Source organism: Centipeda artemidis DSM 19719 (genome assembly GCF_000426665.1).
GTDB classification, from domain to species: Bacteria; Bacillota; Negativicutes; order Selenomonadales; family Selenomonadaceae; genus Centipeda; species Centipeda artemidis.
In genome coordinates this window covers 1-230,686 of the sequence record NZ_AUFU01000001.1, presented here as the reverse complement: position 1 = coordinate 230,686, position 230,686 = coordinate 1, and the positions used below count along the sequence as shown (strand labels likewise).

224 protein-coding genes and 6 tRNA genes (1 of these 230 cut by a window edge) are annotated in these 230,686 nt (G+C 58.0%); 199 read left to right on the top strand and 31 right to left on the bottom strand.

Going from position 1 to position 230,686, the window contains the following annotated elements; genetic code table 11:
* The 6 genes from fdnG to cysK form a co-directional block, all read left to right on the top strand.
* Positions 1-430, top strand: the final stretch of a protein-coding gene (fdnG, locus tag K341_RS0101140) for a formate dehydrogenase-N subunit alpha (protein ID WP_026761573.1). The gene continues 2,588 nt to the left of window position 1, outside the view; 430 of the gene's 3,018 nt are visible here — the last part of the coding sequence; its start codon lies beyond the left edge, outside the window; its stop codon occupies positions 428-430.
* 67 nt (positions 431-497) lie between these two features.
* Complete coding sequence (locus tag K341_RS0101135; RefSeq protein ID WP_026761572.1) at positions 498-1,370, top strand: formate dehydrogenase accessory protein FdhE; 873 nt, start codon at positions 498-500, stop codon at positions 1,368-1,370.
* A gap of 40 nt (positions 1,371-1,410) precedes the next feature.
* Positions 1,411-2,235, top strand: a complete 825-nt coding sequence (locus K341_RS0101130; protein ID WP_009439259.1) for a 4Fe-4S dicluster domain-containing protein — start codon at positions 1,411-1,413, stop codon at positions 2,233-2,235.
* Positions 2,236-2,240: 5 nt separating this feature from the next.
* Positions 2,241-2,933 (top strand): formate dehydrogenase subunit gamma, encoded by a 693-nt coding sequence (locus K341_RS0101125; protein WP_026761571.1) that lies wholly within the window; start codon positions 2,241-2,243, stop codon positions 2,931-2,933.
* A gap of 122 nt (positions 2,934-3,055) precedes the next feature.
* Positions 3,056-5,053 carry a penicillin-binding protein gene (locus K341_RS0101120; protein ID WP_026761570.1) on the top strand — a complete coding sequence of 666 codons (1,998 nt, stop codon included), beginning with the start codon at positions 3,056-3,058 and terminating at the stop codon, positions 5,051-5,053.
* A gap of 211 nt (positions 5,054-5,264) precedes the next feature.
* Positions 5,265-6,200 carry a cysteine synthase A gene (cysK, locus tag K341_RS0101115; protein ID WP_026761569.1) on the top strand — a complete coding sequence of 312 codons (936 nt, stop codon included), beginning with the start codon at positions 5,265-5,267 and terminating at the stop codon, positions 6,198-6,200.
* Between the two features lie 121 nt (positions 6,201-6,321).
* Here the strand turns inward: cysK and K341_RS0101110 are convergent, their stop codons facing one another.
* Genes K341_RS0101110 through vapB form a run of 3 tightly spaced genes read right to left on the bottom strand, consistent with a single transcriptional unit; the run spans position 6,322 to position 7,356 of the window.
* Complete coding sequence (locus K341_RS0101110; protein ID WP_026761568.1) at positions 6,322-6,693, bottom strand: YbaN family protein; 372 nt, start codon at positions 6,691-6,693, stop codon at positions 6,322-6,324.
* Between the two features lie 22 nt (positions 6,694-6,715).
* Positions 6,716-7,120: a type II toxin-antitoxin system tRNA(fMet)-specific endonuclease VapC gene (gene vapC / locus K341_RS0101105; protein ID WP_248676853.1), complete on the bottom strand. Its 405-nt coding sequence runs from the start codon at positions 7,118-7,120 to the stop codon at positions 6,716-6,718.
* Positions 7,121-7,125: 5 nt separating this feature from the next.
* Entirely contained in the window at positions 7,126-7,356 is a 231-nt protein-coding gene (gene vapB, locus K341_RS0101100; RefSeq protein ID WP_009349838.1) for a type II toxin-antitoxin system antitoxin VapB, read from the bottom strand.
* 191 nt (positions 7,357-7,547) lie between these two features.
* Between vapB and K341_RS0101095 the strand changes: the two genes are divergently transcribed.
* The 4 genes from K341_RS0101095 to K341_RS13040 all read left to right on the top strand — a co-directional run bounded on the left by K341_RS0101095 (position 7,548) and on the right by K341_RS13040 (position 19,511).
* Positions 7,548-8,918 carry a flagellin N-terminal helical domain-containing protein gene (locus K341_RS0101095; protein ID WP_026761566.1) on the top strand — a complete coding sequence of 457 codons (1,371 nt, stop codon included), beginning with the start codon at positions 7,548-7,550 and terminating at the stop codon, positions 8,916-8,918.
* A gap of 337 nt (positions 8,919-9,255) precedes the next feature.
* Positions 9,256-18,459: a YDG domain-containing protein gene (locus tag K341_RS0101090; RefSeq protein ID WP_026761565.1), complete on the top strand. Its 9,204-nt coding sequence runs from the start codon at positions 9,256-9,258 to the stop codon at positions 18,457-18,459.
* A gap of 154 nt (positions 18,460-18,613) precedes the next feature.
* Positions 18,614-19,309 carry a Crp/Fnr family transcriptional regulator gene (locus tag K341_RS0101085; protein ID WP_009349841.1) on the top strand — a complete coding sequence of 232 codons (696 nt, stop codon included), beginning with the start codon at positions 18,614-18,616 and terminating at the stop codon, positions 19,307-19,309.
* A gap of 25 nt (positions 19,310-19,334) precedes the next feature.
* Positions 19,335-19,511 (top strand): hypothetical protein, encoded by a 177-nt coding sequence (locus K341_RS13040; RefSeq protein WP_390899625.1) that lies wholly within the window; start codon positions 19,335-19,337, stop codon positions 19,509-19,511.
* Positions 19,512-19,567: 56 nt separating this feature from the next.
* On the opposite strand, the gene fumC is transcribed toward K341_RS13040, so the two are convergent.
* From fumC to K341_RS0101065, 4 genes are all read right to left on the bottom strand, one after another.
* Complete coding sequence (gene fumC / locus K341_RS0101080; RefSeq protein ID WP_026761564.1) at positions 19,568-20,932, bottom strand: class II fumarate hydratase; 1,365 nt, start codon at positions 20,930-20,932, stop codon at positions 19,568-19,570.
* An 80-nt stretch (positions 20,933-21,012) separates the two neighbouring features.
* A complete protein-coding gene (locus tag K341_RS0101075) occupies positions 21,013-21,507 on the bottom strand; it encodes a Gx transporter family protein (RefSeq protein ID WP_026761563.1) in 495 nt (164 codons plus the stop codon).
* A gap of 1 nt (position 21,508) precedes the next feature.
* On the bottom strand, positions 21,509-21,847 hold the full coding sequence (locus K341_RS0101070) for a NusG domain II-containing protein (RefSeq protein ID WP_009657828.1): 339 nt from the start codon (positions 21,845-21,847) through the stop codon (positions 21,509-21,511).
* Positions 21,848-21,909: 62 nt separating this feature from the next.
* Positions 21,910-22,398: a hypothetical protein gene (locus K341_RS0101065; protein ID WP_026761562.1), complete on the bottom strand. Its 489-nt coding sequence runs from the start codon at positions 22,396-22,398 to the stop codon at positions 21,910-21,912.
* A 98-nt stretch (positions 22,399-22,496) separates the two neighbouring features.
* Here K341_RS0101065 and K341_RS0101060 point away from each other — a divergent pair, with 98 nt between their 5' ends.
* From K341_RS0101060 to K341_RS0101030, 7 genes are all read left to right on the top strand, one after another.
* Positions 22,497-23,339 (top strand): Cof-type HAD-IIB family hydrolase, encoded by an 843-nt coding sequence (locus tag K341_RS0101060; protein WP_026761561.1) that lies wholly within the window; start codon positions 22,497-22,499, stop codon positions 23,337-23,339.
* A 56-nt stretch (positions 23,340-23,395) separates the two neighbouring features.
* Positions 23,396-24,310, top strand: coding sequence for an RNase adapter RapZ (gene rapZ, locus K341_RS0101055; protein WP_009657822.1), 915 nt, complete (start codon positions 23,396-23,398; stop codon positions 24,308-24,310).
* 3 nt (positions 24,311-24,313) lie between these two features.
* The gene (locus K341_RS0101050; RefSeq protein ID WP_009439222.1) at positions 24,314-25,609 is read left to right on the top strand and encodes a gluconeogenesis factor YvcK family protein; all 1,296 of its coding nucleotides are present in this window, start codon (positions 24,314-24,316) and stop codon (positions 25,607-25,609) included.
* Between the two features lies 1 nt (position 25,610).
* Positions 25,611-26,534 carry a DNA-binding protein WhiA gene (whiA, locus tag K341_RS0101045; protein ID WP_026761560.1) on the top strand — a complete coding sequence of 308 codons (924 nt, stop codon included), beginning with the start codon at positions 25,611-25,613 and terminating at the stop codon, positions 26,532-26,534.
* 3 nt (positions 26,535-26,537) lie between these two features.
* Complete coding sequence (locus K341_RS0101040) at positions 26,538-27,386, top strand: polysaccharide deacetylase family protein (protein ID WP_026761559.1); 849 nt, start codon at positions 26,538-26,540, stop codon at positions 27,384-27,386.
* A gap of 34 nt (positions 27,387-27,420) precedes the next feature.
* On the top strand, positions 27,421-28,659 hold the full coding sequence (locus K341_RS0101035) for a hypothetical protein (protein WP_026761558.1): 1,239 nt from the start codon (positions 27,421-27,423) through the stop codon (positions 28,657-28,659).
* Between the two features lie 114 nt (positions 28,660-28,773).
* The gene (locus K341_RS0101030) at positions 28,774-29,298 is read left to right on the top strand and encodes a methyl-accepting chemotaxis protein (RefSeq protein WP_009349856.1); all 525 of its coding nucleotides are present in this window, start codon (positions 28,774-28,776) and stop codon (positions 29,296-29,298) included.
* 69 nt (positions 29,299-29,367) lie between these two features.
* Here K341_RS0101030 and K341_RS0101025 read toward each other — a convergent pair whose 3' ends face one another.
* Positions 29,368-29,820, bottom strand: coding sequence for a nitrous oxide-stimulated promoter family protein (locus K341_RS0101025; protein ID WP_009349857.1), 453 nt, complete (start codon positions 29,818-29,820; stop codon positions 29,368-29,370).
* A gap of 211 nt (positions 29,821-30,031) precedes the next feature.
* Between K341_RS0101025 and K341_RS0101020 the strand changes: the two genes are divergently transcribed.
* The 7 genes from K341_RS0101020 to groL all read left to right on the top strand — a co-directional run bounded on the left by K341_RS0101020 (position 30,032) and on the right by groL (position 38,922).
* The gene (locus tag K341_RS0101020) at positions 30,032-31,594 is read left to right on the top strand and encodes a hypothetical protein (RefSeq protein ID WP_009439191.1); all 1,563 of its coding nucleotides are present in this window, start codon (positions 30,032-30,034) and stop codon (positions 31,592-31,594) included.
* 345 nt (positions 31,595-31,939) lie between these two features.
* On the top strand, positions 31,940-33,625 hold the full coding sequence (gene ilvB / locus K341_RS0101015) for a biosynthetic-type acetolactate synthase large subunit (protein ID WP_211221196.1): 1,686 nt from the start codon (positions 31,940-31,942) through the stop codon (positions 33,623-33,625).
* Between the two features lies 1 nt (position 33,626).
* The gene (gene ilvN, locus K341_RS0101010; protein ID WP_009349862.1) at positions 33,627-34,127 is read left to right on the top strand and encodes an acetolactate synthase small subunit; all 501 of its coding nucleotides are present in this window, start codon (positions 33,627-33,629) and stop codon (positions 34,125-34,127) included.
* A 34-nt stretch (positions 34,128-34,161) separates the two neighbouring features.
* Positions 34,162-35,085 (top strand): sugar ABC transporter substrate-binding protein, encoded by a 924-nt coding sequence (locus K341_RS0101005; RefSeq protein ID WP_026761556.1) that lies wholly within the window; start codon positions 34,162-34,164, stop codon positions 35,083-35,085.
* A gap of 13 nt (positions 35,086-35,098) precedes the next feature.
* Positions 35,099-36,826 (top strand): methyl-accepting chemotaxis protein, encoded by a 1,728-nt coding sequence (locus tag K341_RS0101000; protein ID WP_026761555.1) that lies wholly within the window; start codon positions 35,099-35,101, stop codon positions 36,824-36,826.
* Between the two features lie 155 nt (positions 36,827-36,981).
* Positions 36,982-37,263 carry a co-chaperone GroES gene (gene groES, locus K341_RS0100995; protein ID WP_009349865.1) on the top strand — a complete coding sequence of 94 codons (282 nt, stop codon included), beginning with the start codon at positions 36,982-36,984 and terminating at the stop codon, positions 37,261-37,263.
* Between the two features lie 30 nt (positions 37,264-37,293).
* On the top strand, positions 37,294-38,922 hold the full coding sequence (groL, locus tag K341_RS0100990) for a chaperonin GroEL (protein ID WP_009349866.1): 1,629 nt from the start codon (positions 37,294-37,296) through the stop codon (positions 38,920-38,922).
* A gap of 248 nt (positions 38,923-39,170) precedes the next feature.
* Here the strand turns inward: groL and K341_RS0100980 are convergent, their stop codons facing one another.
* Complete coding sequence (locus tag K341_RS0100980) at positions 39,171-39,569, bottom strand: thioesterase family protein (RefSeq protein WP_026761554.1); 399 nt, start codon at positions 39,567-39,569, stop codon at positions 39,171-39,173.
* A 221-nt stretch (positions 39,570-39,790) separates the two neighbouring features.
* Here K341_RS0100980 and K341_RS0100975 point away from each other — a divergent pair, with 221 nt between their 5' ends.
* The 11 genes from K341_RS0100975 to K341_RS0100925 all read left to right on the top strand — a co-directional run bounded on the left by K341_RS0100975 (position 39,791) and on the right by K341_RS0100925 (position 48,951).
* Positions 39,791-40,105, top strand: a complete 315-nt coding sequence (locus tag K341_RS0100975; RefSeq protein ID WP_026761553.1) for a hypothetical protein — start codon at positions 39,791-39,793, stop codon at positions 40,103-40,105.
* A gap of 60 nt (positions 40,106-40,165) precedes the next feature.
* Positions 40,166-41,146, top strand: a complete 981-nt coding sequence (locus K341_RS0100970; protein WP_009349870.1) for a diaminopimelate dehydrogenase — start codon at positions 40,166-40,168, stop codon at positions 41,144-41,146.
* 112 nt (positions 41,147-41,258) lie between these two features.
* Positions 41,259-41,882, top strand: a complete 624-nt coding sequence (locus K341_RS0100965; protein ID WP_026761552.1) for a class I SAM-dependent methyltransferase — start codon at positions 41,259-41,261, stop codon at positions 41,880-41,882.
* Between the two features lie 36 nt (positions 41,883-41,918).
* Entirely contained in the window at positions 41,919-42,920 is a 1,002-nt protein-coding gene (locus K341_RS0100960; protein WP_026761551.1) for a hypothetical protein, read from the top strand.
* Positions 42,921-42,993: 73 nt separating this feature from the next.
* Positions 42,994-44,265: a serine--tRNA ligase gene (serS, locus tag K341_RS0100955; RefSeq protein WP_026761550.1), complete on the top strand. Its 1,272-nt coding sequence runs from the start codon at positions 42,994-42,996 to the stop codon at positions 44,263-44,265.
* On the top strand, positions 44,262-44,816 hold the full coding sequence (locus tag K341_RS0100950) for a UbiX family flavin prenyltransferase (RefSeq protein WP_009349875.1): 555 nt from the start codon (positions 44,262-44,264) through the stop codon (positions 44,814-44,816). The genes serS and K341_RS0100950 overlap by 4 nt, the downstream gene beginning before the upstream one ends.
* 5 nt (positions 44,817-44,821) lie before the next feature.
* Positions 44,822-45,448, top strand: coding sequence for an acyloxyacyl hydrolase (locus K341_RS0100945; RefSeq protein ID WP_009658991.1), 627 nt, complete (start codon positions 44,822-44,824; stop codon positions 45,446-45,448).
* Positions 45,449-45,460: 12 nt separating this feature from the next.
* Entirely contained in the window at positions 45,461-46,132 is a 672-nt protein-coding gene (gene rnhA, locus K341_RS0100940; RefSeq protein ID WP_026761549.1) for a ribonuclease HI, read from the top strand.
* 12 nt (positions 46,133-46,144) lie between these two features.
* Complete coding sequence (locus K341_RS0100935; protein WP_009349878.1) at positions 46,145-46,912, top strand: MlaE family ABC transporter permease; 768 nt, start codon at positions 46,145-46,147, stop codon at positions 46,910-46,912.
* A gap of 15 nt (positions 46,913-46,927) precedes the next feature.
* Entirely contained in the window at positions 46,928-47,674 is a 747-nt protein-coding gene (locus K341_RS0100930; protein WP_009439258.1) for an ABC transporter ATP-binding protein, read from the top strand.
* Positions 47,671-48,951, top strand: a complete 1,281-nt coding sequence (locus K341_RS0100925; RefSeq protein ID WP_026761548.1) for an MlaD family protein — start codon at positions 47,671-47,673, stop codon at positions 48,949-48,951. Before K341_RS0100930 ends, K341_RS0100925 begins: the two co-directional genes overlap by 4 nt.
* A 652-nt stretch (positions 48,952-49,603) precedes the next feature.
* Here the strand turns inward: K341_RS0100925 and K341_RS0100920 are convergent.
* Together K341_RS0100920 and K341_RS0100915 are read right to left on the bottom strand one after the other, a co-directional pair.
* Positions 49,604-49,804: a hypothetical protein gene (locus K341_RS0100920; RefSeq protein ID WP_026761547.1), complete on the bottom strand. Its 201-nt coding sequence runs from the start codon at positions 49,802-49,804 to the stop codon at positions 49,604-49,606.
* A gap of 62 nt (positions 49,805-49,866) precedes the next feature.
* Positions 49,867-50,715, bottom strand: a complete 849-nt coding sequence (locus K341_RS0100915; RefSeq protein ID WP_026761546.1) for a polysaccharide deacetylase family protein — start codon at positions 50,713-50,715, stop codon at positions 49,867-49,869.
* A 166-nt stretch (positions 50,716-50,881) separates the two neighbouring features.
* Between K341_RS0100915 and K341_RS0100910 the strand changes: the two genes are divergently transcribed.
* The 28 genes from K341_RS0100910 to K341_RS0100775 all read left to right on the top strand — a co-directional run bounded on the left by K341_RS0100910 (position 50,882) and on the right by K341_RS0100775 (position 70,606).
* On the top strand, positions 50,882-51,754 hold the full coding sequence (locus K341_RS0100910) for a methionyl aminopeptidase (protein ID WP_009439276.1): 873 nt from the start codon (positions 50,882-50,884) through the stop codon (positions 51,752-51,754).
* A complete protein-coding gene (locus tag K341_RS0100905) occupies positions 51,751-53,022 on the top strand; it encodes a DEAD/DEAH box helicase (protein WP_026761545.1) in 1,272 nt (423 codons plus the stop codon). Before K341_RS0100910 ends, K341_RS0100905 begins: the two co-directional genes overlap by 4 nt.
* Before the next feature lie 101 nt (positions 53,023-53,123).
* A complete protein-coding gene (pfp, locus tag K341_RS0100900; protein WP_026761544.1) occupies positions 53,124-54,386 on the top strand; it encodes a diphosphate--fructose-6-phosphate 1-phosphotransferase in 1,263 nt (420 codons plus the stop codon).
* Between the two features lie 145 nt (positions 54,387-54,531).
* Positions 54,532-54,607 (top strand) — tRNA-Met (locus tag K341_RS0100895).
* 18 nt (positions 54,608-54,625) lie between these two features.
* Positions 54,626-54,711, top strand: a tRNA-Tyr gene (locus K341_RS0100890).
* A gap of 9 nt (positions 54,712-54,720) precedes the next feature.
* A tRNA-Met gene (locus K341_RS0100885) sits at positions 54,721-54,796 on the top strand.
* A gap of 9 nt (positions 54,797-54,805) precedes the next feature.
* Positions 54,806-54,881 (top strand) — tRNA-Thr (locus tag K341_RS0100880).
* Between the two features lie 7 nt (positions 54,882-54,888).
* Positions 54,889-54,965 (top strand) — tRNA-Met (locus K341_RS0100875).
* 133 nt (positions 54,966-55,098) lie between these two features.
* On the top strand, positions 55,099-55,248 hold the full coding sequence (rpmG, locus tag K341_RS0100870) for a 50S ribosomal protein L33 (RefSeq protein WP_009349888.1): 150 nt from the start codon (positions 55,099-55,101) through the stop codon (positions 55,246-55,248).
* 14 nt (positions 55,249-55,262) lie between these two features.
* Positions 55,263-55,448 (top strand): preprotein translocase subunit SecE, encoded by a 186-nt coding sequence (gene secE / locus K341_RS0100865; protein ID WP_009349889.1) that lies wholly within the window; start codon positions 55,263-55,265, stop codon positions 55,446-55,448.
* Positions 55,449-55,462: 14 nt separating this feature from the next.
* The gene (gene nusG, locus K341_RS0100860; RefSeq protein WP_009349890.1) at positions 55,463-56,014 is read left to right on the top strand and encodes a transcription termination/antitermination protein NusG; all 552 of its coding nucleotides are present in this window, start codon (positions 55,463-55,465) and stop codon (positions 56,012-56,014) included.
* Between the two features lie 37 nt (positions 56,015-56,051).
* Complete coding sequence (gene rplK / locus K341_RS0100855; protein WP_006693626.1) at positions 56,052-56,477, top strand: 50S ribosomal protein L11; 426 nt, start codon at positions 56,052-56,054, stop codon at positions 56,475-56,477.
* Positions 56,478-56,533: 56 nt separating this feature from the next.
* The gene (rplA, locus tag K341_RS0100850) at positions 56,534-57,217 is read left to right on the top strand and encodes a 50S ribosomal protein L1 (protein ID WP_009349891.1); all 684 of its coding nucleotides are present in this window, start codon (positions 56,534-56,536) and stop codon (positions 57,215-57,217) included.
* A gap of 159 nt (positions 57,218-57,376) precedes the next feature.
* On the top strand, positions 57,377-57,913 hold the full coding sequence (gene rplJ, locus K341_RS0100845) for a 50S ribosomal protein L10 (protein WP_009349892.1): 537 nt from the start codon (positions 57,377-57,379) through the stop codon (positions 57,911-57,913).
* A 45-nt stretch (positions 57,914-57,958) separates the two neighbouring features.
* Entirely contained in the window at positions 57,959-58,333 is a 375-nt protein-coding gene (rplL, locus tag K341_RS0100840; RefSeq protein WP_026761543.1) for a 50S ribosomal protein L7/L12, read from the top strand.
* Positions 58,334-58,546: 213 nt separating this feature from the next.
* Positions 58,547-59,581 (top strand): heat-inducible transcriptional repressor HrcA, encoded by a 1,035-nt coding sequence (gene hrcA / locus K341_RS0100835; protein WP_026761542.1) that lies wholly within the window; start codon positions 58,547-58,549, stop codon positions 59,579-59,581.
* A 14-nt stretch (positions 59,582-59,595) separates the two neighbouring features.
* Positions 59,596-60,174, top strand: a complete 579-nt coding sequence (gene grpE / locus K341_RS0100830; RefSeq protein ID WP_374046447.1) for a nucleotide exchange factor GrpE — start codon at positions 59,596-59,598, stop codon at positions 60,172-60,174.
* Positions 60,175-60,219: 45 nt separating this feature from the next.
* Positions 60,220-62,082 (top strand): molecular chaperone DnaK, encoded by a 1,863-nt coding sequence (gene dnaK, locus K341_RS12505; protein ID WP_009349897.1) that lies wholly within the window; start codon positions 60,220-60,222, stop codon positions 62,080-62,082.
* Between the two features lie 9 nt (positions 62,083-62,091).
* A complete protein-coding gene (dnaJ, locus tag K341_RS12500; RefSeq protein ID WP_026761540.1) occupies positions 62,092-63,249 on the top strand; it encodes a molecular chaperone DnaJ in 1,158 nt (385 codons plus the stop codon).
* A 182-nt stretch (positions 63,250-63,431) separates the two neighbouring features.
* Entirely contained in the window at positions 63,432-64,682 is a 1,251-nt protein-coding gene (locus K341_RS0100815) for a sensor histidine kinase (protein ID WP_026761539.1), read from the top strand.
* Positions 64,679-66,127: an aminotransferase class I/II-fold pyridoxal phosphate-dependent enzyme gene (locus K341_RS0100810; RefSeq protein WP_026761538.1), complete on the top strand. Its 1,449-nt coding sequence runs from the start codon at positions 64,679-64,681 to the stop codon at positions 66,125-66,127. The genes K341_RS0100815 and K341_RS0100810 overlap by 4 nt, the downstream gene beginning before the upstream one ends.
* Before the next feature lie 2 nt (positions 66,128-66,129).
* Entirely contained in the window at positions 66,130-66,819 is a 690-nt protein-coding gene (locus tag K341_RS0100805; protein ID WP_026761537.1) for a dTMP kinase, read from the top strand.
* Positions 66,812-67,078 (top strand): DUF4160 domain-containing protein, encoded by a 267-nt coding sequence (locus tag K341_RS0100800; protein WP_009349904.1) that lies wholly within the window; start codon positions 66,812-66,814, stop codon positions 67,076-67,078. Before K341_RS0100805 ends, K341_RS0100800 begins: the two co-directional genes overlap by 8 nt.
* 5 nt (positions 67,079-67,083) lie before the next feature.
* Positions 67,084-67,377: a DUF2442 domain-containing protein gene (locus tag K341_RS0100795; RefSeq protein ID WP_009349905.1), complete on the top strand. Its 294-nt coding sequence runs from the start codon at positions 67,084-67,086 to the stop codon at positions 67,375-67,377.
* Positions 67,378-67,404: 27 nt separating this feature from the next.
* Complete coding sequence (gene rnmV, locus K341_RS0100790; protein WP_026761536.1) at positions 67,405-67,944, top strand: ribonuclease M5; 540 nt, start codon at positions 67,405-67,407, stop codon at positions 67,942-67,944.
* Positions 67,941-68,816, top strand: coding sequence for a 16S rRNA (adenine(1518)-N(6)/adenine(1519)-N(6))-dimethyltransferase RsmA (gene rsmA, locus K341_RS0100785; protein ID WP_009349907.1), 876 nt, complete (start codon positions 67,941-67,943; stop codon positions 68,814-68,816). Before rnmV ends, rsmA begins: the two co-directional genes overlap by 4 nt.
* A gap of 12 nt (positions 68,817-68,828) precedes the next feature.
* Positions 68,829-69,608, top strand: a complete 780-nt coding sequence (locus tag K341_RS0100780; RefSeq protein WP_026761535.1) for a PHP domain-containing protein — start codon at positions 68,829-68,831, stop codon at positions 69,606-69,608.
* A 23-nt stretch (positions 69,609-69,631) separates the two neighbouring features.
* Positions 69,632-70,606, top strand: a complete 975-nt coding sequence (locus K341_RS0100775; RefSeq protein WP_026761534.1) for an SDR family oxidoreductase — start codon at positions 69,632-69,634, stop codon at positions 70,604-70,606.
* 102 nt (positions 70,607-70,708) lie between these two features.
* On the opposite strand, the gene K341_RS0100770 is transcribed toward K341_RS0100775, so the two are convergent.
* Positions 70,709-71,878, bottom strand: a complete 1,170-nt coding sequence (locus K341_RS0100770; protein ID WP_026761533.1) for a MalY/PatB family protein — start codon at positions 71,876-71,878, stop codon at positions 70,709-70,711.
* 325 nt (positions 71,879-72,203) lie between these two features.
* Entirely contained in the window at positions 72,204-73,358 is a 1,155-nt protein-coding gene (locus tag K341_RS0100765) for a trans-sulfuration enzyme family protein (protein WP_026761532.1), read from the bottom strand.
* 210 nt (positions 73,359-73,568) lie between these two features.
* On the opposite strand from K341_RS0100765, the gene K341_RS0100760 reads away from it, so the two are divergent.
* The 28 genes from K341_RS0100760 (at position 73,569) to K341_RS11525 (ending at position 100,951) form a co-directional block, all read left to right on the top strand.
* Positions 73,569-74,573, top strand: coding sequence for a uroporphyrinogen decarboxylase family protein (locus tag K341_RS0100760; protein WP_026761531.1), 1,005 nt, complete (start codon positions 73,569-73,571; stop codon positions 74,571-74,573).
* A 17-nt stretch (positions 74,574-74,590) separates the two neighbouring features.
* Positions 74,591-75,457: a transporter substrate-binding domain-containing protein gene (locus K341_RS0100755; protein ID WP_026761530.1), complete on the top strand. Its 867-nt coding sequence runs from the start codon at positions 74,591-74,593 to the stop codon at positions 75,455-75,457.
* Positions 75,458-75,481: 24 nt separating this feature from the next.
* On the top strand, positions 75,482-76,243 hold the full coding sequence (locus K341_RS0100750; RefSeq protein ID WP_026761529.1) for an amino acid ABC transporter permease: 762 nt from the start codon (positions 75,482-75,484) through the stop codon (positions 76,241-76,243).
* A complete protein-coding gene (locus K341_RS0100745; protein ID WP_026761528.1) occupies positions 76,233-76,940 on the top strand; it encodes an amino acid ABC transporter permease in 708 nt (235 codons plus the stop codon). The genes K341_RS0100750 and K341_RS0100745 overlap by 11 nt, the downstream gene beginning before the upstream one ends.
* A gap of 12 nt (positions 76,941-76,952) precedes the next feature.
* The gene (locus K341_RS0100740; protein ID WP_037349212.1) at positions 76,953-77,717 is read left to right on the top strand and encodes an amino acid ABC transporter ATP-binding protein; all 765 of its coding nucleotides are present in this window, start codon (positions 76,953-76,955) and stop codon (positions 77,715-77,717) included.
* Between the two features lie 764 nt (positions 77,718-78,481).
* Positions 78,482-79,132 (top strand): ComF family protein, encoded by a 651-nt coding sequence (locus K341_RS0100735; RefSeq protein WP_026761526.1) that lies wholly within the window; start codon positions 78,482-78,484, stop codon positions 79,130-79,132.
* A gap of 237 nt (positions 79,133-79,369) precedes the next feature.
* Positions 79,370-79,756 (top strand): hypothetical protein, encoded by a 387-nt coding sequence (locus tag K341_RS0100730; protein WP_009658065.1) that lies wholly within the window; start codon positions 79,370-79,372, stop codon positions 79,754-79,756.
* Between the two features lie 224 nt (positions 79,757-79,980).
* A complete protein-coding gene (locus K341_RS0100725; RefSeq protein WP_026761525.1) occupies positions 79,981-80,430 on the top strand; it encodes a ribosome maturation factor RimP in 450 nt (149 codons plus the stop codon).
* Positions 80,431-80,444: 14 nt separating this feature from the next.
* Positions 80,445-81,584 (top strand): transcription termination factor NusA, encoded by a 1,140-nt coding sequence (gene nusA, locus K341_RS0100720; RefSeq protein ID WP_026761524.1) that lies wholly within the window; start codon positions 80,445-80,447, stop codon positions 81,582-81,584.
* Positions 81,585-81,860, top strand: coding sequence for an RNase P modulator RnpM (gene rnpM, locus K341_RS0100715; protein WP_009349922.1), 276 nt, complete (start codon positions 81,585-81,587; stop codon positions 81,858-81,860).
* Between the two features lie 3 nt (positions 81,861-81,863).
* Positions 81,864-82,196 carry a L7Ae/L30e/S12e/Gadd45 family ribosomal protein gene (locus K341_RS0100710; protein ID WP_026761523.1) on the top strand — a complete coding sequence of 111 codons (333 nt, stop codon included), beginning with the start codon at positions 81,864-81,866 and terminating at the stop codon, positions 82,194-82,196.
* Positions 82,196-84,784 (top strand): translation initiation factor IF-2, encoded by a 2,589-nt coding sequence (gene infB / locus K341_RS0100705; protein WP_026761522.1) that lies wholly within the window; start codon positions 82,196-82,198, stop codon positions 84,782-84,784. The genes K341_RS0100710 and infB overlap by 1 nt, the downstream gene beginning before the upstream one ends.
* A 17-nt stretch (positions 84,785-84,801) precedes the next feature.
* Positions 84,802-85,176, top strand: a complete 375-nt coding sequence (gene rbfA / locus K341_RS0100700) for a 30S ribosome-binding factor RbfA (RefSeq protein ID WP_009437999.1) — start codon at positions 84,802-84,804, stop codon at positions 85,174-85,176.
* On the top strand, positions 85,173-86,120 hold the full coding sequence (locus K341_RS0100695; RefSeq protein ID WP_026761521.1) for a DHH family phosphoesterase: 948 nt from the start codon (positions 85,173-85,175) through the stop codon (positions 86,118-86,120). Before rbfA ends, K341_RS0100695 begins: the two co-directional genes overlap by 4 nt.
* Before the next feature lies 1 nt (position 86,121).
* A complete protein-coding gene (gene truB / locus K341_RS0100690) occupies positions 86,122-87,000 on the top strand; it encodes a tRNA pseudouridine(55) synthase TruB (protein WP_009349927.1) in 879 nt (292 codons plus the stop codon).
* A gap of 181 nt (positions 87,001-87,181) precedes the next feature.
* Entirely contained in the window at positions 87,182-90,103 is a 2,922-nt protein-coding gene (locus tag K341_RS0100685) for an insulinase family protein (RefSeq protein WP_009349928.1), read from the top strand.
* A gap of 81 nt (positions 90,104-90,184) precedes the next feature.
* Positions 90,185-91,069 carry a 4-hydroxy-tetrahydrodipicolinate synthase gene (gene dapA / locus K341_RS0100680; protein ID WP_026761520.1) on the top strand — a complete coding sequence of 295 codons (885 nt, stop codon included), beginning with the start codon at positions 90,185-90,187 and terminating at the stop codon, positions 91,067-91,069.
* A gap of 158 nt (positions 91,070-91,227) precedes the next feature.
* Positions 91,228-92,010 carry a basic amino acid ABC transporter substrate-binding protein gene (locus K341_RS0100675; protein WP_026761519.1) on the top strand — a complete coding sequence of 261 codons (783 nt, stop codon included), beginning with the start codon at positions 91,228-91,230 and terminating at the stop codon, positions 92,008-92,010.
* A gap of 12 nt (positions 92,011-92,022) precedes the next feature.
* Positions 92,023-93,021: a homocysteine S-methyltransferase gene (gene mmuM / locus K341_RS0100670; protein WP_026761518.1), complete on the top strand. Its 999-nt coding sequence runs from the start codon at positions 92,023-92,025 to the stop codon at positions 93,019-93,021.
* A gap of 260 nt (positions 93,022-93,281) precedes the next feature.
* Positions 93,282-93,941 (top strand): amino acid ABC transporter permease, encoded by a 660-nt coding sequence (locus tag K341_RS0100665; protein WP_009438070.1) that lies wholly within the window; start codon positions 93,282-93,284, stop codon positions 93,939-93,941.
* The gene (locus tag K341_RS0100660) at positions 93,934-94,653 is read left to right on the top strand and encodes an amino acid ABC transporter ATP-binding protein (RefSeq protein WP_026761517.1); all 720 of its coding nucleotides are present in this window, start codon (positions 93,934-93,936) and stop codon (positions 94,651-94,653) included. Before K341_RS0100665 ends, K341_RS0100660 begins: the two co-directional genes overlap by 8 nt.
* Positions 94,654-94,674: 21 nt before the next feature.
* The gene (locus K341_RS0100655; protein WP_037349277.1) at positions 94,675-95,526 is read left to right on the top strand and encodes a DMT family transporter; all 852 of its coding nucleotides are present in this window, start codon (positions 94,675-94,677) and stop codon (positions 95,524-95,526) included.
* A gap of 37 nt (positions 95,527-95,563) precedes the next feature.
* The gene (locus K341_RS0100650; protein ID WP_026761515.1) at positions 95,564-96,367 is read left to right on the top strand and encodes an HD domain-containing protein; all 804 of its coding nucleotides are present in this window, start codon (positions 95,564-95,566) and stop codon (positions 96,365-96,367) included.
* A 12-nt stretch (positions 96,368-96,379) separates the two neighbouring features.
* Positions 96,380-98,050: a glutamine--tRNA ligase/YqeY domain fusion protein gene (locus K341_RS0100645; protein WP_026761514.1), complete on the top strand. Its 1,671-nt coding sequence runs from the start codon at positions 96,380-96,382 to the stop codon at positions 98,048-98,050.
* A gap of 54 nt (positions 98,051-98,104) precedes the next feature.
* Positions 98,105-98,401 carry a hypothetical protein gene (locus K341_RS0100640; protein ID WP_026761513.1) on the top strand — a complete coding sequence of 99 codons (297 nt, stop codon included), beginning with the start codon at positions 98,105-98,107 and terminating at the stop codon, positions 98,399-98,401.
* 32 nt (positions 98,402-98,433) lie between these two features.
* Positions 98,434-99,720 carry an ArsB/NhaD family transporter gene (locus tag K341_RS0100635; RefSeq protein ID WP_009438039.1) on the top strand — a complete coding sequence of 429 codons (1,287 nt, stop codon included), beginning with the start codon at positions 98,434-98,436 and terminating at the stop codon, positions 99,718-99,720.
* Positions 99,721-99,884: 164 nt separating this feature from the next.
* Positions 99,885-100,289: a DUF2628 domain-containing protein gene (locus K341_RS0100630; RefSeq protein ID WP_009438105.1), complete on the top strand. Its 405-nt coding sequence runs from the start codon at positions 99,885-99,887 to the stop codon at positions 100,287-100,289.
* Positions 100,290-100,447: 158 nt separating this feature from the next.
* Positions 100,448-100,951 (top strand): NAD(P)H-dependent oxidoreductase, encoded by a 504-nt coding sequence (locus tag K341_RS11525; protein WP_248676852.1) that lies wholly within the window; start codon positions 100,448-100,450, stop codon positions 100,949-100,951.
* A 156-nt stretch (positions 100,952-101,107) separates the two neighbouring features.
* On the opposite strand, the gene K341_RS0100620 is transcribed toward K341_RS11525, so the two are convergent.
* Positions 101,108-102,100, bottom strand: a complete 993-nt coding sequence (locus tag K341_RS0100620; protein ID WP_026761512.1) for an IS30 family transposase — start codon at positions 102,098-102,100, stop codon at positions 101,108-101,110.
* 326 nt (positions 102,101-102,426) lie between these two features.
* Here K341_RS0100620 and K341_RS0100615 point away from each other — a divergent pair, with 326 nt between their 5' ends.
* From K341_RS0100615 to K341_RS0100245, 76 genes are all read left to right on the top strand, one after another.
* Positions 102,427-104,424, top strand: coding sequence for a HAMP domain-containing methyl-accepting chemotaxis protein (locus K341_RS0100615; protein WP_026761511.1), 1,998 nt, complete (start codon positions 102,427-102,429; stop codon positions 104,422-104,424).
* A 108-nt stretch (positions 104,425-104,532) separates the two neighbouring features.
* On the top strand, positions 104,533-106,170 hold the full coding sequence (locus K341_RS11520; RefSeq protein WP_248676851.1) for a hypothetical protein: 1,638 nt from the start codon (positions 104,533-104,535) through the stop codon (positions 106,168-106,170).
* A gap of 64 nt (positions 106,171-106,234) precedes the next feature.
* Positions 106,235-106,513, top strand: a complete 279-nt coding sequence (locus tag K341_RS12880) for a hypothetical protein (protein WP_248676850.1) — start codon at positions 106,235-106,237, stop codon at positions 106,511-106,513.
* 41 nt (positions 106,514-106,554) lie between these two features.
* Positions 106,555-108,039, top strand: a complete 1,485-nt coding sequence (gene putP, locus K341_RS0100605) for a sodium/proline symporter PutP (RefSeq protein ID WP_026761510.1) — start codon at positions 106,555-106,557, stop codon at positions 108,037-108,039.
* 60 nt (positions 108,040-108,099) lie between these two features.
* Complete coding sequence (locus K341_RS0100600) at positions 108,100-108,465, top strand: VOC family protein (RefSeq protein ID WP_026761509.1); 366 nt, start codon at positions 108,100-108,102, stop codon at positions 108,463-108,465.
* A gap of 65 nt (positions 108,466-108,530) precedes the next feature.
* Positions 108,531-109,394 carry a response regulator gene (locus K341_RS0100595; RefSeq protein WP_009349947.1) on the top strand — a complete coding sequence of 288 codons (864 nt, stop codon included), beginning with the start codon at positions 108,531-108,533 and terminating at the stop codon, positions 109,392-109,394.
* 3 nt (positions 109,395-109,397) lie between these two features.
* Entirely contained in the window at positions 109,398-109,862 is a 465-nt protein-coding gene (locus tag K341_RS0100590) for a chemotaxis protein CheX (RefSeq protein WP_026761508.1), read from the top strand.
* Between the two features lie 36 nt (positions 109,863-109,898).
* Positions 109,899-110,327, top strand: coding sequence for a YwiB family protein (locus K341_RS0100585; protein WP_026761507.1), 429 nt, complete (start codon positions 109,899-109,901; stop codon positions 110,325-110,327).
* Positions 110,328-110,338: 11 nt separating this feature from the next.
* Entirely contained in the window at positions 110,339-112,000 is a 1,662-nt protein-coding gene (argS, locus tag K341_RS0100580) for an arginine--tRNA ligase (protein WP_026761506.1), read from the top strand.
* Between the two features lie 26 nt (positions 112,001-112,026).
* Positions 112,027-112,353 (top strand): DNA-directed RNA polymerase subunit delta, encoded by a 327-nt coding sequence (gene rpoE / locus K341_RS0100575; protein WP_026761505.1) that lies wholly within the window; start codon positions 112,027-112,029, stop codon positions 112,351-112,353.
* Between the two features lie 22 nt (positions 112,354-112,375).
* Positions 112,376-113,986, top strand: coding sequence for a CTP synthase (gene pyrG / locus K341_RS0100570; protein ID WP_026761504.1), 1,611 nt, complete (start codon positions 112,376-112,378; stop codon positions 113,984-113,986).
* Positions 113,983-117,267, top strand: a complete 3,285-nt coding sequence (mfd, locus tag K341_RS0100565; RefSeq protein WP_026761503.1) for a transcription-repair coupling factor — start codon at positions 113,983-113,985, stop codon at positions 117,265-117,267. The genes pyrG and mfd overlap by 4 nt, the downstream gene beginning before the upstream one ends.
* A 4-nt stretch (positions 117,268-117,271) precedes the next feature.
* Positions 117,272-117,964, top strand: a complete 693-nt coding sequence (locus tag K341_RS0100560; RefSeq protein ID WP_026761502.1) for an SAM-dependent methyltransferase — start codon at positions 117,272-117,274, stop codon at positions 117,962-117,964.
* 148 nt (positions 117,965-118,112) lie between these two features.
* Complete coding sequence (locus K341_RS0100555; protein ID WP_009349955.1) at positions 118,113-118,385, top strand: HU family DNA-binding protein; 273 nt, start codon at positions 118,113-118,115, stop codon at positions 118,383-118,385.
* 70 nt (positions 118,386-118,455) lie between these two features.
* Complete coding sequence (locus tag K341_RS0100550) at positions 118,456-119,232, top strand: SDR family NAD(P)-dependent oxidoreductase (RefSeq protein WP_026761501.1); 777 nt, start codon at positions 118,456-118,458, stop codon at positions 119,230-119,232.
* Positions 119,233-119,301: 69 nt separating this feature from the next.
* A complete protein-coding gene (locus K341_RS0100545; protein WP_026761500.1) occupies positions 119,302-120,456 on the top strand; it encodes an MGDG synthase family glycosyltransferase in 1,155 nt (384 codons plus the stop codon).
* Complete coding sequence (locus K341_RS0100540) at positions 120,434-120,733, top strand: FtsB family cell division protein (RefSeq protein WP_009349958.1); 300 nt, start codon at positions 120,434-120,436, stop codon at positions 120,731-120,733. The genes K341_RS0100545 and K341_RS0100540 overlap by 23 nt, the downstream gene beginning before the upstream one ends.
* A gap of 96 nt (positions 120,734-120,829) precedes the next feature.
* Positions 120,830-121,276, top strand: a complete 447-nt coding sequence (locus tag K341_RS0100535; protein ID WP_009658107.1) for a S1 domain-containing RNA-binding protein — start codon at positions 120,830-120,832, stop codon at positions 121,274-121,276.
* Positions 121,277-121,403: 127 nt separating this feature from the next.
* Positions 121,404-122,795 (top strand): tRNA lysidine(34) synthetase TilS, encoded by a 1,392-nt coding sequence (gene tilS / locus K341_RS0100530; RefSeq protein WP_487042753.1) that lies wholly within the window; start codon positions 121,404-121,406, stop codon positions 122,793-122,795.
* Positions 122,792-123,337: a hypoxanthine phosphoribosyltransferase gene (gene hpt, locus K341_RS0100525; protein WP_009438108.1), complete on the top strand. Its 546-nt coding sequence runs from the start codon at positions 122,792-122,794 to the stop codon at positions 123,335-123,337. The genes tilS and hpt overlap by 4 nt, the downstream gene beginning before the upstream one ends.
* A gap of 17 nt (positions 123,338-123,354) precedes the next feature.
* A complete protein-coding gene (gene ftsH, locus K341_RS0100520; protein WP_026761498.1) occupies positions 123,355-125,352 on the top strand; it encodes an ATP-dependent zinc metalloprotease FtsH in 1,998 nt (665 codons plus the stop codon).
* A 142-nt stretch (positions 125,353-125,494) separates the two neighbouring features.
* Complete coding sequence (locus K341_RS0100515) at positions 125,495-127,357, top strand: glycosyltransferase family 2 protein (RefSeq protein WP_026761497.1); 1,863 nt, start codon at positions 125,495-125,497, stop codon at positions 127,355-127,357.
* Positions 127,358-127,404: 47 nt separating this feature from the next.
* Positions 127,405-128,775 (top strand): bifunctional glycosyltransferase/class I SAM-dependent methyltransferase, encoded by a 1,371-nt coding sequence (locus K341_RS0100510; RefSeq protein WP_026761496.1) that lies wholly within the window; start codon positions 127,405-127,407, stop codon positions 128,773-128,775.
* Between the two features lie 79 nt (positions 128,776-128,854).
* Positions 128,855-129,826: a biotin--[acetyl-CoA-carboxylase] ligase gene (locus tag K341_RS0100505; protein ID WP_026761495.1), complete on the top strand. Its 972-nt coding sequence runs from the start codon at positions 128,855-128,857 to the stop codon at positions 129,824-129,826.
* A 29-nt stretch (positions 129,827-129,855) separates the two neighbouring features.
* On the top strand, positions 129,856-130,623 hold the full coding sequence (locus K341_RS0100500) for a type III pantothenate kinase (protein WP_009438123.1): 768 nt from the start codon (positions 129,856-129,858) through the stop codon (positions 130,621-130,623).
* Positions 130,620-131,591, top strand: a complete 972-nt coding sequence (dusB, locus tag K341_RS0100495; protein WP_026761494.1) for a tRNA dihydrouridine synthase DusB — start codon at positions 130,620-130,622, stop codon at positions 131,589-131,591. Before K341_RS0100500 ends, dusB begins: the two co-directional genes overlap by 4 nt.
* Positions 131,592-131,603: 12 nt before the next feature.
* Positions 131,604-132,989 carry an aminopeptidase gene (locus tag K341_RS0100490; RefSeq protein ID WP_026761493.1) on the top strand — a complete coding sequence of 462 codons (1,386 nt, stop codon included), beginning with the start codon at positions 131,604-131,606 and terminating at the stop codon, positions 132,987-132,989.
* Between the two features lie 491 nt (positions 132,990-133,480).
* Entirely contained in the window at positions 133,481-134,665 is a 1,185-nt protein-coding gene (locus K341_RS0100485) for a pyridoxal phosphate-dependent aminotransferase (RefSeq protein WP_026761492.1), read from the top strand.
* Positions 134,666-134,866: 201 nt separating this feature from the next.
* Complete coding sequence (locus tag K341_RS0100480; protein ID WP_037349274.1) at positions 134,867-135,454, top strand: MotA/TolQ/ExbB proton channel family protein; 588 nt, start codon at positions 134,867-134,869, stop codon at positions 135,452-135,454.
* A complete protein-coding gene (locus tag K341_RS0100475) occupies positions 135,444-135,854 on the top strand; it encodes an ExbD/TolR family protein (protein WP_026761490.1) in 411 nt (136 codons plus the stop codon). Before K341_RS0100480 ends, K341_RS0100475 begins: the two co-directional genes overlap by 11 nt.
* Positions 135,855-136,505 carry an energy transducer TonB gene (locus K341_RS0100470; RefSeq protein ID WP_026761489.1) on the top strand — a complete coding sequence of 217 codons (651 nt, stop codon included), beginning with the start codon at positions 135,855-135,857 and terminating at the stop codon, positions 136,503-136,505.
* 32 nt (positions 136,506-136,537) lie between these two features.
* Positions 136,538-136,993, top strand: a complete 456-nt coding sequence (locus K341_RS0100465) for an energy transducer TonB (RefSeq protein ID WP_026761488.1) — start codon at positions 136,538-136,540, stop codon at positions 136,991-136,993.
* Between the two features lie 15 nt (positions 136,994-137,008).
* On the top strand, positions 137,009-137,662 hold the full coding sequence (locus K341_RS0100460; RefSeq protein ID WP_026761487.1) for a TonB family protein: 654 nt from the start codon (positions 137,009-137,011) through the stop codon (positions 137,660-137,662).
* 27 nt (positions 137,663-137,689) lie between these two features.
* Complete coding sequence (locus K341_RS0100455; RefSeq protein WP_026761486.1) at positions 137,690-138,883, top strand: FTR1 family iron permease; 1,194 nt, start codon at positions 137,690-137,692, stop codon at positions 138,881-138,883.
* Positions 138,884-138,939: 56 nt separating this feature from the next.
* Entirely contained in the window at positions 138,940-139,509 is a 570-nt protein-coding gene (locus K341_RS0100450) for an iron transporter (protein ID WP_009349976.1), read from the top strand.
* Between the two features lie 125 nt (positions 139,510-139,634).
* Positions 139,635-140,900: a DUF2318 domain-containing protein gene (locus tag K341_RS0100445; protein WP_009438152.1), complete on the top strand. Its 1,266-nt coding sequence runs from the start codon at positions 139,635-139,637 to the stop codon at positions 140,898-140,900.
* A gap of 26 nt (positions 140,901-140,926) precedes the next feature.
* Positions 140,927-142,210, top strand: coding sequence for an ABC transporter permease (locus K341_RS0100440; RefSeq protein ID WP_009438063.1), 1,284 nt, complete (start codon positions 140,927-140,929; stop codon positions 142,208-142,210).
* A 6-nt stretch (positions 142,211-142,216) separates the two neighbouring features.
* A complete protein-coding gene (locus K341_RS0100435; protein WP_026761485.1) occupies positions 142,217-143,347 on the top strand; it encodes an ABC transporter permease in 1,131 nt (376 codons plus the stop codon).
* Positions 143,348-143,363: 16 nt separating this feature from the next.
* Positions 143,364-144,023: an ABC transporter ATP-binding protein gene (locus K341_RS0100430; protein ID WP_026761484.1), complete on the top strand. Its 660-nt coding sequence runs from the start codon at positions 143,364-143,366 to the stop codon at positions 144,021-144,023.
* A gap of 4 nt (positions 144,024-144,027) precedes the next feature.
* Positions 144,028-144,495: an FMN-binding protein gene (locus K341_RS0100425; RefSeq protein WP_026761483.1), complete on the top strand. Its 468-nt coding sequence runs from the start codon at positions 144,028-144,030 to the stop codon at positions 144,493-144,495.
* 92 nt (positions 144,496-144,587) lie between these two features.
* On the top strand, positions 144,588-146,033 hold the full coding sequence (gene pepD / locus K341_RS0100420) for a beta-Ala-His dipeptidase (RefSeq protein ID WP_026761482.1): 1,446 nt from the start codon (positions 144,588-144,590) through the stop codon (positions 146,031-146,033).
* Positions 146,034-146,169: 136 nt separating this feature from the next.
* On the top strand, positions 146,170-146,652 hold the full coding sequence (locus K341_RS0100415) for a Fur family transcriptional regulator (RefSeq protein ID WP_009349983.1): 483 nt from the start codon (positions 146,170-146,172) through the stop codon (positions 146,650-146,652).
* Positions 146,649-148,157 carry a coproporphyrinogen dehydrogenase HemZ gene (gene hemZ / locus K341_RS0100410; RefSeq protein ID WP_026761481.1) on the top strand — a complete coding sequence of 503 codons (1,509 nt, stop codon included), beginning with the start codon at positions 146,649-146,651 and terminating at the stop codon, positions 148,155-148,157. Before K341_RS0100415 ends, hemZ begins: the two co-directional genes overlap by 4 nt.
* Entirely contained in the window at positions 148,151-149,416 is a 1,266-nt protein-coding gene (gene hisS, locus K341_RS0100405) for a histidine--tRNA ligase (RefSeq protein WP_026761480.1), read from the top strand. Before hemZ ends, hisS begins: the two co-directional genes overlap by 7 nt.
* 1 nt (position 149,417) lies before the next feature.
* Positions 149,418-151,226, top strand: coding sequence for an aspartate--tRNA ligase (gene aspS, locus K341_RS0100400; protein ID WP_026761479.1), 1,809 nt, complete (start codon positions 149,418-149,420; stop codon positions 151,224-151,226).
* A 79-nt stretch (positions 151,227-151,305) separates the two neighbouring features.
* A complete protein-coding gene (locus tag K341_RS0100395) occupies positions 151,306-152,031 on the top strand; it encodes a WecB/TagA/CpsF family glycosyltransferase (protein WP_026761478.1) in 726 nt (241 codons plus the stop codon).
* Between the two features lie 69 nt (positions 152,032-152,100).
* Positions 152,101-152,733, top strand: a complete 633-nt coding sequence (locus K341_RS0100390; protein ID WP_009438026.1) for a phosphatidylserine decarboxylase — start codon at positions 152,101-152,103, stop codon at positions 152,731-152,733.
* The gene (pssA, locus tag K341_RS0100385; protein ID WP_009349989.1) at positions 152,730-153,443 is read left to right on the top strand and encodes a CDP-diacylglycerol--serine O-phosphatidyltransferase; all 714 of its coding nucleotides are present in this window, start codon (positions 152,730-152,732) and stop codon (positions 153,441-153,443) included. Before K341_RS0100390 ends, pssA begins: the two co-directional genes overlap by 4 nt.
* Positions 153,444-153,449: 6 nt before the next feature.
* Positions 153,450-154,730 (top strand): glycosyltransferase family 2 protein, encoded by a 1,281-nt coding sequence (locus K341_RS0100380; RefSeq protein ID WP_009349990.1) that lies wholly within the window; start codon positions 153,450-153,452, stop codon positions 154,728-154,730.
* 245 nt (positions 154,731-154,975) lie between these two features.
* Positions 154,976-155,356, top strand: a complete 381-nt coding sequence (gene queD, locus K341_RS0100375; protein WP_009349991.1) for a 6-carboxytetrahydropterin synthase QueD — start codon at positions 154,976-154,978, stop codon at positions 155,354-155,356.
* Position 155,357: 1 nt separating this feature from the next.
* Positions 155,358-156,089, top strand: coding sequence for a 7-carboxy-7-deazaguanine synthase QueE (locus K341_RS0100370; RefSeq protein WP_026761477.1), 732 nt, complete (start codon positions 155,358-155,360; stop codon positions 156,087-156,089).
* A 93-nt stretch (positions 156,090-156,182) separates the two neighbouring features.
* Positions 156,183-157,013: an amidohydrolase family protein gene (locus K341_RS0100365; RefSeq protein WP_026761476.1), complete on the top strand. Its 831-nt coding sequence runs from the start codon at positions 156,183-156,185 to the stop codon at positions 157,011-157,013.
* Positions 157,014-157,030: 17 nt separating this feature from the next.
* A complete protein-coding gene (gene def / locus K341_RS0100360; protein ID WP_026761475.1) occupies positions 157,031-157,501 on the top strand; it encodes a peptide deformylase in 471 nt (156 codons plus the stop codon).
* Between the two features lie 5 nt (positions 157,502-157,506).
* On the top strand, positions 157,507-158,448 hold the full coding sequence (fmt, locus tag K341_RS0100355) for a methionyl-tRNA formyltransferase (RefSeq protein ID WP_009349996.1): 942 nt from the start codon (positions 157,507-157,509) through the stop codon (positions 158,446-158,448).
* Positions 158,441-159,268: a DUF116 domain-containing protein gene (locus tag K341_RS0100350; protein WP_009349997.1), complete on the top strand. Its 828-nt coding sequence runs from the start codon at positions 158,441-158,443 to the stop codon at positions 159,266-159,268. The genes fmt and K341_RS0100350 overlap by 8 nt, the downstream gene beginning before the upstream one ends.
* Positions 159,269-159,281: 13 nt before the next feature.
* Positions 159,282-160,637: a 16S rRNA (cytosine(967)-C(5))-methyltransferase RsmB gene (gene rsmB / locus K341_RS0100345; protein WP_009349998.1), complete on the top strand. Its 1,356-nt coding sequence runs from the start codon at positions 159,282-159,284 to the stop codon at positions 160,635-160,637.
* Complete coding sequence (rlmN, locus tag K341_RS0100340; protein WP_009349999.1) at positions 160,634-161,674, top strand: dual-specificity RNA methyltransferase RlmN; 1,041 nt, start codon at positions 160,634-160,636, stop codon at positions 161,672-161,674. Before rsmB ends, rlmN begins: the two co-directional genes overlap by 4 nt.
* Positions 161,675-161,750: 76 nt before the next feature.
* Entirely contained in the window at positions 161,751-162,491 is a 741-nt protein-coding gene (locus K341_RS0100335; protein WP_009350000.1) for an FHA domain-containing protein, read from the top strand.
* Between the two features lie 2 nt (positions 162,492-162,493).
* A complete protein-coding gene (locus tag K341_RS0100330; protein ID WP_009350001.1) occupies positions 162,494-162,952 on the top strand; it encodes an FHA domain-containing protein in 459 nt (152 codons plus the stop codon).
* Between the two features lie 4 nt (positions 162,953-162,956).
* Positions 162,957-163,664: a Stp1/IreP family PP2C-type Ser/Thr phosphatase gene (locus tag K341_RS0100325; RefSeq protein WP_009350002.1), complete on the top strand. Its 708-nt coding sequence runs from the start codon at positions 162,957-162,959 to the stop codon at positions 163,662-163,664.
* On the top strand, positions 163,661-164,938 hold the full coding sequence (locus K341_RS0100320) for an FtsW/RodA/SpoVE family cell cycle protein (protein WP_009350003.1): 1,278 nt from the start codon (positions 163,661-163,663) through the stop codon (positions 164,936-164,938). Before K341_RS0100325 ends, K341_RS0100320 begins: the two co-directional genes overlap by 4 nt.
* Positions 164,931-166,331 carry a peptidoglycan D,D-transpeptidase FtsI family protein gene (locus K341_RS0100315; protein ID WP_026761474.1) on the top strand — a complete coding sequence of 467 codons (1,401 nt, stop codon included), beginning with the start codon at positions 164,931-164,933 and terminating at the stop codon, positions 166,329-166,331. The genes K341_RS0100320 and K341_RS0100315 overlap by 8 nt, the downstream gene beginning before the upstream one ends.
* Positions 166,332-166,377: 46 nt before the next feature.
* Positions 166,378-168,141: a Stk1 family PASTA domain-containing Ser/Thr kinase gene (gene pknB, locus K341_RS0100310; RefSeq protein WP_009350005.1), complete on the top strand. Its 1,764-nt coding sequence runs from the start codon at positions 166,378-166,380 to the stop codon at positions 168,139-168,141.
* A 12-nt stretch (positions 168,142-168,153) separates the two neighbouring features.
* Positions 168,154-169,026: a ribosome small subunit-dependent GTPase A gene (gene rsgA / locus K341_RS0100305; RefSeq protein WP_009350006.1), complete on the top strand. Its 873-nt coding sequence runs from the start codon at positions 168,154-168,156 to the stop codon at positions 169,024-169,026.
* Positions 169,027-169,035: 9 nt separating this feature from the next.
* On the top strand, positions 169,036-169,803 hold the full coding sequence (gene rpe, locus K341_RS0100300; RefSeq protein ID WP_009350007.1) for a ribulose-phosphate 3-epimerase: 768 nt from the start codon (positions 169,036-169,038) through the stop codon (positions 169,801-169,803).
* 26 nt (positions 169,804-169,829) lie between these two features.
* Positions 169,830-170,516, top strand: coding sequence for a 7-cyano-7-deazaguanine synthase QueC (gene queC / locus K341_RS0100295; protein WP_009350008.1), 687 nt, complete (start codon positions 169,830-169,832; stop codon positions 170,514-170,516).
* Complete coding sequence (folE2, locus tag K341_RS0100290) at positions 170,516-171,307, top strand: GTP cyclohydrolase FolE2 (protein WP_009350009.1); 792 nt, start codon at positions 170,516-170,518, stop codon at positions 171,305-171,307. The genes queC and folE2 overlap by 1 nt, the downstream gene beginning before the upstream one ends.
* 21 nt (positions 171,308-171,328) lie before the next feature.
* The gene (locus K341_RS0100285; protein ID WP_009350010.1) at positions 171,329-172,309 is read left to right on the top strand and encodes a lysylphosphatidylglycerol synthase transmembrane domain-containing protein; all 981 of its coding nucleotides are present in this window, start codon (positions 171,329-171,331) and stop codon (positions 172,307-172,309) included.
* Between the two features lie 178 nt (positions 172,310-172,487).
* Positions 172,488-172,940: a CtsR family transcriptional regulator gene (locus K341_RS0100280; RefSeq protein WP_009350011.1), complete on the top strand. Its 453-nt coding sequence runs from the start codon at positions 172,488-172,490 to the stop codon at positions 172,938-172,940.
* An 88-nt stretch (positions 172,941-173,028) separates the two neighbouring features.
* A complete protein-coding gene (locus K341_RS0100275; RefSeq protein WP_009350012.1) occupies positions 173,029-173,544 on the top strand; it encodes a UvrB/UvrC motif-containing protein in 516 nt (171 codons plus the stop codon).
* Between the two features lie 2 nt (positions 173,545-173,546).
* Positions 173,547-174,617 (top strand): ATP--guanido phosphotransferase, encoded by a 1,071-nt coding sequence (locus K341_RS0100270; protein ID WP_009438147.1) that lies wholly within the window; start codon positions 173,547-173,549, stop codon positions 174,615-174,617.
* 12 nt (positions 174,618-174,629) lie between these two features.
* On the top strand, positions 174,630-177,137 hold the full coding sequence (locus K341_RS0100265) for an ATP-dependent Clp protease ATP-binding subunit (RefSeq protein WP_026761473.1): 2,508 nt from the start codon (positions 174,630-174,632) through the stop codon (positions 177,135-177,137).
* A 179-nt stretch (positions 177,138-177,316) separates the two neighbouring features.
* Positions 177,317-178,696 (top strand): DNA repair protein RadA, encoded by a 1,380-nt coding sequence (radA, locus tag K341_RS0100260; RefSeq protein ID WP_026761472.1) that lies wholly within the window; start codon positions 177,317-177,319, stop codon positions 178,694-178,696.
* 48 nt (positions 178,697-178,744) lie between these two features.
* Entirely contained in the window at positions 178,745-180,502 is a 1,758-nt protein-coding gene (locus K341_RS0100255; RefSeq protein WP_026761471.1) for a flagellar hook-length control protein FliK, read from the top strand.
* 22 nt (positions 180,503-180,524) lie between these two features.
* On the top strand, positions 180,525-181,067 hold the full coding sequence (locus K341_RS0100250) for a flagellar hook assembly protein FlgD (RefSeq protein ID WP_009657203.1): 543 nt from the start codon (positions 180,525-180,527) through the stop codon (positions 181,065-181,067).
* Positions 181,068-181,207: 140 nt separating this feature from the next.
* A complete protein-coding gene (locus K341_RS0100245) occupies positions 181,208-181,618 on the top strand; it encodes a hypothetical protein (RefSeq protein ID WP_026761470.1) in 411 nt (136 codons plus the stop codon).
* 100 nt (positions 181,619-181,718) lie between these two features.
* On the opposite strand, the gene K341_RS0100240 is transcribed toward K341_RS0100245, so the two are convergent.
* A complete protein-coding gene (locus tag K341_RS0100240) occupies positions 181,719-182,615 on the bottom strand; it encodes a LysR family transcriptional regulator (protein ID WP_026761469.1) in 897 nt (298 codons plus the stop codon).
* Positions 182,616-182,792: 177 nt separating this feature from the next.
* Here K341_RS0100240 and K341_RS0100235 point away from each other — a divergent pair.
* The 13 genes from K341_RS0100235 (at position 182,793) to ahbB (ending at position 194,628) form a co-directional block, all read left to right on the top strand.
* Positions 182,793-182,883 (top strand) — tRNA-Ser (locus tag K341_RS0100235).
* A gap of 54 nt (positions 182,884-182,937) precedes the next feature.
* On the top strand, positions 182,938-184,272 hold the full coding sequence (locus K341_RS0100230) for an NCS2 family permease (RefSeq protein WP_026761468.1): 1,335 nt from the start codon (positions 182,938-182,940) through the stop codon (positions 184,270-184,272).
* Entirely contained in the window at positions 184,269-185,288 is a 1,020-nt protein-coding gene (locus K341_RS0100225; protein ID WP_009350022.1) for a ComEC/Rec2 family competence protein, read from the top strand. Before K341_RS0100230 ends, K341_RS0100225 begins: the two co-directional genes overlap by 4 nt.
* The gene (locus tag K341_RS0100220) at positions 185,285-185,488 is read left to right on the top strand and encodes a DUF3006 domain-containing protein (RefSeq protein WP_009350023.1); all 204 of its coding nucleotides are present in this window, start codon (positions 185,285-185,287) and stop codon (positions 185,486-185,488) included. The genes K341_RS0100225 and K341_RS0100220 overlap by 4 nt, the downstream gene beginning before the upstream one ends.
* Before the next feature lie 15 nt (positions 185,489-185,503).
* Positions 185,504-186,580 carry an N-acetylmuramoyl-L-alanine amidase family protein gene (locus K341_RS0100215; protein WP_037349197.1) on the top strand — a complete coding sequence of 359 codons (1,077 nt, stop codon included), beginning with the start codon at positions 185,504-185,506 and terminating at the stop codon, positions 186,578-186,580.
* Between the two features lie 22 nt (positions 186,581-186,602).
* Positions 186,603-187,184: a GerMN domain-containing protein gene (locus K341_RS0100210; RefSeq protein WP_026761467.1), complete on the top strand. Its 582-nt coding sequence runs from the start codon at positions 186,603-186,605 to the stop codon at positions 187,182-187,184.
* Between the two features lie 112 nt (positions 187,185-187,296).
* Positions 187,297-188,586, top strand: a complete 1,290-nt coding sequence (gene tig / locus K341_RS0100205; RefSeq protein ID WP_009350026.1) for a trigger factor — start codon at positions 187,297-187,299, stop codon at positions 188,584-188,586.
* A gap of 24 nt (positions 188,587-188,610) precedes the next feature.
* Positions 188,611-189,228 carry an ATP-dependent Clp endopeptidase proteolytic subunit ClpP gene (gene clpP, locus K341_RS0100200; RefSeq protein WP_026761466.1) on the top strand — a complete coding sequence of 206 codons (618 nt, stop codon included), beginning with the start codon at positions 188,611-188,613 and terminating at the stop codon, positions 189,226-189,228.
* A gap of 14 nt (positions 189,229-189,242) precedes the next feature.
* Positions 189,243-190,508 carry an ATP-dependent Clp protease ATP-binding subunit ClpX gene (clpX, locus tag K341_RS0100195; RefSeq protein WP_009350028.1) on the top strand — a complete coding sequence of 422 codons (1,266 nt, stop codon included), beginning with the start codon at positions 189,243-189,245 and terminating at the stop codon, positions 190,506-190,508.
* A gap of 85 nt (positions 190,509-190,593) precedes the next feature.
* Positions 190,594-192,909 (top strand): endopeptidase La, encoded by a 2,316-nt coding sequence (gene lon, locus K341_RS0100190; RefSeq protein ID WP_009350029.1) that lies wholly within the window; start codon positions 190,594-190,596, stop codon positions 192,907-192,909.
* 10 nt (positions 192,910-192,919) lie between these two features.
* The gene (gene yihA, locus K341_RS0100185) at positions 192,920-193,543 is read left to right on the top strand and encodes a ribosome biogenesis GTP-binding protein YihA/YsxC (protein ID WP_009350030.1); all 624 of its coding nucleotides are present in this window, start codon (positions 192,920-192,922) and stop codon (positions 193,541-193,543) included.
* Between the two features lie 119 nt (positions 193,544-193,662).
* Positions 193,663-194,124: a siroheme decarboxylase subunit alpha gene (ahbA, locus tag K341_RS0100180; protein WP_026761465.1), complete on the top strand. Its 462-nt coding sequence runs from the start codon at positions 193,663-193,665 to the stop codon at positions 194,122-194,124.
* Between the two features lie 12 nt (positions 194,125-194,136).
* Positions 194,137-194,628, top strand: a complete 492-nt coding sequence (gene ahbB / locus K341_RS0100175; protein ID WP_009350032.1) for a siroheme decarboxylase subunit beta — start codon at positions 194,137-194,139, stop codon at positions 194,626-194,628.
* A gap of 113 nt (positions 194,629-194,741) precedes the next feature.
* Here ahbB and K341_RS0100170 read toward each other — a convergent pair whose 3' ends face one another.
* From K341_RS0100170 to K341_RS0100160, 3 genes are read right to left on the bottom strand one after another with little or no spacing between them, the layout of a single operon-like run.
* On the bottom strand, positions 194,742-195,752 hold the full coding sequence (locus K341_RS0100170) for an ABC transporter substrate-binding protein (RefSeq protein WP_009350033.1): 1,011 nt from the start codon (positions 195,750-195,752) through the stop codon (positions 194,742-194,744).
* A 21-nt stretch (positions 195,753-195,773) separates the two neighbouring features.
* Positions 195,774-196,520 carry an ABC transporter ATP-binding protein gene (locus tag K341_RS0100165; RefSeq protein WP_009350034.1) on the bottom strand — a complete coding sequence of 249 codons (747 nt, stop codon included), beginning with the start codon at positions 196,518-196,520 and terminating at the stop codon, positions 195,774-195,776.
* On the bottom strand, positions 196,513-197,508 hold the full coding sequence (locus K341_RS0100160) for a FecCD family ABC transporter permease (RefSeq protein ID WP_026761464.1): 996 nt from the start codon (positions 197,506-197,508) through the stop codon (positions 196,513-196,515). Before K341_RS0100160 ends, K341_RS0100165 begins: the two co-directional genes overlap by 8 nt.
* Before the next feature lie 214 nt (positions 197,509-197,722).
* Between K341_RS0100160 and K341_RS0100155 the strand changes: the two genes are divergently transcribed.
* The 7 genes from K341_RS0100155 to K341_RS12570 all read left to right on the top strand — a co-directional run bounded on the left by K341_RS0100155 (position 197,723) and on the right by K341_RS12570 (position 204,124).
* Positions 197,723-198,670 carry an ABC transporter permease gene (locus K341_RS0100155; RefSeq protein WP_009350037.1) on the top strand — a complete coding sequence of 316 codons (948 nt, stop codon included), beginning with the start codon at positions 197,723-197,725 and terminating at the stop codon, positions 198,668-198,670.
* Positions 198,667-199,512, top strand: a complete 846-nt coding sequence (locus K341_RS0100150) for an ABC transporter permease (protein ID WP_009350038.1) — start codon at positions 198,667-198,669, stop codon at positions 199,510-199,512. Before K341_RS0100155 ends, K341_RS0100150 begins: the two co-directional genes overlap by 4 nt.
* 34 nt (positions 199,513-199,546) lie before the next feature.
* Complete coding sequence (locus tag K341_RS0100145) at positions 199,547-201,067, top strand: ABC transporter substrate-binding protein (protein WP_009350039.1); 1,521 nt, start codon at positions 199,547-199,549, stop codon at positions 201,065-201,067.
* Positions 201,054-201,842, top strand: coding sequence for an ATP-binding cassette domain-containing protein (locus tag K341_RS0100140; protein ID WP_026761463.1), 789 nt, complete (start codon positions 201,054-201,056; stop codon positions 201,840-201,842). The genes K341_RS0100145 and K341_RS0100140 overlap by 14 nt, the downstream gene beginning before the upstream one ends.
* On the top strand, positions 201,843-202,640 hold the full coding sequence (locus K341_RS0100135) for an ABC transporter ATP-binding protein (RefSeq protein WP_009350041.1): 798 nt from the start codon (positions 201,843-201,845) through the stop codon (positions 202,638-202,640).
* An 81-nt stretch (positions 202,641-202,721) separates the two neighbouring features.
* Positions 202,722-203,282 (top strand): helix-turn-helix domain-containing protein, encoded by a 561-nt coding sequence (locus K341_RS12875; RefSeq protein WP_009350042.1) that lies wholly within the window; start codon positions 202,722-202,724, stop codon positions 203,280-203,282.
* Positions 203,201-204,124 carry an IS3 family transposase gene (locus tag K341_RS12570; protein WP_248676863.1) on the top strand — a complete coding sequence of 308 codons (924 nt, stop codon included), beginning with the start codon at positions 203,201-203,203 and terminating at the stop codon, positions 204,122-204,124. Before K341_RS12875 ends, K341_RS12570 begins: the two co-directional genes overlap by 82 nt.
* Before the next feature lie 182 nt (positions 204,125-204,306).
* Here K341_RS12570 and K341_RS0100120 read toward each other — a convergent pair whose 3' ends face one another.
* The 4 genes from K341_RS0100120 to trkA form a co-directional block, all read right to left on the bottom strand.
* On the bottom strand, positions 204,307-204,795 hold the full coding sequence (locus K341_RS0100120; RefSeq protein WP_026761461.1) for a YfbM family protein: 489 nt from the start codon (positions 204,793-204,795) through the stop codon (positions 204,307-204,309).
* A 72-nt stretch (positions 204,796-204,867) separates the two neighbouring features.
* On the bottom strand, positions 204,868-206,316 hold the full coding sequence (locus tag K341_RS0100115; RefSeq protein WP_009350045.1) for a TrkH family potassium uptake protein: 1,449 nt from the start codon (positions 206,314-206,316) through the stop codon (positions 204,868-204,870).
* 6 nt (positions 206,317-206,322) lie between these two features.
* On the bottom strand, positions 206,323-207,762 hold the full coding sequence (locus K341_RS0100110) for a potassium transporter TrkG (RefSeq protein ID WP_009350046.1): 1,440 nt from the start codon (positions 207,760-207,762) through the stop codon (positions 206,323-206,325).
* Positions 207,762-209,111, bottom strand: coding sequence for a Trk system potassium transporter TrkA (gene trkA, locus K341_RS0100105; protein ID WP_026761460.1), 1,350 nt, complete (start codon positions 209,109-209,111; stop codon positions 207,762-207,764). Before trkA ends, K341_RS0100110 begins: the two co-directional genes overlap by 1 nt.
* A 245-nt stretch (positions 209,112-209,356) precedes the next feature.
* On the opposite strand from trkA, the gene rpsF reads away from it, so the two are divergent.
* The 8 genes from rpsF to K341_RS0100070 all read left to right on the top strand — a co-directional run bounded on the left by rpsF (position 209,357) and on the right by K341_RS0100070 (position 213,388).
* Complete coding sequence (gene rpsF, locus K341_RS0100100; RefSeq protein WP_009438065.1) at positions 209,357-209,665, top strand: 30S ribosomal protein S6; 309 nt, start codon at positions 209,357-209,359, stop codon at positions 209,663-209,665.
* Positions 209,666-209,701: 36 nt separating this feature from the next.
* Positions 209,702-210,148: a single-stranded DNA-binding protein gene (locus tag K341_RS0100095; RefSeq protein WP_009350050.1), complete on the top strand. Its 447-nt coding sequence runs from the start codon at positions 209,702-209,704 to the stop codon at positions 210,146-210,148.
* A gap of 44 nt (positions 210,149-210,192) precedes the next feature.
* Positions 210,193-210,426: a 30S ribosomal protein S18 gene (rpsR, locus tag K341_RS0100090; protein WP_009350051.1), complete on the top strand. Its 234-nt coding sequence runs from the start codon at positions 210,193-210,195 to the stop codon at positions 210,424-210,426.
* Positions 210,427-210,522: 96 nt separating this feature from the next.
* A complete protein-coding gene (locus K341_RS12870) occupies positions 210,523-210,981 on the top strand; it encodes an HlyD family secretion protein (RefSeq protein WP_009350052.1) in 459 nt (152 codons plus the stop codon).
* Positions 210,900-211,322: an HlyD family secretion protein gene (locus K341_RS12865; RefSeq protein WP_231291857.1), complete on the top strand. Its 423-nt coding sequence runs from the start codon at positions 210,900-210,902 to the stop codon at positions 211,320-211,322. The genes K341_RS12870 and K341_RS12865 overlap by 82 nt, the downstream gene beginning before the upstream one ends.
* Positions 211,303-212,472 (top strand): ABC transporter permease, encoded by a 1,170-nt coding sequence (locus K341_RS0100080; RefSeq protein WP_026761459.1) that lies wholly within the window; start codon positions 211,303-211,305, stop codon positions 212,470-212,472. The genes K341_RS12865 and K341_RS0100080 overlap by 20 nt, the downstream gene beginning before the upstream one ends.
* A gap of 141 nt (positions 212,473-212,613) precedes the next feature.
* The gene (locus tag K341_RS11505) at positions 212,614-212,967 is read left to right on the top strand and encodes a universal stress protein (RefSeq protein ID WP_231291852.1); all 354 of its coding nucleotides are present in this window, start codon (positions 212,614-212,616) and stop codon (positions 212,965-212,967) included.
* 97 nt (positions 212,968-213,064) lie between these two features.
* Positions 213,065-213,388 carry a hypothetical protein gene (locus K341_RS0100070; protein ID WP_009350056.1) on the top strand — a complete coding sequence of 108 codons (324 nt, stop codon included), beginning with the start codon at positions 213,065-213,067 and terminating at the stop codon, positions 213,386-213,388.
* Between the two features lie 30 nt (positions 213,389-213,418).
* Here K341_RS0100070 and K341_RS0100065 read toward each other — a convergent pair whose 3' ends face one another.
* The 9 genes from K341_RS0100065 to K341_RS0100025 all read right to left on the bottom strand — a co-directional run bounded on the left by K341_RS0100065 (position 213,419) and on the right by K341_RS0100025 (position 225,126).
* Positions 213,419-214,684: a metallophosphoesterase family protein gene (locus K341_RS0100065; protein WP_009350057.1), complete on the bottom strand. Its 1,266-nt coding sequence runs from the start codon at positions 214,682-214,684 to the stop codon at positions 213,419-213,421.
* Positions 214,681-215,403 carry a TVP38/TMEM64 family protein gene (locus K341_RS0100060; protein ID WP_026761458.1) on the bottom strand — a complete coding sequence of 241 codons (723 nt, stop codon included), beginning with the start codon at positions 215,401-215,403 and terminating at the stop codon, positions 214,681-214,683. The genes K341_RS0100065 and K341_RS0100060 overlap by 4 nt, the downstream gene beginning before the upstream one ends.
* 10 nt (positions 215,404-215,413) lie before the next feature.
* Entirely contained in the window at positions 215,414-215,761 is a 348-nt protein-coding gene (locus K341_RS0100055; RefSeq protein ID WP_009657235.1) for a hypothetical protein, read from the bottom strand.
* A gap of 34 nt (positions 215,762-215,795) precedes the next feature.
* The gene (locus K341_RS0100050) at positions 215,796-216,683 is read right to left on the bottom strand and encodes a peptidoglycan recognition protein family protein (protein ID WP_009350060.1); all 888 of its coding nucleotides are present in this window, start codon (positions 216,681-216,683) and stop codon (positions 215,796-215,798) included.
* Positions 216,673-218,385 carry an ABC transporter ATP-binding protein/permease gene (locus K341_RS0100045; RefSeq protein ID WP_009350061.1) on the bottom strand — a complete coding sequence of 571 codons (1,713 nt, stop codon included), beginning with the start codon at positions 218,383-218,385 and terminating at the stop codon, positions 216,673-216,675. The genes K341_RS0100050 and K341_RS0100045 overlap by 11 nt, the downstream gene beginning before the upstream one ends.
* A 123-nt stretch (positions 218,386-218,508) precedes the next feature.
* Complete coding sequence (gene clpB / locus K341_RS0100040; RefSeq protein WP_026761457.1) at positions 218,509-221,082, bottom strand: ATP-dependent chaperone ClpB; 2,574 nt, start codon at positions 221,080-221,082, stop codon at positions 218,509-218,511.
* 565 nt (positions 221,083-221,647) lie between these two features.
* On the bottom strand, positions 221,648-223,522 hold the full coding sequence (locus K341_RS0100035) for a type I glutamate--ammonia ligase (RefSeq protein WP_026761456.1): 1,875 nt from the start codon (positions 223,520-223,522) through the stop codon (positions 221,648-221,650).
* A gap of 114 nt (positions 223,523-223,636) precedes the next feature.
* Positions 223,637-224,380 (bottom strand): ABC transporter permease, encoded by a 744-nt coding sequence (locus K341_RS0100030; protein WP_026761455.1) that lies wholly within the window; start codon positions 224,378-224,380, stop codon positions 223,637-223,639.
* On the bottom strand, positions 224,377-225,126 hold the full coding sequence (locus tag K341_RS0100025) for an ABC transporter ATP-binding protein (RefSeq protein WP_248676848.1): 750 nt from the start codon (positions 225,124-225,126) through the stop codon (positions 224,377-224,379). Before K341_RS0100025 ends, K341_RS0100030 begins: the two co-directional genes overlap by 4 nt.
* Before the next feature lie 213 nt (positions 225,127-225,339).
* On the opposite strand from K341_RS0100025, the gene K341_RS0100020 reads away from it, so the two are divergent.
* From K341_RS0100020 to K341_RS11500, 4 genes are all read left to right on the top strand, one after another.
* Positions 225,340-226,035, top strand: a complete 696-nt coding sequence (locus tag K341_RS0100020) for a vitamin B12 dependent-methionine synthase activation domain-containing protein (protein WP_009350068.1) — start codon at positions 225,340-225,342, stop codon at positions 226,033-226,035.
* Positions 226,036-226,057: 22 nt separating this feature from the next.
* Entirely contained in the window at positions 226,058-228,478 is a 2,421-nt protein-coding gene (locus tag K341_RS0100015) for a homocysteine S-methyltransferase family protein (protein WP_026761453.1), read from the top strand.
* A gap of 6 nt (positions 228,479-228,484) precedes the next feature.
* Positions 228,485-230,263, top strand: coding sequence for a bifunctional homocysteine S-methyltransferase/methylenetetrahydrofolate reductase (locus K341_RS0100010; RefSeq protein ID WP_026761452.1), 1,779 nt, complete (start codon positions 228,485-228,487; stop codon positions 230,261-230,263).
* A 162-nt stretch (positions 230,264-230,425) separates the two neighbouring features.
* Positions 230,426-230,686: IS5/IS1182 family transposase (locus K341_RS11500; RefSeq protein WP_037349187.1), on the top strand; the 261-nt coding region annotated here is incomplete at its 3' end.

Genomic DNA, 230,686 nt, shown 5'->3' with positions numbered 1-230,686 from the left:
GCGCGTGCCCGAACTGCAAAAGATCGGAACGCCCGACGAGTATCCGTACGTGCTCTGCACATCGAGTCTCACCGAGCACTGGTGTTCCGGCACGATCACGCGCAATATCCCCTATCTCAACGAGCTGGTCAAAGAGCCGTTCGTCGAGATCTCAGATAAACTCGCCGCGAAGCTCGGCGTTCGCGGCGGTGACCGCGTCCGCGTCAGCACGACACGCGCGAGCATCGAGGTCAAGGCAATGGTCACCAAGCGCGCCCGACCGCTCATGGTCAACGGCAAAGAGACGCATATGATTTGGCTCCCCTACAACTGGGGGTTCAAGGGACTGTCGACAGGCCCCTCCGGCAACTATCTGACGATCGACGCGCTCGATCCGAACGTGCAGGAGCAGGAGTTTAAGGCCTGCCTCGCCAACGTCGAAAGGATATAGCTTTCCGACCGCGGCAACGGTCAAAGGATGGAGAACAAACGTCCGACAGGACGAGGAGACCCTTTGTATGAAAGCTAAGAAAACAGATCCGATGAAACGTTTCCTAAAAAAATATCCCTTCCTCAAGGAAACAGAACGTGTTTACCGCACGGTCGATGCCGCAGTCGGCGCGCCGGAGCCGATACAGCTCCCCGCGCGCGCGGTGGCTAAGACCCTCGCGGAGAAGCTGCCGATTCTCCAGCAGGAGACCTATCGCCGCCGTATGGTGCGCGCGGTCTATATGATCCAGGAGGAAGTATACGACCGCATCGCGCGGGCGGACGTGCCGCCCCTCATGCGGGAATCGGCGCGCGCATACCTCGCCGTGCTGAAACCGCTGCGAAAGACGGCAAAGGAAGAATTCATCACCGCAGTTCTATTGCAGGACGCCCCCGCATTCGCGGCACTGTGCGCACGGCACAACCTCAACGAGGGGTTCGTCCGCAGTACGACGTGGCGCATCATCGCCGCACTTGTACCGCCTGCGCTCAAAGAGCCGGAGGCATGGGATGCGGATCCGGACAGGCCGCAGTTCCGGCAGAACTACTGCCCCGTATGCGGCCGTCGGCCGGTACTCGCGGATCTGCATAAATTCCGTGACGGCAGGGCGCGCCACCTCATTTGCGGTGGCTGCGGAACCCAATGGCTCTACGCACGCGTCGGCTGCGTTTACTGCGGCAATGCGGATCTCGAGAAGATGCGCACGCTTGAGCCCGAGAACGACGACCGCATACGGCTCGACATCTGCGACGCGTGCGACAGCTACATCAAGACGCACCACGGTCCCGCCGAGGGCGGCGACGACGACTATATCTATCGGCAGGACTGGGCGAGCGTACATCTCGACCTCCTCGCCGAGGAAAAAGGCCTTCATAAAAAGGGGAACCCAATATTAGAATAGAGGATTCGATTCCATATAGAGAAGGAGAGGAGCGAACATCATGACACAGGAAATCGCAATGCTGCATGACATGTCGCGTTGTACCGCGTGTCGCGGCTGCATGGTCGCGTGTAAACAATGGCACGACCTGCCGCCGGATATGGACACCCCGTTCGAGGGGCAGTACCAATCGCATAAAGATCTCAGCTCGCGCGTCTACACGCTCATCCAGATGAAAGAGCGCGTGGACGACAAGGGGAAATTCCACTGGGATTTCTTCAAGAAAAATTGCTTCCATTGCGGCAATCCCGCCTGCGCCGCGGGCTGCCCCGCGAACGCCATCGACCGCAATCCGAACGGCACCGTCGTCATCAACGAGGACAAATGCATCGGGTGCCATTACTGCGAACACAACTGTCCGTGGCATATTCCAAAAATCGACGAGGTGCGGCATAAATCGACGAAATGCGATCTTTGTTACGACCGCATCGCGCACGGCTATGAGACGACAGGTGAGATTCTTAAGCCCTCGTGCGCGAAGACCTGCACGTCGCACGCGCTCGAATTCGGTACCATCGAGGAGATGAAACAGCTCGCGGTGGAACGCCTTGCGATGATTCAAGAGAAGCATCCCGACGCGAACATCTACAGCCCCGAGGGCGTCGGCGGAACGCATATGATCTATGTGCTGCCCGAGAAGCCTGCCGTATTCGGCCTGCCGGAGAACCCCGTCACGCCGCTTTCCATCGATCTTTGGAAAGCGGGACGCGCGTTCACGAAGCTCGCCATCGGCGGCGCCGCCGCCGGCATCGCGGGCGCCATCGTGCTCAGCAAGATCGTCAAGTCGCGTGCAAAAGCGCAGGCAAAAGAGCAGGAGAAGGGGTGAGCAGCATGTTGATCAACAAAGAATATGTGCCGCGCCATAAGATGGCATTCGCCGTCTGTCACTGGATGAACGCGTTTGCATTCTTCATGCTGTTCCTGACGGCATTGCCGCTCTACTCGGACAGCTTCCGCTTCATGTATCACATTTTCGGCGATAAGACACTCATGTACGCGCACCGTGTGTTCGGCGTCGTGTTCATCATGACCCCGATCATCGGGTTCTTCATGGCGCGCGAGGGCTACATGACCATGATCAAAGAAGTGTTCCGCTTTGGCAAGAAGGACATGGAGTTCATGCAGAAGTTCCCAATCGAGCTGATGGGAAAGGATCCCCACATGCCGCCGCAGGGCTTCTACAACGGCGGCGAGAAGATGAACATCGCCCTCCAGCTCGCGCTCTCCGTCGTCATCGCCGTGACGGGCGTCATTCTTTGGATGGGCGACAGCATCCTGCCGGCAACGATCACCGCGTATGCGATTCCCGTGCACAGCATCGCCGCGGCTGTCTGCTTTGCGGCAGCCCTCGGGCACATCTACCTCGCCGCAGGCGTCAACCCCGACTCCCTGCACGGCATGACGAGCGGCACCATCAAGGCGTCGTACGCCGCGCATCATCACGGCGCATGGGTCGAAGAACTCATTGCTGAGGGCGCTGTCACGCGCGAGGAGATCGCACAGGCGGAAAAGGAACATCACTGACTTCGGTGCTTTTATAGGAAAAACTGCCGCAGTGCACGCAGTGTGCTGCGGCAGTTTTCTTTTTCTCTCTTTTTATGCTATGATAGCGAAGGAATACTGTGTATGGGGGCGGCAAAGAGCGTATGAAAAATCTTCGGGGGCTTGTGCAGCGCCGCATTGGATGTGTGGCGATATTGATGTTTGTGATCCTCGTCGTCCTGACGGGGCGATACGCCTACCTGCAAATCGCGCAGGGGGATGAGCTCGCACAGCGGATGCGCGATCAGAGCGGCTATGAGTTCCGTATCCAGTCGCTGCGCGGCGCGATCCTCGACCGGAACGGAAAAGAACTCGCCGTCAGCAGCATGACAAAGTCTCTCTTCATCGACCCCAACCACGTCTACGACGAGCACAAACCGGAGGAAATTGCCGCCGATATCGCGCCGCTCATCGGACTTACGGAGCAGAACATCCTCGACGACATCGCCGTCGGCGGCGGATTCGTGTGGGTCAAGCGACGCCTTGAACACGACGAGTATGAAGCGGTGCGCGCCGTCATCCGCGCCAAAGGATACAGCGACTGTCTCGGCTTTCAGAATGAAGCAAAGCGATACTATCCGAACGACGCACTCGCCGCGAACGTGCTTGGCTTCGTCGGCATCGACGACAAGGGGCTTGACGGCGTTGAGCAGGCGCTTGATCCCCTGCTCAAGGGGGAGGTGCGCGAGGAACGTCTCACCGTCGACGGACAGCGGCGTCCCATCTTTGACTCCATCTTTTTCAGCCGCCGCACTTACCGCGGCGACTACTGCAAAACCGCGGTATTGACGCTCGACAGTACGATTCAGTTCATGGTCGAACAGGAACTCGACCGCGCCATGGCGGAGAACAATCCCGCATCCATCACCGCCGTCGTCATGAATCCAAAGACGGGCGAGGTGCTCGCGATGGCGTCGCGCCCCTCGTACAACCCCAATAAATTTTGGGACTATCCGCCTGAGAGCTGGAAGAACCGCGCCGTTTCTTTCATCTACGAGCCGGGCTCGACGTTTAAGGCGATCGTTGCGGGCGCCGCGCTCGAAGAGGGCATCGTGACGCCCTATCAGGTGTTCATGGATCCCGGCTACGTCATGGTTTCAGGGAAGCGTATCCAGAACTGGAACAACGAGAGCTACGGCGCGGTGACCTTCACCGACATCGTGAAGAATTCGCTCAATACGGGATTCGCGCAGGTCGGACTCTCGCTCGGCGCGCAGCGGCTCATGCATTACACGCGTCTCTTCGGATTTGGCGAGGCGACGGGCATCGACCTGCCGGGCGAGGAGGAAGGCATCCTCTTCAAGCCCGAATCGATGCTCGACTCTGACATCGCGACGACCGCCATCGGGCAGAGCATTGCCGTGACGCCGCTCCAGCTCGTGACCGCCATGTCCGCCATCGCGAACGGCGGCACACTCATGCGCCCGTACATCGTACGTGAGATCCGCAACCCGGACGGCTCTATTTACGAAGAACGCCAGCCGCAGGAGATTCGCACCACACTCCAGCACACGGTTGACCGCACTCTCATCGGTCTCCTTGAACAGGTTGTCGCCACGGGCGGCGGCGCCAAGGCGGCGGTGAAGGGCTACCGCATCGCGGGCAAGACCGGCACGGCGCAGAAGATCCGTCTCGACGCCGGCGGTTATATGGAAGGGCGCTACATCGCGTCCTTCTGCGGCTTTGCCCCCGTCGAGGATCCCATCTTTACGGTGCTCGTCATGATCGACGACCCGCGCGGCGGCAACTTCTACGGCGGGCAGATCGCGGCGCCTGTCGCCTCGCGCATCTTTACACAGCTCCTGCGCTACGCACACGTCGAGCCGTCGAGCAACCCCTTCACCGAGCCTGCGCAGGAGCAAAAAACCGCGCGCAACGCCGCGGAGGAACAGCGGCTCGAATCCGCCGCCGCGCCGCCCGAAGGAAAGGCGATTGTCCCCGACTTTACGGGGCTTTCGATCCGCGAGGCGGCACGGCTGGCGCAGCAGCGCGGACTCTCCTTTGAGAGCGAGGGCACAGGCGCCGCGGTCAGACAGTCGCTCAGCGTGAACGACATCGTCGACCAAGGGGAACGCGTCAAAGTGTATTTTGAACCTACCTAAATATTAGAGGATGTCCTGTTGTTTAATGGCGAGATTCAGCAGTAGGACTTCATTATGATTGCCGTACATGGTATGAGATGCCATGTGCGGCTTTTTGTACTGTAAAATTATTTCCGTGCTCTATTGACATCATGCTTGAATCGGTATATATTATAAACATACTTTTTAGATATGTTTACTTTATGAAATCAAAAATAAAGGAGAATGAATCATGGCAAAAATCTACGGGAGCGTTACGGAACTCATCGGGCGGACACCGCTGCTCGCAGCAAAGTCGTTTGCGGCGGCGCACGGACTGAAGGCAAACCTCCTCGTCAAACTGGAGTATTTCAACCCTGCCGGTTCCGTTAAGGATCGCATCGCCATCGCCATGATCGAGCAGGCGGAGAAGGACGGCAAGATTGCCCCGGGTGCAACCCTCATCGAGCCGACTAGCGGCAACACGGGCATCGGCATCGCCTCCGTTGCGGCGGCGCGCGGCTATCGTGCCATCCTCACCATGCCGGAGACGATGAGCGTTGAGCGCCGCAACCTCCTCAAGGCATATGGCGCAGAGATCGTTCTCACGGACGGATCGCAGGGCATGAAGGGTGCGATCGCAAAGGCGGAGGAACTACACGCCGCGACCCCGAACTCCTTTATCCCGTCACAGTTTGAGAACAGCGCGAACCCCGCCGTACACGAGCAGACGACAGGACCTGAGATCTGGGCAGATACCGATGGCGCTGTCGATGCGTTCGTCTCAGGTGTCGGTACGGGCGGTACGGTTTCCGGGGTCGGGCACTATCTGAAAAGTCAAAAGCCCTCCGTCCATATCGTTGCCGTCGAGCCTGTCGATTCTCCCGTCCTCACGGGCGGCAAGCCGGGACCGCACAAGATTCAGGGCATCGGCGCGGGCTTTATCCCAAAGACACTGGATACGAGCGTCTATAACGAAGTCCTCCGCGTAACGAATGACGATGCATTTGCCTACGGCAAAGAGTTCGCGCGGCGCGAGGGCGTCCTCATCGGCATTTCGTCAGGGGCGGCACTCGCGGCAGCCGTCGCGCTCGCAAAGCGTCCCGAGTTCGAGGGGAAGACCATCGTTGCTCTTCTTCCGGACGGTGGTGACCGCTACCTCTCCACAGATCTTTTCCAAGATAAATAAATCTGTACGGGATTCGTATAGAAACGAGACTGCCCCGGCTGCATGGTAAATGCAGCCGGGGCAGTCTCGTTTTGCAGCTGGTTATTATTATGCCGTTCTCTTATTAATGATGACGTCGGGGTTATCTCCTTGTCGGAATTCGGAACACAAACACAATCAAGTGCGCGATCCATACCAAACTAATTATCGCGCGCGCATGCGGATGATCCGTGAACATAAAAGAGATCCCCATGAGGATGGTCACGGGAATCATGATACGAAGCTTTTGCCGTACCGTCATCCCGCGGCGACTGTCCCGCGCGATAGCCATCGTCTCTTTGTAGATACGTGTTCCGCACAGCCATGCGTCGAGACGGCGTGAACTGCGCGTAAAACAGTATGCCGAGAGGAGAATGAACGGCACTGTCGGGAGCACCGGGAGGAATGCACCGATGACACCCAGCGCGAAACTGAGAATACCGAGCGCACCGAAGAAAAGTTTTTTTAGAGGCATTAAAGATCCTTTTCTGATTATCTCAAGACACGTGGTCTTGCGCCCAATTCTCAATTCGGAGACCGGGGACACGCTCAAACTCTCTGACGTTATTCGTAATCAAAATGAGCCCCGCCGCACGCGCGTGAGCGGCAATTAATGTATCCATTGTGCCAATAGGAGTTCCCCGCTTTTGAAGCCGGGCACATATATCGCCATATTCTACAGCGGCGGTATCATCGAATGGGAAAACATCAGGCATCGCTAGAAAATGCATGAGGGCGATTCTATTCTTTTCAGGATATGCACTTTTTGAGACACCTAGTTCCAGCTCAGCAAGCGTAATTGATGAAATACAGATTCCTCTTGAAAGATTTTGCTTTAGTCGTGCCAACACATGACGGGACTTATTTTTTATCGCGTAGATGCAAATATTGGTGTCTAACATATAAGTCATAGCGCATCTCTCTTAGAAGGAACATCTTGCCCCCGTCCGTCGGCAAAAAAATCATCTGTGAACTCTTCCAAACCGGATAAAAAAGTTTCCCAAGCATCTTCTTTTGGAACAAGGATCACAGCTTTTCCTAGCCTCTGTATGAATACTTCCTTCCCATGAAAACGAAAATTTTTCGGGAGTCGGACTGCTTGACTTCTTCCGGTTTCGAATAATGCTGCACATTCCATGACGGATACCCCCCTATCATCATATTTCCAACGTGCATATTATACCATATATCCAGGAAAAAATTCATACCGTGCGGTTAAGTCACCGCGCTTTTTTTTCGATATAACACACAGAAGACGTATAATATCTCTCGCTATTTGGTTGAGGGATAAGATAAAAAGGAAAAGGTTCGTTCAGGGAGGCAGTCTTTATGGCGATGGTGGTTAAAAACAATATGTCGGCGGTGAATACGCTGAACACGCTCAACAAGAATCAGAGCGGACTGTCCAAAAGCCTCGAAAAAGTCTCCTCCGGGATGAAGATCAACAGCGCAGGTGACGACGCGTCCGGGATGGCAATCTCTGAGCGAATGCGCGTGCAGGTGCGTGCGCTCGATCAGGACAACGCCAACACGAACAACGGCAACGCGCTGATGCGCACGGCGCAGGGCGCGGTGCAGTCCACGATCGAGATCCTAAAGACGCTCAAGGAAAAAGCGATCAACGCTGCGAACGATACGAATACGGACGAGGATCGTGCGCTGATCCAAAAAGAAGTCGACAAACTTATTGATCAAATCGATGATAACGCGCTCACGACATACAACGGGAAATATCTCATCGACGGGTCACACAATATGAGTGTGAACGGTGATGCAGGTCAGGGGACATACTCGAGCTTTACGAATATGAGTTTGGCAACAAATACAACAAGCATCACGCGTCTAACGAATTTGGTTCGGAGAGACGGAAATCCTGTCGGCATCCATCCGACGGACAGTCTTACAGCTTCATGGACACGAAACGGTGTGACCTATACGGGCACGTTGAACCCCGTTGGAACAAACGATCTTGCAGCGGCAATTAATATTATTACAAATACCGATGCCTCTTACTATAGCCGAACATCTAAAGTAGGCATAGATGAGTATGGCAAAGAAGTTCATACGCCGGATAATCAACCGGCAATTACCATTCGTGCATCTAATCCGGGCGTTAATGGGCAGATTTCGGGCGTTACCTTTGCCGTGAAGGATCGCAACGGGCATATGCGCAACGAAGTTAATGCGGTGCTTGATGCGTTCAAAGAAACAGTACGTGCGCAAAACCCGTCACCGGATAATGCTTTGACGCTCCAGACGGGAACACGGGCGAATCAGGCAACGAAAGTCGGTTTTACAGATATGCGTTCAGTCTCACTTGGGCTTCAGTCAGATAACGGTGCAGGCTGGCATGGCGGCACACTTCCTGCCGGTGTTGATGTCGTTGGCAGGGGACCAAAAATCCAAGTCACAACGAAGGAAGCCGCAAATGCTGCCATTAATGTGTTTGAGAATGCCTTGATTAAGGCGACAGATCAGGCAGTCGCTATCGGTGCGGTTCAGACGCGTCTCGGTTACACGAGCAGTAATCTGACCGTTGCCTCCGAGAACGTACAGGCATCCGAGTCCACGATCCGCGACTCCGATATGGCGAAAGAAATGACGGCATATACGAAGCATAACGTGTTGACACAAGCATCACAGGCGATGCTTGCACAGGCAAATCAAAACTCGAGTTCAGTGTTGAGCCTTCTCAAGTAAAATTATAGAAACTCGAAGGACGTGGCATGAGTCACGTCCTTTTTATGTGCATCGGCTATGACAATTAAGTAAGAAATCGTAACGATATACGCACGCCCTGCGATATGCAGCCGATAGCGTCGATATACGCGCGCCCTGTAGGGGCACGGCGTTGCCGTGCCCTTGATGCACTATGCGCGCCTAATGATAGCAATAATATGATTTTGGGAATATTGTCCTAGTTTTTCTTGCCTTTTTTAAGGTTCCTATGATATTATAATATCACCTATATCGTACGATAAAATATATATAAGCAAAGTAAGTATTGATCGAGTTGGGGAGTTAAGGGGAGCGGAACATGAGCGCGTATCGGATGATGAAGCTGCGGAGAAATATACGCCATGCGGTATTGGCGGGGATGACGGGAGCATTTTTGATTCCTCAGGTTTCTTTTGCCGCGCCGACGGGGGAGCAGCACCTTGCGGGGAACGCCGTCGTTTCTCGTTCAGGAGCGACGACCAGTATCGGGTCATCCGATACAAATAATGTCATCAGTTGGGCGGATTACTCCGTTGGGAGTGGAGAAATTGTCCAGTATGACGGCGGGGCGCAGACCAACAACTACTTGAATATTGTACGCGGCGGAAACAGCTCTGTAATCAATGGAAATATTACGGGGGGAAATAACGTCTATATCGTCAACCCGAACGGCGTCATTTTCGGTAAGACGGCGAGCGTGAACGTCGGGAATCTTCATGTCTCCACGCAGGATACCGCCGCGCTTAGCGCTATGACTTCATGGGACGGTTCTAACCCTCTTGGAGCATCGCCCGTTGGCAAAGCCGATGTTGTCAATATGGGCACAATCAACGCGACGAGTGTTGAAGTTGTGGGGAAAAGCATTCGCTTCCTGAACGCGGCAGATGTGCATAGTTCCTCCGTTGTGATGTATACGGATACCGCAAACGATGGTACGGCACATATCGGTTATAAGACGACGACGCCGACGTCGGGATATACGGTAAATGGCTCTGCGGCGACCGCGGCAAACAATTACTACCGGCTCGTCAGTAATGCAGCCGAAATGAGCAATATCAATACGACGAATTTGGCGGGCAACTATATGCTCGAGGATGATATTGATATGACGGGCATTACGGCACCGATCGGCGGAAATGCCTATGCGGCTTTTACGGGAAAATTTGACGGGAATTTCTATAAGATACGAAATCTAAATATCACAGGGGTTGATCATGCCGCGTTGTTTGGCAGAACCAGCGGCGCGCGTATTGAAAATCTCGGGGTCATTGCTCCGACGATTGCAGGAAATGATACCGGATTACAGGTAAATACGGCAGGCGGGATTGTTGGGGAGGCAACCGGCAATACCGTACTGAAAAACGTCTATGTGGAGAGCGGATCTATTACGGGGGAGAGCGGTCGATTTGGCGGAATTGTAGGATATACGAAAAACACGAAGATTGACGGATCCTATAATACCTCAGCGATTGGTACAAACGGCGGCGGTATTATTGGTTTTTCGGATACCGGAACAGAGGTAACGAACACATATAATAAACCGGAAAGTGCGGTAGCGGGAGATTCCTATTTCGTTCGCGTCATTGATCCGGATGATGGGACGCAAATCAGAAACTCTTATACGACATCAAATAAATTTTCTCTGACACACTCGTTCACGTTAGCAAAGGTATCGGGGAATTACATTATCGACACATCGACAGGAAAGGCGAAACCTGTTATCGCCGGTCTAACACCCTCATCTGACAAGTATGACGCACAGTCCTCGTCCACCTACAGCGGCTGGGACATCAACAACAACGGCGATCCGGGGGCGACGTGGCGCATTTATGAGGGACGCACAACGCCGCTTTTAACTGCGTTTATGGATGGCACCGCGACGGCGACCTACAATTATAGATATTTCAATCAGGACGGAACCGTCGTCGATGATACCGCAAATACGCCGAAGTCCAACAACGGCGCGGATGTTACGGGGCTGACCTACAACAGCAAATATCTGCGTATCGTGGATGCGGGGACGCCCAATACGCCGGGCGACAAATCAAAGATTCAATATGAGCCGTCCGTCGATACGAATAAGGTTGAGGAATATACCTATACAAACTCTGCGGCAGATAAAGCGAACGGTATCCGCAACGCGGGAACGAAGGCGATCGTTTGGTCGGGTCAGCACGGGCCGAATCTGCGCGGCGTGAATGTGACGATCGGCAAGCGTAAAGTCAGCCTTGATTCAAACGATATGGGCGTTCTTACGCGCGTTTACAACGGCAAGACAGACGTCAAGTCTACGTTTGAGGCTGCGCTCAAGGACGGCTCGAAGTCGGGGATTACGGCGGACGATATCGCGGATAATTCCGTTGGACTTGATACGACGGGGTTCACTGCACGGATGGCGGACAAGCATGTCGGCGCGGCTAAGGAAGTGACTTTTGGCGGGACTATTACCTTTGATGATACAAAAGCGGACTCGTCGAATTATGAATTTGACAATAGTTCGATCAGCAATATCAAGGGCAAGATTACAATTACAAAAGCACCGCTCTATCTTACAATCCACAAGAAAACGGCAGCAGATAAAATCTATGACGGTACTGATGAGGTCAAAGATGCCGATATGCTGCAAAGCAAACCGAATATTGAGCTGAATAAAACCATCGCTGCCGGAACTACGGGCGAGATTATGAAGGATGACGGCGGTACGCAGGATACCGTCGACCTTGCCGCAACGGATGATCCGACCTATACGGATGACGCGGGCAATCAACAAATCCATGCGGGTACGCATAAGCTCCGCTATAAGAACGTCGGACTTCGCACGGACGGCGCATATGCGAATGATGCCGGAAACTATGAACTTTTCTACCGGGATGCGCAGTCGACAGAGAAGAAAGTCACAGGCGGCAACCTCTATCTCGATGGAAAAATCGTTCCGCGCGAGGTGAAGACCGACGGCTTCAAGGTCTACAACAAGGGAACCAATATAGAGGCATCGGCGCAAAAGGTCTACGACGGCAACAATGAATATACGCTTGATACAACCAATCTCTATCTCTCTGCGAATGCCGGGGCAGTGACGGACACAACGGGCATCGTCGACCGCGATAAAGGACATATCACCTTTGCGCTTACGGGCGGGAAGGGGAAGTTTAAGAAAGCTGACGGAACGACAGATTCCAAGGACGTCCAAACGGCCAAGAAACTTGCTTATAATGTGACGGGCGTGTCGGACAATCCGACGGAATACCGGCTCGGCGACTACTATGTCGATATGAGCGGCGTGCATAAGGGGCTGGATGAGACCTTTGACGCTACGGGCGCGGGCAAGATCACGCCTAAGACGATCACGGCAACGAAGAAGGACAATCTCACAAAGGTCTACGACGCGATGGCGCAGTATACGGACGGCAATCGGAACCCGATCACGGGCGATGGCCTCGTCACGCTGAGCGGCATTGTCTCCGGCGATACGGTGACGAATACCTCGACGGCAACATATGCCTCAAAGGACGTCGTCTATTCAGGCGCCGTTCCCACGACGCAGAGCGTGACCTACAACGTCGCCTTTACGACGCCGAACGCCGAGGAAGCGGACAACTATACATTTGACGCGACGCCCAACACGGAGACCGTGACGCGGACGACGACGCTGACGGGACTCGGCACGATCACGCCGCGTTCCGTGACGCTCACGTTCGGTCCTGCAACGAAAATCTACGACGGGACGGATACCAACACGCAGAAAACACTGAGTGCCATGAGTGACGGCACGGCGGGCAACGCCGTGCTTGGCGCGGACGGCTACTCTACGGGGAATGTCAATCTCACGGGCGTGAGCAGTCGCTTTGGCGATGGCACGGGCGCGTCGTTTACCGCAAATGTAAATGCCGGCAGCCGTTCGGTGGAGTACACGGGCGTCGGCAATTCCCTTGGCGGGAACTATTCCGTCGCAAATACGCAATACGGGACGGGCACGATCACGCGTCGCCGCATCGATCCGTCGGGCTTTCAGGTGCTCAAGGGTGATGGGACAATTGCGGACGCGACGAAGGTCTATGACGGCACGGCGGACTACAATCTGCCGAACGGTGCGAAACTTGTCACGCCGCAGTCTACGTCAACCGACGAGGGGATCGTGTCGCGCGACTATAAAAAGATTACGTTCCGTCTGAAGAACGGAGCACCGGGACATTTTACCAAGAATGCGGCGGGCAACGATCCGACCACCCATGTCTCCGAGGCGCATTACGTTGCCTATGGCATCGTGGCGCAGACGTCGGATGCGAGGAACAATCCTCTCACGAACTATACATTTGGGCCATCAGGCACGCCGCGCGATCTGGAGACCGTGAATGATGCGAATCCCGCCCATGCGACGGCGGCGGGGTCTATTACTCCTGCCGCGCTCAAGGCGGTGACAAAGGAGATCTCGAAGGTCTACGACGGGCTTACGGCGCATACGGACGGCAACCGAAATGTGAAAAAGGGCGATACCATCGTCGACTTCAGCGGATGGGTATCGAGCAGCGACAAGAGGGAGAACACCTCGACCGCAGAATATGCGGGTAAGAACGTCTCGCGTGATGCGAGCGGCAATATCATCAAGAAGGGCGTCACCTATACGGCACAGCTCACGGGGCAGTATGCCGACGACTATCAAATCGTCAACGACGCCAATACTTCTATCAGTACGTCGACCGGAATGGACGCAAGCAAGACCGTCACAGCGAATCTCGGTTTGCAAGCCAATAAGGGGACGATTACCCCACGCAAGCTGAAGGTCAAGATGGGCGATGTGTCCAAAACGTATGACGGTACGGCAGGAAATACGAGCGGCACGATTGCGGGCTTTACCGACGATCCTGCGAGTTCTGTGCTTGCGACCATTCTTGGGGGCGATAATGTCACTGCAGCACGCCTCACAACGAGATATCAGGGGATGCTGAACGCCTCGCCCGCCACAGCATCAAGCACGTACGGACGACTTTCGGGCGGTACCTTTGCAGAGAACGTGAACGCGAGCAACGGCACGCCGCACGATGTGCAGTATACGAATATGCGGAATGCGTTTAAGAATGAGTTCGGGCCGACCACAGCGGGCAACTATACGGTCGATGATACGGCGTATGGCCAAGGCACGATTAGGCGCCGCGACATTTCTCCAACCAATTTCCAAGTGGTTGATCTCAATGGTCATGCGGCAAATGCGACCAAGGTCTACGATGGCACGAGCAACTACAACGTTCCGCAGGGGTGGCATCTGACACCGCCGGCGGGACCCGGAACGGGAATTATTGCCGCTGATCAGAACGACGTGTTCTTCCGTCTGAGCAACCAGGGGGCGCAGTTTGCGGACAACTCCGACAATCCGACGGCGAACGTCGCCAGCGCGGCAAAGGTACTCTATAATGTAGAGGCGGCCGGCGACGCCACCAAGATCAAGAACTATACGCTGAACGGCGTTGATCTTGAGAGCGGTGCTGGCAAGGTCTCGGGCGACGGCTCGATCACACGTCGCGTGCTCGAACTGGGGCTTGTGCGGGACTCTGGCATTGACAAGGTCTATGACGGCGCGACGACGCTTAAGAACACGGCGACAAAGAATTGGAATGTGCTGCGGGACAACAACAGCACGGGAAACGTGAAGTATGCGGACGGTTCGACTGACAAGAATAAGCTCGTCACCACGGACGGGACGAGTTTTGCGATCACCTCCAACTACCGCAACAACGCGAATACGGCGGCGGACAAGAATGTGCGCCGTGACGGCTCGAACAACCCCATCGACAAGGACATTCTCTATAACATCTCCATCAACGGCGACGCGACGAACTACTCCTTTAAGAAGGGAGGTTCTGTCACAAACGCAGAGACAGGACTTGAACTTTCGGCGAAGGGCAAGATCGAGCCGAAGGATCTTTCGGGTGCGTTCGAAAAAATCACAAAGGTCTATGACGGGACAAAGAATGTCAACCTGGCAGACGTTCACTTCAAGGCGGGTGCACTGCTTGCGGGAGACAATGTTGCGCTCGGTGTCGGCTCGGCACAGTACCAGAGCGAAAATGTGAATGGCGACGGCACAAAGTGGACACCCTCGGGCGGCACAGAGCAGAAGAACTGGGTCAACTACTCGGGGCTTACGCTTGGCGGCACGGATGCGGGCAACTACAACCTCGCCACGACAGCTAGGGGGCTCGGCGAGATCACGCCGTTCCGGCTTACGCCGGGCAGCGTGACTGTCACCGCAGGGACGGCGACGAAGGTCTACGACGGCAACACCTCCGTATGGAAAGGTACTTCGAAGAACCTTTCCGACGTCATGGGGTATATCAGCAGCGCAACCGTGATGGTCAACGGTAATCCGGTGAACGTACTCGGCGACCTCAACCTCACCTCTGCGGAATACGATTCGAAGGATGTCAACAGTGGCGCGTCCCATAACCGCGTGACTTATAACTTCACCTTCTCGAATGAGAGCGGCAACTTTGCGCTCGCGCCGAACGCGCAGACGCTCTCCCTCAAAGGCGACGGCGCCATTACGCCGAAGGATGTCGTCGCGACCATTAAAGGGCCGCTGACGAAGACTTACGACGCGACGACGGCAGTCAAGAACGCCGCGGGGAACGCGCTGTCCGGCAACGATCTCGTGACGCTCACGGGGCTTGTCGCAGGCGACGGCGCGACCAACATCACGACGGCAGAGTACGCGGACAAGAATGCAGGCACGAGCAAGATCGTGAACTACAATATCGGGATTGATGCGGACAATGCGGGGAACTATCGCCTTGTCGACGACTCCAACAATGCGATTACCGGAACCGTGATAACGAACAACAATACGATTACAAAGCGCAGGGTCGATCTCACCTTCGCCGATGTACGGAAAAACTACGATACCACAGCGACGAACAACGACGTTACGGCGTCTGTTTCCGCTGCCGATGCAGCGGTTCTAAATCACGACCGGCCGGGCTTTGCGGACGGCAATAACAAACTCACAGGGCTCACGGGGATCACGAGCGAGTACGGCATGGGGACGGGCGACGCATTCGTCGCCGACCCGAACGCGGGGCGCAAGACCGTCCGATACCAAGGAACTGCCGCCGCGATGAACAGTCTGCTCGCGGGCGATGCGGGGAACTATGAGTTCACCGATCCCGGCTTTGGTGCGGGCGATATTACACGCATCCGTGTCAAGCAGAGTGATTTCACGTTCAACATCGATCCCGCAACGAAGGAATACGACGGGACGAAGGATGTGGTTTGGACGGATCCCGTCACGAAGAAAACATACGGTGCGGAGAAATATTTCCGCTCGAGCACGTTTAAGCTGAACGGTGTGGATACGCCTGTCAATCCGGACGATATTACGCTGAACAAAGCCGCATACAACGATCTGAACGTCGCGAAGGCAGATCATGTGGACTATGAGTTCACGCTGAGCAAGCGGAATTTCGATATCGAGGGTGGCAGTGTCGTGCAGCGGCAGACGCAGGGGACGATCACGCCGCGCAATCTCACGGCGCATGTTCCGCAGCATATCTATAAGGAATATGACGGGACAAGGGATCTGAGCAGCGAGAATCAGGCGCTCATTGATAAGATGGTACTGGATGATGAGGATCTTATCGTTTCAAAGGATAAGGGCAAGGTACATCTCAAAGTGGAGGGCCGGTATGCAAGCAAGGATGCGACGGTAGACACGAAGGAACAAGCCGAAGCCCGAACGGAGAACAGCGCAGGCGTGGTTAATGTCGACTATACGCTGACACTGTCGGGTGATCCAATCGCAAGTCAAAATTATACCGTTGGCGCAGGAACTGCAACGGGGAAAGCTGATATTTACAGAAAGACGCTGACGGTGGATGTCGAGCGTAAGGTCAAGGATTATGACGGCACAGCCGCCGTCAAGGGGCTCGCGGCAGGCGATATAACGTTCCATGGCGTTGTGAACGGAGATACGTTGCGCCTTGATCAAGCGGCGACGGATAAAATCCAAGGCGCGTATGCCGATTCGAATGTGAGCCGTGATGCCAACGGTAATGTCGTCGATAAGGCGGTTTCCTACACGGGCTTTAACGATGCGCTGAACAATTATGCCGCGCGCAATACGGCGTCGGATGCGAAGAACTATCGACTTGAAAACGACGGCGTAAGCTATACCGCGGCACAGGGGAAAGGGCGTATCAATCCGCGCAGTATCAATAAGGGCGATATCACCTTTGACTTCAAGAATGCAACGAAGGAGTATGACGGAGATACGTCCGTCAAGTATAATGGTAAAGCGGATGCCGACTCGGTCAAGAACTATCTGAACGGCGCCACCTATCAAATCGGAACACAAACGATTGACCTGAAGAATGATCTGACTGTCAAGACGGAAGGTACCGGCTACGACAATGCAAATGTCAACGGCGGTGCGCCGCACGATGTTACCTATGCGCTGACCTATACGGGCGGGAATTTTGCGATTACCGGAGGAAATACCTTTACGGAGACGGCAGCGAACCGCGGATACATTACGCCGCGCAAGCTGATTGCCGACATGAAGTCGATCAATCCGACCAAGACTTATGACGGGAACAAAGAAATCGTCGGTATCGCGAAAGATGCGGACGGGAACGTCATTACCCGGGAATCCCTTGCGATCCGGCACTTCCGACACTATAACGAGAATGAAGAGACTCGTTACGACGATGAGGAGGGCATTGTCAAAGCCGATCGGCCGCACATCGCGCACAGTTCGGCGGCCGCCTATGCCGACAAGGATGTCGCATGGACGCCGAACGGGAACGCCGATCCGAACGCGATGTGGCAGGATCGCAATGATGTCGCGAACAAGGATGTAGACTATCGATTTAGTCTTTCGGGCAGTCCTTTGTCGAATTACGAGCTCGTTGACGAACATGGGAACAGCATCGGCACGCGGAATCCGGCGAGAACGACGCTGACCTATGATGTGACGACTGCGACAGGTAGGATCAATCCCGCAGAGATTCGGATGAAGGCCGATCCGAAGACCGTTTGGATCAACGAGGGACTGCTGCCGCGCGGCAGCTATACGGGAACGCCCGACGGCACATATCCTGCGCCGGGCTACGCAACGGGCGTGAACGGCGAACATCTCCGGGGGACGTTCAGTTACGATGCGCCGGATGCGCGCCTGCGCATGGGAGATTATGCCGTTAACGGCTCCTATGCCCCCGCGGTGGGAGAGGTCGTCTATCGGAACTATCGCTTTGTGCAGGATCCCGCGAACGCGGCGGCACTGCATGTAGGACCCTATATCCCTGATGCAAACTACTACAATATCATGACGCAGAATAAGATGCTTCCCGACGAGTATGTGTATGAGAACGCTTCGCTCGACCGCCGCGGCAATTTCGGGCGGCGTGCCGAGGCAGCGGTGGAGTATACCGATCCTGCGCTTAACTCAATGCAGGACGGCAAAAATGTCCGTACGCCGGACATCTATGCAACGGATGATGCCGTGTTTGCGCTGATGGATCAGGTTTTTGGATAAAATTAAATTTACATGGAACAGCGGAGCTTCTGCCCATATGTGTGCAGCAGCTCCGCTTTGCTTTACAAAGACCGATTTTCCAACTATAATGGAGATAATTATTCTCTTTTGTGTATAGATTTTCTTATCCCATAGATTTGGAAAGGAGCGGTCTATGCTGACGCGTGATATATTGGAGCCGTATACGGAAATTTTGATGAAGCACGATCTGTTTGAGGGGATTCCCGCAGAGGCACTTCCCAATTTGCTGAATGCGCTTGGTGCGGAGATCAAGCGATATGCCGCGGGGCAGAACATCATGCGGATGGGGCGTGCGCCGATTGTGACGGGCATCATCCTCGCGGGGGCGATTGAGGTGTCCTTCCTCAACGAAAATGCAGATCAGATCGATATGAATATATTTGAGGCGGGTAAAAGTTTCGGCGAGACTATGGAGGGCGCCGACCTCTCCGAGAGCCGCATGTTCGTCAAGGCGATCCGGGATGCAGTCATTCTGCGCCTGCAGTTCCGCCGCCTCTATGAAAAGCCTGCCTGCGAGGATCCGCATCTCTGGCGGTTCACACTTAATATGCTGCGGCGCATCTCGGCAAAGGGGATCTTCTATCAGCATAAAATTCGAATCATGGGGCAAAAGAGCATCCGCGCAAAACTCAGCGTCTATTTGCAGGAAGCGCCGCGCGATGCGGACGGCGCGGTGCAGCGCGATATGAATCAGACGCAGCTCGCGCGCTATCTCGGCGTGGAGCGGAGCGCACTCAGCCGTGAGATGAGCCATCTGCGCGAGGAGGGAGCCATTGATTACGATCGAAAGACGGTGTGGGTGCGGGATGAAGACTTTTTAGCGTTGTGAGAAGGAGACAAAATAGTTTAAGGGGATTGCAAAGATAAGTGCACGCAGTATTTTTGATGTTGGCAAATGTTTTATAGAAAAGATTCCTGATTATGCATCGACGATAGAATATGCCGGAGATTCACTTATCGTCTATGAAGTGAAATTTGACGAAGCACTAGTGACGTTGGACTTCGAGCATATTGAGACCATTCGGCTATAAAAAAATCCCGACGGAGATTCTGCCGTCGGGATTTTCTATCTGATTCTTAAATTATTTTACACCATCTCTTCGGGATGGAATACCTCGTCGAATTTTTCGGCGGTGAGGAACCCAAGGGCGACGCAGGCTTCTTTGAGGCTGATGTTCTCGTCGAATGCCTTGTGCGCGGTCTTGGCGGCGTTCTCATAGCCGATGTACGGGTTGAGGGCGGTGACGAGCATGAGCGAGCGATGGAGGTTCTCGTGCATCTTCTCACGGTTTGCCTTGATGCCGACGGCGCAGCGGTCGTTGAACGACTTCACAGAGTCCGTGAGGAGACGGGTCGACTGGAGGAAGTTGTAGATGATGACGGGCATGAACACGTTGAGCTCGAAATTGCCCTGCGATGCTGCAATGCCGATCGCGGCGTCGTTGCCCATGACCTGCACGGCGACCATCGTGACGGATTCGCACTGCGTGGGGTTGACTTTGCCCGGCATGATGGAGCTGCCCGGTTCGTTTGCGGGGATCGTGATCTCGCCGAGTCCGCAGCGCGGTCCTGCGGCGAGCCAGCGGATGTCGTTCGCGATCTTCATCATGTTGGCGGCAAGCCCTTTGAGTGCGCCGTGGGCAAAGACGACGGCATCCTTGCTCGTGAGGGCGTGGTATTTGTTCGGTGCGGTGACGAATTTCTTGCCCGTCAGCTCGCTTGCCGCCTGTGCGACGGCGGTGTCAAATCCCTTTGGCGCGTTGAGTCCCGTGCCGACGGCAGTGCCGCCGAGGGCGAGTTCGTGGAGGAAGGGGAGCGACGCTTTGAGCTGTTTTTTCGACTCTTCGAGCATGGCGAGCCAGCCGCTGATCTCCTGCGAGAAAGAGATGGGCACGGCGTCCTGCAAATGGGTGCGTCCCGTCTTGACGATGCCTTCGTTCTCCTTCATCAGGCGGCGGAAGGTTTCGGCGAGGAGGTCGATGCTCGGGAAGAGGTGATCTTCGATGGCAATGACCGCGGCGATGTGCATGGCGGTCGGGAATGTGTCGTTCGAGCTCTGCGACATGTTGGAGTGGTCGTTCGGGTGAAGGATTTTCTCGCCCGCGATTTCGTTGCCGCGGTTCGCGATGACCTCGTTGACGTTCATGTTCGACTGCGTGCCGCTGCCCGTCTGCCACACGGCGAGGGGGAAGTGCTCTGCGAGTTTGCCGGCGATGATTTCATCGCACGCCGCTTTGATGGCGCCCAGACGCTTGTTGTCGAGTTTGCCGAGCTTGTTGTTCGCGATGGCGGCGGATTTTTTCAGGATGCCGAACGCGTGGATGATTTCGGCAGGCATCTTTTCAATGCCGATGGGGAAATTTTCAAAACTTCGCTCAGTCTGCGCCGCCCAATATTTGTCGGCAGGGACCTTGACTTCTCCGAGGGAATCGTGTTCGATACGGTACTCCATTTGGATTGTCCTCCTTATCAGAACGTGAGAGAAAACTGTACTGTGAAAATTATAACACAATCGGCAGAAAATGAGAATATTTATCCTGTTGAAATTTTTTGGAGGATCTGTTTTGTGAGGAGACCGACGGCGAGTCCGGTGAGGATGCCTGCGATGCCGAGCACGGGGGCGTAGATCAAGAGAGCGTCCGTTTGCATTACGGCGGCGGCGACGGCGAGCTGTCCCATGTTGTGCAGGAAGCCGCCCACTGCGCTGATGCCGACGATGGAGAGCTGCGTGCGCGCCTTCAGTAGTGCCATTGCGGCAAAACTCAGGACTCCTCCCGCGAGACTGTAAAGCATCGGTGCGATACCGCCGCCGAAGAAGGAGGCGAGCAGGATGCGCAGGAGGAGGACGAGGAATGCGTCGCGCATGTGCGGCAGGGTATAGAGCGCGACGAGCGTGACGAGGGCGGCGAGACCGAGCTTTGCGCCCGGGACGGGCAGAGGCAGAGGGAGCAGCCCCTCGAGGAGAAAAAGGATGAGGGAGAGCGCCGTGAGGAGCGCGATGCGCACTGCGATGCGAAGATCCGTCATATCACTTCACTTCGATGAGGAGTTTGTGCGGGAGGCAGGCGATGACGTCGCCCTTTTTTTCAGCTTTGCCGGTCTTGACACAGACGAGGTCGGGGCAGTCCGCGTCCACGACGGCGATTGTTTCGTCCTCAATGCGGATCGTATTCGTGCCGTGTTCGTCCGCGACGACGATTTCCTCCGTGCCGCGGTGTCCTGTCAGCGGGATGTCGTAGAGCTGTTTTCCGTCCTGCGTGACGACAGCATGAAGCGGCGCACTGCTCTCACGCGGCGTAAGCAGAGCTGCGGCGCCGGCGCAGACGAGGAGAAGTGCGGCGATGAGGATGAAGTCTCTTTTCTGCATAAAATTGCCTTGCCTTGACGAATGTTTTCAATCACAGTACAATAGAGTGATATTCTATCAGGTTAAATGCCTTTGCTCAGCTCCCGCTGCCAATAGGCGAGATCGGGTTCGCTGAGCGGAAGATCAATCGTCTGCCCGTTGTCGTAGTAAAAGCGCAGCCGCACGCCCGCTGCTTTTCGCATGGCGGGGAGCGCAGCGCGCGGCAGCTCGGCAAAGAGTTTGTTCTCATTTTTATAGGGGCTGTCCGCGCCCGGGGTGGGGCGCGGCGTGTATTTCGTCGCGGCTTTCATCTCCCATGCGCTGCCGTCGGTGTAGAGCACGACGTCCGGCAGCAGCTGCGCTGTGTCGTAACGGTAATCCCATAGTGCGAGCGTCGCACCCTCAAGCCGTCCCTCGCCGGTGTAGGAGGCTTGAAAGTCAATGCGGGCATAGGCGGAGAGGCTGCGCGCCGTGCGGTGGTCGACGCGGTACGTGTAGGAAAGCCCAAAGATGCCGATGAGGATGGCGAGCAGTGCGACGAGAGTCACGAGACGAAAGAATACGGTCTGCACGACTTCCGAGCCTCCTTTTGAAAATGAGTTCGGAGTATTATAACATAGGGAGCGGCGCTTTGTCAGCAGAGTGCGGAGAAAGAAAGAGGGATACAGTGATGGCGGTCAAATTATTTGTATCGGATCTCGACGGGACGATGCTGCCGAGCAGGAGTGCGGTGTCGCCGGAGAATGTCGCGGCGGTGCGCCGCGCGGCGGAGGCGGGCGTCGTTGTGACGATCGCGACGGGGCGCATGTTCGAGGCGGCGCTGCCCGTTGCCGAGGCGCTTGGTCTCGATGTGCCCATCATCTCCTACAACGGCGCGCTGATTAAAAGCCCGAGCGGGCGCGTCTATGAGGAGCACACGCTCGACGCGCAGCTCGCGCGCGACATCATCTCGTTCTGCCATGCGCGCGACTGGTATATCCAAGAGTACAGCGGCGGCCGGCTCCGCTATGAAAAGGCGTGCGATGAGTCGCGTGCCTATGAGGCATCGCAGGGCGTGCCGGGAATTGCCGTGGGGCGCGCCGGGATGCTCGAGCACGCGGCGGGCAACTGCAAGCTGCTTCTTGCAACGCAGGGGCGCGAGATTACGATCGCACGCGCGGAGGAGATCGCGGAGGCGTTCGGCGCGCAGGTCGACGTGACGCGCTCGGCGGATACGCTCATCGAGATCGTGCCGAAGGGCATCTCCAAGGCGACGGCGCTCCGCACACTCGCGGCAAAGCTCGGTATCCCCGCCGAGGAGACCATGGCGATCGGCGACGCATACAACGATCTGCCGATGCTCGAGGCGGCGGGCAAGAGCATTGCGATGGGCAACGCGTTCCCCGAGGTGAAGGAAGCCACAGACTACGAGACACTGACCTGTGCGGAGAACGGGCTTGCCGCCGCGATCTACGCCTATGTGCTCGGTATGGGGGCGGATGCGCCCGTACCGCTGCCAAAGAGGGATATATAACGGCGTACGAACGATTTGAAGAACGCAGTTCAATTTGATATGTGAGGTGATACGAGATGCGTGAGAAGAAGGCAAAGTCCGCAGAGAAGTTCCGCCCCGTGATCATTACGGGCATGTCGGGCGGGGGGAAAACGCTCGCAGCGCGCTATATGGAGGATCTCGGCTATTTTTGCGTAGATAATCTGCCGCCGGTCTTTATTCCGAAATTCATCGATCTCTGCCGCGAAACGCACGGGCAGATCAGTCGTGCCGCTATCGTTGTGGATACGCGCAGCCGCGAGTTTTTTGATGCGTTCGTGCAGATCCTCGACGAACTCGACGCAGGGGATATTTCCTATGAGCTCCTCTTCATTGAGGCGTCGGACGACGTGATCATTCGCCGCTATAAGGAGACGCGCCGCCCGCATCCCTTGGCACCCGAGGCACGCATCTCCGAGGGGGTCACGCGTGAGCGGCAGCAGCTCGCCCCCGTGCGCGAACGTGCCACACAGATAGTCAATACGTCGAAGCTGCGCAAGACCGAACTGCGCGAGATCATCAGAGAGCATTACGATACGCCGGGCGGCGATACGGAGCTGACGGTGACGGTGCTCTCGTTCGGGTTCAAATACGGCGTGCCGCTCGATGCGGATCTCGTCTTTGACGTGCGCTTCCTGCCGAACCCGTTCTATGTGGACAATCTGCGGAGCAAGAGCGGCACCGTGCCGCAGGTCGCATCCTACATCGAGTCATGGGACGTGACGCAGAAATTCGAGCGGCACCTCGACGATATGATCGATTTCCTCCTTCCTCAGTATGAGAAGGAGGGGAAAAGTCAGCTCGTTATCGCTGTCGGCTGCACGGGCGGGATGCACCGCAGCGTGTTCATCGCAAAACATCTCTACGACCGCATCAAGAGCCGGTACGACGTGCGCCTGGAGCACCGCGATCTGATGAAAAACGAGGTGCAGGAACACGTGAGCGAGGGGTAAGTCATGCATCTCATGAAATGGCTGTACCCCGGCATCGGGTTCAAACGCTGGCTGTTCGCATTCGCGCTCGGCACGATCTGCGTCAGTCTCGGCGTCGCCCTCGTCTTTAACTATCAGTATCTCGACGCGATTGAAGAGGCGATTTTCCGATTCGTCTACACATGGCAGGGCAGCTACGACTATATGTTCACGGCGATTGCGGGTGCCGGGCTTTTTGTCGTCGGCAGCATCCTCATGCTCGTCGCGATGCGGCGCGTCATCCGCGCCATCATCACTGCGCTCATGCCCGAGGGGGCGTCTGCACGGCTCGTGGATCTCGTCTATGAAAAGACGCGCCTGAGCCGCGGCCCCACTGTTGCTGTTATCGGCGGCGGGCACGGACTCTCCGTTCTCCTGCGCGGCATCAAGGAGCTGACGAGCAATGTGACTGCCATTGTCACGGTCGCCGACGACGGCGGTTCCTCGGGGCGTCTGCGCGAGGAGCTCGGCATCATCCCGCCCGGCGATCTCAGGAACTGTCTCGTCGCGCTCGCGGACACCGAGCCGCTGATGGAAAAACTCTTTCAGCACCGCTTTGAGGGACGCAGCGACCTCGCGGGACATAGTTTCGGCAATCTCTTCCTCGCGGCGATGGCCGAGGTTACGGGCGACATGGAGACGGCGCTCAAGGAGTCGTCGAAGGTTCTCGCGGTCAAGGGGCGTGTGCTCCCCGCATCCAAGGAGTCCGTGCGTCTCGACGCGATCCTCGAGGACGGGACGGTCGTCGAGGGCGAATCGCACATCCCCGAGGTACCGGGGCGCATTCGCAGCGTGCGGCTTTTTCCGGCGGATGCCGCGCCTGTGGCATCCGCGCTCGAGGCGATCCGCACGGCGGACGCCATCGTGCTTGGTCCCGGCAGTCTCTACACGAGCATCATGCCGAATTTGCTCATCCATGGCGTGGCGGAGGAGCTGCGGAAAAGTCGCGCGCTCAAAATCTACATCTGCAACGTTATGACGCAGCCCGGCGAAACGGACGGATATACCGCGTCCATGCACGCGGAGGCGATATTAAAGCACGCGGGGCGCGGATCCATCGACTTTATGCTGGTCAACAATGCGCCCATCTCGCCCGCGCTCCGGGAAAAATACGCGGCGCAGGGCATCTATCCCGTCCGTGTGGACGAGGATGCGATCAATGCCCTTGGCATCGGTTTTGTCGGGGCGGACATTGTAAACCAGTCGGATGCCGTGCGGCACGATCCGGATAAGCTCAGCCGGAACATCATGCGCATGATCTACGACTTCCGGGTGCAGTGATATGCCGTCGTTCGCATCGGATGTCAAAAATGCACTCGCGCGCACGGATGAGGAGCGCACCTGCTGCCGGACGGCGGAACTTGCCGCGCTCCTGCGCATGGGCGCGACCGCCCGGACGGAGGAGGGACAGGGGCGCGGGCTGCGGTTCGAAGCGGCGAGTGCCGCCGTGGCGCGCCGCGTGATCCGTCTCCTGCACAATATAGATACTGAAATTGAGACCACGGTGGCACAGGAACGCACGCCGCAGCTCCGCCGCCGCACCTATATCGTCAACATCGCCGCAGGTGCATCCGTGACGCCGCTGCTCACGCAGCTCGGCTTCCTCGAGGAGGGAGAATTGCGTGCGGGGACGGACATGGCGCTCCTGCGGAAAAAATGTTGCCGCGCCGCCTATCTGCGCGGTGCGTTTCTCGGCGGCGGGAGCGTGAACCGCCCCGAGGCGAGCTGCAATCTCGAACTCAAGGCGCGGAGCGAGACAATGGGGCGTGCGCTTCATACGCTGCTGCGCCGCATGGGCTTTCCTGTTAGAATGACGGATCGGCGCGGACTTTACGTCGTCTATCTCAAAGAGGGTGACGCCGTGATGGACTTCCTCTCGCTCATCGGAGCGGAGGAGGCAGCGGAGGAGATCGAGGTCGCGCGCAACGTGAAAGAGGTGCGCGCGCAGGTCAATCGCCTCGTCAACGTCGAGATGGCGAATGTCCGACGTGCCGTGGACGCCGCTGCCGAACAGCGCGCGGCGATTGAGCGTCTTGCGGCGGCGGGGCGCATCGAAACACTGCCCGAGGAGCTGCGCGAGACCGCCGAGATGCGACGCGCGCATCCGGAGATCAGCATGGCGGAGCTGGCGGCGCTCTGCCACATCAGTAAACCGGGGATGAACCATCGCCTGCGCAAACTGCGCGCGATGGCAGAGGAGGTATAAAATTTGGGAAAGACAATTCGGCGGCTGCTGATGCTGCCTCTGTGGGCGCTGCTCGGACTCTTTGCGTGGCTCATCACAGCGCCGCCGCCCGCAGGATTTCCCATCCTCGAGTACCATATGGTGACCGAGGAGGTGCGCCCCGGCGCGGAGCCGTACGTCGTGCCGCCCGCGGAGTTCGCGGCGCAGCTCGACTATCTCCGCCGCGAGGGATATACGACAATCACCCCGCAGGACTATGCGCGCGCGCGCAAGGGCAAGCAGGTACTGCCTGAAAAGCCCGTCATCCTCTCCTTTGATGACGGCTACGAGGACAATCATCGCGTGATCCTGCCGATGCTCGACGAGCGCGGTATGAAGGGCGTGTTCTACATCGTGACGAACGACATCGGGCAGCCCGGCTATATGACGTGGGACAATCTGCGCGCACTCGAGTCGCACGGCATGGAGATCGGCAGCCACACGGCGAACCATATCCCGCTGACGACGCTGACGCGCGAGCAGCAACTCGATGAGATACGCCTCTCAAAGCTCCTGCTCGAGTGGAACGGCATGAAGACAATCTATAGCTTTTCCTATCCGAACGGCGCGTATGACGATGTGATCGTCGATATGCTCGCCGAGGAAAACTATCTGACGGCGGTGACGGGCGAGGCGGGACTCAATACGACGGAGACGAATCCGTACCGTCTGCGCCGCATCAATATTCCACCGCCGCACTTTGGATTGTGGGAGTTCCGCCTGCGGCTTTTTAAGGGGGAGCTGGCGGCACGATTGGAGACGCGCATGGCAGAGCTGCCGGAGGGCGTTCGGCAGCATGTGCAGGACGCGATCTATTTGCTGAGGAGATCATAAAACGGAATCATTGGAGGAAGGAAATCAAGAGAGTATGAATAAGGGAATCGTGTGGAAGGGAATCTTAGGGATCTCGGCGCTTTGTGCCGCGCTGCTCTTCCCGGCGGCGCGAAGCGCACAGGCGCATCCAACCGGAGGGACAACGGTTGTGCGGGAGCGCGGCGCGGCGGAGGGGGGCATTCGCAGCCGCGTCGCCGCAATCCTCGGCGATAACGGGATCCCTGCGCAGCGGATTTCGCAGCAGGCGTCGCGCATGATGCACCGGTGGGAAGTGGAGTCGCACGATACGGGCGGGACGCTGCTCTTTTCGGACAGTCCCGAGTATGTCAAGGAGACGGGGATTCTCTACCGTGATACGGTGACGGGAGCGGCGCGCGTTCTTTACTATCATCTGAACGATACTGCAACGCCGAAGAAAGTGGCGGTTGTGCTCGAGACGGAGGCGGATCTCGCTGTCGTTTCGGTGACACGCGGTGCAGCGAGTGCGCCGAGCATCGACTATCTGCGCGTGGGCAAGGCGACACAGATCGGCTATTTTGATACGCACGAGATGAGCGAGCGTATCCATGTGACGAAGGAACGCCCGCGTCTCCTCGTACCCGCGATGGATGAGACGATTTTGAACCCCGGAGAATTGGTTTACGGGGTATATGATTTTGATGCGAGTGCGCCCGTGCGCGTCTCTGTGATCATGTACGGCGCGGACATTGATCCCTTTGCCTTCCTGCGCACGGCGCGTGTGCTGCCGCGCGACGAGGTGGCGCTGCGCGGAACGTTCCAAGGAATGAACCGCATCGTCACCTCGCAGCGGATCTATCACCCCGGACGTGACGGTGCAGTGTATTTCCCCATCGGGGACAATCTGCACGATACGTACCTTACGGGGGTCGACGCGACGGACGGCGCGCCCGTCGTGAACTACGGCAACTATGGGATTCTCTATCAAATCAATATCCCAACGATGGGCAGGGAGCGCACACGCTATTTCCTCAGCCCGCTCGGCGGCGTTTACGCGGGCGCAATGCGCGCGCGGAGCGGCGGGCGGATGCGTCTGCTCGAGACGCCCGAGCACCGCGCATATTTCGGCGATCAAACCGTTCCCGAGCCGAAGAATGTGGCGCGCGCCCGCGAGGAGGGGCTGCTCTTTCTGACGCAGCACACGGAGCTTGCCGATCTCGGTTCGTACGAGAGCGACCGCCCCGTGCAGTTTGAATACTCGCCGCCCGGCGCGTCGAATCTGCCCGTCAACATTATCTTAATGCCGGAAAAATAGGCGGAGAAAATTTCGCGGGCAGGAAGGTTTTTTTCACTTTGCGTTGAATTAAAACCATAGCAAACAATGCCGTAGGGAATCATTCATACCGGGTGATCAGGGAGGAAGTAAAATATGGCAGAAGAGACGAAGATTGACCATGAGCGGCTGCTGACGGCGATCGAACAGATTGCGACGTCGACACAGACCGTCTATGAGGCGATCGAGCAGGTTGCAAAAAGCGCGACGGAGCTCGCGACGGCAGGGCAGGAGTCGGTGAAGCAGGCAAAGTTCCTGCAGGAGCGCAATGCCGATACGATCAAGGTCATTGATTTCATCACGAACATCGCCGGACAGACGAACCTCCTCGGTCTGAATGCCGCGATTGAGGCAGCGCGTGCGGGCGAGCAGGGACGCGGGTTCGCCGTCGTCGCCGAAGAGGTGCGCAAGCTCGCGGAGCAGTCACGCGAAGCGACTGAGCGTATCCAGGTTACGCTGAACGAGATGAACCGTGCCGTTGAGGACATTTCGAAATCCATCGAGACGACCGGCTCCATCAGCGAAGAGCAGGCGGCATCCACGCAGGAGATTACGGCAAATCTCTCACAAGTGACGAAAGCCGCGGACGAGCTCAAGGCATACATTAAGACGCTGGCGTAAAGTGCATATAAAAACCTCCCGATGCGGACGTACCGCACGGGAGGTTTTTTGCGCATATTATTTTTCGTCTTATTTTTTCTTGCGCTCTTTGACGCGTTCTTTTGCTGCCTTTTCGCGTGCCTTTACCTTGTCGTCAAGCTTTTTCTGCTGCTGATGCTTGGCATAGTCGACACCCATGCCCGCGAGCTTGTGCTTGATGGTCATAATGGGATGGCGCAGGAGCATTCCGCGCTGCGTGCCCTGCATGATGGTCAGGAACTCCTGCGTCGCCTTTGTGCCGAAACACGGGCGGTCGCAGCGGTCGCAGATCGGCTTTGTAATGCCGTAGGGGCAGCGGTCGATTTTCGTAAAGACGGTTGCGAGCAGCGCCGTGCAGCGCGGGCAGAGCTTGCTGCCGTTCTTCTCGTGATGCTTGCCGCAATAAATGCCGAAGGTTTTGCGGATGTTTTCCTTTTCCTTCGGGATGTTGTTCTTAATTTCGGGCGGTTTGCGCTTCGGGAGGAAGCGTGAGAATATGCTCATTCGGAATCACCTATGCTTTCGTTTATCTTCTGCGCATGCGCGCTTTTCTCTCCATTTTGTCATTTTACAGATTTTTTTAGAAAAAAGCAAGAGTGACGAATCTGTTTCTATTGTGTGCGTATGATTGACAAGTGTTCACACATTTGTTAGGATAAACCGTATTCTATTTGGATTTGTGTATTTGGGGAAACGCGTGACGCGGGAGGGCTGCATGGAAAATGTCTACGCTTTGGTCAAGCGTTTCTACGGCGAACATGGGCGTGTGAACATCTTTGTGCCGAGACCGCTGGTCGAGCGCTATTTGCGTGCGTCGGCGTGGAAAGGGAGGAGCAGCGAAGAGCTGTGCATTGACTGGTACTGCATCGAGGATTTCCTGATATGCATTGCACGGCGCAGCGACGAACTTGCGCGTCTGTTTATCCGCATTGACTATCTTGCGCTTTTTTTTCGCTATGCTGAAAAACATATTGACCGGCGTCCCTTAAAGTGCCATGTGGAGGATTATTTTGCGCGTATGCGTGCATTCCTCACTTACCTTGAGGAAAACGGGGACTATGAGATCGATATGGCGGAGCCGGATGCGGATCTTGAGGAGTTCTATATTACAGGGCGATTTCGCCTGCCGCCGCGTGTCGAATGGGAGGAGATCGAAGGGCTGACGCTCGATGATATCGAAGAGGATGAGCGTATGGAGATGGACGAGCTGAATCTCCAGCTCAATGACCTCCTGCACAAGATCGGCGAGTATTTTAGGCGCCCTCCGTATCAGCTTGATATCGGACGCGCCGCCATGATCTATACGGGCGATCTCTACGATATGAGCGCTTATGAACACGCTTCCGAGGAGGAAAAGGAAACTTTCTGGCTGCGGTTTTGGGATTTTTTCTTCTTCGACTACCATTTGATCGCTACCGATGAGACGCCTATTGAGCATTACAGCGAGCAGGAATGGGATAAGCTCGATTACGACGAGCGTGAGATTATACAGGATCTTCTTGCCGCGCGCTTTGCAGTACTTGCCGTAACGGAAGAGTACGATGAATACATTGTCTGCCGTGACATGCTTCGCAATGAGGAGATCATCCTGCCGCATCCGGGGATCCCGGGGGCGCTCAGTCGAACGATTTTGTTCGGGCATATTTGTGACGAGGGGGTGATGATGCTCAACTACATCACGTCGATTCCTGCGAGCAAGCGGCTTCAGCGGCGTATCAGCGAGACGATTCAACGCGAATTTGAGCTCTTTTGTATGCAGAAAAAGTCTGCCGATATAGATGAATTTCTCCTGCGAGAGGCTGCACTCGTGCGGCATACCATCCACGTACTCTCTTCAAGGGCACAGCTCGATGTGCTTCCGCAGCGTGCATTGCCACCACAGATCGACCGTCCTGCTGCTGAACGGGATCGTTGGAGCGAGGAGCTCACCGTGCTTCGGGCCGTGTCGGAAAAACTTGGGTTCAGTCGTTACGCACAGGAGCTGATGGGGAATCTGTTCCGTGACTATGCGCATATTGTCGGGAGGCATGCGGAAAAACCGGAAGTCTTGACGGCGGTTATTTTCCTTTTTGCCGACATCAACAGCATCGACCTGACGCATATAGAAGAACTGTACCGCGTATTTGGCTCAAATAAGAAGAGCGTCAATGCGGCAATCACTCGTATCCGGGAGACGATAGGGTGCGTCTCGTTTGATCCGCGTTATCTTGGTGAGGAGGGGTTCGTTACGATGCTCTACAGTGTAGTGGATCGGAAATCAAGGGATCATAGATCATGAGTTGAGTCGTGATCACCGATTGTGCTGTGAGAGAACGAAAGCAAAGCTATATTCGCCTTGTGGATCATGCCGGCAGTCTTGCTTTGTTCGGGGCTATAAAAGTGTGGATGCTTCCAAACTTACGCGTGCGTATTCACAAAATTGTATTGAAACGGATTCGATATGTATTGTATATCGGATCCGTTTGTTGTTATGGAGTCCATGCATCTGCTTTCACACATATCATTAAAGATGTCCGGAAAATTATTCAAGATGTCGGAGATGCTTGTAAAAAAAAGGAGAAACCCCTATAATAGAAGAGTATTATAATGGGGATGGCTATATTTTAGGAGGGAATCCGATTTGATGATGAACGGCGCACATGCGCTTTTAGAGAGTTTGAAACAGGAGGGCGTCGAGGTCGTCTTTGGCTATCCGGGCGGCGCGGTGCTTACGCTGTATGACGAAGTTTATAAAATGGGGTTCCGGCATGTGCTGACGCGTCATGAGCAGGGCGCGGCACATGCGGCGGACGGGTACGCCCGCGCGTCGGGGAAGGTCGGCGTCGTATTTGCAACATCGGGACCCGGCGCGACGAATCTCGTGACGGGGATTGCGACGGCACATATGGACTCTGTGCCGATGGTCTGCATCACGGGACAGGTGGCAAATCCTTACATTGGAAAAGATTCGTTCCAAGAGGCGGACATCGTGGGTATTACGACGCCGATTACGAAGCATAATTATCTCGTGAAGGACGCGGCGGATCTGCCGCGCATCGTCAAAGAGGCGTTTTATATCGCGCGGACGGGGCGCCCGGGCGTCGTTGTCATCGACGTGGCAAAGGATGTGTTCGATGCGCAGATCGACTATCGCTATCCGACCGCTGTAAAGCTGCACGGCTATACGGGCGAGGCCTCCTTTGATCCCGCAGCGGTGCGGGCGGCAGCGGAGGCTCTTGCCGCGGCGGAGCAGCCGTTGCTCTTCGTCGGCGGCGGTGTTGTGCTCTCGGATACTGCGGAGGAGATTCGTGAACTCCTCAGACTGACGGGGATGCCGTCGGTCGCGACGCTCATGGGCATCGGCGGCATCGCCGCAGAGACCGAGGGATTCACCGGGATGGCGGGGATGCACGGCTCCTACGCGTCGAACATGGCAATACAGGAGTGCGACCTCCTCCTCGCGGTCGGCACGCGCTTCAGCGACCGCGTAACGGGGAACACTGCAGCGTTTGCGCCCAAGGCGCGCGTCGTGCATTTTGACATTGATCCCGCGGAGCTGAACAAAAATGTGCGTGTCGATCTCCCCGTGCTCGGCGATCTGCGCGGAACGCTGCCCGCGTTCGTTGCGGCGGTGCGTGCTCTCGGCGGGGATCTGACGACGCGCTTCCGCCCGTGGCTCGGCGAAGTGCTGTCGATGGAGCGTGCGCATCCCTTGACATGGAAGGAGGCGGAGGAGATTCGCCCCGAGGCACTCGTCAGCCGGGTGCGCGCACTGATGGATGAGGATACGATCTGCGTCACGGATGTGGGACAGCATCAGATGTGGGCGGCGCAGTTCTTCCATGCACATGCGCCGCGGACATTCCTCACGTCGGGCGGGCTCGGCACGATGGGGTACGGTCTGCCGGCGGCACTCGGTGCGAAACTCGCCTGCCCGGAGAAAAAGGTCGTGCTCATCACGGGCGACGGCAGCATCATGATGAATTGTCAAGAGTTCGCGACGATTGCGGACAACGACATCGACATCAAGGTCGTCATCGTGCACAATTCCATCCTTGGCATGGTAGGACAGTGGCAGCGGCTCTTTTACAGCCGTCATTATTCCGCGTCGGAGCTCAAAGGAAAAACGGATTATGTAAAGCTCGCCGCAGCGATGGGCGTTGCGGGGGCGCGCATCGAGACGAAGGAGCAGCTCGCGGAGGAGCTGCCGCGTCTCCTCGCGGAGGATGGGGCGCGGCTCATCGACGTCATTGTCCCCGAGGAGGCGGACGTTGTGCCGATGGTGCCGGGCGGAAAGCGGCTGGATCAGATGGTGCTGGGAGGAAGGTAATATGGACAAATATTTACTCGCAGTGCTGGTCGACAACAAGCCGGGTGTTCTCACACACATCGCCAGTCTCATCAGTCGCCGCGCGTTCAACATCGAGAGTATCTCTGCCGGCTACACGGAGGAAAAGGCGGTCACGCGCATCAACATCGTTGTCTCGGTTGCCTCGGAGAATGAGCTGAACCAAGTAGTGACACAGCTTTCAAAGCTCATCGATGTTGTGAAAATTGTCAATCTTACGCAGTTTGACTCCATCACGCGTGAACTTGTGCTCATTAAGGTGCGTGCGACGAAGGAGTCGCGCGCGCAGATCATTGACGTCGTGAACATCTTCCGCGCACGCATTGTGGACGTCGGTGTGGAGAATGTCGTTGTGGAGCTGACGGGCGACACGAAGAAAATCGACGCGCTCTCGGAGCTTCTCTCGGACTATGGCATCATCGAGATCGCGCGGACGGGAGCAATCGCACTCTCGCGCGGTCCCGTACCCGTGAAACATATGTAAAAGGAAACACATGCAGAAAAATGGAGGGATCGGTATGAATCTGAGAAAATGGGCAATGTTTCTTCTTCCTGCCGCTTGCTTGGGACTTGCGGGCTGTGGAATGCCGGGGGCGAGTTCGAACCGCGTCGTCTATGCAAATTTTGACGATGCGGACGGGTTCTGTTCGCAGATCAGAGCGGCATTTGATCAAAAGGCAAAGGCGGACGGCATCGAGGTCACGTATTTGGACGCCAAGGGCAGCGGCAATATGCAGATCGACCAGATGAACGATGCCATCAGCAGCGGTGCAGGCGCGATCGTTCTGCTCGCGGCGGATGGGACGAGCATTGTCAAAAGCATCGAAAAGGCAAACGATGCGGGCATCCCTGTGATCATCGTCAACCGCAGCGTTGCGGGTGGAAAGGTGCTGCGCGCGTTTTCCGACGATAAGGAAGCCGGTCGTATGCAGGGCGAATACATGGCGAAGCATCTGCCGGAGGGCGCAAAGATCGTCTATTTGCAGGGCGACGGTACGCAGAGCAGTGCCGTGGGACGTTGGGAAGGGTTCAAAGAAGCCTGCCTTGACAAGCGCCCGGACATACAGCTGCTCTCTTTTGTCGATGCCGGATGGAGCAAAGCAGAGGCGCTCAAGACAATGACTCTTTGGATGAGCATGTTTCCGGAGATCAACGGTGTCGTTGCGGGCAACGATGAGATGGCGCTCGGCGCAGTGCAGGCACTCAAGGGGGCAAACCGCCTCGAGGGCTGCCTGATCTCAGGGGTTGATGCGACACCGGCAGGGCTTGCCGCCGTGACGGCCGGGGAGATGGTGCAGACCGTCAAGCAGGATGCAAAGGGACAGGGCGAAGCCGCGCTGACGCTCGCGGAGGGATTCATCAAGGGAAATCCGCCGTCAAGCGATACATCGATTCCTTTTACATCCATCACGCAGGAAAATATCGGACAGGTTGGCAACTGAGGAGGGCGGCGGCATGAATATTCCAATGATTGGTGCGGATGCACTCAAAGATTACAGCGTGCGGACGAAGATTTTTATCCTCTCCGTGACGCTGCTCGTCGTTCTTCTCATTGTTGCGTCAGTTGGAATCTACTCGAACTACCGTGCGAAAGATTCGCTCGACGATATGTATAACCACAACCTCATGACGACGCAGTACCTCAACGATGCGAACAATCGGCTGCGCAAAATCAGTGTGAACACGCCGTATCTGTTGCAGACGGATATGCCCGCGGACAGCCGCAAGGTGCTTGTGGACGATGTGCTCGGCAATCTTGACGGAATCCGGCACGATATGGAGGAACTCAAAAAGATTGACACGAGCGAGCGCGCGCAGGCGACCATTGCTGAGCTGGAAAAAAACCTCACTGTCGCCGCGAATAAGGTCGGCGCCATCAACAATATGGGGACTGCACCGGAAGATCGCATTGCGGTCTTTAATAATCTTGCGTCGCTCACGGTGATTTCGAGCAATATGGATGTGCTCACTCCGGATAACGTGTTTCAGGGAAAACAGGTCTTTGAGGCGAACAATGTCCGCTATGACGAGACGGTCTACACCTTTGCGGTGATCCTGCTGATCGCGCTCGGATTCGGGCTGTTCGTTTCGCGTCTCATCGCGGATAATATCTCGGGACCGCTTGCCGCATCGATCGGACACCTCAACGCCGTGGCGGCGGGCGATCTGAGCCGCGAGATCCCGGCGGAACTCTCGGCGCGCCGCGATGAGATCGGCGTCGTGGTGCAGGCACTCAGCAAAATGCAGGGCTTTATGAAGCAGGTGCATGAGGAAGCTGAGACGACGGACGCCATGGTCGGCGAGCTTGAGCAGATGCTGAATAGTCTCAGCGGCGATACGCAGGACATGTCAGCCGTAACGCAGGAGATGTCGGCGGGCATGGAGGAGACGGCGGCGTCCACCTCCAATGTTCAGCATCTCAGCAGCGACCTCAGCGACGGCATTAAGGGGGCGGCGGATGCCGCCGCGCGCAGCGAGGACTATGCGCGCGAGATTGTGGGACGCGTCGCACAGCTCAAGACGGCGATGGAGCAATCGCGGGCAAGCGCCGATCGCATCTACGGGGCGACGAAGGCCTCTGTCGAGGAAGCGATCGAATCCGCAAAGGTTGTCGACCAGATTGGACAGCTCACACGAGATATTGCTGAAATTGCGGAGCAGACCAACCTGCTCGCGCTCAATGCGAGCATTGAGGCGGCGCGCGCCGGTGAACAGGGGCGCGGCTTTGCCGTCGTTGCGGGTGAGGTCGGCAAACTCGCCGAGCAGTCGCGCGAGACCACCGAGAAAATCAGAGGTCTTACGGGGCAGGTCACGGCATCCGTACAAGCACTCTCAGACGGAGCATACAGTCTGCTGCAATTCATCGACGAGGACGTCCATGCCGACTATGGACGGATGGATGAAACCACGCTCTCCTACGAGAAGGATACCGCGTATTTCCGCAAGAGCGCAGAGGATACGACAGCAAATTCGCAGCAACTGCTCTCCTCTGTCAATGAAATGAACCAGGCGATGGATGAGATCCGCAATGCAACCCATGAGGGAGCCGTCGGAAATACGAAGATCGCCGAAAAAGTCGTCGGTATGGCGGAGCAGTATGAGGATATTTTGGCAAAGATTCAAACCTTCAAAGAAGGTACGGCGCGCCTCAAGAACCTTGTTGCAGCATTCAAAGAGGGCTGATTTTGCCGCCTCAAAAAGCAGTTTGACTTTTTTATAAAAAGACTATTGACTTTTTGACTTAAATGGATTACTATATGAATCGTGAGTTAGCACTCAGTACATGAGAGTGCTAACAGCGTAGAATATCATTGTTATGAAACTAGGAGGCAGATACCATGATTAAGCCATTGGGCGAACGTGTTGTCATTGAGGTTGCGGAGAGCGATGTCACGACGGCGAGCGGCATTGTGCTCCCCGACACGGCAAAGGAAAAGCCGCAGAAGGGCAAAGTCGTTGCCGTTGGCACGGGCAAGCTGCTGGATAACGGACAGCGCGCCACACCTGAGGTAAAGGTGGGCGACGGTGTCGTATTCTCGAAATACTCGGGCTCTGAGATCAAGGTCGACGACAAGGACTATCTCATCGTCCGCGAGAGCGACATTCTGGCGATTCTGTAAGATTACGCAGCTTTTAGGAGGCATATAGTAATGGCAAAACAGATTTTGTTTGACGAAGAGGCACGCCGCGCGCTCGGACGCGGTGTTGACGCACTGGCAAACGCAGTCAAGGTAACGCTCGGTCCCAAAGGCCGCAACGTCGTTCTCGATAAGAAGTACGGCGCACCGACCATCACGAACGACGGTGTAACGATTGCACGCGACATCGAGCTCGAAGATCCGTTTGAGAACATGGGCGCACAGCTCGTGAAGGAAGTCGCGACGAAGACGAACGACATCGCAGGCGACGGCACGACGACCGCGACGCTCCTCGCACAGGCGATGATTCAGGAAGGTATGCGCAACGTCGTTGCGGGCGCTAACCCGATGATCGTCAAGAAGGGCATTGAGTGCGCAGTCAAGACCCTCGTCGAGGAGATCAAGAGCAAGGCACAGAAGGTCGAGACCAAGGCAAAGATCGCGCAGGTTGCGGCGATCTCCTCCGGCGACAGCGAAGTCGGCGACCTCATCGCAGAGGCGATGGAGAAGGTCGGCAAGGACGGCGTTATCACGGTCGAGGAGTCCAAGTCCATGGACACGAACCTCTCCGTCGTCGAAGGAATGCAGTTTGACCGCGGCTACATCTCCCCGTACATGGTCACGGATACGGAGAAGATGGAAGCCATTATGGACGACCCGTATGTGCTCATCACGGATCGCAAGATCTCGTCCGTCGCGGACATCCTGCCCGTGCTTGAGCAGGTGGTCAAGCAGGGCAAGCAGATCGTCATCATCTCTGAGGATCTCGACGGCGAAGCGCTCGCGACCATCGTTGTCAACAAGCTCCGCGGCACGTTCAAGGCGCTCGCGGTCAAGGCTCCGGGCTTCGGCGACCGCCGCAAGGCAATGCTCGAGGATATCGCGATCCTCACGGGCGGAACGGTCATCAGTGAAGAGCTCGGGCGCAAACTCGACAGCGTTACGCTCGCAGACCTCGGTCGTGCGCGTCAGGTGCGTTCCACGAAAGAGGAGACGACCATCGTTGACGGCGCGGGCGATAAGAATCAGATCGCATCGCGCGTCGATCAGCTCAAGAAGCAGATCGCGGAGACGACCTCCGATTTCGATCGCGAGAAGCTCCAGGAGCGTCTCGCAAAACTCGCGGGCGGCGTTGCGGTTGTTGAGATCGGCGCAGCCACCGAAGTCGAGATGAAGGACAAGAAATACCGCGTCGAGGATGCGCTCAACGCAACGCGCGCAGCAGTTGAAGAGGGCATCGTTGCCGGCGGCGGCACGACCTTCATCGATATTCTGCCGGCACTTGATAAAATCAATGCCGAGGGCGACGTTAAGGTCGGCGTTGACATCGTGCGCCGTGCCATTGAGGCACCCGTGCGCCAGATCGCCGAGAACGCAGGTCTTGAGGGCTCCGTCGTTGTGGACAGCGTAAAGAAGGCGGGCGACGGTATCGGCTTCAACGCGCTCGAGAACACCTACGTCGACATGATCGGCGCGGGCATCGTCGACCCTGCAAAGGTCACGCGCTCGGCACTCCAGAACGCGGCATCCATCGCCGCAATGGTACTCACGACCGAGACCCTCGTCACCGACAAGCCGGAGCCCGAGGCTCCGATGCCGGGCGGTGCACCGGGCATGGGCGGAATGGGCGGCATGATGTAAGAATGCCCCGTAACCCTAGTAATGACGCGGGTTCTTGCACCTAAAATACCCTTCTTGTGAAAAAATGTGAAAAAATGTGAAAAAATGTGAAAAGAAATTTTCACAGCATAAAAAAAGGCGCTCTCTCGCATGGTCGAGAGGGCGTCTTTTGTATGTTGCAAGTTATATGCTGCCGGTGATATTAGGGAGATGCCCCAAAATGAAAAACTACCTGTTGTGCGGGTGGATATTATTTATATGGGAGAGGATTAGCGCTTGCTCTCGGCTTTGGCGAAGAATTTTTCCGATGCGACGGCAAAACGCTCATGCGTGCCGGAACCGATCTCCTCGCGGGCATCGTATGCCGTGACCTTGAGGTTGATCTTGCGCCCGTCGACTGCCGTGACCTCGGCGACGGCGCGGACGGACAGCCCGACGGGCGTTGCGGCACGGTGGCTGATAGAGAGCGCAGTGCCGACGGTCGTCCATCCGACGGGGCATTCGCGCTGGCATAGCTCGGCTGCGGCGCGTTCCATGAGCGCCGCCATGCAGGGGGTCGCGTAGACGTTGAGTGATCCGCTGCCGACGACGCGCGCGGTCTTCTCCTCCGTGACGCTGTCCTGTACCTCGTGTGTCATGCCGGGGGCGATGGTGCTTGTAAATTCCATAAAAAGTTCCAGCTCCTTTTCCATGATTTGGACTTGGTATAGGTAATTTCTTTTTTTTATATTTTACTGCATGCCAAATTCTTATGCAACGGGCGAGGGGAGAAAAAGCGAACTCTGTATACAGAATAATTCGCTGCGGACAGTTGCGCGCGGCGCGGAATCGTTCTATAATAATGAACGCCTGTAAAAGGGTATATATCCGTTCATAAGAGGTGATACGAGTGAGTGATACATACAGCGTCGCCATCAGTTATGGCGAGGTACTCGGCTGGATTGACTACGACAGTGCGTCACGGTCGGCAAGTGTAAATCTTGCGGATGAAAAAGGACGCACGGCGGTGGAGGATTTTCTCGCCGTTCCGCATGAGGTCGAGATGCCCCATGAGACGCTGATGGACTTTACGAAAGAGACGGTCACGCCGCTCGCCGATCGAGAGAGCTTTGAGCTTGCCCTGACCCGTCTCTGGAACGAGACGGGGGTTCAGGTGGATTGGTCGCGTCCGGTGGACTATGTGAAGGCACACCCGCATTACTGAGGAGCGTTGTTTCCTGAAAGGTTTTACGCCGTTTTAGGGGAAACGGTGGGAGGAGCATTTATGACACGAATTGGAATTTTGGGCTATGGGAATCTCGGACGCGGCGTCGAGTACGCTGTGGAGGCAAATGCGGATCTGGAGCTCGTCGTCGTCTTTACGCGGCGCGATCCCGCGTCGGTCAAGGTGCGCTCAGGCGTGCCCGTCGTCTCCGCAAGCGCGGCGGCAGAGTGGAAGGATAAGGTGGATGTGCTGATTCTCTGCGGCGGTTCGGCGACCGATCTTCCGGAGCAGACACCGGCCTTTGCAAAGCTGTTCAATGTGGTGGACAGTTTCGACACGCACGCGAAGATCCCCGCGCATTTTGCGGCGGTGGATGCGGCGGCAAAGGCGGCGGGACGCGTCGGCATCATCTCGGTCGGCTGGGATCCGGGCATGTTCTCGCTGAACCGCGTCTACAGCAACGCGATTCTGCCGGGCGGCGCAGATTACACGTTCTGGGGGCGCGGCGTCAGTCAGGGGCATTCCGATGCGATCCGCCGCATTCCGGGCGTGAAGGATGCAAAGCAGTATACTGTGCCCGTTCCGGCGGCTCTGGAGGCTGTGCGCAGCGGCTCGAATCCGACGCTCTCGACGCGCGAAAAGCACACCCGCGAGTGCTATGTCGTTCTCGAGGCGGGCGCTGATGCCGCGGCTGTTGAGAAGGCGATCGTGACGATGCCGAACTACTTCTCGGACTACGACACGACGGTGCATTTCATCAGCGAGGAGGAACTCCGGCGCGACCATGCGGGGCTTGCGCACGGAGGTTTCGTCATTCGTTCCGGGGCAACCGGAAAGGGCGGCGAGCACAAGCATGTCATCGAGTACAGCCTGAAGCTCGACTCGAACCCCGAGTTCACGGCGAACGTGCTCGCGGCGTATGCGCGCGCGGCGCATCGCCTTGCCAAAGAGGGCGCGACGGGATGCAGGACGGTACTGGACATTGCGCCCTCCTACATCTGCGCACAGAGCGGCGAGGAACTGCGCAAGGCGCTTCTCTAAAAATAAAATCATTGAGTGACATAAAAGTGTCTCGCAGATTTCTGCTGCGAGACACTTTTTATTTTTTGTGGTAATATAGGGACTATGATTGAACGGTAAGGAGGGAGCGGATATGGGACTGCTTAAAAAATTCTTCAGCAACGCGGCAAAGCCGAAGGGGCTTGTCGGAAAATTTGTGGTCGGTATCATGAACCGCGGGCACGCGCCGATCGCGGCGTGGGGATTCTCTCATCTCGTCCTGCGCGGCGATGAGGACGTGCTCGACTGCGGATGCGGGGGCGGGGCGAATATCGCGCGGTTCCTCCGAGCGCTCCCGCGGGGGCATGCGACGGGGCTCGACTATTCCAAGGTGTCCGTGGAAAAATCAAGAGAACTCAACGCTGCCGCGATTGCAGCGGGACGCTGTGAAGTCGTTCAATGCGCTCTTCCGGAAATGCCGTTTGGGGACGAACGCTTCGACGTCGTGACGGCGTTCGAGACCGTCTACTTTTGGCCGGATATAGAAGACTGTTTCCGTGCGGTTCTGCGCGTGCTGAAGCCGGGCGGTGTGTTCATGATTACGAACGAGGCGGGAAAGAAAACTGAGAAGAGTCTCAAATGGACGAAGATCGTCGACGGCATGACGATCTATACGGCGGAAGAGCTCGAGGACTTATTGACTCGCACGGGGTTTGCGCATGTGGAGACGGACGGCAGTGTGAAGGACGACAGACTAAATGTCAGAGCCTATAAATAATTAACGTAAAAATACCGATGGGAAGGAGGAACGCGTATGGCGATCACCCCACCGACGCCGCCGACGCCTCCCACGCCGCCGAAGATCACGCTCGGCGACGCAGCGCGGGACGCGCAGAATAACAGCGTGCATACGACGGGCGACGCGCAGGCGGAGCAGCAGGCGCGGGACTCCGTCGCGCAGGGAAACGGCGCGCTCTCCAAGACAACAACGGGGGCGCCGCAGGATCGCACGAAAACGGGACAGAGTGAGCGATCCAATGCAGGCGCGCGCAGCGATGCTGCAAACGGCGACCGCGTGAACACGGCGAGTGCACGCGTCGATCGCGGAACGCAGGTCGAGGGACAGACGGGTGCGGATGTGGCAAACGGACTCAGCGCCGCGGAGGAGAATGCGATCCTCAAGAAGCAGCTCGGCATCGGCACCGACGCGAATGCGCAGACTGCTGTGCCGGAGCCGCCGCAGTCCTATACCGCGCCGAGCGCTTTTGCATGGGCAGGACTGCTTGTCGTCGGCATCGTTGGAGGCGTCGTTCTTTTTCGCAGGTTCTTCCGCAGGAAAGAGAGCACGGAGCCGGCGGAAGAGGTGCCGCATCTCGCGGAGCGTATCTTGGCTCAGGAGCGCGAGAGGGATGCATTGCGCCCCGCAGATACGGACGGCACAGCGGAGGAACATGCGGCACTGCTTTCGGCGGCGGCGCGGACACGCCGCGCACGCGATACGCGCGGAGAGCTTTTGACGGAGTACACGGGGCTGACGGCGGGCGAGGCACTCGAACGCCTCGCCCGCGAAGAGCGGCGCGCCCCCTCGTCGGATGTAGGAGCGCAGATGCCGCCGCGCAGTGTGCGCCGTGAGGGGGCACGGACGTCCCCCCCGCCCGTAGAGCATGCGCCGTCTGCACCGACGCCGGCAGTACCGCCAGTATCGCGCACTCCGACAGAGCAGATACCGAAAACGGATGCTCCACCGTCCGCACACCGCCCCGCAGAGCGGGAGGAGGACGGCGCGGAGCGTCCGCGTTTTGAGGTGCGTGTCTAGGTGTTTCTTTACAAAATACGCCCTTTGTACTATGATAACAGATGAAATTCTACACTGCGATGGAGTGATATTGATGCTGGATATGAAGTTTGTCCGAGAGAACCTAGACGCCGTGCGCGAGATGCTGAAGAACCGCTGCAACGGTCTCGACCTCAGCCCTTTTACCGCGCTTGACGAGGAGCGCCGCCGCATTTTGCAGGACGTGGAGGAAAAGAAGGCGCGCCGCAACGCCGTGTCGAAGGAGATCGGCGTCCGCAAGAAAGCGGGCGAGGCGGCGGAGGACATCGTCGCGGAGATGCGGACGCTCGGCGATGAGATCGCGGCGCTCGATGAGGATCTGCGCGATGTCGAGCTGAAACTGCGCGACCTGCTCCTTCAAATTCCGAACATGCCCAAGGCGGATGTGCCCGTCGGCAAAGACGAGACGGAGAATCCCGAGGTGCGCCGCACGGGGACGCCGCGCGTTTTTGATTTTGAGCCAAAGGCGCATTGGGATATCGGCGAGCGGCTCGGCATTCTCGACGCGGAGCGCGCGGCAAAGGTCACGGGCGCGCGCTTTACGTTCTATAAGGGACTTGGCGCGCGACTTGAACGCGCCTGCATCAATTTCATGATGGATCTGCACGCGGAAAAGCACGGCTACACCGAGATGCTCGCACCTTACATCGTGAACGAGAGCAGCATGGTCGGCACGGGACAGCTCCCAAAGTTCGCCGAGGACATGTTCAAGCTTGAGGGGCTGGACTACTACCTCGTGCCGACAGCGGAGGTGCCGACGACGAACTACCACCGCGACGAGATTCTAGACGCGGCGCAGCTGCCGGAGTACTATACCTCCTACACCGCGTGCTTCCGTGCCGAGGCGGGCAGCGCGGGACGCGACACGCGCGGACTGATTCGTCAGCATCAGTTCAACAAAGTCGAGCTGATCAAATTCGTCACGCCCGAGACGAGCTGGGACGAACTTGAGAGTATGGTCGAGGCGGCGGAGGACGTCCTGCGGACGCTCGAACTGCCGTACCGCGTGATACAGCTCTGCACGGGCGACATGAGCTTTACCTCCGCCAAGACCTACGACCTCGAGGTGTGGATGCCCGCGCAGAATAAATACCGTGAAATCTCGTCGTGCTCGAACTGCACGGACTATCAGGCGCGCCGCGCGAATATCAAATACCGTCCCGCGCGCGGGGCGAAGCCCGCGTTCCTCCACACGCTGAACGGTTCGGGCGTCGCGGTCGGGCGCACGGTCGCCGCAATCCTCGAGAACAATCAGCAGGAGGACGGCTCGGTCGTCGTGCCGCAGGCGCTCGTGCCCTACATGGGCGGCGTGACCGTGATTCGATGAAAAAAATCATTGTCGGCATCACGGGCGCGAGCGGCAGCATCTATGCCGTGCGGCTCATGGAGGTACTGTGCCGCCGCGGCATCGAGATTCACGCCGTCGTCACTACGAGCGGGGAAAAGGTGCTCGATTATGAATGCGGCATCACGCGCGAGGAGCTTTCCCGCCGCGTGACGAAGCTCTACGCGAACGACGATGTGGGCGCGGCGATCGCGAGCGGCTCGTTCCGTATGGACGCGATGGTCATCCTGCCGTGCTCCATGCGCGCGGCGGGCGCACTCGCCCACGGCGTCACGGACGATCTCCTGACGCGCGCCGCTGACGTTACTCTTAAGGAGGGGCGCAGACTCCTGCTCGTGCCGCGGGAAACCCCGATGCACGAGATCCACCTCGAGAACCTGCTCCGCCTTGCGCGCGCGGGCGCGGTCGTCATGCCTGCCGCTCCCGGCTTTTACCACCGCCCGGAGACGGTGGATGATCTCGTGAATATGATGGTTGGAAAGATATGCGACCGCCTCGGTCTTGAGGAAGAACTTTTTTTGCGTTGGAGGTGATTGTGATGACTTTGTGTAAGTCAAAGACAGCTGTTTTGGCGGGGCTTGTGCTCTTTGCACTGCCGCAGATCGCGGCGGCAGATGCGCGCCCCGTGGACGATATGCGGGAGATGCATATGGGGGATGCGTCCGCGCGCACGGAGAAGCGCAGCGCGGAGATTCAGATGGATTACCTGCATGGGCACGGTGAACGCCGTTATATCGATCTCTACAATGTGCAGGTCTATCGGCAATATAAGGAGATGCACGCAATGTCTCTCCATTGGGGGGTGACCGTATCGCGTGCCGTCGGTTCGTGGGCAGAGAAAGACCGTCCGGACGTGCGGCTCGATTCGTCTGCCGTCGGCGTGGGCCCCTCGTATATGGTACGCTGGACGAAGCCCATGGGAAAAAAGTGGGAAGCGTCCCTTGACGTGACGGGCGCCCTGCTCGTTTATAACCGCGTCCACCCTGCACATACGCGCAACTATGACTTCCTATGGCGCATCGGTCCTCGTCTTACCTATAAGTTCAACGACCGCAGCGCATTGAGTGTCGCCTATCTTGGGCATCATGTCTCGAACGGACAGCGCACGAAAAATCCGGGGTACAACGGTGCCGGTCTCTCTATCGGTTATCGCTGGTCGTACTAGAGGACGGTATTTGTGGCAAAGAAATTCTACGCCGTGAAACGCGGGCACAAAACGGGGCTGTTCACCATATGGGCGGACTGTGCCGCGGCGGTGCAGGGCTTTCGGGGCGCGGTTTATAAAGGCTTTATGACCGAGTCCGAGGCGCGTGACTGGCTTGCGGGGACGGGAGTGAGCGGTGGTACTCAGCCCCCCGCACACACTGCATCGTCCGCTGAGGATGAAGCGCCTGCCGACGCGGACTACATCATTCACACGGACGGCTCGTGCCTGCGGAACCCGGGCGGTGCCGGCGGATGGGCGGCGGTCATCGAGACTGCCGCGACGGGGGCGGTCGAGGAGAAGAGCGGCGGCGATCCCGAAACCACGAACAACCGCATGGAGCTGACCGCCGCGCTGAAGGCGGTATCCGCTGTCCCTGCGGGATCGCGTATCGTGCTCTATACGGACAGTCAGTATCTGAAGAATGCGTTTACCAAATTTTGGCTGCCCGCATGGAAAAAGCACGGCTGGAAGAAAGCGGACGGCGCGCCCGTTCTCAATCAAGATCTGTGGATGCAGCTCGACGCGGCGTTTGCCGCGCGGCACGTCCGGTTCCGGTGGGTCAAGGGACATGCGGGCAATCCGCGGAACGAACGCTGTGACGAGCTCGCACGCACAGAGGCGATGCGGGCGGCAAAGGGGTAAGGAGGTGCGGCGGTGCAGAGAATCCTAGAGGCGGTCGGGGCATTTGTCCTCACGCATCTCGCCAATATCGGGCGCGTCACGCTCCTCTACGGAGAGACCATGCGGCAGGTCACGCGGCGGCTGCGCGTGCGGAGCATCGTCTATCAGATGTCGCATCTCGGTGCGGACTCCCTGCTCATCGTCGGACTGACACTTCTCTTTACAGGCGTTGTGCTGACGCTCCAGACGGCGCACGAATTCATCCGCTACGGCGCGCAGAGCACGATCGGCGCGGTCATTGCTATCAGCATCGGGCGTGAGCTCGGCCCCGTCCTCGTCGGCGTCGTCTGCGCGGGGCGCGTGGGCGCGGCGATTACCGCGGAGGTCTCCACGATGAAGGTCACGGAGCAGATCGACGCACTGCGCGTCATGGCGGTCAGTCCCGTCAACTACCTCATCGTGCCCCGGATGCTCGCGTGTATGTGCGTCGTTCCCATCTTGACCGTATTCGGCGACGTCATCGGCGTGTTCGGCGGCTATCTCACCGCCGTGCATTACTCCGGCATCTCCGCCTACACGTTCACACACTCGATTACACAGTTTGCAACCATCTATGACTTAACGGGCGGACTGATTAAGGCGATCTTCTTCGGCAACGTCATCGCTGTCCTCGGCTGTCATTATGGGCTTGCGGCGCCGAACGGTGCGGAGGGCGTCGGGAAAGCGACCATGCAGACCGTCGTCACCTCCATCATCGTGATTTTCATCCTGAACGCCGTCCTGACGTTCTTCCTCTTCTGACGGACGGGAGGGCATATGATAAAACTGCACGGCGTCTCCAAACGCTTTGCCGAAAAAGAAGCGCTGAAGGACATCAGCCTGACCATAGAAAAAGGCGAAACCGTCGCCATCATCGGCGGCTCCGGATCGGGGAAATCCACCCTCCTGCGCCTCATGATCGGGCTTGACCGCCCCACCGCGGGCGAAATCTGCGTCGGCACGGACAACATCGCCGCGATGGACGAGACCGCCCTCGACCGCGTACGTCTGAGGATGGGCATGGTGTTCCAGTACTCTGCGCTCTTTGACTCTATGAGCGTCGGCGAGAACGTCGCGTTCGGACTGCGCGAGCACACGGATAAAACTGAGGATGAGATTCGCCGCATCGTCGCCGAAAAACTCGAGCTCGTCGGACTGCCGGGCGTCGAGCACCTCATGCCTCAGGAACTCTCGGGCGGCATGAAAAAGCGCGTCGGGCTCGCACGCGCGATTGCGACCGATCCCGAGATCATCTTTTACGACGAACCGAGTTCGGGTCTTGACCCCATCATGACGGCAAAGATCGACGAACTCATCATCGATATGCAGAAAAAGCTCGACGTGACCTCCGTCGTCGTCACCCATGATATGGCGAGCGCCAGCCGCATTGCCGACCGCATCGCCATGATTTACGACGGCACACTTATTGCGGTGGACACGCCGGAGCGGTTTCAGGAAATTGATGATGCGCGTGTACAGGCGTTTTTCCGTACGCTGCATCACAGAAAGGAGAGCGGAGCATGAGCGCAGAGGCAAAAGTCGGCGCATTTACACTCGTCGGCGCAGCACTTCTCGTCGCCGTCGTCATATTCTTTGGCGGGCTGCGGCTTGGCGGGGGACATGAGTACACACTCTACGTCGGCTTTGGGCGCGCGGTCGGGCTGAACCCCGAGGCGCAGGTGCTCCTCTCCGGCGTGCCCGTTGGACATGTCGAGAAGGTGGGCAGCGACGGCACAGGTGTTACCGTCGCTATCAGCGTCTCGGACGACGTGAAGATCCCGCGCGGATCGTCTGTGACCATCGCACAGCCCGGCATCATGGGGGATAAGTTCGTCATCATCACACCGTCTGCAAATACGGATTACTATGCCGCGGGGGACTATCTCTACGGCGCGGATGAGATGGGCATGGACTCCATGTTCACCGAGCTGAATAAGATGATCATCCAGGTCGAGGACATGCTCACGGGCATCAACAACATCGTCGGTGCGCCCGGCTTCCAGACTTCCATAGTGCAGCTCGTCGTCAATATGGAGCACATGACGGCGCATCTTGACGGGCTCACTGCGACGCTCGAGCAGATGGCGGCGGAGAACCGCGGGAACCTCAGCGGCACAATCGCGAATATGAACGCCATGAGCGCCAACCTTGCGCAGAGCACGGCGAGCGTTGAACGCATCATGACCAATCTCGAGACCGTCGGAGCAGATCCCGCGACCGCAGAAAATCTGCGCCGCACCCTCGCCAATATCACTGAGGCATCAGGACGCATCGCGCGCATTGCCGAGGGGATCGAGTCTGTGACCGGAGATGTGAAGACGCAGGAGGACGCGCGCGCCCTCATCCACAACGCACGTACGATGACCGACAAGGCAAACGGGCTGATGGGACGACTCGGGAGCATAAAGGTCATGCCGAAGGTCGACGCCATGTACAGCGGAAAGGCGGACGACTGGCGGACGAACTTCAATCTCGACGTGGGCGAAGCGAAGGGCATGTACGCCTCGTTTGGGGTTGATGACATCGGCGGCGGTGATAAATTTAACGCACAGGTAGGCCTGCGCGGATCGGCACTCGGTGCACGCGCGGGCGTTGTCGCGGGTGCGGCAGGGATCGGCGTCGATGCCTTCGCAGGGGATAAATTCAAATTCTCTGCCGACGCCTATGACCCGAATGATTTCACTGTTCGTCTGCGCGCCCAGTACCAAGTCAAGGGCGGAACATATCTCTTCGGCGAGTGGAACGATGTGAACGACAGTAAACGACGAGCCTTCTATACGGGCATTCGCCAAGAATTCTAGACGTGACGCGCGATTTTGGCACATAGCTGTGTCACTGCGAAAAATCCTGCGCTCGACGTAGCTCTTAACTACGCCTTCGCTTGGATTTTTCTAGTTCCTTGCTCTGCCTCCAAACTTGCGCGTCACTCAGGTTACGGTGTGACGGGGCGTGACGCGCGATTTTGGCGCATAGCTCTGTGTCACTGCGAAAAATCCTGCGCTCGACGTAGCTCTTAACTACGCCTTCGCGTGGATTTTTCTAGTTCCTTGCTCTGCCTCCAAACTTGCGCGTCACTTAGTCTACGGTAATAGGGCACGGGATTTTCGGGTCTCGCTGTATCGTTGTGATACAGTGGTACAATAGGTTAGCATTTGCATCAAATAAATAAGGACATTGCACGAAGCCGGCTATGGCGGTGCAATGTCCTATTTATGTGTTCGGCTGTATTTTTCTTGATTTTGTCCGGATCACTGAGCTGTGGAGATGGTCTCTGAGGTTGCCGCTGCGAGATGGATAATGTCCTGCGTCATCGTGTTTGCGGCGTTGGGCAGCCAGTTCCTTGACCATTGCCTTTCAGAGCCGTTTTTGCTTGGACAGCCTTGGAATCAAAAAGGGACTGCCGTACGGTGCACAAGGGATTCGTGCGGCAGTCTCCGAAGTGATCATAGTGTTTCAATGGGTATGATGGCTGTCCTTGAGGATGCCGACGAGCGCTCTTTGTACAATATCGAGCACGTCTTGCAGGAGTGCGTTATACATCTCGCCGCCGTCGACGACGCCGCGCCCGTTCTCTGTGAGGAAGAATTTTTTGGGATGCTCCGACACTTCGTATGCTTCGTCGAATTTTGCCTTGACCAGTGCTTCAAAATCCATGAAAAGCCCTCCTTAAGATACAATAACAGATATCATTATTATACATGCTTTGCGGGGAAAATTCAAGGAATGGGCAGAAGCATGGCAAGCTCCGTAAATCCCTTTGCACGCAGCCATAGTCGGAAATCCTCGAACGGTGCGATGAGCGGAGCATATTTGAGCCGCATCTTGAAGCGCTCCATTGTGTGCATGTTGGCGCCGAAGATGGGGATCCGATCCATTTGATACGCGCCCTTGGCAGGTGTGCTCAGACCGTAATGGACGGTGAAGCCGCCGCGGTACCCCGCCGCCCGCGTGATGGACTCGATCTGCTCGTTGACCGCGCCGCCTGGGTAGGCGATGTAGCGGACGTCATAGCCGAGTTTTTCCGAGAGCAGCCTCTGCGAGTCGGCAATTTCATGCCGGAGATCTGCTTCGGCGGTGAGTTTGGAGAGATTCGCGTGGGTCATCGTATGGCTCTCGAAGCGCATGAGACCGGATGCTTTCATTTCCGCGATCTCATTCCATGTCAGGTAACCGGGATACGCATCCGTAAGGTCATAGATGAGGAAGATGGTCGCCTTGAATCCATATTTTTGCAGGATGGGATAGGCGTACTCGTAGTTGTCCTCATATCCGTCGTCGAACGTTATAACGACGGGTTTTTCCGGCAGGGCGGCACCGTTTTCGCAGGCGTCCATCAGCTCGTCAATCGTGACCGTCGTATATCCTTCTTCTTTGAGATACGCCATCTGTGCCTCGAATTGCTCCGGGTGGAGTGTGAGCGGGTTGCCGTCCTTCACCTCCACTTGATGATAGTTGAGGACGGGAACAGCACGGGGAGCCGACCACATAAGAATGAGTGCAGCGGCAAAGAGCAGCCCGCAGAGGATCAGGGCGGCGCATAGGATTTTTTTCGATGAAAATTGCAATTCGATTGCCTTCTTTATAAAAATTTCACAATAAGTTTAGCTTATACCTTACTTCATGTCAAGGCTTTGCGGGCGGAGTAACAGTGTGCAGTGAAAAAACTTTGATAAAAATGATGTTTCGGGCTATAATGAAAGTGAATCTATATGAAAAGTAAGGGGCGAAGCAATGAATCGAAACGATCCGTGCTGGTGCGGCAGCGGAAAAAAATACAAGAAATGTCATGCAGATTTTGACGAGCGGATTGCATCCATACATTATGATGTTGTCAAAGGACAGGTGCGTCCGCCGCGCAGGATTATCAACAACGAGGCGGATATTGAGGGGGTACGCCGCGCTGCGCTTGTGAATGACGGCGTACTCGATCTCATGGAGCAGCTGATTGAACCGGGGGTGGACACGGAGACGCTGGATCATGCGGCGTATGAATATATCACAGAGCGCGCCGGAATCCCTGCCTGCCTCGGATTCGAGGGCTTCCCGAAAAGTATCTGCACGTCGATCAATGACGTCGTCTGCCATGGGATCCCGTCAAAGAAGGACGTCCTCAAAGAGGGAGATATCGTTAATGTTGATACGACAACCATTGTTGGCGGCTATTACGCGGATGCATCACGCATGTATATGGTGGGAAAAGTTCCTCTCGCCGCGGAGCGGCTCGTACGCGTGACAAAGGAGATCATGGAGCGCGGCATTGCGGCGGCGCGTCCCTGGCATTTCCTCGGTGATGTCAACGCCGCGTGCGGTGACTGGGCACATGCGAATGGTTACTCTGTCGTGACGGCACTCGGCGGGCACGGCGTCGGCAAGGAGTTTCATATGGATCCGTTCGTTTCGCATGTGGGAGAACCGGGGACGGGGATGCTCATGGTGCCTGGCATGATCTTTACCATCGAGCCGATGATCAATGCGGGCGGTTATGACGTCACCGTCGACGCGGATGACGGCTGGACGGTGCGGACGAAGGATCATTCGCTTTCTGCACAGTGGGAGAATACGATCCTCATCACAGAGACCGGCGCAGAGGTGCTTTCATCATGATGCCGTTTGCAGAGATCGGAGTTTCGGAGGCGCTGTGCACCCTGCTCAAAAAACAGGGCATCAGCGTCCCGACGCCCGTACAGGAGCATGCCGTACCGCCTATGCGTGCAGGGCGTGACGTCATTGCGCAGGCACAGACAGGTACAGGAAAGACGCTCGCCTTTCTTCTGCCTGTATTGGAAAAAATCAAACCTCAGGGGGCGGTGGTGCAGGCGCTCGTCGTCGCTCCCACCCGCGAGCTGGCAATACAGATCGCGCGTGTCGCGGAGCCGCTTGCCGCCCTACTCGGCATCGGCACGGTGCTCGTCTACGGCGGCGCGGACATCGAGCGGCAGAAGGAGAAACTTCGCAGGCATCCGCAGCTCGTCATCGGAACGCCCGGACGACTGCTCGACCATGTGCGGCGCGGGACGCTCTCCCTTGGCAGCGTGAACAAGGTTGTTCTCGACGAAGCCGACGAGATGTTGAAGCTCGGCTTCATCGAGGATGTCGAGACCCTCCTCGGGCACACGGCGCAGGACTATCAACTTGCGCTGTTCTCGGCGACCATGCCCGAGCGTATCGTACAGCTCACAAAGCGGTTCATGCACAACCCCGCGCGCATCAAAATTGAGGGCGAGCACACGACACTCGAGAACATCGAGCAGATCGCCCTTTCCGTGAATGAAGGGGAAAAACTGGATCGCCTCTGCGCCTCCATCAACGAGGAAGCGCCCTACCTCGCCATGGTATTCTGCGCGACGAAGGAGCGCACACACGCGCTCATGATGGCGCTCGCGGGACGCGGCTATCTCGTGGACGCGCTCAGCGGCGACCTCACGCAGACGCAGCGTGCCTTTGTCCTGCGGCAGTTTCGCACGGCAAAGCTGCAGATCCTCTGCGCCACAGACATCGCAGCGCGCGGACTCGACATCGAAGGTGTGACGCACGTCTATAACTACGACCTGCCGCCGACGGTCACGGACTACATCCACCGCATCGGGCGGACGGGGCGCGCGGGCGCACGGGGGCGCGCCATCACGCTCGTCACCGCACGCCAGCACGAAAAGCTTCGCAAGATCGAATCGGCACTCAAAGAGCGGCTTGCGCGCGCGGCGGTAAAGAAAAAGCCGCGTCCCGCTCCGCAGAAAGCGCAGCCGGACAAAGAGGGGCGGCGCGGTGTGCAGAGCCGTCCGCCGCGCGGCGGGAAGCCCCCGCGCAAAAAGGCAAAGAAAGCACGCGGCAAGACGATTACGAATCTCGGGCACCGCAGCCGCAAGCGGCGCTGAAGAATACTTTTTGAAACTTTACGAAAATTACTTAGAAGGAAAACATTTCACGCTGTCGAATCTATTTAGGGTAAAGACAATTCCAAAGAGGAGGGAATCTCATGATTGGTATCAAGAATGTGATTGCGATTATCTGCGGCGGCGGTCCTGCGCCCGGCATCAACAGCGTGATTTCGGCGGTGGTTGTTGAGGCGACGCGCCACGGCTGGGATGTCCTCGGCATGTACGACGGATTTTCCCGGCTCGCGCGCGGGGAGAAGAACTACATCCGTCTCGACCCGCCGAGCATCAGCCGCATTCACCTCACGGGCGGATGTATCCTCAAGATGTCGCGGTTCAACCCGACGAAGAAGGAATCCGACCTGCGCACCGTTGTAGAGACCCTCACGGAACTGGGCGTGACCCATGTCGTCACCATCGGGGGCGATGATACCGCATTCAGCTCGATGGCAGTCTCGGAGTACGCGCGCAAGATGGGGCGCACCATCAACGTTGTGCATGTGCCCAAGACCATCGACAACGATCTCCCGCTCCCCGAGGGCGTGCCGACATTCGGGTTTGAGACCGCACGTGCATTCGGAACGATGGAGATCGAGAACCTCATGGAGGACGCGAGCACAACGAATAACCGCTGGTACTTCACCATCGCGATGGGGCGTACAGCAGGGCATCTTGCGCTTGGCATGGGGCGCAGCGCGGGCGCTGCAATCACCGTGATCCCTGAGGAGTTCGCACAGGATAAGATCCCGCTCCAACAGATCGTAGACATCATCACCGGTTCGATCGTGAAGCGCTATCTCACGGGGCGCAACTACGGCGTCGCCGTCATTGCCGAGGGGGTCATCGAAAAGATCGCCGAGGAGGACTTTGCCAAACTCGGCAGCGTTGTCACGGACGAGCACGGACACATCCGCTACAGTGAGCTGGACTTCGGCGAAATCCTCAAACAGGCGGTACTCGCCGAGACAAAGAAGCTCGGCATCACACTCTCTATTATTGATAAAGAAATTGGCTACGAGCTGCGCTGCACGGCACCGATCGCATATGACATCGACTACTGCCGCTCACTTGGCTACTCTGCCGTGCAGTTCCTCAGAGCAGGCGACTCCGGCGCGATCATCACCATTCAGGACAATCAGGCGGTGCCGATGCGCTTTGACGAGATTCGCGACCCTGAGACAGGAAAGACGAAGGTGCGCAAGGTCAACATCGACTCCGTTCATTACCAAATTGCGCGCGGCTTTATGATGCGTCTTGAAAAAGGCGATCTTGACGATCCGGGGCTCGCCAACGCTTACCGCCTCACCCCCGAGGAATTCAAGGAGCGATACGGGTACCTCTTTGAGGACGAGCGCGAAGTATAAAGACCAAATGGGCTGTATAGAAGGACTGCCGTATGATTTTTGCGGCAGTCCAATTTTTTTGTTTTTAGGTATTGACGAATCAATACTGTTGTCGTATAATATCGTCTTGTTAGCGCAGTGCGCGAATCTGCGCCATGCAGATCATCGCGGGGTAGAGCAGTTGGTAGCTTGTCGGGCTCATAACCCGAAGGTCGCAGGTTCGAGTCCTGTCCCCGCAACCAAAAATGCATAGCAGTCATGGGTAGGTGGCCGAGTGGTTAAAGGCAACAGACTGTAAATCTGTCATCTTCGGATTACGATGGTTCGAATCCATCCCTGCCCACCACTTTTTTATCGCGGGGTGGAGCAGTCGGTAGCTCGTCGGGCTCATAACCCGAAGGTCACAGGTTCAAGTCCTGTCCCCGCAACCAAGTTTGTTCGCTGGTGTAGCTCAGTCGGCAGAGCGTATCCTTGGTAAGGATAAGGTCACCAGTTCAATCCTGGTCATCAGCTCCATAATAACGGCGGCATAGCTCAGTTGGCTAGAGCATGCGGTTCATACCCGCAGTGTCCGGAGTTCAAATCTCTGTGCCGCCACCATTTTGAAACTCACCCCCGATACGGGGGTTCTTTTATGCATTTTTGTGAAAATGTTGCGGTTGACAGCATTTTCCAAGTATGATAAATTGATATGAGTTATTGCCCAAAGAACTAATGAGGAGAGTTGATATTCATGCGCAACAACATTACGCTTGAGTGCACCGAGTGCCATAGCCGCAACTATCGCACGAACAAGAACAAGAAGAATAATCCGGATCGTCTCGAGTTCAACAAGTACTGCAAGTTCTGCCGCAAGCACACGGCACACAAAGAGACGAAGTAAGCGCGCCTGATATCATGGGAAAAATAGTCAAATTCCTACGCGAAGTTGTCGCCGAGATGAAGAAGGTGTCGTGGTCCACAAAGCGCGAGCTTGCAACCTACACCGGCGTCGTCGGCATTGCGATTGTTATCGTCTGCGCACTGATTTGGATCTGTGACACGATTTTTGCCCGTGTATTTCAGGTCATTTTGCATTACTAGGCTGGGTGAGGGATATGGCGGATAAGGAAGAACTCTATCTGAGACAGGCAAACCCGCACCGGGCATGGTATGTCATTCACACCTATTCGGGCTATGAGAACAAGGTCAAGGCGAATCTCGAGCGGCTGATGCATTCGGCGAGCATGAGCGACATGCTCTTTAACGTCGTTGTCCCCGTAGAGGACGAGCTTGAGGTCAAGGACGGCAAGGAAAAAGTCGTCCCGCGCAAGGTATTTCCCGGATATGTGCTGGTCGATATGATCGTTGACGAGCATTCATGGTATGTCGTCCGCAATACGACAGGCGTCACGGGATTTGTCGGCTCCGAAAAGCACCCCATTCCGCTGACGGCGGAGGAGGCGGAGCGCATCCTGAGCGGTTCTGTGGGCGGTGCGCCAAAGCGCCGGGCAAAGGTCGCCGTCGGCGACAACGTACGCATCGTATCGGGGGCATTCGAGGACTACGCCGGCAAAGTGATATCGATCGATTCTGCCGGAGCACGTGTTCAGGTGGATATCGAAGGAACGCCGATTGACATTGAAATTGATCAGGTCGAGCTGATCTGAGACTAAAGAATACACACCGAAAGGAGGTGATGTGTCAATGGCAAAGAAGGTTGCGCGTGTCGTAAAGCTGCAGGTTCCTGCAGGCAAGGCGACGCCGGCTCCTCCGGTAGGACCTGCGCTCGGTCAGGCGGGCGTCAATATCATGGCGTTTGTCAAGGACTTTAACGAGCGTACGGCAAAGCAGGCAGGGCTGATCATTCCGGTTGAAATCACGGTCTTTGAGGATCGCTCCTTTACCTTTATCACGAAGACCCCGCCGGCAGCAGTTCTGCTGAAGAAGGCTGCGGGCATCGAAAAGGCATCGGGCGAGCCGAACAAGACGAAGGTCGCAAAGCTCCCGCGTGCAAAGGCGCGCGAGATCGCCGAGTCTAAGATGCCGGATCTGAACGCCGCGTCGATTGAGGCGGCAACATCCATGATCGAGGGCACCGCCCGCAGCATGGGAATCGAGATCGTCGACTAAGACGCTCTCTGTGGCAGGGCATTCTGCCCGCTGTGACCACGAAAGGAGAACACACAATGGCAAAATTTGGTAAGAAATACCAAGATGCCGCGAAGCTGATTGAGAGCGGCAAGCTCTACACTTCGCAGGAAGCGATGGAGCTCGTGAAGAAGACCGCCACGGCGAAATTCGACGAGACCATTGAACTGCATGTGCGCCTTGGCGTCGATCCGAAATACGCGGATCAGCAGGTGCGCGGCGCCCTTGTCCTGCCGAACGGCACGGGCAAGACACAGCGCGTTCTCGTCTTTGCCAAGGGCGAAAAGGTCGCCGAGGCGGAAGCCGCCGGTGCGGACTTCGTCGGATCGGACGAGATTGTGCAGAAAATTCAGGGCGGCTGGCTCGACTTTGACGTCGCCGTCGCAACGCCCGACATGATGGGCACGGTTGGTCGTCTCGGTAAGGTGCTTGGCCCTCGCGGCCTCATGCCGAACCCGAAGCTCGGCACCGTCACCATGGATCTCAAGAAAGCAGTTTCTGAGATCAAGGCAGGTCAGGTGGAGTACCGCACAGACAAAGCGGGTAACATCCATGTTCCCATCGGGAAGGCCTCTTTTGACGCGGAGAAGCTCCGCGAGAACTATCAGGCAGTCATCGAAACGCTCATCCGTGTGAAGCCCGCTGCGGCAAAGGGACAGTATATCCGCTCCATCACAGTTGTTGCGACGATGGGACCTGCCGTCCCCGTTGCGCTCAGCTAAACCTGAGCGGCGGAATTTCCCCGGGCTGTAGACAGCAGGTTTGCGAAAGCATCTAACGACGAAGTCGCCTGCCGAGGTCGGACGTGAATTAGAACATTCATCTCCGGCAGAGCAGCCGGAGATTTTTATATTCCGGAAACGAAAGGAGGGAAAAGTTTTATGGCAGATCATAAGAAAGAAGTTATCGTTGAAAAGCTGAAAGAGCAGCTAGGTTCCGCCAAGGGCGCCGTATTCACGACGTACAGCGGACTGACGGTCGCACAGGATACGGAGCTGCGCCGCGAGCTGCGCTCTGCGGGCGTGACCTATCACGTCGTGAAGAATACGATGCTGCGCCGTGCCGCCGATGCGCTTGGGCTCGAGGGGCTTGACCCGCATCTTGAGGGAACCACGGCGTTTGCATTCTCCGCGGAGGATGCCGTTGCTCCTGCAAAGGTTATTTGCGATTACATCAAGAAGAACAAGCTCGACGACAAAGGCGTTCTGTCCGTCAAGGTCGGTACCGTCGAGGGTAAGGTCATCGAGGCAAACGAGGTGCAGGCACTTGCCTCGCTCCCGTCGCGCGAAGAGCTCATCGCAAAGCTTATGGGCAGCATGAACGCGCCGATCTCGAACACGGTAAACGTCCTTCAGGGCGTCATTCGCAACGCCGTCTATGTGCTTGATGCAGTGCGTGCGCAGAAAGCGTCCGCATAAGGAAGAATATAACAGATTTCATACAAAATTTTGGAGGTATATCTCATGAATAAGGATCAGATTCTTGAAGCTATTGAGAACATGACTGTTCTCGAACTTTCCGAGCTCGTTAAGGCAATGGAAGAGAAGTTCGGTGTCAGCGCCGCCGCTCCGGTTGCCGTCGCAGCTGCCGGTGCTGCGCCCGCAGGCAGTGCCGCTGCTGAGGAGAAGACGGAGTTCACTGTCGTTCTCGCGTCCGCAGGCGATAAGAAGATCAACGTCATCAAGGCCGTCCGTGAGGCAACGGGTCTTGGACTGAAGGAAGCAAAAGAGCTTGTTGACGGCGCACCGAAGCCGGTCAAGGAGAACATCGCCAAGGCCGAGGCCGAGGAGCTCAAGGGCAAGCTCGAAGAGGCAGGCGCAACGGTCGAGCTAAAGTAATTTACTTCAAAACAAACTATATTAGAGCTGCTGCATGGAGACATCGTGCGGCAGCTCTTTTTTCGTGCGTCTAATAAATCCGCTAAAAAATATTTGACTTTTTGTCGTTTTACGCTTGACTTTTTGCTTTTTACGCTGTATATTCTTTATAGATTCGGTTAGCACTCAACAATATGGAGTGCTAACAACAACTAAAAGAGAGGAGAGGGGTTGATGGTGGACGAACTTGACGCACGCAAGAGCAAGATATTGTGGGCGATCGTAGACGACTATATTGCTTCAGCGGAACCGGTCGGATCTCGGACACTCGCACGTAAGTATGACCTTGGCATCAGCCCCGCGACCATCCGAAATGAGATGGCGGATCTGGAGATGCTTGGATTCTTGGAGCATCCGCATACATCCGCCGGACGCATCCCATCGTCAAAAGGCTATCGGTTCTATGTCGACGGCCTTCTGCCGGTCGCTCCCGTGACGGAGCCGGAGCGTGCGCGCATCCATGAATGGTACCGTGCCCGCGTGCGGCGCCTCGACGAGATGTTCCAAGAGACGGCGCGCCTCATCGCGGATGTGACGCACAATGTTTCACTCGTGCTTGCCCCACAGGCAGCACAGTCGGCATTCCGTCTGCTGCAGTTCCTGCCGATGGGCGGGAGCCATGTGATTGCCGTCCTCATGACGGATGCAGGATTTGTTGAGAATCGCGTCATTGAGATTCCGGAGGGGGCTTCTTTTGGAGACTTCCGCCGAATGGCGGACGCGGTTAACCGCATACTCGCGGGCAAGGCACTGCGGGATGTGACGCGTGAAGATCTGAGGTGCATTCGTGACGACATCGGTGATGAGGCAATATTTGCCGAGGCGATGCACGTCATGCATCGAGCCCTTGAAGGGCGTGACGGGGAGCGGCTGTATCTTGGCGGTACGTCGCAGCTTCTAGCACATCCGGAGTATCGGGATCTTGAGCGCGTGCGCGAGCTTTTGCTCGCCCTGGAGCGTGAGGATCTTGTAAAGGAGATCCTGCACACGCATACGGGGGAGGGGCTGACGGTGACGATTGGACGTGAGAATACGAGCAGTGCGTTTTGGGATACGAGCGTGATTACCGCTTCGTATCATGTGGACGGCAGACTGCTCGGCACAATTGCAGTGCTCGGCCCGACACGCATGGAATACGCAAAGGCAATGCGCATTCTAGACTATGTGAATACGAATTTAACAGAGATGATCCATCGTCTGAAGTGGTAGAAGAGGTGAACAGGTTGCAGGAAAAGGAAGCGCCGGTACAGGAGACGGCGGCGGAAGAGGTAGCGTCCACGGAGGAAGTAACCGAAGCGGACGACACGGTCGAGGCTGCGGAACCGGAGGTCCAGGCAGAAGACATTCCCCCTGAGGAGGGGTTCGCCGATGCGCTCGAAGCGCAGCTTAAAGAGAAAAATGACCGCATTCTGCGGCTTCAGGCAGATTTTGAAAATTTCCGCCGACGCACGGCAAAGGAGAAGGAAGAGCTGGCAGCGGTCATTACGCAGAACATGCTCGGGGATCTCCTGCCGCTTCTCGATAATTTCGAGCGAGCGATGGCGGTGGAGCAGACGGACGGCGAGGCGTTCCGCAAGGGTGTGGAGATGATCTTCACCCAGCTCAAAGAGGTGCTTAACAAGAACGGTCTGGAACATATCGAGGCGGAGGGGCAGCCCTTTGACCCGAATGTGCACCAGGCGGTTATGCGCGTCGAGAACCCGGACGTCTCGGACGGGACGGTTACGCAGGTGCTGCAAAAGGGCTACCGCGCAAAGGGACGCGTCATACGTCCCGCAATGGTGCAGGTCGCCGGCAGCTAATAAAAAAGAAATCACATCATCATATTTGATTTGGAGGAATATAAAATGGCTAAAGTAATTGGTATTGACCTTGGTACGACGAACTCTGTTGTCTCGGTGATGGAGGGCGGCGAACCGACCGTTATCACGAACCCGGAGGGCAGCCGCATCACCCCGTCGGTGGTCGGCTTTACGAAGGACGGTCAGCGTCTTGTCGGACGTCTGGCAAAGAATCAGGCGGTTTCGAACCCCGACCGCACGATATCGTCCATTAAGCGCCATATGGGCGATCCGAACTATCATGTTACGATCGACGGAAAGAGCTACACGCCGCCCGAGATCTCGGCGATGATTCTGCAAAAGCTTAAGAGTGATGCCGAAGCATATCTCGGTGAGACGGTGACGCAGGCGGTTATTACGGTGCCCGCGTATTTCAACGACAGTCAGCGTCAGGCGACGAAGGACGCGGGCAAGATCGCAGGTCTCGAAGTCCTGCGCATCATCAACGAACCCACCGCGGCGGCGCTCGCCTACGGTCTGGATAAGGATAAGGACGAGACTATTCTCGTCTTCGACCTTGGCGGCGGCACATTCGATGTCTCCATCCTCGAACTCAGCGAAGGCGTGTTCGAGGTCAAGGCAACAAACGGCGATACCCACCTCGGCGGCGACGATTTCGATAAGAAGATTATGGATTGGATGGTCGAGGAGTTCAAGAAAGTCAACGGCATTGATCTTTCGCAGGACAAGATGAGCGCACAGCGTCTCATCGAGGCGGCAGAGAAGGCAAAGATCGAACTCTCGAGTATGTCCCAGACGAATATCAACCTGCCGTTTATCACGGCGGATGCCACGGGACCAAAGCATCTCGACCTCACGCTCTCGCGTGCAAAATTTGAAGAACTCACGGCAGACCTCGTCGAGCGTACGATGGTGCCGACGCGCAAAGCGATGGAGGATGCAGGGCTCTCGGGCAGCGACATCGACAAGATTATTCTCGTCGGCGGGTCGTCCCGTATCCCCGCGGTACAGGAAGCAATCCGCAAGATCCTCGGCAAAGAGCCGTCGAAGGGCGTCAACCCGGACGAATGCGTCTCCATCGGCGCAGCGATTCAGGGCGGCGTGCTCGTCGGCGAGGTCAAGGACGTGCTCCTGCTCGACGTGACCCCGCTCTCGCTCGGCATTGAGACGCTCGGCGGCGTCTGCACGAAAATCATCGACCGCAACACAACCATCCCGACCTCGAAGAGTCAGGTGTTCTCGACGGCGGCGGACAATCAGCCGGGCGTTGAGATCCACGTGCTTCAGGGTGAGCGTGAGATGGCGGCGGGCAACAAGACGCTCGGACGCTTCCAGCTTACGGATATCCCGCCTGCACCGCGCGGCGTACCGCAGATCGAGGTCAAGTTCGACATTGACGCCAACGGAATTGTCAACGTTTCGGCAAAGGATCTCGGCACGGGTAAAGAGCAGAAGATTACCATCCAGTCCGACAGCGGCATGAGCAAAGAGGACATCGAGCGTATGGTCAAAGAGGCAGAAGCTCATGCTGCCGAGGACAAGGCACAGAAGGAAGCCGTTGATGTGCGCAACGCGGGCGACGCTCTCGTCTATCAGGCGGAGAAGGCGGTCAAGGATCTCGGCGAAAAAGCGGATCAGGCGCTCGTTGCAAAGGTCAATGCGGGCGTTGAAAAGCTGAAGGAAGCCCTCAAGGGCAGCGACCTCGACGCCATCAAGAAGGCGACCGAGGAAGTTCAGCAGCCGCTCTATGAGCTCTCCGCAGCCGCGTACCAGCAGGCACAGCAGGCGGCAGGCGCGCAGAGTGCGGCGCCGGGCAGCGATGCGGGCGCAGGTGCGCAGCAGAGCGCACCGCAGGATGATAACGTCGTCGATGCGGAGTTCACCGAGGTCAAAGACGACAAGAAGTAAGGTGGTATTGTGAGCGATAAACGCGATTACTACGAAATCCTAGGCGTTGCAAAGGGCGCCTCGGACGACGAGATCAAAAAAGCATACAAAAAACTCGCGCGTAAGTATCACCCCGACCTGAACCGTGACGACCCGAAGACCGCCGAGGAGAAATTCAAAGAGGTTAACGAGGCGTATGATGTCCTTAAAGATCCTCAGAAAAAAGCGGCATACGACCAATTTGGGCACGATGCCTTTGACCCACGCCGTGGGGGCAGCGCCGGAGGAGGGAACCCTTTCGGCGGCGGATTCGGCGGCTTTGGCGGATTCGACGTGAACGACATCTTCGATATGTTCGGCATGGGCGGCGGTCGCCGCACGCGTCAGCAGGGCCCCGAACGCGGTGCGGATCTTAGATTTGACCTTGAAATCACATTTGAAGAGGCTGCGTTTGGCAAGGAAATCCAGCTCGATGTTCCGCGGGATGAAAACTGTGAGACCTGCGGCGGCAGCGGTGCGGCCAAGGGCTCAACGCCCGAGACCTGTCCCGCTTGTCACGGCACGGGACAGGAAGAGGTCGTCCAACGGACGATCCTCGGCAGTATGCGTACAGCGCGGACGTGCAGTAAATGCGGCGGCACGGGCAAGATCATCAAAACGCCGTGCGGAGACTGCCATGGCACCGGACGCAGACATGTCACGCGCAAGATTGACGTCAAGATTCCCAAAGGGGTCGACGAAGGACAGCGCGTGCGCGTCACCGGAGCAGGCGAAGGCGGCGTGCGCGGCGGCGGCAACGGCGATCTCTACGTTTACATCTACATCAAACCGCACAAGCTCTTTCAGCGGCGTGGGAACGATGTCATCATCGAGATACCGATCACCTTCGTACAGGCATCGCTCGGCGATACGGTACAGGTACCGACGCTCGACGGTGCGGTCGATCTGAAAATCCCCGCGGGGATCCAGACCGGAACGGTGCTCCGCATCAAGGGGAAGGGTATCCCACACCTGCGCGGTACGGGGCGCGGCGATCAGCATGTCCGCATCAAGGTCACAACCCCGCAGAAACTCTCCGCGCGGCAAAAAGAACTCCTCAAGGAGTTCGGTGAACTCAGCGCAGACTCCGTCAACCCGGAGCAAAAGAGTTTCTACGAAAAATTCAAAGATTTATTTACCAAAGGCTGACGGATCATAGGGCTGTTGCACAAATATACTTTTGTATATGTGCAATAAGCCCTATTTTTTTGAACATGTTATATGGTTCGTGCATATGTAATGTTCTGCGCGGATCATTATATATCCCTCGTACACTGCGTGACTTTTGCGGGGAAATAGAGTACAATGGTCACAAAGAGCAGGAGGGGATTATGAGCAAACGTGAGAGAAATATGCGCCGGAGCTCCGCAGCGTTGGAGCAGGAGAGTGCAGAGGGGATCGAAGAGAGCCGGCTGCGCCGCTTGTTGACAAATACCATCGATACCATTGAGGACAACAAGACACAGATCTTCGACATCTATCAAAATACGCGCAGCGAGCTGGAGCAGGCGCGACAGCGGCTCATCGAGCTGAAGAAGAATGTAACCACGACGATTGAGCGTGTGGACGAACTTGCGGCCGAGGAACAGCAGGCGAAGCAGCGGCTCGCTGAGGTCAGCAGCAGGTTCTCCGAGTTTTCGGAGGACGAGATTCGCAAAACCTACGAGAATGTCTCCATCATTCAGATCAATCTCGCCATCGAACGGGAGAAAGAGCAGCAGATGCGCGTGGAACGGGATAAGCTGGAGATTCGTCTGCGTTACCTCTTCACAATGGTCGAGCGTGCGGAACACATGGCACTCGCGATCGGTTCGGTGCTCAGCTACCTCAGCACACAGGTCAGCGGCGTGATTTGGAAAATCGAGGCGGTGCAGAAAGATAAATTTGTCGGCGCACGCATCATCAAGGCGACAGAGGAAGAGCGTTACCGCATCTCGCGCGAGATTCACGACGGCCCCGCGCAGGATCTGGCGAATGCTCTTTTTACGACGAGCATCACGGAGCGGCTCATGGATCAGGATATGGCAGCTGCGAAGGAAACGCTAGGGGAGCTGCGCGGTGAGATCCGTAAATGTCTTACGGGCGTCCGTCAGATTATCTTTGACATGCGGCCGATGGCGCTCGACGATCTCGGGCTGCCGCAGGCGGTGGAACAGCTTGTGAATCTTTTCGGTGAACGTGGAAAGCTGCGCGGATCCTTTAGTCTCGAGGGTCATCATTATCAACTGCCGAAACATGTGGAGATCGCTGTGTTCCGGATCGTGCAGGAGGCGCTTAACAATGTGGTGAACCATGCCAAGACGGATAAGGTGAAGGTGCGGATGCATTATACCGATGCGGCGCTCACGGTACTTATCGCGGATGAGGGGGTGGGATTCGATACAAAGTATGCGCATGATGAGCCGACCGAAGAGTTCGATGATTCCTTTGATATGGAAGCACAGCGGCGCAAACGCCATTTCGGCGTGATCGGCATGGAAGAGCGTGCTAAACTCATCGGCGCGGCAATTCAGATACTCTCCGAGCCAAAGAAGGGAACGAAGGTACATCTGCGCGTGGAAAACCGTATGGTGGATGAGTGAAGGCGCCGATTGCCGGATCGCTCCTAGATTATGCAAATCTTGGTGTCGCGCCATTCCATACACCGGGACATAAGGGCGGGCGCGGGGCGCATCCTCTGCTCCACAATTTTTTGACGGAGACGGGGCTGCGCGCCGATGTCTCGCTCTCGGCGGAGCTCGACGACCTCCATGCACCGACGGGATGCATCCGCGCGGCGGAGGAGATGGCGGCACGGGCGTATGGGGCGGATGCCGCATATTTCATGATCAACGGCACGACGGGCGCGATCCATACGATGCTCATGTCGGCGCTTGTGCCCGGGGATACGGTGTTCGTGCCGCGCAACGTGCACCGCTCGATCGTCGGCGGGCTGATCCTCGTCGGTGCGCGCCCGGTCTACATGCAGCCGGAGATCGACGCGCGGCTCGGCATCGCGATGGGCGTTTCCCTTGCCGAGGTGCGGCGCGCAGCGACGGCGCATCCGGGGGCACGCGCCGCGCTTTTCGTCTACCCGACGTACTACGGCGTTGCAAACGAGCTGCCCGAGATCGCGGACTTTCTGCACACGCGGGGGATGCTCGTGCTCGTCGACGGGGCGCACGGGGCGCATTTTGCATTCTCCGATGCGCTGCCGCCGTCCGCGATGCAGGCGGGCGCGGATCTCTCCGCGGAGAGCACGCACAAGATGCTCGGCTCGCTGACGCAGACATCCATGCTGCTCGCGCGCGCGGGGCGCGTCCCTGCCGAACGCATCCGCGCGGCATCAGGACTGCTCCAGTCGACCAGTCCGAACGAGATCCTGCTCGCCTCGCTCGATGCGGCGCGTCTGCAAATGGAAGAGGAGGGACGCGTGCGACTCGATACAGCGATATGCTGCGCAGAGGAGCTGCGCGCGCGCATCAATGCGCTGCCGGGACTGTGGGCATTTGGCGGCGCGTACATGGGCGCGCCGGGGCGCGTCGCACTCGACCCGCTGAAGGTCACGGTGAACGTCGCGGGACTCGGGCTCTCGGGCTTTGCAGCGGAAGAGGAACTGCGCCGCACGGGGATTGCGTGTGAGCTGTCGGATGCATACAATGTGCTCTTTTTGCTCTCCTATGCGGACGGCGTGCGGGAGATAGAACGAATTGCGGCGGCACTCGAGGAGATAGCGGCGTGGTGTGGCGGGGCGAGAGATATGCCGGAGACGGCGGTGCCGGAGATGCCGCCCCTGCCGGAGACGCTGTGTACGCCGCGCGCGGCATATTTTGCGCCGAAGGAGCGCGTACCTCTCGCGCAGGCGGCGGGGCACACGGCGGCGGAGACGATTCTCTTTTACCCGCCGGGGATTCCCGTGCTCGCTCCCGGGGATGCCATACAGGCGGCGTCGCTCGATTATCTGCGCGCGATGCGGGACGCGGGCGCGCGTGTTGTGGGCGCGTCGGACGCATCCCTTGAGACAATACTGGTGACAGCGGAAGGATAGCTATGGCAAAGGGCAAACTCTTTATCATCGAAGCGGGTGACGGCTCAGGGAAGGAGACGCAGACGCGGCTCCTCGCAGAGCGGCTTGAGCGGGACGGACACAGCGTCCTGCCGATTACGTTTCCCGACTATGCGGCGGATTCCTCCATGCTCGTGCGGATGTATCTGCGCGGGGATTTCGGCACGCACGCGGATGATGTGAACGCCTATGCGGCATCCACGTTCTTTGCCGTCGACCGCTACGCGTCCTACAGGACGAAGTGGGGGCGGGACTACGAGACGGGCGCAGTGATCCTCGCCGACCGCTATACGACGTCGAACATGGTGCATCAGGCGGTCAAGATTCGGGACGACGCAGAGCGAGACGCATTTCTCGATTGGCTCTATGATCTGGAGTTCCGCAAGATGGGGCTGCCCGTGCCGGACGCCGTGTTCTTCCTCGATATGGAACCTGCGGCGGCGCAGCGGCTCATCGCCGCGCGTGCGGAGAAAAACGGCGCCGCGCCCGACATCCACGAGCGCGACGCGGACTATCTCGCGCGCACGCACGACGCCTACGTCCTGCTTGCGGCGCGCTATGGCTGGGTGCGCATCCCATCGAGTACGGACGGCGCGCCGCTGCCGATCGCGGAGATCCACGAGCGGCTATATCGTGAGGTGCAAACATATTTGGGAGGTGAACCATGTGCCTGAAATCAGCATTTTTTTCGGAATACGTATCATGATCTATCATAACGACCACAATCCGCCGCATATTCATGCGGAATACGCAGGCAATAAGGCGCAGATCGATATTCAAACCGCTTCGGTGACGCGAGGCTTCCTCCCAAACAGACAATTAAAACTTGTGCTTGCATGGTGCGCTATGTATCAAGATGAACTGATGCAGGATTGGGAACTCGTCAAGAGCGGGAAAGAACCGAATCCGGTACCGCCGCTCAGAAAGGGCTGATAACGATGGATGAGAGATTTTTTCCCGAGGTCTTACAGGTCGTGCCCGGCGAGCAGTACGAGTTGTACGCATACTTCAACGACGGAACGGTGCGCCGGTATGATGCCGCGCCCCTCGTGGCGCGCGGCGGCGTCTTTCGCCCGCTCACGGATAAGGCGGTGTTCGATGCGGCGCTCACCGTGATGAACGGGACGGCGGCGTGGGATATTGAGGGGAAAAGAGATCCCCGAAAATGCATTGACATCGATCCGTTTGACGTATACGACGCACCCGTTGTACGGGATCCGTTGGAAGTATGATCCGGAAGGCGCAAAGAGAGTGACGTTTTGATTCAAGAAGTGATCATTGTCGAGGGGAAGATGGATGTCGCGGCGGTGCGGCGCGCGGTGGAGGCGGACTGCATCATCACGGACGGGTTTCGTCTGCGCAGCCGCGCAATCAAGGATATCCGCGCCGCGTATGAAGCGCGCGGCATCATCGTCCTCACCGATCCCGACACGGTCGGCGAACGCATTCGTGCGCGTCTGACGAAGATGTTCCCGCGTGCAAAACACGCCTTTATCCCCGCCGAGGAGGCGACGAATGCCGCTGACGGCGACGTCGGCGTCGAGCAGGCGAGCCCCGATGCCGTGCGGGCGGCGCTCGCCCTCGTGCATACGCCGATGGAGCGTCCCGCAGAGCTCTTTTCGATGCGCGACATGATGTCGTACGGTCTGACGGGGACGCCTGATGCCGCCGCGCGCCGCGCCCTGATGGGGCGGCGGCTCGGACTCGGATGCGCCAATGCAAAGACGTTTCTCACGCGGCTCAACACCTACGGCATCAGCCGCGTCGACTTTCAATCCGCCGGAGAGGAGCTGCCATGAGAGCGAATATTCCCGTGATTGCCGATCCGGAGGTCACGCGCCATATATTGAACGCCTTTCACCTGCGTGCGAGCAAGCGGCTCGGGCAGAACTTCCTCGTGGACGCGGGCGTTGTGCGCGGTATCGTGGAGGCGGCACAGCTCACGCCCGCAGATACGGTGCTCGAGATCGGCCCCGGCATCGGCACGCTGACGCAGGGGCTCGCGGAGACGGGCGCGCGCGTCGTCGCGGTCGAGCTGGATAAAAAGCTCCCCGCCGTGCTCGCCGAAACCCTGCGCGGCTACGATAACGTCACCGTCGTGCCGGGCGATATTCTAAAGATCAACATCCCGGAGACGCTTGGATTAAAAGAGGGGCAGCGCTTCAAGGTCGTGGCGAACCTGCCGTACTACATCACGACGCCGATCATCATGACGCTCCTCGAACAGCGGCTGCCGATCGAGCGGCTCGTCACGATGGTGCAGAAGGAAGTGGCGATGCGCATGACGGCGCAGCCGGGGTCAAAGGACTACGGCGCGCTCTCCCTCGCCGTGCAGTATTTCACCGCGCCACGCATGGTGATGGACGTGCCGCCCAGGGCGTTTCGTCCCGCGCCCGAGGTGACGAGCGCGGTCGTTGCCTGCATTGTGCGCGAGTCTCCGAGCGTTGCGCCGCGCAGTGAAAAACTCTTTTTCCGTCTCATCCGCGCGGCATTCGGACAGCGGCGCAAGACCCTGCCGAATGCGCTGGTGGGGGCGGGACTGACGAAGGATGCCGCGCAAGCCGCCCTGCGCGCGGCGGGCATCGCCGGCAGCACACGCGGCGAGCAGCTGTCGCTCGAAGACTTTGCACGGATTTCCGATGCTGTCGGCGATCTGCCGGGACAAGGGTGAGGAGGAATGAAGATGCTCTTTGACAGCCATTCGCACACCGTATTTTCCGCCGATTCGGAGATGCCCGCGGAGGAAGCCCTGCGCGCCGCGAGGGCAAAGGGACTCGGGATCGTCTTTACCGAACACTGCGACTATGACTATCCCGCGGCGGGCGAGGAGACGTTTCTCTTTGACCCCGAAGCGTATTGGGCGGCATATGAGCCGCTGCGCGATGCGGGGCTGTCCCTCGGTGTCGAAATGGGCATGATGGAGAGCTCACGCGAGAAGAATGCGGCATTTATTGCGCGTGTGCCGTTCGACTTTGTGCTCGCGTCCATTCATTTCCTGCGCGTGAAGGATCTCTACCTCCCCGAGGGATTTGAGGGGCGCGAGAAGGACGAGATGTACTGCGAATACTTCTCTGTCATGCGCGCGGAGATCTACGCGCAGACCTATATCAACGCGCTCGCGCACATCGACTACATCGCGCGCAACGCGCCGTTCGAGAATCCCGAGATTTCCTATGGCACATTCGCGGAGGAAATCGACGGTGTGCTCCGCGCGCTCGTCGAGACCGAGACGGTCATCGAGATCAATACGCGCAGGCTAGGTACGCCGCGCGGCATCAAGGAGCTCGCGCCCGTCTACCGTCGCTATCGCGAACTCGGCGGGCGCTACGTTACGATCGGCTCCGACGCGCATGTACCGACGGCAGTCGGCGCGTATTTTGACCGCGCAATCGCACTTGCACACGCGTTTGATCTGACTGTCGTCACGTTCCGGGAGCGCAAAATGCAGATTTGTGAACAGTAATACATCATGGAATGGGGGATATGATGAATTATCGTACAATTAATTTTCCCGAAAACAGCCTTTTTCTCGTGACCGGCGGTGCCGGATTCATCGGCTCGAATCTATGTGAAGCGCTGCTCTCGATGGGGCATCGCGTGCGCGTGCTCGACAATCTGTCTACGGGCTATGAGAAAAATATCTCGGGACTGCGCACGCATGAGAAATTTGAGTCCATTGAGGGGGACATCAAGGATTTTGCGGCGTGTGCGCGCGTCTGTGCGGGTGTCGATTATGTGCTCCATCAGGCGGCGGCGGTGAGCGTGCCGGAGAGCATCGAGCAGCCGATCGCCTACACCGAGACGAATATCATGGGTACGGTCAACATGATGCAGGCTGCCGCCGCGGCGCATGTGAAAAAATTCGTCTACGCCTCGAGTTCCGCAGTCTACGGCGACGATCAAACGATGCCGAAACGCGAGGAGATCGTCGGGAGGCGGCTTTCCACCTATGCCGTGACGAAGTACGTCGCCGAGGAGTACGCCGTCCAGTATACGATGCATTACGGGCTGGACTGCTACGGGATGCGCTATTTCAACGTCTACGGACGCCGCCAAGACCCGAACGGCGCGTACGCCGCAGTCATTCCGAAATTCGTCGAAGCGCTCCTGCACGACACGCCGCCGACCGTCAACGGCGACGGCGAGCAGTCGCGCGATTTCGTCTATGTCGAGGACGTCGTGCAGGCAAATCTCCTCGCGTGCGCCGCGCCGCATGAAGCGGCGGGCGAGGCATACAACATCGCGAGCGGCACGCGGTCAAGCCTCAACGAGATGTATGCCGTCCTGAAAGAACTGCTCGGCAAAGACCTCACGCCCGTCTACGGTTCTGAGCGCGCGGGCGACATCCGCCACAGCGGCGCGGACATCCGGAAGGCGCGTGAAAAACTCGGCTATGCACCCGAATACGATTTTAAGCGCGGCGTCACCGAGGCAATCGCGTGGTACAGAGAGAATCTGTGATATCGAATTTGATATAGAAATAAAAAAGGGCTATTGCACGATTTTTCCTTCGTGTAATAGCCCTGTTCCTTATGGGAAAAGGGGATAATAAGGAGATCCCTTTTAACGAAATGCTTGTACGAGCTGTTCAAGGCCTCGTTCGAGCGTCGCTCGGGGGCAGGCGATGTTGATGCGCTGGAAACCGCTGCCGCCTGTGCCGAAGATGGGACCGTCGTCGAGCCAGAGGTTTGCCTCGTGAACGATTTTGTCGTTGAGCGCTTTGTCCGAGAGACCGTACGCACGGAAGTCGAGCCAGAGGAGATATGTCCCCTCGGGTTCGACGATTTTTATTTGCGGCAGATGCCGGGCGAGGTACGCTTTTGTATACACGTAGTTCGTCTCGATGTAGGCGAGGAGCTCCGTGAGCCACGGCGCACCGTGCTCATATGCGGCGTGCGCGGCGGTGAGTCCGAGCGTGTTCGGTTCGTCGTATCCGGTTTTGCCGCGCTCCGTACGGAAACGGCTGCGCAGGTCGTCGTTCTTGATGAAAATATTGGATATTTGGAGTCCCGCGAGGTTGAACGTCTTGCTCGGTGAGGTGCAGGTGACGGTGATGTCTGACGCCTCGGGGGAAAGGGCGGCGAACGGCGTATGCGTAAAACCGGGGCGGACGAACTCTTCGTGTATTTCGTCGGCGACGACGAGGACGCTGTGCCGCAGACAGATCCCGGCGATGCGTTCGAGCTCCGCGCGCCGCCACACGCGGCCGACAGGGTTGTGCGGGCTGCACAGGATGAAGAGATTGACATTGTTCTCGATGATTTTTTGTTCAAAATCGTCAAAGTCGATTTCGTAGCGTCCGTTTTCGAGCCGGAGCGTGTTGTCGACGAGTGTGCGCCCGTTGTCGCGGATGACGTTCGCAAACGGATAGTAGACGGGCTGCTGGATGAGTACGGCATCGCCCGGTTCGGTGAATGCGCGGATGGCGGTTGCGATGGCAAAGACGACGCCCGGCGTGATCACGAGCTCGCGGCGTGCGACGTCCCAATGATGATGTGTTTTGAACCAGTTTTGCAGGACGGCGAAGTAGTCGTCCTTTATCTGCGTATAGCCGAAGATGCCGTGCGCCGTGCGGCGGGCGAGGGCATCGAGGACAGGCACAGGGGCGCGAAAGTCCATGTCGGCGACCCAAAAGGGGAGGACACCGCTCGGATAGCCACGCTCGGCGGCGAAGTCGTATTTGATGCTCGCGGTGCCGCGGCGGTCGATGATTTCGTCAAAATTTGTAGGCATGATGATTCTCCTGTTAGAAACTGTTATTGCATAGCTTGGGAGGCGTTTCCCGCCGCTGCGCAAACGACGCGGCAGTGACATTCGGCGCTCAGAATGTTACGCCGCACAGCCCTGTGTCGCTCTGCTCCTTAGACTGCATAGCGGCGTTCTCACACTGCATATGAACGGAAGGAAAAAGTGCCGCGCCGCCCTTGCGGGTTACAGCTTCGCGGCTGTGATAACGCCCCCTGCGCCATGACTAAAAGGGTATCACCCTTCCCGTGCCGGAGGGCGCGCATCGGTTGCAGCTTTTTTCACGAAGGTTATTTTATAGTAGTGCTCCCTATTATCTTTCTCGTGCCGCGGCGCGCAGCGCCTGGGCAAGATCCTCCTCGATGTCGCCCAAGTCCTCGATGCCGACGGAGAGCCGCAGAAGACGGCTGTCAAGCCCCGTGCGGCGGATGAGTTCGGCGGGCATCTCCGCGTGTGTCTGCACGAGCGGATAGGTGAGGAGCGTTTCGACGCCGCCGAGGCTTTCGGCGAAGGCGATGAGTTTTAGATGCGCGAGGCATTTCTGTGCGATTTCGGGCGTCTGTACCTTGAACGAGATCATACCGCCGAACCCTGTGCTTTGACTTTTTTGAAGTTCGTGTCCGGGATGATCCGGGAGGCCGGGGTAGAACACCTCCGTGACCTCCGGGAGTGTGCCGAGCCACTCAGATATCGTGAGTGCGCTCTGTGCCTGCCGTTCGATGCGGACACCGAGGGTCTTGATGCTGCGCAGCATGAGCCAAGCGTCCATCGTGCTTAGATTCGGACCCTCGGATTTTACGAGGAACTCGATGCGCTCCGCGAGATCGGAGCCATCCTCCTTAACGGCGATGAATCCGCAGATGATGTCATTGTGTCCGCAGAGGTACTTCGTGCCGCTCTCGAGGACGATGTCGGCGCCGAGCACGAGCGGTTTTTGAAAATGCGGCGAGAGGAAGGTGTTGTCGGCAACAAGGAGCGCGCCGCCCTCGTGTGTGATGTCCGCAAGCGCACGGATGTCCGTGACGAACATCATCGGGTTCGACGGGGTTTCGATGAAAACCATCTTCGTCGCAGGGCGCATTTTCGCGCGTACGAGCGCCGCGTCGCGCGTGTCGATATATTCGAAGTCAATGCCGTATTTCGCGTAGATTTCGTTCGTCAGGCGCACCGTGCCGCCGTAGATGTCCTCGGAGAGGAGCACATGGTCGCCCGCCGTGCAGAGGGAAAAGATGAGGTTGATCGCCGCCATGCCTGAGGACAGCGCCCACGCGCGTTCGCCGCCCTCGAGGAGCGCGACGGTCTGTTCGAGGACGCTGCGCGTCGGATTCGCCATGCGCCCGTAGTCGAAACCCGTGCTCTGGCGAAATGCGGGATGGCGGAACGTCGCGGAGAGATAGATCGGCTCCGTGATCGCCCCCGTTGTATCGTATTTGTGACAGCCATGCACCTCGGCTGAAAAATCTTTCATGTTTATTTCCTCCCTCGTGATTTTGTGGTTCTGTATCTTAGGATATATTCATTATAAACGCGGGGAAAGGCATCTGTCAATCAAAAATCCATAAAAACATACTTGACAACTATGAAAAAGCGTTGTATGATTGCTCCACGATAAAGTTAAAACATATCTGCAAATAATGAATTATAGTATCCGGCAGACTTGCCGGGAAGGGAGCATATCATGGCGGTATCGAAGAAAGAACTTGTGCTGAGCGCGATGGATCGCAAGGAAGTCGAACGCGTTCCGGCGGGATTTTGGTTCCACTTCCTCGACGACGAGATTCACGCGAACGCGTACGATGACCCGTCGCTCGAGAAAAAGGTCTTGGACGGGGAGCTGCGCTACATCGAGGAGTCGCAGCCGGACTTTGTAAAGATCATGACGGACGGGTTCTTCTCCTATCCGAATCCCGTCGTGCAGCAGGCGCGTACGGCGGCGGAGCTCGCGAAGGTGCAGCCGCTGCCCGACGACCACCCGTTCTTCACGCGGCAGATTGCGTATGCGAAGGAGATCACACGCCGCTACGGCAATGAGATCGCGACGTTCTACAATATCTTCTCCGCGGCGACGACGGTGAAATTTATGCAGCCGGGCACGATCGACGAGAGTGAGACGTTCCTCACGAATCTCGTGCGTGAGGACAAGGAAGCGGTAAAGGCGGCGTTCGCCGTCATCTCCGCCGACATCGCGAAGCTCGCGCGCCGCATCATCGAGGAGGCGGGCGTGACGGGCATCTACCTCAGCCTGCAAAACCACACGGGATTCGGAGACGACCGCAGCGTCTATCGCGAGGTGTTCGCCCCTGGGGAGCAGGAGATTCTGCGCGCGGCGAACGCGGCAAACGACTACAACATCCTGCACATCTGCGGCTATGCGGGACACCGCAACGAGCTCGAATGGTACCGCGGCTACGAGGTCAAGACCATCAACTGGGCGGCGGTGGTCGAGGGCGTGCCGCTCGAGGAGGGGCGCAAGGTGTTCCCGGAGCACGCGCTGCTCGGCGGATTCGGCAACCTCGATACGGACGTGCTCTATCGCGGCAGCCGCGCGGAGGTGGAGGCGGAGACGCGCCGCATTTTGTTGGCGGCGGGGCGCACGGGGGTTCTGCTCGGTGCGGACTGCACCGTGCCGCGCGACATTGACCGGAACTGTTTTGTATGGGTGCGCGAAGCGGCGCGCGTTTGAGATAGGAGGATGGCAAAATGAATTTCAATAGAATCACGAAAACGGCGCTGACGGCGCTCCTCGGTGCGGCGCTTGCCGTGGGTCTTGCGGGCTGCGGCAAGGACGCGGTGGACGGCGGCGCGGCGAAATCCGCGGACGGCAAGAAGGTCGTCACGGTCGCGCACACGAACTACTATGTGCCGTACGACTATGTGAACGAGCAGGGCGAATCCGACGGGTTCGAGGTCGCGGTGATGAAGGAAGTCGCGAAGAAACTGCCGCAGTATGAGTTCAAATTCGTGCCGACCTCGGACGACGACCTGCTCATCGGCGTCGAATCGGGCAAGTATACGGTTGGGACGAAGGGCATTTGGATCACGGATGCGCGCAAGAAGAAATATGTTTTCCCGAAGAATAACATCGGCGCGAGCGTCATCGGTCTGACGATCCGCAAGGACACGGCGAATGAGATCAAGGATATGGCGTCGTTCGCGAAGTTCAGCGGCAAGATCGTGCCAATCGCTCCGCAGGACGCGCGCTACATGGTTGTCGACACCTACAACAAGGAGAACCCGGACAATCAGATCAAGCTGACGTCCTCCGAGTCGTTCCAGAACGCGGACGCGTACAGCTGGGTGATGGAGGGGCGCTATGACGGCTATCTCGATGTCGAGCTGAGCTACAAGAACAACATCGCCAAGGAGGATGCGCCCTACCATGCGTTCAGCGACAAGCTGACCTATGTGCGCTACAAAGGCATCCCGACGTACCCGATCTTTAACAAGAACGAGCAGGCATTCGCCGACGAATATGACAAGGCGATCGAGGAGCTGCGCGCCGAGGGCAAGATCGCGGAACTTGAGCAGAAATATTTCGGCGAGAGCCTTTCGGAATATCTGAAGTAAGCGGAGAGAAATGTGAGGTGAAGGGTGGAAACAAGAGCCTTTGACGCCGGTATGATTTTAGAGGTGCTGCCCGACCTCCTCGCATATCTTGACGTGACCCTGCTCGTTGCGGGCATCAGTATCGCGGCGGGATCGCTCCTCGGCGGGCTACTCGCATGGGCAAATCTTGACGGCGGGCGTCCGCTGCGCGCACTCGCGGCAGTCTATGTGTATGTCATGCGCTGTACGCCGTCCATCGTCCTGCTGTTCATTGTGTTCTACGGGCTGCCAAAACTCCTGCAGGGCGCATTCGGCATCAATATGAACGGCATGAACCGCGCGGTGTTCGCGGTCATTACCTTTACACTGCTCTTCGGCGCGTACATCTCCGAGGTGTTCCGCGCCGCGTACAAGGCGGTGCTGCGCGGGCAGTACGAGGCGGCGGTCTGCGCGGGGCTCTCGCCCGTGCAGGCATTCGCCCACGTCATGCTCCCGCAGGCGGCGATCGTCGCCCTGCCAAATTTTGGCAACGCGTCGATCAATTTGCTGAAGGAAGGCTCGCTCGCCTATACCATCGGTCTCATCGACCTCATCGGCAAGGGCAACCTCATCATCGCGCAGAACTTCGGCGCGTACGGGATCGAGATCTATCTCGCCTGTATGCTCGTCTACTGGGCGATCGTGCTCCTCTTGGAGCAGGCGTTCATGGGGGTGGAACGCCGCCTTGATAAAGGCGCGAGTCTGCGCGTCGAGGCGCCCGCCCGTGCGGGTGCAGTAACGGGAGGAGGCGCCGCGGATGGAGCTTGATTTCGAATTTATGCGCGAGACGTTCCTGCTCGTTTGGCAGGGCGCGGGCGTCACGCTCTCGCTGACCGTGCTCTCTCTCGTCCTCGCCGCGCCGATTGCGTTTTACTTTGCGGTGCTGCGCGTGCGCGGACGCCGCGTCGGCGGGACGATCGTGCGGTGCTACGTCTCCTTTGTGCGCGGCACGCCGCTCATTTTGCAGATACTGCTCCTTTATAGTCTCCTGCCAAGCCTGCTCAACGTCGTCGTCAAGCAGGCGGGACTGGACGTCAACGTATTCGATGCCGTCGATCCCTTTTGGTACGCGGTCTTTATCTTCACGATCAACTCGATCGCGTTGCTCACAGAGGCGTTCCGTTCCGCCCTGCTCGCCATCCCAAAGGGACAGCTCGAAGCGGGGCTCGCGAGCGGACTTTCCGCGCCCGCGACCTATCTGCACGTCATTCTGCCGCAGGCACTCGTCGTCGCGCTGCCGAGCATCTGCAACATCACGGTCAACCTCATCAAGGGGACATCGCTCGCGTTCCTCATGACGGTCAAGGACATCATGGCGGTGGGGAAAATCGCAGCGTCCTACGGCTACAACTACATCGAGGCATACCTCGACGTGTTCGTCGTCTATCTCGTGCTCTGCACGATCGTTCAGCTGCTGTTCGCAGCGGCGGAGCGCCGCGTCGGCGCGTTCCGCGGTCAAATTTAGGGAGGGGAGAACATGCTGCTGCATGTCCAAAATGTCCGCAAACAGTTCGAAAACACCGAGGTGCTGAAGGACGTCAGTCTCAGCGTCGACAAGGGCGACGTCGTCGTCATCCTAGGACCGAGCGGTTCGGGCAAGACGACCCTCCTGCGCTGCCTGAACTTCCTTGAGCGCGCCGACGGCGGCGCGATGGATTTCCACGGCGCGCATCTCTCGCTCGCGGATGCATCTCACAAAGAGGTGGCGGACGTGCGAAAAAAGACGGGCTTCGTCTTTCAGAACTACAACCTCTTCGCGAATAAAACCGCGCTCGAGAACGTCACGCTCGGTCTGACGGTCGGGCGCGGCATCGCGCAGGAAGAGGCGCATGAGATCGCCATGGAGGCGCTGCGCAAGGTTGGCATGGAGAGCCGCGCGGACTACTACCCCGCGCAGCTCTCCGGCGGGCAGCAGCAGCGCGTCGGCATCGCGCGCGCCGTTGCGGCAAAGCCCGACGTCATCCTCTTTGACGAGCCGACCTCCGCGCTCGATCCGGAACTCGTCGGCGAGGTGCTGGAGGTCATGAAGCAGCTCGCTGCCGAGGGGACGACGATGATCGTCGTCACGCACGAGATGAAGTTCGCGCAGGACGTCGCGACGCACGTCGTCTTTATGTCAGACGGCGTGATCGTCGAGGAAGGCAGCGCGAAGGAGATCTTCACCGCACCGCGTGAGGAGCGCACGCGCCGGTTTCTGCAGAGGATTCTGCCCGAAGAGTATGAGCCTGCAGCTCTCATTTAGAGGTGATGCGGGATTTTCGCGCCTAGCTTTGTCATTTCGTCAAACGCTTCGGTCGACGTAGGTTTCATCTACGCCTTCTCTTGGATTTTTCTTATTCCTTGCGCTGCATCCAAACTTGCGTGTCACTCACGTTGCACTATGATACTAGGTGTGATGAGGGAGGGGGGCGCCTAGTTTTGTCATTGTGGGGAAGCGTTGCGTCGGCATAACGCGTTTTATGAACTAAAAAAATCGACAGCCGCTCTATTTCGAGCAAGCTGTCGATCTATGTCGATATTACCATAAAACTGTGAACCATCCTTATTCAGTTGTGTGGTCGCCTTTCCGCCGCGCGTACGCCTCGTGTATCTGCGCCTTGGAAAGCCTTATATTGTACGTTCAGCTGAAACCGTTTTGGAGATCCCATAGATTCATCCAATTTGCGCGCTTGGTTTTCGAAATCGAATCGTACAGAAGGAATTTGTCAACTGCCCGAACCACCGGGGAGTGACTGCGCTGCAACCGGCTTTTTTGACACTATGCCATGTGCGTATCGGCAGAATCCGCCGCCGCAATACTTCTTCAAAGATGCATTCCCGTCAATAGGCATGGTCACCGCGCTGAAGAATTTGTGTCAATAGACATTCTCCTTTCCGCTAGTTTCGAACCTAGGAGATATATCTCTTTTCTGCGTTTATTATATCATAATCCCGAGGGAATCGCAAGCATTTTTTAGCAAATTGCGTTATAATATAGAAACTTCTATATACGCCGGAGGGATACATTTGCTTTCGATGTTTGTTGACTTTCTCTTCCCGCCCCGCTGTCCGAACTGCCAATCGTATGTGGAGCGGCGGGGCGGTTTTTGCGGTGCTTGTACGAGACGACTCACAGGACTGCGTACTGTCGCCCGTTCTGTGGATGCCGTATCGTATCTTGCGGGGATTTGGGCGCTCGGATATTACCGTGAAGGTGTGCGGGATCTCCTGCGTACGCTCAAGTATCGTCGAGAGAAAAGTGTTTTGCCCTATCTCCATGGCATGCTCGCTGCCGGGGAAGCGGTACTCATACGGCTCCCGGAGCAGATCGTCGCCGTACCTGTCCCGCTCGCTCCCGCGCGCGCACATGAGCGTGGATTCAACCAGACGGAGCTGATTTTTGCGCCGTGGCTAAAGGCGCATGGGATCGCATTCGAATCGCTGCTCGTACGCAGCCGTGAAACTGCACCGCTTTATGAGTTCTCGCGCGAAGAACGCCGCCGTGAGCTGCGCGGGGCATTTGTATGCGCGGATGGCGCGCAGATCGCGGGACGGCATATCCTGCTTCTCGACGATATTATGACGACGGGGACAACTCTTCTGGAGTGTGCGCGCACGCTCAAACGCGCGGGTGCGGAAAATATATATGCCCTTGTCCTTGCGAGTGAGCATAGCTGACCCTTTATATCGAAAGAGAAGTTCTAAGTACTGCAGCGGTTTTACTTGCAGACAGCCGGACAATTTAGTAGAATGTAGACGCAAAGTAAGTGAAATTGGAACAAATTGTATTGGAAAAATAGTCAAGTACAGCTCGCAATCTGAGCCTACTTTTTATTGTGTCCCGGGCAGTGCAGAATAAAAGATGTTCTGCGCTGAAATTATTCTATGGAAAATATCAAGGGAGGAGAACCTTTTATGGAAGATCAGGATTCGCGCGTACGTCCAATGAGTGAGGCGGAGAATGCTGCGTATCGTGGCGTTACGGTTGATGAGGATGGTACGGCGGCCGATGCGGAGTCGCCGCAGGCAGAAGCATACCGGTCTTCGGGCGGGGCATATGAGCGCGCGCAGCGAAGTTCCGTGCGTTATGTCCGTATCGGCGGAGCGCCGCCGCAGCCGTCGCTCCTTTCCTCCATTATTTGGGGGCTTGTCCTTGCCGCGCTGCTTGCTTTCATCATTTTTGTCGCACTGCCCGCGATTGCTATGGTGATTGTCGGTGTCTGTATTCTCGGGGCAATCGTCAGTCTCGTTGGGAGAGGGCGTGTGCTTGCGTGGCTGACGCGGCATTTATACGGAAGGTAGAAAATTCAGCCTGGCGATCCGGACGAAAATATTTGGTGAAGCCACAGGCGAGTTTGCGTGATATAGGGCTTTACAAAGCCTATATCATATGATATACTCTAGGAAATTCATTTAAGACGTGGAAAGAGTGGGTGAAAGCCCACTCTTTCATTCATGTAAAAAGGAAGCAGGGCGCTTTGCGTCGTGCTTCCCTCTGTGATGCGGTTAGGATAGAGAGGGAAACGATGAGCGCGAAGATCGAGGAGCGCGTCGAGGAGATCGTACAGGATCTCCTGCCGGTACAGCCGGAATTGGAACTCGTAGACGTCGAATATGTACGTGAACGCGATTGGTATCTCCGCGTCTACATCGACAAAGAGGGCGGTATCGACATCGAGGACTGCCGGACGCTCAGCGAGCGACTGGAGGAGATCCTTGACCGTGAGGACTTCATTGCCGATGCTTATATCCTCGAAGTTTCCTCACCCGGGCTTGATCGTGTGCTGCGCAAGGCGCGCGACTTTGAACGAGAACACGGCAAGCGTGTCGATGTGGCGCTTTATGCGCCCCTTGACGGTAAAAAGAACTTGACGGGTGCGCTCACCGGCTATGACGGAAATGTATTGATACTGGACGACGATGTGCGCATCCCGATGGAGCAGGTATCTCAGGTGCGTCTGCATATCGACTTTTAGGGAGGATTTGGGCTTTGGCAAGAAAGATCACAAAGGAGACGAATGCCGGAAAGGAGTTCCTTCAAACACTAAAGGAACTTGCGTACGAGAAGGGGATTGACGAGGAACTCCTTTTTGAGACCATCGAGGCGGCGCTGATTTCAGCCTATCGGCGCAACTTTGGATCGGCGCAGAACGTACGCATCGCGCTTTCACGCGAGACGGGCGCATTCCACGTCTTTGCCATCAAGACGGTGGTCGAGGAAGCCGAGAGCGGCGTCACAGACATCTCTCTTGCACAGGCGCATGCCATCAATCCGGACTATCAGGTCGGCGATGTGGTCGAGATCGAGATGACTCCTGCAAACTTTGGGCGCATTGCAGCGCAGACCGCGAAACAGGTGGTCATGCAGCGTCTGCGCGAGGCGGAGCGCGGCATTGTCTACGAAGCGTATATGAACCGCTCCGCCGATATCGTGACGGGAATTGTTCAGCGCATTGAGGGGCGCAGCGTGTACGTCGATATCGGAAAAGCAGAGGCAGTGCTGATGCCGACAGAACAGATACCCGGCGAGACATACAATTATGGCGATGCCATTCGTGCGTACATCATTGAGGTCAAACGCTCGCCCCGCGGCCCGCAGATCATGCTCTCGCGTACGCACCCGGGACTCCTCAAAAAGCTGTTTGAGCTCCAGGTGCCCGAGATGCAGGAGGGCATCGTCGAGATCAAGGCGATTGCGCGTGAGGCAGGCAGCCGCTCCAAGGTTGCTGTCCACTCTACAGAGGAGCGTGTCGATCCCATCGGCGCGTGCGTCGGTCCGCATTTCATGCGTGTACAGGCGGTGGTAGACGAGTTGGCGGGCGAAAAGATCGACATTGTGAAATGGAGTGAAGATCCCGCGACCTACATCGCGAACTCGCTGAACCCCGCAAAAGTGATCTCGGTCGCCGTGAGCGAGACAGAGAAAATCTCCCGCGTTGTCGTGCCGGATTATCAGCTCTCGCTTGCCATTGGCAAGGAAGGGCAGAATGCCCGATTGGCGGCTAAGCTCACAGGATGGAAAATCGATATCAAGAGCGAGTCCCAGGCAGCACAGGAAGCAGAGCCCCCTGCGGCAGAGCTCGTCGTCGAAGTGGACGCTGCAGAGGAACCTGCAGCGGGGGAGGCCTAATTGGAGCCGGCGAAACAGCCCGAGCGGCTGTGCGTCGGCTGTCGGGAGAAGCATCCCAAGGGCGAACTCATCCGCATTGTGCGTGCTCCGTCGGGGGATGTTTCCATCGACGCGACGGGAAAGAGCCCCGGGCGCGGCGCGTATCTCTGTCCGCGTGAAGAGTGTCTGCTGGCAGCGCGGAAACACAACGGCCTCGCGTGGTCGTTCAAGGGGCGGGTTGCGGCCGCTGTCTACGATGCACTCTCGGAAGCCCTGCGGGCGCGTACGGAGGGCTAGATGATGAATGCACAGACTGAGAACCGTGTCGAGAATTTACTGAGTATGGCGGCGCGCGCGCGCCGCATCGTCTCGGGTGCGTTCGTGGCGGAGGAGACACTTGAAAAAGGGCGAGGGACATACCTCTTGCTCGCGGCGGATGCCTCGGAAGAAACAAAGCGCAAATTTACGAATATGGCGGAACGACGGAATGTTCCATATGTGGAGTTATTAAGAGCAGAGCGGCTGGGACGGTGCCTCGGAAAAGAGTACCGCGCGGTCGCCGTATTGATAGATAGAGGATTTGCGGAGCGGCTGGACGCCTATCTGCATGAAATACCGACGGGGGTGGATTGATGTCAGAATCGAAATACAGAATCACCGATTTGGCGAAAGAATTCAAGACGGACAAAAATACCATTATTGATATTCTGAAGAGCAAGAACTACAAAGTGAAGAACATGTTCAGTGCTGTCGGTGAGGAAGAACGCGCCGCCGTCAAGGCGGAGCTTGGGCGGACGGCAAAGCCCGTACGCAGGGAGTCCATGCAGAGCAAAGCCCCCGCTCCGCAGCAAGAGCGCCTCGCAAAGAAGGACGTACGACCTGCAGCACCGGCACAGAAGGATGGTGAGTCGGCAGCCTCGGCAGGAAGGGCAGAGATACCCGCGCCAGAGAAGCAGGTACTGCGTGCCCGAACAAAGGCACCCGGCATTGTAATCGTACGTCAGGCGCCTGCTAAGACGCGCAGTGAGAGTTCCGGAGCGTCGAATGCAGGAAGCGCTCGCCCTGCACGCTCCTCGTCCGCCGGCGGAAATGCGGGCGGACACAGCAGCAGCGGACGTCCTGCAGGGCGCGCCGGTGCGGGGCGTCCAAGCGCACCTGCTGCGATGGCGGCACCGCCTCCCGCAGAAGGACGCGAGACCGGTCGTCGCCGCAGCGGACGCGGCGGCGAGAACACGGGCGGCGGAGACCGCAGCCGCGGCAGCCGCGGCGGACAGCGGCGTGACCGCGAGGAGCGGACGGATCTGCCGCGTGCAGGGCGCAGCGGCGCGCGCAAACAGCGTAAGGGGCGCACTGCGCCTACACCTGCGCCAAAGGTCGAGATCGCCCGTCCGAAGCACATCAAGTTGCCCGAGACGATCGCCGTCAAGGATCTCGCATCCAAGATGAGCTACACCGCGTCCGACATCATCAAGAAACTGCTCCTCATGGGCGTCATGGCGAGCATCAATCAGGAGATCGATTTCGACACGGCAACCCTTGTTGCCGCCGAGTTCGGCGTCACGACCGAGGAGCTGCCGCCGGATGTCGATCCGACGCTGATCCCCGAGATCGTCGACGATCCGAAGACGCTCAAAGAGCGTCCGCCCGTCGTCACCGTCATGGGACACGTCGACCACGGCAAGACCTCGCTGCTCGACGCGATCCGCAACACCTCCGTCAGCACGCACGAGGCGGGCGGCATCACACAGCACATCGGTGCCTATCAGGTGATCTGTCAGGGCAAGAAGATCGTATTCCTCGATACCCCCGGACATGAGGCGTTCACGGCGATGCGTGCGCGCGGCGCACAGATCACGGACGTGGCGATTCTCGTCGTCGCGGCAGACGACGGCGTTATGCCGCAGACTGTCGAGGCGATTGATCATGCAAAATCGGCGAACGTCCCCATCATCATCGCCATCAACAAAATTGATAAGCCCGGCGCGAACCCCGAGCGCGTCAAGCAGGAACTCATGGAGTACGGACTGGTCGCCGAGGAATATGGCGGCGAGACCATCATGGTGCCGGTATCTGCAAAACAGCGCATGGGCATTGACGAACTCCTCGAGAACATCCTGCTCGTCGCCGAGGTGGAGGAGTTGAAGGCAAATCCGAACCGCGAAGCGCGCGGCGTCATCATCGAGGCAAAACTCGACAAGGGACGCGGCTCCGTTGCGACCGTCCTCGTGCAGAGCGGCACCCTGCGCATCGGCGACTCCATCGTCGTCGGCACAGCATACGGACATGTGCGCGCGATGATCAACGACCGCGGGGATAACGTCAAGAAGGCAGGACCCTCCATGCCGGTTGAGATTTTGGGACTGAACGACGTCCCGTCGGCGGGCGACATCCTCGCCGCCGTCGATGAAAAACAGGCGCGCTCCATCGCCGAGGCACGTCTCGGCAACCAGCGCCGTGATCTCATCAAGTCCAAGAGCGTCTCGCTCGACGCTCTCTTCCAGCAGATCCAGCAGGGCGACATCAAGGATCTCAACATCGTTGTCAAGGCGGATGTGCAGGGCTCTGTCGAAGCACTGAACAACGCACTGCTCGGACTCAATAAGAACGACGAAGTACGCGTCAACATCGTCCATTCGGGCGTCGGTGCGGTCAGCGAGTCCGACATCATGCTCGCAGCGGCGTCGGGCGCGATCGTCATCGCGTTCAACGTCAGGCCGGATGCGAATGCGCGCCGTCTCGCGGACACCGAGAACGTCGACATCCGTACCTACCGCGTCATTTACGACGCACTGAACGACGTCAAGGATGCGATGAGCGGCATGCTCAAGCCGAAATACAAAGAGGTTATTCAGGGACGCGTTGAGATTCGTCAGGTTATGCGATTCTCCAAGGCGCTCGTCGCGGGCTCGTACGTCCTCGAGGGCAAGATTCACAACAATTCGAAGATCCGCATCCTGCGTGACAACGTGGAGCTGTTCGACGGAGAGATCGACTCCCTGCGTCGGTTCAAGGACGAGGTGAAGGAAGTCGCCGCGGGCTACGAATGCGGCATTTCCATCGTCGATTACAAGGATTTCGCCGAGGGCGACATCATCGAAGCCTATACGATGGAGGAGATCGAAACCTCCATCGCCGAGGCGAATAAAGCAGCCGAGGAAAAGCGCGAGGCACAGGCGGCAGCTGCAGCCGCGGCACAAGCGGAGGCTGCGCCCGAGGAGTAAGAAAGGAGCGTGACGGCTTGTCTAAGGTTCGCGTTGAAAAAGTCCAAGAGTTAATGAAACAGGAGATCAGCGACATCATTCTCCATGATCTGAAGGATCCGCGCATCGGCTTTGTGACCGTCACATCCGTCGCCTGTACCGAGGATCTCCGCGAGGCGAAGATCTATGTCAGCGTCATGGGGGATGAAAAGGGCGTGCAGGAGAGTCTTGCAGGGCTGAATCGCGCGCTCGGATATGTCCGACGCGAGATCGGCAGACGCATCCGACTGCGCTTTACCCCTGAGATCAGCTTTGCGCTCGACACCTCGCTGAACTACAGCGATCATATCCAGCGCATACTGAACACCCTTCATGAGGAAAAACCTGCAGGGGCGCGGGAGGAGACCCTATGAAAATCAATCTGACCGATACGGCGCGTCTCCTGCACGATGCACAGACCGTCATTTTGACTTCACACATCCGTCCTGACGGCGACTCCATCGGATCGACGCTCGGACTGATGCATTTCCTCCGCAGCCTCGGCAAGGAGGCGCGCGTTCTCATCGACGACGAGCTCCCACGCACGTTCCGCGTACTGCCGGGGCTCGATACGATCGAGCGCCCCGAAGAAGGACAACGCTATACAGCCGACCTTCTCGTTGTCTGCGATGTCGAACTGCGGCGCACAGGGGCGGTTGTCCCGTCCGTCGATGCACTACGCGTGCTCAACATCGACCATCATGTCACGAACGACGAGGAAGCCGAGTACCTTTACCTCGATCCGAGCCGCGCCGCGACCTGCGAGATCATGTGCGAGATCATCCGCGAGATGGGCGGCACATGCTCACTCGATATGGCGACCTGTCTCTACACGGGGATCGCAACGGACACGGGATTTTTCCGGTTCTCCAACACAACGCCGCACACGATGCGCACGGCGGCGGATCTCATCGAGATCGGCGTGAAGCCGAACATCATCTCCGTTGCCATGGAGGTGAAATCCTACGATGAGGTCATGGCGCAGGTGCGCGCGATCCGAAACCTCGAGATGTTCTATGACGGCAAAGTCGCCGCCGTATTCATCGATGAGGAGCGTGCGAAAGAGGTCAAAACGACCGAGGGACTGCTCGATAAGCTCCGCGTCATTGAGGGTACGCAGATCGTATTCTTCATGAAGTGGCTCGAACACGATACCTACCGCGTCAGTATGCGCTCCAAGGGCGTCAACGTCTCGCGCATCGCGCAGGAATTTGACGGCGGCGGGCATATCCGTGCAGCGGGCTGTACCCTGCACGCACCGTTTGACGAGGCGCGCAGCATGATCCTCGCCGCCATCGGGAGGGCACTAAGCGAATAATATGGACGGATTCATCAACGTATTGAAACCGCCGGGAATGTCGTCGCACGATGTCATTGATGTCGTGCGGCGTATTTTTAAGCAAAAACGCGTGGGACACGCCGGCACACTGGATCCAGCGGCGGCGGGAGTGCTCCCCGTCGCGCTTGGACGCGCGGCGCGTCTCATCGAGTATATGGAGATCGCGGACAAATCCTATCGCGCCGAGCTGTCTTTCGGATGCGCGACCGATACGGGCGACGTCTACGGCACGGTGACCGAATCACTGCCGGCATTTTCCTTTCCGCCGGAGGACGTCGTCATCAAAACGCTCGTAGACTTCATCGGCAAAATAGCTCAGCGTCCGCCCGTGCATTCCGCGATTAAGATCGGCGGAATGCGCGCTTATGACCTCGCGCGCCGGGGGACGGAGATCGAGGTTCCCGTGCGGCGTGTAGAGATTTACGGCGTTGCGCTTCTTGCGTACAATCCCGCACGGCATAGTATTCTCTTTGATGTTGACTGCTCCAAGGGGACATATATCCGCTCCCTTTGCATGGACATCGGCGCAAAGCTCGGACTGCCCGCACTCCTGCGGTTTCTCCTGCGCACGCGTGTCGGAGAATTCTATTTAAGCGACGCCTATACGCTCGAAGAACTTGCGGAGGTGTGTGGGGAGGCACTGCGCGCGCCCGACGAAGTCCTTTGGCATATCCCGCGCTATGAGCTCGCCCCTACGCGCGTCAAGGCGTTCTACAGCGGGCTCTCCACGACCGATCGGAACGTCCCTCTCAATGAGGGGCTCTACCGCGTCTACAGCGGCAGTGTGTTCCTTGGCATCGGGCGCTATGACGCGGCGGCGCAGGAGATGTACCCTGAGAAAGCGTTTCCGCCACTGTAGGGCAGGGCAATGGTCTCCATAAATAGGGCTCACGTATAAAGGAGCTGTGCGGTTAGGTTGAAAGAACCCCTTGACCTAACTGTGCAGCTCCTTTTTTGAGAAAATATGTCTCCTCTTCAACACATTTTGAGAATCAGCCTCCCTGTGATATAATGGCAGAGATTACGAAGGAGGAAGATATATGAAGATAGATGACATCGTACATGGATTTCGCCTGATCGGCGTGTCGCAGATAAAGGAAACAAACGGGACGGGATATACGTTTGTCCATGAAAAGACGGGGGCGCGTCTCTTTTTCTTAGAGACGCCGGACGACAACAAGGTCTTTTCGATCAGCTTCCGCACGCCGCCGACGGACGATACGGGCGTCGCGCATATCATTGAGCACTCGGTGCTCTGTGGGTCGCGCAAGTATCCGCTCAAAGAGCCGTTTGTGGAGCTGGTGAAGGGCTCGCTCAATACGTTCCTGAACGCGATGACGTTCCCGGACAAGACGATGTACCCTGTGGCGAGCCGCAATGCGCGCGATTTCCAAAATCTGATGGACGTCTATCTCGACGCGGTATTTTACCCCGCGATGCGTGAGAATCCGCAGGTGCTCATGCAGGAGGGCTGGCATTACGAACTGGACGATGCGGGTGCGCCGCTCCGTTACAGCGGCGTTGTCTACAACGAGATGAAGGGCGCGCTCTCGGCGCCGGATGATCTGCTCGGCAGCCGCATCATGGCGGCGCTCTACCCGGATACGACGTACGGATGCGAGTCGGGCGGCGATCCGGACGCGATTCCCTCGCTCACGCGCGAGATGTTCCTCGACTTCCACGCGCGCTATTACCACCCGTCGAACAGCTACATCTATCTCTATGGCGATGTGGACATTGAGGAGAAACTTACGTATCTCGACAGGGAGTATCTCTCGTATTTCGATCGGATTCCCGTGCTCTCGCGCATCGAGCGGCAGGCGCCGTTCCCGGCGTGCGTGACAAAGGAGCATTTCTACCCCGTCGGCGCGGAGGATTCACTCGAGGAGAACGCGTTTCTCTCGCTGAGCTGGGTCATCGGCGATACGGCGGATATGAAGCGCGTGATGGCGATCCAGATCCTCGACCATGCGCTGCTGCGGATGCAGGGCGCGCCGCTGCGTCAGGCGCTCATCGACGCGGGGCTCGGGCGGGATGTCGATTCCAACTACGAGAGCGACGTCCTCCAACCGTTCTTTAGCATCGTGGTGAGCAAATCGGAGACGGCGCGTGCGGATGCATTCGTGCACGTGATCAAGGAGACGCTAACGAAGCTCGCGGACGGCGGGCTCGACCGGACGCTGATCCGCGCCGCGCTCAATACGATCGAGTTCCGTCTGCGCGAGTCGGATTTCGGTACCTCGCCGAAGGGGCTCATCTACGGCATCCGCATGATGAAAATGTGGCTCTATGACGGCGCGCCGGAGACCTATCTGCACTATGAGGACGCGCTCAGAGACCTCAAGGACGGGCTGGAAAAAGGCTATTTCGAGCAATTGATCCGCGAAGCCTTCCTCGAAAATACGCACGAGGCGCTTGTGACGCTCGCGCCAAGCCGAACGGTCGGCAGAGAGCGTGAGGCGGCGCAGGAGAAGATCCTCGCAGAAAAAAAAGCGGCGATGTCCGCCGCGGACATCGCCCGCGTCATAGAGGACTGCGCCGCGCTTAAGGCGGCGCAGGAAGCGCCCGACACTGCGGAAGCACTTGCGACGATCCCCATCCTCTCGCGTTCGGACATTCGCCCCGACGCGGAGCCGCTGCCGCTCGAGGTGCGTGATATTGCGGGGACAAAGATACTCTATGCCGATATTGAGACGAGCGGCATCGTCTATCTGAATTTCTACTTTTCACTGGCGGCTGTTGCGCAGAGCGATCTGCCGTACGCATACCTCCTCGCGGAGATGTTCGGCGCGGTCGATACGGCACGGCGCAGCTATGCCGACCTTGCGGTGCAAAGGAACCTTTACACGGGCGGTATCGGCGGGGACATCGTTGCCTATACGCGCGCGGGGGAACCGGACTCACTTGCGCCGCGCTACAAGCTGCGTGCAAAAGTCCTGCGTGAAAACCTGCCGCGTCTCCTCGATCTCCTCACAGAGATGATGACGGAGAGCGATTACTCCGGTGCAAAGCGTGTGCGCGAGCTGATCGACGAGGACAAGACGGGCATGGAGCTCTCGCTCCAGCGCGCGGCGAATCAGGTCGTCGCATCGCGGATCGCGGCGTACCTCATGCCGTCGGGGCGCTATGCGGAGACGGGCGGACTGCCGTTCCACGACTTCCTTTCCGCCTTTCAGGAGAATTTCGACGCGCGCCACGCCGAGATGCAGGCGGCATTTGCGCATATCCTGCCGCAGATCTTTAACCGCAACGACCTCATGATCGGCATCACCGCGCCCGCGGCGGTATACGATGAGATCGCGGCGCAGCTCGCGGCATTCCAAGAGAAACTATCGCAGGAGAAGTTCCCCGCGGCGTCCTATACATGGGAGATCGCGGCGCGCAACGAGGGGCTGACGACGCAGAGCCGCGTCCAGTACGTCGCAAAGGGCGCGAACTTCATCAAGCTCGGGCATCGCTATACGGGCGCGCTCCGCGTGCTCGAGACGCTGCTCCGCTACGATTATTTCTGGACGCGCATCCGTGTGCAGGGCGGCGCGTACGGCGCGATGACGCAGTTCAACCGCAACGGGTTCATGGTGCTCGCGTCCTATCGCGATCCGAACCTTGCTGAGACCTTCCGCATCTTTGACGAGACGGCGGACTATATCCGCGCATTCGACGCATCCGACCGCGAGATGGATAAATTCATCATCGGCACGATGAGCGGCGTCGACGCGCCGCTCACGCCGCAGATGAAAGGAGATATGGCAGCGACATTCTACCTGCGCGGCATCACGCAGGAGGATCGCCAGCGCGCCCGCGACGAGATCCTCACGGCAACGCAGGCGGATATCCGCGCCCTCGCGCCGCTCATCGAGGACGCCATGCGCGCCGATGTGCGCTGCGTGCTCGGCGGCGAAGAGAAGCTCAAGGAGAACGCGGCGCTCTTTGGCGAGGTGCGTCCAGCACTGCATATCTAATGAATACATCCGTGAAAACTTTTGACTTTTGACGCCCGGCGTGGGATAATGGCGGCAGATGATTTTGAGGAGGAGTTTTCCATGAAGAAGCCTATTTTCCGCGGTGCGGGTGTTGCGATCATCACGCCGTTTACAGAGACGGGCATCAACTATCCGGAACTCGGGCGTATCATTGACGATCAGATTGCGGGCGGCACGGACGCCATCATCATCACAGGAACGACGGGAGAGTCCTCAACGACTTCGGATGAGGAACATAAAGAGGCGATTCGGTTCGCTGTGGAGCACACGCGCGGACGCATCCCCGTCATCGCGGGCACGGGATCGAATGACACAACGTACGCCGTGCAGCTCTCGCAGTATGCGGAACGTGTGGGCGCGGATGCGCTGCTCCTCGTGACGCCGTATTACAATAAATGCACGCAGAACGGGCTGATTGCACATTATACGAAGATCGCGGACAGCGTGAACATCCCCGCGATCCTCTACAATGTGCCGTCGCGCACGGGCGTGTGCATCAAGACGGAGACCTATGCCGCGCTTGCGAAACACCCGCGCATCGTCGGGGTGAAGGAGGCAAGCGGCGATCTTTCGGCGATTCTGCGCCTGCGTGCGGCGGCGGGGGACGACCTCGTGCTATACTCGGGCAACGACGATCAGATCGTGCCGATTCTCTCGCTCGGGGGACAGGGCGTCATCTCCGTCCTATCGAACGTCGCACCGCGCATTGCGCACGATATCTGCCAAAATTACTTTGACGGCAATGTCACCGAAGCCACACGGCTCCAGATCGCATACGCCGATCTCATCGACGCGCTTTTCTGCGAGGTCAACCCGATCCCCGTCAAAACCGCGATGCGGATGCTGGGCTACAATACGGGCACGCTCCGTATGCCTCTCTCGGAACCGGAGCCTGCACATACGGCGCAGATCGAGGCGGCGCTGCGCGCACACAATCTCATTTAACAGCATAGGAAACGATAGAGAGCATCAACGTGCCGGACACGAGGATGCTCTTTTTGTTATATTGATTCACAAAAAAATTCTTTCTGTTGACACGGTGCATAATTTCATGTAATATATGTAAAACATATTTAGTATATATGAAATGGAGATGATTTATCGTGATATTATCAAAATACATTGTGCCGCTCCTCTTCGGCACTGCGGTCATTTTTGCTGCGGCTGGATGCGGCGGTACAAATGAGGCATCGGAGCAGGGCGGAAAATGGCGCGTCGGTACGGATGCGAGCTATGCACCGTTTGGATTTCAGGATGAGAAGACGCATGCCTATGTAGGCTATGACATCGACATCATCCGTGCGATTGCCGCAGCGCAGGGGCATGAGGTCGAGATCAAGAATCTCAATTTTGACGGTCTGATCCCAGCGCTCCAGACAGGTGATCTCGACATCGCTATATCGGATATGACCATCAACGAGGAGCGCGCGAAGAGCGTGGATTTCACCGATTCGTATTATAAGGCGGGACTGAGCATTGTCGTTCGTGCAGATGAGACGCGTTATAACGCGTTTGAGGATCTGCGCGGTCAAAAGGTCGGCGTGACGATTGGTTCGACGGGAGCAGAGGTCGGTGCGACCATTCCTGAGGTGCAGCTGCGCGAGTACAGCACGATTTCCGACGCATTCCTGGATCTGCAGAACGGCGGCGTTGACGCGGTGGTGAACGATACGCCTGTCGACGAATACTATGTGCAGGGACGCGGCAAGGACATCGCAAAAGTAGTGCCCGCGCAGATCAATCAAGAGGATCTCGGCATTGCTGTCAAGAAGGGGAATACCGAGCTTCTTGGTCAGCTCAATGCAGGACTGCGGACGATCAAGGAAAACGGGACGTACGCGGAAATCTACCGCAAGTGGTTTGGCAAAGAACCGCTGGTGCAGTGAGGGAGGTCTGTGTTGAATATCATAGAAGAACGTCTTGCTGTGTCAAATATCCTTGTACTTGACGGGGCGTTTGCAACGGAGCTGGAGGCGCGCGGCTTCTCGGTGAACGACGCGCTGTGGTCGGCGAAGGCGATCTTTGAGCGTCCCGATCTCGTGCGGGACGTCCATCTCGACTATCTGCGCGCGGGTGCGGACATCGTGACGAGCGCGAGCTATCAGGCGACGGTCGAGGGCTTTGTGAAAAAAGGCTTTACGGAGGAACAAGCAGCCGCGCTCATCGTACGATCCGTGGAGCTCGCACGCGAGGCGCGCGATATATATTGCTTGGAATCTCTCGCAGACGAATATCATGTGCAAGAGGAATCCACACGGGAGGAGCAGACTTCCTGTTCGTCGGATCGGCGTGAAAAAAGCGGCGGGGCGCCGCTCGTCGCTGCGTCCGTCGGACCCTATGGCGCGTATCTTGCCGATGGATCGGAGTACCGCGGCGACTACGGCGTGGATGAGGATGCGCTCACGGCGTTCCATGCCGATCGGCTCGTCCTTCTCGCGGAGGGGCAGCCCGACCTCCTCGCGTGCGAGACGCTGCCCTGTCTCCCGGAAGCGCGGGCGATCGTACGTGCGCTGCGCGAAAAGAAGATTCACATCCCCGCGTGGTTCTCGTTTTCCTGCCGTGACGGCGCGCATATCTCCGACGGCACGCCGATTGCGGACTGTGCGCGTTTCCTAGCCGGGGTGTCGGAGGCTGCTGCCGTCGGAGTGAACTGCACGGCACCGCAGTATATCCAGGATTTGATTCGTGCGATACGGCGCGAGACAGATAAGCCTGTCGTCGTCTATCCAAACTCGGGTGAGGATTATAGTGTCTCGGATAAATCGTGGCACGGCACGGCGGAGGACTTTGCCGCCGGAGCGCGGCGCTGGCGTACGGCGGGGGCGCGCATCATCGGCGGATGCTGCCGCACCTCTCCGCGAGATATCGCGGGTATCACCGCGTGGGCAAAAGCATAAAGGGAAGACTGCCGTATTAGATATTGGTATACGGCGGTCTTTTTATGTTTTTTATCTTTATGAAAACATGCATGATATGCTAGTTTTTATTCGATTTAGATTTATTATCATATCGTCCGAATTGATTTTTATAATTTTAGATGGAATATAGGATTATCCGAATTTTTCATTAACGCTTGTTGCTATTCATTTTCTGAGAGGGTATAATAGAAACTGAGTTTTTATACAACGCAAAAATATGATTGAATCGGGATGTGCTTATGAATTTAGACATGAATTTGATCGTGAACTCGTTCCCGCTGCTGCTGGTCGGCGCGGGGGTGACGATACAGATCACGGTACTTTCCACGACGATCGGCTTCATCGTCGGTCTCATCGTCGCTGTGGCGCGCATATCGAAGCTCAAGCCGCTGCGGATGCTCGCGGAGGTCTATGTGGAGTTCTTCCGCGGGACGCCGCTGCTCGTGCAGATCTTCCTCTTTTACTTTGCACTCCCCGTCATCACGGGACAGCGCATCGATCCCTTCATCGCGGCGATCTCCGCCTGCGGCATCAACTCCGGCGCATATGTGGCGGAGATCTTTCGTGCGGGCATTCAGTCCGTGGACGCAGGGCAGATGGAGGCGGGGCGCTCGCTCGGCATGACGTGGATACAGACGATGCGCTACATCATTGTGCCGCAGGCGTTCAAACGCGTGATCCCGCCGCTCGGCAACGAGTTCATCGCGATGCTGAAGGACTCGTCCCTCGTCTCGGTCATTGGGTTCGAGGAGCTGACGCGCCGCGGACAGCTCATCATCGCCAAAACATACGGCTCGATGGAGATTTGGCTGAGTGTCGCCGTCATCTATCTTGCGATGACGCTCACAATCTCGCGCCTTGTCGCGTATTTGGAACGGAGGTACCGGGTCAATGATTGAGATCAAAGGACTGCGCAAGTCGTTCGGCAAGGACGAGGTTCTGAAAGGGATTGACCTCTCGATCGACGAGAAGGAAGTTGTCGTCATCATCGGCCCCTCCGGTTCCGGCAAGAGCACGCTCCTCCGCTGCATGAACCATCTCGAAGAGCCGACGGCGGGCGAGGTTATCGTTGACGGCATCACGCTCTCGAGCGAGGCAAATATCAACAAGGTGCGCGAAGAGGTCGGCATGGTGTTCCAGCGCTTTAACCTCTTTCCCCATATGACGGTGCTTGAAAATATCATGCTCGCGCCGCTGAAAGTGCGGCACACGGCGCGCGGCGAGGCGGAGCAGACGGCGCGCGCTCTCCTCACGCGCGTGGGACTCGCGGAGAAGGCGGACGCCTACCCCGACAACCTCTCGGGCGGGCAGCAGCAGCGCGTGGCGATTGCACGCGCGCTTGCGATGCATCCGAAGGTCATGCTCTTTGACGAGCCGACCTCGGCACTCGACCCCGAGATGGTCGGCGAGGTGCTTGACGTCATGCGCTCGCTCGCCGAGGAGGGCATGACGATGGTCATTGTGACGCACGAGATGGGCTTTGCCCGCGAAGTCGGCGACCGGCTGCTCTTTGTGGACGACGGGCGCATCATCGAGTCCGGCGTGCCGCGCGAGGTGTTTGAGCATCCGCAGGAAGAGCGCACACGCAGCTTCCTCTCCAAGGTGCTGTAATTGGGGAATCTGCGCGGTGTAATGATGCTCCTCACGGCGTCGCTGTTTTGGGGAACGACGTTTGTGGCGCAGGTTGTGGGCATGGAGGGGCTTGGTCCCTATACCTATGCGGCGCTGCGGTTTACACTCGGCGCCGCGTGCTTGACCTTGCTGTGGCTCCTCTATCGCGGAAAACGCACGCAGATGCGGCGGGCGGGAACGTATCGCTCCGGCTTTCGCGCGGGGCTTCCGGTCGGGCTTGCCATGTTCGTGGGCGTCACAATGCAGCAGGTCGCCCTGCTCTATACCACGGCGGGAAAGACCGCGTTCATCACGACGCTCTACATCGTCCTCGTGCCGATCGGCGCGGTGCTCCTCGGGCAGCGCATCCGCGCGGTCAACTGGATCGGCGCGCTGCTTGCATTCCTCGGCGTGTATTTCCTCTCGGCATACGGCGCGTCGGATCTCAATATGGGAGATATGATTGTATTTGTGAGCGCATTCTTTTGGATGGCGCAGATTCTGCTCATTGACCGCTTTGCCCGCGCGGTGGACGGTATCGAGCTGTGTCTCGTACAGATCCTCGTCTGTGTCGTGGGGAGCACGGTGCTCGCGGTTCTCTACGAGACATGCACCCTGGCGGCGATCGCGGGGGCGGCGGTGCCGATCCTCTACGGCGGTATCTTCTCCTGCGGCGTCGCCTATACCTGTCAGATTCTCGGACAGGCGTATGTGCGCCCGGCGCAGGCGGCGGTGATTCTCTCGCTCGAAGCGGCGATTGCCGCCGTTACCGGCTGGCTGATCCTCGGTGAGGTCATGAGCGGCGTGCAGGTCGGCGGCTGTCTGCTCCTGCTTGCGGGTGCGCTCATTACACAGATTCCTGCAAAATCCTGAGCGTCTCTGCAACGATTATGTGAAAGGAGGAACGAATATGGACGAAATCCTGCATGAGATGCACGCGTGGATGCACGCCTATATGCGTTCCTATCACACGGACGATGACGATGTGATGCTCGGGATTCGGCTCAAGGAGATTCACACCGGCTATGTGACCGCGAATGCGCGCGCCCTTGCGCAGCACCTCGGATGCACGCCGCACGATACGGCGCTTGCGGAGATCATCGGTCTCTTTCACGATGTGGGACGGTTCCGCCAATATGCCGTTTATCAAACATTTAACGATGCGCAGTCGGAGGATCACGCGGAACTCGGATTGAAGGTGATCGCGGAGCACGACCTCTTGAGCGAACTATGCGCGGCGGATACCGAACTCGTACGATTCGCGATCAAATATCACAATAAGAAGGAAATACCCGCGTGCGACGATCGGCGAAAAATATTTTTCGCAAAGCTCATCCGCGACGCGGACAAACTCGACATCTACCGCGTCCTCCTGCCGTTCCTCTCACCCGACGGGGCGGACAAAGCGCCGAAATTCGTGCCGTCGGATGCGGCGCAGGAGGTCAGTCCGGACTTTATCGCGGACTTTGCGGCGGGACGTCAGGCGGACTACTATCGGCTCAGGACGCACGGCGACCGCAAGATCGTGCGGCTCATGTGGATTTACGACATCAATTTTGTATGGACGCTGCGGCGCATCAAGAGCCGCGGTTATATCGACGCATTCATCGAGAGTCTCCCCCCGCAGGCGGGCATTGCCGAGGGGGTCGCGCGGATGCGTGCCTATGTGGCACGCCGCTGCGGCGAAGAGGACAAGATGGAATTATATGGATAGAGGGACAAAGCAATGGCGGAAGCAGCGAAAACATCGAATTTTATCCGGAACATCATCGACGATGATCTGCGCAGCGGGAAGCATACGGCGGGCATTCATACGCGCTTTCCGCCCGAGCCGAACGGCTATCTGCACATCGGACATGCTAAATCCATCTGCCTGAACTTCGGCATCGCCGAGGACTACCGGGGACTGTGCAATCTGCGCTTTGACGATACGAACCCGACGAAAGAGGACGTCGAGTATGTGGACTCCATTCAAGAGGACATCCGCTGGCTCGGATTCTCGTGGGACGACCGCCGTTTCTATGCCTCGGATTACTTTGAGCAGCTTTACGATTATGCCGTTCGGCTCATCGAAAAGGGACTTGCCTATGTGGACGATCTCACGGCGGATGAGATTCGCGCGTACCGCGGCACGCTGACCGAGCCGGGGAAGGAAAGCCCGTACCGCAATCGGAGTGTCGAGGAAAACTTAGACCTCTTCCGGCGGATGCGCGCGGGGGAGTTCCCGGACGGTTCGCGTGTCCTGCGTGCAAAGATCGATATGGCATCGCCCAATCTCGTCATGCGCGATACGGTCATCTACCGCATCGCCCATGCGCATCATCACCGGACGGGGGACGCGTGGTGCATCTACCCCATGTATGACTTTGCGCATCCGCTCTCGGATGCGATCGAGGGCATCACGCACTCGATTTGCACGCTCGAGTTCGAGGAGCACCGCCCGTTCTATGATTGGCTGCTCGAAGCGTTGGGGTTTGATGTCAACACGCGCCCGCGTCAGATCGAGTTCGCGCGGCTGAACCTCTCGGGTGCGATCACGAGCAAGCGCAAGCTGCGTCGTCTCGTCGAGGAGGGGCATGTGCGCGGCTGGGACGATCCGCGAATGCCGACCATCTCCGGAATGCGCCGCCGCGGGTATCCGCCCGCCGCGATCCGTGCGTTCTGCGAGGAGATCGGCGTTGCCAAGAGCAACAGCACAGTGGACAGCGCCATGCTCGAGCACGCCGTTCGCGACGAGCTGAACAGGCACGCGCCGCGCATCATGGCGGTGCTGCGCCCCGTGAAGCTCGTGCTCACGAACTACCCTGCGGGCGAGACGGAGTACCTTTTGGCGGAGAACAGTCCGACGCACGGCGGGCATCGCTATGTACCGTTTGGGCGCGAGCTCTACATCGACCGCGAGGACTTCATGGAGGATGCACCGAAAAAATTCTTCCGCCTGAAACCGGGCGGCGAGGTGCGGCTCAAGCATGCCTACATCATCAAATGCGAGGAAGTCGTCAAGGATGCAGCGGGCAATCTCGTCGAACTGCGCTGCACCTACGATCCCGAGACGCGCAGCGGCGGCGCCGCGGCCAATCGGAAGGTCAAGGGGACGATCCAGTGGGTCTCGGCGCAGCACGCGCTCACGGCGGAGGTTCGTCTCTATGACAGTCTGCTGCGTGCGGAGGAGAGCGAGGAAGAGGAGAACGATGATTTCATCGCAGCGCTCAATCCGCACTCCCTTGAGATTTTGACGGACGCGAAGATCGAGCCGAGTGCTGCGCTTACGGCGGCAGGGACGAGCTATCAGTTCCTGCGCGTCGGTTACTTTGTCGTTGACCCGGACACAACGCCGGATCATATAGTGTTCAACCGTATTGTCGGGCTGAAGGACTCGTGGAGCAAGGTGAAGTGAGTCCCGCGCACGGGCAATAGTTCATGCCGCCGCGGCGGCATAAGGAGGTTTGCCGTGGCAAAGATTCCCAAAGGTCTGTCCGATACAGCCATGATGCAGGGGCACGAGGGTGAGGAGACGCTCGAAGAGACCCTGCTGCGCAGGGAGCAAGAGGCAGAGGAGCGCGCCCGCCGAGCGGCGGCAAAAGAACCTCCCGCCGACCTTGCGCGTGCGGGGCTCAGCGCCGCGCAGACGGAAGAACTTGGCCGCGCGCTCATGGAGCTGAAGCTGACGCTTGCACAGGAGCAAGTGACGAACTACAAGCTCAAAATCAAGCGCAGCGGACGCCAAGTGATCATCACGGCGACGTGATGCGTTTCTCTTGATGAGAAGAAGGATGTGTAATGATGGAAACAGCAACAACTGTGGCGATCGTGATCTTCGTCGCCGCGTATGCACTCATCATCTCCGAAAAGGTGCACCGCACCATTGTCGGACTTTTCGGCGCCATGCTCATGATCCTCTTTGGCATATTGGATCAGGAGACGGCCGTACATCACGTCGACTTCAATACGATCGGACTGCTCATGGGCATGATGATCATCGTCAATATCACAAGCGAGACAGGGCTTTTTAACTTCCTCGCGATATGGGCGGCACAGAAAGTAAAGGCACAGCCGATTGCGCTGCTCGTCGTGCTCTCGTCGATCACGATGGTCTGCTCCGCGCTGCTCGACAACGTGACGACGGTGCTCCTCACCGTCCCTATCACGTTCAGCATCACCTCACAGCTCAAGGTGGACGTCATGCCGTATCTCATATCGCAGATTCTAGCCTCCAACATCGGCGGCACGGCGACGCTCATCGGCGACCCGCCGAACATCATGATCGGCAGCGCGGTGGGGCTTGACTTCATGGATTTTGTTGCGAACCTGACGCTCATCTCCGTCCTCATCTTCGTGCTCGTGCAGATCATCCTGATTTTCCTCTATAAAAAAGGGATGCACACACAGCCGGAGCTCCAGGAAAAGATCATGCGTCTCCCCGCGGGCGCGCAGATCACGGATCACACACTCCTCAGAAAATGCCTTGCCGTCATCGCTCTCACGATCACGCTCTTCGTCCTGCACGGCAGTCTTGGTCTTGAGTCCGCAACCGTCGCGCTCTTCGGCGCGGGGCTCCTGCTCCTCATCACGGCGACGCGAGACGAGAATATGATCACCAAGGTGCTCTCAAAGATCGAATGGCCGGCGATCTTCTTCTTCGGCGGACTCTTCATCCTCGTCGGTGCGCTTGTCGAGACGGGCGTCATCCGGATGCTCGCAGCGGAGGCGATCAAGGTCACGAACGGCAACGAGGATGCGACGGCGATGCTCATCCTGTGGATGAGCGCGATTGCCTCCGCGTTCATCGACAACATCCCGTTCGTCGCAACGCTCATCCCGCTCATTCAGGATATGGGACAAATGGGGCTCAGCGACCTCACCCCGATGTGGTGGTCGCTCGCGCTTGGCGCCTGCCTCGGCGGCAACGGCACGCTCATCGGCGCGAGTGCGAACGTCGTCGTCGCGTCCATGGCGGCACAGCGCGGACGCCCGATCTCCTTCCTCAGCTTTATGAAGGTCGCATTCCCCGTTATGATCTTCACGATCATCGTCTCGAGTGTGTACGTCTATCTCCGCTATCTCTAAGCATGATACAGATATACCGGATGGGATATTGTGACCCCCTTTCGCAGTGCTGAATACCAACAAAGCCGTTTGAATGGTTCATATCGTACCGTATGCGTTTGCCGGAATGCGGTACGATATGAATTTATTATTTTATACATTCTTGTTTTAAGGAGGTTATAGTAATGGACGTGCAGGATCGAGAATACTTTGGCAAAGTATATAGTGAAAAATGGGCAAAACGATTTGCTTTCTATGAGAACTACGGAAAACCCTACAGTAAAGAGGGGGCTTTGGCACTCAAATCCATGGGATTGTTTGAACGCTCGAACATCACAATCAATCTCTGGGTGATGCTCGTCGGATTCATATTCTTTCTTACCAAGGGCATGTGGCGATCCGCACTTGTTCAAGTTCTGACCCTCGTTGCGGTTGGCCTCGTGCTGGATGCGCTCGGGTTTTCCCACAGAGCAATCAAAGCGTGCAGCTACGGAGTCAATTTCCTCTTCGCGATACTTGCCAATTATGCATATTACATGAAGGAAAAAACAGGGAAGGAGTCCTGGAATATCTTCCAATTCATCCGATAGACTGTGTTGGCGCGTCTGCTGCGGCAGCCTGCGCTTTTGCATCAAGGGGAGCGCTGCACGCGTATTTTTTCAGGAAAAATCGGAGTGTACTCTAGTATAGACGCATTACCGCTTCCGTGCTACAATGAGCACAGTGGAATGAATGGGAGGAATATCCGATGAAAAATGTGCTTGTGGTCTCCGGTCATACGGATCTGAACGATTCTGTCGCAAACAAAACCATCATGGAAGAGTTGGCGAAGCTCATCCCTTCGGTTGAGTTTGACTATCTTGACAAATTGTATCCGGACTATAAAATCGACATCGCCGCCGAACAGGCAAAGCTTGAGAAAGCGGACGTTGTCGTGCTCCAGTTTCCCGTGTTTTGGTACTCTCTGCCGTCGCTCCTCGAGCGCTGGATGGAAGAGACGTTCAAGCATGGCTGGTCACATGGACGAACAGGTGATAAATTGAAGGGCAAGAAGCTTGTCGTATCACTCACGACCGGCACGCCTGCCGAGATGTACAGCAAGGAGGGAGCTGCCGGGCACGAGATCGATGAATACCTCCTGCCGGTCGTCTCCACCTGTGCACTCTGCGGCATGGAGTATGCCGGACGCGTCTACACCCCGGGAATGTCTCCTATGCGACACGCTCGGATGCGGCGGCGGTTGCCGATATGAAAAAGCGCAGTGCACAGCATGCGGATAAACTCGCACAGCTCATCAAAACACTTTGAGACTCAAATAAAATAGTACATACGGCATCGCTGCGCTTTGCATTGATGTCGTTTTGTTTTGCGATTATACTCTTGGAGAATGATTTTAGAGGGTGAATTGTCAAGTCAAGTGCAACACTTTATTGAAAAAGACTTCATAAGGAGTTCTCCATCCTAAGCATTTACGCGGACGCATGTTAAGCTCATGCACGACTCTTTGCACATCCTCCTCACGTACCTCGTCAAGTGATCGGTCTTTTGGGAAGTATTCGCGCAGGAGCCCGTTTGTATTTTCATTGGTTCCGCGCTGCCATGGCTGATGTGGTGGTGGAAAGTAGTAGGGCACATGCAGTGCCTCAGTCACTTGTCTATGTTTGGCAAACTCCTTGCCCCTGTCCGGCGTAATCGTATGTACGGGATAGACCTTCAAGGCATCAATCGTTGCGTCCCTTACTGCCTCACTCGTCTTTTTAGGCAGCTTTCGTCCAATTAAGAACCGGCTCTTTCGATCTGCTTTCGTTAGCAGACACGCGCCACCTGTCCTTCCTGCAACCGTATCACCTTCCCAGTCGCCAATGCGACCACGGTTGTTTGCGATTGCCGGGCGATCCGTTAAGTCGTTACTGATGATGATTTTGCCGCGCCGTTCTACCTCTGCTTTGTTATGACGAGGTTTTCCACGATGCCTCAGTTTCCGTTTCGCTTTGTTTACGCCGGGATATCGGCGCCTTGTCGCGGCGTCAAATACACCTGCGTAAATCGCACGATAGATCGTCGCTGTGCTAATGACAGGAACGCCACGCTCCCTGCGTAGGCGCATAGAGATTTGCTCCGGAGACCATTGATGGTCTAGGAATTTGTTCTCCACGAGCTGTGATAGGTATTTATCGTCTAGCTTTCTATGCGGTTTACATGCCTTGCGACGTTTTGCATATTTCCCCTGTGCAAGACATGGCGTGTACTGTTCTTTGACACTGTTGCGCTTGCGTTCACGGCTGATGGTTGACTTGTTACGTTTGAGAGTTGCCGCAATCTTTGTGAGGCTAAGCCCTTGAGCAAGATATATTGCTAGCTTTTCTCGCTCAAGAATGGTAAGATGATGGTAGTGGCTCATAGCGGTGCTCCTCCGTTTGTGGTTTTTCTTGCTAACACCATTATACAGGAGTTTTTTCGTTATGAGTCCTTTTCTTTGTTAAATTGTGTTGCACTTAGATTGTACATCCAAGAGGAATAAAATATTGTTCTGTATTGAATTTAGACGACTTAATCAGATAAGTAATATCAATGGAAACATAAGGAGGAAATACATATATTAGAAAAGTAGAATAATTCTGCAATATAAAATTTTAGATATACAATAAAAAACGTGACATCAGAGTAAAAAATAGTTATAATGAGAGCGTAATATATTGGGGGATTGTCAGAAAGGAGTCTGAGGGGATGTTTCAAAATGCAAGTGTCAAAACAAAGATGGTCGTCATTCTTATTCTCATCAGCGCAGTGCCGCTGCTCATCAGCATCGGCGTCAATTTTTACAGCACGGTGAGCCGGGGAATTGAGCAGCTGCAAGCAGTGAGTCAGCAACGTGTCAAGGTGATCGATTCCAATATCACGGGGCTGTTTGAGGAGAACCGCAACGGGATCAAGGCACTCGCCGGGAGCGGAGAGACGATTCGCTATCTTGAGAACCCTGTGGAAAATGCGGCGGATATGGAGGGCTCTCTGAAGCGTACGAATGATATCTTTAAGGATGCAAATCAGACACTTATCACCGATACGAACGGGCAGCAGCTCCTGCGCAGCGATGGGAAAGAGCCTGTAAATACGGCGACGCGTGCCTATTTCAAGGATGCCATGGCGGGCAAGGAGAGTATTTCGGATATCGTTGTCAGCAAGGCGACAGGGCGGTTTATCTCCGTTATTGCCGTGCCTGTATTTGACGCACAGAAAAAGGTCGTCGGCATGGTGCAGCGGGATTATGACCTCGGCGTGATTGCGGACTTTGTGAAGGCGGCATCGGACGAACATACGCGCGTCTTTATCATTGACAGTCATGGGAAAGACCTTGCGGATTCCGAGGTCAAGATTGAAAAAGAAGAAGACCGCACGGACTCCAGTGGGTACGACTTTGTGAAGGACGCGCTCGCGGGCAATGCGGGGACGACGGAAGTCACCTTCAAAGACGGGAATACCTACTATGTGAGTTATGACCGGAACGATACGACGGGGTGGGTCATTGCGACAGCAACGCCGAAGTCCTACGTGCTGTCGGTGGGGATTCAGGCGGCGATTCCAATCATTATTTTGGGGATCATCCTCGTTGCGGCAGCGGGCGGGCTTGCCTATTTCATGGCCGGAAAGGCGACGGCACCGCTTATTCGCATGGGCAGTGCAGCGGAGGAAATCGCAGGCGGCAACCTTGCGATTGAAAAGCTCACCGTGGATTCGGGCGATGAGTTCGGGCGCATGGCGGCGGCATTCAACCATATGACGGAACGCCTGTCCGGCGTGCTCCGAAGCGCAAAGAACAGCGCCGAGTCCGTTGCAACGGCATCCGAGCACCTCACAGAGAACTCTGAACAGACTTCGCAGGCATCGAACCTCGTTGCAGACTCCATCATGCAGGTCGCAGAAGGGACGGTCAAACAGAAAGAAGCCGTCACGGAGGCAATCGAGGTTGTTGAGGACATGGATCGCCAGCTCACGATTCTTTCGGACAATTCCCGGAGCATCACCGAAGCGTCGCAGTCGGCGCATAACGCGGCCACCGACGGTGCGGACAAGGTGGAGCAGGCGGTTGGGAATATGGGCAAGCTCGAAACGACGGTCAAGGAAACCGAGGGCATCATCCGTGCACTCGGTGAGCAGTCGAAGCAAATCGGCGAAATCGTCGATACCATTTCCGGGATCGCCGAACAGACGAATCTCCTCGCTCTCAATGCCGCTATCGAAGCGGCGCGCGCCGGCGAACACGGGCGCGGATTTGCCGTCGTCGCCGAGGAGGTGCGCAAGCTCGCCGAACAGTCGGGCAGTGCCACAGAGAATATCACGAGCATCATCACCGAGATTCAAAAACGTACGCAGGAAGCTGTTGTTTCCATGCAGACCGGCACGGAGATGACCATCGGCAGTGTGCAGTCGGTGCATGAGGCGGGCGAAGCATTCCGGGAGATTGTCGCACAGATCACGCAGCTCATGGAGCGCATCGCGTATTCTGCCGAGGCGATCAAGGCGACAAATGAGGGGAGCAAGCGGATCACGGCGTCTATCCGCAGCATCGAAGAAGTCGCTGCGTCCCTTGCGGACGAGACGCAGACCGTCTCTGCAGCGACCGAGGAGCAGACGGCATCCGTCCACGAAGTGGCCTCGGCAAGCAAGCATCTCTCGGAGATGGCGACTGAGCTTCAGTCGGCGGTCGAGACGTTTAAGCTGAGCTGACAAGAAAAATTAATATAACACACAGAAAGAGCCGATGCGTGCATATATTTGCGCGGCGGCTCTTTCTATATATTTTTTATAAATACGTTATAAAAAGATCGCGCAGAAATGCGCGCGGAGCTCGACGAATACATCGCCCCCGCGCTTGCACGCCTCAAAGACGACATGGGAAAAGGCGGTCAAATTCTCACGGTGAAGGATGATGTCGGCAACGATACATACATCCGTTACAGCGAAAATGATCTATGGTATCGGGATTTCTTCAAGGAACATAAGCGCAAGCCGACTGTTGCAGAACTCGAGGATATGGCGGTTGCCATGGTAACGGGCGATGCGTCTGCGCCGAAGGTCGAGGGATGGATCCCCGATAGTGCCGAAACGGCGGAGGCAATGGCAGAAGCCGCTCCTGCGATTGAGAAGCTGCGCGATAACCTTTCCGTGATGGAGCGCATCAAGCCGCACATGAAGGAAATGACGAGCGCGGAAATGAAGCTCACGGAGGGACTATCCCCCGAGGCTTTCCATGTGTACCAGGATCTGTCGAAGAAGCTCACGGCGATCGGCGGGCAGACGGCACCCGTCGCGCGTCTCAATGCGATCCTCTTTGCCCGTCATGCGGATATCTTTGCAAATGCCGTATCGAAAAAGACGGGCGAGAAGCTGACAGCGAAAGACTATTACGAGCGGTTCTTCGGGCTGGACAGCGAGGGGAAGTACCAGGCTGATCTGCATCAGGCGGTTGCACAAGGTGTAAACCTTAATGAGAACGTTCCTGTGCTTGACTTTGACAGCATGGCGAACGTACTCAAGAAAGCGGATAAGAAAGCCGTGCTCGCCTACATTCGCTCTCTTAGCACAATAGCGCCAATTCCGACGGCAGACTTCTGCGCGCTTGTTGGGATTCCTGCTAATACAGATACCTACGGTCAAAAACATATCGTGTTTGGTAAATCGCAGGGTGATCCTAGAAATGTTAAAGCGCGCAATAAGACGCTCAGTAATCTTGCGACTGTCCTTCAAAATGCACGTGTCATTGATATTTCTTCGAACACAAAAGCTAAGCCCTCAAAGGGACTCACGGGGCGCGCACGCACAGTGCAAGAGCGGAAAAATTATCGCATCATGGTCCCCATAAAAGCGGGGGGACAGCTTAAAACGCTTATTATTACAGCAGAGGATATGAACGGGGCAGTCTCCATTAGCCCGCAGAATGTATCACTTTATGAGATTGAAATTACACACAAAAAAGGAACCCCGTACCACGGCACCACCAAGGGTGTAAATGTGGCCAACGGAGTCCCTTCGCATATAACTATAAGGGATATGCTGCGCGGTGTCAAGGATACAGACAAGAATTTTTATATCGACCCTGTGACGGGGAAAGCGAATTTCGATCCGATTCATTCTCTGCCGCAGCAGGTATTCAATCAAATCGCATGGCACGGCTCGCCGTATGAATTCACCTCGTTTGACCTCGGCATGATTGGCATGGGTGAGGGACATCAGGCACACGGGTGGGGACTGTATTTTGCGAAGGATCGACATATTTCCGAAGCCTATAAGACATGGCTGGAACACATGCCTAAAGTGCATACAAAGACAGACACCTATACACTTGATGAAGAAGGACGCTGGATTTTAGAGAAAAGCGGCACTCGGTTTGAAGACGGCTCTCCTGTGGATCAATCGCTCATGGCTTTTGAAGGGGCAGAGGGCGATCTTGCTGCGGCAAAAGAGGATGTTTAAGAAGCAGCTTGCATTTTTTCAAGATCACAAAATGGAGAAGAGCGCCGCTATCATGCGGGAGGCTTTGGATATCCTTGAAAAAGAGGGCGGAGAGTGGCAGATTGAACACGATAAACCGACGCTCTATCAAGTGGAGATTCCGGATGAAGAGTATATGTTCTATGAAAACATGACCGTTGCGGCGCAGAACGACTATGTGAAAACGCGTATTGAAAAAGTTGCTGCAAGTCTCACAGAGGAGCAGCGAAGCCGATTTGCCGACGGCGCTATGAATTGTTGCCCAACATACGTAAATGAGGAAATCCGGAAAACATTTTGCTTTTCTATGAAAAATCTCGTATAATGAGCAACATATTGCTGAATTGATTGTAAGGAGCGCTGTTCTTGGCGGATCGAATAGAGATAAGTATTGTTTTCTTCGTCTATATGTTCCTGATGATGGGCATCGGGGTGTATTATTATCGGCGGACGCGCAACATGAGCGACTATTTCCTCGGTAACCGCAAGCTTGGCGCATGGGTGACCTCCATGAGCGCCGAGGCGTCCGATATGTCGGGCTGGATGCTGATGGGGGTGCCGGGATTTGCGTATGTGGCCGGACTGAATGCGGGCTGGATTGCGCTCGGCATCATCCTCGGAACATGGGCGAACTGGCATTTTGTTGCTGCTCGGCTGCGCGTCTACACGGAGGCGGCGAATAATTCGCTGACACTGCCGGACTTCTTTGAAAATCGCTTTATGAGTGATTCGGGCATGCTGCGCGTCGTACCGGCAATTTTTATTCTGATCTTTTTCATCCTCTATACGTCCTCAGGATTTGTAGCGGCGGGACGCCTCTTTGAGACGATTTTCAGCCTGCCGTATGTGCCGTCGCTCCTGCTCGGAGCGGGTGTCGTCGTGTTCTATACGCTTGTCGGCGGCTTCCTTGCGGTGTCGCGTACGGACTTCATCCAGGGTGTGATGATGTTCTTTGCGATTCTCGTTGTTCCCGTCAGCGCGGCGCTGATGCTCGGCGGGTTTACAGCGACGGCACAGATGCTCTATGCGACGCATGCCTCTTTCTTTGCGCCGCTGACCAAACCCGATGGGTCGACGCTCGGCTTCATCGAGTTCATCTCGCTGATGGCATGGGGCATCGGGTACTTTGGGCAGCCGCATATCCTCGTGCGGTTCATGGCAATCCGGGACGCACGCGAGCTGCCGCAGGCGACGCGCATTGCGATGGCATGGGTCGTGATCTCGCTCGGGGCAGCGCTGCTCGTCGGCATGGTGGGCGCGGTCTATCTGCGGACGCCGCTTGAGGGAACGGCGGCGGAGACAGTGTTCCTCGTGATGGCGGGGGAGCTCTTCCCCCCGATTGCGGCAGGGCTGATCCTCGCGGCAGTACTTGCAGCGATCATGAGTACGGCGTCAGCACAGCTCCTTGTCGCGGCGTCGGCGTTCGCGCAGGACATCTACCGCCGCAGTTTCCGTCCCGCAGCACCCCAAGAGGAACTGGTCTGGGTCAGCAGGATCTCCGTTCTCGCGATCGCGGCGGGCGCAATCTATCTGGGACTGAGCCCCGACAATTTCATCCTCGATATGGTTGCCTATGCGTGGGCGGGCTTTGGCGCGGCGTTCGGTCCCGCGCTCCTCTCGTGTCTCTTTTGGCGGCGGACAACGGAACGCGGCGTGCTCGCGGGTATTGTGACGGGCGGGCTGACGGTGCTCATATGGAAGCAGTTCGCGCCCTTTGGGCTCTATGAAATCGTACCGGGCTTCCTCTTCTCCCTGCTCGCGATCTACGTTGTGAGCAGGCTTGACGCGCCGCCGCCGCAGGCAGTTACGGAGGCCTTCGACCGCGTGGATACGGGGGACGGACGACCGTAATATCGTAACGAAAGATACGGTTTTCCTGCCGATGTTTTGGTATCCTGATAGGAGGGCATGATGGCATTTTCGTTTACACATGTCAATTTCAATGTACTTGATTTGTCTCGGAGTATGGAATTCTATGCGCGTGCTTTTGATTTCAGGGAGAAGCGGCGCTTGGAAGCGTCCGGTTTTACGCTCGTTTATCTGACGGACGGCGCATCGGATTTTGAGCTCGAGCTGACCTATCTCCACGAGCGCAAAGAGCCGTATAATCTCGGGGAGAAGGAGTTCCACCTCGCGCTCTATACGGACGACTACGCTGCGGCACGCGCAAAACATGCGGACATGGACATCATCTGCTACGAGAACGCGGAGATGGGCATTTACTTCGTCGAGGATCCCGACGGATACTGGATCGAAGTTTTGCCAAAAAATATGTGACGGAATACCCAATTTCGTGTATAATGGAGACGCAGTTCAGACTGTGTCAAAGAGGGTGAAAGAATATGGGGAATTTACGGGTACTGGTCGTCGATGATTCCAAGATCAGCCGCGTGATGATTGCCGAGAATCTAAGGGATACGGATTTTGAGGTGTGCGGGATGGCGGCGGACGCCGCGGAGGCGGTGCGCCTCTATGAGGAACTGCGCCCCGATGCCGTGACGATGGATATGAATCTGCCCGATGCAAACGGGCTCGAGTGCAGCCGCCGCATCATTATAATGGATCCGGACGCGAATATCGTGATGGCGAGCGCGATGAAGGATCTGAACCTCATTACGCAGGGCAAGGCGATCGGCATACGGGCGTTCCTGCAAAAACCGATTGCGAAGCAGGATCTCGTTGATGCACTGCATCTGCTTTGTGAGGCGGGAGAGAACCGACTGACGACGTTCCGCGAACTCTATGCAAAGCCGTTTGCACGCGCACTTCAAGAAGGGACGGCGGGACTGCTCCGCATGGAAGGGACGGCGGAGATTGAGGAATACGAACCGCGACACCTCGATGTGAGCGGCGCCGCTGTGATCATCGGCATTACGGGCTTTACGACGGGGCGCGCAATTTTCTATTTGGAAGAGCCGGTGATCAAGCTCTTTGCGATGCATATGCTTGGACGTGCGACCATCGAAGAGATCGAGCCGAGCGAGGCGGACGATGCCGTTGAGGAAGCCGCAAATATCATTGCGGGGCGCGGTATTTCAAAGATTAATAATGTGCTTGAGGGGAAGGAACTGCGCCTGACGCCTCCGGGGACGATCCGCGGGTCGAAGGTGCATATCGTAAGCCCGCGCATGACGACGTTCTGTATCAGTGTGCAGCTGCCGATCGGAACGATCCGGATGAACGTGGGCTTTGCAGAGGGAGAGTAGTCGATGGATGCAAAACTGATCAATCCTTTTGTGGATGCCTTTACGACGGTGATGCCGATGCTGGGCTTTCCTGAGCCGACGCGGACGAAACTCTACGCTGCTTCGAGCCGCACCAAAAGTCTCGGCGTTTCGGTGCTTGTCGGGTTTACGAAACAGATTCGCGGCAATGTCGTTTACAATATGAGTGAGGATACGGCAAAGTTCATTGCTTCCACGATGATGATGGGAATGCCGGTGGAGGCATTCGACGAGATGGCGCAGAGCGCGATCTCCGAGCTCAGCAATATGCTGACGGCGAACACGGCGACGAATATCACGGGACTTGGGCTCGATGTCGACATATCGACGCCGTCGCTTACAGTGGGCAGCGATTTCGAGGTGAAGATCAGCGACGGGCAGTATCTCGTCGTGGAGATGGATCTCAGTGGTAAGCTGGTGGAGCTGGACATTGCCGTTGATCAGAATTAGGGAATGCAGAACACTTTTTATCGGAGGGACGATTCGGTGAAGGGTGGAGAGGTACATGTTTCGCTTGTGGGGCGTCAGGTGGATGCCGCGGGTGAAGAAAGCCGCATTGCGCTGTCCGTCACGGGACGGCGTTTTTTGCGTGGCGACAGCCGCTATGTAAGTTATGACGATACGGAGCTGATCGAGGGAGAGACGGTACCGACGGTGCTGCGCTTCGGTGCGGATCAGATTCTCCTGCAGCGGCGGGGAATTGTGCGGTTTGCACAGCATTTTATACCGGGCAAGGAGCGCCGAAGCAGCTACCACACGCCGTATGGGACGCTCTCTATCACGACGCTGACACGGCGTCTGCGGATGCGCAGGGCGGAGGACGGTGCGGAGGAGGCGTACATTTTCTACACGCTCTATGTGGACGGTGTACGCCAAAGCGATAACACACTGGAAATAAAAATTGAGCCGAGGTAAAGGAGTTTATTGTGCAGATAAAACAGGAGATCGAGCAGGCGATTATGACGGCAGCGGAGCGTGCCGCCGCGGAGGGGCTGCTGCCGCAGGGCGCGGCACTCCCCCCGATTGTCCTTGAGGAGCCGCCTGAGAAGGATATGGGCGATGTTGCGACCAATTTTGCGATGCAGTCGGCGCGTGTGTTCCGTAAGTCTCCGAAAGCGATTGCTGAGATTATTGTATCCTATCTGACAGGGGACTGGCTGGAGCGCACGGAGATTGCGGGGCCCGGCTTCATTAATCTCTATCTAAAGCCTTCGGTATATGCCGATATGCTGCGCGGCGTACTTGTGGCAGGAGAGGCATATGGGCAACTTCCCGCGCGCGCGGATGCACCGCGCGTGCAGGTGGAATATGTCAGCGCAAACCCGACGGGTCCTCTGCATGTGGGGCATGGGCGCGGCGCGGCGGTCGGCTCGGCACTCGTAAAGCTGCTGTGTGCGGCGGGCTATGCGGTCGACAGCGAGTACTATGTCAACGATGCGGGCAATCAGATGAATTTGCTCGCGGTCTCGGTGAATGCGCGCTACCTCGAGCTGCTGGGGCAGGCGGTGACGTTCCCCGAAAACGGTTACCACGGCGCCGACATTACGGAGACGGCGCGGCGCATCATCGATAAGGACGGGGACAAATACCTCGCGCTCCCCGAGGAGGAGCGTCTTAGAATTTTTCAGGATGTCGCCTATCGTGAAAAGCTCGCCGCGCTCAAGGAGGATCTTGCGGATTTCGGCGTGACGTTCGACCGCTGGTTCAGCGAGCGCACGCTCCATCCCGACGCGGTGCGGCGCGCGGTGGACGAACTGCTGGCGCGCGGCACCGCGTACCGGAAGGACGGCGCGGTGTGGCTGCGCTCGACGGACTACGGCGACGATAAGGATCGCGTGATCTTCCGAGATAACGGCGTGCCGACCTATCTCGCGGCGGATATTGCCTACCACGACGATAAATATCGGCGCGGCTATGGGCGTCTTATCAACATCTGGGGAGCGGATCATCACGGTTATGTCGCGCGCGTCAAGGCTGCGATGGCGGCGCTCGGGCACGATCCCGCACAGCTCACAGTCCTATTCCTGCAAATGGTGAGTCTCTACCGCGACGGTGACCTCGTAAAGCTCTCGAAGCGCACGGGTGAGACCGTGACGCTGCGCGAGCTGATGGAAGAAGTTGGCGTCGATGCGGCGCGGTATTTCTTCATCATGCGTTCGCTTGACAGTCAGCTCGATTTCGATCTCGATCTTGCAAAGAAGCGGTCGAACGAGAACCCGGTCTACTACGTCCAGTATGCACATGCGCGCATCTCGAGCATCTTCCGGCAGGCGGGGGAACTTGGTCTCACGCCGGCGGATGGCGCGGAGCTCGCACTGCTGAAGGAGGACACGGAGATCGCCCTCATTAAGAAGCTCGCGGCGTATCCGGAGGAGATCGCACGGGCTGCGGCGGAGTACGCGCCGCAGCGTATCGCGCGGTACAGCTACGAGCTGGCGGGCGCATTTCATTCGTTTTACAATCAATGCCGTATCGTCGGCCGGGAAAAGCCGCTTGCATCGGCGCGGCTCGCGCTCGTCACGGCGACGCGGCATGTTATTCGTCATAGTCTCGGTATCCTCGGCGTTTCGGCGCCCGAGCAGATGTAATCGGTATCTCAGGAAGGAGCGTATTTATGGATTTTGAGCATATGTCGGAGATGGATGTCGCCTATCATATCCTGACGGAGAAGAAGGAGTCTGTGCAGTACAAAGAGCTGATCCTTGCGGTCATCGAGGCGAAACATAAGCCGGTACAGTCGCTCTCGGCGGCGATCTCCGAGATCTACACGATGATGAACATGGACAGCCGCTTTCACTACGAGGGCGAGGGCAAATGGGGGCTCACGGAGTGGGTGCCGCCCGAGGTCAAGCGCTCATCGTCACGCTCTGTTGGCACAGCTAAATCAGGCGTTACAAAGGAGACCATGCGGAAGAAGAAACTCGAAAGCATTCAGAACTGATTGAGACAGGCGGAGGAACGGCATGGCAAAGTATATTTTCGTCACGGGCGGCGTTGTTTCATCTCTGGGCAAGGGCATTACGGCGGCATCCCTCGGTCGCTTGCTTAAGAATCGCGGGCTGAAAGTAACAATTCAAAAATTTGATCCCTACATCAACATCGATCCCGGCACAATGAGCCCGTATCAGCACGGCGAGGTGTTCGTCACCGACGACGGAGCGGAGACGGATCTCGATCTGGGGCATTATGAGCGGTTCATCGACATCAATCTGACGAAGCGCTCCAACATCACGACGGGCAAGGTTTATTCCAATGTGCTCAACAAGGAGCGCCGCGGCGACTACCTCGGTTCGACGGTGCAGGTGATCCCGCACATCACGAACGAGATCAAGCAGCGCGTCTACGATGTGGCAAAGGCGGACGGCGCCGATGTGGTGATCACGGAGATCGGCGGCACCGTCGGCGATATCGAGAGTCTGCCCTTTCTTGAGGCAATTCGCCAGGTCAAAAAAGAGGTCGGCAAGAACGACGCGCTCTATATCCATGTGACGCTCCTCCCCTATATTAGTGCGGCGGGGGAACTCAAGACGAAACCGACGCAGCACAGTGTCAAAGAGCTGCGTGCCATTGGCATTCAGCCGGACATTCTCGTCTGCCGGACGGAGCAGCCCATTCCGCGCGAAATGAAGGAAAAGATTGCACTCTTTTGCGATGTGGACGCGGACGCGGTGATCGAGAACCGTACGGCATCAACAATTTACGAAGTCCCGCTTATGATGCAGCAGGAAGGGCTTGACCGCATCGTCCTGTCGAAGATGGCGATGAATTTTGACCCCTCCAATATGGACGCGTGGGAGCAGATGGTCTTTAAGATCAACCACCCGTCGAAAAAGGTCAAGATTGCCGTCGTCGGGAAATACGTCGCCCTGCCGGATGCCTATATGTCCGTGACGGAAGCGCTGCATCACGGCGGCATCGAAAACGACACACAGGTGAAGATCGCATGGATCAATGCCGAGGAACTTGAAAGCACAGAGGCTGATCTCGACGAACTCTTTGTTGGTTGTAAGGGCATTCTCGTGCCGGGCGGGTTCGGCGACCGCGGCGTCGAGGGCAAGATTCGCGCAATCGAATATGCGCGCACGCACGCGATCCCGTTCCTCGGGCTCTGCCTTGGGATGCAGTGCGCCGTCATCGAGTTCGCACGCAACGTATGTAAACTCAATGAGGCACACAGCACCGAGTTCGCGCCCGAGACGCCGCATCCCGTCATCGCTCTGATGGAGGATCAGCACGGTGTGGAGGAAAAGGGAGGGACGATGCGTCTCGGTGCCTATCCCTGCGTGCTCGCGGAGGGATCGCGCTCGCAGGTGGAGTACGGTGAGGAGGAGATCAGTGAGCGGCACCGGCATCGTTTTGAGTTCAACAACGCGTACCGTGCGCAGCTCTCAGCGGCGGGGCTGGTCATCGCGGGAACGAGTCCCGACGACCGTCTCGTCGAGGTGGTGGAGATCGCGGATCACCCGTGGTTCGTCGCATCGCAGTTCCATCCCGAGCTGAAATCACGTCCGAACCATCCGCATCCCCTCTTTGCAGGCTTTGTCCGTGCGGCGCTTGCGATCGGCAGCAAATGAGCGCATTCTTTGCCGCGCTGCGGCTCGATCCTGCCGTTCGTAAGCTCTCTGAGGAGCTTGCGGCACAGCCCCAGCAGATCCTTGCGCATGGCTGCGCGGGCTCACTTAAGCATGCGGCGGTTGCCGCCGCCTATGACGGCACGCCGCGTCCTTTGGCAATCGTTACGGCGGGGCGAGAGTCCCTGCGTGCGTGGCAGGAGGATCTGACGGCGCTGCTTCCCGAGGCAGACGTCTACGAGCTGCCGGAATTAGACTATGCGCTTGCCGCTGTGCAGGGTGCGGCAAAGGGCATGGAGCGTTCGGCGCAGCGCATGAACATCCTCGGGCGTTTCCTGCGCAGAGAGCCGATCATCGTACTCGCGGACATTGGCGCGGCGGCGCAAAAGGGGCTGAGCGCGGCGGAGTTTTCGCGCGCCTCGCTCTCCCTGCGGCTCGGGGACACACTCGTACGCGAGGAGCTGCTCGCGCGCATGGTCGGCATGGGCTACGAACACGCGGCGGAGGTCGAGCATGTCGGTCAGTTCAGTGTGCGCGGCGGCATCGTCGACATCTTTCCTATCAATGCACTTTCGCCGATCCGCATCGAGTTCTTCGACGCGGAGATTGACTCGATGCGCGAATACGATGCGGTGACGCGGCGTTCCATCAAAAATATCAGCACGGCTTCCATCATGCCGCTGCGTGCGGCGGATGATGAGGGGGAGGCGTGCTTTTTGAGTTATCTCGGCGCGGCGGGCATCACCGTGTTCGACGAGCCGACGCGCCTCATCACCGCCCTGCATGACGCCGTGCAGGAGGACGCGGCGCGCGCCGCACGCATCTTCTCATGGGAGGAACTCGTCGCGGAGGGGGCTGCGGGACATGAGCTGTTCGTCTCCCTCATGAGCCGCAAATTGCCCGCCTGTGCGCCGCGTGCGCTCATCCCGTTTCAAATGGTGCCGATGACGGCGTTCCGGCGGCAGTTCACGCTCCTTGAGAGCGAGCTGCGCCGCTACCTTGCGCAGCAGGCGCGCGTCCTCGTGCTGGCGGGTGGGAGCGAACGGGCAAACGTCATCCGCGATATGCTCGCAGGATGGAGGCTGCCTGCGGCGCTCCTCCGGCGGGAGGCGACACCTGCGCCGGGAGAGATCTCGGCTGCGGGCGGAGCGCTGCGCGCAGGCTTTGAGCTGCCGGCGGCGAATGTCGTCATCCTCACCGAGCAGGACATCTTTGGGCGGCACAAGGCGAAGCTGCGCCGCAGTGCGGGCGCGGGCGAACGCATCCGGCATTTCCGTGAGATTGCGCCCGGCGACTACGTTGTGCATGTCTCGCACGGCATCGGCAAGTACCTCGGCGTGGAGACGCTCGAGGTGGCGGGCGTACACCGCGACTACCTGCACATCCAGTACGGGGGTGACGACAAGCTCTTCGTCCCGACGGATCAGGTCGGTCTCCTGCAAAAATACATCGGCGCGGAGGGGGCGGCGCCGCGTCTGCACCGCATGGGGACGGCGGATTGGGCGCGCGCACGCGCGAAGGCGCAGAAATCCGTCGAGGACATCGCGGATCATTTGCTCGAGATCTATGCCAAGAGAAAACTCGCCGCAGGTCACGCCTTTACCCCGGACGACGCGATGCAGCGCGAGTTCGAAGAGGCGTTTCCGTACGAGGAGACGGAGGATCAGCTGCGTGCCATCGAGGAGATCAAGCGCGATATGGAGAGCGAGCGCCCGATGGATCGCCTGCTCTGCGGCGATGTTGGATTCGGCAAGACCGAGGTCGCCGTCCGCGCTGCGTTTAAGGCGGCGATGGACGGATTTCAGGTCGCAGTGCTCGTGCCGACAACGGTGCTCGCGCAGCAGCATTATCAGACCTTTGCCGCGCGCTTTGTCGACTTTGCGCCAAAGGTCGATGTGGTCTGCCGCTTTCGTACACCGCGTGAGCAGGCGGAGACGCTGCGTGAGGTGGAAGAAGGACGCGTGGACATTCTCATCGGGACACACGCAATCCTCAACCGTACGCGTGTGCATTTTCGAAAGCTTGGACTGCTCATTGTCGACGAGGAGCAGCGGTTTGGCGTGACGCAAAAGGAGCGCATTAAGGAGTTTGCCGCAGGTGTAGACGTGCTCACGCTCTCAGCGACGCCAATCCCGCGCACGCTCCACATGTCGCTTGCGGGCGCGCGCGATATGAGCATCATCGAGACGCCGCCTGCCGACCGACTGCCCGTGCAGTCCTACGTCGTGGAGAGCAGCGACGCGATGATGCGCGGTGCGATCGAGCGCGAGCTTTCGCGCAAAGGACAGGTGTATTTCATCTACAACCGCGTGGAGAGTATCGATCGGATGCGCGAGCACCTGCTGCGCCTCGTGCCGGAGGCGCGTATCGCCACGGCGCACGGGCAGATGAATGAGGACATCCTCGAGCAGGTCATGATGGATTTTTACGAGGGACATTACGACATCCTCCTTGCGACGAGTATCATTGAGAACGGTATCGATGTGGCGAACGCGAATACGGTCATCATCTACGACGCGGATCGGTTCGGGCTGTCCCAACTCTATCAGATGCGCGGACGCGTGGGGCGATCGGCGAAGATGGCGTTTGCCTATTTCACCTATCGGCGCGACAAAGTGCTGAGTGAGACGGCAGAGAAGCGGCTGCAGGCAATGAAGGAGTTTGCGCAGCTCGGCTCGGGCTTTAAGATCGCGATGCGAGACCTTGAAATCCGCGGGGCAGGGAGCCTGCTCGGGGCACAGCAGCACGGGCATATCGCGGGCGTCGGCTTTGAGATGTATGTGAAACTGCTCGAGGAGGCGGTGGCAAAACGGCGCGGCGTGGCGAAGGAATCGCCGGAGGTCGAACCGGTTATCGATCTGCCCGTCGAGGCGTATATTGATGGCGGCTACATCGAAGATGCGATGCATAAAATCGAAATTTATCAAAAGATTGCGGCGGTGCGTACCGGTGAGGATCTGGATGCGCTGCTCGACGAACTGATCGACCGGTTCGGGGAACCGACTCCGCCCGTGCTCGCACTGCTTGATATCGCGCGCATCAAGAATCTTGCACGCAGCTTTGGGGCACGCAGTATTACTGCCCACGGCGAGGCATTTGATATCAGCCTGCCCGAGGGGACAAAGCTGCCTCTGCAGGCGCTCGTGCGTCTCAACGAACGCTGGGGACGGCAGATCGGCCCCGTTCCCGAGGGCGCGGGCTACCGCATCCGGCTGAATGCGAAGGAATGCAAATATATTTTGGATACCGCACTGGAAATTGTGCAGATGATCTGCGGAGAGTGATACAATGGGAAAATATCGGCTGACGGTCGCAGGGCTCGGACCCGGGGCACCCGGACTGGTGACGCGCGAGACATGGGATCGTATCGCCACGGCACGGCACATTATCCTGCGGACGCGTATCCATCCGACGGTGGAGGCACTCGATGCAGCGGGCATATCGTATGAAAGTTACGATGATTTTTATGAGACTGCAGCGAATTTTGAGGAATTGTATGCGCGCATCGCAGGAGATCTGCTCCAACGTGCGGCACAGGAGGAGATTTTATACCTTGTGCCGGGCAGCCCGTTTGTCGCCGAGCGCACGGTGCACCTCCTGCGGGCGTGGACACACGCGGAGGGGGAGGACGTCAAGATCCTGCCCGCGATGAGTTTCTTGGAGCCGCTCTTTGCGGTGCTCGGTCTCGATCCCGTGCATGGACTTTCCATCGTGGACGCCGCCGATGAGGATCGCATTGCCGAGGGGCTGCGCGGCGATACGATTGTGACGCAGGTCTATGCGCGTGAAATAGCGTCCAATCTGAAGCTGTTGCTCATGGAGCATATGGAGGATACACGGGAGGTATACTATCTGCATCACCTCTGTCTGCCGGATGAACGGATTGCACGGATCGCTCTTTTTGAACTCGATCGGCAGGAGGATACGGATCATTTGACGAGCCTTTTCATCCCCGATACGCCCCTTTTTTGGGAAAAATGATGAAAAAATATACTTTTTTTCGTGGAAATGTGGCTTTTTTCACTCTCCCCCCCTTGATTTTTCGAAGTAATTCTGTTAAATTCTCTCATGACGGTGCGGTCATTAGGGTCGCAGGGAAAAAGAAAATATCTTAAAGGAGGATGCTACTTTGAACAAACAGGAATTAGTCGCAAACGTAGCAGAGCAGGCAAATCTCACGAAGAAGGACGCGGAAAAGGCTGTCAACGCCATTTTTGAGACAATCAAGGGTGCTCTTTCCGAAGGTGACAGAGTTCAGCTGATTGGTTTCGGCACGTTCGAGGTGAAGGCGCGTCAGGCGCGCAAGGGGCGCAATCCCCGTACGGGTAAGGAGATCAATATCCCGGCTTCGAAGACGCCTGTGTTCAAGGCTGGCAAGGCTCTGAAAGATTCTGTAAACTGAGTCGAAACGGCGTGAGACCGGGTTCCCCGATGGGGGAATCCGGTCTTTTTTGTCTATACGGTGAGGTCGTATGAAAGAACTCGTTTTCTCGCCTACTGCTTTTGCAGGGCGGACGGTACTGATCTCAGGAGGGACGTCGGGGATCGGATATGCTGCGTCGGAGATCTTTCTTGCGTGCGGCGCGTCGGTCGTTCTGATGGGGCGCGATCAGGTACGCGGAGAAACGGCGCTTGCGCGTCTTGCGGGCGGTGCGCGTGCAGTCTACTGCGCGGGTGACGTACGCCTGACTGCGGACTGCCGTGCGGTGGTGGATGAGGCGGTACACGCCTTCGGCGGGCTTGATATTCTTGTCAATGCGGCGGGAATTTATGCGGAGGGGGCGCTTGAGGAGCTTTCCGATACGACGCTCGAGGAACTCCTTGACGTCAATCTAAAGGGGACAATGCAGATGACGCGCGCGGCTCTGCCGTATCTGCGTGCTGCGCGGGGCAATATTGTGAACGTCGCGTCTGATGCGGGGCTGCATGGCAACTACTACTGCGCGGCGTATGCGGCGACAAAGGGGGCGGTCGTTGCCTTCACACGTTCACTCGCTCTTGAGACGGCACGGGACGGCCTGCGTGTCAACGCCGTTGCGCCTGCGGATATTTTAACACCGCTCACGGAGCGGCAGCTCAGACCGGATCTGCCGCGTGAGGAGCAGCTGCGCACGATGGCGGAACTCTACCCGACGGGACGCATCGGCACGCCGGAGGAAGCGGCGTCGGTGATCGCATTCCTCGCATCGTCCGGTGCGACATGGGTGACGGGCAGTGTCTATACGGTGGACGGTGGGCTCACAGCATAGCTGCAAAAAAACTTTTGTCCGCGGCATGGAATTGTGATACAATAAACGTATTCAGCGGAGGAGGCGATCATGGGGCGTGTTCATATTCTCATTTTGACCGCTTCCATCGGCGCCGGACATACGCGGGCGGCGGAGGCGATTCATGCGGCAATTGCTGCGCGTGCGGGCGAGAACGTGCGTATTTCCGTTGTGGATTTTATGGCGCGCGACGTCTCTGTGATTCACTACCTCATGAAGCGTGTTTATCTCATGATGCTGCGTTTTGTCCCGAATCTGTACGATGTGTTCTTCCGCTTTGCGGGGAGTGCGGCGGGGGGCGGCGTGGTGCGCTCTGCATTTGCGTGGGTGATGGTGCGGACGATGGGGCGGCTTATACGCTCTTATCGTCCGGATCTCGTTGTTGCGACGCACCCTTTTCCGGAGGGGGCTGCGGCGTTGTGGCGGGCGCGATACGGCGGGGACTTTTTGCTCGCGGCGCTTCTGACGGATTATGCACTCCACCGGATCTGGCTCTCACGCGGTGTAGATACCTACTTCGTCGCGACCGAAGCGATGGCGGCGCAGATGGCGGAGCTGGGGATTGACCGCAGCTTAGTGCATGTGACGGGCATCCCCATTGCGCGTGCAGAGCGTCATGTGAACCGCGCAGCGGCGAAGGAGCGCGCAGGAGTTCCCTTCGAACTGCCGGCGCTTCTACTCATGGGTGGTGGGCTCGGGCTCGGCGATATAGAGCGGACGCTGTGTGCACTCGAGACAAGTCAGGAACGGCTTGCCGTTCTTGTTGTGGCGGGGCACAATGCGGCACTTGCCGCGGATGCGCGGCGTGCAGCCCGGACATCGCGCCATCTGATCCGTGTATGGGATTATACCGATGAGGTACCGCTGCTCATGCGGGCGGCGGATCTGCTTATTACAAAACCGGGGGCACTCACGATCAGCGAGGCGTTTGCAGCGGGGCTGCCGCTCCTGCTGCATGATCCGATCCCGGGACCTGAGACGGAGAATGCGGTCTACGCGACACGGCGGGGCGCCGCAGTATGGCTGCATCCGGGCGAGCAGATCGTACCCGCCGTCGCGGAGATTCTCGCAAATCGATTGCCTGCAATGCGCAAAGCAGCGCACGCATCGGCACGAGAAGAGGCGGCGGACTGCGCGGCGCAGATATTGATGGAGATGTGCAGGAGCAAGAGAGGAGATAGAGATGGCGCGAAAGAGACCGTCTAGACGACCGCGCTGGTTCGTCATTGTACTCATCCTCATTCTGGGCTATTTTGGCTCGATTCTTGTGTCGCAAGGGCTTTATCTCTCCCATGTCCACGAAGATCAGCGAGGTGCGGCGGAACGCCTTGCGGCAGCGCAGGCGGAGAACGAGCGCCTCTTGGCAGAAAAGCAGCACCTTGGCGAACTCCCATATATCGAAAAATTGGCACGGGAAGAGCTGGGAATGACGCGCGTCGGAGAACTGCCCTATGCCCCCGGAAAACGCAGCGGCGGCAACTGATTTTCTTGACACACGGCGTATGTGTTGGGTATAATAAACGGGTCATCAATCATCGGGGGTGACCCCGCCGGTTTTGTATTGAAGGGAAGAAGTGTTTTGGCCATTGAAGTTGGCAGTGTAGTAGAAGGCGTCGTTACAGGGATCACGAATTTTGGCGCTTTCGTCGAACTCCCGGAAGGAAAGACAGGGCTCATTCACATCTCGGAGGTTGCCGATGTCTATGTGAACGACGTGCATGATTTCCTCAAGGAGCGCGATACGGTTCGCGTGAAAGTTCTCACCGTGGATGACCGCGGTAAGATCGGTCTTTCCATCAAGGCGCTTCAAGATAAGGCGCAGGCACCGGCGCAGCCGTCCGCCGCCCCCGCGCGCCCACCGCGTCCCCCCCGCGATATGCGGCGCACGGCGGCATCACGGCAGCCGGGATCTCCCTCGTTCGAGGATAAGCTCTCCCGGTTCCTGAAGGACAGCGACGAACGTCTGACGGATCTGCGCCGTAAGACGGACTCCAAGCGGGGCGGCAGAGGATCGCGCCGCGGATGATGTAAAGTAAGCGGCAGCGCATGGGTGCGGCAAAACATCCGGTTGGAACGCCCCTCATGCGGGGCATTACTGTAAAATGGGTGAAGGGCACTCTGTAAGGAGTGTCCTTTCTTTGTTGGAGGCGTCTGTGCAAACAAAGGTTGAACATGTTCTGCGCGCGCACGATTTTTTTTCACCGCTGCGCCATATCCTCGTCGCGTGTTCCGGCGGTGTGGATTCGCTCGCACTGCTTGATGTGCTCGACCGCTTCCGTCGTGCAGGGGGCGCGCATATTACATGTGCACATGTGGAGCACGGTATCCGCGGGGTGGCATCACGCGCGGATGCGCGGTTCGTCAAAGACTATTGTGCGGTGCAGGGCATTCCTTTCACCTGTGCAGCGGTGGATGCGCCCGCCTACGCGCGGGCACATCGAATGTCCCTTGAGACGTCAGCACGGATCCTGCGCTATGAATTTTTATATCGCGCGCGCGAAGAATGTGGCTGTGACTGTATTGCGACGGCACATCATGCGGACGATCTCGCCGAGACGGTTCTCATGCGCATCCTGCGGGGGACGGGAACGGCGGGGCTGGCTGCCATGCGGGAATGGGACGGTGTGCTGCTGCGCCCGCTCCTCACGGCGACACGGGCAGAGATTGTCTCTTATGCACGTGCCCGCGCGCTTGCGCCGCGTTCTGATGAAACGAACGAGATGTGCGACGCGATGCGCAACCGGATACGGAACAAACTCCTGCCGATCCTGCGTGCCGACTATAATCCCGCAGTAGGGGTGGCACTCGTGCGCTTGAGCACGCTCGCGCGGGAGGAAGATGAATTCATCGCGGAGCTTTCCGCCGATGCACTCAGACGGGCGGAGGACGCGGGGGGGCTCTCCACAGCCGTCCTGTGCGGGCTCCATCCCGCACTGCAGCGGCGCGTCCTGCGGCTCTATTGGCAGAAGGCAACGGCGGGGGGCAAGGATTTTTCCTATCTCCACGAGGAGCAGATGCGCAGCCTGATTTTCGTGAGGGGCGTTGCGCAGATCGATATGCCGCACGGTTATACGGCGGTCTGCCAATACGGGCGGCTGATACTGAAAAAGAAAGAAATACAAAACGATCAACCAAAAGATCCTGAAATTATACTTCCCATAGAACGTGAATATGCTATAATAGACTTTCAAGACTTTCAAATCCGTACCAGACGGATCCGGGGTGTCCGCCCTGCGGACTGCCTGCGCCGTGCGGGCGCGTATACGATCTACGCGGATGCGGCGCATCTGCCGCCCCTTATCCTGCGCACACGACGCGCCGGAGATTATCTGCGGCTTCCGGTCGGTCAAAAAAAACTCAAGAAGATTCTCATCGACGACCGTGTACCGCAGGAACAAAGGAACCGAATGCCGCTGATCGCCGTTGCGGGCGGCAGCGAGATCCTATGGATCGTCGGCGGCAGGCGGAGCATCCTCGCTCCGCTCACGGAGGAGACCGGAGAAATTGTAGAGATCAAATGTGTGAAGGAGACGATAGCCACATGATGAGCGACGATATTGAACGCATATCCTTTTCCGAAGAGGAAATTGCGGCGCGCGTACGCGAGCTCGGCGCGCAGATTGCCGCCGACTACCGCGATGCAAAGGAGACGGTCTACTGTGTCGGCATCCTCAAGGGAGCCGCCGTGTTCTTTACCGATCTGGTTCGCGCTATCGAACATCCGGTGTCCTTTGACTTTATGATCGTGTCGAGTTACGGCGATGCGACCGTGTCGAGCGGACAGGTTAAAATTTTGAAAGACCTCGATTTTTCGATTGAAAATAAACACGTCATTATCGTTGAGGACATCATTGACTCGGGGACGACAATGCGATATCTGCGGCAAATGCTGGAGGGGCGGCATCCGAAGAGCATCAAGCTTTGTGCGTTCCTCTCAAAGCCGTCGCGCCGTGTTGCGCCCGTCGAGATCAACTACCTTGGCTATGAGGTGCCGGATGAGTTTCTCGTGGGCTATGGGCTCGACTATGCGGAAAAATACCGGAACCTTCCCTATATCGGTGTATTGAAACATTCCGTTTATGAGTAATTCGGAGGAGGGATGAGTTGAATCAATCACTTTTACGCAATCTCGCATTTTATGCGCTGATGTTCTTTGTCGTATGGACGGCTGCCGACTATATGTCGGGGGAGCACCGCAATGCACAGCAAAGTACGGCGCTTGGATACAGTGAATTCACGGCGAAGGTGAACGCGGGTGAGGTCGATAAAGTCGTCATCATTCAAAACAATATCCGCGGAACGCTCAAGGATGGTACGGCGTTTACGACCATTACCCCCGAGGCGCCGAACAGTGACCGGGATCTCTATCAGCGTCTTTCGGAAAAAGGCGTCAATATCTCTGCGGAGAATCCACCCGAACCGCCGTGGTGGCAGACGCTGCTCTCCTCGCTCATTCCAATCGCGCTGCTCATTGGATTCTGGTTCTTCATGATGCAGCAGTCGCAGATGGGCGGCGGACGGCTGATGAATTTCGGCAGGTCACGCGTGCGGCTCATGATCAGCGACAAGAAAAAGGTGACGTTCGCCGATGTTGCGGGTGCGGACGAGGCGAAACAGGAACTCGAGGAAGTCGTTGAGTTCCTAAAAACCCCTGATAAATTCAACGAGCTCGGTGCGCGTATACCAAAAGGGGTTCTGCTCTTCGGTCCTCCGGGCACAGGAAAAACCCTGCTCGCAAAGGCTGTTGCAGGCGAGGCGGGCGTGCAGTTCTTTACCATCAGTGGTTCCGACTTTGTCGAGATGTTCGTCGGTGTTGGCGCTTCGCGCGTGCGCGATCTCTTTGATCAGGCAAAGAAAGCCGCGCCCTGCATTGTCTTCATCGATGAGATTGATGCAGTCGGTCGTCAACGCGGTACAGGACTCGGAGGCGGGCACGACGAGCGGGAGCAGACCCTCAATCAGCTCCTCGTGGAGATGGACGGCTTTGCGTCCAACGAGGGGATTATCATTATCGCGGCGACGAACCGTCCCGATGTACTCGACCCTGCGCTGCTGCGTCCCGGACGCTTTGATCGGCAGATTGTCGTCGATAAGCCTGATGTGCGCGGGCGCGAGGCGATCCTCAAGGTGCATACGAAGGGGAAACCCGTTGCGGACGATGTGAATCTCGACGTTCTTGCACGGCGTACGCCCGGTTTTACGGGGGCAGATCTCAGCAATCTCGTCAACGAGGCGGCGCTGCTTGCCGCACGGCGCAACAAGAAGCAGATCCACATGGCGGAAACGGAGGAAGCGATCGAGCGTGTCATGGCGGGTCCCGAACGCAAATCTCATGTCATGAACGAGGAGGAGAAGCGACTTACCGCCTATCACGAGGGCGGGCATACGCTCGTCGGCATGATGCTCGAGCACGCTGATCCCGTGCATAAGGTTACGATCATTCCGCGCGGGCGTGCGGGTGGATATATGCTCTCTCTGCCGAAGGAGGATCGTTCCTACCGCACGCGCTCGGAGCTGCTCGACCGCATCAAGGTTGCACTTGGCGGACGTGTCGCCGAGGAAGTTGTGCTCGGCGAGATCAGCACAGGCGCATCGAGCGACATACAGACCGCAACGCAGATCATCCGCAGCATGATCATGCAGTATGGCATGAGTGATACGATCGGACCCATCGCCTACGGAGAGGAGAACCATCAGGTATTCCTCGGCCGCGACTTCAATCGCGACCGCAATTACTCCGAGGACATCGCGGGGCAGATCGACCGCGAGGTGCGCCGCTATATCGACGAAGCCTACGAAGCGTGCCGCACGATCATCGTCGAGAACCGCGACAAGCTCGACCTCATTGCAAACGCGCTGCTCGAACGAGAGACGCTGAATGCGGCGGAGCTTGAGGAACTGATGAACCGGGGGCATATTGCCGAAAAGTCGGACGAGTCTGAGGACGATGATGATGACGATACCGCGTTCCTCATCCCCGTGGATGTTGTGATCGACGACTCCTCGAAGACGAGCGAAGAGGCGGAGCGTACCGTAGAGGAGCGTACGGTTCCCATTCCAACGGCGGAGCCCAAATTCAACCTGACTCAGTGGAATAAGTAACGCAGCTAAGGTGCTGCCGCATGGAATCGGCGTGCGGCGGCATCTTTTCTTTTAGAACTACAGGTATTTCGCCGATAATAAAATAGAGTATCAATACCTGCACTTTGAATGGCGAGGCGCAGGGAGAAATGAGAGGGCACATATGCATTGGTTTGAGGAGATACTAGGCGCAGCGGACGATGGCGTTCGCTATGTGGATCAGACGCTGCGTGAAGAAGGAGTGCTCACGGAGGAATCAAGAGACGTCCTTGAGAATCTGGCGGCGGTGATGGAGCACGTTGCGGAGCGTCTCGCGCAGGAAGAGGGCGTTCTCATCGAAAAATGCCGCCGCTATGCGCTGAATACGGCACACTCTGCCCGGAAGACGCTTGCCGCGCAGACGCTGCAGGCGTCGTACAATCTATTGGCGTTCGAGGTGCAGCCGCTCTTTTCGGATCTCTGCTATCAGCTCGATCTCGAGTACAATGTCCTGCGCGACGAGTCGGCGCGTGCGGAGCGTCTCACACAGGTGCTTGCGGCATTTGAGGCGGCGCGGCGGCGTCCGCGGCGCACGGACTTTAAGTACCGCGTCACCATCATTGTTCCCGCGTACAACAAGGTGGAGTTTTCGCGCTGTGCAGTCGAGAGCCTGTTCCGTCATACGGATTTTTCCCATGGGGACATCGAGCTGATTACGATCAACGACGGCTCGACGGATGGGACGGAGGAATATTTTAACAGTCTGCCCCATGAGAAGAAGATCAACCTCAAATACAATGTCTACAATCATCTCGGATGGGGCATCGCACGCCATATCGCGGAGGGGGCGCACGTTGTCTATTTCTCGAACGACGCTGTGGCGACGCCGCATTGGCTGGAGAATTTGCTCCGGGTGCATGAGGAGATGCCCGAGGTCTTTTGGACTGTTCCGACCTGCAACGAGAATTGTATCTCGAACGCGCAGGGGATTCCTGTCGACTACGAGAATACCTTTGAGGACATGGGGAAAATGGAGGCGTTCGCAGCGCGCAATAATTGCTCGAACCCACTGCTATGGGAGGAGCGGGCCGCGCTCATGCCCTTTGTCAGCGTCGTGCCAAACCTTTTTGACGTGCCGGAGATCTGTGCGGACTACACCTATACCATGTGTGATTTCGAGGATGACGATTTCTCGACAATACTCCGGCGGTCGGGATTCAAACAGATCCTCGCAAAGGACACGTTTGTGCACCATTTCGGCGGGGTGACGCTGAACGAGGTGCGCAGAAAATCCGTCAACTTTGCAAGCCTTGTCAATATGCGCCCCGTTTTCCGTGAGAAATGGAAGGTTGACCCGTGGCAGTCCCGTGCGCATATGCCGTATCTCGAAGAGGCGCTTTCGGCACAGACCTATGCGAATGAACCGGTGCGCGCGCTTGTGATTGAGCCGATGTTCGGCGAGGGGCTTTTCACGATACGGAATTTCTTTCGGCGTACACAGAGGCGCGTGACGATTGATGCCGTCGTTGCGGATGAGCGGTATCTGCCGGACAGCAAGTATACGGCGGATCATGTGTATGCGCTGCCGCATCTCGACAATATAGAGGAACATATCCGGGAAAAATACGACATCATCGTTATGGGAGCGGCGCTCAATGATCTTTCCGTACGGCGCGTCGTCCCGTTCTTCCGGATGTGTCGGCGTATGCTGCGTGCCGGGGGATTCATCCGGTGCCGCATTGTCAATTACAGCAGCGCTGAGAACATTCTGCAAAGGCTGCCAAACAGCATTCCGCCTCTTGTCTACGATATTGTCCCCGATGCGGACGGGTACCGTGCGTTTTCCATTGATGAGACGGTCGGCGTCCTGCAGCGGGAGCTCGGCGCGCGGGAAATCAGTCTGCACTACATTGCGGGGGGACATTTTTTCCCCGGTACGGAGGAGATCGAGGCGCTCGCGGCGCGCCTGACGGATTGTACGGATGCGCAGCGCGGCGCACTCCGAAACCTTCTGTACGGCGATCTTTTGATTCTGCATATTACGTAGTGTATCGTGCATATCGTCTTCCAGCGCATCAATAGGGAGGAGGCAGCGTGCCAAAATTAAGTATTATTATCCCCGTGTATCGGATGAAGTCGCAATTGCAGCAGTGTTTGGCATCGATTCGCCGCACCGTTCGGATTCCCTATGAGATCATCGTCGTTGACGACGGCTCGCCGCAGGGCGAAGAACCGGCGTACGAACTTTCCAACGAAGATGGGATTCGGATGCTGCGGTCAAAGGAGCATCGCTCCATGGGACATGCGCTGTGTATGGGACTGCAGGAAGCGGACGGCGATGTCATCCTGTTCCTCCACGCGGACATTATGCTGAGTCCCTATACGGTGGAGGATATGCTCGATGCCCTCATCGCGCGCCCGGAGATCGGTGCGGTGAGTGCGGTCACGATGCGGATGAACGAGCACCGGCAGTTCAGTTCGCAGCCGAGCTATCGGGGGTGGGAGAATTTTGCAGCGGCGGCAGAGCAGCGCAGGAGCGGCGGTCTTACGATGCATCCAACGCTCTATTTGGAGCTGTTTTGCTTGATGGCACGAAGGGATGCCGTATGCGCGGCGGGGCTTCCCGACGAGGCGTATCGGACGCCGTGTATGACGGCGATCGACTATACATTGCGTATGGTGAGGGCGGGGTATCGCTTAGGGCTTTTGCCGTCCGTCTATGTACATCATCAAGAGAACGCGCATGCGCAGAACATAGATGCTTACGATAAGGAAATATTGGCGGAAGCCGATCTGTTTCATGAAAAATGGGGCGTGAGTCTCACTTATTCGTTCGGCGTTCGAGACGACCTCTTCTCACTGATGGATCTGTCCTCGGAGGGGCTCCGCATCCTAGAAATCGGATGTGCGTGCGGGGCAACGCTCATGGAGATCGGCGCGCGCAGCCCTTCGGCAAAACTCTACGGCGTGGAGCTGAATGAAAAAGCGGCTGAGATTGCGCGGACGTATGCCAACGTGCTCGCGATGGATGTGGAGCGTGTGGATGAAAACGACATCCGGGAGCGGTTTGACTACATCCTCATGCCCGATGTGCTTGAGCACTTGATTGATCCATGGAAAGCGCTCCGCAATATGCGAAAGCTCCTCGTGCCGGGCGGCTGCATCGTTGCGAGCATCCCCAACGTCGCGCATATCTCGAACCTCTATTACCTCCTGCAAGGAAGGTGGGAATATCAAGACGCGGGGCTTTTAGACCTCACGCATTTCCGCTTCTTCACGCAGCATGAAATTGTCCTGATGTTCCGGGAGGCAGGGCTGACCGTCGAGGATATGAAGCCGCATCAATTTGATCTGCCTGCGGCGATGACGGAACTGCGCAGGGAGCTGCTTGCCCTGCGTTCGATCAACGTGCGCGCAGATGATCTGGACGCATATCAATGGTGCGTCCGCGCGCGGAGAGAATAAAATCTATTTTTTTGTAGCGTAGAGTCGTTATCTGCTGTATAATGGGGCGGATAACGGCTTTTTGATTGGGAGGCATAATATGCGTAGTGATGTGCTGGAACTCCTGCGTGAAGCGGGCGGTTATATATCGGGTGAACGGATGGCGGAGCGTCTCGGTGTGACGCGTGCCGCGATATGGAAGAAGATCGCGGCGCTGCGTGAGCAGGGCTATGACATCGCGAGCGCGCCCCGGAGCGGCTATGCACTGCGCGGTGCGCCGGACAGCCTGATCGAAGCGGAGATCCGCAAAGACCTAGATACGTCGCTCATCGGACGCCGCGTTGCTTGCTACGGCGCGGTGGATTCGACAAATCTCATCGCGAAGGAGCTCGCGCGTGAGGGCGCGGCGGACGGCACGGTCGTCGTCGCCGAGAGTCAGGGGACGGGGCGAGGACGTCTCGAGCGCCGCTTCTTTTCGCCGCCGGGCAAGGGCATCTGGGTGAGCGTCCTGCTGCGTCCCTCGTTCCTGCCACAGGAGGCGCCGAAGTGCACGTTGATGGCGGCGGTCGCCGTAGCGCGCGCGATGGAGAAATTCGGACTGCGCGCCGAAATCAAATGGCCGAACGACATTCTCCACGACGGGAAAAAACTCGTCGGCATCCTCACGGAGATGAGCGCCGAGATGGATCGCGTGAATTACATCGTCGTCGGTATCGGCATCAATGTGAACATCGCTCCCGAGGATTTTCCCGCCGACCTGCGGGAGATTGCAACCTCGCTGATGCAGATGAAAGGGGAGCCGCTTCCGCGCGTGGCGTTTCTGCAGGAACTCTTGCGTGCGCTGGACGGGCTTTATGCCGATGTGCAGCGCGAAGGATTTGCCCCCGTGCTCGCGGCGTGGCGCACCTATGCGGTGACGCTCGGCAGATCCGTCCGCGTGATCGCCGCGGCGGGCGAAACCTTTGACGGGGTCGCGGCGGATATTGACGAAGAGGGCGCGCTGCTCATCGACACGGCATCCGGACAGCGGCGCGTGCTGGCGGGGGATGTCTCCATCCGCCCGCAGCAATAGATTAAGGCATCATACGGAGGGAAAGAGCTTTGCTACTGGTACTGGACATCGGCAACAGCAACATTGTCATGGGCGCATATGAGGGGAGGAAACTCCTGCGCCACTGGCGCATTTCGACCGATCGGCAAAAGACGGTCGACGAGTACGGCATCCTCATCAACGAACTCTTTCGGTATCAAAATATCAGCATGGAGGACATCAAGGCGATCATCATCTCGTCCGTTGTGCCGCCGCTCATCGTGCCCCTGCGCAAGATGTGCGAGCGTTACTTCCACATACGCCCGCTGATTGTCGGCCCCGGGATTCGCACGGGCATCCGCCTGAACTATGAAAATCCGCGCTCCATCGGCGCCGACCGCATCGTGAACGTCGTCGGCGCGCACGAACAGTACGGCGGTCCGCTCATCGTCATCGACATCGGGACGGCGACAACATTCGACGTCGTTGCGGAAAACGGGGACTTTCTCGGCGGCGTGATCGCGCCGGGGCTCGGGCTGAGCGCCGAGGCGCTGTTTCAGCGCGCCGCCCAGCTCCCGCGCATCGAGCTTGTCCCGCCGAAGACGGTCGTCTGCCGCAGCACGATACAGGGAATGCAGGCGGGCATCATCTACGGCTATGTCGGGCAGATCGACGAGATCGTCCGCCGCATCAAGGAGGAGACGGGGCAGGAGATGAAGGTTGTCGCAACGGGCGGCTTTGCCCGGATGGTGGCAAAGGAGTCCAAGACGATCGACAAGGTGGATCACTTCCTCACGCTCACGGGGCTGCGCGTCCTGTATGAGAGAAATCAGTCGTGAATCCGTTGAAACTCGGCACCTTTACGTTTCCCGATCCCGTATTCCTCGCACCGATGGCAGGCGTGACCGATACTGCGTACCGCATCATCGCGCGCGAGATGGGCTGTCCGCTTGCCTTCGCCGAGATGGTGAGCAGTCAGGGCATACATTACCGCAACGAGCACACACTTCTCATGCTGCGCTCGGAACCCGCCGAGCGTCCGCTCGCGATGCAGATCTTTGCAAAGTCCGCGGCGATGGCAGCGGAGGCGGCGGCGTATATCGAGGCACTCGGCACGGCGGACATCCTCGACTTTAACATGGGCTGCCCCGCGCCGAAGGTCGTCAAAAACGGCGAAGGCTCGGCGCTCATGCGCGATCCAAAGAAGGCGGAGGAGATTTTGAAAGCAATCCGCCGCGCAACGAAGCTGCCCTTCACCGTCAAGATGCGGCTCGGCTGGGACGACGCCTCGCGCAATGCCGTAGAGATCGCGCGCATCGCCGAGGCGGCGGGTGTCGACGCCGTCGCCGTCCACGGGCGCACGCGCGCGCAGTTCTACAGCGGCAGCGCGGACTATGCTGCGATTGCCGAGGTCAAACGTGCCGTCGGGATTCCCGTCATCGTCAGCGGCGACATCCGCCGCCCCGCCGATCTAAAGCGCGCACTTGCCATCACGGGTGCGGACGGCGTGATGATCGGACGCGGCGCCCAGGGCAATCCGTGGGTATTCCCGCAGCTCATTCACTGGCTGCGGACGGGCGAAGAACTCCCGCCCCCGACACCCGCCGAGCGCGCGGAGGTCGTGCTCCGGCATATCGACCTCCTCATCTCCTATAAGGGGGACTATATCGGCATTCGCGAGATGCGCAAACACGCCGCATGGTACACGCGTGGACTTCCGGGCAGCGCACAGCTGCGCGAGCGGTTCAACCGCGCGGACACGCGGGACGCATTTGTTGAGATCCTGCACGGCGCGGGATATATGTAGAAAGGTTCTATCATGAGCGATACCAAAGAACAGTCCGTCTGGCTGAAATACTCGGACGAAGAGCGCACAGCGGTGGACGGCCTCGCCCGAGACTACATTGATTTCCTCTCGGCCTGCAAAACCGAGCGCGAAAGCGTTGTCGAGGCAGTGCGCCGCGCAGAGGCGTGCGGATATCGCGACCTCGGGGGGCTCGTCGCGCGCGGAGAGAAGCTGAAGGCGGGCGACAAAGTCTACGCCGTCAATATGAAAAAGGCGATCGTCCTCTTCCACATCGGCACGGCGCCGCTCGAAGAGGGCATGAACATCCTCGGCGCGCACATCGACACCTGCCGCCTCGACGTCAAGCAGAACCCGCTCTACGAGGACGGCGGGCTCGCGTATTTTGACACGCATTATTACGGCGGCATCAAGAAGTACCAGTGGGTGACGATCCCCTTAGCGCTGCACGGTGTCGTGGTGAAAAAGGACGGTGCCGTCGTCGAGATCGTCCTCGGCGAGAAGGAGAGCGATCCCGTGTTCTGCGTGACCGACCTCCTCATCCACCTCTCGCAGGAACAGCTTGAAAAGACGGCGGCAAAGGTTATCGAGGGCGAAAAACTCGACATCCTCATCGGCAGTGTGCCGCTCAAAAAGGACGACAAGGAATCCGTCAAAGACGGTATCCTCGCCCTGCTGGAGGAACATTACGGCATTGCGGCGGAGGATTTCCAATCAGCGGAACTGACACTCGTTCCCGCAGGACGCGCGCGCGAGCTCGGTTTTGACCGAAGCCTCGTCCTCGGCTACGGTCAGGACGACCGCGTCTGCTCCTACACCGCGCTTCGCTCCATGCTTGAGACCGATGCGCCGCGCCGCACCGCATGTACGCTCCTCGTCGACAAGGAGGAAATCGGCAGCGTCGGCGCGACGGGAATGCAGTCGCGTTTCTTTGAGAACATGGTCGCCGAAGTCCTCTCCGCGTGCGGACAGTACAGCGACATCGCCCTGCGCCGCACGCTCATGCATTCGAAGATGCTCTCCTCGGATGTTTCCAGTGCATACGACGGGCTCTATGCCGACGCCTTTGAAAAGAAAAACGTCGCCTACCTCGGGCGCGGCATGGTATTCAACAAGTTCACAGGCGCGCGTGGCAAATCAGGTTCGAGCGATGCGAGCGCCGAGTACCTCGGCGAACTGCGCCGCATTATGGACGGCGCGGGCGTCAGCTATCAGCTCGCAGAGCTCGGGCGCGTCGACCTCGGCGGCGGCGGAACAATCGCCTATATCATGGCGAACTACGGCATGAACGTCATCGACAACGGCGTCGCCGTTATGAGTATGCACGCCCCGTGGGAAGTGACGAGTAAGGCGGATATTTATGAAATGAAGAAGGGGTACGACGCATTCCTGTTGACGTGAGACGTGATCTTTGCGCACAGCGTTGTCATAACTTCGAATGCTTCGCTAGGAGTAGCTTTTTTACTACGCCGTCGCTCGCATTCTCGTTATTCCTAGCTGTGCATCAAAGCTGGCGCCTCACTTAGTGTACGGTGTGCAGCGGGATTTTGGCGCATAGCTGTGTCATATCGAAAAAACACTGCGCTTGTAGTAGCTTTTCTACGCCGGCGCTTGTGTTTTTCTCATTCCTTGCTCTGCATCCAAACTTCCGCGTCACTCAGGTTGCGGCGATTGGATGCGGGATTTTGGAGCCCAGCGTCGTTATACTCCCCTTTACTGCGCCGGACGTGTCATACGCCGCCATATACCAGGGGCGAGCGGCGTGATGTCACATTTCCGTGGAAGGCTTGCCTGCCGAGAGGGGCGTATCAACAACAAACATAGAAAATAACCGTGCATTGTGCTAAAATAATGCGCGGTTTTATATTGCACTTGACGGAAGGAGTATCGTTATGGTTTCGGAGGAAATGTATCGGCTTGGGACAAAGAAGTCTACGATTCGGTCGATTTTTGAATATGGACGGCAGCGTGCGGCTGAGGTCGGTGCGGAGAATGTGTTTGATTTCAGTCTCGGCAACCCGAATGTGCCGGCGCCGGATTTTATTCGTGACGCGGCGGTCGATATTCTGATGCATAACGATCCGATCGAGGTGCACGGTTACACGATTGCACCCGGCAAGCCCGAGGTGCGTGAAACGATTGCAGCGGATCTGTCCAAGCGGTTGGACATGCGTGTTGCAGGGAAAAATCTCTTCATGACCGCGGGCGCAGCGGCGTCCGTGACGATTGTATTCAAGGCGCTTTGCGAGGCCGGGGATGAGTTCGTCACCTTTGCGCCGTTTTTCCCGGAGTACCGCGTGTTCGTCGAGGCGGTGGGCGGGCGATTTGTCGTCGTTCCCGCAAAGACCGATGATTTTCAGATCAATTTCGATGCTTTTGAGCGCGCCCTCACGCCAAAGACGAAGGCGGTTATTGTCAACTCACCGAATAATCCGAGCGGCGCCGTCTACAGCGCGGAAACGATCACTCAATTAGCGGAGCTTCTGCGGAGAAAAGAGGAGGAGTATGGACACCCGATCTTCATCATTGCGGATGAGCCCTACCGTGAGATTGTCTATGCGGGGGCGGCAGTGCCCTGCATTCCCAATTTTTACGACGATACGATTGTCTGTTATTCCTACAGCAAGTCCTTTTCACTGCCCGGAGAGCGCATTGGTTACATTCTCGTGCCGGATGCGGCTGCAGATTTCGACCGCGTCTATGGAGCAATCGCAGGGGCGGCACGCGTCCTCACGCATGTCAATGCACCGTCTCTATGGCAGCTCGTAGCGGCGCGATGCGCAGGTCGAGATGCCGATCTTTCAATGTATCGCATGAATGCGTCACTGCTTTTCGAAGGACTTACGGAGGCGGGATTTTCCTGTATGCGTCCGCAGGGGGCGTTCTATCTCTTTCCACAAGCACTTGAGCCGGATGACGAAGCATTTTGCGAACGCGCAAAATCCTATGATCTTCTGCTTGTACCGGGGGCAGATTTCGGCTGTCCCGGATATTTCCGCGCGGCGTATTGTGTGAGCACGGATATGATTCGGCGTTCCTTGCCGCAATTTCAAAAACTGGTAGAATCCTATCGGTAAAATACATGAATGAACTTCATCTATAAGTTCTTCATTAAAACCTGTATTGACAATCAGTCTCTACGGGGCTATACTTAAATCTGATTCTGATGCGGCAGTCTATTTTATTTATTGCCAAACCTATAGGGGACATGGGGATATTGTGTAAGGAAGGTGTTCTTTTTGACCAGTGCGGAACTCTTTGAAAAAGGCGGACCGATGATGTATCTGCTGCTCCTGTGCTCGCTCACGGTGGCGGCAATTGCAATTGACCGATTTATGCTCTATCGGCGTGCTTCCCAGGGGGCGCGTGCACTTGAGGCGGAGGTTTCAAAATCCCTGCGCGGCAGGAAGATCAACGAACTTGCCCCTGCCGTCGAGGGACAGGATAATATGGTCGCATATTTTGTGAAGACTGCGCTCGACGCGCGTGCGGCGGGCGAGGATGTGCCGATGGCACTCGATGCGGCGTACGGCGAGGCGGCGATGCTCCTGCGCGCGCGCCTCAACTATCTCTCGATGATCGTGACGATGGCGCCGCTGATGGGACTGCTCGGCACGATCTCCGGCATGATTGAATCGTTCAGCATTTTCAATCTACAGGCCGGGCAGCCCATGGCGATTACGGGCGGCATCGGCGAGGCGCTGATCGCCACGGCGACGGGCCTCCTGGTGGCGATCTTCTCCCTCGTTGTGCACACCTACTTCGGGCAGCGCATGGACGTGATGCTGACGCTCCTCGAAAAGACGATGAATACGCTGCAAGCCGGATTTGCGGTCATAGACGGAGGCAATCGCCATGCGTCGTAATTTTCATGAGGTGCGCGAGCCGCTCGTCATGATTATCCCGATGATCGACATCATGCTCTTTCTGCTCGTGTTCTTCATGCTGAGCACGATGTATATGGTGAATACGAGCACGGTGCAGGTCAACCTTCCGCAGGCGGCGACCGCGCAGCAGGATACGCGTCCGCACATCATCTCGATCACGGTCACGGAGGACGGCAAAATTCTCTTCGATCGTGACGATGAGCCGACGCGTGAGCTTTCGGCACGGGTGAAGACGCAGCTCGAGACGGACCCCGATACGGTTTTTGTCGTGCGTGGAGACAAGAAAACGGACTATCAATACGTTGTCTCCGTGTTCGATGTTCTCAAGGAAGCGGGGACACGCCATGTGTCCATCGCAACGGAGACGGGAGGGGTCTGAGTGCACTACCGGACACATTGGCGGCTCGCCTTTGTTCTCGCATTCTTCTTCCATCTCGTCGTATGGCTCGTGCTCATGCTCCTCATCCCGATAGTGTTCAAGATGATAGAACCGCCGCCGCAGGAGGATCCTATGGAATGGGTCGATATTGCGGATGATTTCGGCGATACACAGGAAGAGCAGCAGGAAGAAGAACCGGAACCGCCGCCGCCTCCTCCACCGCCGGAACCGGAGCAGGCAGAGGAGGAACCTGCCGTTGTTGAAGCGGAGATTCCGGAGGAAGCGACGACGGAACTCCTCAAAGAAGCGGAGGAGATGAAGGACGAGCCGAAGGATAATGTCATCCGCTCGACATCAACACAGCAGAAGGGGCTTCCGGGGAAGATCCTTCATGCCGAGCAGCCGGCATACGGCGTTATTCCGTTTAAGGGACGCATTGCAGTAACGGCGCGCATCGGCAAGGATGGAAAGGTCATTAGGACGGCCATTCAGGTAACGTCGGGCAATGCGCTCTATGACCGCTTGGCACGGCGTATCGTTGAAACCAAATGGAAATTCGAACCGGCAAAAGATATTAAGGGCGAGCCCATGGAGTCGGATATGCAGTGCCCTGTCTATTTCAACAGGCCGCCCGCGAGAAAGATCAAGTAATATGTAAAATGGGGCGATTGGGAGGTATACCGATGAAGCGATTCGTGTTCATCATGACACTCATCGTTCTGCTCGGAGTCGGCGTTGTTACAGCTTGCGCGGAGCAGCCGGAATCGCCGCAGACTTCCGAGGAAATGCGTCAGGAAGACCGAGATATAGATACCGACAGGCATCCGAGCAATGAGCAAGCACACGAAGGTACTTGGAGTCAGTCCGAACCGGGCAGAATCATTCATGCCGTACAGCCGCCGCCCGGCGGGTCCTTCAAAGGGCTTGTCAGCGTTAGGGCACGCATCGGCACGGACGGCAGCGTGCTCGAAACCACGATTATGCGATCTTCCGGGAAGCTGTTATACGACAGGACGGCATGCCGCCTCGTTGAAACGGAATGGGTATTCCGGCCGGCGATGGTGAACGGAGAATACATCGTGTCTAATATTATGTGTCCCGTGTATTTCAATATGAAACCGAAACATAGGGAACGATGACGAGAGGGCTCTTTTATGAAACGCTGTATTTTAACGATGGTACTGACTGCACTCCTCGGTATGGGGGCCTTGGTGCCGCAGGCAGATGCTGCACAGGCAGAGAATAGACCCAAGCAGCCGCCCCAAGTCATTCAGCGGGCGCCGCTCTATAGCCTGGGCATAGAAGGACGCGTTGCTGTGGATATGTATGTCGACGCAGAGGGAAAGGTTCCATCCGCACGGATTTGGCGTTCGTCCGGCTATCCGCTCCTCGATGCGTATATGCTGGTGTATTTTCATGCCGGGAGCGTCACGTTCTCTCCTGCACTTGATGCTGCGGGACAGCCCGTTCCCTGTTATGTCCGTCAGACATTTTTCTTCTCCAAGGGAGAAGAAACGCAGACAAAACTTGCCGAGGCGGTAAAACAGGTACAGCCGAAGATCAAGAAATACCCGGATGTGAAAACCCAGACGGTTGTTTCCGCGGCGCTTGACGATATGGGGAAAGTACAGGAGACAAAAATCCTCGTCTCCTCGGGCAATCAGGAATACGATACGGCGGCTGCGGAGCTTGTGCAAAAGAAATGGAAGTTTTCCCCCACGCACGATGCGGAAGGCAAGGCTGTAGCAAGCGGGACCGCCTGCGTCATATACTTCGGGTATCTGCCCGATCCGCCGAGTGAATCGTAAGCAGGAAAGAAGGTTGATCACGCAATCATGAAAAAAATCTTGATCTTATTAGCGGCGCTCTTCATGCTTTTGCCGACGGCGCCCGCAGATGCGGCGCAGACATGGCAGCAGATTCACGACCATATCCGCACCGAACTGGATAATGTTTACACGATCTATCAGTCCGGTGATGCCGAGGGGGCGAAGAACGCCGTCAACGACATCTATTACGGCATCTATGAGAAGGACGGCCTTGAGAGCGCCGTGCGCAGCGGCATCTCGTCCAAGAGTGCCAACCTCACGGAGTATCAGTTCTACACGCTGAAAAAGGTGATCCGTGCGGGGGCGACGCTGGATGAGGTGAAGGCCGAGGGGGATAAGCTCCTCGACATGATCCAAGTGGAGGTCACAACGCTCGAGAACTCCGGCGTCCAGTCGGGCGGCTGGGCGATGTTCCTCCAGGCATTCGTCATTCTGCTGCGCGAGGGCATTGAGGCGATGCTCGTCCTGCTCGGCATCATCGCCTATCTTGGACGTGCGGGGCATGAGAAGGAACTCTCCGCCGTCTACAACTGGGCGATTGCGGGTATTGTGATGAGCTTCATCAGCGCCTATCTCTTCAACTCCGTGCTCGATGCGAATGCGACGGGCGCGAGCCGCGAAGCGATCGAAGGATTTACCGCGCTCTTTGCCGTCTGTGTCCTTCTCGGGACGTCGGCATGGATGGGCGGCAAGTCCAATGCGAATGCGTGGAAGAAATACATCGAGAGCAAGGTGAAGCTCAGTCTCTCGACGGGAAAGGCGCGCGCACTCGGCTTTGCCGCGTTCCTCGCCGTGTACCGCGAGGGCGCGGAGGTCATTCTCTTCTATCAGGCGCTCTTTAACAACGCGGCGGGCGATATCGATATGATCTGGGCAGGCTTTGTCGCAGCATGCGCCGTGCTTGCCATTATGTTCTTCCTCATGCAGCGGGGCGCGCTGCGCATTCCCATCGGGCCGTTCTTCAAGGTCACGAGCATCTTCATGTTCGTCCTTGCCGTTACGTTCCTCGGCGGCGGCGTCAAGGCGCTGCAGGAGGCGGATGTCGTCTCGACATCGGTCATCGAGGCGGTCCCCATTCCAAGCATCGATGTGCTTGGCCTTTACCCCACCTATGAAACCATCATTCCGCAGATTTTGCTTGTCATTATCGCTGTGGCGGTGGTATCATATAAAAAACGCTCTGCAACAGCAGCGGCGTAAGTCGTTTTTCCTCGATAGAGAGGAAAGAAGTTATTTTCTTTAAGGAGGATTTACCCATGAAGAAATCCGGTCTCAGTATGCTCAAGAAGGCTCTTGCCGTCGGCGCGATTGCGTTCTCGACCTTTGCGATCAATGCGAGCGTCAGTGAAGCTGCGTTTGAGGAATTCCCGATCGGCGACGAGCTTGAGGACACGACGAACCACTTCAAGGTTGCGCTCGTTTACTTCCAGCCGGTCACGATGGAGCCCGCAGGAATGAGCCTTCCCGCAGATCAGGCGGATATCCACATCGAGACGGATATCCATGCGACCGAAGGCAATGAGTGCGGCTTCGGCGTCGGCGAGTGGATTCCGTATCTGACGGTGCACTACAAGTTCACGAAACGCGAGACGGGTGAGAGCCTTGAGGGCGTATTCATGCCGATGAGCGCGGACGACGGCCCGCACTACGGTGCGAACGTCAAGATGCTCGGCGCGGGAACCTATGACTGCGAGTTTTCGATCGACAGCCCCGCACGTCAAAACTACATGCTCCACACGGATCCTGAGACGGGCGTTCCGGGTCACTTCTGGACCGAGCCGGTCAAGATGAGCTGGGTGTTCAACTACGTTCCGCGTAAGTGGTAATTTCCAGCGCACACATGATGGCAGCGGCGGCACGATGATATCGTGTCCGCCGTGTTCCTGCCGGTATTAGAACGGCTGCCGCCCGACCGGGACGGCGGCTTTTCTAATAGGAAAGGGAAATTCTAATGTTACAGGCATTTTTACAACAATTGGTACCGGCACTGGAAGAGAGTGTGAAACTCGCCGTGCCGCTCGGCATTTTGCTTGCAATCATTTTGCCTCTGCCCGATCAAAGTATTCGCCGCACATTTACACGCGTTCTCAAATGGGGCTTTTTCCTCTCGGTATTCATGACGGCGGTGCGCGTCGGCACGCGCTCGGCGGTGAACCGCGAGATCTTTGAGAGTATGGCGATCACTGTTGATCTCGTCGGTGCGATCGTGCTCTGCACGATTCTCCTGCGCAGCATCCACAGGACATGGACGGGCGGAGAGGAGCGCATTTTTCGCATCGGCACGGGGGCGCTGACACTTGGACTCTTCCTCTATCACGGACTCGAACTATGGCTGATCCCCGTCGCCATCGTGCAGGTTGCGATGGGCGACTATGTGACATTGAACTTTTTCATCAAGATGCTCGGTTTTGTCGGGGGCATTTTTCTCGGCTTCCTCTCGGGCTATCTTGCCTATAAAGCGGCAGCGGCGCTCAATCATGGACGATTGGTGTTCGTATTCACCGTACAGATCATAGCGACCGCGATTCAACAGATCATCTTTGTCATGACGGTCATGATGGCGCGTCAAGTGTTTGGCGCCGAGAGTCTCATCTCTTTTATGGCGCCGTTCATCGACAATCAGAATAAAGTGATCTATGCGATCTACTTCGTGTCGATCCTCGTTCCCATCACGCTCTTTTTACAGCCGCGTCCGGAGCGTCCGGACTGGGCGAATCCGGCGCAGTACCGTCAGATTCTTTCGCGTTCCATTCGTCGGAAACGCTGGGGTTCGGGGCTCCTCGCCATGCTGTTTGTGACGGTGTTGGTCTCAAGCGTCGGCGGCTGGTACGCGAATAAGAAGGAAGCGCTCGTCCCCGCGGTCGCCGTGAAGGCAGAGGACGGTGTGGTGCACATTCCCCTCGAGGAGGTCTCGGACGGACATCTCCACCGCTTTGCGTTCCGTGCCTCGGACGGGACGGAGGTGCGCGTTATCATCGTGCAAAAGGGCGGCTCTGCCTTTGGCGTCGGACTTGACGCGTGCGAGATCTGCGGCCCGACGGGTTATTTGGAACGTGACGGTCAGATCGTCTGCCGGCTCTGCGATGTCGTTATGAACAAGGCGACGATTGGACTGCCCGGCGGATGCAACCCGATTCCCGTGGATTATCGTGTGGCAAGCGGCGAAGTGCAGATTCAGGCGGATGCACTTGAGGCTGCGCGTGTTCACTTCCGCTGATGGGGCGGCATGAGAGGAGGTAAGCCATGTTTTGGCAAATGGTAAAAGGAGCGCTGATCCGCCAGCGCGGGAGGTTTATCCTCATCGCACTGACGGTTGCGCTCGGTGTCTCGCTCGCAACCGCCATGCTGAACGTCATGTTTGACATCGGCGAGAAGGTGAACCAAGAATTGAAGGCGTTCGGCGCGAACATCATGGTGACGCCGCGCAACTCGATGGTGCTCAAGGATCTCTACGGTGTGGAGACGACGACAAGCACGCATCGCGAATACCTTGAGGAAGAAGATCTCGGCAATATCAAGACCATCTTTTGGACAAACAACATCGTTGCCTTTGCGCCGTCCCTGACGACGAGCATCACGCTTGCGGACGGGGAGAGGGAACAGCTCTTCGGCACATGGTTCGAGCACACGCTCACCCTGCCGACGGACGAGACCTACACGACGGGCGTGAAATTCATGAAGTCGTGGTGGCATATAGACGGCGACTGGGCGGACGACGCACAGCAGGACGAAGTGCTCGTCGGCGCAAAGCTCGCGCAGAAACTCGGCGTATCGGCGGGCAGTACGCTGTCCTATACGAAAGAGGACGGCACGGAGGGAACGCTACGCGTCATGGGCGTCGTCTCGGGCGGCGGCAACGAGGAGAATCAAATTGTCGGTGCGCTCAGTCTCGCACAGAGCCTTGCCCATGCGGAGGGCAAGATCGACCAGGTCGAGGTCAGCGCGATGACGACGCCGGAGAATGATCTTGCGCGCAAGGCGGCGGAAAATCCGAAGTCGCTCTCGCAGGCGGAATACGATATCTGGTACTGCACCTCCTATGTCGGCTCGATTGCCTATCAGATCGAGGAGGTCATGCAGAATGCGGCGGCGCATCCCGTGCGCCAGATCGCGGAGTCCGAGGGCAAGATCCTCGACAAGACGCAGCTCCTTATGCTCCTCATCACCGTACTCTCACTGCTCTCATCGAGTCTCGGTGTCAGCAACCTCATCAGCGCGAACATCATGGAGCGCAGCCGTGAGCTGGGACTCCTCAAGGCGCTCGGGGCAACGAATATTGCCGTCGTACTTTCCGTGCTCGCAGAGATCTTCATCGCGGGTATCATCGGGGGTGTATTCGGCTACTTCGTGGGGCTGGGCTTTGCACAGCTCATCGGCGAGACGGTGTTCGGCTCCGGCATTGCCGTGAATCCGTATGTTGTGCCGCTCATCGCCGTCCTGATGTCGCTCGTGCTCATCATCGGCAGCGTGCCGGCGATCCGTATGCTGCTCTCACTTCATCCCGCAGAGGTTCTACATGGCAGGTGATATACAATGAATCGCTATAAGATGTTTTTTATCATGATCGCCAACTCCCTCCTGCGGCGCAAGGCACGCATGGCAATTGCCCTGCTCGCCGTCGCGATCGGAGCGACGATCATCTCGGGCATGATTACGGTATACAAAGAAGTACCGGAGCAGATGGGACGTGCGTTCCGCGCGTACGGCGCGAATATGCTCATCCTGCCGGGCGGAGATCAGCCGGTGATCCATGAAGATACGATTGCAAATGTCCGAAAGACCCTCTCGGACTATGAGATCGTCGGTATTACACCGTTCCTCTATGATACGCTTCTCGTCAATCATCAGACGGTGATGGCCGGCGGCACGGATTTCGCCGTATTGCAGGAAGTCAGCCCCTATTGGCAGATCCGCGGTGACTGGCCGACACCGGGGGAAAAGGATATTTTGCTCGGCGCGGAGTTCGCACAGAAACTGCGTGTCTCGCCCGGCGATACCGTGACGGTATCGGGCGGCGAGGGGACGATCGTGAGCGATTACCGCGTCTCTGGCATCGTCCGCACGGGCGGCAACGAGGAGAACTTCGTTTTTGTCCCGCTGGGAGAACTGCAGAGCATTAAGAATCGTCCCGATGAGATCAGCCTCGCGCAGGTCTCCGTCGTCGCGGGGCAGGAGGATCTCGCACGCGCCGAGGCAAAGATTCGCGCCGACGTGCCGGGCGCGGAACCGCAGCTTGTCAAGCAGATCGCGCAGTCGCAGGACACAGTGCTCGGAAAGCTCCAAGCGCTCGTACTCATCGTGACGATCGTTGTGCTCGTGCTGACGCTCATCTGCGTGTCGACCACGATGATGGCAATTGTCACGGAGCGGCGCAAAGAGATCGGCCTTAAAAAGGCGCTCGGCGCAGACAACCGTCATATCGTGGCGGAGTTCTTCGGCGAGGGATGTCTCCTCGGCGCGCTCGGCGGCGTGCTCGGCTCGGGATTTGGGTACCTCTTCGCCGAGAGCGTCAGTGTAAATGTATTCGGGCGCGGCATCGAGTTTTCGGCAACGATTGTTGTCGTGGCATTGATCATGTCCATCTTCGTCACGGGCGTGGCGTCGCTCCTGCCCGTACGTATTGCGACGAATGTGGATCCCGCGATCATCCTGCGGGGCGAATGAGTTGGAGGAGGAAATAATGAGTCTGCTTGAACTAAGGCATGTATCAAAGGCCTACAATGAAAAATTCCTCGCGCTCGAGGATGTCAATCTGAAAGTTGAAAAGGGCGAATGGCTCGCTGTCATGGGACCCTCCGGCTCCGGCAAGTCCACACTGATGAATATCATCGGCTGCATGGACAGCGCGACGAGCGGCGAGGTGATCCTCGACGGCGAGAACCTGACGGACGCGAGCCCCGAGGAACTCACGCGCTATCGCCGCGATAAGATCGGGATCGTTTTTCAGCAATTTCACATGATTCCCTACCTTACGGCGGTTGAAAATATCATGGTTGCGCAGTATTATCATAGTATGCCCGATCGCGACGAGGCAATGGCAGCGCTGGAGCGCGTGGGACTTGCCGACCGCGCAAGTCATCTGCCGAGTCAGCTCTCGGGCGGCGAGCAGCAGCGCGTCTGCATCGCGCGGGCGCTTATCAACTATCCGGTTCTTATCCTTGCGGACGAACCGACGGGCAACCTCGACGAACAGAATCAGAAACTCGTTATGAAGATTTTCCATGAACTGCACGACGAGGGACATACGATTCTGACCGTTACGCACTCCGCCGAAGTTGGCGAGGAGGCGCAGCGCTGCGTTATTATCGAGCATGGTCATATGCGTGAAAGGACGGCGTGAGATGATGAAAAAGAAGTTGACATTGGGTATAGCATTTCTCTTGAGTGCGGGGCTCGTCGCAGCCGGCTGCGGCGATGATAAATCAGCACAGAAGGATGCCGGAAAAGAAGCACCCCAGGAAGCCGCACTCGATATGACGGGCGTTAAGGACGGCACGTTCTCGGCGGACAGTTCCGAAGCGAAGGTCGGTCACTCCCACGTCGAGCTGACCATTAAAGACGGCGCAATCACGAAGGTTGTTCATACCGGCATCGATAAGAACGGCAATGTGAAGGATGAGCACTACGGCGAGGGCAAGGAACCGGGCGCGCAGAAGAAGGCACAAAACGCCTACAAGGCAATCGGTTCCTACGCAAGTCAGCTCGAATCGAAAAAAGATCTTTCGAAGGTGGATGCCGTCGCGGGTGCGACCATCAGTTACGATCAGTTCAAGGAAGCGGTCGAAAAAGCCGTCGATGAGGCAAAAAAATAGTTTTTTAGCATGAATGGAGGCGGGCATACAAATATGTATGCCGCCTTTTTGCATTATGTTATTAAATCGCCCAAAGGGCGGGGAGGAGAGCTATGATGGATGATCAGAAACTAATGGAAGCCGTGATCGCAGAATTTGAGGCACTGACGCATATTCCGCGCCCTTCGGGACATGAGCGCGCCGTCAGTGATTATTTGAAGAAACGGTTCGGCGATCTCGGATGTGCGGTCACGCAGGATGCGCACAATAATATCGTCGCCGATCTGCCGGCGACGCCGGGGAAGGAACATGCGCCGCTGACGATCCTGCAGGGGCACATGGATATGGTCTGTGTCGCCGCACCCGGCGTTTTGTATGATCCCGTCCACGATCCCATCAAAATGGTGCGGACGGAGGAGTTTATCCGTGCGGAGGGAACGAGTCTCGGCGGTGATGACGGTATCGGCGTCGCGGAGATTATCGCTGCCTTTCAATATGCAGAGGAGCACGGACCGCTCCGCGCGATCGTCACCGTTGACGAGGAAGTCGGCATGACGGGGGCGCAGAAACTGGACGCGGCGCATCTTGCTGATGCGAAGTACCTCATCAACTGCGACTCCGAGGACTATCACATCATGACCGTCGGCAGTGCGGGCAGCGTCAACCTCGACTATGCGCGCAGCCTCACACGGCATGAGGAGGCCGGGACGGCGTACCGCATCGAGGTGCAGGGACTGCTTGGCGGGCATTCGGGCGAGCGCATCGGTGCGGGACGGGGCAACGCGATACGCACGCTCGCGCTTGCCCTGTGCCGCATCCATGAACAAGGGCGCATCACTCTTGCGGATTTCCATGGCGGTGTCGCGCGCAATGCGATCCCCTCGACATCATATGCAGTTATCTATACGGCGATGAATGAACGGGAACTGGTCGATATTCTCGTGGAGGAAGAAAAGCGGTTCCACAGCATCTATGGCGCTGCCGATCCCAGCATGAAATTTGCCTTGACGCCTGTGCAGAACGCAGGAAAAGCGATTGGTGGACAGGAGATGCACGACCTGCTCGCACTGCTTACCGTCCTGCGCACAGGGGTCTATGAGATGTCGCGCCTGCACCCCGGGCTGGTTGAGACCTCGGCGAACCTCGGACTCGTCGAGATGGACGAATACGAGGTGCGCGTCGCGTATTTCCCACGCTCCTCGGTCAACGAGCAGCTGTCCGAAATTATTATGACAGCGCGCGCTGTGTCGGAGCTCACGGGCTTTAACCTCGTCATTGGCACACAGTCTCCTGCGTGGCGTGAGAACGCAGAGAGCGAGCTCGCAAAAATTATGGGCGCGGTCTATGCCGATCAGAACGGCGGCAAGGCAATGACGATCGAGAGCATCCATGCGGGGCTCGAGACGAGTTGGCACGCGGCGAAGAATCCTGCGCTCGACATGGTATCCATCGGTGTCACGGCGCACGATATTCACACGCCAAACGAGCGCATCGAGGTCGCGGCGATCGTTCCTGAGGCCAAGCTCATCATGGAAACCTTGCGGCGTATCGCAAAGTGAACATTTCTGTAAAATATTCTTCATGAATGAATGAACACTATAGCAAAAGTGTCGCGTCTGTGCTATACTATTCTCAATGATTGTGATTATATGTTAGGAGCGCCATAGTGTCACCGGGACATGGAGGGGAAAGAATATGGCAGATACTTATACCATGGAGGATCTCAAAAAACGACTGCAGGCAACGCAGCGTAAGATGACGCCGCAGCGCCAGATCGTGCTGCAGGTCATCCTCGATCATCCGGGCGAGCATTTGAGCGCGGAGAAGATTTATGACCTTCTGCGCGGCACGGAATCCGAGATCGGGCTTGCGACGGTATACCGCAGCCTTGAGATCCTGGTATCACTCGGGATTCTTCAAAAAATTGAATTTGGTAAGGAATTTGACAAACGCAACAAGGGATCGTATTCATACGAGCTGAATCCTGTCGATCCGAACCAGCATTTCCATCATCATCTCATCTGTACGGAGTGCAAGGAAATCACGGAGTTCGAAGAGGATATGCTCGAGCATCTCGAGGAGGATATTTTCAAAAAGACGGGCTTCAAGGTGGAGAACCATCAGGCGAAGTTCTTCGGCATCTGCGGCAAGTGTCGGGAGAAGAAGAGCAAGGCGTGAGAGTAAGGACACTGACCGTAAACAGCCGCGCCGAGGTCGTCCGTAAAATCATCCGCGAGGTGCTGACGCTCTTTCACATCGAGATTGTGGGCACGGCGGGGGCGGCGGACTACGCGCAGCTGTCGGTGGTGAACCGCGAGCAGCGGGCGGAGCTGCCCGTCGTGACGACCGAGGTGCTGCTCTTTCATATAGACGGCACGAGCGAAACACATTCGTATACGTCGGCGGGCTGTGCGGACGAGCAGGTACGTGCAGCCGTGCACCGCGCAATCAAACGGAACTTCTATCAATTTGTCAGAGAACACTTTCAAATGCCCCATGCTCCATGGGGTATTTTGCATGGGGTACGTCCGACCAAGATCGTACATCGGTGGATGCGCGGCGGGATGACTGCCGCAGCGGTCGTTCAAAGGCTGCAAGACGATTATTTTTGCAGCTTGGAGAAAGCGCAGCTCATCACGGAGGTCGCCGTGCGTCAGCAGCCGCTGCTCGCGCAGACGGACGCGCGGACGGTGAGCGTCTATGTCGGCATTCCGTTCTGCATCACGCGCTGTCTCTACTGCTCGTTCCCAGCGAACATCCTGCCGGGCGAGGAGAAGCTGCGCGGCTTTATGCGTGTGCTCGCGCGCGACATCGCCGCCGCCGCCGCGGACGTCGCCGCACTCGGGCTCACCGTGCAGAACATCTACGTCGGCGGGGGGACGCCGACGAGCCTGCCGAACGATTTTTTTGCCGAAATGCTCGAAATGGTATATAATGCCTTTTATGGATCTTCGATCGTGGAGTTCACGGTCGAGGCGGGGCGTCCCGACAGTATGAGCGCGGAGAAGATTTCCTGCATGAAGAAACATTGCGTGACGCGCGTCAGCGTGAACCCACAGTCCATGCAGGAGCGCACGCTGCGCCGCATCGGGCGGCGGCATACGCCCGAGGAGGTCGTTCGTATGCTGCATGATCTGCGCGCGGCATACGAGGTGCATATCAACATGGACGTCATCCTGGGACTGCCGGGAGAGACGGCGGAGGACGTCGCCTCCACGATGGCGCAGGTGACGGCGCTCGCCCCCGACGACATCACGCTCCACGCGCTTGCAATTAAGCGCGGCTCGCAGCTGCGCCGCATGATGGAGGAGACGCATGTCGCACTCCCCTCCGGCGAGGAGACGATGCGCATGAGCGCTGCCGCGACGGATGCCGTGCGCCGTGCGGGATACCGCCCGTACTATCTCTATCGGCAGGGATATATGAGCGGCGACCTTGAGAACGTCGGCTACGCGCGCCCCGGTGCGGAGAGCATGTATAATGTTCAGATCATGGAGGAACAACAGACCATCATCGGCATCGGCGGTGCGGCGACGACGAAGGTCATCGGCGTGCGCGGCGACAGGATGCGCTCGGTATTCAATGCCAAGGATTTGACGACATATCTGCGGGACATCGACGTTTATATTGAAAAGCGGCGCGCGCTTCTGCGCGGCGAGTATGAGGAGGAACCTAGATGCTGACGAAGGCACCGCGGGGGACAAAGGATATACTGCCCGGGGAAGTCGGCGCGTGGACGCATGTGGAACGCGTGATTCGCGGGCTCTGCGATCGGTACGGATACAAGGAGATCCGCACGCCGCACTTTGAGCATACGGAGCTTTTTCAGCGCGGCATCGGCGACGGGACGGACGTCGTCGACAAGGAGATGTATACCTTTACCGACCGAGGCGACCGCAGCCTCACGCTGCGCCCCGAGAACACCGCCGCGGCGATCCGCGCCTATATCGAGCACAAACTCTATGCGGACGGGGGACTTCAAAAACTCTTCTACATCGGATCGATGTTCCGCTACGACCGCCCGCAGGCGGGGCGGATGCGCGAATTTCACCAGTTCGGCGTGGAGGCGGTCGGCGAGGAAAGCCCGGCGGTGGATGCCGAGATCATCCTGCTCGCGCTGGACTTCCTTGAGGAACTCGGGCTTACGGGGCTGAAGCTGAAACTGAACGCGGTCGGCTGCCCGCAGTGCCGCCCCGCGTACCGCGAGCGGCTGCAGGCGTATTTCAAAGAGTATCTGGGAGAGCTCTGCGAGGACTGCCGTGACCGATACACGCGCAGTCCCCTGCGCATCCTTGACTGCAAGGCGGACGCGGCGCAGCCGTTCATGGCGGGCGCGCCCGCGATTACGGACTGTCTCTGTGCCGAATGCGCGTCGCATTTTGACGCGGTGCAGTCGCATCTGACGGCGGCAGGCGTCTCCTACACGCTCGACACGCGTCTAGTGCGCGGGCTCGACTACTACACGCGGACGGCGTTCGAGATTGCCTATCCGCCGCTCGGCGCGCAGAGTGCTGTGGCGGGGGGCGGACGCTATGACGGACTGGTCGAGGAGCTTGGCGGGAGTCCGACGCCCGCCGTCGGATTTGCGGCGGGGATCGAGCGTGTCCTGCTCGCCCTCACGCAGCAGAATCTCCTCCCGGAGGAGCCGCCCGCGGCGGACGTATTCATCATCGCGCTCGGCGCTGCGGCGGGGGCGACGGCATTCCCGCTGCTGCACGACCTGCGGCGCGGCGGCGTGCGCGCACTCATGGACTATGCGGGGCGCAGCATGAAGGCGCAGATGAAGCAGGCGAACAAGGCGGGCGCGCGCTATGCCGTCATCCTCGGCGAGGATGAGCTGCGGAGCGGCACGGCGGCGCTGCGCGATATGACGGAGAGCACGCAGGAGACGATTCCTCTTGCAGATATGGTACAACGACTGATTTCTGAGGTGAAGGGCTGACATGGAAACAATGCAGGGATTAAAGAGAACACACGGCTGCGGCACGCTGCGCAAGGAGCACGTCGGCGGCAAAGTATCGCTGTGCGGCTGGGTATCGCGCCGCCGCGACCACGGCGGGCTGATCTTCGTCGACATGCGCGACCGCTCGGGGCTCGTCCAGATCGTCTTTGACGAGGCGGTCATGGCGGGCGGCACATTTCATGATGCCGAGACGCTGCGCTCGGAGTTCGTCATCGCCGTGCGCGGCAGCGTGCGTGCGCGCAGTGCGGACACGGTGAACCCGAACATGGAGACGGGCGAAGTCGAGATCGTCGTGAGCGAGCTGTGCATTCTCAACAAGGCAAAGACGCCGCCGTTCTACATTCAGGACGGCATCGACGTCGACGAGATGATACGCCTGCGCTACCGCTACCTCGACCTGCGCCGTCCCGAGATGCAGGCAAACATCATGCTGCGTCACCGCGTCGCAAAGATCATGCGCGACTTCTTCGACCGCAGCGGCTTCCTCGAGATCGAGACGCCGATGCTCTGCAAGAGCACGCCCGAGGGCGCGCGGGACTTCCTCGTGCCGAGCCGTCTCAACGCGGGCGAGTTCTACGCATTGCCGCAGTCTCCGCAGATCTTTAAGCAGCTCCTCATGGTCTCCGGATTTGAGAAATACTTCCAGATCGTGCGCTGTTTCCGCGACGAGGATCTGCGCGCGGATCGTCAGCCCGAATTTACCCAGCTCGATATCGAGATGTCGTTCATGGATCAGGAATCCATTCTCTCCCTGATGGAAGAGCTCGTCAAAGAAGTATTCGAAAAGACGCTTGGCGCGCACATCGAGACGCCGCTGCCGCGCATGTCGTGGGACGAAGCAATGGAGCGGTTCGGCTCGGACAAGCCCGATCTCCGCTTTGGCATGGAGCTTCGGGACATCACGGAGTACGTCGGCGGCTCGGAGTTCAAGGTGTTCAACGCCGTCATGGAAGCGGGCGGGCGCGTCAAGGTCATCAACGTCGAGGGCTACGCCAACATCCCGCGCCGCGAGCTCGACGGGCTCGTGACCTATGTGCAGAACTACGGGGCAAAGGGGCTCGCGTGGATTCAGTACACGGAGGAGGGCGTCAAGTCTCCGTTTAAGAAGTTCTACGCGGACGAGACGTTCGAGACCATCAAGAACGCCGTCGACGCAAAGACGGGCGACCTCCTGCTCGTCGTCGCGGATCAGCCCGCCGTCGTCGCGCAGGCGCTCGGCGAACTCCGTCTCGAAATGGGACGCCGCCGCGGGCTTATCGACCCGGACGCGCTGTCCTTCCTGTGGGTCGTCGATTTCCCCATGTTCGAATACAGCGCGGAGGAAAAACGATACAAGGCGATGCATCATCCCTTCACCGCGCCGCGCGACGAGGACATCCCCATGCTCGCAACCGATCCCGGCAAGGTTAAGGCAAACGCGTACGACATGGTGCTCAACGGCGTCGAGATTGGCGGCGGAAGTCTGCGCATCTATCGGAGCGACTTGCAGGAGCAGGTCTTTGAGACGCTCGGGCTCAGCCCCGAGGAGGCGCGCGAGAAGTTCGGCTTCATGATGAACGCGTTCGAATACGGCACGCCGCCGCACGGCGGGCTCGCGTTCGGGCTCGACCGCCTCGTGATGCTCATGGCAAAGCGCCGTTCGATCCGCGACGTCATTCCGTTCCCCAAGACGCAGAGCGCGTCGGACGTCATGTGTCAGGCACCCTCGTCGGTGGACGAAAAGCAGCTCCGCGAGCTCTACATCCGCACCGCCGTTCCGAAGAAGAAGCAGGACGGCGCGGCGCAGTAACGGGAAATAGGGGAGAGCGTCTATGAAGGCGCTCTCTTTTCACGACATCGGGTCGTGATACGGGAGGAGGAAATGCCCATTGGCGGAGCGTGTGAATATTTTGGGCGTTGCGGTGGACGCCGTGACGATGCCGGAGGCGGTCGCCGCCGTCGAGTACTATATGGATGCGCGCGCGGGGGTGACGGTCGCGACGGCGAACGCGGAGATGATCATGCGCGCGACGAAGGATGCCGCTCTGCGGGACGTTCTCGCCGCGGCGGCGCTCGTCGTACCGGACGGCGCGGGGACAGTCTGGGCGGCACGCCACCTCGGGCACGCGATGCCCGAGCGCGTCGCTGGCTACGACCTCGTGCAGGAGCTCCTGCGCCGCGCGCCTGCCGCACACCGCCGCGTCTATTTCTTCGGCGCTGCGCCGGGCGTTGCGGAGAAGGCAAAGGCAAAGGCGGAGCAGCTATATCCCGGCATCGAGATCGTCGGCGTTCGCGACGGTTTCTTTTCGGCGGACATGAATGATGCGATTATTTCGGATATTCGCACCGCGCGCCCCGACCTCCTGCTCGTCGCCCTCGGCGTGCCAAAACAGGAGAAGTGGATTCACGAACATCTCGCGGCGCTCGGCGTTCCCGTCGCCATCGGCGTCGGCGGCACACTCGACGTTATGGCGGGCGTCATGAAGCGCGCGCCGCGCTGGATGCAAAAGGCAAAGCTCGAATGGCTCTTCCGCGGAATGCTCCAGCCGAAGCGCGCGGGCAGACTGCTCGCCCTGCCGAAATTCGTCCTGAAGGTACACGCCGCACGAAAATGAGGGCGGCACTTGTGGACAAAGAATAGGCTTTCCATTATAATATGAGAGAATAAAAGGAGGCGGAGGCGCATGGTCATTGTCAGCGAGGGCTATAAGTTCATCGGCGCGGCGCTCGTGCTCGCGGCGATCCTCGGCGGATTTGCGCATCCCTACGCAGCCGTTCCGTTCGTGATACTCGCCTGCTACTTTGCATATTTTTTCCGCAGTCCCGCGCGCGAGATCGTGCAGCACAGGGATCATATCCTCTCGCCTGCGGACGGCACGGTCACGGAGATTTGCCCCGTCCCAGCGGATGAATTTGTCGGCGAGCCGTGTAACAAGATCGTCATCTTCATGTCCGTGTTCAACGTGCATGTGAACCGCAGTCCGATCGACGGCGAGATTAAACTGCAGCGGTATTACTGCGGGCGATTCCGCCCCGCGTATAAGGACGAGGTCGGCTTTGAGAACGAGCATCATCTCATCGGCATCGACCGCGGCGATCTGCGCGTCACGGTGAAGCAGATCGCGGGCATCCTCGCGCGGCGCATCGTCTCGTGGGTGACGCTCGACGACAAGATGCAGCAGGGTGAAATCTACGGCATGATCCGGTTCGGCTCATGTCTCGAGGTTGTCATGCCCGTGCGGGCAAAGGTGCTCGTGGAGAAAGGCGAAAAAGTACAGGGCGGGATCACCGTTCTGGGGAGGCTTGACGGCGAATGAATTACAGACGGTTCCTGCCGAATCTCTGTACGGCGATGAATTTGGTCTTTGGCATGTGTTCGATTCTCTCGACCGTGCAGGGACATCTCGATTGGGGCGCAATCTTTATCTTTTTGGCGCTCATCGCGGATGGACTGGACGGGCGGACAGCGCGCTTTTTCGGCGTCTCAAGCGAGTTCGGCAAGGAGATGGACTCGCTCTGCGACCTCGGCTCGTTCGGCATCGCGCCCGCGCTGCTCGCGTGGACGTTTGTGCTGCACAGCTATGGATCGCTTGGCGTCGCCGCAACGATCTTCTTTGCCATCTGCGGCATGTGGCGGCTCACGCGGTTCAACGTCAATGCCGCGGTCGTGCACGGCTATTTCATGGGGCTCGCGATTCCCGCGGGGGGCAACCTCGTCGGCATGACCGTGTGGCTGCTCCTCTCGCTCGGCATCGACCCGCGCGCGTTCGGCGCCGCCGCGCCGATCTTCGTCGCGGTCGTCGGTTATCTCATGGTCAGTCATATTCACTATCCCGATTTTAAGGGCGGCGGAGAAAAAATCTACCTCGGCGCGAAGCTCGCGGCGCTCGTCATTTTCGCGGGCATCATTTATCTTGGAAGCGCGGCGGCGCTGCCCGCCGTCTTTGCCGCGCTCTTTGCAACCTATGCGGTCTTTGGCATCGTCAACCACACGATTGCCGCCGTCATGCCGAAAAAGGAAGGCTGAAGCTGCATGACTGAGATTATTCACTCTCTCTCGCCGCTCCTGCCGGCACATCCCTTCGATATCGTCATGATACCGGTGCAGATTTTTATTCTGCTCTTTACCCTGTACTTCTTCTTCATCGGCTTTTGCTGCCTGTGGCGGCGCAAAGAGAAGAAGATCCTCACACCGGAAAAAAACTTTGCCGTCGTCGTCGCCGCGCACAACGAGGAAGCGGTCATCGGACAGCTCATCGAGAATCTAAAGCGGCTCGACTACCCCGACGAACTCTACGATATCTACGTCATCGCGGACAACTGCAGCGACGCGACTGCGCAGATTTCGGCGGATGCCGGCGCGATCGTCTGTGAGCGTACGCACCCGACGAAGAAGAGCAAAGGCTTTGCCCTTGAGTGGATGTTCGACCGCCTTTTCACCATGGATAAGGAATACGACGCCGTCGCCATATTTGACGCGGACAACCTCGTCCACCCGAACTTCCTCAAAGAGATGAACAACCGCCTCCTCAAGGGCGACAAGGTGATTCAGGGCTATCTCGACGCGAAGAATCCGTATGACACATGGGTCGCGGGGACGTTTGCCATCGCGTTCTGGGTCATCGACCACATCTCCCACCTTGCCAAGACGAACATCGGACTCTCCGCGTGTCTCGGCGGCACGGGCATGTGCATCACGACCGACGTGCTGAAACGCCACGGCTGGCGCGCGACCTGTCTCACCGAGGACATGGAGTTCACCATGAAGCTCCTCGCCGAGGGCATCAAGACCACATGGGCGCACGACGCCATCGTCTACGACGAGAAGCCGCTGACGTTCCGCCAAGCGTGGAACCAGCGCCGCCGCTGGGCGCAGGGGCAGTTCGACGTCGCGCATCGATTCATTCCGACCATGCTGCGCGAGGGATGGCGGCGCAGGGACATCCGCATTTGGGACGGGTGTCTCTACCTCCTGCAGCCGCACTTCCTCATGATCTCAACCTTGTTCATCATCATCAGCTATGTGCAGCTTGCATTCCCGCCCTTTTATACGAGCATTTATAAATTCCTCCCGTCCCAGCTCATGACCGTCATCATGATCGGGCAGTACGTCCTGCCGATGATCATCCTGATCAAAGTCCGCGCCAAACTCAAAGCGTGGTTCTACCTCCTGCTCTATCCCGTGTTCATCTACTCGTGGATCCCGATCATCTTCCTCGGGTTTATTCACAGGAACGAGCATGAGTGGAGTCATACCAAACACACCCGTGCGATGAGCATGGACGAGGTCGTGAAGCGCGATTTTGGCGCATAGAGGCGTGACACGGGATTTTCGCGCATCGCTGTGTCATGTCGTCGAACGCATCAGTCGACGTAGGTCTTAACTACGCCTCCTTCGCGTTCTCCTCATTCCTTGCGCTGCATCGAAACTTCCGCGTCGCTTAGGCTATCGTGGCGGTGGCACCTAGCGGTGCAGCTTAGAAAAATTCTGGACAATCATAGGGAGATAAAACATGGCTGCTGCTTCTATGCGGCAGTCTTTTCAGTAAAGGAGACTTTATGTACACACTGCGCGTTGAGGGCGCTTTTGAGGCGGCGCACCGGGTGGTCGATTACCCGGGGAAATGCGACCGTCTGCATGGTCATAATTGGGTGGTCGAGGCGGCATTTCGCGGGACGCAGCTCGACGATCTCGGAATGCTGATCGACTTTAAGGTCGCAAAGAAGGCGCTTGCCGCCGTTTTGGACGACTACGACCATTATTATCTGAACGATATTCCGCCGTTCAGCGAAGGGGTCAACCCGACGGCGGAGAACCTCGCGCGCATCATCTATGAGCGGCTTGCCGCGCGCGAGGAGCTCGCGGGGACGGGCGCGGAGCTTGCGGCGCTGACCGTGTGGGAGTCGCCGAAGTCCTCCGTCACCTATACGAAGGACTGATATGCGCGAGAATATCATCGAAATTTTTTCTTCTATTCAGGGCGAGGGGAAGTATGTCGGTTGCCGGCAGGTATTCGTGCGCCTTGAGGGCTGCAATCTCGACTGCACTTACTGCGATACGGAGAACGAGATCGGGCGGCACCCGACCTGTATGGTGGAGATGCCTGCGGGCTCGCATGAGCTGCACTCCTATGCCAATCCGCTCTCTATCGAGACCGTCGCCGCGCTCGTCGCACAGGTCGCGGGGGACGTGCCGCATCATTCGCTGAGCGTGACGGGCGGTGAACCGCTCCTGCATGTGCCGTTCATTCGTGCGCTCAAAGAGCGCGTGCCGCTGCCAATCTTTCTTGAGACGAACGGCACACTGCATGATGCGCTCGCGCGCTGTATTGACTGCGTGTCGTACATCAGTATGGACATTAAACTTCCGGGCGTGCTCTCGCATCCCGTGTGGGACGCGCACGCGCGGTTTTTAGAAATCGCGCGCACGAAGGATGTCTATGTGAAGGTGGTCGTCGCGGCCGAGACGCGAGAGGACGAGGTGCGCACGGCGGCGCGAATGGTCGCGGAGACTGCGCCCGATGTGCTGCTCATCCTTCAGCCCGTGACGCCGTACGGCGGCTGTACGGCGCCGACGCCTGCGCGGCTGCTTGCATTACAGCAAATCGCGCTTGTACACGTCCCCGATGTGCGCGTGATCCCGCAGACACACCGCATGATGGATTTGCTCTGACCTCGAATGTCTCTTTCGTTACGGAAAACTATTGACGCCTGTGGTAAACTAAACGGACAGCATAAATAGATACTGCATAGAAAAGAGATCGATATGAAGATCATTGATGCACATTTGCATTTTTCCATGTGGGAGCATTTTGACGAGATTGCGCGTGCCGCAGGGCACGAGAATACGGCGGAGGGGCTGCGGCGCGACTTTGCCGCCGAGGGGATTGTGCACGGCGTCGTCATGGGAAATCTGCCCGTGGAGGAGCTGCACCCGGGCTACCCGGGCTATCTGCACTACTGCGTGGGGATTGCGGGCGATGGGGTGACCGAGATGACGCACGCGCGCATCGAAAAGCTCCTACCCGCACTGGAGCGGCACCTCCAAAGCGACCGCTGCGTCGGAGTGAAGCTCTATCCGGGCTACAATTATTTCTATATTTACGAGGACTACCTGACACCCGTGTACGAACTCGCAGCGCAGTACGGGAAGCCCGTTGCCGTGCATACGGGACTGACGGCGACGGAGAAAGCGCTGCTCAAATACGCGCATCCGAACGTCATTGACGAGGCGGCGACGAAGTTCCGCGATGTGAATTTTGTCATGTGCCATTTCGGCGAGCCGTATTTCACGGATGCCGTCGCGGTGATGGAGAAGAACCTCAATGTGTCGGCGGATCTCTCGGGTATGCTCGAGGGGAAGATCCCGGACTTTGCGGAGTTCTGCCGCCGCCGTCGCTTCTACATCGACCAACTGAAGGGCTGGCTCTCGTATCTGAGCGCGTACGACCGTCTCATGTTCGGGACGGACTGGCCGCTTGCGAACCTCGGCGATTACATCGCGTTTACAAAGGAACTCATTCCGCAGGAGCATTGGAACGCCGTGTTCTACGACAACGCCGTGCGGATCTACAGTCTGCATTTGGACGAATCATAAAGATAAAGGGAAGATATATGGCTGTTTTAGAGATAAAAAAAGCGGGCGATCCCGTGTTAAAGCAGGTGGCGGAGCCGATCGACCGTCTGACGAAGCGGCACCGGCAGCTCCTCGACGATATGGCGGAGACGATGTACGCGGCAAACGGGGTAGGTCTCGCCGCGCCGCAGATCGGCAAATCCATCCGCATGGTGGTGATCGATGTAGAGGATGAGCACGGTCTGCTTGAGCTGATCAACCCCGTCATCACGATGCGCGAGGGCACGGTCGTCGGCTCGGAGGGGTGTCTCTCCGTGCCGAAGATGTTCGGCGATGTGGAGCGCGCGGCGCGCGTGACGGTGGAGTACACCGATCGGCGCAGCCGCCAGCGGTCGCTGACCGCCGAGGGACTGCTCGCGCGCTGTATTCAGCACGAGTGCGATCATCTCGACGGCAGGCTCTTCATCGACATCGCCGTGAATCTGCACAAAGAGGAAGAGAAGGGGTGAGTGCGATGCGCGTCGTCTTTATGGGAACGCCGGATTTTGCCGTGCCGATCGCGGCGGCGCTCGCCGCACGTCCCGATCTCACAGAGGTTGTTGCCGTCGTGACGCAGCCCGACCGTCCGCGCGGGCGCGGGAAAAAGGTGCTTGCGTCCCCCGTCAAGGCGTGGGCGCTCGAGAACCGGATTCCCGTACTTCAACCTGTACGCGCCCGCGACGCGGCGTTCATCGAGGAGATGCGCGCCCTGCATCCCGACGTCGCCGTTGTCGCGGCATTCGGTCAGATTCTATCGCAGGAACTCTTAGACGTTCCGACGCACGGCTGCATCAACGTCCACGCGTCGCTCCTGCCGCGCTGGCGCGGAGCGGCGCCGATTCAGCACGCGGTGATGGCGGGCGATGCGGTCTCGGGCATCACGACGATGCAGATGGACGCGGGGCTCGATACGGGCGATATGCTCCTGTGCCGCGCGGTTCCCATTACGCCGGATACGACGTACGGGACGCTCCATGACGCACTGATGGAAATGGGCGCCGCGCTCATCGTCGAGACGATGGAGCAGCTTGCCGCTGGCAGGCTCGTTCGCACGCCGCAGACAGGTGAGAGCTGCTACGCGCCGCGCATCACGCGTGAGACGGCGCAGATCGACTGGTCGCGTCCCGCGCGTGAGCTGGATGCGCTCGTGCGCGGGCTGAATCCCGTGCCCTATGCCGTGACCTCACACGCGGGCGCGGTCTATAAGATCGGGCGTCTCCACGGGACGGGACGCCCCGCGTCCGCCGTTCCGGGCACGATTGTGTCCGCCGATCCAAAGGGCGGACTGATCGTTGCGGCGGGGGACGAGGACGTTGCGGTGACGGAGATGCAAGCGCCCGGAAAGAAGATGATGGAAGCGGCGGCGTATCTGCGCGGGCATCGCTTTGAGATAAATACAAGGTTTGAATATGAGTGAACAGGTATTAACGGTCAACGGCGCGGCGCGCGGGGTGAAAAAGACGATCGTGCTGCCGTCCCGTCCGAAAAAAAGGCTTTTCATCGGGATGCTCTCGCTCGTGACACTGCTCACGGCGGCGCTCCTCTTTGCCATATGGTACATCGGTGTGCCGGGGCTCGCGCGGATTCAGCCGATGCTGCCGTGGGGGCTCGGGGCGCTCCTTTCGATTGCGGTTTTGGTGTCCTTCTTTGGGATCTTCAACATGGTGCTCGCGATCGCGGGGCTGCCCTATGTGCCGTGGATGAAGCGGCAGACGTACGAGCTGATCAACCTCCTTTTCCCCGCCGCCGTGCGGCTCGGCGCCGTCTTTGGCATCAAGCGGCGGCGCCTGGAGGGCTCGTTCATCGCGGTGAGCAATCTGCTGTTTCACCGGATGCACATCCGCGTCCCCGCGAATCGGCTGCTCGTCGTGACGCCGCACTGCTTGCAGCTCGCGAGCTGTCCTCACAAGGTGACGCGCGATCCGAACAACTGCAAGCGATGCGGCGGCTGCAATGTCGGCGATCTCGTCGCGCTCGCGGAGGAGATGGGATTCCATTTCTTCATCGCGACGGGCGGCACGCTCGCGCGGCAGATGGTCTACAATACGCGCCCGAAGGCGGTGCTCGCCATCGCGTGCGAACGCGACCTCATGAGCGGGATTCAGGACGTCTACCCGCTGCCCGCCGTCGGCGTGCTCAACATCCGCCCGAACGGACCGTGCTACAATACGAGCGTCGACATGGCGGAGGTGCGCGCGCAGCTTGAGCAGATCATCGAGCCGGTCAAGGAGAAATAAAGGGGAAGGCTGAATGACAGAAAACCGCTATGCCGCAGACAAGATCGATCCCGTGCGGGAGCTTGCGATGCAGGTACTCATGGAGGTGCATAGGGACGGCGCGTATGCGAACGTCGCGCTCGTCCGTGCGATGCGAGCGGCGCAGCTCACCGACCGCGACCGCCGCTTTTTGACGGAACTCGTTTACGGCACGGTCAAGGCGGGCGACACGCTCGACGATATGATCGCCAAGTATCTGCGCGACGGAAAAGCGCGCATAAAGCCGCAGATCCGTGAAATTCTGCGCCTCGGCATCTATCAGATCTTCTTCATGGATAAAGTACCCGCATCCGCCGCCTGCAACACTGCCGTAGAACTCGCGAAAAAACACGGCAAGAGGGGGGCGGATTCGTTTGTCAATGCGGTGCTGCGCGCGGCGGTCAGAGAGCCGGAACGCGCCGCGATCCCGGCGGGGCGCAATGCGCGACTGCTCGCGCTGCGGGAGCAGCATCCGTTTTGGATGGCGAACCGGTGGGTGCGTCTCTACGGCTATGAGCGTGCGGAGGAGCTTTGCCGCTGCAACAACGGGAGCGCGCCGCTCGCTCTGCGCGTGAACACGCTGCGCATCGACCGTGAAGGCTTGCTGAAAAAACTTGCGGCGGCGGGGGCGCAGGCACGCCCGTCGGCGACCGTGCCCGACGGCATCGTGGTGACGTCGCACGGGATGCTCGACGCGCTTGCGCCGCTGCGCGAGGGGCTTTGTCAGGTACAGGACGAGAGCTCGATGCTCGTCGCGCATGTGCTCGGCGCCGCGCCCGGCATGACCGTGATCGACGCCTGCGCCGCGCCCGGCGGCAAGACGACGCACATCGCGCAGCGCATGGAGAATCGCGGGAAAATCTATGCTTTCGACGTCTATGAGGGCAAGATCGCGCGCATCGAGAACAATGCGCGGCGGCTCGGCATCGACATCATCGAGCCCCGCCTTCTCGATGCGCGGGAGATCGGCGCGCACTATGCGGGGACGGCGGATCGCGTGCTCATCGACGCGCCGTGCAGCGGATTCGGCGTACTGCGGCGCAAGCCGGACGCGCGCTGGCGGAGAAAGCCCGAGGAGCTCGGCGCCCTGCCGAAACTCCAGCAGGAGATTCTAGCCGGCGCCGCGGCGGCGGTAAGGCCGGGCGGAGCGCTCGTCTACAGCACCTGCACGATGGAGACGGCGGAGAACGAGGGCGTCGTGCAGCGTTTTTTGGAACTGCATCCGGAATTTGTTCTTGAAAGGGCGGGCGCGTTCCTCCCAGTGCAGCAGACCGAGGACGCCATGGTGCAAATTTTCCCGACGGAGGACGGAGGGGACGGGTTCTTCATCGCCCGTATGAAACGGCTATGAACATCTTTGGAATGACGGTGGAGGAGCTGCGCGCCGCGCTCGCGCCGTTCGGCATACCCCGCTTCCGTGCCGCGCAGATCGCAGAGGGGATCTATCGGCGCGGGGCGGTTTCTTTTGATGCGATAACGAGCTTGCCGAAATCGCTGCGCGCGCAACTTGCGGAAAACTTTACCATCGAGCGCCCGACGGTCGTGAACCGCCTGCACTCTGCGGACGGCGCGACGATCAAGCTCCTCTATGCGTTCGCCGACGGGCAGACGGCGGAGACGGTGCTCATGCGGCATCCGTACGGGAACTCGGTCTGCATCTCCACGCAGGCGGGCTGCGCGATGGGCTGCGCGTTCTGCGCCTCGACACTGCACGGGCTCGTGCGCAATCTGACGCGCGGGGAGATCGCGGCGCAGGCGATCGGCATCGCTGATTTTCTCCGGCAAGAGGGGGCGCGCGTCGATACCATCGTCGTCATGGGCTCGGGCGAGCCGCTCGAAAACTACGACAACGTTGTCGGCGCACTGCGTCTGCTGCATGAGGACTATGTTCTGGGGCTCGGCTATCGGGGCATGACGCTCTCGACCTCGGGCATCGTGCCGGGCATCGAACGGCTCGCGGACGAAGGCATCCCAATTTCGCTCTCGATCTCCCTGCACGCGCCGACGGACGAGCTGCGCTCGCGCATTATGCCCGTCAACCGCAGATATCCGCTCGCGGACGTCATGCGCGCCGCCCGGCATTATGCGGTGCGGACGAAGCGGCGCATTACCTACGAATACATCCTGATCCGCGATGTGAACGACGGCGTGCGCGCGGCGGAGCAGCTCGCGGCGCTCCTGCGCGGCAGGCTCGCGAGCGTCAATCTCATCCCGATCAACCCCGTCGCCGAGCGCAATCTCCACCGCCCGAGCAGCAACGTGATCCGCAGGTTTCAGCGCACCTTGGAGGAGCGGCATATCACGGCGACGCTGCGGCGCGAAATGGGGACGGATATTCAGGCGGCGTGCGGACAGCTGCGCAACCGTCTTTTGGAAGCGGGACTGTAAATTTTCCGCGTTTTGTGTTATGATAACGAAGATAAAGACTTATTAGGCATTTCGTTTTACAGGAGAACACTGCGCAATGATCGAACGCGTAGAATCTTTTTTGGGGGATCACATCGAGGGATTCTTCAATCGTAAATTCAGCAGCCGTCTCGAGCCGGTCGAGCTGCTTAAAGGGCTCGAGAAAGAGGTGCGCCGCCAGGGCGCGCCGCTGCCCAATTCGTATGTGTTCACGCTCGGGACGGAGGATTACCGGCGGCTGTGCTCGCACCGCATCGCCGACGAGCTCGGCATCGCGCTCAAGAAGCACATCATTCGTGCCGATCTCTCGATGGACGGGAAACTGAGCATCTGTTTCGGATTGGACGAAGAGCTGCGCGCGGGCACCTATCGGCTCGACGCGCGCGTACAGCAGGAGTGCGTTCCTGAGGCGGACGGCGCAGCGTCCTATGACGAGGAGGCGCAGACCATCGTCCTCGAGCGTCCGTCGCTCTCGGAGGTGCGCTGCCTGAACCTCCCGCCCGAACACGACCTCGCCGCGCTATCCGTGACGGGGGGCCCCGATGCGGGGACGTCCGCGATGCTGAGCGAGCGCAAAATCTACATGGGGCGCATGGAGCGCAACGAATTTATCCTGACAGATACGAATGTGTCCCGGATGCACGCGTGGATCGCGTACGAACATCACCGGCATACGATCTGCGACGCCAAGAGCCGCAACGGCACGTTCGTCAACGGCGTGCGCATCACGGCGCACCGCCTGTGCGACGGCGACGAGGTGCGGATCGGCGCGACGACGCTGCGGTACGAGGCGCTGTGACGATGGAGACGGCGGTATTGCTCAAGGGACTGCGCGCCGCACTCGAATACGGGATGCTCTTTTGGCTCGTCTATTTTTCCGTGCAGCTCGCGCACAGGATGTTTGCCGTCACGCGCGCCGATCTGCGTACGGCGCAAAAAGAGCGTGCCGGGGGAGCAGCCGCCGCTCATGCGGAAGCTGTACTGCATGTGCTCTCAGGCGAGGGGCTTGCGGGGCGGAGTTTTCCCATCGGGCGGGAGCTCTCGATCGGGAGGAGCGCGGACAACGACATCGTGATTCCCAATCAATTTGTCTCCCATCATCATGTGCTGATCTATCGCCGGGAAAATCAATATGCGGCGGAGGATCTCGGCAGCCGCAATCACACATATCTAAACGACGGCATACTGACAGGACGAACGTACCTGCACGCGGGCGATGTGCTCCGCATCGGGGCGGTCTCTCTGCGGTTTGAGAGGTAACGGTATGATAGAGGTTTCCGGCGCATCGGACATCGGATGCGTACGAACATCGAACGAGGACAGCTTCGGCGTCTTTGACGGCGTATACGTTGTGGCGGACGGCCTCGGCGGACACGCGGCGGGTGAAGTGGCGAGCCGCATGGTGGTTGCGGCGGTCGAGGAACTATCGCGCCGCGGTGCGGGAGATGCGGCGGCGCTCGTCGCCGCCGTGCAGGAGGCAAACGCACGCGTGCACCGTGCCGCGGAGGAAAATCCCGCCTATGAGGGGATGGGATCGACCGCGACCGTGCTCCGCATCGACGAGGGGACGGGAATGGCGTACTATGCCCACGTCGGCGACAGCCGTCTCTACCTCCTGCGCAGCGGGATATTGCGGCAGGTGTCGCGCGATCATTCCTATGTGGAAGAACTCGTCGCGCAGGGCAAAATCAGCGAGGATGAGGCGCAGCATCACCCGCGGAAAAATCTGCTCATGCGCGCCGTCGGCGTGGACGCTCAGATCGCGGTGGACGGCGACGGCTTCCCCTTGGCGGCGGGCGACCGCTTCCTCCTCGCGACGGACGGCTTGACGAATATGGTGGAGGACGAGGAGCTGCGGGAGATTCTCGGCGGTGACATTGTGGACGCTGCGGAGCGCATGGTGCGGCGTGCCGTCGCCGCAGGAGGGCGCGATAATATCACGGCGATTGCGCTCTCCTACGAGCCGTCATGAACGCGGCGATGCGGTTTGCCCCGCTCGGCATCCTGCTGTCTGCGCTCGGCATCCTGCTCCTAAAGGCAGGGGCGGGCGTGCCCGATTGGTCGTTTGACACTGCGCGGGATCTCCCCTATCTGCCGTGGCTCGCGCTCCTCTTCGCACTCGGCGCGGCGTCGTACGCACTCGCCGCACGGCTGCATCTCGATCCGGTACCGCTCAGCATCGCGTATGTCCTGCTCGCCGTAGGGCTATCGGAGATCGCGCGCCTGCGCCCGGAGCTGTTCGCGGCACAGCTCCGCTGGGCATCGGTCGGCATCGTCCTCTGGGGCGCGGCTGTTTTTGCGTGGAAGCATTGGCGCCGCCTCCTCGACTATCCGTATGTGCTCGGGCTTTTGACGACGGGCGTGCTGATTTTGCCGCTGCTCTTCGGCGTCAGCATCGGCGGAAATCGGAACTGGCTGACGTTCGGCGCGTTTTCCGTGCAGCCGTCGGAGTTTGGGAAGATCCTCCTGATTTTCTTCCTCGCGGCGTATCTCGCGGATCATCTCGCGGTGCTGACGCTGCCCGCGCGCCGCGTGTTCTTCCTGCATTTGCCGCCCGTGCGCTTTATCGCGCCCCTCATCGCGCTTTGGGGGCTGTCCGTGCTGATGTTCGTCATCGCGCGCGATCTCGGCTCCGCGCTGCTCTTCTTTGGAATGGCGGTCATCATGACCTACATGGGGACGGGGCGCAAATCCTATGTATTCCTCGCGGGACTTTTCATCCTGCTCGCGGCGGCGCTCAGCTATGTGTGCTTCGGACATGTGCGCGTGCGCTTTGACATCTGGCTGCATCCGTGGGCAGACCCGAACGGCATGTCGTATCAGGTCGTGCAGTCGCTCTTCGCCGTCGGCACGGGCGGCGTATGGGGAACGGGATTTGCCGAGGGGCATCCGAACCTCATTCCGGAGGTGCATACGGACTTCGTATTTGCGGCGATTGCCGAGGAACTAGGGCTTGTCGGCGCGGCGTTCGTGCTCGTCAACTTCGCGCTCCTCTTTTGGCGCGGGAGCCGCATTGCGATGGGACTGAGCCGTCCGCAGGAGTCGCTGCTCGCGGCGGGCTGCGCCGTGAGTCTCCTCCTGCAGGCGTTCATCATCACGGCGGGCGTGACGAAGCTCCTGCCGCTCACGGGCATTACGCTGCCGTTCATTAGCTATGGCGGCAGCTCGATGTCGGCGAGCTTCATCCTCATCGGCATCTTGACCGCGCTCTCGGGTGAAAATCAGGAGGCGAGGACGGATGGCTGAGCCGCGGATTCGAAAGCACATCGCCGTCGTCGCGCTCTTCCTGCTCGGACTCGTCGGCGTACAGCTCCTCTATCTCGTCAAACTGAGCGTGTGGGATGCCGCGTCGCTTGCCGCGCATCCGCTCAACGCGCGGGCGGCGCTCGCCGAAAACGACGTGCGGCGCGGGCGCATCCTCGACCGTACGGGCAGCGTCCTTGCCGAGAGTGATGCCGCGGGGCATCGGAGCTATCCCTACGGTGCGGCGCTCGCGCCCGTGACGGGCTACCGTACGGAGCGTTACGGCGCGGCAGGGATGGAGCGCGTGGAGGGCAGAGCGCTCTCGGGCGTGACCGGCGATATGGATCGCATGGGACCTCTGCGCACGCTCCTGCGTGCGGACGCGGGCTATGACGTGCGCCTGACGGTGGACGCTGCGCTCTCGGAGACGGCATGGCGCGCGCTCGGCGCGCATCGCGGCGCGGTCGTCGTCATGGATGCCGCGACCGGCGCTGTGCTCACGATGGTGAGCACACCTGCCGTCGATCCCGGTACCGTTGAACGGGACTGGGATGCGCTCACCGCACGCGCGGACAGCCCGCTGCTGAACCGCGTGACACAGGGGCTGTACCCGCCCGGTTCGACGTTCAAGCCGCTCATCGCGGATACCGCGCTAACCGCGGGCGTGACCTCGGAGGACGAGATCTTCACCTGTACGGGCGAGCTTGCGATCGGAACGGATTATGTCCTGCATGAGAGTCACGGAGAGGTGCATGGAAAATTAAATCTTGCGGACGCGCTGCGCGAATCCTGCAACGTGACGTTTGCGACACTTGCGCTTCGCCTTGGGGCGGGCGGACTTTCCAAGGGATTTTCCCGGTTCGGCGTCGGGGAGGAACTCACGACACCCGAACTGACGTCGGCGGCGCATGTACCGGAGTTATCGCAGCTCAGCGACGGCGAGATCGCGCAGATCGGCATCGGTCAGGGGCAGATTCTCGTGACGCCACTCCAGATGGCGCTGATTGCGGACGCCTTTGCAAATAACGGCGAGATCATGCAGCCCTATCTCGTGGACGCCGTGGTCGCGGCGGACGGGACGGCGTTCTATCGCGGTGCACCGTCTGTGTGGAGGACGGCGACGACGCCCGCGCGTGCCGCGCTCATCGACGGCTATATGGCGCAGGTCATCGCGGCGGGCACGGGGACGGCGGCGGACGTTGCCGGCGTGCGCGTCACGGGTAAGACTGGGACGGCGGAGAACGCGACCGGAACGGATCACGCGTGGTTCATCGGCTCGGCGGAGCGAGGCGGGAAAAAGATCGTCATGGCTATTCTTGTGGAGGAAGGCGGCTTTGGCGGCAGGGCTGCGGCGGGCATTGCGCGGCAAATCATTAGAGCATATTTCGAAGGGTAAAGCCTTTTTATCAATAAACATGCGGGCAGATTGAGGAGGAACGATTATGGGTGAGCGCGTCCTGGACGGTCGCTATGCGCTGGAAATGCCGATCGGCAGCGGCGGCATGGCGGATGTCTATCGGGCAAAGGATCAGCTATTGGAGCGCACCGTCGCCGTTAAGATTCTTCACCGGCAATATGAAAACGATACGGAGTTCATCGCGCGGTTTCAGCGCGAGGCAAAGGCGGCGGCACGCATCACGCACCCGAACATCGTCAACGTCTACGATGTCGGCGTCGCCGAGGGGCGGCATTACATCGTGATGGAGTACGTTCCCGGGCGCACGCTCAAAGAACGGATCAAGGAGGAAGTGGCGCTGCCCGTATCGGAGGCGCTGCGTATCGCGGGGCAGATTGCAAGCGCGCTCGCACAGGCACATGCAGCCGGGCTTGTACACTGCGACATCAAGCCGCACAACATCCTCGTCATGCCGGACGGTACGGTGAAGGTCGCCGATTTCGGCATCGCGCGCGCGGTGACGGAATCCACCATGACCTATAACGACAGCGTGATGGGATCGGTACATTATTTCTCGCCCGAGCAGGCGAGCGGCACGACCATCACACCGAAATCCGACGTCTATTCCCTCGGCATCGTGCTCTACGAGATGCTGACCGGGCATGTGCCGTTTGACGGCAATACGGCGGTGAGCATCGCGCGCCGACATCTCGACGAGGAGCCTCAGCCGCTGCACAGCATCCTCCCGGGGATTCCGCCCGTGGTCGATGCGCTCGTCATGCGCATGATGGCAAAAGACCCCGCGCAGCGACCCGACAGCGCACAGCTCGTCCGCGATATCCGCCGTGCGGAGCAGCTTTCCGCCTCAATCGGTGAAACGGCGAGTGTCCCCGCGTTTGATCCCGATGCCACCCGCGTGCTCACGCCGGGCGAGGCACAGGAGATCTCCGCATTTGCCGAAGAAGGGGAGGAGTCTCCGGATGCGGTGGAAAAACGCTCATTCTTCCGCACGAGGAAATTCATTTTCGGGCTGGTACTCGTGCTCATTTTGGGCTTTTTTACAGGGATTTTCCTCAGCTTTGGAAAGTTCTGGAGCACGGTCGAGGTCACCGTTCCCGACGTGACGGGCAAACAGATGACGCTCGCGCGTCAGATACTGGAGGATCAGCATCTGCGCGTGACCGTCGCCGAGACCTTCGACGCGGATGTGCCAGTCGGCGTCGTCGTCTCGCAGTCGCCCGAGGCGGGCATGACGGTTAAGGAAGAGCGCGCGATCACCATCTACGTCAGCAAGGGCGGCGAGGCACTTGAGATGCCGAACCTGCGCGGGTTGAAGCAGACAGACGCCATTGATCGCCTGCAAAAGATGGGGCTGCGGCTCGGCTCGTCCTACGAGACGTTCTCCGACGAGGAGGTCGGCACGGTCATCTCACAGGATCCGCGCAGCGGCGCACGCATCAGCAAAGGGCAGACGGTTGACATTACGGTCAGCAAGGGGCAGAAGGTGAAAAAGACCAATGTCCCGAATGTCAAGGGGGTTCCCATTGACCGCGCGCGCAGTATGATCGAAGAGAGCAATCTGAAGGTCGGCACCGTCGCGCAGGAGGAGAACAGCCAAGCGGCGGGAACCGTCACCGCGCAGTCTCCCGCGGCGGGGACGGAGGTCGACGAGGGAACTGCCGTCCGTCTGACCGTCTCCGAGGGCAGCAAGTCTGCGCCCGCGAAGGGCAAGGACACGAAGAATAATAATAGCAAGAGCAGCGAGAAGCCGCCGTCGGCACGCCGCATCCAAGCGGAAAAAACCGAGTAGAAACGGGGGACTATGTTGGAGCAGGGGCGTGTTCTGAAGGTATACAACAGCGTGCTCTACGCAGCAGCTGAGGACGGCGTCGTCGCGTGCAAGCTGCGCGGCAAGATGAAGAAAGGGCGCAGCGACACAGGGATCGTCCCCGGGGACATCGTGACCTTCGTCCGCATGAATGAGGAGGAGGGCATCGTCGAGCGCATCGACGCGCGGCAGAATCTGCTCGCGCGTCCGCGCGTGGCGAATCTGACACAGATCGTTGTCACGATTGCCGCCGTCGCACCCGATCCGCATCCGCTCGTCGTGAGCCGTTTCCTCGTCCTTGCGGAACGCTCCGGCGTTCGGAAAATCGTCCTCTGCATCAACAAGACGGATCTCTATCGCGGAGATGTCCGCACGCTTGCGGCGGATTACACGGCGGCGGGCTACCCCGTCCTCTGCACCTCGGCACAGACGGGGGAGGGGATTGCGGCGCTGCGGGACTGCCTCGCAGGGGAGATCACCGTCTTTGCAGGCCCCTCCGGCACGGGGAAGTCCTCGCTCCTCAATGCCGTCGATTCCTCGCTTTCCCTTGCGACGGGAACGGTCAGCGAGAAGATCGGGCGCGGTCGTCATACGACACGGCGCGCGGAGCTGATCCCGTACGCGGACGGCTACGTCGTCGATACCCCGGGCTTTACGCAGCAGGATCTTTCGGATCTCACGCCCGCGGAGCTGACCGCGTGTTTCCCGGAGTTTGCGGGGCATACGTGCTGCCGGTTCGCTCCGTGCAGCCACAGCCACGAGCCGGACTGTGCCGTCAAGGCGGCGGTGGAGGCGGGCGCCGTCTCGCGCGCACGCTATGAGGCGTATGCTGCGCTCCTCAATGAAATTCGTACCAAGAGAAAATAGGAGAATCAAATGTCAAACGAACACGAACATCATCACGACCACGAATGCGGCTGCGGGCATGACCATGCCCATGAGCATGACGAGGCATGCTCATGCGGCTGTGAGGAAGAAGAGCATGTCCATGTCGAGCGCCCGATCATCATCGCGCCCTCCATCCTGTCGGCGGATTTCGCCAATCTCGGCGCGGATGTGCGCCGCGTGGAGGAAGCGGGTGCGGATTACCTCCATATCGACGTGATGGACGGGACGTTCGTGCCGAACCTCACGATCGGTTCCTGCGTCGTCGAGAGTCTGCGCAAGGTTTCAAACCTCGTATTCGACGTCCATCTCATGGTCGAGCATCCCGAGACCTACATCGACTCATTTGCGCGCGCAGGCGCGGACAACATTACGTTCCACGTCGAGGCGACCCGGCATCCGCACCGTCTCATTCAGCAGATCAAGGCGGCAGGGTGCAGGGCGGGCGTCGCGCTCAATCCCGGCACTTCCATCTACACGCTCGAAGAGCTTATCGACGATCTCGACATGGTGCTCCTCATGACGGTCAACCCCGGCTTTGGCGGGCAGAAATTCATCGAGAACATGGTCGGCAAGATCCATGCGCTCTATCATACGGTCATGGAGAACGAGCTGAACGTGGACATCGCGGTCGACGGCGGCATCAACGCAGAGACGAGCGAGTCCGTGCGCTCGGCGGGCGCAAATGTGCTCGTTGCCGGCTCCGCCGTCTACGGTGCGCCCGATCTTGCGGCGGTGATTCGCGCGCTGCGCGGATAATTTTTTGAAGTGGAAGAGGGGATACCATGCGGGAAAAGGCGGTGATTCTGCTCTCCGGCGGGCTTGACAGCTGTACCTGTATGGCGGTCGCGCAGGAGGCGGGATGCGAACTCTATCCCGTCAGCTTCGTCTACGGGCAGCGGTACGACCGCGAAGTGGACTGTGCCAAGCGCATCGCCGCGCATTTTCACGCGGCGGAGCACCTGATCATCGAGACAAATATGGACGCGATCGGCGGCTCCGCCGTGACAGACCGCTCCATCGACGTGCCCGAGGGCGATCCCGACCGCACGGATATCCCCCTCACCTATGTGCCCGCGCGCAACCTCATCTTTCTCAGCTACGGGCTGGGCTTTGCCGAGCGCGTAGGGGCGGCGCATCTCTACATCGGCGTCAACTCCGTCGACTATTCCGGCTATCCGGACTGCCGCCCGGAATTTATCCGGCAATTTCAAGCGGTGGCGGACATGGCGACCGCCGCGGCGACCGAGCGCGGAAAGCGTATCGTAGTCGAGACGCCGCTCCAATACCTCTCAAAGGGCGAGATTATCGCATTGGGAACGCGGCTCGGCGCGCCGTATGAGATGACGACGAGCTGCTACAACGGCGGTACGGAAGCGTGCGGCGTCTGCGACAGCTGCCGCCTGCGCCTGCGCGGATTTGCGGAGGCGGGGCGGCGCGATCCCATTCCCTATGCGGCGGGGGTGCGCTGATGCTCGACGTACAGAGCCGCGAGGACGCGCGCGGCATCGCCATTCAGCGCGTCGGGGTGAAGGAGGTCAAGCTCCCCTTCCTCATCAAGAAACAGGCGGGCGGCTATCAGCAGGTACTCGCGCGCATCACCTTCACCGTCGCCCTGCCGATGGAGTTCAAGGGGACGCATATGAGCCGTTTCCTCGAGATTCTCCTCCCGTGGCGGGAGCAGCCGCTTGCGGAGGAGGAGATGGAGGCGATGCTCACGGAGGCGCTCGAGCGTCTCCACGCCGAGGAGGCGGAGGTATCGCTCGCCTTTACCTATTTTCTCGAAAAGATTGCGCCCGTCAGCGGGAAAGTCTCGCTGCTCGACGTTGAGGCATCCTTTACGGGGCGGAAACGGCGCGGGATGCCGATGCGTTTTGAGCTCGGGCTCGCGATGCCGTTCACCTCACTCTGCCCGTGCAGCAAGGAGATTTCCGCGTACGGCGCGCACAATCAGCGCTCCGTGGCACGCGTGCGGCTGCGCTATGCCGAGGGCGTACCGTGCATCTACATTGAGGAGCTCGCGGCGCTGCTCGAGCGGCAGGGCTCCGCGCCCATCTATCCGCTGCTCAAGCGCGCGGATGAGAAATATGTCACGGAAGCCGCGTACGAGAATCCGAAATTTGTCGAGGACATCCTGCGCGACACCGTCCTCGCCCTGCGCGCCCTTCCGGGGCTGGCGTATTTTTCACTGGAATGCGAGAACGAGGAGTCCATTCACAGCCACAATGCATTTGCGGCGCACGAAGAGTTTTTGAGAGACTGAGACCGAAGGAGAGAGTGAGCCATGAATAAATTCACGCGCCGCTTTCTCCTTCTTTTTGTGCTCGTCGTCGGCATCTCGGGTGCGGTCATCTACACGACCGTCGACATCAATACGCTGCAAAACCTGACGCGGTTTCAGCCGTGGTCGCTCCTGCTCGCGCTCTGCGCCGTTGGGCTCGGCATGTTCTTTGACGGCAGCCGGCTCATGCACCTCGTCAAGATCTCCAATGAGCGCATCACGCTCTATCAGGCGGTGCAGGTCATCTTCGGCAACTATTTTCTTGCGCTGCTCACACCGGGAGCGACGGGCGGCGCAGTCGCGCAGGTTATGTTCCTGCGCCATGCGGGCGTACCGACGGGAAAGGCGGCGGTGCTCGCCATCGTGCGGACGCTGCTCTCGATCTTCTTTCTTGCGCTCTGTATGCCGTTCATATTCCTGCATGACGAGGGGATCATTCCGGGATTCTCGAACGACGTCCTCATGGGCGTTACGCTTGCGGCGCTTCTCGGCATCGTCGCCCTCGTGGTCGGCGCGCGGCGCGGCTATCTCGATTCTCTCGTCATTTTGATTGCGCGGCGGCTCTGCGCGAAACGGCGGCGACAGCTCTTTGCGCTCTATCGCGATACAAAGAGCGCCGTCGCGCTCCTTACGGGCGCGCCGCGCGCAATGCTCGTCGTCTTCGCGGAGTCGGGGCTCAACCTCCTCTGCATCTATGCCATCGTACCGTGCCTCCTCCTCGGGCTCGGCGTTACGGACGTCGATTGGTACACCGTCATGGGGCGCATGATATTCCTGAACATGCTGCTGTATTTCAGTCCCACACCGGGCGGATCGGGCATCGCCGAGGGCGGCTTTGTCCTCCTCTTTGCCGCCACCGTGCCCGCCGGCACTGTCGGCATCGTTGCCGTCTGCTGGCGCCTTATCGCCGAATACCTCCCGTTCCTCATCGGTTTTTACTATACGCTTGCCGTCTTTGGCAGAGAATTTCTGCGGCGGTACTAAACATTTTGTAAACGCTGCCGCCTCCGGGCGGTTTTTCTTTTGAAGGACGCTTATTGGCGATATACTAAATTATTTTCAGATAGAGAAAATATGATGTGCATATATTCTGCTTGCCAAAAGTCAAAAAATCAAATATAATAGACGAAGGATTTTAGAGGATTACAGAGAAGGTGATACAATGAGCAATATTGCCGATATGATAGAATCCTATATCCTTCGGCAGCTTGCCGCACGCCAGGACGGGCAGGTGGAGCTGAGGCGAACGGATATTGCGGATGAAATTTCATGCGCGCCGTCGCAGATCAGCTATGTGCTCTCGACGCGTTTTACGCAGGATAAAGGTTTTGTTGTGGAGTCGCGGCGCGGGCTTGGCGGGTTTATCCGCATCGTGCAGGTGCCGCTCAAAGATCTCGTCTACGAGGATATGATCTCGAAGATTGATGTGCATACGGATATGAGCACGATGCAGTCGATGGTACGCTATCTCGCGCAGCACGGCATGGTAGAGACGCGCGAGGCGGCACTCATGATGCAGACGGTGACAGGACTGTATCGGTCCAAGACACTGGATGCGCGCGAACGTGTGCAGATGCTGAGGACGATGCTCCTCACACTCGAGAAATTTACGTAGATACCCATGAACTTTTTTGACGCCGCATACGATGATTGTAAATAGAAGCGGCGGTTTACACAGGAGCTAGGGGAAAGGGATTACCGTCATGCTTTGTGAAGAATGCGGACGCAATGAGGCGATCGTGCACATCGTGCAGATCGGCCCCGGCGGACGAAGTGAAAAAAATATTTGTATGAGCTGCGCCGCACGCTACGGAGAGACGATTCTTCGCGCACAGCAGCAGAATGTGTCGGTGAATGATTTCCTGCGCGGCATCTTTGGCAGCGGTGATGAGGAGAGTGAGACGGCGGACGATGCGGTGCATACGACCTGCCCGAACTGTGGGATGCGGTTCCAGGACTTCTCACAGGCGGGCATCGGGTGCTCGGTCTGCTATGAGACGTTCCACCATGAACTCCAGCCCCTCCTGCGCCGCATCCATGGGTCGAGCGTGCACCGCGGCAAGATTCCGCATCGTTCAGGCAGCGCTATCGTTCTGCGGCAGGAGGCGGAGCAGCTTCGCATACGACTCAAGGAAGCTGTTGCACGCGAGGAGTATGAAAAGGCTGCGGAGTACCGCGACCGTATCCGTCATCTTGAACAGCAGATGGAGGAGGGATGAGGATGGCGCTGGATGATCTGCTTCGCAGCGGGCGCCTCCCATGGTTCGGTGTTGGCGGGCGGGACGGCGACGTCGTCCTCTCGAGCCGTGTGCGTCTCGCGCGCAACCTGGTGCAGCTTCCTTTTCCAAATCGTGCGGATCATGCGCAGCTCGCCAAGATTCACGGGACGGTGGATACGGCGCTCGCCTCTGTGACTGCCGATACGGGCTTTGTCTTTGCGCGTGCGGAGATCGACCGGTTGACTGCACTGCAGCGTGCGGTGCTCATCGAGAAGCGTCTCATCAGTGAAAAATTTGCCGAGGCGCAGCCCTACCGTACAGCCTATATCAGTGACGATATGATGGTGAGCATTCTCGTCAATGAGGACGATCACCTGCGGATTCAGACGATGGCGCCGGGGCTCGGGCTCACGCAGGCATTCGAGGCAGCATCAAAGGTAGACGACTGCATCGAAGCGCAGATTGATCTTGCCTTTGATGAGACGATGGGCTACCTGACGGCGTATCCAACGAATCTTGGCACGGGGCTGCGCGCCTCGGTGCTCCTGCATCTGCCGGGACTTGTCTATACGCGCAACATTGATAATATCGTGAATACATCGCTCCGGCTCGGGCTTGCCATGCAGCCGCTCGAAGGAGGCGGTGAGGCGGCGCATCTCTATAAAATATCAAACCAGCTCACGCTCGGCTACTCCGAGTCTGAGATCATCGAAAATGTCCGCAGCGCCGTCAGTGAGATTACGGGGCATGAGCGGCGCGCGCGCAAGGCACTTTCCTACTTTGGGAAGGACGGCGTAGAGGACGTTGTGTGGCGTGCCTATGGAATCCTTGCCTACGCACGTTCCTTAACGGAGCAGGAGGTGTTCGATCTTGCCTCGCGTGTGCGGTTCGGCATTGATCGCGGCATCATTACGGGGGTCAGCCCCGACTGCTACGCGGAGATTCTCGTCGCCACGCGCGACGCGTATCTCAAGAATTTGACAGAGAATGAAAATTTGGCACAAAACGAATTAAACAGCGTGCGCGCCGCGCGTGTACGCGAGATACTTGATACATACCGCATCCGGGGATAGGAGGGGGACGACTTGAATTACAGACAGTTCTTTACGCAGACGGCAATTAAGGCGGTCGAGTTTTCACAGTACATCGCGCAGCGGCGTGGGAAGGGGTACATCGGTACAGGACAGCTGCTGCTCGGCATTCTGCACATGCGCGATACGATTGCGGCGGAGGCGCTGACCGCGCACGGGGTGGACTATGACAGGGTGGAGCAGGTGCTGCGCACGGGGGACGTATTTCAGGACGTCCGCGTTGCAAATGAAGAGGTACCTTACTATACCCGCCGTGCGCAGCGCGTGATGCAGGGGGCAATCGATACGGCGCGCGAGGAACGTTCCTTTGTTACGACAGAGCACATCCTGCTCAGTCTCCTGACGGAGGCTGAAGGGACGGCGGTGCGTGTTCTCGAAGAGCTGGACGTCGATATTGAGGAGCTGCAGAGTCAGGTCTTTGAGCGTATGAACAGCGTTGAGGAAACGCCCAAGGGAAAATCCGCACGCAAAAAACCGGGAAAGGGGGAGAAGTCCGTTCTGCCGGCATCCCTCAAAAAATACGCACGTGATCTCGTAGGAATTGCCCGCAGCGGAGGCATTGATCCCGTGATTGGGCGCGATACGGAGATCGACCGGCTCATTCAGATTCTCGCGCGGCGAACGAAGAACAATCCGCTGCTTCTTGGCGAGGCGGGGGTCGGTAAGACTGCCGTTGCCGAGGGGCTCGCACAGCGTATTGCGGACGGCGAGGTGCCGTTCCTGCTTGAGAATAAGCGCATTGTCTCGCTGTCTATGACCGCGCTCGTTGCGGGGACGAAATATCGCGGCGAGTTCGAGGAGCGGCTGAAGAATGTCGTGGATGATGTCATCAAGTCCAAGAATTTGATCCTCTTCATCGATGAGATCCATACGCTCATCCGTACGGGCGGTGCGGAGGGCTCGCTTGACGCAGCGAACATTCTAAAGCCTGCGCTTGCCCGCAGCGAGATGCAGATCATCGGCGCGACGACGCAGAGCGAGTATAAAAAACATTTTGCAAAGGACAGCGCGCTCGCTCGGCGGTTCCAAGTGGTCACGGTGGGAGAACCGAGCGAGGAGGATGCGGAGCGGATCCTGTTCGGGCTCCGTGACAAATATGAGGAATTTCATCACGCGCAGATTGAGGATACCGCTGTCTGTGCAGCGGTGCGTCTTGCGAAGCGATATATCACGGACCGCTATCTGCCGGACAAGGCGATTGACCTGATGGATGAGGCGGCATCACGTGTGCGTATGCAGCACATCGGCATGAGTGATGCGCTCTCCGGTCTGCGCGCTGAGCTCGCGGGTCTGGTCAAAGAGAAAGAACGTGCCATCAGCGCACAGAACTATGAAGAAGCGGCTCGGCTGCGCGACCGTGAACAAGAGCTGCGCACACAGCTTGAAGCGGCGCGGCACGGCGATGAGCAGCGGACGCTCATCCATGTGACGGAGGACGACATTGCGAGCGTTGTGGCACAATGGACGGGCATTCCGGTGCAGCGCATTGCAGCAAAGGAGTCGGATCGTCTGCTCATCCTCGAAAAGACGATTGGACGGCGTGTCATCGGTCAGGACGAGGCGATTCATGCGGTCTCTAAGGCGGTGCGCCGTGCGCGTGCGGGGGTGAAGGATCCGCGCCGTCCGATCGGATCATTCCTCTTTCTCGGATCGACGGGAGTCGGCAAGACAGAGTTGGCGCGCGCACTCGCGGAGAGCGTGTTCGGCACGGAGGATGCGATCATTCGTTTCGACATGTCCGAATATATGGAAAAGCATACGACGGCACGTCTTGTCGGCGCGCCTCCGGGCTATGTCGGCTATGAGGAGGGCGGTCAACTTACGGATGCCGTGCGGAAAAAGCCGTTCTCGATCGTTCTCTTTGACGAGGTGGAGAAGGCGCATCCCGATGTGTTCCACATGCTGCTTCAAGTTCTTGAGGACGGACGTCTTACGGACGGACAGGGGACGGTCACCGATTTTCGCAATACCATCATCATCATGACATCGAATGCGGGGGCGAATCATCTGCGCTCGACGACCGGAACGATCGGGTTTGCCATGGGACAGACGGCAGGATCGGATGAAGAGCGTGCAAAACAGCGCGTCATGGAGGAAGTGAAGAAGCTCTTCCGTCCGGAATTTCTCAACCGCATCGACGATATGATCGTCTTTAACGCGCTTGGGGAACCGCAGCTCTCCAAGATTGTGGATATACTCCTGCGCGATGTGAAAAATCGTCTCGCAGAGCAGGAAATTCAACTTGAGGTCAGCCCCTCGGCGAAACGAGTGCTCATTGCGAAGGGGACGGATGTGAAGTTCGGTGCACGTCCGCTGCGCCGCGCCATTCAAAAAAACATCGAGGATGCGCTTGCGGAGCGGCTGCTCTCGCGTGAATTCGGTGCAGGCGATACAGTCTCCGTTCGCAAATCCGGAGATGGGCTGGACTTTGTGAAGAAGCTGCATGTGAAGAAGGAAAGCCGTGCCAAAAAATCCGGCAAGGCTGTGCTCAATGAAGTCTGAGATACACGGAAATGTGCTTGCGCCCCGCACACGCAGCGGTGATGCGGCGAATTTCCTGCTTAACTTAGGATGGTCGCTCTGCTGGCTTACACGGTCAGCGTGTCGTTTCATCAGAAAGAGAATATAACGTCGTATAGGGAAGCTCCCACGGGGCTTCCCTATCTGTATTGGGAGAGCTTATGGCAAAGAAGAAGAAAACGGCATATGTCTGCCAATCCTGCGGATACGATACGAGCAAGTGGATGGGCAAATGTCCGGGCTGCGGCGCATGGAACTCTATGGTAGAGGAGATCGTTGTGCCGGAGTCGGAGGCGCGGCGCAGCGGACTCGGCGGTACGGATGCCGCACCGCCGCAGCCCATCGGGGAGATTACAGCGGAGGATCTGCCGCGCTTTTCAACCGGATCGGGTGAACTTGACCGCGTGCTCGGCGGCGGAGTGATTCCAGGATCGATGGTGCTCGTGGTTGGCGATCCGGGCGTCGGCAAGTCGAGTCTCACACTGCGCGTGTCGGCGGACATTGCACGTGCGGGGCGGCGTGTTCTCTATGTGACGGGAGAGGAAAGCGCGCGTCAGATTCGGATGCGCGCGGATCGTCTGCGGGCGATCGCAGACGACCTGCTCGTTGTGAGCGAGACGAATCTCGATGCAATCTGCGCCCATGTCGTACGGGAAAAGCCTGCGCTTTTCATCATCGACTCGATTCAGACAATGTACCGCCCCGACATCGAGAGTGCGCCCGGCAGCGTCTCGCAGGTGCGAGAGTGCGCGATGGAGCTGATGCGCATCGCAAAGACGGAGGGAATCGCCGTCTTTGTCATCGGACATGTGACGAAAGAGGGCAGTCTCGCAGGACCCCGCGTCCTCGAGCACATCGTGGATACGGTGCTCTATTTTGAAGGAGAGAGAAACGCCGAATACCGCGTCCTGCGTGCCGTTAAGAACCGGTTCGGCAGCACGAATGAACTCGGTCTCTTTGAAATGCGTGATGTGGGACTCGTCGACGTGCCGGACGCTTCAAAGCTCTTTCTCTCCGAACGTGCCCAAGAAAGTGGATCCGTCATCGTGCCGTCGGTGGAGGGGACGCGGCCCCTGCTCGTCGAGGTACAGGCTCTTGTTGCGCCGACGCCGTATCAGCCGCCGCGCAGGACGGCTGACTCTGTGGATGTGAAGCGTATCCAGCTTCTCCTTGCCGTCCTCGAAAAGCGTGTAAAGCTCCCTATCGGCGGAGCGGACGTCTACGTCAAGGTTGCGGGCGGTATACGCCTCGACGAGCCCGCCGCGGATCTTGCGCTGTGTGTTGCGATGGCGTCGAGCTTTGCCAATCGTCTGCCGCGCCCGCATATGGTCGTCTGTGGAGAGGTTGGTTTGTCGGGCGAAGTGCGCGCCGTTTCGCAGGCGGAACTTCGTGTCGCGGAGGCACGGCGGCTCGGACTGCGCGCGGCGGTTCTGCCGATGAAGAACTATCGGCAGCTTGCCGGAAAGTTCAAAGATATGGACCTCTTTGGTGCAGAGACCATCGGCGATGCACTCAAATGCGCTATGCCAAAAAACATTTAAGAAAAGATCCTCCTGTGCCGATAAACAGTTAGAAGAGGTGATGTGTAGATGAATGCAAGCGGACTGATGGCTGTGTCCACAGCAGAAGGCGGTTCCGCAGGAGCAGGCGCACAGGGCGTGCGTCCGGTATCCGCGGCGAGCCGCACGCAGACAACCTCAGGGAAGAATTTGTTCAGCGATACGTTTGACGCACTGCAAAAGAAAGAACAGCAGAGCAAAACAAGCGCGCGCGGCACAGCCGCGGAAAAGACGCAGAATACCGAAGCGTCCGCCGCTGCGGATCAGCCGTCGGCGCAGGACACACAGGATGTGACGAAACAGGCGTCGACAAAGGCGAAACCGGGGCAAAAAGCTGCGCCAGTACAAAAGGATGCGCAGAGTACGGCGCGCGATGCTGCAAGTGAGCCGGAATCGGCAATCGCAGCGCTCGCTGCCGTCGCCCCCACTGACGCGGCGGAAGTCAGCGAAGAGGTAAACGCAGGACTTGACAAGGCGCTCACGGACATTTTGGAGCGCTTTGAGATTATCGGCGCACAGAAAACCGAAGAAGTGCTGCCCAAAGAGGTACAGAGCCTGCTCCAACGGATTCCGGAAGAGGGGCTGAAGAACTTCAACCTACTTCGTACCCTCTCGGGAGAGCCGCTCGCGCAGATGAACGGCGAGGGAAATGCGCCGCAGACGGAACCCATAACGCAGATAGGGCTCTCGGCACAGCTCCGCAGTGCGGTGCTCGAAGATATTCTGCGCACGTCGGAGAACCTGCCCGCAGTGGCGGAGGAAAATCAAGAACTCCTTGCACAGGTCACCATGGACGGCTTGATCGAGAATACGGAGCGGCAGCTTGATAGCGCCGCCCTGCAAAGCCCTGCAGGGACGCTCCTGCAAAGTACCGCCCGGGAGAACATGCTGAACCGCGCCGTACAAAATGTTGTGCAGGGCGTTCTGCAGGTTGAAGAAACCGCAGCGCCCATCGTGCAGACAGCGGTGCAGCAGCCTGTACAGAATACGCTGCGTGCTGCACAGCTCGTGGGTGATGTGCTTACCGTGGAGGAGGGCGGCGAGACGCCTTCGCCGCTCGATATACTTGCGCAGCGGACGATGCGCCGCGAGACTATGGGACAGGGCGCGCAGCAGCAAGAGGCTCGTCAGGGCGATCAGAGTGCGGAGCAGCAGATTCCGGTTGTGCGCACGGAGATCACTGCCGAGCCAGCAACACCGCGTGCGGCAGAACCCCTGCCGCAGCAGAGCCCTCAGCCCATCGGCGTCCACACGGGGACACCCGCACCGCAGGTCGAGGTTCCCACGGCGCCCGCACAGGAAGCTGTGCCGCAGCGACCGCAGCCGGACTATGAGATTCCGCGTCAGATCGTGGAGCAGGCGCGTCTCCTGCGTACGCTTAACGATACACAGATGGTCATTCGCCTGAAACCGGCGCATCTCGGTGAACTCACGCTCCGCGTTGCCGTCAGCTCGGACGGCGCCGTGCAGGCTTCCTTCCACAGCGACAACGCACAGGTGCGCAATGTGATCGAGAACAGTCTCGTTCAGCTCCGCCAGGAGCTGAATAATCAAGGGCTGAAAGTCGATCGCGTCGGCGTTTACACCGGTCTTGCGGACGGACAGATGCCGCAGGGACAGGGACAGGAAGCCTGGCAGCAGAGTGAAGGAAGCCGCAGTAATACGCGTGTTTATGCGCGCGGCGATGCGGAAGATTATGAGGACGGCATAGAGGGCATACTGCCGACGCACAGCGCGGCGGAGCCGGGCGGCGTGATGACGGCGGACGGCGTGGATTACCGCGTATGATGCGGTCTGAGGAGGAATTATCGTGGCAAATCCATTGAATACAATCACGGCGAACGGCGTCACACAGGCGCTGTCCGACTATGAGGCGGCGAAGAATCAGGAAAAGGCTGCCAATAAGAAGAATGACGCGCTCGGCAAAGATGCCTTTTTGCAGCTCCTCGTTACACAGATGAAATACCAGGATCCGCTTGACCCGCAGGACAACAGCCAGTATCTCTCTCAGCTGGCGCAGTTCTCCGCGCTTGAACAGATGACGAACGTTGCGAAAGGGCTTTCGGATGTGCAGAAGGTTGTTGACAATATCAACTCCTCGGTGCTCATCGGTCAGCTCAGCGGAATGATCGGTCAAAAGGCGCAGTGGGTCACACAGGTCAAGGGCGAAGATGGAAAGATGACGAAGCAGAGCTTCGAAGGCAAGATCATCGGTGTCAGCATCACGGACGGTGAGCCGAGCGTGATCGCCGACGTCAACGGTAAGACGCATCAGGTCAAGATCTCGGAACTCGTCCGCATCGGCGATCTTTCTGCACAAAAACCGTCGCCGACCCCGCAGCCGACGCCCTGAGCCATCATACAGCAAGAATTTATGTCGTTGAAATAGTATTTCAGCGACATTTTCTCTTGCGAAACTGATATTTTTCTATTATAATATAGTAGAATCGTCCCAATGGAAAATGGGGCAGGGAAATGAACGGAGGGATCCATATGGTATCGGCATTAAATGGAGGCGGATTCGGTTCCAGCCTCTTCCAGCAGGTAAACCAGAGATTGTATTCGCTTGGCAGTCAGGCGACGCGGGCAAAGATGGAGGAAGTCAAGGAGGTCACGGGCAGCTCGAACTTCGGAGCCGGCACAACCCTCGGCACGGGTAAATTCCATCAGACCCAGTCGAGTGTCGTACAGAACGGCACGCAGAGCGCATCGCGCGCCGCGCAGCAGTCGGCGGAGAATATGAATCCGGAGAGCCTTGGCTCGAGCAGGTTTCAGCAGTCGAACCGCGAGGCGCAGTCTGTCGGAGGTCAGGTGACGCATGAACTGATGCAGCAGGTGAAGGATGCCTATGCGACGAGTCATCCCGTAGAAAATCTCGGAAGAAATGTAGATATCGCAGCGTAATAAAACAACTGCCATACGAGAGCGTACTGAACGCTGCATATGGCAGTTGTTTATTTCTGCAATAAAATATTAAAGACGATTAACCTTAACCCTCTGCAGGTTAACCTTCATGCGGCGTTTTCGCATTAAAACGCTGCATGATAAACTGTTGGAAGCAGAGTGCCGCAGGGGAAAGGCGCAGGTTTGTGTTCCATGCAATGCCGACTGCGCGCTTGCAGACGGGGAAGGAGACGGGAATGTAGCAGAGTCCCGGATAGCCGACCCCTGCGAACTTGGGTAGGAGACTCACGCCTAGTCCTGCCGAGACGAGACCGGAGATCGTCGAAACGTCGTCGCCTTCGAACGTGATCGTCGGATGTATGCCCGCGAGCTCGAAGAATTGATCCACGAGAATACGCAGGCTGTAGCTTTTCTTCGGTGCGATCAACGGCTCGTCCTCGAGCTCACGCAGGTCTACATGCGTGCGGTCTGCAAGCGGATGTCCCTGCGGCACGGTGGCAAAGAGCTCTTCCGACCAGAGATAGACCCATGCGCTGTGCTCTGTCGTTGGGATGGTCGAGCAGAGACAGAGATCCGTTTCGCCGGTCGCGACCTGTTGCGCGAGCGTTGCCGAGTCCTGCTGATGGAGACGAATGTGGATCTCCGGATGAATCTCACGAAAATCGCGCAGGATGCGCGGGAGCAGATAGCTGCCGAGCGAGTGGATGAAGGAGAGCTTGAACATCGGCGGTTCTCCCGTTCGATGTAGACGCGCCTCCTCCTTTGCCGTGTCGACTTCGCGCAGGATGCGGTCGGCATGACGCAGCAGGCGTTCCCCCTCGGGGGTCAGCTCGATCTCTCCGTCGCTGCGCTTGAAGAGATGAACGCCGAGTTCCTGTTCGAGTTTTGACATGGAGCGGCTGAGCGCGGGCTGCGAAACGTCCACCATGCGCGCGGCGCGCGTGAAATGGCGGATGTTTGCCATGACCTGAAAATATTTTAACTGAGCAATCTCCATATGATTCCTCCGGGTTCTATGCGTCTGATCCAAATACGATGCAATTTACCATACAGTATGATATAAAATGATTAAATTTTCATGTGCGTACGGAAATGTGCGATTTTTTCGCCTTGACAAGCATGCGGTGTTCTGATAATATATTCCATGTCGCAAATGCGGCGGAAAAGTACATATGGAGTGGTACTCAAGAGGCTGAAGAGGACGGTTTGCTAAATCGTTAGAGTGGGTAACCGCTGCGAGAGTTCGAATCTCTCCCACTCCGCCATTTCTATCCATTAGCCTTTATCAGGCTTTTTTTGTTTGTTAAGGAGATGTTGCTATGGGAATGCAGGGCGCGCCGCCGTCATTTATTGAACGATATTTCAAAGTGCGCGAAAAAGGATCATCCCTCCGGACAGAGCTGCTCGCGGGCATGACGACTTTTATTGCAATGGCGTATATCCTGTTCGTCAATCCGAATATTCTCGCCGATGCGGGGATTCCAAAGGAAGCGGCAATTGCCTCGACCATTTGGATTGCGGCGCTTGCCTCCATGTCCATGGGGATTTTTGCGAATTATCCGGTCGCGCTCGCGCCCGGTATGGGGCTCAATGCGTTCTTCGCATATTATGTCTGCGGGGTTCTCGGTCTGCATTGGACGGTTGCGCTCGGTGCGGTATTCTTCTCGGGGGCTCTCTTCCTGATTCTGACCGTCGGCGGAATTCGTCAGGCAATCATCAACGCTGTGCCGCGTGATCTGAAGCTGGCAATCAGCGTTGGCATCGGTCTCTTTATCGCATTTATCGGCCTTAAGGGGACAGGACTCATTGTGGAGAACTCCGCGACCTATGTCGCGCTCGGACATGTGACGTTGCCGACGACGCTGCTCTCTCTCTTTGGTCTGCTCTTTACAGCGGCGCTGATGGCGCGCAATATTCACGGCGCAATTCTCATCGGCATCTTTGCAACGACAATCCTTGGGATGGCGCTCGGTATGACACCTGCGCCACACGGCATCGGGGATATTATCAGCACTTCGTTTCCGCATATGGGAGAAACGTTTGGACAGTTGGACCTTGCGGGTGCATGGCATTACGGTCTCGTATCGATCATCTTTACGTTCACGGTCGTTGAGCTCTTCGACAATATGGGAACGCTGATCGGCGTGACGACGAAGGCGAAGATGGTAAAGCCCGACGGGCACATTGAAAACATTGACAAGGCGCTGACGACAGATGCCGTCGGCACGATGGTTTCGGCCGTGTTCGGAACGTCCACGGTCACCTCCTATGTCGAGAGCGCAGCGGGCATTGCTGCCGGCGGACGGACGGGACTCACTGCCGTCGCCGCTGGCGTGCTCTTCCTCGCGGCGCTCCTCTTTGCTCCGCTCATCGGCCTCGTGCCCGCCTTTGCGACGGCGCCCGCGCTGATTCTCGTCGGTGCGCTGCTCATGTCTGAGGTGGGCAAGATCGACTTCTCGGATTTTACAAATGCGCTTCCGGCATTCCTGACGATCATCATGATGCCGCTCACGTCGAGCATTGCGAACGGCTTCGCATTCGGCTTCATCAGCTATACCGTCATGAAACTTTTTGCCGGGCAGTACAAGAAGGTCAGCTGGATCATGTATCTGGTCTCGATCGCATTCCTGATCAATTTGGCGCTGCGCTCATGAAAAAACCTTTCGGGAAACATCTCTGGCTTGGACTTGCGGCAGTCATCATATTTGTGCTCGCACAGTTCCTTGTGCAGCGATTCAGCGCGGCACCTTCTGCGCACAGTACGGGAGAGGTACGCCCTGCAGAGGGAACGCTTGTCGTTCGGATGCTTGAGATCGGGCAGGGCGACGCGATCCTCGTGCAGACGGGGACGGAGAATATCCTCATCGACACGGCGGACGTGGATGAACGCGATCAACTTCGTACACAACTGGCAAAGGCAGGCATTGAAAAGGGCGGAAGAATTGATAAAATCATCCTCACACATCCCCATGCCGATCACATCGGCGGTATGGACGTCCTGCTGAGAGAATATGCCGTGGGGGAGGTCTATGACAACGGGCAGCCCTCGAATTCGCCCATTTACCGCGGCTATATGAAGCTGCTTGCGGAAAAGCGTGTCCCAAGCCGGGCGCTCACAGCAGGCGATACGATCGACCTCGGAAGCGGCGCTCGCTTTGAAGTCGTCGCGCCGACGGCGGCGATGATCGACGAGGTGCACGCGAAGAAGAAAAAGAAATCCGACCCGAACAATGAATGCGTGGTTGGGCGTCTCGTTTTCGGCGATTTTTCCATGATGTTTACGGGAGACGCCGAGGATGTCGAGGAAGAGTCTATTTTAGCGCATACGTCGGCGGATCGTCTCCGCAGTACGGTGCTGAAAGTCGGGCATCACGGCAGCAAGACATCCTCTACGTCTGCCTTTTTAGAGGCGGTACATCCGAGCGTGGGTCTCATCTCCTGCGGGTTCCCGAATAAGTATTGGCATCCGCACAAGAGTACGCGTACCGCGCTGAGTAAGCGCGGCATCGACGTCTACAGCACGCCTGTCAACGGTATGATTACCGTTGTGAGTGATGGAAAAACCTGTCGCGTAGAGACGGAGAAAGGCGATAAGAACGATTTCGGCATCTATGAGAAGCGCGAAAAAGACGAACCAAAGGAATCCAAGGGAACAGGGAGGAAGCAATGATTTCCGGCTATATTGACCGATTTGAAGAAGAATATGCAGTCATCCTGCTCGGCGACGACTTTGTATCGGTGGATTTCCCACGGAACTTTCTGCCGGAGGATATCGACGAGGGAGACTATATTAAGATACATATCGAGCGTGACGCCGCAGCGACGGAGGCTGCAGAAGCGGAAGCACGCGCATTGCTCAGCAGCCGATAGGAGGTGTTACCGGTATTGTTTTACGGTATTTGGAAACAAGTTTTGCGGATGAGTCCGCTGCTCATAACAGCGGTGGTACTTGCCTGTATTTGCGCATTATGGACGGGAACCGGTGAGGCAAAGGGGAAAACAGTGCGTCTCACACATGTCGCGAGCGCGGTCACGGAGATCGAAGGGCGCACGGCAATGCGTATTGAGATTGAGACGAATCGCCCGGAGGGGCTTTCCTATACGCTTTCCGAGCGTTATCATGCGGAGAACCAACTTCTTGTCGAACTGGAGAACGTCGAGGTTCATGAGCAGTTCCCACAGCAGCTTGCACTCGATGGGACGATTGGGAAAAAACTCGTCCTCGTACAGCGTGAGAAAAATCGAGCAGCGCTGCGTATCTATGCGGCGCAGTCGCTCGCTCGCGAAGATGCTTTCCGCATCTATACGGTACCGGGAGACGCGAAGGGCAAAACGCATGAGAAGCTCGTCATTGAACTCTTTGCCGACGGCGGCAAGGTGTTCGGCGGAGCGGTGCGCGGACACACGATCGTTATCGATCCGGGACATGGCGGCAGCGACTCGGGCGCGATCGGATACTCGGGTGTGAAGGAAAAGGATGTCGCGCTTGCCGTCGCCCTTCAAGCAGAGCAGCTTCTGCGTGCGGCGGGGGCGGACGTCGTGATGACGCGCACGCGCGATACGGACGTCTCGCCAAGCGATCACTCCCCGTCGGGGGAACTGCAGGCGCGCGTGGACGTCGCGGCGGCGTATCCAAAGGCGGAGTTGTTCCTCTCCATTCACTGCAACTCCTTTACGAACCCGAACGCGCACGGCATGGAGACTTATTATTATCCGAAGACGGATAAGGACGAGCACTTTGCGATTCTGCTCAACGAAGAGCTTGAAAAGGCGGGCGGGCGATTCAACCGCGGCGTAAAATACGCGAAATTCTACCTGCTCCGACACACGGAGATTCCGGCATCTCTTGTTGAGATGGGCTTTCTCTCAAACCCCGAAGAGGAGGAGCTGCTCGCAAGTGCCGATTATCAAAAGAAGATGGCGGAAGCGATCTTCCGTGCGATTGTACGATATTTTGAATGAAATGAAAGGAAGAGATGCGGAGATGTTGATGCAATCGAACTACAAAAAGAGCGTCTGCGCGCTCACGTGTGCCGCGTTCCTAACACTTGCGGCAGGGTGTTCGGATGAGCAGCGCCAACCGACTGCGGCGAGTTCTGTCGAATCGCAGAGCGACAAAGATGTCCCGGAATGCTGCCGTCCTAAAGAGCCGAAGGCGCTCAAGGTAAATGTCTACTATCCGAAGGACGACGGCATGGGGCTCGTTGCGGTGACACGCACGGTCAACACGGAGAAGGACGATAAATACACGGCGGCGATGAAGTCGCTCCTCACCGGGACGAAAGAGAAGGGACAGATAACGGTCATTCCGAAGAAAGCGAAGCTCCACAGCGTCAAAGTGCAGGACGGCACGGCAACCGTGGATTTTTCGAAGGAGCTGCAGCAAAACTTCAGCGGCGGATCGACGGGCGAGGAGATGCTTGTCGGATCAATCGTTGATACACTGACGGAGTTCCCGGAGGTCAAGAACGTGCAGATTCTGATCGACGGAGCAAAGGTAGAGACTCTTTCGGGGCATATGGATCTGTCTGAACCCATCGCACGGATGTCCGAATTGGTGAAATAAGCCGGCTTGTCATTTTGACCGTTTTATGATAGGATACAAATGACAATGGCGGACGGCGCGTTCTTTGTGTGTCCGCATATTTTAGGAAAGAAACAGGAGGTCGTTTCATACAATGAAGGTTACGGCAGAGCATGGTGAAAACCGCGAGGTCACTCTGACGATTGAAGTTGAGCAGGATAAGCTTGAAAAAGCGTCGGAGGGCGCCGCAAAGCGCATTTCCGCGCGCGTAAATATTCCGGGCTTCCGCAAGGGCAAAGCGCCCCGCAGGATTGTTGAAAATTTTGTCGGCAAAGATGCGATTTTGCAGGAGGCGTTCGAAGGACTCGCGCAGAAGGCGTTTGAAGATGCTCTGACGGAGCAGAATATGGAGCCTGTGACACGTCCCGAGATCGACATTGTGACGCTTGAGGACGGCAAAGACGTCGTTTTTACGGCAAAGTTTACGCAGCGCCCCGACGTCCGGCTTGGTGCGTACAAGGGACTCGCCGTCCCGAAGGAAGAAGTCACGGTTGCGGACGAGGATATCGACCGCCAGATCGAGGGGATGCGTCAACATCAGGGGACGCTCGTCGATGCTCCGGCGGACGCCGCCGTTAAGAACGACGACTTTGTGACGCTCGATTTTGAGGGCTTTGTTGACGGAGCGGCATTCGAGGGCGGCAAGGGCGAGGACTACCCGCTGCAGATCGGCTCGGGCAGCTTCATCCCCGGCTTTGAGGATCAGCTCATCGGCGCAAAGGTCGGCGAGGAGCGCGACGTGAACGTCACGTTCCCCGAGGAGTACCATGCGGAAAACCTCAAGGGCAAAGATGCCGTCTTTAAGTGTAAAATTCGCAGCATCAAGTCGCGCGAACTGCCGGAACTCGACGATGCATTCGCAAAGAAGGCAAGCAAGTTCGAGACACTTGCAGAGCTGCGCGAGGATGTCCGCAAAAACCTCCTTGCCGCCGCAGAGCGCAAGGCTGAGACGGAGCGCCGTTCAAAGGCGATTGATATGGCGACGGATCACTGCACGATGGAGATTCCGCCCGTCATGGTGGAGAACCGCATCACTGCGATGATTCAAGAAATGGCGATGCGCCTTGAGCAGCAGGGCATGAGCCTCGAGCAGTACCTCCAGTACGCGGGGCTTGACATCGGCAAGATCCGCGAAGATTACCGGGAGACCGCAGAGAAGAACGTCCGCACGGATCTCATGCTCGAAGAAGTCGCAAAGGCAGAAGGCATCAAGGTTGAGGGCGGCGACCTCGACAGGGAAGTCTATGCGATGGCGGTTTCCTACGGTGCAACACCGAAACAGGTTCAGAAGATCATCAAGGAGCAGGGACGCGTCAGCGATCTTGCGGCGACTGTGCTGCGCAAGAAGACGGCACAGTTCATCGTCGACAATATCACGGCGTAAGGCGTCCCCCTTGGGGAGGAATATATGAGTTACTATGTACCGATGGTGGTGGAGAACTCCAGCCGCGGGGAGCGTGCCTACGACATCTACTCCCGTCTGCTCAAGGAGCGCATCATCTTTCTCGGCGGTCCGATTGACGACAATGTTGCGAACGTCGTGGTCGCTCAGATGCTCTTTTTGGAATCCGAGGATCCCGATAAGGACATCCATCTCTATATCAACAGCCCGGGCGGCGTCGTGACGGCAGGACTTGCCATTTACGATACCATGCAGTACATCAAGCCCGATGTCTCGACCATCTGTATCGGACAGGCGGCGAGCATGGGGTCGATCCTGTTGACTGCAGGGGCAAAGGGCAAGCGCTATGCACTGCCGCATGCGCGCATCATGATTCATCAGCCGCTTGGCGGCGCGCAGGGGCAGTCCACGGATATTCAGATCCAGGCGAAGGAGATCCTGCGCCTGCGTGAGGTCGGCAATGAGATTCTTGCCCGCCACACGGGGCAGGACACCGATAAAATCAATGTCGATACCGAACGCGACAACTTTATGTCCGCCGAGGAGGCAAAAGCCTACGGGCTGATCGACGAAGTGGTCGTACGTCCCCCGGCAGCATCCAAAGAGAGCAAAGATAAGGGCTGAGGGGGTGTGACGCGATGAAATTTGGCGAGGAAGACAAGGGGCAGCTCAAATGCTCGTTCTGCGGCAAGACGCAGGAGCAGGTGCGCAAGCTCGTTGCCGGCCCCGGCGTATATATCTGTGACGAGTGCATTGAACTCTGCAACGAGATCATTGAGGAGGAGTTCAGCGACGACGTAGAAGTCGGGTTGAGGGATGTCCCCAAACCGAAGGAAATCCGCCACATATTGGATCAGTACGTCATCGGACAGGACGAGGCGAAAAAATCCCTCTCCGTTGCGGTTTACAATCACTATAAGCGCATCAACGCGGGGCATGGAAAAAATGACGATGTGGAACTGCGCAAGTCCAACATCCTCATGCTCGGTCCCACGGGCAGTGGCAAGACCCTGCTCGCGCAGACACTCGCGCGCATTCTGAACGTCCCGTTTGCCATCGCGGATGCAACCTCGCTCACAGAGGCGGGGTACGTCGGCGAGGATGTTGAGAACATTCTGCTTAAACTCATCCAGGCGGCAGACTACGACATCGAGAAGGCGCAGCGCGGCATCATCTATGTCGACGAAATCGATAAGATCGCGCGCAAATCTGAGAATCCCTCCATCACACGCGACGTCTCAGGCGAAGGCGTACAGCAGGGGCTGCTCAAGATCCTTGAGGGGACAACGGCGTCCGTACCGCCGCAGGGCGGGCGCAAGCACCCACAGCAGGAGCTTTTGCAGATCGATACGACGAATATCCTATTCATCTGCGGCGGCGCATTCGACGGAATTGAGGAGATCATCGAATCCCGTCTTGGGAAGAAGCAGATGGGGTTCGGCGCCGAGGTGCGATCCAAGAAGCGTGTCTCCGTCGGCGAATCGCTCAGCAAGGTGATCCCCGAGGATTTGATGAAGAACGGGCTCATTCCCGAATTTATCGGTCGTCTGCCTGTTGTTGTCACGCTCAGTTCGCTGGACGAAGCGGCGATGGTGCGCATCCTCACGGAGCCGAAAAATGCGCTTGTTAAGCAGTTCCAAAGACTTCTGGATATGGATGGTGTGCGTCTGACGTTCGAGCAGGATGCACTGCACCTCATTGCCAAGGAAGCACTTACGCACAAGACGGGGGCGCGCGGACTGCGTGCCATCATCGAAGGCATCATGCGTAATGTGATGTATGAGGTGCCGTCAATTCAAGGCGTTACGGCTTGTCAGGTGACGAGGGAAGTCGTCGCGAATCACAGCGATCCCATCCTTACCATTGAAGGGAAGGGCGCTGCACGGATGGCGGCTGCCAACTGATATATTTTTGCATGAGAAAGGGGCGTGCCTTCTGCGGCAGTCCCTTTTTTTGACCCGAATTACGATATTTTGAGAAGGAAATACTATGTCCGAGAAACGAACACTGCCGGTGCTTCCCCTGCGCGGTCTTGTCGTCTACCCGCATATGATGGTCAATGTCGATGTGGGGCGTGATCGTTCTGTTGCAGCCACCGAACGCGCCATTGCGGGCAGCAACGAGGTACTTGTCGTTGCACAGCGTGACCCCGACGCCGAGGATCCGACGGAGAGCGATCTCTATACGGTCGGTACCGTTGTTGAGATTCGCCAATTCCTGCGTATGCCCGAGGGGGTTCTGCGCATCCTCGTTGACGGCAAAACGAGGGCAAAGATCCTTGCCTACCACGAGGGGGAAAACTATGCCGAGGCGGATGTTTCAGAGTATGAGGAAGAAGAGGGCGCACCGGTCTCCAAGGATGTGGAAGCACTTACGCACGGTGTTTCTGATAAGTTCGAAGAGTGGGTAAAGATCTCGCACAAACTCCCTCCTGAAGCGCTTGTATCCATCTCCATCATGGAGGATGCGGGGCGGTTGGCAGACATCATCGCAAGCCATCTCAATCTCAGATACGACGTTCGGCAGGAAATCCTTACCCTCTTCGACGTGCGCGCGCGCCTCGAATACCTCTATGAGGTACTGCTGCATGAGCTTGATATCATGGGCATTGAGCAAAAGATCGGCCGCCGCGTCCGAAAACAAATGGATAAGGTGCAGCGGGACTTTTATCTGCGCGAAAAGATCAAGGCAATTCATAAGGAACTAGGCGAGGACGCGGATAAATCCGCCGATGTCGAACGCTATCGCGGCATTCTGGAGAAAAAAGAATTTCCAAAGGACGTGCGCGAGACGATTGAGCGTGAGATTCACCGATTGGATGCCAGTCCTGCGACGAGCTCCGAGGTCGGCGTCATTTGCACTTATCTTGACTGCCTCGCGGAGCTGCCATGGACGGAGACGACCGAGGAACACGTCGATATGACGGAGGCGCATAACATTCTCGAGCGTGATCACTATGGGCTGGAGAAAATCAAAGAACGCATTCTCGACTATATCGCCGTGCGTCGCCTTGCACCTGAGCAGAGTGCGCCGATTCTCTGCCTTGTCGGTGCGCCCGGCGTCGGCAAGACCTCGCTCGGCGCGTCAATTGCGCGTGCCATGGGACGAAAATTCATTCGCGCCTCACTCGGCGGCATCCGCGACGAGGCGGAGATTCGCGGTCATCGTCGTACCTACGTCGGCGCTATGCCGGGACGCATCATCGAGGGCATTCGCCGCGCGGGGGTAAAAAACCCCGTGTTCCTCCTCGACGAGGTGGATAAAATCGCGATGGACTTTCACGGCGACCCGTCGGCAGCACTGCTTGAGGTGCTTGATCCCGTGCAGAACTGCACATTCAGCGATCACTATGTCGAGCTGCCGTTTGACCTCTCGCGCGTCTTTTGGATCGTCACGGCGAACAATGTCTCGCGTATTCCCGCGCCCTTGCGCGACCGTATGGAGATCCTGAACCTATCGAGCTATACCGAGCTCGAGAAGGTCGAGATCGCACGCCGTCACCTCCTGCCGCGCCAGCGCATGCAGAACGGGCTGAAGGCAAAGGATATCCGCGTTGCCGCAGGCGTCTATCCCGAGATCATTCGCTCCTATACACGCGAGGCAGGTGTACGTTCTCTCGAACGTGTCATCGGACGGCTCTGCCGCAAAGCCGCACGGCGCATCGTCGAAGGGGAGAGCACGCCGATCAGCATCACAAAGGCGAACCTCGTCGAATTCCTTGAAAAGCCCACATATCATGCGGCGAAGCAGGAGAAAAAACCGCTCGTCGGCGTTGTTACCGGGCTTGCCTGGACAGAGGTCGGCGGTGACGTCCTGCGTACGGAGGTCAACATCCTGCGCGGCAAGGGCAAGCTCATCCTCACGGGACAGCTCGGCGAGGTGATGCAGGAATCCGCACAGGCGGCACTCTCCTATGTACGCAGCCGCAGCGAAGCGCTCTCGCTCGCGGAGGATTTTTACGAAAAGGACGACATCCATATCCATCTGCCCGAAGGCGCCATTCCAAAAGACGGCCCCTCTGCCGGCATTACCATGGCGACCGCGATGATCTCTGCCCTCACGGGGCGCAAGGTGCGCGGCGATGTTGCGATGACGGGGGAGATCACTCTTCGCGGCAACGTTCTTCCCATTGGCGGGTTGAAGGAAAAGACGCTTGCCGCCTATCGCGAAGGGATGAAGACCATCGTCCTCCCGCAGGAAAATGCCCCCGACATCGAGGACATCCCCGACACCGTGCGCGAGGCGCTTGAGTTCGTACCGGTCACGCATATGGATGAGGTGCTGAAAATCGCACTCTACAACTAGGAGGTATGCCGTGCAGGAAAGCGTCGTAGTCACGAAAGCGGTCTATCTCTCGTCCGCCGTACGGAAAGACCAGTATCCGGAGGTACGTCGTCCCGAGGTCGCCTTTATCGGGCGATCCAATGTCGGAAAATCATCCCTGATCAACTCCCTTACACGGATACGGCAGCTTGCACGTGTCTCTTCGAAGCCGGGCAAGACGCAGACCATCAACTTCTATGAACTGTTGCTGCGCATCGACGGGGGAGAGGAGCGGCATTCCGTGCATATCGTCGACCTGCCGGGCTACGGTTATGCAAAGGCGGCGCGCGACAGCAGAAAGATATGGGCAAAATTCATCGAAGAATATTTTTTGACCTCCGAATACCTGCGCTTTGTCTGCCTCCTGCTCGACATCCGCCATCTCCCGATGGAGTCCGATCGAAATATGTTTTCGTGGCTCATCGCACATGACATCCCTGTCCTCGTCGTTGCGACGAAGGCGGATAAACTCGGCAAGAACGCCCGCCGCACGCAGATCGCGGCGATGCGGCGCGCACTCGGTGTTCCGGAGCTTACAATACTTCCCTATGCGTCTCCAAAAAATGAAGGTCGTTCAGAATTGCTTGACGTGATGAAGGACAATCTGATAGAATAGGCACAAGAGAAATGAATGCGGTTCATCTTTATGCCGAGCCATCCGCCCCTGAGCAAGGTGGACATACAGCGCGGTACGCGAAGTGACCGCGCTGTGTGTATTTTAGGGAGATGAACATCATGTCAGCATTGACGGATTTTGACAAACGGCTGCTGAACCTCCTGCAGGGGAACCTGCCGGTGTGTTCGCGGCCGTTTGCACGTTTGGGTGAGCAGCTTGAGACCGACGAGGCGCATGTACTCGAACGGCTTGCTGTTCTGAAACGTGAGGGCTATCTCCGGCGCATCGGCACATTTTTTAACTCCGAGCGCCTCGGTTACAGAGGAACGCTCATTGCGCTTGAAGTGGACGAAAGCTGCCTGCCCGACGTTGCGGCGGCGGTCAACCTTTATCCGGGCGCAACGCATAACTACGAGCGTGCGGGAGGGAATTACAATCTTTGGTTTACACTGCTGACAGCATCACAGGCCGCGGAGGAGAAGATTCTCCGAGAGGTTGCTGCACTCCCGGGGGTAAAACGCGCGATGAGCCTTCGGGCAAAGCGGCGCTACAAAATCAATGTCCAGTTCAAGCTGGCATAGGGGAGGCGTGACATGACCGATACGGCAGAAATCAGCGCACTCGACAAGAAGATCATCCGTCTCCTGCAGGGAGAGTTCCCGCTTGTTGCCGAGCCCTATAAAATGTTGGCAGAGAAGATCGGCATCACCGAGGAAGATCTTCTCGCACGGATTGCTTCCATGCGTGAGGAGAAAAAAATTCGCAAAGTGGGGGCGGTGCTCCGCCACCGCGAAGTCGGCTTCACCGCAAACGCCCTCTGTGTTTGGGATGTCCCCGACGCGCAAATGGATGAGGTCGCGCACCACATGGCGGAGCATCCGCGCGTCTCGCACTGCTATGACCGCAACCGCAGCGAAGATTGGCACTATAACCTCTATACCATGATCCATGGCTACAGCCGCGATGAGTGTGAGGAGATTGCTGCCATACTTGCCGCGGAGACCGGAATTGCGGATCGTCGAATGCTCTATACGAAGCATGAATGGAAAAAAACCTCGATGAAGTATTTCACGGAGGATGAATAGATTGGCTCTTGTGAGAGCAAACGAGAGAATAATTTAAGATGGTCGGTATATAAAAGGCTATTGCATCTAAGAAAACGAAGATGCAATAGCCCTTTTGCTGTGCCTTTGTGTATTTAGTCGATCTTGACGCCGTGGATCTGCTCGGCGAGACGCTTCAGTGCGTCGACGCTGCGCACGCCCGGCGTGATCTCGGAGAGTTTCACGCGGACGAAGTGATTTTCCTTGACGGCGGTGGTGCCTTGGAGACGCGGATTTGCCTTGAGCTTCTCTACTTTCTGGTTGAAGTCGTCTTCGTTGCGGATGCTCGTGCCGTAGTCGGCGACGATGATGTACTCGGGATCGGCGGCGACTACGCTCTCCCAGCTCGTCTTGCTCCACGTCTTGTCGACGCCCTGTCCGCTCATCACGTTGTCCGCGCCGATGAGCCGCAGGAGGTTCGGCGTATAGCCTTCGAATACGGTGAACGGCTCGCCGTCCTCGGAGTCAAAGACAAAGACGCGCTTGTGCGGCAGTTTTGCGATTTTGTCCTGCACGGCGGCGAGCTGCTTCTTTTGATCTGCGACCCATGCTTCGGCGCGATCTTTCACGCCGAAGATCTCGCCGAATTTGACCATGTCGGCGAATACCATGTCGAGATCCGCCTTTGTGGACTGCATGGAATCGGGGACGAAGATGGGGATATTCTGTGCGGTGATTTTATCCGCCTCGATGCCGCGCTTCGTGAAGGGGACTTCCCAGCCGGTTGCAAAGTCCGGCTTTGCCGCCATAAAGACTTCGTAGGAAGGCCACTTCTCGGCGAGGACGGGGACTTTTTCATATGCCGCTTGGAGGGGCGGATAGATTTCCTCCTCCTTGAACGCCGTGCCTGCCATCCGGTCGCCGAGGTCGAGTGTGAGCAGCATCTCCGTCGTTGCCTGTGACATGGAGACGGCGCGTGAGGGCGGGGCGGTTGTCTTCATCTGCAGATCTGTGCCGCCGATGTTCTCCGTCCACGAGACGGGCGTGTAGGACGATGACGCGCTTTCCGTCTTGGTTTCCGCCGCCTGCTGCTGTCCGCATCCTGCGCCGAGGAGCAGTACCGCTGCGCCAAGGCTTGCCAGGATTTTCTTCTTTGTCTTGAACATAAATGTCCTCCTTTATGGGTGTTAATAATATAGATATCGTGTGTCCTGCCGGATGCTCGTGAAGAACGGCACTTCGAACACGTCCTCGAGCAGTGCGGGGGTGAGTACGTCCTGTGCTGCCCCCTCCGCGACGATCTCGCCTGCGCGCAGGACGGCGGCATGGTCACAGTAGCGCGCCGCGAGTCCGAGATCGTGCAGGACGATGACGACGGTGCCGTCAAATCGCCGCAGTTCCTCCATGAGGGAGATTTTGTACTTTACGTCGAGGTGGTTGGTCGGCTCGTCGAGGAGCAGCACCTCGGGTTCCTGTGCGAGCGCCTTTGCGACAAAGACGCGCTGGAGCTCGCCGCCCGAGAGCATGCCAATTTTTTTCTCTGCCATGGAGAGAATGCGAAACTGCTGCATGACCGCCTCTGCGACCTCGATGTCGTGCGGGCTGTACGATTGGAAGCGTTCCTTATAGGGATAGCGTCCCATGAGCACGACGTCGCGGACGGATAGCTCCGCCGCCATCTGCAGGTGCCGCTGCGCGAGCACGGCGAGTTTGCGCGCGTAGTCTGCCGCCGGGATCGTCTCGACGGGCGTGCCGTCGATGAAGATGGTCTCTCGGCTCGGGCGCAGGCGCGCGACGTGGGCGAGCAGTGTGGACTTGCCGCAGCCGTTCGGGCCGATGATGCCCGTGATCTTCCCGCGCGGGAAGGTCAGCGAGATGTCCTTTAGGATCGGATTGCCGCGGATAGCATAGCTCAGATGTTTGATTTCAATCATAGGCGTCACCATACCGTCTGCAGATGATCCAAATGAAGAGCGGCGCGCCGAGGCACGCGGTCAGCACACCGATCGGCAGCTCCTCGGGGCGGAACAGTGTGCGCGAAAGTACGTCTGCCCACAGCAGGACGCAGCCGCCGAGCAAGGTGCAGACAACAGTTAGTCTGCCGTGTTTCGCTCCGCTCAGGATGCGCGCAATATGCGGCACGATGAGCCCGACGAAGCCGATGATGCCCGCCTTTGCGACGAGCGCCGCGACGGCGAGCGACGAGGCGGCGACGGCGGCAAGCTGGAGTTTTTTCACTGAGATGCCGAGTGCGTGCGCCTCGATCTCTCCGAGGAGCAGGATGTCCAGCTCATGTCGTACGAGCTGCAAAAAGGTGAAGATGCCGAGACAGACGATCGCGGCGAGCGGGAGATCCCCCCACGCGATGCCGGAGAGGCTGCCGAGCAGCCAGAACATGGCGCTGCGCACCTGCGCTTCGTGATTCGCACTGTAGATGACGAGCATTGTGAGCGCTGAAAAGAGCGCGGACATGCCCATGCCGATGAGGACGAGCTTCGTCGGATTGCTGCTCTTGCCGACGAAGAACACCGCGAGCACGGTGGCGACGGTCGCGCCGAGGAGCGCGCTGAACGGTACGGCATACGCGCCGAGGAAGGCGAACGCGCCCCAGATGATCGCGCAGACGGCGCCCGTACTCGCGCCCGAGGAGACGCCGAGCACATAGGGATCGGCGAGCTCGTTGCGCGTGATGGTCTGGAGCAGCAGTCCCGCGAGCGATAGCCCCGCGCCCGCGCATACGGCGAACAGTGTGCGCGGCATCCGGATCGTGTAGAGTACCATGCCGTTCGTCCCGGCTGTGTCCGGGCTGCCGCTCATGAGTGTCTGCACGATGCGCTCGGGCGGGATCGACACGGAGCCGAAGCCGAGCGAGAGTACCATGCTGACGGCGAGCAGCAGGGCGAGGACAAGGATTGTTTTCATATGATTGATATGCATCCCCTTTCCCATATTCCCATGAGTCCCTAACGGTCATTGTACCACAAAGAAAGGCGGGATGGATTATCCAAAATTTTTGAAGTATCCCGTACCTGTTCGTTCAGCTCAATTTTATTGACAACCCTGTGTGCTTGCCCTATGATGAGATTGCCAATCAATATTGGGGATTGGCAAGGGATATGAAGGGGGGGGCGTTTGTATGGCACGGGCGATTTTGCGCCGACTGCTGCATATGGCCGTTGTGCTGCTCGCAATGACGGGCGGGACGTTCCTCCTCATGCGGCTGTCGCCTGTGGATCCTGTGGCGCTCCACTTCGTGGCGATGGGGACGCCCGCAGATCCTGTGCTCGCCGCGCAGATTCGGGCAGAGCTCGGGCTCGACGATCCGCTGATTGTCCAATATGTGAGATGGCTTGGCGGGCTGTTTACGGGGGATATGGGCTACTCCATCGCGTTCGGCTCGCCCGTCGCGGTGCTCATAAAAGAAGCCTTGCCGCGGACGCTCGAACTCGCGGCGCTCGCTTCGTTCATGGCGCTCGCCGTGACGCTGCCGCTCGGTATTCTCGCCTATCGGCGGCACGGGTCGCGCGTGGACGAGGCGATCCGCATCGTTTCGTTTCTCGGCATTTCGCTGCCGACCTTTTGGGTGGGGCTGCTGCTCATCCTCATATTTTCTGTGAAACTGCGGCTCATCCCCGTCGTGGCGACGGACGATCTGCGCGGGATGATCCTGCCGAGCACCGCGCTTGCCCTATGGCTTGCGGGGCTCTATATCCGAAGGATTCGCTCGGCGCTGCTTGAGGAGGCGGGGAAAAACTATGTGCTCGGCGCGCGCACGCTCGGTCTCTCGGAGCGCACGGTGCTGTGGAAGTACATCATGCCGAACGCGCTGATGACGCTCCTGCCGATGCTCGGCATCACGATGGGGAATATCATGGGCGGCTCGGCGGTCATCGAGACGATATTCGGCTGGCGCGGCATGGGGCAGCTCATGACGGCGGCGATCCTCGCGCGCGACTATCAGCTCATGCAGGCGTATGTGCTGTGGGGGGCGGGCGTTTTCGTCGCGGCGAATTTCGTTGCGGATGTGCTCTCGCTGTGGCTTGACCCACGCCGTTTGCAGGCAAAGGGGGCGCGGCAGCTATGAGATTCTTTTGGACGCGCCTCCTGCATCGCCGCGATTTTCGCATCATCGGGACGCTGTTGCTCGTGTGGATGCTCGTCATCGTATGTGCGCCGTATCTTTCGCCCGGTGATCCCTATGCGCAGGATCTGACGATGCGCCTTGCGCCGAATACGGCGGTGCATCCTCTCGGTACGGATCAGCTCGGGCGCGACGAACTCACGCGCCTGCTCTGCGGCGGGCGCATCAGCATCACGCTCTCGCTCGTTATCGTGGCGATCACGGCTGTCGGGGGGATTCTCATCGGGGCGTTCGCGGCGTTCCTGCACGGCTTTGCCGACCGCATCGTAACGGCGGCGCTCGATCTCTTCCTCAGTATGCCCGCGCTCGTTGTGGCGATCGCGCTCATCGGTCTGCTCGGTCCCGATACGGGCAATCTCATCTTCTCTCTTTGCCTGACGCATTGGGCGGAGTATGCGCGCGTCGCGCGCTCGCTCGTACAGGCGGAGCGGGAGAAAACCTATGTGCGCTATGCGCGCTTTGCGGGCGCGGGATTTTTTGGCACCGTGTTCTCCTACGTCCTGCCGAACGTCGTGCCGCGTCTCCTGGTGCTCGTCTTTCAGAACATCGGCGAGATCCTGCTCACGGTGGCGGGGCTGTCGCTCATCGGCATCGGCGTGCCCATGCCGTACCCCGAGTGGGGGACGATGCTCATGGGGGCGCGCGATTATTTGCAGACGGCGCCGCAGCTCATGATTTACCCGGGCGCGGCGATCTTTATCACGATATTGCTGTTCAACTTCATCGGCGACATCCTGCGTGATGTCATGGATCCTGCGGGAGGTGATGCTGCGGAGAAAAACTGAACGCGTTTTGGGGAAATGTTGAAGGAGGAAAAGTATGAAACGAATCTATGTGATACTGGCGGTCATGCTGCTGAGCGTTGGACTGCTCGCGGGCTGCGGCGGTCAGGAAAAGGCGGCGGACAGCGGGAAGCATCTCAGCGCCGCGCTCTATTGGTTTGGCGAATCCGTCGATCCCGCGCACGAGTGGGACGGCTGGACGGTCACGCGCATCGGCGCGGGCGAAACGCTCGTCACCGTCTCGGATAAGATGGAGTTCACGCCGCAGCTCGCGGACAAGTGGGAAGCGACGAGCCCCACGACGTGGCGGTTCCACATTCGTGAGAACGTTAAGTTCCAAGACGGCACACCCATGACGCCCGAGCTCGTGAAGGCGTCGCTCGAGCGCACGCTCAAGGAGAGCACCCGCTCGCAGAAATCCTCGAAGATTAAGGAAATCAAGGTCGAGGGACAGGATCTTGTCGTCGAGACGACGGAGCCGCACGGCGCATTGCTCGCCGCGCTGACCGAGCCGGCATTCGTCATTTTGAACACGAAGGCGGATCTCTCCAATGTGGCATCCGCGCCCGTGCTCACGGGCCCCTATCAAATCGTTGGGTTCAAAAAGGGCGAAGAGATTCAGCTCAAGCGCAACGAATACTATTGGGACGGCACGCCGGGTCTCGATACCCTCACGGTGAAGAACCTCGAGGACGACAACAAGCGCGCGATGGCGCTCCAGTCCGGCGATGTGAACCTCATTCAGCGCTGCAACAGCGCGAACCGCAGCCTGTTTGAAAACGCTTCCTACAAGATCGAGGAAATCGTCGGCGTGCGCGTCTACATGCTGCGCATGAATTTTGACGGCGTACTGAAGGACGCGAACCTGCGCCGTGCGGTCAGCTATGCGGTGAACTATGACGATCTCGCAAAGATCGAGGGCAACGGTGCGGTCGTTGCGGGCGCACCCTTCCCGCCGAACATCGGACCGAAGTATCAAGAATCCCTGCGCGAGCATATGGATCTCGCGAAGGCGGAGGAACTGCTGAAGGCGGCGGGCTATACGGAGAAGAACGCCGAGGGATATGTGACGAAGGACGGCAAGCCGCTCGAACTCACGATCAACGTGTGGGGCAGCAAGACGGAGCTGTACGAAGCGGTACAGAACCAGCTCCAAAAAGCCGGGATTAAGGTCAATCTCCGCCGTGTCCAAAACTCGGAGGAGGCAAAGACGAAGCGCGACTTTGACCTGACCGAGAGCAACTGGATCACGATGGGGACGAACGATCCTTACTGGTATATGGATCAGACGCTCCGCTCCACGAGCCCGGAGAACGTCGGACACTACGCGAATCCCGAGGTCGACAAACTCCTCGACGCGATGGTCACGGCGGCGGACGCTAAGCAGCGCATGGAGCTCGCCGGGAAGATTCAGGATCTCGTGCTCCAAGACGTGCCGAATCTCTATCTCGTCTGCCCGACGAACCAAGTCGTTGCACAGTCGAATGTCAAAGGCGTCGTCGTGCATCCGATCGACTACTATCTCATCACGAAGGATCTCACCGTTGACGGAAAATAAAATTCCTCTGCTCGAGGTCGCATCGCTGCGCGTGGAGGTCGGCACGCGCCGCCTCCTGAGTGATGTGTCCATGACCGTGCGACGCGGCGAGATCGCCGCCGTCGTCGGTGAGAGCGGCTGCGGCAAATCTACGCTCCTGCGCACGCTCATCGGCATCCTTCCGGACGGCGGTGCGGTGACGGGGGGAACGGTACGCTTTTACGGCGCCGATCTCTTCGCACTGTCCGCACGGGCGCGGCGCTCCATGATGGGGCAGGATATTGCCTTTCTCTTTCAAGAGCCGGGCACATATCTCAGTCCCATCCGCCGCATCGGTGCACAGTTCCGCGACTACCTCGCGGCGCACGGCGCGGGGGAGGGATGGCGTGAGATTGCGGTCGAAGCGCTGCGTCGGGAGAACCTAGAGGACGCGGAAAAGCTCCTCTCGGCATATCCTTTCCAGCTCAGCGGCGGGATGCGGCAGCGCGCCGCCACCGCCATGACGCTCGCGCTCACGCCGAAACTCCTGCTCGTTGACGAGCCGACAAGCGCGCTCGACGTGATTGCGAGCCGCAGTCTGCTCGACCGTCTGCGGGCGCGCGTGGAGGAAGAGGGCTGCTGCGTCATCTTCGTCACGCACAATATCGATGCGGCGGCGTATGTGGCGGACAGTATTTTCATCATGCAGGCGGGCGCGTTCGTCGAGCGCGGCGACTGCCGCACCGTACTGGAGCGTCCCGCAGCGGAATATACGCGGGTGCTCCTGCGCGCGGTGCCGCATATGGCGGACGGTTGAATGAGACAAGGAGCGGGCATGGCGGATGATGTATTGGAGGTGCGCGACCTCCGCAAGACCTATCGCGAGGGCGCGCGCGTCATCGAGGCAGTGCGCGGTGTATCGTTCAGTCTCGCCAAAGGCGAGATCACGGGCATCGTCGGCGCGAGCGGATGCGGCAAATCAACCCTGCTGCAAATGCTCGCGGGGCTTGAGCCACCGAGCGCGGGCACGATTTCCTTTGCGGGGACGGTGCTGACGCCGGGCGCGGACGGATGCGGGAATTCTGTCTATCGACAGATGCAGCTCATCTTCCAAAATCCGCTCGAAGCGTTCAGTCCTCGCATGACCATCGGAGAGTTCCTGCTTGCCCCGCTGCGGGCGTTTGGCATCGTCGAGCCCAAAGGCGAGGCGGCGGCACTCTCCGACATGCTCGCACGGGCGCGTCTTGAGACCGCTGCGGCGGAGCGTCTGCCGCATCAACTCTCGGGCGGGCAGCTCCAGCGCGTCGTGCTCATCCGCGCGCTCTTCGTTCGACCGGAATTGCTTCTTTTTGACGAACCGACAAGTGCGTTAGACGTCGTGACGCAGGAGTCTGTGCTGTCCTTCATCGAAGAACTGCACCGGGCGCAGCCCTTCACCGGACTGTTTGTCACGCACGACCTCGCCGTCGTTCGGCGCATGACTACGACTGTCTTTGTCATGGAGCGCGGCGAAATCGTCGAGCGGCTTCCCGCCGACCGCCTTCGCGACGAGGCGTGCCATCCGTTTACAAGGAGACTCTTAGCGGCTCAGCTGCCGCATCGTTCGGTAATTTGATGTAAAAAGGACTGCCGTACCTCTTTATGACCTGACCCCCAAAAGTTAGACTTGAAGAATCTAACTTTTGGGGGTATTGTAATGGCAAAATACAGTATGGAATGTAAACTGAAGATCGTGAGAGAATATCTTGCAGGAAAAGGCAGCTATGAGGCCTTATCTAAACAACATAAGATTGCATCAGGGCACATCAAGACTTGGGTGAAAGTGTATGAAGCATTCGGTGCCAAGGGATTAGAGCGTTCCCGTGCACAGCAAACATACACTTTCGAGTTTAAGCGATCTGCGGTAGAATGTTATCTGTCAACAGAGGCATCCTATCAGGAGGCAGCCATCTGCCTCGGCCTGAACAATCCGTCCCTGCTTGTGCGTTGGACAAAGCAGTACCGCATGGGCGGTGTGGATGCCCTTCGCCCAAAATCGAAAGGAAGGTCTCCCGCTATGCCGAAACAACGCAAAGAACGCATCCTAGACACGCCGCAAGACGAGACCACACAGCAACTGCATGCGCTTCAAGAGGAAAATCTGAGGCTGCGCATCGAGAATGCCTATTTAAAAGAATTGAGGAGGTTGCGCCTGCAAGAAGCGATGCAGAGCAAAAAGCAAGGATCGTCCGCAGCCTCCGAGGAGAATTTCAGCTGAAAGACATCCTTGCGGCTCTTGGTTTTCCCAAAGCGACCTATATGTATTGGCAAAAGAAATTTGCTCAGCCCGAAGTACCGGATAAACGAGAACAGATTATCCTTGCCATTCGCAAAGAACACAAAGATTACGGGTATCGGCGTCTTTGGGCGCATATGAGAAATCTTGGGTATATGATCAACCATAAGGCGGTGCAGCGGATTGTGCAGAAACTGGAGCTTCAAGTGCATTCCTTTACGCGTAAGAGCCGTAGGTATAGTTCCTACAGGGGAACTGTCGGCAATATTGCAGACAATCTCCTCAAGCGCAGATTCAAAACCTGCATCCCGCACCAGAAAATCACAACAGATACGAGTGAATTCAAGTATTGGCTGCACGGCAAAGATGGCAAGTCCATCGTACATAAGCTGTATTTCGATCCGTATATGGATCTGTTTAACGACGAGATCGTTAGCTTCCATATCGGACAGACACCGTCGGCAGCGGGGATTCAAGCAGCACTTGAGGAGGCGATTCGTATCACGGCGGACTGTCCTTACCGCCGTACCTTTCATTCCGATCAGGGGTGGGCGTATCAGATGAAGGCCTACACGAATCGCCTGAAGGAGGAGAGAATCTTTCAGAGTATGTCGCGTAAGGGGAACTGCCTGGATAACAGTGTGATGGAGAACTTCTTTGGTCTGTTGAAGCAAGAGCTTTACTATGGGCGTGTTTACCACAGCTACGAGGAACTCAAAACAGCTATTGAGGAATATATCGTCTACTACAACGAGCGCCGCATCAAGAAGTCTCTCGGCTGGATGAGTCCTGCTGAGTACCGACACAAACATGCTGCTACATAACAAAAGCGCAGGAAATCACTTTCCTACGCTTTCAAGGTCTAACTTTTTGGGGGCACTACACGAAAATGCAGGCTGTTTTTTGCATTTATCTCCTCAATCGCATCATTACCTCCTCATGTGATGCGCAAATGATGCGATTGAGGAGGTAATGATGCGAAAATGATGTGCTGTTGGAAAATCATTTAGTCGATCATGACGAGAACGCCGTGATTGTGTTCGGCGGCACTGTGATAGAGTTTGTTGAGTGTGTCAAAGGAGTATGTTAGATCCTCCATGATTTCCTCCGTCTCTTCTTCGTAGTCCCATATGTTCGGATAGAGCTCCTCTTCTTTACATTCTTGCATATTGAATTTTTTTAGTATGTCATCGAAATTGACCTGATCCAACTCTTTTGCAATCTCTTTTACCCTTGTGGGCTCAGTGTACCCTATTAAAATTCCTTTATTATCAAGGGCGGTCTTTCCAACGACCATATTGCTGAGCAGGTTGTCTTCAAGGCGGTACATGGCAGACTCTCCGGTTAGTAAGAAATGGAGCGCGTCCCACATCTTGTCGATATCGGCTTCATTGACCTCTCCGCGCTCCGAGAAATCGTAGATCACATCCAAAGAGGATTCGATTTCCTTAAACTGTTCGTCACTGATTTCATAATAATTGGCACACATACCCATGATTTTGCCTCCTTTGAACTTCAACAAACCATAAATCATTTATATGCCGATGCGGACACTGCCCGCTTATTTTTACCACCGCTTGGTCTTCCTCCAAAACGATGGGCGCAGGAGAATGAGGAGCGTAAAGATTTCGAGCCGCCCGAGGAGCATCGTGATGCAGAGCACGGACTTGACGAAATCGGAGAGGGGCGCGTAGGTCGCCGTTGCGCTTACGATGCCGAACGCGGGGCCGATATTGCCGATGGTCGTGACGGCGACAGCGACGGCGTCGAACGGTGCGAGCCCGTCCGCTGTGAGCAGGAGCGCCGTGATACAGATGATGAGGAGATAGAGGAAGAAGAACGTTCCCACGCGCATCAGCACGGCGCCGTCCACATGGACGCCGCCGAGTGAGACGTCGACGACACGGTGCGGGTTCAGTTTTTGTTGAATGACGGCGCGGGCACTTCGAAAGAGGAGCACGATGCGCGCGACCTTGATGCCGCTTGCCGTCGAGCCCGCACACCCGCCGATCATCATGAGTGTCAGGAGCAGCATTTTGGAAAAGGTCGGCCACGTTTCAAAATCGGCGGAGACAAAACCCGTCGTCGAGAGTGACGGCACTTGAAAGACGGCGGCGCGCAGCGCGGAGAGGATATCCACCTTCATCTCTATACTGAGGTTCAGCGTGATGAGGAGAATCGCCCCGACCGCGATAAAGAAATAAGTACGGAATTCCGTATTGCGGCGAATCACGCCCGGCCCTTTGATCCACACGCGATAGTACAGGGAAAAACTGCCGCCCGTGAGGAACATGAAGAGCGCCGTCCACAGCTCGAAAGCGACGCTGTGAAAGTGCATCGCGCTGTCATCGTAGGTGGAGAATCCGCAGCTGCCAATCGTGGACATGGCATGGGTCACAGCGATGCTGAAATCGACGCCGCAGAGCATATAGACGACCGTTGTCACCACGGTAAAGAAGAGGTAGATCTTAAAGAGTGCCATCGTCATGTCGCGCAGGCGCGGCATCACGCGATCCATGGTCGGCCCTGCGCCCTCGGCGTTATACATGTAGATCGTGCTTGCCCCCGACTGCGGGAGGAGCGCGATGAAGATAACGATGATGCCGAGACCGCCGATCCACGCGGTCATCATCCGCCAAAAAAGAATGCTGTAGGGAAGGGAGCTGAGTGAAGCAAAGACTGTCGCGCCCGTCCCGGTAAATCCCGAGATGCTCTCAAAGAGCGCATCGAGGAAGCCGAGGTAGCCGCCGAGCAGATAGGGCAGCATCCCGAGAAACGTCCCCGTCATCCAGCCGAATGCCGTGATGGCGATCCCCTCGCGTGCCGTCAGTTCCTCGGCAGGCCGCCCGTATCGGCGGAATGCAGCGCCGAGGAACGCGCTGACAAGTGCGGCGAGCATGAATGCCTCACGGCTGCTTTCATGATAAAGGACGGCGAGTACGAGCGGGATGACGAGCGATACCGAAACGGCAAAGGCGAGACGCGAGAGAATGTAATTGACCGTGTAGATGTTCATAGCTTCTCACCACTTGCGCTGCATGTTTTCAAAGAGGGCGCCGACGAACAGGAAGAACGCAAAGACCTCGATGCGTCCGAGCACCATCAAGAACGCACAAGAGAACTTTGTCCATGCGGGCAGCCCCGCGAGCGTATCGAGCCCGGCGAGTGAGGAGACACTGCCCGTTGTCGTCAGGCACGCCACAGTGAGGGAGATTGTCTCGATGGGCGAGAGCCCTGCGAGAGCAAGCAGGAGACTGCCGCCGCCGAACACCGCCGCGAAGAAAAACACGAGCATGAGAATGCGCCCCGCCGCGTGCAGGGGGACGATCTCGCCGCCTTGGCGCACGGCGAAAACCATACGTGGGTGCAGCGTGCGCAGCAGTTCCGTCCACGCGAGTGAACATAATACGAGGAGCCTCGAGATGCGGAAACCGCCTGCCGCGGATCCCATACACCCGCCGATGATGGCGAGCAGGATGAGGAGGAGCTGTGCAAATCCGTGAAACTCATCCGCCGGGCGCAGCGTCAGACCGTTTGTCGAGAGAAAGGAGGCGGCGTAGAAGAACCCGTGCCCGAGTGCAGCCCCCACGGGGAGCAGCCCGTGCAGTATGGGCAAAAGAGCGAGAAGAACGCCGGCACAGAGGAGCAGTGTGAAAAAGGCACGCAGCTCCGCATGATGAAGAAGGTTCTTTGCCGTGTGCCGTCGCCCTGCCTGCCACAGCGTAAGGAGCGGCAGGGCGGAGAGCAGCGAGACGATGCCGCCCGCAGCCATCAGCGCGGGGGTGGGAGAGATACCGCCCGTCATTGAGCCGGCACCCGAGGAGATGGTAAAGAGCGCAAGCATGAATGCGGGCAGCGCCGCATCTCCCGCCGCAAGATAGATGCCGGCGGCAACCGCGGTCAGCGCAATATAGAGCAGCATCATCTCGTGCATCGGCTTTGTCATGCGGTTCCAGAGCGGGCTGAACAGCCGATCCTGCCCCACGGTGAAATCCACGCCGAAACATCCGCCAACGACGGGCAGTACCGTCACGAGAATGACCACGAAGAGCAGCCCGCCGAACCAGCTGAGGAGTGCCCGCCAGAGGAGGAGCGTCGGCGGCAGCATATCGCCGAGCGACGTCATGCCCGTCGTCGTGAGCGCGGAGATACACTCCAAGAACGTATCGACAGGCGACAGATGCAGACCAGCAAGGTGGAACGGCAGCATCCCGAGGACGGCGAGCAGCAGCCAAATGGCGAGAATGAACAGCATCCCCTCCTGCACGGACAGCTGACGCATATGACTGCGCCCCATATTGCCGAACACCATGCCAAGGATCGCCGTCAGAATGCTGAGTGCGAAAAATGAGCTCGCGCCATCCACACCGTAGATGAACCCGTAGGCGAACGGCACGAGGTAGAGCGGTGCGAACACATACGCTGTGCGCCCCATGAGTACCCAAAATAAATCGAACCGCATCAGTCGTCTCCAAAATAAGACAGCGCCTTTTGTGCGAAGCTCTTCAGCACGAAGAGGATCACGCGGTCGCCCGGCATCAGCTCCGTCATCCCGTTCGGGATCGCTGCCTCCTCGTTGCGCACATAGGCACAGACGAGGCATTCGCGCGGGAGCTGCGCGTTCATGAGCTGTTTGCCCGTCACGGGTGCGCCCGGACTGACGATCACCTCGAGCGCCTCCGCACGCGCCCCCTCGAGCAGGGTCACACGTGCCACATCACCGCCGCGCGCATAAGCAAGCACCTCGCTCGCCGAGAGCAGACGCGCCGAGAGCGCGATGTTGACGCCGACCTTCTCCATGAGGTCGATGTATTCGTTGCGGTCGACGCGCACGACCGTCTTGATGCGGTTGTCGGAGAGGTGACGCGCGAGCAGAGCGAGCATGAGGTTCAGCTTATCGTCCTCTGTGAGGCAGATGATGACGTCCGCCTCTGCGACGCCCTCCTCTGTGAGGAGATCGATATCCGTCCCGTCGCCGCAGATCGCAAGCCCCGTCTTTAGCTTCTCCGCGAGCAATTCGCAGCGCTCGCGGTTCTTATCAATGACCTTGACCTGCACGCCCTGCTGCTCGAGCATGAGCGCAAGGGCGCGCCCCGTGCGTCCCGCGCCGATGATTGCGGCGCGGTTCAGCTTGTGCGTGTCGCTCTGCACCAGACTTTGGCTGAACTGTTCAATCTTGTCCGGCAGACCGATGAAGTAGGCGTTGTCGCCCGGCAGGAACACATCGTCGCCGTGGGGGATGATCATGCGGTGATCGCGGAAAATGAGTCCCGCGAGAACCCCGGGCGGGAGCTTCAACGATTTTAGCGGCGTACGCGCGATCGCGGATTTGCGCCGGATACGCGTCTCAAAGAGACGCACCTTGCCCTGACCGAAGTCCTCCACATTGAGCGCAGCTGGCGTCATGAGGATGCGGTTAATTTCGCGCGCTGTAATCAGCTCCGGATTGAGCGCGAGGTCGATGTCAAAATTTTCCTTGAGATAGGCGCTCGCCTCCACCGTAAAGTTCATGTCACGGATGCGGGCGATCGTGTGGGGGATGCCGTGTTTCTTCGCGAGTATGCAGGCGACCATGTTCACCTCGTCGCTTTCTGTGACGGCGATGAGGATGTCCGCTCCTTTAATGTCAGGATCGTTCATCGTGAGCGGACTTGAGATGTTCGCCGCGATCGTGAGCACGTCGAGCGTCGTCTTTGCCGCCTCAAGCTGGCTCTCCTCGCCGTCTACGACCACGACGTCCATGCCCTCCTCCGAGAGCAGGGACGCGATGCTGTAGCCCAGGCGCCCGGCTCCCGCTATGACAATACGCAAAATAATTCCCTCCCGCAGCAACTGATATCATAAAGAAGTATACCATAATTTTCTCCCAATTCAAACGCGCATTGAGCAAATGCCTCGACGGGAATAAAAATTGCCTCCTGCATCTTGCGCGTGCGTCACAAACATGCTATACTAAGTCACGTTGTCAAGCGCGTCTTTCGTGCGCGCTTGCAGCGAAAAATTTCACTCTGCCGCTGCGATGAGCGGCGGCCACAGACCAAAGAGGAGGTGATTTCGTGAGAATGTACGAAGTCATATTTATCGTGAAGCCGATGGAGGAAGAGGCAACCAACGCCGTCATCGAGAAGTTCACGAAGCTCATTCAGGCAAACGGCGGTACGATTGAGAAAGAGGATCGCTGGGGCAAGAAGCGCCTCGCCTATGAGATCAATGACCACAGCGAGGGATACTACGTTCTGCTGTATGTCAATGCAGAGCCCGCCTGTGTCGCCGAGTGCGACCGCGTGATGAAGATCACCGACGATCTCCTAAAGCATATGATCGTCCGTGCGGAGAACGGTGTTCCGGAAACAGACAAAGAGTAAAACGAATCCCATCGACATGCGGGAGAGAACAATCGAATGAACAGAGTCATACTGATCGGGCGCCTCACGCGCGACCCCGATATACGCTACACACAGAGCGGCAAAGCATTTTGCCGGTTCACCGTTGCTGTTGACCGCCGTTTTTCGCGTGCGGCGCAGCAGGAGGGGCAGCAGACCGCTGATTTTATCCCCGTCACCTGCTGGGACAAGCTCGCCGAAATTTGCGGCAACAACCTCACGAAGGGACGCCGTATTGGCGTCGAGGGGCGCATTCAGGTGCGCAGCTACGACGGCAATGACGGACAGCGCAAATACGCGACCGATGTCGTAGCGGACAATGTAGAGTTTCTTGATTCGAAAAATGCCGGCGGCGGTATGGGCGGCTATGATGCCCCCGCCGGATCCGGCGCTGCACCTGCCGCAGGCGGCGGTGCGCCCGACATGATGGGACCCGTGGTTCCGGACGACGAGATTCCATTCTGAGCGCGCGCGCCCGGAATATCCCGTGACAAGGAGGGAAAAATAAAATGATGAGACGAGATCGGGGACGCAAGCCCCGCCGCAAGGTCTGCTCATTCTGCGTTGATAAGGTAGACCATATCGACTACAAGGACGCCGCGAAACTGCGCCGCTTCACAACGGAGCGAGGGAAGATTCTCCCGCGCCGCATTTCCGGCAACTGCGCAAAGCATCAAAGACAGGTCACGCTTGCCATCAAGCGTGCCCGTAATATCGCACTTCTTCCGTTCACTGCGGAATAAGGGAAACACAAAGAATCTGAGATTCTTCCGGCGTCGCACCTTCACGGGTGCGGCGCTTTTTACATAGGATGAGAGGGGAAAGAAAGGAGCGGTCATATGGATCCGAAGGCAAAGGCAAAGCGCGTCGGCGCTGCGTTCATCGTACTGTTCATCGTCGCGGGGCTTGTGCTCATGTATACGGGAAGCGATGCCGTCGTGCTCGCCACGCGGCAAAAAGAGGGCATCCTCACCGCCGAGCAGGTTAAGATGTCCTTTGACTCCGTGAGCGGGCGTCTCGTGCGCGAGGCTGTGAGGGAAGGCGACGAGGTGCGCGCGCCGCGACGCAGCAGCAGGCGCAAAATCTCGCGCAGCTCCTCGGCGGCGCAGCGGATACGGGCAATACGGAGTCCATCTCCCTGCCGACCATCGAGCAGGCGCGCCGAAGCGCGGCAAATATGGGGAACGACGTTGCGGCGCTCGAAGCACAGCGCGACATGCTCCTCGTGCAGAAAAAGGAACTCGATGTTGCGCGCGATCGTCTCGTGCTGCGTACGCCCGAGGATGGCAAGGTGCTGAAGCTCCTCGCCAAAGAAGGCGAGATGATCTCCCCGGGACGCCCCGTCGTCCTCCTCGAAAGCAATCGAGGCTATTATGACATCTACGTCAGCGAGGATCAGGTACGCGGGATTCACGAGGGCGACCGCATCACGGGACGTGCCGTTGCGGGCGACCGCGAGGTGCCGGGGACGGTGCGTCTCGTGACGAAGGCGCCGGGGTTCGCCGACCTCAAGATGTCGCGCGAGAAGAGCCAGGCGGATCTCTCCGCGTTTCAGATTCGCATCTACGTCGACCCGACCGACGAGATCATTCCCGGCATGACGATTGGAGTGAGTGACCGTGCATTCACTCAAAGCTGAGCTCAAATACCTTTTTTCCGGGCAGGGAATGCCGTATGAAAAGGTCTCCATCATGGTCGCCATGGCGATCTCCGTCGTGCTGTCCGTGATGCTCGCGGGCAATTTCTCCAAAGATGCTGGCGTCGTCGTCATCGAACTCGACAACTCCGCCTACACGCATGAGCTCACGAACCGCATCGACGCCTCGGAGTACATGAAGGTCACGGCGGTGGTCAATACGCCCGCTGATCCGCGCTCCTTCCTGTACCGCGACAAGGCGATTGCCGTCGTCTATTTCCCGCAGGGTCTCGAAAAAGACCGCTATACGGGGACGGCGAATCACATCGGCGTGTTCTATGACAACACGAACGCCGCACAGACCGCCGAGATAAAGGAAGCGATGAATGAGCTCGCCGTGCTTGAGAACGCGGCGGCAAACGGCGATTCCGGCAGCACGAACGACACGATCGACGGCGGCATACAGATTGCCGACCGCGTGCTCTTTAGCCCGAATACCTCGACGAGCAACAGCATGACACTTGGCTTCCTGTTCTTCTTCGGCTCGATGTTCTACACCTTTGCGACTATCGGTATGATCCCGCGCCTGCGCCTGACGGGGGAGCTTGATGCCATCGTGCGCACGGGGACACCGTGGGATCTCGTCCTGCGGACGCTTCCCTACGGCGGACTCCTTATCGTCTCGTGGTGCGTCGGCATGGCGGTACTGCGCGTTTGGGGCGACCTCATCTTTGCGGGGCATCTTGCGAACTTCATCTTTGTCCAGATTTTCTATGTATTTGTGCTCGGCATGGTGACGACGCTCGCGGGCTGGTCGGCGGCGAATCCCGGCGTCGCCGCGAGCCGCATGATCCTCATCATCCCCGGCGGCTTCATTTTCGGCGGTCCGACGGGACCTCTTTCGCATTTCGCCGACTGGGTCGTGGCACTCTCGCATATTTGGCCGCTCACATGGGAGTTCCATTTCACGCGTGACATCGTCACGCGCGGTGCCGACTTCATGGGATATGCAGCGACATTTGGCGCGTTCCTTATCTACATCGCCGTCGTTGGCGTCCTCTACACGCTGCGTTTTTACAGCGCGAAAAAGGAGCTGCTTGCGCGCGATGCGGACGGGCAGCCCGCAGGGACAAGACTGCACCTAGAAACCTAAAGGAGGTATTCGAGATGGACACGGCATCACTGATCGCAGAGATCAAGAGTCGCCCCGCGCACGACGTTCGATGCGAGCGCATCCTCGTCGCTATCGACGGCTCTCATGCGTCGTTCCATGCCGCAACATGGGCAATTGAGCTTGGGCGCCGTACGGGGGGCGGAGCTAACAGTACTCATGGTCGTCGATTACGACGCACATGTCTCGGCATTCGAGCAGGTCAGCACGAGCGGCTATCTGCCCGCCGAACTGAAGATTTCCGCCTATCGCCTCCTCGCGGAGCTGATGCACGAGATTCCGCACAACGTGCGCGCCCATCCGCGCGTCGCCGAAGGAAATCCCGGCGAGACCATCGTTGCCGTCGCCGCTGAGGAGGAGAGCGACCTCATCGTCATGGGCACACGCGGCTTCGGCACGTTCGAGCGACTTGCCTTTGGCAGCGTGTCCTCGTATGTCAGCAAACACTCGCATTGTCCCGTATTTCTCAGCAAATGACTTTTAATAACGTGTTTACATGTTCTTAAATGCCCTCCAAGGGATATATGCTAAAGTAAATATGTTTATAGATCTTGTTTAAGGAAGTGTGGGAAACATGAAGAAAAGCCGTTATTTTACTGCCGCCATTGCCGCTGTGATGGGGTTCGGGATTATTGCCGCCACAGCGCCCCCCGCAAATGCCGCGTCGTCGGAGGCACGGCTGTCCTATGAGGACGGCGCGTCGAACGAGTACAGCTTCCGTATGAAGGAAGAAGACCGCATCCACGACGAGAACGTCCGCAGAATCAAGTTTGACTTCCGCCGCGACGGCGATCAAGAGAAGTATAACCGCTCCATGCGCGAGGAACAAAAACGACATGACCAAGCGGTCAAGCGTATCATGCGCGATTACAACAACCGTAAACCTTGGCGGCATTAAACGCTAAAATGCAATAATCAAAACCACCCGCTATGCGGGTGGTTTTGATTTTCTCAGTGTTACCGTATCGATGACCGTGCCGTCCGCCGTTTCGCAGGCGACGTGCAGCTCTTTTGCATTTGCCTCCATATAGAGGTAGTTGGAAGGCGCGGGATTCGCGGAGGCGGCGAGGTCGTAGGACTCGGCAGGGACGTCGAAGTATTCGTTGCCCGCGGGTCCCGCGAGGAGGTAGAGGGTGCCGTTTTGATCCGTTTTTTGTGCGCGGATTTGGCGGCGGCGGTAGGTGTGGATATGCCCCGAGACGACGAGATCGATGCCGAGCGCGTCAAATGTGTCCATAAAGACGCGCCCGACGTCGCTGATGCCTGCGGTCGTGCCTTGCTCGGTCTGGTAGTCCCCGCAGGCGAGGATATCCTTGTGCATGAGGACGACGCGCCAAGGAGCATGAGACTCCGCTGCATCCCGGATCAGCCACGCAAGTTGCTCCACCTTGAGCAATGAGCCGCGTGTGCCGAGTTCGAGAAACTGTGTATCGAGTACCATGAAATGCACGACGCCCATGGTAAAGGAATAGTAGTGCCCGGGAAAAGCCGTACTGCCGTTATCGGGCAGGGCAAATGTATGCAGATAGCGTGCGGGCGGCACTGCCGTCCAGCTGAGGCCGTAGTATTCGTGATTGCCGAGGGCGGGGGCGTGGATGTGCCGCGCGAGGGGACTGTCCGCACCCCCCATTGCGGAGAGAAAACTCTCCCAGTGCCACGAGGATTCGCCGTTGTCGACAAGGTCGCCGACGAGTGCCGCAAAATCGGCATGAGGATGGCGCCGCCACGCCGCATGATAGAGGCCGCGCCACACGTCATAGCTCTCGCCGCACTGACTGTCGGAGAAGAGAAGGGCGCGTACGGTACCGTTTCGGTCGGGTTGTGCGATCGGTATCCACGCACTTGTGCCGTGCGCGGATGTGACGCGATAGTCGCCGCCGCCTCGTGGGACACGTATCTCCGCGTGGTAGGTGTACTGCGGCGCATCATCTATGTCAAAATAGGTATAGGACGGAATGTAGATATCGATATGCGGATGCGTTCCCGCGGGGCGCACCTCGACGCGCACGTCCGGGAGGAGGTTCACGCTGTCCCATTGGATCATGCGCGTCGTCTGCGGATCGTGCGTGACGATCTGCCGCAGATATTTGATTTCACGCATGTGTGCCGCCGCATGATGAGATGAAAAGAGACCGCCGAGCCCCATAGATAGAACGGCGCTCGTGGCGGCCTGTAAGAAATGTCTGCGTGTCATGATGCATCCTCCTTCGCATGCACGGATTCTGCCTTCATGACATGTTTTTCATAGCGCCATGCACCTGCGATGAGAACGATCGCGCAGATGATGACAACAACGAGGCGGGTATTGTCCGGCTGCTTGACAATGAGGTCGTGTCCGATGATCGCTTCGATGCCCGTGGAGGGGAATTTCCCCACGAACGAGGCGATTACATAGTCGCGCAGGCGAATCGAGGAGAGTGCGCCGACGGCGTTGAGCAACGCGGATGGGACGTAGGGAATCATGCGCGCGATGAGCATGACAAAGAATCCTTTTGTTCCGCTGTACCGGTCAATTTTTGAGAGGAAGGGGCTCTTTATAATTACTTTCTCCGCCGCGTCGCGGAAGTAGAAGCGCATGAGCAGGAAGGCGATTGTGACGCCGACGGTCTCCGCCGCGCAGGAGAGGATGATGCCCGGGACAATGCCGAACAGCATGACGTTTGCCGTAGAGAAGATGATCGCGGGCGGGAATCCGAGGGCGTTGACAAAGAGCGTGAGGAAAAATGCGAAGACCGCCGCCCAGTCTCCATAGCCGCGGATATACTCGACCGTGGCGGAGATGTCTCCGGTCGAGAGGAGCGCGAAGAGCTCGGGCAGGAATCCCGGGGCGGCAAGGTGGATGATACCGAAGAGAAGGACGATCGCGGCGGCGGCGCCGACTTTCATGACGCCCATGCCCATATGTTGTTTCAAATAGAACCTCCTATGTCGTGAGTACCATGGCAAGCGCACCAAGGATGAGCGCGATGCTGAATCCGTGCATGGCGTTTGCAATATTTTGTCCGTATTTACCCGTATAGCGGCGTACAATTTTGCGCAGTTCGAAGATGAGGAAGGAGAGACAGAAGAATACGAGGGAGAGATCGCCTTCCATATAGCCGTAGGCGAAAATTACGGAGGAGAGTACAATGCCAGTCTGCTCGCCGCGCGAAAAGATACGCTCCGGCTCTCTTGCGTGTTCACGCGCATCAATGTCGGCGCGTGTGAGCGGGATGCCCATCTCGTCCGTTTTCTCCATGTCTCGGTCAAAAAAGCGATAATGAAATCCCAACTGCGTCACCTCCTATTATCGTATTTATCGCGTCTTAGTCGGCGATCCTGCGCTGCGTCGGCTTTATATTCTGCGGCTTCGGGATGTCGGGGCGCATGTTGGGCTTTTTGATCTCGGGCTGTGGACGCGCTGCTTTCGGCGGCTGCGGTTTTGGTGTCGGCTTTGGCAGGGGAGACTGCGGGGCGCTCGGCGTCGGATGCGACGGGCGCGCGTTCGCCATATTCTTGCGGCGCGCCTCTTCCATTTTGGCACGCGTGAGCGCCCGTTGGCGCTCCTTGTCCTCGCACTCCATCTGCGCGATGCGCGCTCTTTCAGCGGATAGTTCCTCCGATCCGTAGAAGACACGCGCACGGTCTACGACGCCCGGAAGCTGCGCGTAGAGATAGCGGCCGGGACAGGCGGTTGCGCTGAGATCGCGATGTCCGAATATGGTCTGTTCCCATACGGGATCAAATTGGTAGACGGTGCAGAGCGATGCGATGAGATGCGCGGCGGCAGTGAGCTGCGCTTCGGTGGGCGCCGCCATTTCAAAATTTCCAACGATGTTGATGCCGACGGTATGACGGTTCTCGCCGTAGACATGCGCGCCGACGGTACCAAGGGGACGCCCCTCCTCGATGGTGCCGTCCTTGCGGATGAGGAAGTGATAGCCGATGCCCGCCCAGCCGTTATTGAGGTGCCATTGATGGACGGTCTCCGCCGATACGTCGTCGTTTGTACTGCCGATGTGGTGTATGACGAGGCTGTTTGTGAAAAAACGGTTCTCAAGTGGGCCAAATTTCAGGTGTGTGGGGCGAACGGATACGCCGGGAAGCACGGTCGGGATGTACCACGAAGCCTCTGTGACAGAGGGGAAGAAGGGGAGTGCGGCGGCGCCGATGCCAACGAGTGCCAGACGGCGCAGAAAGTCTCTACGATTCATGGGGGATCTCCTGATAGGTATACGTTTGATGGCTGAGACGGAGCTCCGTGTCATGAACAGCAAAAAGGGTCGATCGATGTCCGACGCTGATGATGCTTGCGGTCGGGAGTTCCTGTTTGAGTATATCATAAAGCGCGCGTTCGCGCGGTTCATCAAGGGCAGAGGTAGCCTCGTCGAGGAAAATCCAGTCGGGGCGAATGAGCAGGACGCGTGCAAAAGCAAGCCGCTGCTGCTCGCCAAGCGAGAGAATGCGGCTCCAGTCGTCCGTTTCGTCGAGACGTGCGGCGAACTGTTCCAGTCCTACAAGGCGCAGGACGCGTGCAGTCTCCGCATCATTTTCCGTGCTCGTGCGCGGGTAGAAGAGGGCGCGGCGGAGTGTGCCGAGCGGCAGATACGGGCGCTGGGGGAGGAAGAGACGGCGCATGTTCTGCGGTGTGGTGATTCTGCCGCTGCCGTACGGCCATATGCCGGCGAGCGTACGAAGAAGCGTACTCTTTCCCGCACCAGAGACGCCTGTCACGAGGACGTGTGCCCCCTGAGGCAGGGACAGCGTACACTGCGAGAGGAGTTCCGTTCCGCTCGGCAGGGCAACGGTGAGATTTTCCAGTGTGAGATCTTTTCCTGCGCCTTCGACGCGTTCAATTTCTCCCGTCACCTGTGCGGCACCCTTCATGTGCTCTGTAAAGCCGCCGAGTCGGTGCAGAACTGCCGCGAGCTGTGCGACGGAGTCATAAGCGTCGACGAAGAACGAGAGCGCGCCCTGCACGCGGTCGAACGCGGTCATGGTCTGCATGAGTCCGCCGAGCGCGATCTCACCCGCATAGTAGCGCGGCGCCGCCATGATGAGCGGGAAGATGATGGCGAGCTGTCCATAGCCGTTGACGTAGAAGTTCAGCAGCTTTGTCCGGCGCATTAGATCCCAATAGTTCTTGATGACGTTTGCAAAATGCTCCTTGAAGCCGACGGACTCCGCCTGTTCGCCACGATAAAATGCGATGCTCTCGCTGTTTTCGCGGACGCGCATCATGCTGAAACGGAAGTCCGCTTCATAGCGCTGCTGGTCAAAGTTGAGCCGGATGAGCTTTCGCCCGACAAAATGGGCAAAGCAGGTACCAAGCCCGGAGTAGATGAGCGAGAGCCAGAACATGTAGCCGTAAATTACAAACTCTGTGCTGCCGACGGGAACGGTCAGTACGCCCGAGAGGTTCCATAGGACGACGCCGAATGCGCCGAGCGTTGTGAGCTGGCGCAGGATGCCGATGAGGAGCGTCAATGTCAGTGTTACGAACTGATTGATGTCCTCGCTGATGCGCTGATCGGGGTTGTCCGTGTCGCTGTGCAGCACCTGCAGACGGTAGTAGGTCTGCCCGCGCATCCAACGTGAGAGGTATTGATCCGTCATCCATGTGCGCCACTTGATGGTGAGCATCTGCCGGAGATAGACGGCATAGACCGAGATGAAGATATTGACCATCGCGAGTACTGTGAACTCGCCGACGAGCGGCCAGAACGACGCCCAGTCATACGCCTGGAGGGCGTCGTAGAAGACGCGGTACCAATCGTTGATGCGGACGAGTATGTAAACGCTCGCGAGATTCAGCGCGATGACCGCCGCGAACAGTCCACGTGCGCGCCATTTCTCCGCCGAGCTCCAATATCCTTTGAACAGCTGCCAGAATATGCGCAGCAGAGATGATTTCAATCGGAATCCCCCTTAAGAATAAAGAACGAATTTCATTATAGTATGTTTTTCCTCGTATCGCAAGAAAATAGCATAAAAAAAGAACTGCCGCACATGAATATACAGCAGTTCTCTTCAAATGATTTACAAACTCTTGAATGTAAATTCGTTTCCTGTAAAGCCGATCTCGACAGTATCGCCGCCGCGAATCTCGCCCGCGATGATCTTCTTCGAGAGCGCAGTTTCGACCGTGTGGGTGAGCAGACGGCGGAGTGGACGTGCGCCGAAGTCGGGGTCAAATCCTTCGTCGGCGAGCGCAGTAAGCGCCGCGTCGCTCCATGTGAGTTCGATGTCCACCTGACGCTCAAGACGTTTGCCGAGCGCCGCGAGCATGATCGCCGCGATGCGCTTTACATCGTCCTTTGCAAGTGCCTTGAATACGATGGTATCGTCCACGCGGTTCAGGAACTCGGGGCGGAAATACTCCTTGAGCAGTGCGCGCACCGCCGCAGCAGCCTCCGCATAGTCCTTGCTCAGAATCTCATGCGAGCCGAGATTGCTCGTCATGATGATGACGGTGTTCTTAAAGTTCACCACGCGTCCCTTGCCGTCCGTGAGACGCCCGTCGTCGAGAATTTGCAGCAGGACGTTGAACACGTCGCGGTGCGCCTTTTCGATCTCGTCGAGCAGGATGACACTGTACGGACGGCGGCGTACCGTCTCGGTGAGCTGTCCGCCCTCGTCGTAGCCGACGTAGCCCGGAGGCGCGCCGATGAGACGCGAGACGCTGTGTTTCTCCATATACTCGCTCATGTCGATGCGGATCATGCTCCGCTCGTCGTCAAAGAGAGCTTCGGCAAGTGTCTTTGCGAGCTCGGTCTTGCCGACGCCCGTGGGACCGAGGAAGATAAACGAGCCGATGGGGCGGTTCGGATCCTTGATGCCCGCACGCGCGCGCAGGATTGCTTCGCTGACGGCGGTCACGGCTTCGTTCTGCCCGACGACGCGCTCATGAAGCACGTCCTCAAGGCGGAGCAGCTTCTCGCGCTCGCCCGTCATCATCTTTGTCACGGGGATGCCTGTCCAGCGGCTGACGACGCGCGCAATGTCCTCCTCGCCAACCTCTTCCTTGAGCATCCGCTCTCCTGCGGACTGCGCGGCGATGGCGGCTTCTTCCTCCGAAAGTTTCTTCTCGAGTTCCGGCATCTTGCCGTATTTCAGCTCCGAAGCACGCGTGAGGTTCTGACCGCGTTCCGCCGCCTCCATCTCGCCGCGCACTTCGTCCATTTCCTTCTTGATGGCACGGACGCGCAGGATTGCCTGTTTTTCGCTTTCCCACTTCGCGCGGAGTTTTTCCTCCTCGGCGTGGAGCTCTTCTTTCTCCGCGACGAGCTGCGCAAGTTTTTCCTTCGACGCCTCGTCGGTCTCTTTCTTGAGGGCTTCCTCCTCGATGTCGAGCTGGAGAATCTTGCGGCAAATCTCGTCGAGCGGCGCGGGCATGGACTCGATTTCCGTGCGCAGCTTTGCCGCCGCCTCGTCCACAAGGTCGATTGCTTTATCGGGCAGGAAGCGGTCGGAAATGTAGCGATCGGAAAGTGTCGCCGCCGCCACGAGCGCGGCGTCGCGGATGCGCACGCCGTGATGCACCTCGTAGCGATCTTTAAGTCCGCGCAGGATGGAGATGGTATCCTCCACGCTCGGCTCGCCGACCATGACGGGCTGGAAGCGGCGTTCGAGCGCCGTGTCCTTCTCAATGTACTTGCGGTACTCGTTCAGCGTCGTTGCACCGATGCAGCGTAGTTCGCCGCGCGCGAGGAGCGGCTTCAGCAAATTGCCCGCGTCCATCGCGCCCTCGGCGGCACCTGCGCCGACGACCGTGTGCACCTCGTCGATGAAGAGAAGAATCTGCCCCTCGGATTTTGCGATCTCATTGAGGACGCCCTTGAGTCGTTCCTCGAACTCGCCGCGGAACTTCGCGCCCGCGACGAGCGCGCCCATGTCGAGCGCGTAGAGTGTTTTATTTTTCAGCGATTCGGGGACGTCGCCCGCCACGATGCGGCGGGCAAGTCCCTCGACGATGGCGGTCTTGCCGACGCCCGGCTCGCCGATGAGCACGGGGTTATTTTTCGTGCGGCGCGATAAAATCTCGATCGTGCGGCGAATCTCTTCGTCGCGCCCGATGACGGGGTCGAGTTTATTCGCGCGTGCCGCCGCGGTCATGTCGCGCCCGTATTTTTCAAGCGATTGGTAACCCTCTTCGGGATTGTCGCTCGTTACGTTCTGTTTGCGGTTCTTCTTGATCGCGTCCTGCACGCTGCTCTTCGTCAGACCAAATTCACGCGCGATTTTCTGAACCTCGTCGCTTCCGTCGGTGATGAGGGCGAGCAGCAAGTGCTCCGTCGAAACGTATTCATCCTTCATCGACTGCGCCAGTTCCTCGGCGCGTCCGAGCACGCGTACCATGTCCATCCCCATGCCGAGGCGGTTCGTGCCGCGGACGGCGGGGATGGAAGCGAGTTCCTTTTCAAGGCGTGCCTTGAGCATCGGGAGATCGACGCCGCAGACGGAGAATATCGTCGCGAGCAGACCTTCCGGTTCCTTTGCAAGCGCGAGCAGCACATGCGCCGATGTGATTTCCTGATGATAGCGCATGGCTGCGATCTGCTGCGCCGATTGGAGCGCGGCGAGCGTGCGCGCTGTGTATTTATCCTGTTCCATAATGTGTTCCTCCGCATCTTCGTGTTAGTTGATACCGTTATTATATCACTATAAGTCAAAAAGTCAAATATTATTTTTGATTTTTTGACCTTTTGGAGAAAATATAAAAGATATGCCGCCGTAAATCGTTACAGGTCAATATATGCGCGCGTTGCGGCAGGGCAGGGAGCATCATTGTCTTTCAAAAACAAAAAAGACTGCTGCACAGAAATATATTCGGGCAGCAGTCTAAGCATCAGATTCGATCGAAGTGTCCGGACGAATGACACAGTGATGCGTCAAAATCTCGCACTCGATAGGATAAACTGAGTGACGCGGAAGTTTGGATGCATAGCAAGGAATCCAAGGGAAGGCGTAGTAAAAAGGCTACGTCGACCGCAGGATTTTTCGAAATGACACAGCTAGGCGCCAAAATCCCACTCTCATAGGCTAACTCAGTGCGTTGGAAGCTTCGATGCATAGCGAGGAATGAGGAGAACACGAGGGAAGGCGTAGTGAAAGAGCTACGTCGACCGAAGTGTTCGACGATATGACAATGCTAGGCGCGAAGATCCCAATGCACGCCTCAGATCATGTTTTTCTTGTAGCAATCATACAGCTCCTTCAGCTCCTCAATCTTTGCATTCATCTCAAGCTGAAGGGCGGAGGCGACGCGGTAATCGCCCTCGTTCAGCGCCTTGATGAGCAGACTGAAGAGCGCCTTATCGTCGATGGTATCCTTTGCAAGATAGATGCGCAGGTCGTGAATCTTGTTCCACATATAGGCATCCTGATCCGTCACGAAGTCGCTCTTGATCTCCTTCATGCGGCGGACGAGGTCACGGTACTCGGGGATGATGCGGCTGATGAGTTCGATCTTCCACCGCAGGAGCGCCCCGGTGCGGAACGATTCGATGATCTGCGGGCGGAGCGTATTGCCCGCCGTCAGCACGGCGACCTTTTCCGGATAGAGATCAAAGCCGAGCATGTTTTCCCACACCGTCGCAGGCGGTTTGCCAAACCGCGCGTCGCGTTCCTCGGGCGTGTAGAACTCGAACACGTCCTCCTCGCTCCGATAGGCGCGGTCGCGTTCGAGATAGTGCGCGTCTTCGCCCGGCTGTTTTGACAGCTCGGCGAGAAGCTGCGCCGCCGTGCGTCCCGCCGTGTGCTTGATGCCGTCGAGGATGGCGAGATAACATGCGGCGAGGACGAGGTAGGTGTTCGAGTATGGATTGGTTGCGCGCAGTTCAAAACGCGTCGCCATTGGATTCTTGAGGTCGCGGATGAGACTGACGAGCACCGTACGGTTGCGCGAGGGGATCGCGGGCGTATGACCGAACGAGGTGACGACGCAGACAGGGGCTTCAAATCCGGGTTTGAGACGGTTGAACGAATCGTTCGTCGCCGAGACAAAGGGATTGATGGCTTCGTAGTTCTTGAGCAGTCCCATGAGCGCGCCGTAGCCGATCGCACTCATATAGTCCGCATTCTGATCGTCGGCGGCGAAGAGACTGTGCATCTTGCCATCCGAGGTGACTGCGGCGATGCTCAGATGCGTATGCTCGCCGTTGCCCGCGAGACCGATGAGGGGTTTCGCCTTGAAATTGACCTCAAGGCGGTGCAGGCGGAAGACTTCGCGCACGATGGTACGGACGAAGAGCTCGTTGTCCGCCGCCTGCACGGCGCCGTCATACTGCCAGTCGATTTCGATCTGTTCGCAGACGTGCGTCATGCGCCCGTTCTCGTCGATCTGTGCCTTGAGGCCGCCGACCTCCTTGTGTCCCATCTCCATGTGGAAACCGTATTTGTCCAGCTCGATGAGGCATTCCTCAAGCGCCGTCCGCACCGCACCGTGCGTGCGCTCCCAATACTGTTCGTTCATCACCTGCGAGGCGGACATCTCCTCGATGGAGGCGTTGTCCTCAAGCGGCGTCTTGACCCAGAATTCGAGCTCCGTTGCGGAGGTGAAGCGGATGTCAACAATATCTGAGCCCTTGAGGCTCGTCGCGCCGGAGATCTCGGGATTTGCGCGGAAGAAATCGAGCAGTTCCCGCTTTACATAGGCGAGCGTGTCCACGAGCACCGCGCGCGAATCGACGCGTTTTCCTTCGTGGATGATAAAGGAAGGAATGCGCAGTGTGCCGACCGTGTCGGGGCTCTCCTGATCGTAGTCGACGAACCAGTTGACTGCGGGATCGATCGGCAGATCGACCTTGGCGTTGTTGATCGTCGCGATCTTCGGCAGGACGACGGAGGAGCCGTCCGTCTGCACGGCGGTGCCGTCGTAGAACTTGTCGATGTCCTCGATGAAAATCCGCACGGGGATCTTCTCGTCCGTATCGTTGCCCGCCATGTCGATGCCCACGAGCGAGACGAAACGCACCTCCGGATGCTCCCGTAGCGTCCGGATAATCTCTTCGCGCGGGGTGTCGGCAGGAATCTTATAGAGAAGTTCGTTCATCTTTGCGTACCATCCTTTTTCACCAAAAAACCGTACGGATTCCCCTCCGTACGGCAAAAATCCACGCTCATATTAACATTTTTCGGGGGATTTTGTAAAGGTATACAGGTGTGTTCAGTTCTTCCATCGGCAGAACACATGCTCCGCCGCATCGAGGAGCGCAAAGAGCAGGAGACCGATCGCGCTGAGCACCGCAATGCCCGCGTACATGTCGAGGTAGTTGACACGCAGCCATGCGTCCATGATGTAGTAGCCGATGCCGTATTTCGTGCCGAATGTCTCCGTGAAAAAGAGGACGGAGATCGCCGTCGCCATCGCGATGCGCACGGCGGTGATGAATTTCGGGAGCGAGGCGGGGAGGACGATGTGGCGTACCATCTGCCAAAATGATGCGCCGAGGACGCGCAGCGGCTCGTAGGTTGCCGCCGGGATTCCCGCAGTTGCGTCGCGCACGGCGACGACGACTTGGAATACGATGATGAGGAAGATGAGCAGTATTTTGCCCGACTCTCCGACACCGAAGATCAGCATCACAACGGGGAGGAGCGCGATCTTTGGAACCGGATAGGCGAGATAAAGCATTGGCGCCAGTATACGGTTGACCCGTGGGAAATATCCCATCAGGATGCCGATCGGGTAGCCGACGGCGACGGCGAGGGACAGCCCGAGTGCGATGCGCATGAGGCTGTATCCCGCGTGGACGGCGATGACGCCCGTGAATTTTTCGGCGAGCCGCGCAAATACCTCCGAAGGCGGAGGGACGACGGGCATAGCGAGCAGATGTGCCGCGAGCGCCCAGAGGAGGAGAAACGCGCCGATGCCGCAGACGAAGGAACGCAGCGAAAGTTTTCCCATCATGCGTTCGCCTCCGCAATCTTTGCCCGCAATATCTGTCCCATCTCAAAAAAATCGCGCGATATGCGGCCCGTGAGGTCGCCCGCAAACGGATGCGCAATCGCCTCGATGATGCTGCCAGGACGTCCGCCCATCACCGAGACGCGGCTTGCGAGCGTGAGCGCTTCGTCGACATCATGCGTGACGAGGAGCGTCGTGACCGCTCGTTTCTGCCACAGCGAGAGAAAAACCTCCTGCATGGATTCGCGCGTGATCGCGTCGAGCGCGGAGAACGGCTCGTCCATCAGCAAGAAATCGGGCGCGAGCAGGAACACGCGCGCAAGACCCACGCGCTGCTGCTGTCCGCCCGACAGCTCGCGCGGATAGCGCCTGAGCAAATCGGTTAGCCCAAGTTCTGCCGCGAGTTCTTCGAGTGCGTCCGCAAGGCTCTCGCGCGCGCGTCCTTTGATCTCGGCGCCGAGGAGGATATTTTCACGCACCGTTTTCCACGGGAGCAACCCGTAGTTTTGCGGGAGAAATCCGATGCGTCGATGCCCCGGATCAACGGGTGCGCCGTCCATGAGCACAGTCCCCGCCGTCGGGTGCAGCAGACCCGCCGCGAGCCGCAGGAGGGTAGACTTGCCGCAGCCGGACGCGCCGATGAGCGCGTGTACCGTGCCGCGCTCCACATGCAGCGAGGCGTCCGCCAGCACCGGGACGGGCGTCCCGTCCGTTTCATAGTCAAAAGATACGCGTTCGATGCGCAGCACGATGTTCCCCCCTCCGCCGATAGTACTCATCCTGTTATACCAAAGTATTTGAGAAATAGCAATATAAAGTGCGCAGCCGTCTTGCTTTTTGAGGGAAAGACGATTATTATTATAGAACCTTTATGAGCAAGATACACATACGTTGTATTTATGGAAGGTTTCGTGCGCATGGAATGCGCGTCCATATATCTGTGAAAAATTTTAGGAGTGCTTATGTTTGAACCGCGCTTTACAGCGTTAAATATGAACGAAATACTCAAGTATCTTGGCTTCCGCGGGCAGGAACTCACGGAGGATATCGCAAAGCAGCTGCGCCGCTGCACGGACGAGGTGCTGCAGGCGGCGACGCCGCGCCTCACCTATCGGCAAGTGCCGCTCGAGGACGGTGCCGTGCTCGGCGTCACGTTTGCGGGGAAGGATATACCGACGATGCTCGCGCCATGCGAGGAGGTCGTGCTGTTCGGCGCGACGCTTGGTCCCGGCGTGGAGCGTCTGATGATGCGCTATGAGGTCACGAATGCGGCGGATGCCGTCATCATGGACGCGTGCGCGAGTACGGCGATCGAGAATATCTGCAATAATTTTGAGAGCGATATGCGCGCGGAGATCGAGGCGGGCGGACGCTATCTGACGGATCGGTTCAGTCCGGGTTACGGGGATCTTCCGATCTCCGAGCAGCCGAAATTCTTTGCGCTGCTCGATATGACGCGCCGCGTCGGCGTCTCGCTGACACCGACGACCATCATGGTACCGCGCAAATCCGTGACGGCGATCATGGGCATCGCGCGTACGCCGCAGCCGCATCGCCCGCCCGACTGCGAGCACTGTCTCATGTTCCGCAACTGCCCGTTCCGAAAGGCGGGGCGCAGATGCAGAGAGGGCGCAAAGACGGCGGCATCATCGACATGACTATGAAATGGGAGATATAGGAATGCAGGACATCATCATACTGGACGGGGGCATGGGGACGGAGCTTCAGGCGCGCGGACTTGCGCCGGGGGAGCGTCCCGAGCTCTTTGGCATGGAGCATCCCGAGGTCATCGAAGAGGTGCACCGGAACTACATCGCGGCGGGCAGCCGCGTTATTTACAGCAACACCTTCGGCGCGAACGGACACAAGCTCATCGGCACGGGGAAAACGGTCGCCGAGGTCATCGGGGCGAACGTGGCGATCGCGCGGCGCGCAGCGGAGAACTCCGGCGTCCCGGGCGTGCGCGTTGCGCTCGACATCGGCCCCATCGGGGAACTGGTCGAGCCGCTCGGCACGCTCTCCTTTGAGGACGCCTATGAGCTCTTCCGCGAGATGGTCACGGCGGGCGAAGCAGCAGGTGCGGATCTCGTCATCTTTGAGACGCTGACCGACCTCTACGAGGTGAAGGCGGCGGTACTCGCGGCAAAAGAACACACGAAGCTCCCCATCTGGGTGACGATGACCTTTGAGCAGAACGGGCGCACCTTCCTCGGGGCGGCTGTTCCGTCCGTTGCGGTCACACTCGACGCGCTCGGCGTTGCGGCGCTCGGCGTCAACTGCTCGCTCGGTCCCGTGGAGCTCCTGCCGATCGTCGCGCAGATGATGGAGTGGACGGATCTGCCGATCATCGTGAAACCGAATGCGGGGCTGCCAGACCCGCGCACGGGGGCGTACGAGATGGCGGCGGAGGAGTTCGGTACGGAGATGGCGGAGTTCGCGCGGCGCGGCGCCGTCATCATGGGCGGCTGCTGCGGGACGAATCCCGACTTTATCCGCGCGCTCGCGGCGGCGGTCGCGGGCGGAGCGGAGGAGCGTCCGAAACGTAAAAAGCGCAAGGGCGTCGCGTCCCCCGGATGCGTCGCGGAGTACGGCAAGCTCAACGTCATCGGCGAGCGCATCAATCCGACGGGGAAGAAGCGTCTCCAGCAGGCGCTCCTCGAAGAGGATATGGGCTATATCAAGAAGCTCGCGATCTCACAGCAGGAAGCGGGCGCGAACGTCCTCGACATCAACGTCGGCGCGCAGGGCGTGGACGAGGAGGCGATCATCCCGCGCGTGGTCAAGGCGGTGCAGAGCGTCGTCGACCTCCCGCTGCAGATCGACTCAGCGAATCCAAAGGTCATTGAGGCGGCGCTGCGCGTCACGAACGGGCGCGTCATCATCAATTCTGTCAGCGGCGAACGCGCGCGTATGGACGAGATTTTTCCGCTCGCCAAACACTACGGCGCGGCGGTGCTCGGACTGGCGCTCGACGAGTCGGGGCTTCCACAGACGGCGGCGGAGCGCGTCGCCATCGCGGAGCGCATCATAGAGGAAGCGGAGCGATACGGGCTTGACCGTGAGGACATCATCATCGACTGCCTGACGCTCACCGTCTCCGCACAGCAGGAGCAGGCGATGGAGACGCTGCGCGCCGTGCGCGAGGTGCATGACCGTCTCGGATTGCACTGCGCCCTCGGCGTCAGCAACATCTCCTTTGGTCTCCCTGCGCGCGTGCATATGACGGAGAATTTCCTCATTCAGGCGATGCACGTCGGGCTTGACTTCCCGATCGTCAACCCGAATACAAAGGAAATCATGGACGCCGTCGTCTCCTATCGTGCAGTCTCGGGCGAGGATGTCGACTGTGCCGCGTATATCACGCGGTTTGCTCCCGAGCAGGCGGAGATGCGCCGCCGCAAGGAGCTGGGGCTGACGGGCGATACAGGCGTAGATGCGGCGGTGCAGACGGCGGTCGAGCAGGCGGGGGACGTTGATCCACTGATGGATGCCATCATGCGTGGGCTGAGCGACGACGCCGAGCGCATCACGCGCAAACTCCTCACCGAGATGGCTCCCATGGACATCATTCAGGAAAAGGTCATCCCCGCACTTGACATCGTGGGAGACCGCTATGAAAAGGAAATCATCTTCCTGCCGCAGCTCATCAACGCGGCGAATGCGGCGACGGCGGGGCTCGAGCTGATCAAGGTCAAACTCGCCGAGGCGGGGCAGGGCGTTTCGAAGGGAAAAATCATCCTCGCGACCGTCGAGGGGGACATTCACGACATCGGCAAGAACATCGTCAAGGTCGTGCTCGAGAACTACGGCTATCAGATCATCGACCTCGGACGAGACGTCCCTGTGACGCGCGTCGTCGAGGTCGCCATCGAAAAAAAGGTCGGGCTCATCGGACTGTCGGCGCTCATGACGACAACCGTCACGGCGATGAAGCGCACGATCGAAGCCCTGCGCGAGGCGGGGCACGACTGTCACACCGTCGTCGGCGGCGCGGTGCTGACGGAGGACTATGCGCGCGAGATCGGCGCGGACTATTATGCAGGCGACGCACGGAGCATCGTGGAGATCGCCCGGCGGGTACTGGACGAGCAGGAGGACTGAAAATCTATGGCGCAGGGACGTGTAGCACTACGGGACTATTTGAAAACGGCACCGCTCATCTTTGACGGCGGCATGGGGACATACTACGCGCAAAAACTGCATACGCGCGGCAAAGGCGTCGAGCTCGCAAATATCGAGACGCCGATGGTCGTCGGCGACATCCACACGGAGTATTTGCGCGCAGGGGCGCAGGCGATTAAGACCAACACATTTGCCGCGAACCGCATCGTCTACCAAGGGGATGAAGAGCTCGTCTGCCGCATCGTCACCGCCGGATGGGAGATCGCGGCGCGCGCGGCGGCGCCCTTTGACGCCTATGTCTTTGCCGACATCGGTCCCGTCATGGGGCTTCCTCATGCGGACATCATCGACGAGTACGCCTTTCTTGCTGATACATTCCTCGCGCTCGGCGCGCGGTACTTCATATTTGAGACCAATTCCTCCGACGAGGGGCTGATCGAGACTGCGGCGCATATCAAGCAGAAATGTCCCGACGCATTCGTCCTCAACTCGTTCTCCGCGTATCCGGGCGGCTATACGCGCGACGGGCGGTTCGTCGAGGATCTCGTGCGCGCCGTTGCGGGCAGCGGATACGTCGATGCCGTCGGCTTTAACTGCGTCAACGGCACGAAGCAGATGAAGGAGCTCATTCGCCACCTTGGTGCGCACGAGCTGCCGCTCTCGCTCATGCCGAATGCCGGGCATCCCGTCGTCGTCGACGGGCGCACCTTCTACGAGAGCGCGCCCGACTATTTCGGATCGAGTCTCGCCGCCGTCCGGCGAGACGGTGTCTCCATCCTCGGCGGCTGCTGCGGCACGACCCCCGCGCATATCAAGGCGCTCTGTGATGCGCTCGCAGCGCAGGGCGATATAATGCCGGAGGAGGACGAGGAAGCCCCGCCGCAGGTTGCGGAACTTCCGAAAAGTCCGTTCTATGAGGCGCTCAAATCGGGTGCAAAACCCATCGCCGTCGAACTCGACCCGCCAGAGACCGGCAGCGCAGATAAATTCATGGCGGGCGCGCGTGAACTTATGGCGGCGGGTGTCAACGCCATCACCATCGCGGATAATCCCATCGCGCGCGCACGTATGGACGCCGCGATGCTCGCGGGGCGCGTGCATCGGGAGCTCGGTATCGAACCGATCCCGCACATGACCTGCCGCGACCGCAACCTCAACGCCATCAAATCCCTGCTCCTCGGACTCAGCGCCGAGGGCGTGCACAACATCATTACCATTACGGGCGACCCCATCCCGACCGCCGAGCGCGACGAGGTGAAGAGCGTCTATCAGTTCAACTCGCGCAAGCTCGCTTCCTTTATCACGAGCCTTGGCAGCCGCGGCGACGTCGTACCGTTCCATATCTTCGGCGCGCTCAACGTCAATGCCAAATTCTTCGGCACGCAGATCAACCTCGCCAAGAAAAAGGTCGAGGAGGGCATGATGGGCTTCTTTACCCAGCCCGTCCTCAGCGAACGTGCGAAAGAGAACATGCGCGCCGTGCGCGAGACCTTCCCCGAGGCGTTGATCCTCGGCGGCATCATGCCCGTCGTCAGCGAGCGCAACGCGCGCTACATGGAGAGCGAGATCACCGGCATCCACGTCGAAGAGCGCATCATCGACATGTACCGCGGGCTTGACCGCGCGCAGGCGGAAGAACTCGCCGTACGCCTCTCCCTAGAGATCGCGCGCGACATCGAACCCTATATTGACGGTTACTACATCATCACCCCCTTTTCGCGTACGGCGCTCGTCGCGCGGATCGTGAAGGCGCTAAAAAAATAAAATACGTCTATGAAAAACTCTCTGAATCGGATTGTTCGGAGAGTTTTTTTGTTTGACAAAGATGAAAAAATTAAGGAAACACTGATAAATTCTTATGTTGCGCAACTCTGCCTTGAAAGATTACAATAGAGAAAGACAATAAACGATGAGGGAGAGACAAAAATGGTGCAGCAAACATTTACAGACATGGAATACGCAAACCGTAATAGAACAACAAAGCGTGAAGCCTTCCTGGATGCCATGGAATCCATCATCCCTTGGAAAGAATGGATGGAACTCATTGCGCCGTTCTACGTCCAGAAAGAGCGTGGCAGGAAGTTAATCCCGCTCGAAACGATGCTGCGCATGTATCTCATGCAGAACTGGTTCGGTCTCTCGGACGAGGGAATCGAGGATGCAATCTATGACAGCTATGCCATGAAG

Excerpts from the sequence above, each read along its gene's own strand:
- K341_RS0101135 (WP_026761572.1), top strand. The coding sequence starts at position 498 with ATGAAAGCTAAGAAAACAGATCCGATGAAACGTTTCCTAAAAAAATAT.
- K341_RS0101130 (WP_009439259.1), top strand. The coding sequence starts at position 1,411 with ATGACACAGGAAATCGCAATGCTGCATGACATGTCGCGTTGTACCGCG.
- K341_RS0101125 (WP_026761571.1), top strand. The coding sequence starts at position 2,241 with ATGTTGATCAACAAAGAATATGTGCCGCGCCATAAGATGGCATTCGCC.
- K341_RS0101120 (WP_026761570.1), top strand. The coding sequence starts at position 3,056 with ATGAAAAATCTTCGGGGGCTTGTGCAGCGCCGCATTGGATGTGTGGCG.
- cysK (WP_026761569.1), top strand. The coding sequence starts at position 5,265 with ATGGCAAAAATCTACGGGAGCGTTACGGAACTCATCGGGCGGACACCG.
- K341_RS0101110 (WP_026761568.1), bottom strand. The coding sequence starts at position 6,693 with ATGCCTCTAAAAAAACTTTTCTTCGGTGCGCTCGGTATTCTCAGTTTC.
- vapC (WP_248676853.1), bottom strand. The coding sequence starts at position 7,120 with ATGTTAGACACCAATATTTGCATCTACGCGATAAAAAATAAGTCCCGT.
- vapB (WP_009349838.1), bottom strand. The coding sequence starts at position 7,356 with ATGGAATGTGCAGCATTATTCGAAACCGGAAGAAGTCAAGCAGTCCGA.
- K341_RS0101095 (WP_026761566.1), top strand. The coding sequence starts at position 7,548 with ATGGCGATGGTGGTTAAAAACAATATGTCGGCGGTGAATACGCTGAAC.
- K341_RS0101090 (WP_026761565.1), top strand. The coding sequence starts at position 9,256 with ATGAGCGCGTATCGGATGATGAAGCTGCGGAGAAATATACGCCATGCG.
- K341_RS0101085 (WP_009349841.1), top strand. The coding sequence starts at position 18,614 with ATGCTGACGCGTGATATATTGGAGCCGTATACGGAAATTTTGATGAAG.
- fumC (WP_026761564.1), bottom strand. The coding sequence starts at position 20,932 with ATGGAGTACCGTATCGAACACGATTCCCTCGGAGAAGTCAAGGTCCCT.
- K341_RS0101075 (WP_026761563.1), bottom strand. The coding sequence starts at position 21,507 with ATGACGGATCTTCGCATCGCAGTGCGCATCGCGCTCCTCACGGCGCTC.
- K341_RS0101070 (WP_009657828.1), bottom strand. The coding sequence starts at position 21,847 with ATGCAGAAAAGAGACTTCATCCTCATCGCCGCACTTCTCCTCGTCTGC.
- K341_RS0101060 (WP_026761561.1), top strand. The coding sequence starts at position 22,497 with ATGGCGGTCAAATTATTTGTATCGGATCTCGACGGGACGATGCTGCCG.
- rapZ (WP_009657822.1), top strand. The coding sequence starts at position 23,396 with ATGCGTGAGAAGAAGGCAAAGTCCGCAGAGAAGTTCCGCCCCGTGATC.
- K341_RS0101050 (WP_009439222.1), top strand. The coding sequence starts at position 24,314 with ATGCATCTCATGAAATGGCTGTACCCCGGCATCGGGTTCAAACGCTGG.
- whiA (WP_026761560.1), top strand. The coding sequence starts at position 25,611 with ATGCCGTCGTTCGCATCGGATGTCAAAAATGCACTCGCGCGCACGGAT.
- K341_RS0101035 (WP_026761558.1), top strand. The coding sequence starts at position 27,421 with ATGAATAAGGGAATCGTGTGGAAGGGAATCTTAGGGATCTCGGCGCTT.
- K341_RS0101030 (WP_009349856.1), top strand. The coding sequence starts at position 28,774 with ATGGCAGAAGAGACGAAGATTGACCATGAGCGGCTGCTGACGGCGATC.
- K341_RS0101025 (WP_009349857.1), bottom strand. The coding sequence starts at position 29,820 with ATGAGCATATTCTCACGCTTCCTCCCGAAGCGCAAACCGCCCGAAATT.
- K341_RS0101020 (WP_009439191.1), top strand. The coding sequence starts at position 30,032 with ATGGAAAATGTCTACGCTTTGGTCAAGCGTTTCTACGGCGAACATGGG.
- ilvB (WP_211221196.1), top strand. The coding sequence starts at position 31,940 with ATGATGAACGGCGCACATGCGCTTTTAGAGAGTTTGAAACAGGAGGGC.
- ilvN (WP_009349862.1), top strand. The coding sequence starts at position 33,627 with ATGGACAAATATTTACTCGCAGTGCTGGTCGACAACAAGCCGGGTGTT.
- K341_RS0101005 (WP_026761556.1), top strand. The coding sequence starts at position 34,162 with ATGAATCTGAGAAAATGGGCAATGTTTCTTCTTCCTGCCGCTTGCTTG.
- K341_RS0101000 (WP_026761555.1), top strand. The coding sequence starts at position 35,099 with ATGAATATTCCAATGATTGGTGCGGATGCACTCAAAGATTACAGCGTG.
- groES (WP_009349865.1), top strand. The coding sequence starts at position 36,982 with ATGATTAAGCCATTGGGCGAACGTGTTGTCATTGAGGTTGCGGAGAGC.
- groL (WP_009349866.1), top strand. The coding sequence starts at position 37,294 with ATGGCAAAACAGATTTTGTTTGACGAAGAGGCACGCCGCGCGCTCGGA.
- K341_RS0100980 (WP_026761554.1), bottom strand. The coding sequence starts at position 39,569 with ATGGAATTTACAAGCACCATCGCCCCCGGCATGACACACGAGGTACAG.
- K341_RS0100970 (WP_009349870.1), top strand. The coding sequence starts at position 40,166 with ATGACACGAATTGGAATTTTGGGCTATGGGAATCTCGGACGCGGCGTC.
- K341_RS0100965 (WP_026761552.1), top strand. The coding sequence starts at position 41,259 with ATGGGACTGCTTAAAAAATTCTTCAGCAACGCGGCAAAGCCGAAGGGG.
- K341_RS0100960 (WP_026761551.1), top strand. The coding sequence starts at position 41,919 with ATGGCGATCACCCCACCGACGCCGCCGACGCCTCCCACGCCGCCGAAG.
- serS (WP_026761550.1), top strand. The coding sequence starts at position 42,994 with ATGCTGGATATGAAGTTTGTCCGAGAGAACCTAGACGCCGTGCGCGAG.
- K341_RS0100950 (WP_009349875.1), top strand. The coding sequence starts at position 44,262 with ATGAAAAAAATCATTGTCGGCATCACGGGCGCGAGCGGCAGCATCTAT.
- K341_RS0100945 (WP_009658991.1), top strand. The coding sequence starts at position 44,822 with ATGACTTTGTGTAAGTCAAAGACAGCTGTTTTGGCGGGGCTTGTGCTC.
- K341_RS0100930 (WP_009439258.1), top strand. The coding sequence starts at position 46,928 with ATGATAAAACTGCACGGCGTCTCCAAACGCTTTGCCGAAAAAGAAGCG.
- K341_RS0100925 (WP_026761548.1), top strand. The coding sequence starts at position 47,671 with ATGAGCGCAGAGGCAAAAGTCGGCGCATTTACACTCGTCGGCGCAGCA.
- K341_RS0100920 (WP_026761547.1), bottom strand. The coding sequence starts at position 49,804 with ATGGATTTTGAAGCACTGGTCAAGGCAAAATTCGACGAAGCATACGAA.
- K341_RS0100910 (WP_009439276.1), top strand. The coding sequence starts at position 50,882 with ATGAATCGAAACGATCCGTGCTGGTGCGGCAGCGGAAAAAAATACAAG.
- K341_RS0100905 (WP_026761545.1), top strand. The coding sequence starts at position 51,751 with ATGATGCCGTTTGCAGAGATCGGAGTTTCGGAGGCGCTGTGCACCCTG.
- pfp (WP_026761544.1), top strand. The coding sequence starts at position 53,124 with ATGATTGGTATCAAGAATGTGATTGCGATTATCTGCGGCGGCGGTCCT.
- rpmG (WP_009349888.1), top strand. The coding sequence starts at position 55,099 with ATGCGCAACAACATTACGCTTGAGTGCACCGAGTGCCATAGCCGCAAC.
- secE (WP_009349889.1), top strand. The coding sequence starts at position 55,263 with ATGGGAAAAATAGTCAAATTCCTACGCGAAGTTGTCGCCGAGATGAAG.
- nusG (WP_009349890.1), top strand. The coding sequence starts at position 55,463 with ATGGCGGATAAGGAAGAACTCTATCTGAGACAGGCAAACCCGCACCGG.
- rplK (WP_006693626.1), top strand. The coding sequence starts at position 56,052 with ATGGCAAAGAAGGTTGCGCGTGTCGTAAAGCTGCAGGTTCCTGCAGGC.
- rplA (WP_009349891.1), top strand. The coding sequence starts at position 56,534 with ATGGCAAAATTTGGTAAGAAATACCAAGATGCCGCGAAGCTGATTGAG.
- rplJ (WP_009349892.1), top strand. The coding sequence starts at position 57,377 with ATGGCAGATCATAAGAAAGAAGTTATCGTTGAAAAGCTGAAAGAGCAG.
- rplL (WP_026761543.1), top strand. The coding sequence starts at position 57,959 with ATGAATAAGGATCAGATTCTTGAAGCTATTGAGAACATGACTGTTCTC.
- hrcA (WP_026761542.1), top strand. The coding sequence starts at position 58,547 with ATGGTGGACGAACTTGACGCACGCAAGAGCAAGATATTGTGGGCGATC.
- dnaK (WP_009349897.1), top strand. The coding sequence starts at position 60,220 with ATGGCTAAAGTAATTGGTATTGACCTTGGTACGACGAACTCTGTTGTC.
- K341_RS0100815 (WP_026761539.1), top strand. The coding sequence starts at position 63,432 with ATGAGCAAACGTGAGAGAAATATGCGCCGGAGCTCCGCAGCGTTGGAG.
- K341_RS0100805 (WP_026761537.1), top strand. The coding sequence starts at position 66,130 with ATGGCAAAGGGCAAACTCTTTATCATCGAAGCGGGTGACGGCTCAGGG.
- K341_RS0100795 (WP_009349905.1), top strand. The coding sequence starts at position 67,084 with ATGGATGAGAGATTTTTTCCCGAGGTCTTACAGGTCGTGCCCGGCGAG.
- rsmA (WP_009349907.1), top strand. The coding sequence starts at position 67,941 with ATGAGAGCGAATATTCCCGTGATTGCCGATCCGGAGGTCACGCGCCAT.
- K341_RS0100780 (WP_026761535.1), top strand. The coding sequence starts at position 68,829 with ATGCTCTTTGACAGCCATTCGCACACCGTATTTTCCGCCGATTCGGAG.
- K341_RS0100775 (WP_026761534.1), top strand. The coding sequence starts at position 69,632 with ATGAATTATCGTACAATTAATTTTCCCGAAAACAGCCTTTTTCTCGTG.
- K341_RS0100770 (WP_026761533.1), bottom strand. The coding sequence starts at position 71,878 with ATGCCTACAAATTTTGACGAAATCATCGACCGCCGCGGCACCGCGAGC.
- K341_RS0100765 (WP_026761532.1), bottom strand. The coding sequence starts at position 73,358 with ATGAAAGATTTTTCAGCCGAGGTGCATGGCTGTCACAAATACGATACA.
- K341_RS0100760 (WP_026761531.1), top strand. The coding sequence starts at position 73,569 with ATGGCGGTATCGAAGAAAGAACTTGTGCTGAGCGCGATGGATCGCAAG.
- K341_RS0100755 (WP_026761530.1), top strand. The coding sequence starts at position 74,591 with ATGAATTTCAATAGAATCACGAAAACGGCGCTGACGGCGCTCCTCGGT.
- K341_RS0100745 (WP_026761528.1), top strand. The coding sequence starts at position 76,233 with ATGGAGCTTGATTTCGAATTTATGCGCGAGACGTTCCTGCTCGTTTGG.
- K341_RS0100740 (WP_037349212.1), top strand. The coding sequence starts at position 76,953 with ATGCTGCTGCATGTCCAAAATGTCCGCAAACAGTTCGAAAACACCGAG.
- K341_RS0100730 (WP_009658065.1), top strand. The coding sequence starts at position 79,370 with ATGGAAGATCAGGATTCGCGCGTACGTCCAATGAGTGAGGCGGAGAAT.
- K341_RS0100725 (WP_026761525.1), top strand. The coding sequence starts at position 79,981 with ATGAGCGCGAAGATCGAGGAGCGCGTCGAGGAGATCGTACAGGATCTC.
- K341_RS0100710 (WP_026761523.1), top strand. The coding sequence starts at position 81,864 with ATGAATGCACAGACTGAGAACCGTGTCGAGAATTTACTGAGTATGGCG.
- infB (WP_026761522.1), top strand. The coding sequence starts at position 82,196 with ATGTCAGAATCGAAATACAGAATCACCGATTTGGCGAAAGAATTCAAG.
- K341_RS0100695 (WP_026761521.1), top strand. The coding sequence starts at position 85,173 with ATGAAAATCAATCTGACCGATACGGCGCGTCTCCTGCACGATGCACAG.
- truB (WP_009349927.1), top strand. The coding sequence starts at position 86,122 with ATGGACGGATTCATCAACGTATTGAAACCGCCGGGAATGTCGTCGCAC.
- K341_RS0100685 (WP_009349928.1), top strand. The coding sequence starts at position 87,182 with ATGAAGATAGATGACATCGTACATGGATTTCGCCTGATCGGCGTGTCG.
- dapA (WP_026761520.1), top strand. The coding sequence starts at position 90,185 with ATGAAGAAGCCTATTTTCCGCGGTGCGGGTGTTGCGATCATCACGCCG.
- K341_RS0100665 (WP_009438070.1), top strand. The coding sequence starts at position 93,282 with ATGAATTTAGACATGAATTTGATCGTGAACTCGTTCCCGCTGCTGCTG.
- K341_RS0100660 (WP_026761517.1), top strand. The coding sequence starts at position 93,934 with ATGATTGAGATCAAAGGACTGCGCAAGTCGTTCGGCAAGGACGAGGTT.
- K341_RS0100655 (WP_037349277.1), top strand. The coding sequence starts at position 94,675 with ATGATGCTCCTCACGGCGTCGCTGTTTTGGGGAACGACGTTTGTGGCG.
- K341_RS0100650 (WP_026761515.1), top strand. The coding sequence starts at position 95,564 with ATGGACGAAATCCTGCATGAGATGCACGCGTGGATGCACGCCTATATG.
- K341_RS0100645 (WP_026761514.1), top strand. The coding sequence starts at position 96,380 with ATGGCGGAAGCAGCGAAAACATCGAATTTTATCCGGAACATCATCGAC.
- K341_RS0100635 (WP_009438039.1), top strand. The coding sequence starts at position 98,434 with ATGATGGAAACAGCAACAACTGTGGCGATCGTGATCTTCGTCGCCGCG.
- K341_RS0100630 (WP_009438105.1), top strand. The coding sequence starts at position 99,885 with ATGGACGTGCAGGATCGAGAATACTTTGGCAAAGTATATAGTGAAAAA.
- K341_RS11525 (WP_248676852.1), top strand. The coding sequence starts at position 100,448 with ATGAAAAATGTGCTTGTGGTCTCCGGTCATACGGATCTGAACGATTCT.
- K341_RS0100620 (WP_026761512.1), bottom strand. The coding sequence starts at position 102,100 with ATGAGCCACTACCATCATCTTACCATTCTTGAGCGAGAAAAGCTAGCA.
- K341_RS0100615 (WP_026761511.1), top strand. The coding sequence starts at position 102,427 with ATGTTTCAAAATGCAAGTGTCAAAACAAAGATGGTCGTCATTCTTATT.
- K341_RS11520 (WP_248676851.1), top strand. The coding sequence starts at position 104,533 with ATGCGCGCGGAGCTCGACGAATACATCGCCCCCGCGCTTGCACGCCTC.
- K341_RS0100600 (WP_026761509.1), top strand. The coding sequence starts at position 108,100 with ATGGCATTTTCGTTTACACATGTCAATTTCAATGTACTTGATTTGTCT.
- K341_RS0100595 (WP_009349947.1), top strand. The coding sequence starts at position 108,531 with ATGGGGAATTTACGGGTACTGGTCGTCGATGATTCCAAGATCAGCCGC.
- K341_RS0100590 (WP_026761508.1), top strand. The coding sequence starts at position 109,398 with ATGGATGCAAAACTGATCAATCCTTTTGTGGATGCCTTTACGACGGTG.
- rpoE (WP_026761505.1), top strand. The coding sequence starts at position 112,027 with ATGGATTTTGAGCATATGTCGGAGATGGATGTCGCCTATCATATCCTG.
- pyrG (WP_026761504.1), top strand. The coding sequence starts at position 112,376 with ATGGCAAAGTATATTTTCGTCACGGGCGGCGTTGTTTCATCTCTGGGC.
- mfd (WP_026761503.1), top strand. The coding sequence starts at position 113,983 with ATGAGCGCATTCTTTGCCGCGCTGCGGCTCGATCCTGCCGTTCGTAAG.
- K341_RS0100560 (WP_026761502.1), top strand. The coding sequence starts at position 117,272 with ATGGGAAAATATCGGCTGACGGTCGCAGGGCTCGGACCCGGGGCACCC.
- K341_RS0100550 (WP_026761501.1), top strand. The coding sequence starts at position 118,456 with ATGAAAGAACTCGTTTTCTCGCCTACTGCTTTTGCAGGGCGGACGGTA.
- K341_RS0100545 (WP_026761500.1), top strand. The coding sequence starts at position 119,302 with ATGGGGCGTGTTCATATTCTCATTTTGACCGCTTCCATCGGCGCCGGA.
- K341_RS0100540 (WP_009349958.1), top strand. The coding sequence starts at position 120,434 with ATGGCGCGAAAGAGACCGTCTAGACGACCGCGCTGGTTCGTCATTGTA.
- hpt (WP_009438108.1), top strand. The coding sequence starts at position 122,792 with ATGATGAGCGACGATATTGAACGCATATCCTTTTCCGAAGAGGAAATT.
- K341_RS0100515 (WP_026761497.1), top strand. The coding sequence starts at position 125,495 with ATGCATTGGTTTGAGGAGATACTAGGCGCAGCGGACGATGGCGTTCGC.
- K341_RS0100505 (WP_026761495.1), top strand. The coding sequence starts at position 128,855 with ATGCGTAGTGATGTGCTGGAACTCCTGCGTGAAGCGGGCGGTTATATA.
- K341_RS0100490 (WP_026761493.1), top strand. The coding sequence starts at position 131,604 with ATGAGCGATACCAAAGAACAGTCCGTCTGGCTGAAATACTCGGACGAA.
- K341_RS0100485 (WP_026761492.1), top strand. The coding sequence starts at position 133,481 with ATGGTTTCGGAGGAAATGTATCGGCTTGGGACAAAGAAGTCTACGATT.
- K341_RS0100480 (WP_037349274.1), top strand. The coding sequence starts at position 134,867 with ATGTATCTGCTGCTCCTGTGCTCGCTCACGGTGGCGGCAATTGCAATT.
- K341_RS0100475 (WP_026761490.1), top strand. The coding sequence starts at position 135,444 with ATGCGTCGTAATTTTCATGAGGTGCGCGAGCCGCTCGTCATGATTATC.
- K341_RS0100465 (WP_026761488.1), top strand. The coding sequence starts at position 136,538 with ATGAAGCGATTCGTGTTCATCATGACACTCATCGTTCTGCTCGGAGTC.
- K341_RS0100460 (WP_026761487.1), top strand. The coding sequence starts at position 137,009 with ATGAAACGCTGTATTTTAACGATGGTACTGACTGCACTCCTCGGTATG.
- K341_RS0100455 (WP_026761486.1), top strand. The coding sequence starts at position 137,690 with ATGAAAAAAATCTTGATCTTATTAGCGGCGCTCTTCATGCTTTTGCCG.
- K341_RS0100450 (WP_009349976.1), top strand. The coding sequence starts at position 138,940 with ATGAAGAAATCCGGTCTCAGTATGCTCAAGAAGGCTCTTGCCGTCGGC.
- K341_RS0100445 (WP_009438152.1), top strand. The coding sequence starts at position 139,635 with ATGTTACAGGCATTTTTACAACAATTGGTACCGGCACTGGAAGAGAGT.
- K341_RS0100440 (WP_009438063.1), top strand. The coding sequence starts at position 140,927 with ATGTTTTGGCAAATGGTAAAAGGAGCGCTGATCCGCCAGCGCGGGAGG.
- K341_RS0100435 (WP_026761485.1), top strand. The coding sequence starts at position 142,217 with ATGAATCGCTATAAGATGTTTTTTATCATGATCGCCAACTCCCTCCTG.
- K341_RS0100430 (WP_026761484.1), top strand. The coding sequence starts at position 143,364 with ATGAGTCTGCTTGAACTAAGGCATGTATCAAAGGCCTACAATGAAAAA.
- K341_RS0100425 (WP_026761483.1), top strand. The coding sequence starts at position 144,028 with ATGAAAAAGAAGTTGACATTGGGTATAGCATTTCTCTTGAGTGCGGGG.
- pepD (WP_026761482.1), top strand. The coding sequence starts at position 144,588 with ATGATGGATGATCAGAAACTAATGGAAGCCGTGATCGCAGAATTTGAG.
- K341_RS0100415 (WP_009349983.1), top strand. The coding sequence starts at position 146,170 with ATGGCAGATACTTATACCATGGAGGATCTCAAAAAACGACTGCAGGCA.
- hisS (WP_026761480.1), top strand. The coding sequence starts at position 148,151 with ATGCTGACGAAGGCACCGCGGGGGACAAAGGATATACTGCCCGGGGAA.
- aspS (WP_026761479.1), top strand. The coding sequence starts at position 149,418 with ATGGAAACAATGCAGGGATTAAAGAGAACACACGGCTGCGGCACGCTG.
- K341_RS0100390 (WP_009438026.1), top strand. The coding sequence starts at position 152,101 with ATGGTCATTGTCAGCGAGGGCTATAAGTTCATCGGCGCGGCGCTCGTG.
- pssA (WP_009349989.1), top strand. The coding sequence starts at position 152,730 with ATGAATTACAGACGGTTCCTGCCGAATCTCTGTACGGCGATGAATTTG.
- K341_RS0100380 (WP_009349990.1), top strand. The coding sequence starts at position 153,450 with ATGACTGAGATTATTCACTCTCTCTCGCCGCTCCTGCCGGCACATCCC.
- queD (WP_009349991.1), top strand. The coding sequence starts at position 154,976 with ATGTACACACTGCGCGTTGAGGGCGCTTTTGAGGCGGCGCACCGGGTG.
- K341_RS0100370 (WP_026761477.1), top strand. The coding sequence starts at position 155,358 with ATGCGCGAGAATATCATCGAAATTTTTTCTTCTATTCAGGGCGAGGGG.
- K341_RS0100365 (WP_026761476.1), top strand. The coding sequence starts at position 156,183 with ATGAAGATCATTGATGCACATTTGCATTTTTCCATGTGGGAGCATTTT.
- def (WP_026761475.1), top strand. The coding sequence starts at position 157,031 with ATGGCTGTTTTAGAGATAAAAAAAGCGGGCGATCCCGTGTTAAAGCAG.
- fmt (WP_009349996.1), top strand. The coding sequence starts at position 157,507 with ATGCGCGTCGTCTTTATGGGAACGCCGGATTTTGCCGTGCCGATCGCG.
- K341_RS0100350 (WP_009349997.1), top strand. The coding sequence starts at position 158,441 with ATGAGTGAACAGGTATTAACGGTCAACGGCGCGGCGCGCGGGGTGAAA.
- rsmB (WP_009349998.1), top strand. The coding sequence starts at position 159,282 with ATGACAGAAAACCGCTATGCCGCAGACAAGATCGATCCCGTGCGGGAG.
- rlmN (WP_009349999.1), top strand. The coding sequence starts at position 160,634 with ATGAACATCTTTGGAATGACGGTGGAGGAGCTGCGCGCCGCGCTCGCG.
- K341_RS0100335 (WP_009350000.1), top strand. The coding sequence starts at position 161,751 with ATGATCGAACGCGTAGAATCTTTTTTGGGGGATCACATCGAGGGATTC.
- K341_RS0100330 (WP_009350001.1), top strand. The coding sequence starts at position 162,494 with ATGGAGACGGCGGTATTGCTCAAGGGACTGCGCGCCGCACTCGAATAC.
- K341_RS0100325 (WP_009350002.1), top strand. The coding sequence starts at position 162,957 with ATGATAGAGGTTTCCGGCGCATCGGACATCGGATGCGTACGAACATCG.
- K341_RS0100320 (WP_009350003.1), top strand. The coding sequence starts at position 163,661 with ATGAACGCGGCGATGCGGTTTGCCCCGCTCGGCATCCTGCTGTCTGCG.
- K341_RS0100315 (WP_026761474.1), top strand. The coding sequence starts at position 164,931 with ATGGCTGAGCCGCGGATTCGAAAGCACATCGCCGTCGTCGCGCTCTTC.
- pknB (WP_009350005.1), top strand. The coding sequence starts at position 166,378 with ATGGGTGAGCGCGTCCTGGACGGTCGCTATGCGCTGGAAATGCCGATC.
- rsgA (WP_009350006.1), top strand. The coding sequence starts at position 168,154 with ATGTTGGAGCAGGGGCGTGTTCTGAAGGTATACAACAGCGTGCTCTAC.
- rpe (WP_009350007.1), top strand. The coding sequence starts at position 169,036 with ATGTCAAACGAACACGAACATCATCACGACCACGAATGCGGCTGCGGG.
- queC (WP_009350008.1), top strand. The coding sequence starts at position 169,830 with ATGCGGGAAAAGGCGGTGATTCTGCTCTCCGGCGGGCTTGACAGCTGT.
- folE2 (WP_009350009.1), top strand. The coding sequence starts at position 170,516 with ATGCTCGACGTACAGAGCCGCGAGGACGCGCGCGGCATCGCCATTCAG.
- K341_RS0100285 (WP_009350010.1), top strand. The coding sequence starts at position 171,329 with ATGAATAAATTCACGCGCCGCTTTCTCCTTCTTTTTGTGCTCGTCGTC.
- K341_RS0100280 (WP_009350011.1), top strand. The coding sequence starts at position 172,488 with ATGAGCAATATTGCCGATATGATAGAATCCTATATCCTTCGGCAGCTT.
- K341_RS0100275 (WP_009350012.1), top strand. The coding sequence starts at position 173,029 with ATGCTTTGTGAAGAATGCGGACGCAATGAGGCGATCGTGCACATCGTG.
- K341_RS0100270 (WP_009438147.1), top strand. The coding sequence starts at position 173,547 with ATGGCGCTGGATGATCTGCTTCGCAGCGGGCGCCTCCCATGGTTCGGT.
- radA (WP_026761472.1), top strand. The coding sequence starts at position 177,317 with ATGGCAAAGAAGAAGAAAACGGCATATGTCTGCCAATCCTGCGGATAC.
- K341_RS0100255 (WP_026761471.1), top strand. The coding sequence starts at position 178,745 with ATGAATGCAAGCGGACTGATGGCTGTGTCCACAGCAGAAGGCGGTTCC.
- K341_RS0100245 (WP_026761470.1), top strand. The coding sequence starts at position 181,208 with ATGGTATCGGCATTAAATGGAGGCGGATTCGGTTCCAGCCTCTTCCAG.
- K341_RS0100240 (WP_026761469.1), bottom strand. The coding sequence starts at position 182,615 with ATGGAGATTGCTCAGTTAAAATATTTTCAGGTCATGGCAAACATCCGC.
- K341_RS0100230 (WP_026761468.1), top strand. The coding sequence starts at position 182,938 with ATGGGAATGCAGGGCGCGCCGCCGTCATTTATTGAACGATATTTCAAA.
- K341_RS0100225 (WP_009350022.1), top strand. The coding sequence starts at position 184,269 with ATGAAAAAACCTTTCGGGAAACATCTCTGGCTTGGACTTGCGGCAGTC.
- K341_RS0100220 (WP_009350023.1), top strand. The coding sequence starts at position 185,285 with ATGATTTCCGGCTATATTGACCGATTTGAAGAAGAATATGCAGTCATC.
- K341_RS0100210 (WP_026761467.1), top strand. The coding sequence starts at position 186,603 with ATGTTGATGCAATCGAACTACAAAAAGAGCGTCTGCGCGCTCACGTGT.
- tig (WP_009350026.1), top strand. The coding sequence starts at position 187,297 with ATGAAGGTTACGGCAGAGCATGGTGAAAACCGCGAGGTCACTCTGACG.
- clpP (WP_026761466.1), top strand. The coding sequence starts at position 188,611 with ATGAGTTACTATGTACCGATGGTGGTGGAGAACTCCAGCCGCGGGGAG.
- clpX (WP_009350028.1), top strand. The coding sequence starts at position 189,243 with ATGAAATTTGGCGAGGAAGACAAGGGGCAGCTCAAATGCTCGTTCTGC.
- lon (WP_009350029.1), top strand. The coding sequence starts at position 190,594 with ATGTCCGAGAAACGAACACTGCCGGTGCTTCCCCTGCGCGGTCTTGTC.
- ahbA (WP_026761465.1), top strand. The coding sequence starts at position 193,663 with ATGTCAGCATTGACGGATTTTGACAAACGGCTGCTGAACCTCCTGCAG.
- ahbB (WP_009350032.1), top strand. The coding sequence starts at position 194,137 with ATGACCGATACGGCAGAAATCAGCGCACTCGACAAGAAGATCATCCGT.
- K341_RS0100170 (WP_009350033.1), bottom strand. The coding sequence starts at position 195,752 with ATGTTCAAGACAAAGAAGAAAATCCTGGCAAGCCTTGGCGCAGCGGTA.
- K341_RS0100165 (WP_009350034.1), bottom strand. The coding sequence starts at position 196,520 with ATGATTGAAATCAAACATCTGAGCTATGCTATCCGCGGCAATCCGATC.
- K341_RS0100160 (WP_026761464.1), bottom strand. The coding sequence starts at position 197,508 with ATGAAAACAATCCTTGTCCTCGCCCTGCTGCTCGCCGTCAGCATGGTA.
- K341_RS0100155 (WP_009350037.1), top strand. The coding sequence starts at position 197,723 with ATGGCACGGGCGATTTTGCGCCGACTGCTGCATATGGCCGTTGTGCTG.
- K341_RS0100150 (WP_009350038.1), top strand. The coding sequence starts at position 198,667 with ATGAGATTCTTTTGGACGCGCCTCCTGCATCGCCGCGATTTTCGCATC.
- K341_RS0100145 (WP_009350039.1), top strand. The coding sequence starts at position 199,547 with ATGAAACGAATCTATGTGATACTGGCGGTCATGCTGCTGAGCGTTGGA.
- K341_RS0100135 (WP_009350041.1), top strand. The coding sequence starts at position 201,843 with ATGAGACAAGGAGCGGGCATGGCGGATGATGTATTGGAGGTGCGCGAC.
- K341_RS12875 (WP_009350042.1), top strand. The coding sequence starts at position 202,722 with ATGGCAAAATACAGTATGGAATGTAAACTGAAGATCGTGAGAGAATAT.
- K341_RS0100120 (WP_026761461.1), bottom strand. The coding sequence starts at position 204,795 with ATGGGTATGTGTGCCAATTATTATGAAATCAGTGACGAACAGTTTAAG.
- K341_RS0100115 (WP_009350045.1), bottom strand. The coding sequence starts at position 206,316 with ATGAACATCTACACGGTCAATTACATTCTCTCGCGTCTCGCCTTTGCC.
- K341_RS0100110 (WP_009350046.1), bottom strand. The coding sequence starts at position 207,762 with ATGCGGTTCGATTTATTTTGGGTACTCATGGGGCGCACAGCGTATGTG.
- K341_RS0100095 (WP_009350050.1), top strand. The coding sequence starts at position 209,702 with ATGAACAGAGTCATACTGATCGGGCGCCTCACGCGCGACCCCGATATA.
- rpsR (WP_009350051.1), top strand. The coding sequence starts at position 210,193 with ATGATGAGACGAGATCGGGGACGCAAGCCCCGCCGCAAGGTCTGCTCA.
- K341_RS12870 (WP_009350052.1), top strand. The coding sequence starts at position 210,523 with ATGGATCCGAAGGCAAAGGCAAAGCGCGTCGGCGCTGCGTTCATCGTA.
- K341_RS12865 (WP_231291857.1), top strand. The coding sequence starts at position 210,900 with ATGCTCCTCGTGCAGAAAAAGGAACTCGATGTTGCGCGCGATCGTCTC.
- K341_RS0100070 (WP_009350056.1), top strand. The coding sequence starts at position 213,065 with ATGAAGAAAAGCCGTTATTTTACTGCCGCCATTGCCGCTGTGATGGGG.
- K341_RS0100065 (WP_009350057.1), bottom strand. The coding sequence starts at position 214,684 with ATGACACGCAGACATTTCTTACAGGCCGCCACGAGCGCCGTTCTATCT.
- K341_RS0100050 (WP_009350060.1), bottom strand. The coding sequence starts at position 216,683 with ATGAATCGTAGAGACTTTCTGCGCCGTCTGGCACTCGTTGGCATCGGC.
- clpB (WP_026761457.1), bottom strand. The coding sequence starts at position 221,082 with ATGGAACAGGATAAATACACAGCGCGCACGCTCGCCGCGCTCCAATCG.
- K341_RS0100035 (WP_026761456.1), bottom strand. The coding sequence starts at position 223,522 with ATGAACGAACTTCTCTATAAGATTCCTGCCGACACCCCGCGCGAAGAG.
- K341_RS0100030 (WP_026761455.1), bottom strand. The coding sequence starts at position 224,380 with ATGATGGGAAAACTTTCGCTGCGTTCCTTCGTCTGCGGCATCGGCGCG.
- K341_RS0100020 (WP_009350068.1), top strand. The coding sequence starts at position 225,340 with ATGTTTGAACCGCGCTTTACAGCGTTAAATATGAACGAAATACTCAAG.
- K341_RS0100015 (WP_026761453.1), top strand. The coding sequence starts at position 226,058 with ATGCAGGACATCATCATACTGGACGGGGGCATGGGGACGGAGCTTCAG.
- K341_RS0100010 (WP_026761452.1), top strand. The coding sequence starts at position 228,485 with ATGGCGCAGGGACGTGTAGCACTACGGGACTATTTGAAAACGGCACCG.